This is a genomic window from Reichenbachiella sp. (assembly GCF_033344935.1).
Taxonomy (GTDB): Bacteria; Bacteroidota; Bacteroidia; order Cytophagales; family Cyclobacteriaceae; genus Reichenbachiella.
The window spans coordinates 4,381,885-4,612,570 of sequence record NZ_JAWPMM010000001.1 but is presented as its reverse complement, the minus strand read 5'-3'; the positions used below and the strand labels follow the sequence as shown (position 1 = coordinate 4,612,570).

Annotated in this window: 178 protein-coding genes, 4 tRNA genes and 2 pseudogenes (2 of these 184 running past the window's edge); 114 read left to right on the top strand and 70 right to left on the bottom strand. The window is 41.3% G+C overall.

Features of this window, described 5'->3' with window-relative positions; genetic code table 11:
- From R8N23_RS19685 to R8N23_RS19675, 3 genes are all read left to right on the top strand, one after another.
- A protein-coding gene (locus R8N23_RS19685; RefSeq protein WP_318173318.1) for a four helix bundle protein crosses the window boundary here: on the top strand, positions 1-8 show its end. It extends 343 nt beyond the left edge of the window; 8 of the gene's 351 nt are visible here — the last part of the coding sequence; its start codon lies beyond the left edge, outside the window; its stop codon occupies positions 6-8.
- A 49-nt stretch (positions 9-57) separates the two neighbouring features.
- Positions 58-1,452, top strand: coding sequence for a dihydrolipoyl dehydrogenase (gene lpdA, locus R8N23_RS19680; protein WP_318173317.1), 1,395 nt, complete (start codon positions 58-60; stop codon positions 1,450-1,452).
- Between the two features lie 142 nt (positions 1,453-1,594).
- Positions 1,595-2,803 carry a hypothetical protein gene (locus R8N23_RS19675; protein ID WP_318173316.1) on the top strand — a complete coding sequence of 403 codons (1,209 nt, stop codon included), beginning with the start codon at positions 1,595-1,597 and terminating at the stop codon, positions 2,801-2,803.
- Between the two features lie 57 nt (positions 2,804-2,860).
- On the opposite strand, the gene R8N23_RS19670 is transcribed toward R8N23_RS19675, so the two are convergent.
- From R8N23_RS19670 to R8N23_RS19660, 3 genes are all read right to left on the bottom strand, one after another.
- The gene (locus R8N23_RS19670) at positions 2,861-3,211 is read right to left on the bottom strand and encodes a DoxX family protein (RefSeq protein ID WP_318173315.1); all 351 of its coding nucleotides are present in this window, start codon (positions 3,209-3,211) and stop codon (positions 2,861-2,863) included.
- 39 nt (positions 3,212-3,250) lie between these two features.
- Entirely contained in the window at positions 3,251-4,342 is a 1,092-nt protein-coding gene (locus tag R8N23_RS19665; protein ID WP_318173314.1) for a BT_3928 family protein, read from the bottom strand.
- Positions 4,343-4,435: 93 nt separating this feature from the next.
- The gene (locus tag R8N23_RS19660) at positions 4,436-4,984 is read right to left on the bottom strand and encodes a DUF1599 domain-containing protein (protein ID WP_318173313.1); all 549 of its coding nucleotides are present in this window, start codon (positions 4,982-4,984) and stop codon (positions 4,436-4,438) included.
- A 47-nt stretch (positions 4,985-5,031) separates the two neighbouring features.
- Here R8N23_RS19660 and folP point away from each other — a divergent pair, with 47 nt between their 5' ends.
- From folP to R8N23_RS19625, 7 genes are all read left to right on the top strand, one after another.
- Positions 5,032-5,901 (top strand): dihydropteroate synthase, encoded by an 870-nt coding sequence (folP, locus tag R8N23_RS19655; RefSeq protein ID WP_318173312.1) that lies wholly within the window; start codon positions 5,032-5,034, stop codon positions 5,899-5,901.
- A 2-nt stretch (positions 5,902-5,903) separates the two neighbouring features.
- The gene (gene cdaA / locus R8N23_RS19650) at positions 5,904-6,809 is read left to right on the top strand and encodes a diadenylate cyclase CdaA (protein ID WP_318173311.1); all 906 of its coding nucleotides are present in this window, start codon (positions 5,904-5,906) and stop codon (positions 6,807-6,809) included.
- 67 nt (positions 6,810-6,876) lie between these two features.
- Positions 6,877-7,368: a DUF4293 domain-containing protein gene (locus R8N23_RS19645; protein WP_318173310.1), complete on the top strand. Its 492-nt coding sequence runs from the start codon at positions 6,877-6,879 to the stop codon at positions 7,366-7,368.
- A 246-nt stretch (positions 7,369-7,614) separates the two neighbouring features.
- Positions 7,615-8,979 carry an IS4 family transposase gene (locus R8N23_RS19640; RefSeq protein WP_318169595.1) on the top strand — a complete coding sequence of 455 codons (1,365 nt, stop codon included), beginning with the start codon at positions 7,615-7,617 and terminating at the stop codon, positions 8,977-8,979.
- A 170-nt stretch (positions 8,980-9,149) separates the two neighbouring features.
- Complete coding sequence (gene htpG, locus R8N23_RS19635; RefSeq protein WP_318173309.1) at positions 9,150-11,042, top strand: molecular chaperone HtpG; 1,893 nt, start codon at positions 9,150-9,152, stop codon at positions 11,040-11,042.
- A 129-nt stretch (positions 11,043-11,171) separates the two neighbouring features.
- Positions 11,172-11,993, top strand: a complete 822-nt coding sequence (locus R8N23_RS19630; RefSeq protein WP_318173308.1) for a hypothetical protein — start codon at positions 11,172-11,174, stop codon at positions 11,991-11,993.
- A gap of 47 nt (positions 11,994-12,040) precedes the next feature.
- Positions 12,041-12,505, top strand: coding sequence for a GNAT family N-acetyltransferase (locus tag R8N23_RS19625; protein WP_318173307.1), 465 nt, complete (start codon positions 12,041-12,043; stop codon positions 12,503-12,505).
- Here the strand turns inward: R8N23_RS19625 and R8N23_RS19620 are convergent.
- Complete coding sequence (locus tag R8N23_RS19620; RefSeq protein WP_318173306.1) at positions 12,502-13,902, bottom strand: MBL fold metallo-hydrolase; 1,401 nt, start codon at positions 13,900-13,902, stop codon at positions 12,502-12,504. The genes R8N23_RS19625 and R8N23_RS19620 overlap by 4 nt on opposite strands.
- 74 nt (positions 13,903-13,976) lie before the next feature.
- Entirely contained in the window at positions 13,977-15,386 is a 1,410-nt protein-coding gene (locus tag R8N23_RS19615; protein WP_318173305.1) for an aldehyde dehydrogenase family protein, read from the bottom strand.
- A gap of 210 nt (positions 15,387-15,596) precedes the next feature.
- Between R8N23_RS19615 and R8N23_RS19610 the strand changes: the two genes are divergently transcribed.
- The gene (locus tag R8N23_RS19610) at positions 15,597-16,382 is read left to right on the top strand and encodes a hypothetical protein (RefSeq protein ID WP_318173304.1); all 786 of its coding nucleotides are present in this window, start codon (positions 15,597-15,599) and stop codon (positions 16,380-16,382) included.
- Here R8N23_RS19610 and R8N23_RS19605 read toward each other — a convergent pair.
- On the bottom strand, positions 16,379-19,306 hold the full coding sequence (locus tag R8N23_RS19605) for a DEAD/DEAH box helicase (protein WP_318173303.1): 2,928 nt from the start codon (positions 19,304-19,306) through the stop codon (positions 16,379-16,381). The two genes, R8N23_RS19610 and R8N23_RS19605, sit on opposite strands and share 4 nt — an antisense overlap.
- A 194-nt stretch (positions 19,307-19,500) precedes the next feature.
- Here R8N23_RS19605 and R8N23_RS19600 point away from each other — a divergent pair, with 194 nt between their 5' ends.
- Both R8N23_RS19600 and R8N23_RS19595 read left to right on the top strand, forming a co-directional pair.
- Entirely contained in the window at positions 19,501-21,909 is a 2,409-nt protein-coding gene (locus R8N23_RS19600; protein ID WP_318173302.1) for a bifunctional UDP-N-acetylmuramoyl-tripeptide:D-alanyl-D-alanine ligase/alanine racemase, read from the top strand.
- Between the two features lie 81 nt (positions 21,910-21,990).
- Positions 21,991-22,503: a hypothetical protein gene (locus R8N23_RS19595; protein WP_318173301.1), complete on the top strand. Its 513-nt coding sequence runs from the start codon at positions 21,991-21,993 to the stop codon at positions 22,501-22,503.
- Positions 22,504-22,877: 374 nt separating this feature from the next.
- Here the strand turns inward: R8N23_RS19595 and R8N23_RS19590 are convergent, their stop codons facing one another.
- Positions 22,878-23,027 (bottom strand): hypothetical protein, encoded by a 150-nt coding sequence (locus R8N23_RS19590; protein ID WP_318173300.1) that lies wholly within the window; start codon positions 23,025-23,027, stop codon positions 22,878-22,880.
- A 29-nt stretch (positions 23,028-23,056) separates the two neighbouring features.
- On the opposite strand from R8N23_RS19590, the gene R8N23_RS19585 reads away from it, so the two are divergent.
- Positions 23,057-23,551 (top strand): PaaI family thioesterase, encoded by a 495-nt coding sequence (locus R8N23_RS19585; RefSeq protein ID WP_318173299.1) that lies wholly within the window; start codon positions 23,057-23,059, stop codon positions 23,549-23,551.
- Between the two features lie 38 nt (positions 23,552-23,589).
- Here R8N23_RS19585 and R8N23_RS19580 read toward each other — a convergent pair whose 3' ends face one another.
- Positions 23,590-23,931, bottom strand: a complete 342-nt coding sequence (locus R8N23_RS19580) for a DUF6249 domain-containing protein (RefSeq protein ID WP_318173298.1) — start codon at positions 23,929-23,931, stop codon at positions 23,590-23,592.
- An 81-nt stretch (positions 23,932-24,012) separates the two neighbouring features.
- Here R8N23_RS19580 and R8N23_RS19575 point away from each other — a divergent pair, with 81 nt between their 5' ends.
- From R8N23_RS19575 to R8N23_RS19555, 5 genes are all read left to right on the top strand, one after another.
- The gene (locus tag R8N23_RS19575; RefSeq protein WP_318173297.1) at positions 24,013-24,618 is read left to right on the top strand and encodes a sigma-70 family RNA polymerase sigma factor; all 606 of its coding nucleotides are present in this window, start codon (positions 24,013-24,015) and stop codon (positions 24,616-24,618) included.
- Positions 24,619-24,651: 33 nt separating this feature from the next.
- Positions 24,652-25,089 (top strand): hypothetical protein, encoded by a 438-nt coding sequence (locus R8N23_RS19570; protein WP_318173296.1) that lies wholly within the window; start codon positions 24,652-24,654, stop codon positions 25,087-25,089.
- 90 nt (positions 25,090-25,179) lie between these two features.
- A tRNA-Gly gene (locus R8N23_RS19565) sits at positions 25,180-25,255 on the top strand.
- 88 nt (positions 25,256-25,343) lie between these two features.
- Positions 25,344-25,427: transfer RNA gene (locus tag R8N23_RS19560), tRNA-Leu, on the top strand.
- 82 nt (positions 25,428-25,509) lie between these two features.
- Positions 25,510-26,755 (top strand): IS3 family transposase gene (locus tag R8N23_RS19555; RefSeq protein WP_318172346.1). Its coding sequence is split into 2 segments (ribosomal slippage): positions 25,510-25,874 and positions 25,873-26,755, totalling 1,248 coding nucleotides; the frame shifts between segments, so codons are not numbered across the junction.
- A 36-nt stretch (positions 26,756-26,791) separates the two neighbouring features.
- Here the strand turns inward: R8N23_RS19555 and R8N23_RS19550 are convergent.
- From R8N23_RS19550 to R8N23_RS19535, 4 genes are all read right to left on the bottom strand, one after another.
- The gene (locus R8N23_RS19550; protein WP_318173295.1) at positions 26,792-27,235 is read right to left on the bottom strand and encodes a DUF2062 domain-containing protein; all 444 of its coding nucleotides are present in this window, start codon (positions 27,233-27,235) and stop codon (positions 26,792-26,794) included.
- Between the two features lie 10 nt (positions 27,236-27,245).
- Positions 27,246-28,370: a magnesium/cobalt transporter CorA gene (corA, locus tag R8N23_RS19545; RefSeq protein ID WP_318173294.1), complete on the bottom strand. Its 1,125-nt coding sequence runs from the start codon at positions 28,368-28,370 to the stop codon at positions 27,246-27,248.
- An 84-nt stretch (positions 28,371-28,454) separates the two neighbouring features.
- Positions 28,455-29,231, bottom strand: coding sequence for a crotonase/enoyl-CoA hydratase family protein (locus R8N23_RS19540; protein WP_318173293.1), 777 nt, complete (start codon positions 29,229-29,231; stop codon positions 28,455-28,457).
- Between the two features lie 207 nt (positions 29,232-29,438).
- On the bottom strand, positions 29,439-30,761 hold the full coding sequence (locus R8N23_RS19535; RefSeq protein ID WP_318173292.1) for an aminotransferase class V-fold PLP-dependent enzyme: 1,323 nt from the start codon (positions 30,759-30,761) through the stop codon (positions 29,439-29,441).
- 140 nt (positions 30,762-30,901) lie between these two features.
- On the opposite strand from R8N23_RS19535, the gene glpX reads away from it, so the two are divergent.
- A complete protein-coding gene (glpX, locus tag R8N23_RS19530; RefSeq protein WP_318173291.1) occupies positions 30,902-31,852 on the top strand; it encodes a class II fructose-bisphosphatase in 951 nt (316 codons plus the stop codon).
- Here the strand turns inward: glpX and R8N23_RS19525 are convergent.
- The 3 genes from R8N23_RS19525 to R8N23_RS19515 all read right to left on the bottom strand — a co-directional run bounded on the left by R8N23_RS19525 (position 31,838) and on the right by R8N23_RS19515 (position 36,710).
- On the bottom strand, positions 31,838-34,552 hold the full coding sequence (locus tag R8N23_RS19525; protein ID WP_318173290.1) for a CHAT domain-containing tetratricopeptide repeat protein: 2,715 nt from the start codon (positions 34,550-34,552) through the stop codon (positions 31,838-31,840). The two genes, glpX and R8N23_RS19525, sit on opposite strands and share 15 nt — an antisense overlap.
- 4 nt (positions 34,553-34,556) lie before the next feature.
- Complete coding sequence (locus R8N23_RS19520; RefSeq protein WP_318173289.1) at positions 34,557-35,531, bottom strand: hypothetical protein; 975 nt, start codon at positions 35,529-35,531, stop codon at positions 34,557-34,559.
- Positions 35,532-35,606: 75 nt separating this feature from the next.
- Positions 35,607-36,710: an AI-2E family transporter gene (locus tag R8N23_RS19515; protein WP_318173288.1), complete on the bottom strand. Its 1,104-nt coding sequence runs from the start codon at positions 36,708-36,710 to the stop codon at positions 35,607-35,609.
- A 222-nt stretch (positions 36,711-36,932) separates the two neighbouring features.
- Here R8N23_RS19515 and nadA point away from each other — a divergent pair, with 222 nt between their 5' ends.
- The 3 genes from nadA to R8N23_RS19500 all read left to right on the top strand — a co-directional run bounded on the left by nadA (position 36,933) and on the right by R8N23_RS19500 (position 41,061).
- Positions 36,933-37,892, top strand: a complete 960-nt coding sequence (gene nadA / locus R8N23_RS19510; RefSeq protein WP_318173586.1) for a quinolinate synthase NadA — start codon at positions 36,933-36,935, stop codon at positions 37,890-37,892.
- Between the two features lie 3 nt (positions 37,893-37,895).
- Positions 37,896-39,449, top strand: a complete 1,554-nt coding sequence (nadB, locus tag R8N23_RS19505; protein ID WP_318173287.1) for an L-aspartate oxidase — start codon at positions 37,896-37,898, stop codon at positions 39,447-39,449.
- A gap of 61 nt (positions 39,450-39,510) precedes the next feature.
- Positions 39,511-41,061 carry a peptidase gene (locus tag R8N23_RS19500; protein WP_318173286.1) on the top strand — a complete coding sequence of 517 codons (1,551 nt, stop codon included), beginning with the start codon at positions 39,511-39,513 and terminating at the stop codon, positions 41,059-41,061.
- Positions 41,062-41,065: 4 nt separating this feature from the next.
- Here R8N23_RS19500 and R8N23_RS19495 read toward each other — a convergent pair whose 3' ends face one another.
- On the bottom strand, positions 41,066-41,380 hold the full coding sequence (locus tag R8N23_RS19495) for a Yae1 family protein (protein WP_318173285.1): 315 nt from the start codon (positions 41,378-41,380) through the stop codon (positions 41,066-41,068).
- A 203-nt stretch (positions 41,381-41,583) separates the two neighbouring features.
- Here R8N23_RS19495 and R8N23_RS19490 point away from each other — a divergent pair, with 203 nt between their 5' ends.
- From R8N23_RS19490 to R8N23_RS19475, 4 genes are read left to right on the top strand one after another with little or no spacing between them, the layout of a single operon-like run.
- Positions 41,584-42,279 carry a TetR/AcrR family transcriptional regulator gene (locus R8N23_RS19490; protein ID WP_318173284.1) on the top strand — a complete coding sequence of 232 codons (696 nt, stop codon included), beginning with the start codon at positions 41,584-41,586 and terminating at the stop codon, positions 42,277-42,279.
- Entirely contained in the window at positions 42,276-44,000 is a 1,725-nt protein-coding gene (locus tag R8N23_RS19485) for a peptidase domain-containing ABC transporter (RefSeq protein ID WP_318173283.1), read from the top strand. Before R8N23_RS19490 ends, R8N23_RS19485 begins: the two co-directional genes overlap by 4 nt.
- A 2-nt stretch (positions 44,001-44,002) precedes the next feature.
- Positions 44,003-45,364 (top strand): HlyD family secretion protein, encoded by a 1,362-nt coding sequence (locus tag R8N23_RS19480; RefSeq protein WP_318173282.1) that lies wholly within the window; start codon positions 44,003-44,005, stop codon positions 45,362-45,364.
- Positions 45,357-46,775: a TolC family protein gene (locus R8N23_RS19475; protein ID WP_318173281.1), complete on the top strand. Its 1,419-nt coding sequence runs from the start codon at positions 45,357-45,359 to the stop codon at positions 46,773-46,775. Before R8N23_RS19480 ends, R8N23_RS19475 begins: the two co-directional genes overlap by 8 nt.
- A gap of 36 nt (positions 46,776-46,811) precedes the next feature.
- On the opposite strand, the gene R8N23_RS19470 is transcribed toward R8N23_RS19475, so the two are convergent.
- From R8N23_RS19470 to R8N23_RS19445, 6 genes are all read right to left on the bottom strand, one after another.
- Positions 46,812-47,132, bottom strand: coding sequence for a DUF6686 family protein (locus R8N23_RS19470; protein ID WP_318173280.1), 321 nt, complete (start codon positions 47,130-47,132; stop codon positions 46,812-46,814).
- A gap of 44 nt (positions 47,133-47,176) precedes the next feature.
- Entirely contained in the window at positions 47,177-48,115 is a 939-nt protein-coding gene (locus tag R8N23_RS19465) for a DUF6607 family protein (RefSeq protein ID WP_318173279.1), read from the bottom strand.
- 5 nt (positions 48,116-48,120) lie between these two features.
- Positions 48,121-48,543, bottom strand: coding sequence for a DoxX family protein (locus R8N23_RS19460; RefSeq protein WP_318173278.1), 423 nt, complete (start codon positions 48,541-48,543; stop codon positions 48,121-48,123).
- Positions 48,540-49,913: an HmuY family protein gene (locus R8N23_RS19455; RefSeq protein WP_318173277.1), complete on the bottom strand. Its 1,374-nt coding sequence runs from the start codon at positions 49,911-49,913 to the stop codon at positions 48,540-48,542. The genes R8N23_RS19460 and R8N23_RS19455 overlap by 4 nt, the downstream gene beginning before the upstream one ends.
- 7 nt (positions 49,914-49,920) lie before the next feature.
- Positions 49,921-52,185 carry a TonB-dependent receptor plug domain-containing protein gene (locus R8N23_RS19450; RefSeq protein WP_318173276.1) on the bottom strand — a complete coding sequence of 755 codons (2,265 nt, stop codon included), beginning with the start codon at positions 52,183-52,185 and terminating at the stop codon, positions 49,921-49,923.
- Between the two features lie 160 nt (positions 52,186-52,345).
- A complete protein-coding gene (locus R8N23_RS19445) occupies positions 52,346-52,981 on the bottom strand; it encodes a response regulator transcription factor (protein ID WP_318173275.1) in 636 nt (211 codons plus the stop codon).
- Between the two features lie 178 nt (positions 52,982-53,159).
- On the opposite strand from R8N23_RS19445, the gene R8N23_RS19440 reads away from it, so the two are divergent.
- Together R8N23_RS19440 and R8N23_RS19435 are read left to right on the top strand one after the other, a co-directional pair.
- Positions 53,160-53,522 (top strand): response regulator, encoded by a 363-nt coding sequence (locus R8N23_RS19440; protein WP_318173274.1) that lies wholly within the window; start codon positions 53,160-53,162, stop codon positions 53,520-53,522.
- Between the two features lie 25 nt (positions 53,523-53,547).
- A complete protein-coding gene (locus tag R8N23_RS19435) occupies positions 53,548-54,054 on the top strand; it encodes a hypothetical protein (RefSeq protein ID WP_318173273.1) in 507 nt (168 codons plus the stop codon).
- Between the two features lie 13 nt (positions 54,055-54,067).
- Here the strand turns inward: R8N23_RS19435 and R8N23_RS19430 are convergent, their stop codons facing one another.
- A complete protein-coding gene (locus R8N23_RS19430; RefSeq protein ID WP_318173272.1) occupies positions 54,068-57,394 on the bottom strand; it encodes a CHAT domain-containing protein in 3,327 nt (1,108 codons plus the stop codon).
- Positions 57,395-57,552: 158 nt separating this feature from the next.
- Between R8N23_RS19430 and R8N23_RS19425 the strand changes: the two genes are divergently transcribed.
- The 3 genes and pseudogenes from R8N23_RS19425 (at position 57,553) to R8N23_RS19420 (ending at position 60,490) form a co-directional block, all read left to right on the top strand.
- Positions 57,553-57,900 carry a PadR family transcriptional regulator gene (locus tag R8N23_RS19425; RefSeq protein WP_318173271.1) on the top strand — a complete coding sequence of 116 codons (348 nt, stop codon included), beginning with the start codon at positions 57,553-57,555 and terminating at the stop codon, positions 57,898-57,900.
- Positions 57,887-58,075 (top strand): annotated as a pseudogene (locus R8N23_RS20960) (permease prefix domain 2-containing transporter); the annotation flags it as partial. The gene R8N23_RS19425 and the pseudogene R8N23_RS20960, both read left to right, overlap by 14 nt.
- A gap of 36 nt (positions 58,076-58,111) precedes the next feature.
- Positions 58,112-60,490 carry an ABC transporter permease gene (locus tag R8N23_RS19420; RefSeq protein ID WP_318173270.1) on the top strand — a complete coding sequence of 793 codons (2,379 nt, stop codon included), beginning with the start codon at positions 58,112-58,114 and terminating at the stop codon, positions 60,488-60,490.
- 174 nt (positions 60,491-60,664) lie between these two features.
- On the opposite strand, the gene R8N23_RS19415 is transcribed toward R8N23_RS19420, so the two are convergent.
- The 5 genes from R8N23_RS19415 to R8N23_RS19395 form a co-directional block, all read right to left on the bottom strand.
- Positions 60,665-61,723 (bottom strand): beta galactosidase jelly roll domain-containing protein, encoded by a 1,059-nt coding sequence (locus R8N23_RS19415; RefSeq protein WP_318173269.1) that lies wholly within the window; start codon positions 61,721-61,723, stop codon positions 60,665-60,667.
- 56 nt (positions 61,724-61,779) lie between these two features.
- Positions 61,780-62,328 (bottom strand): aspartyl protease family protein, encoded by a 549-nt coding sequence (locus R8N23_RS19410; RefSeq protein WP_318173268.1) that lies wholly within the window; start codon positions 62,326-62,328, stop codon positions 61,780-61,782.
- A 98-nt stretch (positions 62,329-62,426) separates the two neighbouring features.
- Positions 62,427-63,116, bottom strand: a complete 690-nt coding sequence (locus R8N23_RS19405; protein WP_318173267.1) for a response regulator transcription factor — start codon at positions 63,114-63,116, stop codon at positions 62,427-62,429.
- A complete protein-coding gene (locus R8N23_RS19400) occupies positions 63,109-64,686 on the bottom strand; it encodes a HAMP domain-containing sensor histidine kinase (RefSeq protein WP_318173266.1) in 1,578 nt (525 codons plus the stop codon). Before R8N23_RS19400 ends, R8N23_RS19405 begins: the two co-directional genes overlap by 8 nt.
- A gap of 54 nt (positions 64,687-64,740) precedes the next feature.
- Positions 64,741-67,152: an ABC transporter permease gene (locus R8N23_RS19395; protein ID WP_318173265.1), complete on the bottom strand. Its 2,412-nt coding sequence runs from the start codon at positions 67,150-67,152 to the stop codon at positions 64,741-64,743.
- Between the two features lie 241 nt (positions 67,153-67,393).
- Between R8N23_RS19395 and R8N23_RS19390 the strand changes: the two genes are divergently transcribed.
- Together R8N23_RS19390 and R8N23_RS19385 are read left to right on the top strand one after the other, a co-directional pair.
- Positions 67,394-68,077: an SGNH/GDSL hydrolase family protein gene (locus R8N23_RS19390; protein ID WP_318173264.1), complete on the top strand. Its 684-nt coding sequence runs from the start codon at positions 67,394-67,396 to the stop codon at positions 68,075-68,077.
- Positions 68,078-68,195: 118 nt separating this feature from the next.
- Positions 68,196-68,888 carry a hypothetical protein gene (locus R8N23_RS19385; protein WP_318173263.1) on the top strand — a complete coding sequence of 231 codons (693 nt, stop codon included), beginning with the start codon at positions 68,196-68,198 and terminating at the stop codon, positions 68,886-68,888.
- Positions 68,889-68,925: 37 nt separating this feature from the next.
- Here R8N23_RS19385 and R8N23_RS19380 read toward each other — a convergent pair whose 3' ends face one another.
- On the bottom strand, positions 68,926-70,386 hold the full coding sequence (locus R8N23_RS19380) for an aspartate ammonia-lyase (RefSeq protein ID WP_318173262.1): 1,461 nt from the start codon (positions 70,384-70,386) through the stop codon (positions 68,926-68,928).
- 37 nt (positions 70,387-70,423) lie between these two features.
- On the bottom strand, positions 70,424-70,888 hold the full coding sequence (locus R8N23_RS19375) for an Lrp/AsnC family transcriptional regulator (RefSeq protein ID WP_318173261.1): 465 nt from the start codon (positions 70,886-70,888) through the stop codon (positions 70,424-70,426).
- Positions 70,889-71,110: 222 nt separating this feature from the next.
- On the opposite strand from R8N23_RS19375, the gene rocD reads away from it, so the two are divergent.
- From rocD to R8N23_RS19320, 11 genes are all read left to right on the top strand, one after another.
- The gene (rocD, locus tag R8N23_RS19370) at positions 71,111-72,349 is read left to right on the top strand and encodes an ornithine--oxo-acid transaminase (protein WP_318173260.1); all 1,239 of its coding nucleotides are present in this window, start codon (positions 71,111-71,113) and stop codon (positions 72,347-72,349) included.
- Between the two features lie 11 nt (positions 72,350-72,360).
- Positions 72,361-73,332 (top strand): arginase, encoded by a 972-nt coding sequence (locus tag R8N23_RS19365; RefSeq protein WP_318173259.1) that lies wholly within the window; start codon positions 72,361-72,363, stop codon positions 73,330-73,332.
- 303 nt (positions 73,333-73,635) lie between these two features.
- Positions 73,636-75,894, top strand: coding sequence for a T9SS type A sorting domain-containing protein (locus R8N23_RS19360; protein ID WP_318173258.1), 2,259 nt, complete (start codon positions 73,636-73,638; stop codon positions 75,892-75,894).
- A gap of 287 nt (positions 75,895-76,181) precedes the next feature.
- The gene (locus R8N23_RS19355; RefSeq protein WP_318173257.1) at positions 76,182-79,214 is read left to right on the top strand and encodes a TonB-dependent receptor; all 3,033 of its coding nucleotides are present in this window, start codon (positions 76,182-76,184) and stop codon (positions 79,212-79,214) included.
- 11 nt (positions 79,215-79,225) lie between these two features.
- A complete protein-coding gene (locus tag R8N23_RS19350; RefSeq protein WP_318173256.1) occupies positions 79,226-80,566 on the top strand; it encodes a RagB/SusD family nutrient uptake outer membrane protein in 1,341 nt (446 codons plus the stop codon).
- A 19-nt stretch (positions 80,567-80,585) separates the two neighbouring features.
- Positions 80,586-81,953 (top strand): PKD domain-containing protein, encoded by a 1,368-nt coding sequence (locus tag R8N23_RS19345; protein WP_318173255.1) that lies wholly within the window; start codon positions 80,586-80,588, stop codon positions 81,951-81,953.
- Between the two features lie 6 nt (positions 81,954-81,959).
- On the top strand, positions 81,960-83,078 hold the full coding sequence (locus tag R8N23_RS19340) for a PKD domain-containing protein (RefSeq protein ID WP_318173254.1): 1,119 nt from the start codon (positions 81,960-81,962) through the stop codon (positions 83,076-83,078).
- Between the two features lie 62 nt (positions 83,079-83,140).
- Entirely contained in the window at positions 83,141-83,998 is an 858-nt protein-coding gene (locus R8N23_RS19335) for a cyanophycinase (RefSeq protein ID WP_318173253.1), read from the top strand.
- Positions 83,999-84,018: 20 nt separating this feature from the next.
- Complete coding sequence (locus tag R8N23_RS19330) at positions 84,019-85,401, top strand: YfcC family protein (protein WP_318173252.1); 1,383 nt, start codon at positions 84,019-84,021, stop codon at positions 85,399-85,401.
- 164 nt (positions 85,402-85,565) lie between these two features.
- The gene (locus R8N23_RS19325; protein ID WP_318173251.1) at positions 85,566-86,630 is read left to right on the top strand and encodes a cyanophycinase; all 1,065 of its coding nucleotides are present in this window, start codon (positions 85,566-85,568) and stop codon (positions 86,628-86,630) included.
- An 88-nt stretch (positions 86,631-86,718) separates the two neighbouring features.
- The gene (locus tag R8N23_RS19320) at positions 86,719-87,642 is read left to right on the top strand and encodes an isoaspartyl peptidase/L-asparaginase (protein ID WP_318173250.1); all 924 of its coding nucleotides are present in this window, start codon (positions 86,719-86,721) and stop codon (positions 87,640-87,642) included.
- 437 nt (positions 87,643-88,079) lie between these two features.
- On the opposite strand, the gene R8N23_RS19315 is transcribed toward R8N23_RS19320, so the two are convergent.
- A complete protein-coding gene (locus R8N23_RS19315; RefSeq protein WP_318173249.1) occupies positions 88,080-89,093 on the bottom strand; it encodes a LacI family DNA-binding transcriptional regulator in 1,014 nt (337 codons plus the stop codon).
- An 87-nt stretch (positions 89,094-89,180) separates the two neighbouring features.
- On the opposite strand from R8N23_RS19315, the gene kduI reads away from it, so the two are divergent.
- The 10 genes from kduI to R8N23_RS19265 all read left to right on the top strand — a co-directional run bounded on the left by kduI (position 89,181) and on the right by R8N23_RS19265 (position 109,024).
- Positions 89,181-90,023: a 5-dehydro-4-deoxy-D-glucuronate isomerase gene (kduI, locus tag R8N23_RS19310; protein ID WP_318173248.1), complete on the top strand. Its 843-nt coding sequence runs from the start codon at positions 89,181-89,183 to the stop codon at positions 90,021-90,023.
- 8 nt (positions 90,024-90,031) lie between these two features.
- Positions 90,032-90,826 carry a gluconate 5-dehydrogenase gene (locus R8N23_RS19305; RefSeq protein WP_318173247.1) on the top strand — a complete coding sequence of 265 codons (795 nt, stop codon included), beginning with the start codon at positions 90,032-90,034 and terminating at the stop codon, positions 90,824-90,826.
- A 61-nt stretch (positions 90,827-90,887) separates the two neighbouring features.
- Positions 90,888-92,063 (top strand): DUF4861 family protein, encoded by a 1,176-nt coding sequence (locus tag R8N23_RS19300; protein WP_318173246.1) that lies wholly within the window; start codon positions 90,888-90,890, stop codon positions 92,061-92,063.
- 72 nt (positions 92,064-92,135) lie between these two features.
- Complete coding sequence (locus R8N23_RS19295; RefSeq protein WP_318173245.1) at positions 92,136-96,269, top strand: two-component regulator propeller domain-containing protein; 4,134 nt, start codon at positions 92,136-92,138, stop codon at positions 96,267-96,269.
- A 201-nt stretch (positions 96,270-96,470) separates the two neighbouring features.
- Complete coding sequence (locus tag R8N23_RS19290; protein WP_318173244.1) at positions 96,471-99,479, top strand: TonB-dependent receptor; 3,009 nt, start codon at positions 96,471-96,473, stop codon at positions 99,477-99,479.
- Positions 99,480-99,503: 24 nt separating this feature from the next.
- Entirely contained in the window at positions 99,504-101,075 is a 1,572-nt protein-coding gene (locus R8N23_RS19285) for a RagB/SusD family nutrient uptake outer membrane protein (protein WP_318173243.1), read from the top strand.
- 5 nt (positions 101,076-101,080) lie between these two features.
- Positions 101,081-102,280, top strand: coding sequence for a glycoside hydrolase family 88 protein (locus tag R8N23_RS19280; RefSeq protein ID WP_318173242.1), 1,200 nt, complete (start codon positions 101,081-101,083; stop codon positions 102,278-102,280).
- A 14-nt stretch (positions 102,281-102,294) separates the two neighbouring features.
- On the top strand, positions 102,295-104,706 hold the full coding sequence (locus tag R8N23_RS19275) for a glycoside hydrolase family 2 TIM barrel-domain containing protein (RefSeq protein ID WP_318173241.1): 2,412 nt from the start codon (positions 102,295-102,297) through the stop codon (positions 104,704-104,706).
- Complete coding sequence (locus tag R8N23_RS19270) at positions 104,703-107,357, top strand: DUF4955 domain-containing protein (RefSeq protein WP_318173240.1); 2,655 nt, start codon at positions 104,703-104,705, stop codon at positions 107,355-107,357. Before R8N23_RS19275 ends, R8N23_RS19270 begins: the two co-directional genes overlap by 4 nt.
- Before the next feature lie 5 nt (positions 107,358-107,362).
- A complete protein-coding gene (locus tag R8N23_RS19265; RefSeq protein ID WP_318173239.1) occupies positions 107,363-109,024 on the top strand; it encodes a glycosyl hydrolase family 28-related protein in 1,662 nt (553 codons plus the stop codon).
- Positions 109,025-109,296: 272 nt separating this feature from the next.
- Here the strand turns inward: R8N23_RS19265 and R8N23_RS19260 are convergent, their stop codons facing one another.
- The gene (locus R8N23_RS19260; RefSeq protein ID WP_318173238.1) at positions 109,297-110,598 is read right to left on the bottom strand and encodes an IPT/TIG domain-containing protein; all 1,302 of its coding nucleotides are present in this window, start codon (positions 110,596-110,598) and stop codon (positions 109,297-109,299) included.
- 159 nt (positions 110,599-110,757) lie between these two features.
- On the opposite strand from R8N23_RS19260, the gene R8N23_RS19255 reads away from it, so the two are divergent.
- Positions 110,758-111,864 (top strand): lactonase family protein, encoded by a 1,107-nt coding sequence (locus tag R8N23_RS19255; protein ID WP_318173237.1) that lies wholly within the window; start codon positions 110,758-110,760, stop codon positions 111,862-111,864.
- Between the two features lie 14 nt (positions 111,865-111,878).
- Here the strand turns inward: R8N23_RS19255 and R8N23_RS19250 are convergent, their stop codons facing one another.
- The 11 genes from R8N23_RS19250 to R8N23_RS19200 form a co-directional block, all read right to left on the bottom strand.
- On the bottom strand, positions 111,879-113,375 hold the full coding sequence (locus tag R8N23_RS19250; protein ID WP_318173236.1) for a parallel beta-helix domain-containing protein: 1,497 nt from the start codon (positions 113,373-113,375) through the stop codon (positions 111,879-111,881).
- 18 nt (positions 113,376-113,393) lie between these two features.
- Positions 113,394-114,572 (bottom strand): cytochrome-c peroxidase, encoded by a 1,179-nt coding sequence (locus R8N23_RS19245; protein WP_318173235.1) that lies wholly within the window; start codon positions 114,570-114,572, stop codon positions 113,394-113,396.
- Positions 114,569-115,252: a c-type cytochrome gene (locus tag R8N23_RS19240; protein WP_318173234.1), complete on the bottom strand. Its 684-nt coding sequence runs from the start codon at positions 115,250-115,252 to the stop codon at positions 114,569-114,571. Before R8N23_RS19240 ends, R8N23_RS19245 begins: the two co-directional genes overlap by 4 nt.
- A gap of 121 nt (positions 115,253-115,373) precedes the next feature.
- On the bottom strand, positions 115,374-116,108 hold the full coding sequence (locus R8N23_RS19235) for a LytTR family DNA-binding domain-containing protein (protein WP_318173233.1): 735 nt from the start codon (positions 116,106-116,108) through the stop codon (positions 115,374-115,376).
- A gap of 436 nt (positions 116,109-116,544) precedes the next feature.
- A complete protein-coding gene (locus tag R8N23_RS19230; RefSeq protein ID WP_318173232.1) occupies positions 116,545-117,504 on the bottom strand; it encodes a substrate-binding domain-containing protein in 960 nt (319 codons plus the stop codon).
- Positions 117,505-117,668: 164 nt separating this feature from the next.
- The gene (locus R8N23_RS19225; RefSeq protein WP_318173231.1) at positions 117,669-118,961 is read right to left on the bottom strand and encodes a TRAP transporter large permease; all 1,293 of its coding nucleotides are present in this window, start codon (positions 118,959-118,961) and stop codon (positions 117,669-117,671) included.
- Positions 118,961-119,425, bottom strand: coding sequence for a TRAP transporter small permease (locus tag R8N23_RS19220; protein WP_318173230.1), 465 nt, complete (start codon positions 119,423-119,425; stop codon positions 118,961-118,963). Before R8N23_RS19220 ends, R8N23_RS19225 begins: the two co-directional genes overlap by 1 nt.
- Before the next feature lie 11 nt (positions 119,426-119,436).
- Positions 119,437-120,471: a TRAP transporter substrate-binding protein gene (locus tag R8N23_RS19215; protein ID WP_318173229.1), complete on the bottom strand. Its 1,035-nt coding sequence runs from the start codon at positions 120,469-120,471 to the stop codon at positions 119,437-119,439.
- A gap of 57 nt (positions 120,472-120,528) precedes the next feature.
- On the bottom strand, positions 120,529-121,932 hold the full coding sequence (gene uxaC / locus R8N23_RS19210; protein WP_318173228.1) for a glucuronate isomerase: 1,404 nt from the start codon (positions 121,930-121,932) through the stop codon (positions 120,529-120,531).
- Entirely contained in the window at positions 121,929-123,119 is a 1,191-nt protein-coding gene (uxuA, locus tag R8N23_RS19205) for a mannonate dehydratase (protein WP_318173227.1), read from the bottom strand. Before uxuA ends, uxaC begins: the two co-directional genes overlap by 4 nt.
- A gap of 12 nt (positions 123,120-123,131) precedes the next feature.
- Positions 123,132-123,968 carry an SDR family oxidoreductase gene (locus R8N23_RS19200; protein ID WP_318173226.1) on the bottom strand — a complete coding sequence of 279 codons (837 nt, stop codon included), beginning with the start codon at positions 123,966-123,968 and terminating at the stop codon, positions 123,132-123,134.
- 153 nt (positions 123,969-124,121) lie between these two features.
- Between R8N23_RS19200 and R8N23_RS19195 the strand changes: the two genes are divergently transcribed.
- The 13 genes and pseudogenes from R8N23_RS19195 (at position 124,122) to R8N23_RS19140 (ending at position 154,063) form a co-directional block, all read left to right on the top strand.
- On the top strand, positions 124,122-125,159 hold the full coding sequence (locus R8N23_RS19195) for a substrate-binding domain-containing protein (protein WP_318173225.1): 1,038 nt from the start codon (positions 124,122-124,124) through the stop codon (positions 125,157-125,159).
- 458 nt (positions 125,160-125,617) lie between these two features.
- Positions 125,618-128,848 carry a SusC/RagA family TonB-linked outer membrane protein gene (locus R8N23_RS19190; protein ID WP_318173224.1) on the top strand — a complete coding sequence of 1,077 codons (3,231 nt, stop codon included), beginning with the start codon at positions 125,618-125,620 and terminating at the stop codon, positions 128,846-128,848.
- Positions 128,849-128,854: 6 nt separating this feature from the next.
- Positions 128,855-130,534, top strand: a complete 1,680-nt coding sequence (locus R8N23_RS19185) for a SusD/RagB family nutrient-binding outer membrane lipoprotein (RefSeq protein WP_318173223.1) — start codon at positions 128,855-128,857, stop codon at positions 130,532-130,534.
- Positions 130,535-130,556: 22 nt separating this feature from the next.
- Positions 130,557-132,308: a hypothetical protein gene (locus tag R8N23_RS19180; protein WP_318173222.1), complete on the top strand. Its 1,752-nt coding sequence runs from the start codon at positions 130,557-130,559 to the stop codon at positions 132,306-132,308.
- A 377-nt stretch (positions 132,309-132,685) separates the two neighbouring features.
- Positions 132,686-134,110, top strand: coding sequence for a hypothetical protein (locus R8N23_RS19175; RefSeq protein WP_318173221.1), 1,425 nt, complete (start codon positions 132,686-132,688; stop codon positions 134,108-134,110).
- A 351-nt stretch (positions 134,111-134,461) separates the two neighbouring features.
- Positions 134,462-137,518, top strand: a pseudogene (locus R8N23_RS20955) (putative Ig domain-containing protein); the annotation flags it as partial.
- A 366-nt stretch (positions 137,519-137,884) separates the two neighbouring features.
- The gene (locus R8N23_RS20950; protein ID WP_412071671.1) at positions 137,885-140,926 is read left to right on the top strand and encodes a discoidin domain-containing protein; all 3,042 of its coding nucleotides are present in this window, start codon (positions 137,885-137,887) and stop codon (positions 140,924-140,926) included.
- Between the two features lie 506 nt (positions 140,927-141,432).
- Complete coding sequence (locus R8N23_RS19165) at positions 141,433-145,167, top strand: T9SS type A sorting domain-containing protein (protein WP_318173219.1); 3,735 nt, start codon at positions 141,433-141,435, stop codon at positions 145,165-145,167.
- 282 nt (positions 145,168-145,449) lie between these two features.
- Positions 145,450-150,159 (top strand): choice-of-anchor Q domain-containing protein, encoded by a 4,710-nt coding sequence (locus R8N23_RS19160; protein WP_318173218.1) that lies wholly within the window; start codon positions 145,450-145,452, stop codon positions 150,157-150,159.
- Positions 150,160-150,184: 25 nt separating this feature from the next.
- The gene (locus R8N23_RS19155) at positions 150,185-150,457 is read left to right on the top strand and encodes a DUF4212 domain-containing protein (protein WP_412071670.1); all 273 of its coding nucleotides are present in this window, start codon (positions 150,185-150,187) and stop codon (positions 150,455-150,457) included.
- A 4-nt stretch (positions 150,458-150,461) separates the two neighbouring features.
- Positions 150,462-152,135, top strand: coding sequence for a sodium:solute symporter family protein (locus R8N23_RS19150; RefSeq protein ID WP_318173216.1), 1,674 nt, complete (start codon positions 150,462-150,464; stop codon positions 152,133-152,135).
- Between the two features lie 3 nt (positions 152,136-152,138).
- Positions 152,139-153,233: a GDSL-type esterase/lipase family protein gene (locus R8N23_RS19145; protein ID WP_318173215.1), complete on the top strand. Its 1,095-nt coding sequence runs from the start codon at positions 152,139-152,141 to the stop codon at positions 153,231-153,233.
- A complete protein-coding gene (locus R8N23_RS19140) occupies positions 153,227-154,063 on the top strand; it encodes a polysaccharide deacetylase family protein (protein ID WP_318173214.1) in 837 nt (278 codons plus the stop codon). Before R8N23_RS19145 ends, R8N23_RS19140 begins: the two co-directional genes overlap by 7 nt.
- Positions 154,064-154,072: 9 nt before the next feature.
- Here the strand turns inward: R8N23_RS19140 and R8N23_RS19135 are convergent, their stop codons facing one another.
- The 8 genes from R8N23_RS19135 to R8N23_RS19100 form a co-directional block, all read right to left on the bottom strand.
- Positions 154,073-154,891 carry a polysaccharide lyase gene (locus tag R8N23_RS19135; RefSeq protein WP_318173213.1) on the bottom strand — a complete coding sequence of 273 codons (819 nt, stop codon included), beginning with the start codon at positions 154,889-154,891 and terminating at the stop codon, positions 154,073-154,075.
- Between the two features lie 2 nt (positions 154,892-154,893).
- Positions 154,894-155,922, bottom strand: coding sequence for an L-rhamnose/proton symporter RhaT (locus tag R8N23_RS19130; protein ID WP_318173212.1), 1,029 nt, complete (start codon positions 155,920-155,922; stop codon positions 154,894-154,896).
- Between the two features lie 21 nt (positions 155,923-155,943).
- Positions 155,944-157,719 carry a hypothetical protein gene (locus R8N23_RS19125; RefSeq protein ID WP_318173211.1) on the bottom strand — a complete coding sequence of 592 codons (1,776 nt, stop codon included), beginning with the start codon at positions 157,717-157,719 and terminating at the stop codon, positions 155,944-155,946.
- Complete coding sequence (locus R8N23_RS19120) at positions 157,707-160,082, bottom strand: glycoside hydrolase family 2 TIM barrel-domain containing protein (RefSeq protein ID WP_318173210.1); 2,376 nt, start codon at positions 160,080-160,082, stop codon at positions 157,707-157,709. Before R8N23_RS19120 ends, R8N23_RS19125 begins: the two co-directional genes overlap by 13 nt.
- Positions 160,083-160,099: 17 nt before the next feature.
- On the bottom strand, positions 160,100-162,556 hold the full coding sequence (locus R8N23_RS19115) for an alpha-L-rhamnosidase C-terminal domain-containing protein (RefSeq protein WP_318173209.1): 2,457 nt from the start codon (positions 162,554-162,556) through the stop codon (positions 160,100-160,102).
- Positions 162,528-162,770, bottom strand: a complete 243-nt coding sequence (locus tag R8N23_RS19110) for a hypothetical protein (protein ID WP_318173208.1) — start codon at positions 162,768-162,770, stop codon at positions 162,528-162,530. Before R8N23_RS19110 ends, R8N23_RS19115 begins: the two co-directional genes overlap by 29 nt.
- A gap of 92 nt (positions 162,771-162,862) precedes the next feature.
- Entirely contained in the window at positions 162,863-163,735 is an 873-nt protein-coding gene (locus tag R8N23_RS19105; protein ID WP_318173207.1) for an AraC family transcriptional regulator, read from the bottom strand.
- 56 nt (positions 163,736-163,791) lie between these two features.
- Positions 163,792-164,820 carry a GntR family transcriptional regulator gene (locus R8N23_RS19100; protein ID WP_318173206.1) on the bottom strand — a complete coding sequence of 343 codons (1,029 nt, stop codon included), beginning with the start codon at positions 164,818-164,820 and terminating at the stop codon, positions 163,792-163,794.
- Between the two features lie 484 nt (positions 164,821-165,304).
- Between R8N23_RS19100 and R8N23_RS19095 the strand changes: the two genes are divergently transcribed.
- From R8N23_RS19095 to R8N23_RS19055, 9 genes are all read left to right on the top strand, one after another.
- The gene (locus R8N23_RS19095) at positions 165,305-166,072 is read left to right on the top strand and encodes an SDR family NAD(P)-dependent oxidoreductase (RefSeq protein WP_318173205.1); all 768 of its coding nucleotides are present in this window, start codon (positions 165,305-165,307) and stop codon (positions 166,070-166,072) included.
- Positions 166,069-166,869, top strand: coding sequence for a hypothetical protein (locus R8N23_RS19090; RefSeq protein WP_318173204.1), 801 nt, complete (start codon positions 166,069-166,071; stop codon positions 166,867-166,869). The genes R8N23_RS19095 and R8N23_RS19090 overlap by 4 nt, the downstream gene beginning before the upstream one ends.
- A gap of 21 nt (positions 166,870-166,890) precedes the next feature.
- Positions 166,891-167,655: an SDR family oxidoreductase gene (locus tag R8N23_RS19085; protein ID WP_318173203.1), complete on the top strand. Its 765-nt coding sequence runs from the start codon at positions 166,891-166,893 to the stop codon at positions 167,653-167,655.
- A gap of 24 nt (positions 167,656-167,679) precedes the next feature.
- Positions 167,680-168,432 (top strand): hypothetical protein, encoded by a 753-nt coding sequence (locus tag R8N23_RS19080; RefSeq protein WP_318173202.1) that lies wholly within the window; start codon positions 167,680-167,682, stop codon positions 168,430-168,432.
- Positions 168,433-168,437: 5 nt separating this feature from the next.
- The gene (locus R8N23_RS19075) at positions 168,438-169,172 is read left to right on the top strand and encodes an acetoacetate decarboxylase family protein (RefSeq protein WP_318173201.1); all 735 of its coding nucleotides are present in this window, start codon (positions 168,438-168,440) and stop codon (positions 169,170-169,172) included.
- Positions 169,173-169,235: 63 nt separating this feature from the next.
- Entirely contained in the window at positions 169,236-170,174 is a 939-nt protein-coding gene (locus tag R8N23_RS19070; protein ID WP_318173200.1) for a C-terminal binding protein, read from the top strand.
- On the top strand, positions 170,171-171,028 hold the full coding sequence (locus R8N23_RS19065) for a fumarylacetoacetate hydrolase family protein (RefSeq protein WP_318173199.1): 858 nt from the start codon (positions 170,171-170,173) through the stop codon (positions 171,026-171,028). Before R8N23_RS19070 ends, R8N23_RS19065 begins: the two co-directional genes overlap by 4 nt.
- A gap of 142 nt (positions 171,029-171,170) precedes the next feature.
- The gene (locus tag R8N23_RS19060; RefSeq protein WP_318173198.1) at positions 171,171-172,460 is read left to right on the top strand and encodes an aminopeptidase P family protein; all 1,290 of its coding nucleotides are present in this window, start codon (positions 171,171-171,173) and stop codon (positions 172,458-172,460) included.
- A 9-nt stretch (positions 172,461-172,469) separates the two neighbouring features.
- Complete coding sequence (locus tag R8N23_RS19055) at positions 172,470-173,618, top strand: alpha-hydroxy acid oxidase (protein ID WP_318173197.1); 1,149 nt, start codon at positions 172,470-172,472, stop codon at positions 173,616-173,618.
- 161 nt (positions 173,619-173,779) lie between these two features.
- Here the strand turns inward: R8N23_RS19055 and R8N23_RS19050 are convergent.
- Both R8N23_RS19050 and R8N23_RS19045 read right to left on the bottom strand, forming a co-directional pair.
- Positions 173,780-173,851, bottom strand: a tRNA-Glu gene (locus tag R8N23_RS19050).
- A gap of 191 nt (positions 173,852-174,042) precedes the next feature.
- Positions 174,043-174,114: transfer RNA gene (locus R8N23_RS19045), tRNA-Glu, on the bottom strand.
- A 149-nt stretch (positions 174,115-174,263) separates the two neighbouring features.
- Between R8N23_RS19045 and R8N23_RS19040 the strand changes: the two genes are divergently transcribed.
- The 3 genes from R8N23_RS19040 to R8N23_RS19030 are packed head-to-tail and all read left to right on the top strand — an operon-like array spanning position 174,264 to position 176,543.
- Positions 174,264-175,427 (top strand): hypothetical protein, encoded by a 1,164-nt coding sequence (locus R8N23_RS19040; protein ID WP_318173196.1) that lies wholly within the window; start codon positions 174,264-174,266, stop codon positions 175,425-175,427.
- A 59-nt stretch (positions 175,428-175,486) separates the two neighbouring features.
- Positions 175,487-175,972: an RNA polymerase sigma factor gene (locus tag R8N23_RS19035; RefSeq protein ID WP_318173195.1), complete on the top strand. Its 486-nt coding sequence runs from the start codon at positions 175,487-175,489 to the stop codon at positions 175,970-175,972.
- Positions 175,953-176,543 carry a hypothetical protein gene (locus R8N23_RS19030; RefSeq protein WP_318173194.1) on the top strand — a complete coding sequence of 197 codons (591 nt, stop codon included), beginning with the start codon at positions 175,953-175,955 and terminating at the stop codon, positions 176,541-176,543. The genes R8N23_RS19035 and R8N23_RS19030 overlap by 20 nt, the downstream gene beginning before the upstream one ends.
- Before the next feature lies 1 nt (position 176,544).
- On the opposite strand, the gene ytxJ is transcribed toward R8N23_RS19030, so the two are convergent.
- The 3 genes from ytxJ to R8N23_RS19015 form a co-directional block, all read right to left on the bottom strand.
- A complete protein-coding gene (gene ytxJ / locus R8N23_RS19025) occupies positions 176,545-176,898 on the bottom strand; it encodes a bacillithiol system redox-active protein YtxJ (RefSeq protein WP_318173193.1) in 354 nt (117 codons plus the stop codon).
- Between the two features lie 2 nt (positions 176,899-176,900).
- Positions 176,901-178,034 carry a hypothetical protein gene (locus R8N23_RS19020; protein ID WP_318173192.1) on the bottom strand — a complete coding sequence of 378 codons (1,134 nt, stop codon included), beginning with the start codon at positions 178,032-178,034 and terminating at the stop codon, positions 176,901-176,903.
- Between the two features lie 77 nt (positions 178,035-178,111).
- The gene (locus tag R8N23_RS19015; protein ID WP_318173191.1) at positions 178,112-180,088 is read right to left on the bottom strand and encodes a dehydrogenase E1 component subunit alpha/beta; all 1,977 of its coding nucleotides are present in this window, start codon (positions 180,086-180,088) and stop codon (positions 178,112-178,114) included.
- 162 nt (positions 180,089-180,250) lie between these two features.
- On the opposite strand from R8N23_RS19015, the gene R8N23_RS19010 reads away from it, so the two are divergent.
- On the top strand, positions 180,251-181,489 hold the full coding sequence (locus tag R8N23_RS19010) for a pitrilysin family protein (protein ID WP_318173190.1): 1,239 nt from the start codon (positions 180,251-180,253) through the stop codon (positions 181,487-181,489).
- On the opposite strand, the gene R8N23_RS19005 is transcribed toward R8N23_RS19010, so the two are convergent.
- The 4 genes from R8N23_RS19005 to R8N23_RS18990 all read right to left on the bottom strand — a co-directional run bounded on the left by R8N23_RS19005 (position 181,486) and on the right by R8N23_RS18990 (position 186,470).
- On the bottom strand, positions 181,486-182,115 hold the full coding sequence (locus R8N23_RS19005; RefSeq protein ID WP_318173189.1) for a thioredoxin family protein: 630 nt from the start codon (positions 182,113-182,115) through the stop codon (positions 181,486-181,488). The genes R8N23_RS19010 and R8N23_RS19005 overlap by 4 nt on opposite strands.
- Positions 182,116-182,122: 7 nt before the next feature.
- On the bottom strand, positions 182,123-182,620 hold the full coding sequence (locus R8N23_RS19000; RefSeq protein ID WP_318173188.1) for a TlpA disulfide reductase family protein: 498 nt from the start codon (positions 182,618-182,620) through the stop codon (positions 182,123-182,125).
- 297 nt (positions 182,621-182,917) lie between these two features.
- Positions 182,918-184,693, bottom strand: coding sequence for a chloride channel protein (locus R8N23_RS18995; RefSeq protein WP_318173187.1), 1,776 nt, complete (start codon positions 184,691-184,693; stop codon positions 182,918-182,920).
- 82 nt (positions 184,694-184,775) lie between these two features.
- Positions 184,776-186,470 (bottom strand): M61 family peptidase, encoded by a 1,695-nt coding sequence (locus R8N23_RS18990; protein WP_318173186.1) that lies wholly within the window; start codon positions 186,468-186,470, stop codon positions 184,776-184,778.
- Between the two features lie 208 nt (positions 186,471-186,678).
- On the opposite strand from R8N23_RS18990, the gene rpmH reads away from it, so the two are divergent.
- From rpmH to R8N23_RS18955, 7 genes are all read left to right on the top strand, one after another.
- Positions 186,679-186,837 carry a 50S ribosomal protein L34 gene (gene rpmH / locus R8N23_RS18985; RefSeq protein WP_318173185.1) on the top strand — a complete coding sequence of 53 codons (159 nt, stop codon included), beginning with the start codon at positions 186,679-186,681 and terminating at the stop codon, positions 186,835-186,837.
- A gap of 28 nt (positions 186,838-186,865) precedes the next feature.
- Positions 186,866-187,267: a ribonuclease P protein component gene (rnpA, locus tag R8N23_RS18980; protein ID WP_318173184.1), complete on the top strand. Its 402-nt coding sequence runs from the start codon at positions 186,866-186,868 to the stop codon at positions 187,265-187,267.
- 12 nt (positions 187,268-187,279) lie between these two features.
- The gene (locus tag R8N23_RS18975; protein ID WP_318173183.1) at positions 187,280-188,926 is read left to right on the top strand and encodes a S41 family peptidase; all 1,647 of its coding nucleotides are present in this window, start codon (positions 187,280-187,282) and stop codon (positions 188,924-188,926) included.
- Between the two features lie 11 nt (positions 188,927-188,937).
- Positions 188,938-189,615 carry a tRNA (adenosine(37)-N6)-threonylcarbamoyltransferase complex dimerization subunit type 1 TsaB gene (tsaB, locus tag R8N23_RS18970; protein ID WP_318173182.1) on the top strand — a complete coding sequence of 226 codons (678 nt, stop codon included), beginning with the start codon at positions 188,938-188,940 and terminating at the stop codon, positions 189,613-189,615.
- The gene (locus R8N23_RS18965) at positions 189,615-190,130 is read left to right on the top strand and encodes a DUF2480 family protein (RefSeq protein WP_318173181.1); all 516 of its coding nucleotides are present in this window, start codon (positions 189,615-189,617) and stop codon (positions 190,128-190,130) included. The genes tsaB and R8N23_RS18965 overlap by 1 nt, the downstream gene beginning before the upstream one ends.
- Positions 190,131-190,191: 61 nt before the next feature.
- On the top strand, positions 190,192-190,941 hold the full coding sequence (locus tag R8N23_RS18960; protein ID WP_318173180.1) for a segregation and condensation protein A: 750 nt from the start codon (positions 190,192-190,194) through the stop codon (positions 190,939-190,941).
- Positions 190,905-191,987, top strand: coding sequence for a lysylphosphatidylglycerol synthase transmembrane domain-containing protein (locus tag R8N23_RS18955; protein ID WP_318173179.1), 1,083 nt, complete (start codon positions 190,905-190,907; stop codon positions 191,985-191,987). Before R8N23_RS18960 ends, R8N23_RS18955 begins: the two co-directional genes overlap by 37 nt.
- 60 nt (positions 191,988-192,047) lie before the next feature.
- Here the strand turns inward: R8N23_RS18955 and R8N23_RS18950 are convergent, their stop codons facing one another.
- A complete protein-coding gene (locus tag R8N23_RS18950; protein WP_318173178.1) occupies positions 192,048-192,467 on the bottom strand; it encodes a nucleoside-diphosphate kinase in 420 nt (139 codons plus the stop codon).
- Between the two features lie 156 nt (positions 192,468-192,623).
- Between R8N23_RS18950 and R8N23_RS18945 the strand changes: the two genes are divergently transcribed.
- From R8N23_RS18945 to R8N23_RS18925, 5 genes are read left to right on the top strand one after another with little or no spacing between them, the layout of a single operon-like run.
- Positions 192,624-193,637 carry a bifunctional oligoribonuclease/PAP phosphatase NrnA gene (locus R8N23_RS18945; RefSeq protein ID WP_318173177.1) on the top strand — a complete coding sequence of 338 codons (1,014 nt, stop codon included), beginning with the start codon at positions 192,624-192,626 and terminating at the stop codon, positions 193,635-193,637.
- Positions 193,627-194,544: an FKBP-type peptidyl-prolyl cis-trans isomerase gene (locus R8N23_RS18940; RefSeq protein WP_318173176.1), complete on the top strand. Its 918-nt coding sequence runs from the start codon at positions 193,627-193,629 to the stop codon at positions 194,542-194,544. The genes R8N23_RS18945 and R8N23_RS18940 overlap by 11 nt, the downstream gene beginning before the upstream one ends.
- 6 nt (positions 194,545-194,550) lie before the next feature.
- A complete protein-coding gene (locus tag R8N23_RS18935; protein WP_318173175.1) occupies positions 194,551-195,018 on the top strand; it encodes an FKBP-type peptidyl-prolyl cis-trans isomerase in 468 nt (155 codons plus the stop codon).
- On the top strand, positions 195,011-195,775 hold the full coding sequence (locus R8N23_RS18930) for an FKBP-type peptidyl-prolyl cis-trans isomerase (protein ID WP_318173174.1): 765 nt from the start codon (positions 195,011-195,013) through the stop codon (positions 195,773-195,775). The genes R8N23_RS18935 and R8N23_RS18930 overlap by 8 nt, the downstream gene beginning before the upstream one ends.
- A gap of 10 nt (positions 195,776-195,785) precedes the next feature.
- Positions 195,786-196,361: a non-canonical purine NTP diphosphatase gene (locus tag R8N23_RS18925; RefSeq protein ID WP_318173173.1), complete on the top strand. Its 576-nt coding sequence runs from the start codon at positions 195,786-195,788 to the stop codon at positions 196,359-196,361.
- Positions 196,362-196,410: 49 nt separating this feature from the next.
- Here the strand turns inward: R8N23_RS18925 and pruA are convergent, their stop codons facing one another.
- Together pruA and R8N23_RS18915 are read right to left on the bottom strand one after the other, a co-directional pair.
- On the bottom strand, positions 196,411-198,042 hold the full coding sequence (gene pruA, locus R8N23_RS18920) for an L-glutamate gamma-semialdehyde dehydrogenase (RefSeq protein ID WP_318173172.1): 1,632 nt from the start codon (positions 198,040-198,042) through the stop codon (positions 196,411-196,413).
- A gap of 247 nt (positions 198,043-198,289) precedes the next feature.
- On the bottom strand, positions 198,290-199,051 hold the full coding sequence (locus R8N23_RS18915) for an SDR family oxidoreductase (protein ID WP_318173171.1): 762 nt from the start codon (positions 199,049-199,051) through the stop codon (positions 198,290-198,292).
- A 137-nt stretch (positions 199,052-199,188) separates the two neighbouring features.
- Between R8N23_RS18915 and R8N23_RS18910 the strand changes: the two genes are divergently transcribed.
- Genes R8N23_RS18910 through R8N23_RS18895 form a run of 4 tightly spaced genes read left to right on the top strand, consistent with a single transcriptional unit; the run spans position 199,189 to position 202,774 of the window.
- On the top strand, positions 199,189-199,641 hold the full coding sequence (locus R8N23_RS18910) for a thioredoxin family protein (RefSeq protein WP_318173170.1): 453 nt from the start codon (positions 199,189-199,191) through the stop codon (positions 199,639-199,641).
- 55 nt (positions 199,642-199,696) lie between these two features.
- Complete coding sequence (locus R8N23_RS18905; protein ID WP_318173169.1) at positions 199,697-202,084, top strand: ABC transporter permease; 2,388 nt, start codon at positions 199,697-199,699, stop codon at positions 202,082-202,084.
- 50 nt (positions 202,085-202,134) lie between these two features.
- The gene (locus R8N23_RS18900; protein ID WP_318173168.1) at positions 202,135-202,383 is read left to right on the top strand and encodes a hypothetical protein; all 249 of its coding nucleotides are present in this window, start codon (positions 202,135-202,137) and stop codon (positions 202,381-202,383) included.
- Complete coding sequence (locus tag R8N23_RS18895) at positions 202,364-202,774, top strand: type II toxin-antitoxin system VapC family toxin (RefSeq protein ID WP_318173167.1); 411 nt, start codon at positions 202,364-202,366, stop codon at positions 202,772-202,774. Before R8N23_RS18900 ends, R8N23_RS18895 begins: the two co-directional genes overlap by 20 nt.
- Before the next feature lie 57 nt (positions 202,775-202,831).
- Here R8N23_RS18895 and R8N23_RS18890 read toward each other — a convergent pair whose 3' ends face one another.
- The 3 genes from R8N23_RS18890 to R8N23_RS18880 all read right to left on the bottom strand — a co-directional run bounded on the left by R8N23_RS18890 (position 202,832) and on the right by R8N23_RS18880 (position 205,592).
- Positions 202,832-203,275, bottom strand: coding sequence for a Dps family protein (locus tag R8N23_RS18890; RefSeq protein WP_318173166.1), 444 nt, complete (start codon positions 203,273-203,275; stop codon positions 202,832-202,834).
- A gap of 107 nt (positions 203,276-203,382) precedes the next feature.
- Complete coding sequence (locus tag R8N23_RS18885; RefSeq protein ID WP_318173165.1) at positions 203,383-204,114, bottom strand: polyprenol monophosphomannose synthase; 732 nt, start codon at positions 204,112-204,114, stop codon at positions 203,383-203,385.
- An 86-nt stretch (positions 204,115-204,200) separates the two neighbouring features.
- Complete coding sequence (locus tag R8N23_RS18880; protein WP_318173164.1) at positions 204,201-205,592, bottom strand: arginine decarboxylase; 1,392 nt, start codon at positions 205,590-205,592, stop codon at positions 204,201-204,203.
- A gap of 124 nt (positions 205,593-205,716) precedes the next feature.
- Here R8N23_RS18880 and R8N23_RS18875 point away from each other — a divergent pair, with 124 nt between their 5' ends.
- The 10 genes from R8N23_RS18875 to R8N23_RS18830 all read left to right on the top strand — a co-directional run bounded on the left by R8N23_RS18875 (position 205,717) and on the right by R8N23_RS18830 (position 214,737).
- Positions 205,717-206,634 (top strand): dimethylarginine dimethylaminohydrolase family protein, encoded by a 918-nt coding sequence (locus tag R8N23_RS18875; protein WP_318173163.1) that lies wholly within the window; start codon positions 205,717-205,719, stop codon positions 206,632-206,634.
- A 1-nt stretch (position 206,635) separates the two neighbouring features.
- Positions 206,636-207,577 carry a citrulline utilization hydrolase CtlX gene (gene ctlX / locus R8N23_RS18870; protein WP_318173162.1) on the top strand — a complete coding sequence of 314 codons (942 nt, stop codon included), beginning with the start codon at positions 206,636-206,638 and terminating at the stop codon, positions 207,575-207,577.
- A gap of 6 nt (positions 207,578-207,583) precedes the next feature.
- The gene (gene argS, locus R8N23_RS18865; protein ID WP_318173161.1) at positions 207,584-209,377 is read left to right on the top strand and encodes an arginine--tRNA ligase; all 1,794 of its coding nucleotides are present in this window, start codon (positions 207,584-207,586) and stop codon (positions 209,375-209,377) included.
- A gap of 151 nt (positions 209,378-209,528) precedes the next feature.
- Entirely contained in the window at positions 209,529-210,434 is a 906-nt protein-coding gene (locus R8N23_RS18860; RefSeq protein WP_318173160.1) for a 1,4-dihydroxy-2-naphthoate polyprenyltransferase, read from the top strand.
- A 26-nt stretch (positions 210,435-210,460) separates the two neighbouring features.
- Positions 210,461-210,805, top strand: a complete 345-nt coding sequence (locus tag R8N23_RS18855) for a translation initiation factor (protein WP_318173159.1) — start codon at positions 210,461-210,463, stop codon at positions 210,803-210,805.
- A gap of 186 nt (positions 210,806-210,991) precedes the next feature.
- Positions 210,992-211,231, top strand: coding sequence for a 50S ribosomal protein L28 (rpmB, locus tag R8N23_RS18850; RefSeq protein ID WP_084372148.1), 240 nt, complete (start codon positions 210,992-210,994; stop codon positions 211,229-211,231).
- Between the two features lie 12 nt (positions 211,232-211,243).
- The gene (gene rpmG / locus R8N23_RS18845) at positions 211,244-211,426 is read left to right on the top strand and encodes a 50S ribosomal protein L33 (RefSeq protein WP_318173158.1); all 183 of its coding nucleotides are present in this window, start codon (positions 211,244-211,246) and stop codon (positions 211,424-211,426) included.
- 2 nt (positions 211,427-211,428) lie between these two features.
- The gene (locus R8N23_RS18840) at positions 211,429-211,581 is read left to right on the top strand and encodes a DUF4295 domain-containing protein (RefSeq protein WP_263051470.1); all 153 of its coding nucleotides are present in this window, start codon (positions 211,429-211,431) and stop codon (positions 211,579-211,581) included.
- An 83-nt stretch (positions 211,582-211,664) separates the two neighbouring features.
- Positions 211,665-212,615 carry a signal recognition particle-docking protein FtsY gene (gene ftsY, locus R8N23_RS18835; RefSeq protein WP_318173157.1) on the top strand — a complete coding sequence of 317 codons (951 nt, stop codon included), beginning with the start codon at positions 211,665-211,667 and terminating at the stop codon, positions 212,613-212,615.
- 115 nt (positions 212,616-212,730) lie between these two features.
- Positions 212,731-214,737: an alpha amylase C-terminal domain-containing protein gene (locus R8N23_RS18830; protein WP_318173156.1), complete on the top strand. Its 2,007-nt coding sequence runs from the start codon at positions 212,731-212,733 to the stop codon at positions 214,735-214,737.
- Here R8N23_RS18830 and R8N23_RS18825 read toward each other — a convergent pair.
- Genes R8N23_RS18825 through R8N23_RS18815 form a run of 3 tightly spaced genes read right to left on the bottom strand, consistent with a single transcriptional unit; the run spans position 214,734 to position 219,425 of the window.
- A complete protein-coding gene (locus R8N23_RS18825; RefSeq protein WP_318173155.1) occupies positions 214,734-215,750 on the bottom strand; it encodes a polysaccharide deacetylase family protein in 1,017 nt (338 codons plus the stop codon). The genes R8N23_RS18830 and R8N23_RS18825 overlap by 4 nt on opposite strands.
- On the bottom strand, positions 215,747-216,937 hold the full coding sequence (locus tag R8N23_RS18820; RefSeq protein WP_318173154.1) for a glycosyltransferase family 4 protein: 1,191 nt from the start codon (positions 216,935-216,937) through the stop codon (positions 215,747-215,749). The genes R8N23_RS18825 and R8N23_RS18820 overlap by 4 nt, the downstream gene beginning before the upstream one ends.
- A 43-nt stretch (positions 216,938-216,980) precedes the next feature.
- A complete protein-coding gene (locus tag R8N23_RS18815) occupies positions 216,981-219,425 on the bottom strand; it encodes a glycoside hydrolase family 31 protein (RefSeq protein WP_318173153.1) in 2,445 nt (814 codons plus the stop codon).
- A 273-nt stretch (positions 219,426-219,698) separates the two neighbouring features.
- Between R8N23_RS18815 and R8N23_RS18810 the strand changes: the two genes are divergently transcribed.
- The 5 genes from R8N23_RS18810 (at position 219,699) to R8N23_RS18790 (ending at position 229,188) form a co-directional block, all read left to right on the top strand.
- A complete protein-coding gene (locus tag R8N23_RS18810; protein WP_318173152.1) occupies positions 219,699-221,528 on the top strand; it encodes a glycogen/starch synthase in 1,830 nt (609 codons plus the stop codon).
- Between the two features lie 23 nt (positions 221,529-221,551).
- Positions 221,552-223,018 (top strand): DUF4301 family protein, encoded by a 1,467-nt coding sequence (locus tag R8N23_RS18805; protein ID WP_318173151.1) that lies wholly within the window; start codon positions 221,552-221,554, stop codon positions 223,016-223,018.
- Between the two features lie 107 nt (positions 223,019-223,125).
- Positions 223,126-224,121 (top strand): MoxR family ATPase, encoded by a 996-nt coding sequence (locus R8N23_RS18800; protein WP_318173150.1) that lies wholly within the window; start codon positions 223,126-223,128, stop codon positions 224,119-224,121.
- Between the two features lie 223 nt (positions 224,122-224,344).
- Positions 224,345-225,643 carry a hypothetical protein gene (locus R8N23_RS18795; RefSeq protein WP_318173149.1) on the top strand — a complete coding sequence of 433 codons (1,299 nt, stop codon included), beginning with the start codon at positions 224,345-224,347 and terminating at the stop codon, positions 225,641-225,643.
- 734 nt (positions 225,644-226,377) lie between these two features.
- Positions 226,378-229,188 (top strand): TonB-dependent receptor domain-containing protein, encoded by a 2,811-nt coding sequence (locus tag R8N23_RS18790; protein ID WP_318173148.1) that lies wholly within the window; start codon positions 226,378-226,380, stop codon positions 229,186-229,188.
- Positions 229,189-229,242: 54 nt separating this feature from the next.
- Here the strand turns inward: R8N23_RS18790 and R8N23_RS18785 are convergent, their stop codons facing one another.
- Complete coding sequence (locus R8N23_RS18785; RefSeq protein WP_318173147.1) at positions 229,243-229,947, bottom strand: hypothetical protein; 705 nt, start codon at positions 229,945-229,947, stop codon at positions 229,243-229,245.
- 236 nt (positions 229,948-230,183) lie between these two features.
- Here R8N23_RS18785 and R8N23_RS18780 point away from each other — a divergent pair, with 236 nt between their 5' ends.
- Positions 230,184-230,686, top strand: the 5' portion of a protein-coding gene (locus R8N23_RS18780; protein WP_318173146.1) for a CASTOR/POLLUX-related putative ion channel. It continues 1,402 nt past the right edge of the window; 503 of the gene's 1,905 nt are visible here — the first part of the coding sequence; it begins with the start codon at positions 230,184-230,186; the stop codon falls past the right edge of the window.

Genomic DNA, 230,686 nt, shown 5'->3' with positions numbered 1-230,686 from the left:
TAAAATAATAAATTCATTGTACTTAGTACTCGTTACTTGGTACTCAATACTTACACAATGAAATACGACGTAACAGTAATAGGATCAGGTCCGGGTGGTTATGTGGCAGCTATAAGATGTGCACAGCTAGGGATGAAGGTCGCGATAGTTGAAAAATATAACACACTAGGTGGTACTTGTCTGAATGTGGGCTGTATTCCCTCTAAAGCTTTGTTGGATTCTTCTCATCATTTCCACGATGCAGAGCATACCTTCAAAGAGCATGGTATTGATATTCCAGCACCGAAAGTAAATTTCAAGCAGATGATTGCCCGAAAGGGTGATGTGGTGAAAGCCAATACTGACGGAATTCAGTTTTTGATGAAAAAAAACAAAATTGATGTTTTTCATGGTTTGGGGTCATTCGTTGACAAAAACACGATCAAAGTAGCCGGCGAAAAAGAAGAGACTATCTCTACTGATAAAGTAATTATCGCGACGGGTTCGAAGCCAACATCTTTGCCATTTATCAATATCGATAAGAAGCGTGTGATCACAAGTACTGAAGCGTTGGAGCTGAAAGAAATTCCTAAGCACATGATCATCATCGGTGGTGGTGTGATCGGATTGGAGCTTGGATCTGTGTATCGAAGATTAGGTGCAGAAGTTTCTGTGGTTGAATTCTTGGATAGAATAGTTCCAGGCATGGACGGAACGATGTCTAAAGAATTGACCAAGTCTTTGAAGAAATTGGGTATAAAATTCTACCTCAAGCACAGAGTAACTGGCGTAGAAGCTAAAGGAAAGAACGTAGCTGTGAAGGCAGATACACCTAAAGGCGAAGTGCTAGAATTGAAAGGTGACTACTGTTTGGTATCCATTGGCCGAAGAGCCTATACCGATGGACTTGGCTTGGAGAATGTGGGCATTGCCACGGACAAAGGCGGAAGAATCGAAACGGACGATCACTTGAAGACCTCGGTTGACAATATCTATGCGATTGGTGATGTGGTAAAGGGCGCTATGTTAGCACACAAGGCGGAAGAAGAAGGCGTGTTGGTAGCTGAGCAGCTAGCAGGACAAAAGCCTCACATCAATTACAACTTGATTCCAGGCGTAGTGTATACGTGGCCAGAAGTGGCAGGCGTAGGACAAACGGAAGAGCAGCTTAAAGAAGCTGGTGCAGCATATAAAGTTGGTTCGTTCCCTTACAAAGCGCTAGGCAGAGCCAGAGCTAGTATGGACACTGATGGTGTAGTGAAAATATTGGCCGACAAGACTACAGATGAAATATTGGGCGTTCATATCATAGGTGCGAGAGCCGCAGATATGATTGCAGCTGGCGTTACCGCGATGGAATTTAGAGCTTCAGCAGAGGACGTGTCTCGCATGTCGCATGCGCACCCTACGTATATGGAAGCCGTGAAGGAGGCTTGTTTGGCCGCTACAGATGCAGGGCCAATTCATATGTAGTTTGGTAATGTATTTGTTGTAGAGAGATACCAGCTTCAGAGGAGCTGGTATTTTTTTGATCAAAATATTAAATGCAACAAAGTTGCATAATTCAATTGATGAAGCTTTATTTGCAACATCATTGCATTTAAAAACTTATAACATGATAAAGAAAATTATCCCAATGGGTTTGTTGGTCGTTGGGACACTTGGATGTTCTGAAGAGAATGAAAAGCCTCAGACTGAGGCAGAAGAATTTGAAGGTATTGGCGTACTTATTTCAGATGCAGAATCCCAAGATTTACATTGGTACAATCATCACCACCAAAGCCAAGAAACATTCACATCAAAACATGCTAAGTCAAGGATATACCGAACAGGTACCGGCCGCTACGCTGCTATTATACATAGAGATGAGAATTTGGTGGAGTATTTTGATAGTGGATTGGAACTACATGGCAATCATGTGGATGAGCTCAGGGAATCTGGGGTGGGACCAATGATTGGTGAAGGGGCTAAACCTACTCATTTCAAAAGCAGTCATGATTTGCTTCTTGCTTTTAATGACGAAGATGGAACATTACTCTTGGCAGATGAGGTCGATATTTCTGAAAACGGAGCAAAGATGACTGTCTTAGATGCTGGTTTGACACCACACCATGGTGCCATGGCCATTTTTGACAATGGCAATATTGCCGTGACAAAAAAGACTGGTGACATAGAAGGTAGTTTGCCTGAGCAAGTGCAAATTATCGATCAAACCGGAGCTTTGACTCACGAAGCCAAGATAACCACAAATGGCATCCATGGAAATGCTAGTGATGGTAACCATGCAGTCTTTGGCTCGGCTTCAGGTATTTTGGTAGTGAATCAGGATGGAACTCAAAAACTAATTGACCATCCCGATTCTTTTGGCGACTCATGGTTTGGTAGCATATTATCAACTCAGTTCGAGGGTGTATTTGTAGGTTATACTTCGGATCATGGGGTATATCTGATTAATGTAGATAGCGAAACAATAAGTCCCTTGTTTACTTACTCAGGACTCTTTCGTTGTGCAATGGATGTAAATGGTAGTCATGTGCTGATCCTGCTTGAAACCGGAATGCTTCATGTATTTGATGTGTTTGATCAAACGGAGACCGCCTCAGGTACGGTTATCTCGGCCTTCGAAAAACCATCTGGCGGACACGGTGCCATATATCCGAGCATGGCGGCAAGCTCAAGGTATGTTTATATAACTGACCCAGATAATGGTCAATTAGTTATAGCCAATCTGCAAAATTTACAGAATATTGAAAAGGTGTCTGTTTCATCTAAACCTTACAGCCTTGGTTTGGTTGGACATGAATCAGAAGTAGGGCTCCATTAAGGATCTAGTTCATTTTTAGTACAAATCAAAGTCGGTTCGTTTTGCGAATCGGCTTTTTTATAACCTTTTCTCAAATAGATAAGAAATTAGGAGCGTCATTATCGCAAAAGCAGCTAAAGTGTGGCCTCCGTCTTGGGCTTCATAATGTGCGAAAAATGCCAATGAAAAGTCGATCAATAATCCTACATATGCCCACTCTTTTAATGTCTTTGACCATCTAGAAACAATCGCAATTACGGCTAATATTTTCGCAACAGCCAAGGGTATGACCAAATAAGCTGGATAATTAAGCCGAACAAATATTTCTTTGACTTCTTCTGTATTGATGAAATACATGCTGGCTGAAGCCAACATCAATGTTGAAACTAAACCAGTAGTGATCCAATAAATTAGTATATTGATTTTCATATCCTCAAAATAACAAATCTGAGGATAGAAACTGTCGAATTAATTCACCAAATCCAGTACCTCACTATTATTAGGCACATCATTATAATGCCACTTGCCTTGTACGGTTCCGTTTGACAACAACCACAATCCAGGGTTTGATCGGGTAATGGTTTTTAATACCGTAGCGTCTGTATAGTAATAAGGAATCTCTAATCCCACTTCTTTTTGAAAGGCTTCAAAAGTAGATCCGTCGGAGGCAGTTAAGGCATAGATTTCTATTTTATCTCCCAAGGCTTTAATCAGGTCATTGATATCAGATAGGCTGGATTTATCTGATTTGGAGACATCATACAAAACTACAAAGAGCTTGTTACCTGTAAATACTTCAGAAGTAAAATCCCCTTCATCATTCCAAACGCCAAAATCTGTAATCTTTGGAGCTGCTTCAGGGTTCAGGTGATTCATTGCAACAAATTTGTAAGCAGGGTCCGTTGGGTAAGTTTCAAATTTGAATTCTTCTCCATCTTTTTCCATTACATATTCATATATGTACTCTGCGGACGGTTGCATTTCTGTAGGGATATGATTGCCTACTTTGTATGCTCTAAAATCAATAAATGGTAAATGAGCCACGGCATAGAGCGCCAGACCCAAGGACAATACTAGTGATCCTCCTACTATGAAATGGCTTCTTTTTTCTGCCGTTTCAGACTGCGGAGCATGTTGACTCAAATACAAGAAAATAATCATCACTAGCAGTACGATATCTTTGATAAAGGACTCCAATGGGGTAAGCTTGATAGCATCGCCAAAGCACCCACAGTCTGTCACGCTATTGGTGATGGCAGACCAGCCAGTGAGAAAAGTGAAGAATACAATAATTGCTAATAAGGCTTTCAGTGTCCAGTTCTGCTTGTAGTTCACGATCAAGGCTATACCTAAGACTACCTCCAGGACTACCATGAATATGGAAATGGGAAGTGCCAAGGGCACGAATAAGTGAAAGAAATTGGCGATCTCTAGTGAGAATATTTCGAAATATTCTTCCATTTTGATGGCTGTTCCTACCGGATCGTTCACTTTGATCAGGCCAGAAAAAATGAATAAACCGCCTACTAAAAATCTTACGATGGTCAATATTGCTTTCATGTGCTGCTTGTTTTGGTCGCTAATTTAATGAACAATGAAAATGTAAAACACAGATTACTGGTCAGTAACAATCTTTTAACAGATTGCTGGAATTTATTTTTGATTGAATCCCATCAAAATCAAACAAAAGACGGAATAATTGATCATGTCTTGATAGTTAGCTTCTACACCCTCAGAGATCAGGGTTTTGCCTTGATTGTCTTCGATCTGTTTGGTTCGTAATATTTTCATTAAAATGATATCTGTCATCGATGACACACGCATGTCTCTCCAAGCTTCGTCATAGTCGTGATTCTTGTTGGCAAGTAAATCTCTCGTTTCATTGGCTATGCCAGTGTACATGGGCTCTAGCGTATCGTATGGAATTTCCATACCCTCATCACCATTCATTCTTACCTGCATAATAGCCATAATGCAGTAGTTGATAATGGCTACAAACTCGCCAGCAATATCTTCTTGTATTTTTTGTTCTCCTTTCTCCTGGATAGAACGGATTCTTTTCGCTTTAATAAAAATTTGGTCGGTCAAAGACGAAGCTCTTAAAATCCTCCAGGCCGTACCGTAATCCTTGGTTTTCTTTTCAAAAATGTCTTTACAAGCCTTTATAACTTCAGTATATTCGCCTACCGTTTTTTCTTCCACTATTTCGTCTGATTTTATTGAATTGAACGGCTAAAATTAAGGCGTAAATGGCTGGCAACAAACTATTTCAGAAATTAATGACCGAGTCTAAATTCATAAATGTAAAAGGAAAATTGATGGCCTTGTCATCACCCAAGGTAATGGGCATCATCAACTTGACTGCAGACTCTTTTTATGATGGGGGTAAGATCAAATCAGACAGCGATTTGCTGACTAAAGTCGAAAAGATGCTGGAAGATGGGGTGGATATTTTGGATGTAGGCGCTTACTCCAGTCGTCCGGGTGCAACAGATATTCCTATGCGCGACGAATGGGAGGCGGCCGTTGATGGTATCGACAGTATCTTGAAACATTTTCCTGAATCTGTTATTTCAATAGACACATTTAGATCCACTGTCGCCAAGGGTGCCTTAGAGCACGGTGCCTGTATCATAAATGATATTTCTGGTGGGAATCTGGATAAAGGAATGTATGATCTTTTGTCTGAAGTAAATGCACCCTACATTATGATGCACATGAAGGGTGATCCGCAGACGATGGCTAATCTTACCGACTATAACCACCTGGTTTCCGAGATTATTGATTATTTTAATGCGAAGGTCAATGAGTTGAAGAGCTTGGGGGTTAAAGATATTATTATTGACCCAGGTTTTGGTTTTGCTAAAAATAAAGAGCAGAACTATGAGTTATTAAATAAGTTGAGTCTGCTGAAGGTATTAGATGTGCCGATGCTGTGCGGAGTGTCTCGAAAATCTATGATTTTCAAAGAACTGGAAATTACGCCGGACCAAGCACTTAATGGTACGACAGCACTCAATATGGCTTGCTTGATGAATGGAGCTTCTATTTTGAGAGTACACGATGTGAAGGAAGCCAAAGAGACGATTAAGCTTTACGAAGCAATGACAAAGAATTAGAAATGATATTAGGATTTCAAATTGGATTTTTAGAAATAGGCTGGGTAGATGTTTTTGACATTCTATTTGTGAGCTTCTTTTTGTACCACGTGTATAAATTGATGAAAGGAAGCGTAGCTATTAAAATCTTCCTTGGTTTCCTGTTTCTATACTTGATCTATCTGGTGGTGAAGGCCGTGGATATGGAGCTTCTCAGTATCATTCTTGGTCAGTTCATGGGTGTTGGGGTTATTGCCGTGATTGTATTGTTCCAGCAGGAAATCAGGAAATTCTTGTTGTTATTGGGCAAAACCACTGTTTTTGAGGAAGGTAATATCCTTAAAAATGTTCAGCAGTTTTGGCAAGAAAAGTATGACAAGAACCACTTGGATGTATCCCCAATTATTGATGCGATCAAAAACATGGCTGGTTCCAATACAGGCGCATTGATTGTATTTTCCAGAAGCTCTGAATTGAAATTTTTCGCTGATTCTGGAGATCGCTTGGAAGCCAAAATTTCCAAAAGGCTTATTCTAGCCATATTCAATAAGTTATCTCCTCTGCATGATGGCGCAATCATTATTAATAATAATCGGGTGGTGGCTGCCAGATGTATTCTTCCTGTATCGGAAAGAGACGACATTCCAGCCCAATTTGGACTTCGTCACCGTGCGGCGCTGGGTATGTCTGAAACTACTGACTCTTTAGTAGTTATTGTTTCTGAAGAAACTGGTCAATTGACTACTGCTCGAAGTGGTGAATTCGAACATAACTTGTCTACTCAGGAAGTACGGTCGCGTATCAATGAATACTTGAGTAATCTGGATGAAGCCAAAAATGAAAGTCTGATGGCAAAGGCTATAAAAACAGAACAAAAGGAGAAAGCACCGAAAGAAGAATCCGCTAAATCCGAGTTGTCCGTAGACTAATCAAATTCTATTTCCAAGTCTAGAAATTGAGCAACAATTCTCTACTTTTGCCCAAATTTCAAATCTTATGATACAAAGAGTTCAATCTATATTTTTATTTGGCGTGGCCGCCTGTATGATTACTATGTTGTTTTTTCCAATCTGGAATAAGCTTGACGGAGAGAAAAATGAATTGGTCGAATTGACCGCTTTGAAATTTTCACATACCAAAAAAGACATTGAAACCGGCGAAATAGCCATTATCACTGAAGGACAAACATTTTATATCGCCATCCTAGCTATCCTGGCAGCTGGGGTTGCACTCTATTCGATTTTCAAATATGACAATCGGTTGTTGCAGATGAAACTAGGTGCATTAAACTCTCTATTTATGGGAGGTGCTATGGGACTCATTGTGTACCATGTTTATCAAGCAGAACGTATGGTGGCTCCTACACAACAGGGCAATTACCTCTTTGCTTTTTACCTTGGTGTGTCAGCTTTACTGTTCAATTTGCTTTCAAACCGTTTTATTCGAAGAGACGAAAAGCTGGTTCGGTCTGCGGATAGAATTCGTTAATTATAACTTCGTGCACCTGTTGCGCGATCTACCTGAAAATTTAGCAGTACTATTAGTGAGAGATGCCGCACCTGTTGCCATAGCCGTCAAGCTAAGGTTTTCTCGACTGAATTTGTGGTTTGGGCATGGTATCCCAGTTAGGAATACCTAGTGTTCTTCCCCATATTTGTTTGATTTTTAAATGAACAAAAAGGCGGGCTTTTGATGTATTAGTGACCTGCCTTTTTTCTTTCTCAAAAATACTGTTTGGGGAAGAACCGACAAGAAATTTCACAACTAATTGAGGCTAAGGCCAGTTGTTTTTCAGGCTGTTTAAATAAGATTTTTTCTAAAGAGAAACTTGATCTTTTGGCCAGGGAGAGTGGCTTTGTACAGCGTAAGTCACGTTTGGACGCATCTAAGTTCCTTGATCTACTTCTTTTTTGTGATCAGTACCTAGATCAAGTGAGCCTTGAGGATCTGGCCAATGGTTTTGTTGAGCAACATGGTTTGTCTATTTCAAAACAAGCCGTCCAAGAGCGGTTCAATATCAAGGCTGTCGAATTTATGAGTGCTTTGCTTAGCCAATTGCTGGCTGGGCAGCTGAATTTGAACCCATCTGAACAAAACAAATTTAAGCGGTTCAATCGGGTGATGGTCAAAGATTCTACACGGTACACGCTTCCAGAGGCTTATGCCAAAACGTTCAAAGGTCATGGAGGCCAAGGCAGCAAGGCCCAGATCAGTATCCAGTATGAATATGATTTGCTTACCAATGTCACTCAAAGGCTGGAATTGACGGCAGCCTGCCGTAATGATCAAACAGATTCTAGGCAAACCCTGGGCGATATCGAAAAGGGAGACCTCTTGGTTCGGGACTTGGGCTATGTGACCCAGCACTATCTGAAGCATGTTTCCCAACAAGGGGCTTATTTCCTGAACCGCTTAAACAGCAGGTGGGGCGTTCAGGATGTGGACCAGGCTCCAATCGACTTTTCTGCCATATTGAGAAAACTCAACAAACACACATTGCCTGCTTTAGAGCTGGAGGTGAAAATCGCAGATATGCCGATGCGAATGATTGTTGCAAAAGTGCCCGAGCAGGTTTACAAACAACGTTTATTGAGGGCTGAAAGAGCAGCCCATGGTAGACACAAGGTCAGTAAAGAGTATAAAACAAGGGCATGGCTGAACATATTTATAACCAATGTGCCAAAAGCATGGGTTTCCACTTCACAGGTTCAAGGCATATACCGCACCCGCTGGCAAATCGAACTTGTATTCAAAGCCTGGAAATCACAAGCCCGAATTGACAAAATGAAAGCTATGAAACAGGAAAGATTCCAGTGCCAGCTTATTGCCCGCTTTATCTGGATCATGCTCCACTATCAAGCCTTCAGGTTAATAGAACAGGGCTTGCTTGACCAAGGAATGGCTATACGGTGCAGTCAGAATAAATTTTTCAAAACAGCTTTTAGGCTATCTAATGACCTCAAGAAAGTTGTTTTTGAAGACCAACCCCTAGAATACTGGTTTAAAAAATTACTCATCCGATCTGATAGAAAATATCTCACTGAAACCAAAAACGGAAAACAAAATGTGTTTAAGACCATAAACAACTTCTTAACTTGACGGCTATGGCAATAAATGCGGCAAATTTAAACGAGTATGCTGTCAAAAAATCCTAATCCGCTGACAATCTGTCGCGGATTTCTTTTTTATAGGCTTTGGAATGGCATTTGTTGAATGCCCATCACCGGAGTAATCCGATCAAACTTTAATTCATTAAATAAAAATATATCATGCAAGAGAAAGGTAATATTTCGATTCACACCGAGAATATTTTTCCAATCATCAAGAAATTTCTTTATTCAGATCATGAGATCTTCTTGAGAGAGTTAGTTTCCAATGCTGTAGATGCTTCTCAAAAGTTGAAGCAATTGTCTGGCATGGGAGAGTACAAAGGCGAACTTGGCGATTTGACAGTTGAAGTGAGCTTCGATGAAAAAGCAAAGACCATTACAATATCTGATAAGGGTATTGGTATGACTGCTGAGGACATCAAAAAATATATCAATCAAATTGCATTCTCTGGGGCTACTGAATTTGTTGAAAAATATAAAGACAAAGGCGACGAGCAACAAATCATTGGTCACTTTGGACTCGGGTTCTACTCAGCCTTTATGGTAGCTGATAAAGTAGAAATCAACTCATTATCTCATGTAGATGGAGCAGAAGCTGCAAATTGGATTTGTGATGGTAGCACAGAATTCGAGATTACTGCAGGTACAAGAAAAGAGAGAGGAACAGACATCATTCTTCATATCAATGAGGAGTCAGAAGAGTTCTTGAATCAAGCCAGAATTCAAGGTATTCTAACGAAGTACTGTAAGTTCTTGCCAGTAGAGATCAAGTTTGGACAAAAAGACGAGAGTGTTCCTGATGGAGAAGACAAAGACGGTAAGCCGAAATACAAAACTGTAAAGAAAGATAACATCATCAACAACCCTACGCCGCTTTGGACGAAGTCGCCATCGGAGTTGAAAGATGAAGATTATTTGGCATTCTATCGAGAGTTGTATCCATTCTCGGAAGAGCCTTTGTTCTGGATTCACCTGAATGTGGACTATCCTTTCAATTTGACAGGTATTCTTTACTTCCCTAAGGTGAAGAATGAGTTGGAATTACAGAAGAACAAAATCCAATTGTATTCTCGTCAGGTGTTTATTACTGACGAAGTGAAGGATGTCGTGCCTGAATTTTTGATGTTGCTTCATGGGGTGATTGATTCGCCAGACATTCCATTGAACGTTTCGAGAAGTTTCTTGCAAGCGGATGGTGCAGTCAAGAAAATCAACACTTACATCACTAAGAAAGTAGCCGACAAATTGAATGAGCTTTTCAAGAAAGACAGAAAAGCGTTCGAAGACAAGTGGGAGAATATCGGACTGTTCGTGAAGTACGGTATGCTCAGCGATGAGAAGTTTTATGACAAAGCCAAGGATTTTGCTTTGTTAGAAAATACTGAAGGTGAGTGTTTTACTTTCGATGAATACAAAGAAAAAACTTCAGCCCTTCAAAAGGACAAAGATGACAACCTGGTTTATCTATATGCCACTAACCCAGCGAAGCAACATGCCTTCATTGAGTCGGTAAAAAATAAGTCATATGACGTACTGAAATTCGATGGACCTTTGGATAGCCACTTCATCGGAACGCTAGAGCATAAATTAGAGAAAACACAATTGAAGCGTGTGGATGCTGAAACTGCAGACAAGCTGATCGATAAAGACGAAAAAGTGGAGTCTGTACTTTCTGACAAAGAAAAAGAAACAGCAAAGGAGCTTTTCGAAAAAGCAATCGATGACAAAAATTCAACAGTGAATGTAGAGTCGCTGGCTGCTGATGAAATGCCTGTGATTGTGACTATGCCTGAGTTCATGAGAAGAATGAAGGATATGCAGAAGCAAGGCGGAGGCGGCATGATGATGATGGGTGATATGCCTGATCAGTATACTGTGGCAGTTAATGCTAACCACCCTTTGGTTTCTAAAATCTTAAAAGCTAAAAAGGCAGAGAATAAAGAGCAATTGGCTCGTCAGGCCTATGACTTGGCTCTCCTTTCTCAAGGATTATTAGAAGGATCAGCACTGACTAGCTTCATCAAGCGGTCTGTAGCTATCAGCGCGGAGTAAATAATTAGGCCACGGCCTATATTTAATAGATATAAACCTCTGGACGATTCGTTCAGAGGTTTTTTATTTAGACACATCTTTATAGCTTTGAATTTGGCAATGAATGAAAGGTGTTGCCGTTGAAAAATTATGAGCAAAAGTCTTTTACCATACAGTCTTCTTGTGATGCTTATTGGGCTCGTGTTTAATGCACAGTCTCAAGACTATACTGATGATGATTTTGAATCTCAATACGAGAAACCACTCACGGTAGACTTGGATGCCACGGACCTGGAGAGTATTCTGGAACCAAAGAAGAAAAAACCTAAACGGAATGTCTTTTATGGAAAAAAGACCCGAAAGGGATTTACCAGACAAGGTTTTGGCGGGAATACGGTAACTGAGTTGTTTACGGTGCTTAAAGAGTATGAAGAACCATTGCCCTATGTTAGGGACATCTATTGGTATGACTTCAGAAAAAGGAAGATCATTAGGTCTAGAAAAATAGATAAAAATAATGCAGGGATTTTGCATGGGCCTTACAAAAAAATGCTGGGAGATCAGGTCATAGAAGAAGGCATATTCTATATGGGTACCAAGCATGGCCGATGGTCTACCTGGAATAAACACAACATTCTACAGACCAAGGAAAAATACTACAAAGGTTGGCCAAAAGAATCTTTGGTAGCATACCACAATAAGGAGGAGAAACAGCTCGAAGAAATAATCCCTATTCACTTTGGGGAGAAAGAAGGGAACTATTATGCCTTTCACAAAAGTGGAAACCTAGCTGCTGTAGGCGAATACCACTTTGATCATAAGGTGGGGCTTTGGCGTGAATATTATGACATAAGAAATCGAAGAAAACGTGAGATTGTCTATTCCAAAGACCCTTTTGATGATGAATTCAAGCCTTATATCATTCGTGAATGGGATAAGCGCGGGAAATTGATTTACGAACGGAAAGAATAACTATATTCTTTGGTTGAGCGTAAATTAAGAACATCAAAAAACACCATGTGAATAATATTACTATCCGGCCAGCAACTCTAGAGGACTTGCCTATATTATACGAGTTTGAGCAAGGTATTATCCAGGCAGAAAGGCCATTCGATCCAACTTTGAAATCCGGCCATATCAATTATTATGACTTGAAAGCACTCACTGAGTCGGACCAAGCGGAAGTATTAGTAGCTGAGGTAGCAGGAGAAGTGGTGGCATCGGGCTATGCTCATATCAAGGATGGCAAAGATTTTCAATCACACAAAAAATTTGCCTATCTCGGTTTTATGTTTGTAAAACCTGACCACAGAGGCCAAGGTATTATCACTCAAATACTGGACGAGTTGAAAAGTTGGAGTCAATCCAGAGGCATCAATGAAATCCGTTTAGAGGTATATGATGACAACGAACCAGCCGTTCGTGCCTACGAAAAGGCAGGCTTCAAAAAGCATTTGGTGGAAATGAGAATGTCAATTAATTAGATACCACGAAAGAGCTCAATACTTTCGAGATATTGAGGAACTAAGACGTTTGGCCATGCTAAACTGCTATTTATTTTTTTGGCAAATGTGGTAGAGCTCTCCGGCTCACCATGAACCACAAATGTATACTTTGGAGGAGGGTTGATTTGGCTAACCCAACGCATGAGTTCGGCTTGATCAGCATGAGCTGAAAGTCCATCTAAATGTCTTATGCGACATTTTACAGGAACTTCCAATCCGAAAATCCTAGATGTTTCATCTCCCTCTAGGATTTTTCTTCCTCTGGAACCTATTGCCTGATAACCTACAAAAAGCAATGTGTCATTTGTTCTTGGGAGTCGGTGAAATAGATGATGAAGAATTCTACCTCCGGTGCACATACCACTGGCAGAGATAATGATAGCTCCTTTGTCAATGTTGTTCAGGTTGGTGGAAGACTCCTGTGATTTGTAATACTGAAAATGGCTATCATCAAAAATGGACGCGTGCTCATTTTTACCAACACTTAACTTATGATCTTTTCTGTGTTTTTTGTGCAAATAGGTAGCATTGATAGCCATCGGGCTGTCTATATAAATTTTACAATCAGGTATTAGTTTCTTTTCCAGTAAATGATGAAAATAGTAAAGCAAGAGCTGTGTTCTGCCAACTGCAAAAGATGGAATAAGTAGACAACCTTGCTGCTCAAAGGCCTGATTGACGATTTCAGCTAACTTGTTTGCTGGTGATTCTTCTTGATTCAACCGATCTCCATAAGTAGATTCTACGAATAAAACATCGGCCTTTTTGATCGAGGCGGGATCATACAATAGCGGCTGGTCATATCTGCCTAAATCACCGGAGAATACGATGGTCTTTTTTTGAATTGAACCAAATATATCAAGAGATACGATGCTTGATCCTAGAATATGACCAGCATCGGAAAAAGTCGCCTGAATGGTTGGGTTAATGGATATTAAATTTTCATATTCTACACTGTTTAATAGTGTAAGCGCCTGATCGGCATCTTTGACAGTAAATAATGGCTTAGGAGGGTCGTGTTTGGAATATCCTTTCTTTTTGGCAAATTCAGCTTCTTCTTCTTGCAATTTGGCCGCATCCTTAAGTAAGATTTCGAGAAGTGAAGCCGTAGCGCTCGTACAATATACCGGGCCGGAAAATCCTTCTTTTACCAATAACGGCAAGTAACCGGAATGGTCAATATGTGCATGAGTAATAATTATGGCATCAATGCTCCCAGGGTCAACTGGAAACGAATCCCAGTTTCTAAGCCTAAGCTCTTTCAACCCTTGAAAAAGACCGCAGTCAATTAATAATTTGAAATCATCAATTTCAAGCAAATATTTCGACCCTGTAACTGATTCAGCACCACCCAGAAATTTGACTCTCACATTCATGTATTAAAATTGTGAAATCAATAGGTGCCTTCCTATGATACTAATGACTACATCGAAATGATGTATGTCACTTTTTAGAACCACTTAATCATAAAATTCACCACCCATTTCTTGAATCCATTGAATGGAGGGTAAAAAAGAAGGGCATTGGTAAGGCCAATGCGCTGACTCAAGACAGATTTCTGATTTGAGAATTCCATAAAGCCATATTTGCCGTGAGATTTGCCAATTCCACTGTGATTCACTCCGCCGAATGGTAAATTTGGATGAGCGTATTGAACCACCACATCATTGATCACCATGGACCCGGCAGAGGTAGCTTTTGTTATTCGCTTTTTCGTTTTTCGACTTCTTGAGAAAAGATAGAGCGCAAGCGGCTTATCATTTTGATTGATGTGATCAATTACTTGATCAATATCCCGATAGATTTTCATAGGCATAATAGGGCCGAAAATTTCTTCTTGCCAGATGCGATTGGATTCATCGATGTTGGACAGTAAGGTGGGCTCGATGAACTTTTCATTCGCATTGTGTGTGCCTCCAAATTCAATATGGGCACCTGAGTTTTTGGCTTCATCGAGAATCTCCACTAATCTACTAGCGTGTTTTACATTTACCAGCCTGGAATAGTCTTGTGTATGAGATAGGCCTTCACTTTTGCTGTCAAACAGTTCGGCAACGTATTTTTTGGCCGAGGCTACAAACTTGTCTTTTACTTTTTCGCTTATGAATATGTAATCTGGAGCAATACAGGTCTGGCCATTGTTTGTAAATCTGCCCCAGACTATTTTCTTGGCCGCGTCATCGGCATTGGCTGTTTCATCTATGATCACGGGAGATTTACCACCGAGTTCAAGTGTGACAGAACTCAGGTTCTTTGCCGCAGCGCCCATTACTATTTTCCCCACATTCGTACTACCAGTAAAGAAGATATGGTCAAATGGTAATTCAAGTAATGCGGTGGTTTCTGGTATGGCGCCTTCTATCACTGTTACTACCTCAGGTTCGAATACATCTTCTACCATTTCTTTAATCAATTTCGAAGTGGCTGGTGTATTTTCTGATGGCTTGAGCATAGCTGTGTTTCCGGCCGCGAGGCATGAAGCCAGCGGACTTCCAATGAGGTTGAAAGGAAAGTTCCAGGGGGCAATAATCAAACAAACCCCTTTAGGCTCGGGTTGTATTTTACCTGCAGTGCCGAGATAGGTCATGCCGGGTGAAACGCGTTGTGGTCTAGCCCACTGGTGGAGGTGGCTGAGTGCATCATTGATTTCGGTAGTGACGGTGAATATTTCCGAAATGTCAGTGTCTGTAGCTGATTTTCTAAGGTCAGCGTGAAGCGCTTCTCTGATTTTACCCTTGTTGTTTAAAATCCAGGTTTTGAGAGATTTCAGCCTTTTTCTTCGATGCTCGATAGGTTCTGTTCGAAGCTCCAAACTTCTAACTTTTTGCTTGTCAAATTGAGACTGAAACGGATTGGCCATAATGTGTGAATGTTTAATTAAGAGCCAAGAAAGATAATGAAGGCTAAGTGAAAAATGCAGTTGTTTTCAGTAAGATGTCTATTTATGTGGCTAAAAACGTGATGGTGGGCTAAAAAGTAGCGTCATTCGCGCTAATGCTAGAATTCTGTTAGTATATTTGTTAACAATTACGTAACATTGAATTAACATTAAGTAAATGCAATTGCTGAAATGAACAAGTTTCTCCTTGGTTTGGTGCTTTTAACCTTGCATGCGACTACCTCGCAGGCCACAGGAGAGAAGTATCTATCTAGTGAAACGAAGCTTGGCCTGTTCATTCGATCAGAGTTTGATGATTTGGCACCTGAGGAGGTAAAATCTTATGAGGAAAACTATGCAGCTATAGTTAACAAACTGAAAGAAAAGAAGGCAACGGCTAAATCTGATGCTATGTTCTTAAAGCATGTTTTCTACACCGTTCACAGGAAGATGCTAGGGGAATACGAACAATACGTGACCTTCAGTGAAATTTTCAAGAAAGAAAAGAAATATGACTGTGTAACTGGGACGGCGCTCTATGCTCTGATTTTGGATGAGCTAGGTATCGATTACCAAGTCCATGAAACAGATTATCACGTGTATTTAGTGGCCTATGCAGGAGGTAAAGTATACTTGTTTGAGTCCACGGATGCATTAGCTGGTTTTGCCTGGGACCCAAAGGAAATTGCAGAACGAAGAGCTTTTGTCAATCAGGAGTCCATCCGAATCAATACCGAATTGGCTATGACGGGATTGGCCAGTAATGAGAAATCTACCCAAGGAGCTACCTATATTGACAATGTAGTCAATCTCCGACAGCTTGCTGGTCTGCATTACTACAATCAAGCATTGAAGCAATTCAATAACAACGCTCATCGAGAAGCGTATAAAATGATCATTATTGCTCAAGGCATCTATCCTAGTCAGCGGATTAAAAATGCGAGTTCATTTATGTTCTCTGCTGCCTTTGAGGATTAATCTAGTAGCCCAGCTATATCATCCTTGGTCAATGTTTTCACAAAGCTTTCTTCAGTAGTGATTAAATCATCAGCGAGTTTTTGCTTGCTCTGTTGCAGCTTCAATATTTTCTCTTCTACTGTGTTTTTTGTGATAAACCGGTAGGTGAAAACTTTGTTTTTCTGACCTATCCTATGGGCTCTGTCAATGGCCTGAGCTTCTATGGCAGGGTTCCACCAAGGGTCGAGCAGGAAGACATATTCTGCCTCTGTCAAGTTAAGGCCCAGTCCACCAGCTTTAAGCGAAATCAAGAAAACTTTAATGCTCTTATCATTCTGGAAATTCTCGACCTCCTTTTGTCTGTCTTTGGTGCTACCGTCCAGATACGAGTATTTGATGTTTTGCTCCTCAAGGTAGTTGGATACAATTTTCAAATGCTTTACAAACTGTGAGAACACTAGAATTTTATGGTTCTTATTGATCGCATTTTCTAGCATGTAACTGATATCTTCCAGTTTGCCAGAATCTTCCTTGTACTCATCATCAGCCAGGTAAGGGTGATTGGCTATTTGACGCAATTTGGTCAAGCCCTGCAAAATCATAAACTGAGATTTACCTATGCCACCAGACTCAATTTCTTCCATGATTTTGTCTCTGTAGGCCGACTTCACTTTTTCATAAGCTTCTTCCTGCGCTTCTGACATGGTGCAGTACCGCACGTTTTCTATCTTTTCGGGAAGGTCGGTCGCTACTTGAGATTTGTGTCTTCTCAGTAGGAAAGGCTTTATAATGGTATAAAGCTTCTTGGTTTTCTCTTCGTCGTTTTTCTTTTCGATAGGTTGTTGAAACTGATTTCTAAAGAAGGACTTTGCTCCCAGAAGGCCCGGGTTTAGGAAAGTCATTTGAGACCATAAGTCCATGGTGGTGTTCTCAATCGGAGTACCGGTTAAAATCAATTTGTAAGAGGAGTTCAAATCCCTTACACATTTCGAAATATTTGATTCAGGGTTTTTTATGACTTGTGATTCATCCAGAATGATATAGTTGAAATGAAAATCAGCTAACAAATCTATGTCTTGCCTAATCAATCCATAGGAAGTGATGACCAGATCATATTTGGCAAATTCCTTAGTGTCCTTATTTCTCTTAACACCCGTGTAATTCAATATTTTAAGTGCAGGTGTGAACTTCTCAGCCTCTTTTTCCCAGTTATAGATCAATGAGGTTGGCATTACTAGCAAACTCGTTCCATTATCTTCCCGTTCATGTACTGACTGAAGCAGCGCCAAAGTCTGAACAGTCTTACCTAGACCCATATCGTCTGCCAGGCAACCGCCCAATCTGTATTCGTTCAAAAACTTCATCCAGTTGAAGCCGGCACGCTGATAAGGCCTGAGCTCACCTTTGAACCCAGCCGGAATATCATAATTGTCTATCGAGTCAAAATCACGAAGTCGCTCGAGTTTGTTGGTTAATTGGAGATGTGCCAGATTGGACTCATCCAGATCCTTAACTAGAGAAATGTGGTGCTTTTGTAGTTGTAGTGATTCCTCTTCGCCTATGTCGGCAAAAGCCATCAACTCTGAATATTGGGTAAACCACTCTTCTGGAATTACAGCGATTTCGCCATTTGGCAATTCTATTTCATGCTTTTTCTTCAGGATATAGTTTCTGATGATATGAAATGGAATTTCGAATTCACCAAATTTGATCACTGCATGAATATCGAACCAGTCAATATTCTCTTTGATTTCTACAGTCATTTCTGACTTACCTAAGAAGTATTTCTTTTCTCCTTTTCCGTTTTGTTTTAAAGTAATACCGGAATCTTCTAGTAGCTTTTTTGTGCTCTGAATCCATGAGAATGCTTTCGCAGTTTCCATAGTAGACCTGGCATGTTTCAGAGGAAGGCCCGTTTCGGCCAGGAATGTTACAAATTTCTTTTCCTTATCGAGATTCCGCTTAATTCTATGAAAGGTGTAGTTGTCTTCTTCTTTCTCTACATGTACGCTCACTTCCTTCATGTGCTCGGCACTGTAGTGATGGTCCCCATAGTTGAATTTTAGCTCGAACAAGATCTTGGATTCAACCTCTACTGCTCCATTGCCATTAGAATCAAATAGCTCCATGGAGTTGCCATTCGACGCTAACTCAGAAAAATAGAGCATAGGTTTGACCTCCGAGGTTTCAGTTTTGATATCAAAACCTTTGGCATACACATCAAAAGAAGCCACCAGTGGAGCAACAAACTTATGGTAGTAGTTGTCCTCAATTTTTCTTGGAATGGCTATGAATTTCTTTTTGAGGAATGGTTTGATTTTGTTGGCATCTACATTCTTCTGAAAGCTATATAGTTTGTCTTCCACCACAATGTAAGCGGGGTCGTTGCACAAGATGTAAGCACCTTTATATTGGAACTCTATTTTTTCCTCACCATACTTTATGGTAGGGAAGTAGTGCGTGTTTTCTTCGTTTCTACGAAAGTGAAAAAGCACGGTAGCCTTTTCATTGAGTACCTCAATTTCCTTCCAAGCCGGCTCTCCATCATTGCCCATCTCAAATAATCGCTTGCCATGCATCAAAGGCATAATCTTTGCCCTTCTTCGTTCTACATAGTTTTTGATTTCTTGTTGTGCATGTTCATCTCCTGACTGCTCGTCAAAACATTTCAAAAAGAAGTCATCCGGTTTTGATTTCTTTCTGTCGTATTTTTTAGCCACCACATCTGGTTGCATAGAATCCATCAACTTGATGAGTTCGTAGTCGTTTTCATCTAGCCCTTTGTCAAACTCCTTAGCATTTTTTGCTGAGATGTTTTGATGAGAGAAGGTAAGTCTCCCTTCTCCGTCGAGTTGAATCACAAAAGACTCGAACAAATACCCCAAATATTGGTGTTCGAATAGGGTGTAAATAATTTGAAAAGGTTGACTTGGAGATACTTTCATATTGACGAATGCAAAAGGTCAATTTAACGATAATTCTTAATGGACTAAACTTTGCAAGTTAATCGAATTGAGCTAACTCAAAAGCGAATAGGATGAAAATATTCGATACCATTTTTGTAAAATTTTGTATGTAAATTAGGTCACTCGTCGAGCCCTCGACGGTAGTTGGTATAATCATTCAAATATTATTTTCTATGAAGTTTAGTGGATTGAGTCAGAGTTGTAAAGGGAAAATGCCACAACTGCCTTTAGACATCCAAATTCAGGGGTTGGCATTCGACTCTCGTCAAATTTCCATTCGCTCAGGTGTAGTGTTTTTTGCCATTTCTGGTCAGAATCATGACGGTCATCAGTTCATTAACGATGCCTATGAAAAGGGGGTGAGGCTATTCGTCGTCGAAAAAGAAATAAAACTAAAAGCTGATGCTTCATACTTCTTGGTGGAGGACGCCATTGTCGCCATGCAGGAATTGGTCAAAACTCATCGATCAGCATTCAACTATCCTGTCATTGGTATTACCGGTAGTAATGGAAAAACCATTGTCAAAGAATGGCTGGCTCAGATGCTGGATGATCAATTTGATATTGTAAAAAGCCCAAAAAGTTTTAACTCCCAATTGGGTGTACCGCTGTCTGTTTGGGCCATGGGTGACCATCACAATTTGGGAATCTTCGAGGCCGGTATTTCGGAAGTAGAAGAGATGCAACGATTGGAGCAAGTGATTCAGCCAACACTTGGCATTTTTACCAATATAGGAGAAGCTCACAATGCAGGTTTCAAGGATTTAACCGAAAAGGCAAAGGAGAAGGCCAAGTTGTTTAGTAATTGTCAAAAAGTGGTCTATTGTGCCAAACATGAGCTGGTAGGTAAGGCACTTGCTGAAACAGTCTCTGGTTCGACTCAGCTCATTCCATGGAAAGTCACTGAACAAAAAGGAAAGAAGTATGTACTGGATGTGCTGAATAACTCTTTGACTTTTTATTTAAAATATGATGACCCAGCGTCAGTGGAGAATATTCTGCATTGTGCAGCGATGCTAGTGGCCTTAGGATACGATCAGGAATTTATTCAGCTCCGGTTGAATAGGTTGTCGTCTATTAAAATGAGATTGGAGATGAAGCAGGCTATCAACCGATCGTATGTAATAGATGACACCTACAATAATGACCTGTATGGATTGGAAGTGGCATTGGATTTTCTGGCCAGGCAAAATCAGCGTTCCAAAAAGACGGTCATACTATCAGATTTATATCAAACAGGATTATCAAGCGATGCCTTGTATCAACGAGTAAGTGAGTTGCTTCAGAAGCATAATATTCAAAAGTTTGTTGGTGTTGGAAAAGAGATCAATCAATCGAGTTCCAAGTTTCATATTCCATCTAAATTTTATCAAACGACCGAAGAATTTTTGGCAGCAGGGTATACCCCTAATGACGAAATTGTATTGGTGAAGGGTGCCAGAGATTTTGAGTTTGAGCTGATTGTAAACAGTATGGAGCAAAAAGCGCATGGCACCATTCTGGAGGTGAATCTTGAAAATCTAATTCACAACCTCAACTATTACAGGAGTAAACTAGAGCCAGAGACCAAAATAATGGTGATGGTAAAGGCCTTGGCCTATGGTGGCGGAAATTTTGAAATAGCCAACTTACTTCAGTTTCACAAAGTAGATTATTTGGGTGTGGCCTATGCAGATGAAGCCGTAGAGCTTCGGAAAAATGGCATCCACATTCCAATCATGATTATGAATGTGTCGCCTACTTCTTTTAGGTTGCTTAAGGAATACAATCTTGAGCCTGAGATCTACAGCTTGGATCAGTTGATCGATTTTCTGGATTATTATGAAAATATGCAGGATCTACCTTCTATACATATCAAGTTGGAAACCGGTATGAATCGACTAGGTTTTACGGAGAATAATTTGCAGCGACTCATCGAGCAGCTGAAGCTCAACAAACACCTAAAAGTAAAAAGTATTTTCAGCCATTTGGCGGGCAGTGAAGACCCAAGACATGCTGACTATACCAAACAGCAAGGGGAACGATTCGAAAGAATGAGTCAAGCGATTATGGAGAGTTTGTGGTATACGCCGATGAGACATTTGGTCAATACTGGTGGAATTGCTAACTATCCGAGTCTACATTTTGATATGGCGAGATTAGGCATCGGCTTGCATGGCTTCGACCCTACACAAACCGAACAAGGAAAATTAAAAATCGTCAGCACCCTCAAATGCAATGTATCACAAGTCAAGAAAATTGCCGCAGGTGAATCAATAGGATATGGAAGGAGTGGTTTTGCGAAAAGTGATACGATGATTGCTATTATCCCGATTGGCTACGCCGATGGGTATTTACGCGCTTTTGGAAATGGCACTGGCCAAATGCTGATCAATGATCAACTGGTGCCCACTATCGGTAATGTCTGCATGGATATGACTATGGTGGACGTGACAGGGTTGGATGTGAAATCAGGTGATGAAGTGGTCGTTTTTGGCGAAAAGCCTAATATTAGTGAATTGGCTGAATGGATTAAGACTATTCCATACGAGATTTTAACGAATGTAAGCCAAAGAGTGAAAAGAGTGTTTTTAAGTGAATAGTGCATTTTCTCGTGCGTGAAAATACGGATTGAAGGCTGGTTAGAGTGATTCTACATTGCAGTAGACTTAAAACTACATGCGATGAAATATCTACAAACACTATTAAGAGTTACCCTGGCCGGACTAATTGGAGCCGCTTTATTACTCATCAGCTTCGCAAGTTTTGGTCGCACAGACCCCACTGGTGAACTTACGCTCAATCGAAAAAATGATCCATTGATGGTGTTTACACAATGGCATTTTGTGGACTTTCAGCTGGCAGAAGATGAGCTGGAATCTCTGGAGTTTACCGCTCATGTTCTACCGATATATGAAATCACGAGAAGAGTGTATTTGAATCTAGATGAATATCAGGATCAGGTGATCGTGATGCGGGCACATCAAGGCATACAGATGGGTGAGAATCAGTACATGGCCAAAGCAGAAATTAAAATAAACGAGTCTATCATTTCTGGTTTTTTTATTTACGGTGAGTCAGAGGATCATCGATATGCCATCGAGGGACACTTTGAAACTGAGGACAACCTGGTAGTGCCAGACCTGGCCGGTGAAGACATCAATTACGTACTTCGAGCTAAGCTGAAGCACAAATAATGTAGTAGTATGGTGTCATTCCGAGAGAGAACTTTTATTGTATTATTCAGAAAGTACTGTTGTATTTTTCTATGATCTGAAATTTTATTTTTTACTCAAATTTAAAGTTAAACTCAACTAAGTGAATCATAAGAGGTTGTAATTCAGATTGTTATAAACTCCTCTCTAGGAAAAAGGCGCAAAATCACTTTAGGAGAATTTACTAATTGACTTAGCTAGGATCGACACATATATTGCAGCATATAATTGTTTGTAATTCACCACAAATCTATTTTATGTCAACAGCAGTAGAAAAAGTAAGAGTCCAAATACTCAGGGCATATTTCCTGGTATGGGCGGCTGGTCTGGCAGCATTTATATATGCTACCATCTGATCAACCACAACCTAAGAATCTTTTAAAATCGACGTCTGGTATTCCTTCCTGAGGAGTGTCAGGCGTCGTTTTGGTTTGGGGCTCCTTAGAAGCAGTTCCTTTCCTTTCTTTTTTAGACTTTGGCTTCGGTTTTTTGTTGGTTCTTTCCATCTTCGTTGTTCAACCCAATATGAAATTTAATGAATTCATCAGACAAAAAGTACTTTCAAAACCACATGCCAGAGAATGTTTGCTTTGGTTGTGGAATTAACAATGATCAAGGATTGCATATCAAAAGCTACTGGGAAGGCGACGAGTCAGTTTGTCAATGGCAATCAGAAGAGCATTATCATGGCTGGTCGGACTTGATGAATGGAGGCATTATGGCGACGCTCATTGACTGTCATTGCATGGGTACTGCTATGGCACATGCTTATAAAGAAGAGGGGAGAGCGCTCGATACTATGCCAGAATATCGATATGCCACTGGCACCTTGAATGTGAAGTATTTGAAGCCCACTTCAAACAAACATCCTGTGGAGTTGAGAGCAAGAGTCACAGAAGTGAAAGGAAGAAAAACGGTGATGCACTGTGATTTTTTCTGTCAGGGAGAAAAAACAGCGGAAGCCGAGGTCATTGGTATCCGAGTGTTTGACAGTAGTCAAGCGGAAGATGGTAACGTGTTTAAATCATAATATTTATAGGTCAGGGTTTAAACCCTGACCTATAAATATTAATCCTTAGCGGCTTCTTTTCTTTCTATGAAATAAGACGCAAAAAGACCTATGCCACCAAATATCATCAGGCAAGAGAACACTGCAGCTTCATCGTCAATGATTCTGGATTCTGCTACCAAGTTTCCTACCAAGATGCCTATCCCGGCTCCTATAAGTAAGAGTCCATATCGCAAGGCGGGGTAAGAGTTGCCTTTGGATGTTCGATTGAAAATATTGGCGTCACCTCCTTTTTCGATTAGTGCTAATCTTTCGTCGTTTTGAAATTTTCTTATAATGATAGCAACTACCGCTATTGAAATGAAGAAAACAATTGGGATTAAAAATTCTGGTCCTTGCATAATTTTAAAGTTTTGATTCGCCCATTGGACACCTCTTGGTTACTGCTGGTTACAAAAAAATAAAAATTAATTCTTTGTAACTTGAAAGAAACTCATGGCGTCACATCGGCAGTGAAAGAGAATTATTCAGATATTCAATTGATTGAGAAGATCAAAGAAGGAGATATGTCCAGTTTTGAAATGCTAGTGAACAGGCATAAGAATTTTGCTTTTACCATAGCAGACCGAATTCTCCAAAATGAAGAAGATGCTGAAGAGGTGGCTCATGATGCTTTTGTAAAGTTGCTTAGCTCATTAGATAAGTTTAAAGGCGAATCGAAGTTTACTACCTGGTTTTATCGTATTGTGATGAATATGGCCATAAGCCGGACAAGGAAAAAAAGAATAAAAACCGAAGATATTGACAGCCGACCCAGTGGAATAGCCGAGTACTCAAATTTCGAAGAGTTTGGGGGCCTAAAAGCAAAGGATAGGACTTACTATTTGAATCAAGCAGTGGGTCGATTGAAGGATGAAGAGCGTTTGCTGATCACCTTGTACTATTTTGATGAACTAGACATGGATGAAATCCAGGAGGTCACCAAAATGGATAAAGGGAACCTGAAGGTGAAAATATTTCGAGCGAGAAAAAAACTGGCTGAAGTTTTACAAAAAATGCTTCCTGCGGAATTAGAGAGTATTCTATAATCAAGTATGGTAGAAACACTAAATTTGAAAGTCATGGAGAGTAATGAGAAAGATATTGAACAATTCGATTTGCTGGAAAAGCAAAAAGGAGTAGAAGAATTGAAAGACATTCAGGATTTGGATGAATGGATGAAGTCCCTTCCGCTTAAGGAGGTCGGCACTAACTTTACCTCTACTGTAATTGCTTCGGCTCTATTGGCCAAAAAGCGACATGCTAATTTCAAATTATTAGTATGGCTGATGGTGTTTTTTGCTGGCTTGATCGCCGCCTCTTATTTCTTGATTGGATCAAGTGGTGCTGAATTGGAGATCACGTACCTGGATCAGGTAAAAACCCAGTCGTTGGAAATGCTTGACTTTATGGCTGATCCAAGGCTACGACAGCTGTTTTTGGTTGTAGAAGGAATCATCTGTTTGGTGATCATTGAGAAGCTGGTCAGTAGCTTCAGAATCCTCCGACATGCGGCCTGAAAAATATTCTTAAAATTTTTGACGAAAGAGTTGATAAATTAAAGTGGCTATCTATCTTTGCATTCCATTAGCCAATCGGGCTGGTAAAAAGCGAAAGTAGCTCAGCTGGTAGAGCGCCACCTTGCCAAGGTGGAGGTCGCGAGTTCGAACCTCGTCTTTCGCTCCAATTGAGTGTGAGAGTGTATGTGAGTGAGAAGGTGCATAAGCATCGCGCATACACTTTTTTTGTTTCCGAACCACTCTTAATGTCTACTGCCGGAATGGTGGAATTGGTAGACACGCAAGACTTAAAATCTTGTGACTTTCGAGTCGTGTGGGTTCAAGTCCCACTTCTGGCACAGAAAAGCCTCCGATAAGGAGGCTTTTTTGATTATACTCTTGTCTCGTCCTGAAATAAGTTGACACAAAAACGACTTATTTATGAAAGACGAGAAGCGCAGTTCTTTAGGAGGGAAAAAGCGCACCCAGCGCGACTACAACATGGGCTTTAAACTGGCGGTTGTATCTGAAGTGGAAAAAGGCGAAATGACCTACAAGCAAGCCCAAAAAACTTATGGTATACAAGGAAGGAGTACAGTTTTGGTTTGGTTACGCAGATATGGTAAATTAGACTGGAGTCACCCGAAGCAACACTTTATGGCCTCACCTAAATCAAAAGAGACACCAGCACAGAAGATCAAGCGATTAGAACGTGAATTATCTGATGAGCGATTGAAGAATGAGATTCTTAATATGATGATTGACATCTCAGACAAAGAACACGGAACTTCAATCAGAAAAAGGGATTACCCAAACAATCTGGCGCATCCGAGAAGAAAAGCACGTGAGTCTCTCACGTAGCTGTCGACTGTTTGGGATTAGTAGACAGGCGGTTTATCAATCAATACAGAGATCTAAGCAAAGAGCAGAAGAACTCTCCAGGATCAAACCCCTTGTCCAAAAGGTAAGGATGCAAATGCCCCGACTGGGCACGCGGAAGCTGTACCATTCATTGAAAGGTGAATTTGACCGGCAAAACATAAAAGTGGGTAGAGATGCTTTGTTCAACTATTTAAGAGCCGAACACCTGCTCATCAAGCCAAAGAAGAATTATACAAAAACTACCAACAGTAAGCATTGGTTGAGAAAATACCCCAACCTATTGAAGGATCGGAAAGCTATTCGCCCTGAAGAAGTTTTTGTCAGTGATATTACTTACATCAAAAGTAGGGAGCGAACCCATTACCTCTCTTTGGTCACAGATGCATATAGTAGAAAGATTATGGGCTATCACCTCAGTGATGACATGAGTGCTGAACACGTGGTCAAAGCACTGAAAGTTGCTGTCAAAAACAGAAAAACAACCCAAACGCTTATTCATCATTCCGATAGAGGATTACAATATTGCTCCACTCTTTATCAGTCTGAGCTTAGTAATCATCAAATCACCCCATCTATGACCGATGGGTATGACTGCTATCAAAATGCACTAGCAGAAAGAGTTAATGGTATCCTAAAGGGGGAGTTCCTCATTCATAAATGCAATACTGGCCAAGAATTGAAAATACTGATCAAAGAGTCAATAGATACCTACAACAATCAAAGACCTCATCTAAGTCTCAACTATAAAACACCTAACTTTATACATGAAAAAACCTGTGAATATCAATCCACAGGTTTTACTTAAATCTTTTTAAAAACCGTCAACCTATTTTAGGACGGGTCATCTATTCCTCTTATACCTCCTGACTCCAGCCCTAACTAAAAAATAGCTCAATATGGAAATGGGAATGGACAAGAACAAATTGCCGACCATAAATCTACGAGTATATTCGAAGACCTGATCGAGTTGTTCGAACTCCCAAACTACCACTTCGCTATCTCCAAAGATGGCCTGACCAATCTCATAACTAGCCCAATAGATGGGAGCCAGGGTCCAGATATTCCAGACGATCATGGCTAGAAAGAGTGCATATTTATTGATCTTTTTAAAGATGGCCACAATGGCAATTCCGATAAGGATACTAATGCCGGGAGTAGGCAGAATCGCGACAAAACTCCCTATAGCAAAACCCATGGCCACCGAATGATCAGAGGTCTTGGTTCTTAATACTTCCAGGAAGTGCCGCTTCAATTTAAATGTCAAACTGTTTTTATAGTTTTTCACAATAGGGGAATCAGATCCATTTTTTCACTTTGAAATAAATCAGCATCACAATAAAAATAATACCCATTACTCCCCAGGTATAGAAATATCCATTGGGATGACGGAGTTCAGGCATGTTTTCGAAGTTCATACCATAAATGCCTGCGATGAAGGTGAGTGGGATAAAAATGGTAGACACTGTGGTCAACACTTTCATGGTCTCATTCATTTTTTGGCTTTGGGAAGCAAAACAAATGTTGGTCAGTCCTTCCAGTGTTCTTAAGGTAGCCTCTATTTCTTCTATGGCTGCCGCTGCTGAATTCCCCAAATCACGATAATACTTTAGGTTGTTTGTATGAATGAATTTGCTGTCACCATTCATTAAGTTGGTCAACGCCTCTTTAAATGGTGCGAGTGCTTTTTTGATCGTCTGTGCATTTTGTTTGTGCTTCTCCAGTACGATTAAGGTCGCCTTGTCTGGGTCTTCAATTACCACTTTTTCTATCAACGAAATGGCTTCATTCGATTGATCAATCGTTTCGAAATAGTTATCTAGAATAGCATCGAGAAGCTGAGACAGAAGATAGTCGCTCGACCTTTTTCGTATGAATCCTAGTCCTTCTTTGAGTTTGTTTCTGATACCTTCAAAGTGGTCGCCAATTTCTTCCTGAAAGGAGACAGCGTAATTTGAGCCTAATACAAAGGACAGCTGTTCGACATCAATCTCTTCGTTGTTTTTTGCTATAGATTTAACACTGAAAAACAAATGATCATCGTATTCTTCCACCTTCGGACGTTGAGTGGTATCGAGTATTTGTCTGATGGTCAAGCGGTCCAAATTAATAGCCTTTCCTACTTTTTTGAGTAATTCCACATCATGCACCCCGTGAAAGTTGAGCCAGGACACATGTTTTCCTTTTGGAGAATGAAAAAAGGAAAAGTCTTTCAATTCTGTTTCTACTGCAAATTCTTTGGAATTGAACTGATAGAGCTGGCTTTGCACCGACTCCATTTTTTTCTTTCCAATAAACGTGAGCTCGGCTTTAGCCTTAGCTTCTGATTTTTTGTCAGAATATAGATTTTGTCCCAGTGCACCTAATGTCTTGATGCCTTTAAGCAATAGCTTGTCGGGTCTGGTAATGTCTATGCCTTTCATTATTTTGATTTCTATTGTGACGTAAAATAGTGGATGTGGTCACAATTATAAATGTAAGCAAATGGCCGATGATTTGCTATACAACTACTTACCTGTAAATTTCGCTTCCCTTCTTTCCAAAAATGACATTAAACCCTCTTTCGCATCTTCTGTTTGCATGAGATGGTGAAGCGCAGGCATGAGCCCTTGTTCGGCTTTGTCTTGACCCTCCAAAATGGCAGTCTTGGCACTGTCTAAGGTAGACTGCACGGCCAAGGGTGCTTGTTTGGCGATTCTTTCGGCTAGCTGAATAGCTTTACTTACTGGATTATCACTTAGCTCTTGTACCAGTCCAATTCTCAATGCTTCCTCGGCATCAAACATATCTCCTGTCAACAAATATTTCATGGCATTGCCCCAGCCACATCTTTGCTGGAATCGGATGGTAGCCCCTCCAAAGGCGAGAATCCCACGTTTCACTTCTATCTGACCGAATTTAGAGTCATGACCAGCGATGCAAATGTCATTAGCTAAAATCATTTCGATGCCAATGGTTAGGCAGGTACCTTGCACAGCTATGACTACTGGTTTAGTCCTTTTTTTATCAAAAATCTGAAGTGGGTCAATTTTTCCTTCTTCAAATAATTTGGCTCCTTGCTGGATGTGTTTGGATACATCCGCCAGGTCGAGCCCCGCCGTAAAATGGTCTCCATTGGCATACAGCAGACCACAACGTATGTTGGGATCGTTTTCCAATTGGGTGTAGGCCTCCGACAGTTGCTGGAGCATGGCGTAGGTGAAGGCATTCATCTTTTCGGCTCTATCGAGCACAATGTGGAGAACGTGATTTTTTAGGGTTGTGGAAACTAAGGTTTTGCTCATGGTATTATTTTCTTAATAGGATCGAAGCTAACAATAAAGGAGGCTGTCTCAAAAGTTACCCGTCATTGCGAACATCGTGAAGCAATCTTATCATACGATCCGTATTCGAACAATAAGATCACTTCGGACTACGCGTCGCGTTGCACTCGTGATGACGAATATAAGACTTTTGAGACAGCCTCTATTATTTCTAGGTCTACTTTGAACTTATACCGACTGACTTATTTCCCTCAATGCTTTCAATGCAAACTGCACTTCTTCTTCAGTATTAATCACACAAGGTGTTAGCCTGGGGATACTGTCAGCGTAGGGAGAAGCACTGGCGATGACTCCTTTATGATGGAAGGCTTTCACTACTTCTTCTGCGCTCATGCCCTTCACTCGAAAACCATTGATTCCGGAGGACAGATTCGCATCCATTGGCGTTGTCGAAGTCACATTGCTCATCTCAGCAATACCTTCCTTGACCATTCTGGCTAATTCTCTTGTACGACTTTCTATTTTTTCCTTGCCGATCGCCATATGAAATTTGAAGGCCTCATGTAGCGACCAGCGATGCTCGAAAGTATGGAACCCGCCAGGTGTCTGCAATTGATTGAAGGCAATAGGACCTTTGGGTTTAACACCCATCCAAATAAAGTAGGGATCGTCAGAAAAGGCCGGAATCGTAGGAAGCATCATATCCCAGGCGTCTTTTTTTGCCCAAATGATCCCAGTGCCTCGCGGTCCAAAAATCCACTTGTGTGTGCCGGCACAAAAGAAATCACAACCCATTTCCTTGATGTTAATGTTCTCTACTCCAAATCCGTGTACCCCATCTACGCATAGATAGATGCGATCGGCTTCTGCTCTTTGGCTATTTGCTTGCTTTACTACTTCCGCAATCTCTTTTACTGGGTGCTTAAGTCCATCGCACGAATGCACCCATGTTATGGCCACTATTCTTGTTTTTTCAGAAATGGCCGCACCTATTTTACTGGTGATTTCATCAACCGTTGCGTTAGCAGGGTCCTCATATTCTGCGATTCTTTTGATAGTAGCTCCATTTTTGGCTGCGGCATAATCGAGTGCTTTGTCCGTGACGTAGTGGTCATGAGTAGTGCTCAAAATTTCATCCCCTTCTTTCAATTTCAATCCAGAATATAGCAGCGCTAACCCCATGGTGGTGCTGTCAGTCAATGCAATTTCTTCTTTTTCTGCTCCCATGTATTTGGCGGCTGCTTCGCATTGTACATCTTCTATGGTAAGAAAATTTTCTTCCCAATGTTCTACTGGACTCTCATCAAATTTTTGTCGATGAAATTCTATGGCCTTTCTCACTGGTAAAGGGTGAGAAGCAAAGAGCATTTGAGCCATCTGCACGTTTCTGTGTGAAAGTAAAAATTGATTTCGGACTGACTCCCAAGACCCATCGAGCGCAGGGACTGAAGGACTAGATTTGGACTCTGCCTCACAGCTGGAAAGTGTGGGTAAGGCTAACGTAGCACCAAACGCTAATCCTGATTGGGAAATAAAATTTCTTCGGTTCATGAGTTTACAGTTTTGATTTGTCTCATAATTTACTGAAAATCAAGATAAAAGGCTAGGGCCGACCTCGTAGGTGGAGGTGTTTTTTGAATCAATTAGAAAGGAATTATTATTAGGAATATTTATAAAACTAGTTTTGCGCTATGACAGAACAAGAGCAATTGATTGAAGACCTGAAAAAAGTGGTATGCACGGCAGCAGCTGCGGCAAAGGACTTTGTTGGGACTGGGGAAAAGGAAGCTGGTGATCAGGCAGCAGTAGACGCTATGCGCGCTGCATTCGAACAAGCTCATATGGATGCTGTGGTCAGAGTGGGAGAAGGTGAAAAGGACGAAGCACCCATGCTCTATGTTGGGGAGAAGCTAGGAAATGGGAAGGGCTTAAAATTAGACATAGCTGTGGACCCAGTAGAAGGGACCTCTCTTATGGCCGCTGGAAAACCCAATGCTATAGCCGTGGTAGCAGCCACGGATCAAGGAAAATTCTGGGATGCCGGCAGCGCCTATTACATGAATAAAATTGTGGTAGGCTCAGAGGCCAAAGGCGCCATAGACATTACCCAATCAGCTACTGAAAATTTAAAATCAATTGCGGCAGCCACTGGAAAAAAAGTAGAAGATTTGGTCATCTATGTTTTGGATAAACCTCGTCATGTGGAGTTGAGAAAAGAAATAGAGGCCTGTGGGGCAAAAGTGGATTTACATGCTGAAGGAGACGTCATTGGATCAGTATTGGCACTGATGCCTGATAGTGAAGTAGATGCTCTGATGGGAATTGGTGGTGCACCAGAGGCGGTGATCACCGCAGCTGCCGTTGTGGCCTTAGGAGGTGACATGCAGGGGCAACTGGCTCCTCAGCAAGAGGAAGAAAGGGAGAGTCTTTTATCGGAAGGAACCGATATAAGTAAAGTCTTGTATTTGAATGATTTGGTTCAATCGGACTGGGCAGTGTTTGCAGCTGCTGGTGTGACTTCAGGAGAACTTCTCGAAGGCCCAATGGACAGCACAAGCGACGAAATCCTAGTGGAATATTTGATTATTGGCCCTGATGCTGATCAGGTGGAGAATGACTTTTATCCTTTACTCGCCGATTAATACAAACGGTGCCCAATAGTAAGGTTTGTTGTATTTCTCGTCATTGATGAGTGACAGTTTGGCCATGCGCAAGGCACCACTGAAGGTATTGTATGTAGAGGAATATAAATGGTTATTGTAGAATTCAATCATCAGCTGTGATGTGGAGGCATCTGAGACTGTCCATAAGGAAACGATCAAATTTTTGGCACCTGCGTAGAGTAGAGCTCTGGATAATCCAATAATCCCTTCACCTTTCGATATTTTACCCAAACCGGTTTCACAAGCACTCAAGCAAACCAAGTCAGCATTGATGTCAATATTGTAAATGTCTCCTGAATAAAGGCTTCCATCTTGTAAGAAAATTCTTGACAAATTAGGTTCCGATTCATTCACCATGCCATGGGTGGCAAAGTGGATGTATTTATACTGCTTGATATCGTCATTGGCAATATTGGCCTTAGTGGCATCAGCTTCTACCAATAGGCTAGCTTTCCTGCTGTTGGCTTTGAACAAGTACTTAATTTCGTCTATTTCGGCCTTCGAGCCTGGTAGGTTACTCAATCTACCAGACAATCCTTGATATTTTTGATTACTGAAATTGACAGGTGCCACCAATAAAATATCCTCTGTTTCACCTTGATAGGCATCTATTTCCTTTTTTCTCTGGGCGAATAGGGTAGCGGAGTTGTCGTAGCTGACATTATACTTTTTGATCAAAAATGGCATTTGGCCATAATCAATATCTCCGTCTAATTTGGAATCTGTAACCAAAGCTTCAAAAGGAATCGTGGATAGCCCGCCTTCAGGTATTATCAAAAGTTGATTGATGTCAGCTTTGATTTTCATTGGGAATAGTTCGGAATACAGTCTTTGTGCTGTTGAAAGAAATGACTTTTTCACATCATATTTCATGGAGTTTCTAAGTCCAAGGATTTGTTTGTCAAAGTCCTCAGCTTTGGCTTCGTTAAAAACTTCAAATTTGTCTCTGGTGACGTAAAAAGTGAAAATTCTCGTGTCTGTAATAAAATGTGTGACCAAAGCAGTATTCGAACCTAGGGCAACTTGTAATTCCGAAAGCTCAATGTGTTTCACATTAAATTTCAAGTTGTAATAGTTTGGGTAATCGGATTCGAGTTGGCGCACAAATTCGTTGTACTCATTATTGAGCGAAAGCAACTCCTGCTTTAGACCAGCTTCATTTTCAGGCTCCTGATTTGTTGCCAATTTTTGCTCTTGCAAAACGATGTCGGACTTTAGTTCACTCTCCTTTGAGATGAGGTCGGATGGGATACCCGAGAACTCTTTGGCATTGGTATCTTGAATCGCTGAAAGCAATACGGCTGACTTGCTTTTCTCGGCAAAATAGAAAGCTTTTTCAAGGTATACCTTTGGTTTCAGTACAACCTTGCTCATTTGAAAGGATAGAGAAACACCAGCTTCATAAATTTCAGATGCTTTCTCACTCAACGCTATTTTGTCTTTTTCACTCAACCTGATCTGGCGGATGTGACTGATTAGCTCATCAGCCTTTTCCAGCGTATTTAGCGCCGCAGTGAGATCTCGAAATTTCATTGTTTTATCAAAATGAAAGGTTTCAAAGGCATCGGCCTTTTGCTGTAAAGAACTAAGTAAAATATCAGCATTGTAATAGTTCTCAAGCTTAGGGTTTTGATAAATGTCCGTAAGCTCTTGATCCGAAAGGTTGGCATAGATGCCTTTTTGAATGGTTTCAATTGCCATTTTGTACTTTCCTTGTTTTTGATAGATGTCACCTTTCAGGTTGTAGATATTGGCAATCTCGGGATGTTTCTCTCCGTACAGCCTTTTGTACATGCTCAATGCCTGATCCTGATGTTTAATGGCCTCTTCAAAATTTTGCTGGTGGTAATAAACATTGCTTATGCTGAATGCTACGAAAGCTTTGCTCGGATGGTCACCGGGATGCAAATGATCCCAGATCGCAGCTACTCGATTGAGATACTCTAAGGCTTTGATATAGTCCTCCTGCGCATCATATTGTAGAGCTAAGTTGTTGAGCGTTAATGCTACTTTAGGGTGGTTTTCGTCATACAGCGTCTGGTAGATTTTTAGTGCATTGTTGAAATATATGACTGCCGCGAAACCATTGACATCCGTGTTTACCAGACCGATGTTATTATATGTGTCAGCGACTGCAGGATGGTTTTGGCCATAAAGTGCCTCGCGCAGATTAAGTGCATTTTGAAGGTATTGTAAAGACAAGTCTGTGTTGCCATTATTCCAATAGGCAATACCGAGATCGTTGTAACAATTGGCTTTTTCTTTGGAAGCTTCCACTCCCGCCGTTTCAAACAGATTTTGTGCTTTGAGCAAATAGTTGATGGCCTCTCCATTTTGACCTAAATGAAGATAGGCTCCGCCCTTGATACTGTAGTTTTCCGCAAGTAGAAGCGTATTGCTGGATAATTTTGGTTCAATCGTATTACACATACTTAAACCTTTTTTTGCATTGCCCAGACGGGTATTGACTTCAGCAATTCTCAGTTGACATTGGTTGGCCGACATGCCGGAAAGCCCTTCAAAAACCACTTCATACTGATCAAGTGCTTCATTATAATCCCCTGCTTCAAAAAGTGCTTCAGCTTTTTGATATTGTTCGTTGTATTCTAATTGCTGAGCATTAGCATGAGCAATAGACAAGAAAGTAATGAGGAGTAAGCTGGATATTTTTTTTCTCATGTTCCTAAAATCTAAATCCATAGGCTACTATAAATACTTGTTTTCTTGTCAATCCATCAGGATTTACTTCCCTATCGGTAATTTTATGTCCATAAGAAACCTTAAGGCTGTTGGTCACATCAAAATTATAGGTGAAACTGGTTAATAAGGTAAGTGCAAGGCCTGTGGTACCTTCCAACTTCATGTATTCTCCTGTGTCCCTGTCGGCTATTTGATCTTTGGTGATTCTGTAAATAGGAAGTAATCCTACATTGAAGCTGTAATTTGAAAACCTGAAATTCCTTTCTACCCGGAGCATTACGTCGGTTCCTCTTTTTAAATGTGTGGCGTTGTCATAGGTCAGTACGTAGTCAAAGTCGGGATATACTGGAGACTGCCATTCCCCTCTCCAGAACTCGTTATTGTTAGCCGTGAGCGCCATTTGTATACCTGTGGCAATCAGCCACTTTGAATTAATCAAAGAAGCACCTGCGACCAGGTCATAGCTGCCTAAACTTGTTTGATAATACATGGGAAGCGATAAGCCTTCAGCTTCGGGGTTTTTTGATCCGCTATCTTTAATGTTGGCATCGTTGCTTGGGATTTTCATCCCAAGTGTAGCATTCAAATCATACTTTTCGGTGCTTTTGAGCCGTTGTGTGGCGCTCAATGAGATGTCACCCATGCCTGCAGTATTATCAAAATTACCATTTACCCACTGGTAGGGAACTTTGATTTGAAAGCCTAAATTTTGCGTAATAGAAAAGGAAGCATCTAAATTGGCCACTTGGATTATTGGAGAAGTGGTGGTTTCGCCATAGTAGTAGCTGACCTCAATAGTTCTCAATTTTAATTTGACTTTTTTGTTGTAAGCCTGATCTGGTTTCATGGCTCCCATGGTACAAAACCCTGCATCGCTACAGCCTTGAGCCAACACTTGTTGATCAATCACTAGCCAATGAGCTAATATTAGCACAATTCCCAAAATTCTTTTTTCCATAGCTCGAAATTAATGGTTGTATCGTATTGCTAAAATTTCTTAGTTCAACACAGGTTTTTATTCGATCAATCAAATTTAATCTTCGGTTGAGTCTTCGGCAATATCAGTAACTATGGGATCTGTGCTTAAGTTCCCACTTTCTGATAACGCCACCGCAACAAATCTGAGACTCGGTATTTCTTCGCAAACAATGATCATCATAACAGTGATGGGCACACTCAGAATCATTCCCATGATCCCCCAAATAGCACCCCAAATTGTCAGAGAAAGAACGACCACCAACGAACTCATATTCAGCGAATTTCCCATCATTTTGGGTTCGATGATATTACCAACGATTACCTGAATGACTCCTACAGATACTAGTATGTATACGAAAGGAGCTAATTCACCAAACTGTAAGATGGCAAAGAAGGCTGGAAATAGAGTGGCTATCAACGATCCCACCGTTGGAATATAGTTCAATACAAAAATCAACATCGCCCAAAAGAAAGGGGAATCAATGTCAAATAGAATAAGCACCACATAACTTAGTAAACCAGTGATGAAACTCACGAAAGTTTTCAATAGCAGATATTGACCGATGTTTCTGTCCATTTTATTGAGCAGGCTAAATTTCTTTTTACGCGTTTCGTCGTTTGGATAGAATGCTTCCATCTTTTTATCGAATACGGTTTCTTCGATCAATAAAAAAATGATATAAATCAATATCAAAAATGCGTCACCAAAAAGTGTAGTGGCTGTATCAATCATCATGCTGATGTACTGCGTCAAATCCGCATTTGATACGTAGTCTATGAGCTGTGAAGAAACATTGATGCCGGCCAGTCCATCCAATTCTTCTAAAGCCAACAGCAGATTGGCCTGATATTCTTCCAGGTTTTCGGAAAGGTGAGACATACTGGCATAGAGCAATTTGCCTACAACAAAAAGTATCACATTCATAAACAAGAACGAAAACATACTCTGTGCCCAGACGGGTACTTTATCTCTTATAATCGGGATTCTTACTAAATATTCTCGTGCTTCATGAATGATGAACCAGACCAGCATAGCTACTATAAATGGAATGACATACTGTTCAGAATAAGACAGAATCATAACCACCGCCACGGTGCTGATCAGTAGGTAAGTAATTTTAGCCAGGTCGGGAGTTTTGACAGAGTTTAGCGCAGACATTGTTTACGTTTTAGTTTTCTATGGTTGAGTCGCTGGTATGAATATTTAACTTCTAAAGATATTGAAAAAAATTAGCCAACCATGTCAAAAAATCGTTGTGACTGCAAAGTTTATTTTTAGGGTCGCTTTCGCTGAACCCCATGATTTACATTAAATTTGCCGTATCAAGTAAAAAACAAGCTTTCACGCCATTTCAGAGGAGAAAAGAAAGCATTTCGAGCCATGGAGCAATTGGAATTAGTACCAAAGACCAGAGCAGAGTATCTGGAAGAAATAGTCAGGTTAAAGAAAGAAAAGAATGCCGTACTACTCGCGCATTATTATCAGGAGGCTGACATTCAAGACATTGCAGATTTTGTAGGAGACAGCTTGGGCTTGTCAAGGAAGGCGGCTGAAACCGATGCGGACATTATCGTATTCGCGGGCGTACATTTTATGGCTGAAACAGCCAAAATCATCAACCCTACTAAAAAGGTAATTCTTCCGGATGTAAATGCTGGATGCTCTTTGGCGGAGTCGGCTCCTGCTGGGCCATTCAAAGAATTTGTGGAGGCTCACCCTGACCATATCGTGGTTACTTATATTAATTGTACTGCTGAGATCAAGGCGATGAGTGATATTATCTGTACTTCATCAAATGCAGTGGATATTATCAATTCCCTTCCTAAAGATCAGAAAATCATCTGTGCTCCGGATAGAAATCTGGGCGAATATTTGATTCATCAAACTGGCCGCGACATGGTACTTTGGGATGGTGCTTGTATGGTACATGAGGCGTTTGCCATGGATAAGATTTTGGATCTTCATAAAGAGAATCCTCAAGCAAAATTTATCGCACATCCAGAATCTCAACAGCAGGTATTAAGGGTGGCTTCTTTTGTGGGTTCTACAGAGAAACTCCTCAATTTCGTGCAGACGGATGAAGCAGAAGAATTTATTGTGGCTACCGAGGCCGGTATCTTGCATGAGATGCAAAAAAGAGTGCCAAACAAACGATTGATTCCGGCGCCAGCGAAAGAAGACAACACCTGTGCTTGTAGTGAGTGTCATTTTATGAAAATGAACACTTTAGAGAAGTTGTATCTCTGCCTCAAAAATGAAACTCCAGAAATTGACGTACCCGAAGAAATAAGAAAAAAGGCGCTTGTACCTTTAGAGCGTATGTTTGAATTGTCAAAGTAATTAATGGTCAAACACGATTTTCTTATTATCGGCTCCGGCCTGGCTGGATTGACTTACGCTTTAAAAGTAGCTAGGCGATTTCCGGACAAAACAGTAGCCATTGTCACTAAGGCGGCAGCCAACGAGTCGAACACTAAATATGCTCAGGGTGGAATGGCTGTGGTTATTGATACCGTTACAGATTCATACGACCAGCACATCGAAGATACACTCATCGCTGGTGATGGATTATGCGATCGCGACATAGTAGAAATGGTGGTGAAGGAAGCACCAGATCGGTTGAAAGAATTGTTGAGCTGGGGTGCAGAATTTGATAAAAACAACCTAGGTGATTTTGATTTGGGTCGTGAGGGTGGACATTCACAAAATAGAATCCTTCATCATAAAGATATTACCGGGTTCGAATTGGAGGAAACGCTGTTGGAGCAAGTCAACCAATGTAGCAATATAAGTCTACTTAGTCATCACTTTGCAGTTGACCTAATTACGAATCACCATATTCAGGAGTGGAAGGGACGTGAGGACAACAAGTGCTATGGTGCTTATGTTCTGGATGAGGAAACAGGGAAAATTGAAACTTACCTTTCCAAGATTGTACTGTTAGCTAGTGGGGGGATAGGCCAGGTCTATCAAAACACCACAAACCCTAAAGTAGCTACTGGGGACGGAGTGGCGATGGCTTATCGAGCCAAAGCTTTGATCAAGCATATGGAGTTCGTTCAATTTCACCCTACCGCATTGTACGATACAAGACCGGGGCAGACCTTTTTGATTTCTGAAGCTGTGCGTGGGTTTGGAGCGATTTTGCGCAATAGAAAAGGCGAACTTTTTATGGCAAAGTACGACGAGCGAAAAGAGTTGGCTTCTCGTGATATTGTCTCTCGTGCAATAGATAGTGAATTAAAGAAAAGTGGAGATGAACATGTCTATTTGGATTGCCGCCATTTAGACCCTGATGGTTTTGAAAACCATTTCCCTAACATTATTCAGAAGTGTAAGGAATTAGGTATTGATTGGAAGCAGCGTATGATTCCTGTGGTGCCTGCAGCACACTATTTGTGTGGAGGCGTGGCCACCAACGAATTTGGACAAACCCAAATTGCTAGTTTGTATGCTTGTGGAGAATGTGCATGTACAGGTTTGCATGGAGCAAATAGACTGGCTTCTAACAGTCTGTTAGAAGCATTGATTTTTGCCCATCGCTGTTATGAAAAATCGAGTGAAGAAATAGAAAAAGTCTTAGAACTTGCCGAAGTTCCTGACTGGAGTGAAGAAGGGACAACCAATCCTAAAGAGTTGATTCTGATTACACACAACAAGAAAGAGGTGCAGGCCATCATGAGCAACTACGTGGGTATCGTGCGATCCAATGAAAGACTCAATCGAGCGTCTAACCGTCTGAAGGTACTTTATGAAGAGACAGAAGATCTTTACAAAAGGACCAAGATTTCGCCTCAGCTTTCAGAATTGCGTAACTTGATTACCATTGCTTATCTTATCGTAAAACAGTCCCAAGCAAGAACCGAGAATAAGGGCGGCTTTTATAAGGAGGCCTAAAATGATAAGGGTATTCGTCTAGAATATCGTTTATTTACATAGACATTAACTGACTTTTGATATGACAACAAAGCTTCGAATTTTAGCACTGCTTTCTTTTTGGTTTATTTCCTCTTGCGACGATGGTGTTGACCCTGGTTTCGTTTTACCAACCGATGCGGATTTGTCCGATGCTTTTTATATTCATATCAATTTGAATGATCGGTCTGATGATACCTTTAAAGTAGAAATGTATGTGGATGGTTTATCGGATGATAATAATATCATCCAGTTTGCAGCCACCGTACCTGGAACTTACGACATTTCTAACGTAGGGCGTTTCGTTGATAACCTTCAGGTTTTTGATGAAGAGGGTAGTGAGATTGCCAGTGGCCCATTGGCCACGAACCAATGGGAAATTGCTGATCCCGCTTCTGCGCACAAAATCACTTATGAGGTAAAGGAAACATTTGATACTCAAGTTTCAGAATACCCTATTTATGCTATGGCAGGTACTTCGATTGAAAATGATCATGTACTTCTAAATACGCCAATGGTCATTGGTTACCCAGTGGGTCTGAAAGACCGAGATTATTTTGTGTCGCTTTCGTATCCTGACCATTGGACGGTTGGTACTGCACTGCCAGAATCGAGTAGCAATGTCTATCAGGCTACGGATTTTGATCACTTGGCGGATTCTCCGTTATTGGTAGGTGAGATGACCAATGCCTCTACAACAGTTGGTGGAGCAGATATCAATGTGTATGTCTATTCAGAGGGAGGTCATATGAAAGCTACCGAGATCTTAGCGGATGTAAATCAAATATTACTTGATGCGGAAGCTTTTTTGGAAGTATTGCCAACAGACCGCTATGATTTTCTCTATCATTTTGGCGATGTTCATGCTGGTGCTTTAGAGCATTCTAAGAGTTCCGTTTATGTGTTACAAGATGCCCCATATAGTTCCAACTATGCCAGTGGAATCAAAAGTATTTCTGCTCATGAGTTCTTTCATGTAGTGACGCCATTGAATATCCACAGTGAAATCATTGCAGATTTCAATTTCGCGGTTCCCACACCTTCTCAGCACTTATGGTTGTATGAAGGGGTGACTGAATGGGCATCTGATTTTATGCAATATCGAAATGGCTCGATGCTTCTAAATGCTTTACTTGGTCAGATGCAGACCAAACTATCAGTAAATGATAGATTCGATCCGAATTTCAGTTTGCAACAAATTGGGGCAGAGGCTTACACCACATATGGTGGTGGTCAGTTTGGAAATATCTATAATAGAGGTGCTTTTGTAGTCAGTTTGCTGGATATCCGTTTGTTGGAATTGTCAGGAGGAACTAAGGGAATGAGAGAAGTAGTTCTCGAATTGGTAGATACATTTGGACCCAATAAAGCTTTTTCTGAGGAAGGTTTTTTTGATACTGTCGTAGACATGACTTATCCAGAGATAGAGACTTTCATTAATGATTATATCAAGGGGACTGAAACGCTTCCAGTTCAGGAATATTACAATAAGATTGGTATTGAATACGATGCCACGGATTTCAGTTTTTCTAAAATGAGTACGCTTACTGCGGAGCAAGAGGCTTTATTTGATGCTTGGTCAAAGAATATGTAATGAGCTACCAGCCCATTCTACATTCTTCATAACCTCTTTTCTTTCCTGCTTCATATCCAGCTTGATAGCCGGTCTTTTTGCCTTGCGTAAATCCAGCTTCATACCCTTTTTTATGCCCTACAGCATGTCCTTCTTCATGACCCTCTTCTGCACCTTGAAGTTGACCTGCCTCAAAGCCACTTTCAAAGCCCTCTTCTCTACCCAATGCCAGACCTTCAGTTTTGCCTTGCTCGATACCGTCTTTAAGCCCTTCTTCGTAAGAGCGACATGAGGTGAATAGAAGTAGGGAACAGAATAATGTATATGTAAGTCTTTTCATATGAGCTGAGTTGATGAAATATAAATTTAATGTGAATAGAATATAATTATACTAAGATTACGGATTATCTCAAATAATCTACTCTGGCCGAGGGCAAAAGAGAATAAGTAAGCGAAGGGCTCGTAGGGTAATTATCAGTATAAATACGGAAGGTAGCTAAGAAGAATATATTTACTTTTGTGCTTGATAGTAATACTATTATAATGTCTAGTATAACAATAGTCCTTGCAGATAAGTATTTCAAGAAAGACCCTCAGTCATCTGACCTTGGGCGAAAAATTGTGAGTGAAGGCTTGGCGATGTTGGATGAGCTAGGTTTTGAAGAGTTTACCTTCAAAAAATTGGCAGACCGAATTGATTCTACGGAAGCGTCTGTCTACCGCTATTTCAAAAACAAGCATAAACTTTTGGTGTATTTAACCACCTATTACTGGTCGTGGTTAGCTTATGTCATTGAATTCGAAACTCATCATATTGAAGAGGCATCTGCAAAACTGGACCGTGTTATCGATATTATTTGTCACGCTTATGATTTACCAAAAATATTAGACTTGCCAAGTCTTAATATTTCAAAGCTTCGTCGCGTCATAGATAACGAATCAGACAAGACCTATCTAAATCGTCAAGTCGATGAAATTAATAGAAAAGGGCTATTTACAGGGTATAAAGAGTTATGCGGAAAAATTACTTCAGTCATACAAGAACTAAAGCCTGAATACCAATATCCAAAAGCTTTGGTAAGTACCATATTGGAGGCGTCGCATCAGCAGACCTTCTTTGCACATCATCTGCCTTCTTTGACAGAATTGGAAGTCAATGGCCATTGCGTTCTAGAGAAGCAGAGTGCAGATTTCATCAAACACACCATTAGTTCAGTTTTAAAAAATCCTGAGACATGATAGAAAGTAAGTTCGTAGCCGAAAAAATTAAGCTCTCTCCATTGATGAGGCTATTTAACATGCTATCGCTGGATAAACGAGAAATTTTTATCATATACGCCTATGCGATATTCAATGGGTTGATCAACTTGTCCCTTCCGTTGGGCGTACAGGCCATTATTGCGTTTGTGATTAGTGCCGAGTTTTCAGCTTCCTGGGGACTTTTGATATTTATAGTAGTGATAGGCGTGGCGGCTTCTGGGGTCATTCAAATTTTACAGCTGTCGTTGACGGAACTACTTCAGCGTAGGATATTTACAAGAGCATCATTTGAATTTGCTTATCGCATACCGAGATTTAGGATGGAATCGGTAACCAGTTTCTATCCACCGGAATTGATGAATAGATTCTTCGATACACTGAATGTACAAAAAGGTCTGCCAAAGATTCTGATTGACTTTTCGAGCTCTACGTTACAGATTTTATTTGGGCTGATACTTCTCTCCCTTTATCATCCATTCTTCGTTTTCTTCGGATTTTTATTAGTTGGCTTGATGATTCTCATCTTCTATCTCAGTGGACCAAAAGGTTTGAAGACGAGTATTTTGGAATCGAAGTACAAATACCAGGTGGCACACTGGTTGGAGGAGCTCGCTAGAGTCATGGGGACATTTAAACTTGCTGGTGAAACCTCTCTGCCCGTTGAGAAGACCAATGAATATGTAGCCAATTATTTGAAGTATAGAAAGCAGCACTTTAAAGTGCTGATCTTTCAGTTTTCTAATATTGTAGCTTTCAAAACAATTATTACTGGAGGCCTCTTGATATTAGGGAGTATTTTGGTAATCAATCAGGAGATCAACCTAGGGCAGTTTGTGGCTTCGGAGATTATTATTCTTTTGGTACTCAGTTCTGCTGAGAAGCTGATTCTCACCATGGAGACCGTTTACGATGTGTTGACAGGTTTAGAAAAATTGGGACAAGTGTCGGACATTCCTTTAGAAAAGGAAGGAGGATTATCTCTTTCGGAAATATCGAATAACAAAGGGGTTTCGGTAGAACTTTCGAATTTGTCTTACACTTTCGAGGAAGGAGGTAAAAAGGCACTGGACAAGATCAACCTACACGTGAAGGCTGGTGAGAAAATTGCGATTACCGGCAATAATGAATCAGGAAAAACGACCTTGATATCTGTTATTTCGGGTCTTTATCACAATTATGAAGGGTCTATTTTGTTTAACGGCATTCCATTCGCTGATATCGACATCACGAGTTTTAGATCCGTCGTAGGGGATAATTTGGGTTTACAGGATTTATTTCATGGCACTTTGGCTCAGAATATTTCAGTAGGCAAGGACGATGTTTCGGTGGAAGACATTCTTCGAGCCATAGATCAAGTAGGACTAAGTGATTTCTTAAAAAATTTACCGAAAGGTCTGGCTACTATGATCAGCCCTGAAGGCCAGGGACTGACTGATAGTGTGAAACAAAAATTGATCTTAGCCAGAACTTTGGCGGAGAGTCCAAAAATCGTTGTGATGGATAATGCGCTGCAAGGTTTGGATTTCGAAGATCGGAAACGAATTAGTGAAATTCTCACCAGCAAGGAACAAGATTGGACGTTGATGACCGTGACCAATGATCCATTGGTTTTACAAAACTGCGATCGAATAGTTACACTGGAATACGGGAAAATAGTAGATATATCTCCCTCAAAAATTAAATCTAAAACGAAGAAATAACTATGTTAAATATTTCGAGCAATCCCATGGATAGAGATGAGATATTGAAAGATGTTTCATCGTATCAGGAGGTCATGTCTTCTCATGCCACCAGAAAATTTGTATACCTACTTTGCGGAATTTTTGGTTTAATCATTATCAGTCTTTTCCTGCCTTGGACTCAAAATATTCGAGCCAGAGGAACATTAATCACACTTAGTCCTGATGGGAGAGAGCAAGCCATTAACTCAGTGATCTCTGGACGGATTGAAAAATGGTATGTTAGAGAAGGGCAGCTCGTCGCCAAAGGAGATACCATTCTCCATATCTCTGAAATGAAAACCGAATATTTGGATCCAGATCTTGTAGGTAAGACCCAGAATCAGGCCATAGCTAAAAAAGCATCCAAGGAAGCTTATGTAGACAAAGGAAAAGCATTAGATCAACAAATTGCGGCATTGCTCCGCAATAGGGCTTTGAAACAGCAACAAGCACAAAACTATCTGGAGCAGTCGGCATTGAAGTTGAAATCTGACAGTATTGATTTTCAAACCAGCCTGATGAATCTAGATATTGCGCAAAGACAGTTTGATAGACAGCAGAGATTATATGATCAAGGATTGAAATCATTGACCGAATTGGAAGGAAAGCGACAAAAGCTGCAAGAGTCAATCAATAAAAATATCTCCGCGGAGAACAAATGGCTAGCCAGTCAAAGTCAGTATATAAATGCTGAATTGGGCTTGAGTACTGTAGAAAACGAGTATCGCGAGAAAATAGCCAAGGCGAGATCAGATAAGATGTCCGCGCTTTCAGGTGAAATGGAGGCAGAAAGTGAGTATAACAAACTTTCCATCAAGCAAGAGAGTTACTCGCGGCGGTCCAGTTTTTATTATATCCTGGCACCTCAGAATGGTTATGTTACCAAAGCGACCAAATCAGGTATTGGTGAGATATTGAAAGAAGGTGAACAAATTTTCAACTTTGTTCCTGAACGAACTGAAATGGCCGTAGAGCTGCATGTGAGACCCCTTGATTTGCCACTGATTAGAGAAGGAAGAAAAGTACGCCTCCAATTTGATGGTTGGCCGGCACTTGTATTTAATGGCTGGCCGGAGTTTTCATTCGGTACATTCGGAGGCAAGATCGTGGGATATGATAAGGTAGCAATAAATGGCACGTTTAGAGTACTTGTGGCTCCTGATGAAGATGAGGTTGAATGGCCAACATTATTAAGATTAGGTAGTGGTGCGTATGGAATTGCCCTGCTCAACAATGTGCCCGTTTGGTACGAACTGTGGAGAAATCTAAATGGATTTCCTCCAGATTTTTATACGAAAGAAGAGAAGGAAGCAAAAAAAAATAAAGGAGTAAAGTATGAATAAGCTCTTGATTTTGTTGGCTTTGTCTTTCTGGCAGATGCCAGTTTCTGCTCAACACGACACACTTCGTCAATTGAGTTTGACGGAATTCTATGGTATGGTACGAAATCATCATCCCATTGCTAAACAAGCAAAACTCATTTTAGAAAGAGGGGAGGTAGTAGTCAGTCAGGCTCGTGGGGCTTTTGACCCTAAGCTTGTTTCTGAGTATCAGACCAAACAGTTTCAAGGGAAGGATTATTATGATGTTTGGGATAGCTATGTGAAAGTGCCGACTGTGCTCAATGTAGATTTGAAAGCAGGCTATGAACGAAACAGCGGACAGTTCTTAAACCCTGAACATACCGTTCCTTCGGATGGACTTTATTATGCCGGTGTCAGCGTCCCTTTGGGACAAGGTCTAATTCATAACAGCCGAAATATTAACCTGAAAAAGGGTATGGCCGAGCAGCAGAACCTGACAAGCCAGGCGAATGCGGTTTATAATAACCTCTTGCTTGATGCTAATTATGTATACTGGAATTGGTTTGAAACCTATCAAAAAATGAAGGTTGCTGAAGAAAGCTTGGACTTGATCAGTGAGAGATACGACGGGATTAGAGAATCAGTCATCAATGGAGATAAGGCTGCGATAGATTCAGTGGAGTCACTTATTCAGGTACAAACCTGGAGGAACGAATTAAATAAGTCGAGATTGAATTATCAGAATGCAGCGTTGCAAATGGAGAACTTTGTTTGGGACTCTACTCGAATTTTTGCTTCTCACCCTGATACTGTCTGGCAAAAGCAAGAAGTGCTGGTAGTAGATGAATATGTCAATTTTGCGATATCCAATCACCCAGATCTAAACGCCATGCAGGCCGATTTGCTGACTTTAGAATTGGACAGAAAACTAGCGGCTGAGAACATCAAGCCAGTATTGAATCTGAATTACAATTTCCTAATGGCTAGTGGCAATTCTTCTGATGAGTCCATGGCAGGGCTGAGTAATAACTACAAGGGTGGATTCGAATTCAGCTTCCCATTATTGATTCGAAAAGAACGCGCTAAATTGAAGCAAGCCAAAATCAAACTCGAAGAAGGAGGCTTGAAATTAACCAGCAAATCTCGGATGGTAACTAATAAAGTTTTTCAATCCTATGGTAAAATCATTGTGCTACTGGAGATGTTGGAGGAGCAGCGGAGAATCGTTGAAAATTATCAAAGACTTTTAGAAGGTGAAAGAACAAAGTTTCAAAATGGAGAGAGTTCTGTATTTCTAGTAAATAGTCGTGAAAACAAAAAGATAGCGGCTGAAATGAAATTAGTCAATCTGGAGGCCGAATATGGCAGAGCCATCGGCATGGTGAATTGGTCAAGTGGATACTTTGCAAGTCAGCTTGAAAACATGCAAGCGCAGCGAGGTTCCCAGTAATTCGAAAAGTGAGCCGACTACCTTTGGTATTCAATACTAGATTAACTCGTAGGCACTTAGTAACAATGCACTTTCTTGAAGAATATCCTTTAGTTCCGTAAACTCTTGAAAATCGAGGTTAACCTGAATGTCTTTACAAGGTGTCTTTATGATGATTCGGGCCGATTCATCAGGGAAGTAGACGGCATGATCATCAAAATCAATTTTGGAGTAATTTTCCACAAACTTGCTAAAGCTTTTGTGGGTATAACCAATGAGAAGGTTCTTATAATAGAGCCCTATTCGCTCACAGCAGGCACAGTTGGTAATACTGAAATTAGATCCGTGGCAAAGGATATTTGGGTCACATTTTTTCATAGGATAAGGGATAAAAGTAGGGCGCCGAATGACGCCCTTTGGATTTACTTCAGCGAAGTAAGCATTTGATCGCTCTTTAGGTGTTTCTGAATCACCGCTTTAATTTTTGATTGAGATAGCTCAGAGTTGTAGTCCTGAGTATTGATCATTTCCTTTTCCAAAGCAAACAGCCGTTGAAACATGATCTTATCATCGACTTTCATGTTGATAGCCACGGTTTTCTTTTGTGAGAACAATTCATCCCATACGGTGCGAACATCTGCCCAATACGCTTGATTTTTGTCCCACCATTTTTCGGCCACCTCACACTTGTTATCATCTGTTTTCGTGTACGTGTTCCACCCCTTTTCCTGGGCAAGAAGAATGTCTCCTTCCTCAGCGCGAATGATTTTGTCGTTGTCTTGCTCGTGTACCCAGCCGTAGTCTGTGATCTCCTGACGGTTGATTCTTCTCATCACATTGTAGTCTTTACGTTTGCTGAATTCTCTTCGAGGTAGCGGTGCATCAGCTTCACTTTCCCAGTAGTGCTTGCCATCTACATGTACCCATGTGGCAGATCCTTCGTAGCGCGGGCTATCATCTACCTGATACACTTTTTGAGTCCATTGCCCTTTTACTTCTGCAGGAGATTTGGATTCATACTTCCAAGAATTTTCTTTATAAAAAGAATAAAATTCAGTATTCTCATAGATCCAATCCTGTCTCCAATGTTTGATTATCATGGTGTCACCTATCACCAACAAGTGCTGCAATACGATTTTGTCTTTACTTTCTGAAATAGGGAAAACGTATTCTAATGCACCCGAAGTATAGTTTTCATGGAACTCATAGTCTTTGTCAGGCGCAAAAGTCTCTGCGAAGTTGAAACGTATGTCATAGCAACCGCACATCGCCTTAATCGCTGCGATGTCTTCTTTTTTTTGTTTTTGTCCATACGCCACTGTAGTGGAAATGAACAAAAGTGTGATCATTAATTTTTTCATAATTATTACTTAGTTAAAAATGCGAATTTGAGTTTGGGATAGTCATAGGCGAGTAGAGCCAGATTAACAAGAAAGTAAAATCCGGTCATCACTAATTCACCTACATCATGTGGTTCAAGAAAAAGATGGAAGAAAAAAATATTGAGTGAAATTGGAACTAGTATGACAGCCCCTAAAAGGGCATAGAGCTGACTGATCAATAGCAATCCGCAGACAATTTCAACCACTCCTAGCTGAGGCCAGAAGTAGCCCGTACCTTTCAATCCTCCAATCATGGCCTTTATTTTCACTACATGGTCTGGTAGTTCCACCCCTTGTTCGGTAGTCGGTCGTGGAGGTTTAGGAATAAACTTTTGTACACCAGCGTAAACGAATAGTCCACCGAGGGCTATTCGTGTTACTAAAATCAGAATCCTAATTTTTTTCATTGTAGTAGTTCGTATGCAATTCCCGAATATCCACGTTCTCCGTTATCAGCACTATACATACTGGTAAATTGCAGTTTATAATAATTGCCTTCTGAATCCTTGATGACATAGAATCTGTCTTCTTTCAGTGAAGGTTCTGAGTTAGGGCCACCGCCATTTCTCCAGTTGGATCCGATGATATGTTGGTCTGAAGATAAGGTTTGTGATTTGGCGTCTTCCAAGCTGAAGGATTCATAAGAAACGACATCGCTTATTAGGACTTCTACAGCTTCTGTGTCATATCTATTGATGATGATAAAATCATTGTAAGCATAAGGAAGAAAGTACCCGTAGTTGATCACATTCGTAAACGAACCATACATGAAATCCCAGCTTTCTTTCGCGGGTTCAGCGTTTGCTGTGCCGTTGTCCAAATCAAAGAATGAAAAATTGTGGGTTTCATCTTTGGCTATATCAACCGTTGAAAAGGTAGTGGCACCTATGTCTGCATACTGGAGTGTATAGCCATTCCCGTTTTGTAAAACGCGGATTTTTTTCCAATGACGATTTTCGCCATCACGGCTCACTATATAAACTTTGTTGTCTTCATTGGCAACAGCTACTTTATTGAGCGCCAAGGAATCTAGATCGCCGTCCGGGCTATCTACCCAGTCTGTAGCATCGCCATTGTAAGCGGCAAAACTTTGTGCCGCGCCAAAGCCAACCGTGTCAGCTGCCGTCACAAGGGTCAGATCAGTGGCATCAATTTCTTGAGCCATCATTTGAGCACCGTTATTTATGATCACACGAAAATCATCACCTGAAGAAAAGCCTAAATCCCAGCTGTATTTGTCTATTTTGGTCTGACTGATTTTGCTCAAATCGAAATACGCTTGATGCGAAAATTCGGCACCTCCCGCATCTAGTACAGTTTTGCCGGATGGTGCTACGAAGTTTTCAGAAAAGACAACCGTAAGTACTGTTTGATCGCCTAAGTCAAGCACTTGGGATTCATCAGAAACGGTAAGCGTAATAGATTCATCTTCTTCAATATTTAAAGAAGAACCAGTTATAACAGCTACAATAACGGATTCATCACCTATCGCATAAGGGAGATCAATTTCATTTTCTGTGGCTAATGGTGAAGTATAAAAATCTTCTGATTCACCATAGTTGAGCACTTCACTTGAGATTTTAATAGAAAGCGATCCATTAGTTTCTGCTGGTCTGGAAAATGAAATTTCCAGGTCAACAGACGGGCTGCTTTTCGAAATGCCCGCTTCTGAGTTGGAGAAGTTTACCTTTACGGGAACAGCTTCATCTTCCTCGCAAGCAGAGGTTCCGAATAGAATTAGTATAGATAGTATAAATGTGGTTATTTTATGATTCATGATATAATTAATTAGAAATATTGTAATTCAGTTTTATAAAATAGGAGCGGCCATAAGAGATAGAAGTTTCACCTGCATCAGAGCTCGCATGTGCTCCAGTTGTATTTCCATTGTTACTGACAGATGTGACGTTCAATAGATTTTTTGCGCCTAGACTGAAGCTAAGGGATTGGAAAAATTTTTTCGACAAGGTCAGATCCCAAAAATGAAATCCATTGAGTTGCCTTAGTTCTGGTGTGGTCGATCCATCTGTTTGTGTGATCGCACGGTATTGTTTTGAGGCACCTGTGAATTTGTAGAAGCTAGCGAGATTGATGCCTGTATTGAATATGCCGAATTGTACATTGGCAATGAATTCTGGGGAGTACAAAAATTGAGGAATATCAAATGTGCTGGCGTTGCTGCTGAAGCTGTGGTATTGTCCAATATAAGAAAAACCGAGCTTGGCATTAACAGAAGCATTTTTGTAGTTGACGAATCCGGAGCTTCCCAATGTTTTATATCGAAGCAAATTTGTATATGTGGTGGCTTGATTAGCTCCTTCTGGAGTGAAGTAAGTGATACGATTATGGATGTCATTGTAAAATCCTTTAATAGAAAAGCTCCATGCAGTGCTTGCGATTTCATGGTTGAAGTCTCCATTGATATTATTGCTATGTTCGGGCTTCAGGTCTGGGTTGCCAAGGATATTGTGATTGCTATCCACAAATTCATGATATAATTCTCGTAATGATGGTGCTCTAAATCCACGACCATAACTTAGCCTAAGTTGGGAGTGATTGGTTAAGTCATACTTTAGATTGATAGATGCAGAAGGGTTTGTGTTGAAAACCGAATTGTAGGTAAATCTGATACCTGGTCTTACTTTGATGTGTGAGGCCAGCACAATTTCGGTAGAGGCAAAAAATCCTAGATTGTTCATGTGCTTTTCGCCATCATTGAGGGTGGTGCCTTGAGCTGATTCGAATACCGCATCTACGCCTAACTGAGTGTGCCACTCCGATCGTCCGATGGTCCATTGGATTACATCATCGAGTGTATGTCTAAAGAAAAAAGAGTTGAATGCGATGGAGTCTTGACCATCCGAAGTAGTGACATTTGCAACTCCAGGTATCAAGTAGGATTTGAATCTATGAGTCAATCGGTCATAATCAGAGTAAGAAACTACAGTCTGTATGGAGCCTTGTCCCAGTGTGTATTCAGCTTGAATTTGATGCATCCATCTGGAGGTCAAATAGTTTTTATCAAACGCATATGGGTCGTCCTGATCGGTAACCGGCTCCGGTTGCCCTTGGTTCTCAATGGTTTCATTGAGGTAGTCTAGCCTGTAGTGAATATTGAGATTTTTTTTACTGAATCGGATAAGACCAGATTGAAAGAATTGAGTTTTTGGGTACCAAAGTTTATCTCTACCTGTACCTCCCCACCCACCAAATTTTTGATATCTGCTTTCAGTTTGAAAAGACCATGAGGAATTTAGGATATAGGATGCGAGAAGAGAGGTGTTGTGAATGCCTTTGTCAAACAGCTGATATTCCTTACCAGCTGTTTCTTCTTGCAGGCTTAGGTTTAATGACCATTTTTTGGCGTCTGGCTGTTTAGTAATTATGTTGATCACACCGGCTAATGCATCAGCCCCATAATTGACAGCCATAGGACCTTCCACAATTTCGACCTTTTCTATTGAATTGATATTGATCTGGCTCAGGTCAATTTCATTGCTCATACCGCTTCGGCCTATTAGAGGAACACCATCAACTAGAACTTTAATATTCTGTCCTGACAAACCTTGAAGACTGGCGTTGGAGCTACCCACAGCATTGTCTCTTTGAAATCTAAAATTAAGTTCTGAGGCTAATACTTCTGGAAGGGTTTGGGCGGCCTGTGCTTCCAACCGATTCTTATTTAGTACACGAACGTTATATACTGAATGCTTCGCGGATTGAGGTTGAAATTGGCCAGTGATCACCACTTCTTCCAGGGAGTTTTCTTTTGGTGTTAATTGCCATTGGAGTTCACCTTGTTGATAGACAGTGTCTACCCGAGTTTCATAATTGAGATGCGTCGTTGTGACTACGAAAGGAGGTGTCAGATTGATGTTCGCCAGGCCTGCCTCGTCGGTAACATAAGTCTCAGAGGAATTGGAAAATGTGTTTATCCGAATTGCAGCATGTGTAACGGGATCATTCTGATTCAGTAGTTGAATTTGCTGTCCGATACTTTTTCCAGCAATGAATAAAGTGAAAATCCCTGTAAGTGCTAATTTGATCATTTTGCTTATTATTTAGAATCATTCTAAACAATGCAAAATTTGGTAAGTTAAGATTCTTGTGCAATCGCTAGAGATAAGGAAATAGAGATCACTAGGCGTAGTAAGTAGGAAAGAATTTTCTAGCTAATGCTAGTGACCAGCAAGGGAGTTTTGGGAGGGACTAAAGATCGATAATTCCAAACTTCACTGCATACACAATCAATTCTACGGGTGAAGTGAGTCCCAATTTTTTGAGCATATTTTTTCTATGGGAATTGATTGTATGGGTGCTCACGCTTAGCTTTTCCGCTATCTGCTGTGTAGTCAATCCTTTCACCACCCATTCCAAGACTTCAATTTCTCTGCTTGAAAGAATTTCATCCCCTTTTACTGCTTTCTCTTGAATTTGCGGTTTGATGAGCACATCCAGTATGTCGCCACAATAAAAACGTTTACCTAATCGAATGCTTTCGAGGGCAGTTTTGATTTCCTGGGCATCACAGTGCGTCGTGAGTATTCCGCGAATGCCCATCTCTTTCAATTCTTGAATCAGGGAATGATCAGCCAGGTCAACTACGAGCAGAACATCAATATTAGGTTGAAGAATGAGTTGTGCTATTTGAGGAAGTGATTTGTTTCCCTCTTGTGATAGGTCAGCCAAAATGAGATAGTTAGATAACCCATCCATTGGAGAAAGGTTACCCAATGTTTCCGAAGTTCCCACCAGCTGAAAGTGTTTAGAATCAGTGATGATCTGCTTCCAGCCCATCAGGGAAACGTAATTGGTATTGACAAGAAAAGTGCGAGTTGCTGGCAATATTTTCTATTTAGAATAATTCTAAACAAAGCTAGGTGGCATTCTCCGGTTTTGCAAATTGTTTGGAATGATTCTAAATAAACAACTCTGTTTTGCTCAAATTATTTACACCCATTGGGTCAACATCAATTCATTGATTATATTTAGTTGAACTTCCAGCATCTAAATAAGATTCAACATGACAACAGTATTAGTAGTAGACGATTCGAAGTTTCAAAGAGAGACCATTAAGAACATTTTGGAAGAGGGTGGATATGAAGTGATAGGAGAAGCTGCCAATGGCGAAGATGCTATCAAATTGGCGCTTATCTTAAAGCCCGAAATTATTACGTTGGATAATGTATTGCCAGATATGTTTGGACTAGATGTAATGGATGAGCTGAATGATGTTGATTTTAAAGCCAAGGTGATTATGATCAGTGCGGTAGGTCAGGACATCGCCCAGCGCGAAGCCAAAGAGATTGGTATTTTAGAATACCTTGTCAAGCCATTCGATAAGCAAGATCTACTCGATAAAGTATTGAAGCTGGCTACGATGTAGATTGAAGCTGTTGCCGAGCTAAAAGATGAGCGAATCCCATTCACATTTTCAAATTCGACCAAGGTTTAAAGTCAATCTATCTCAGTCTCCAGATCTTATTAAGAGTCAGCTTGAAGAAGGATTAAATAAGGGTGATTCTGGAATCTATGGAACACTCATAGACGGTCATGCGACACTCTTATTGCCAAAAGAAGATCAACATTATTGGTCACCACAGTTAGGTTTAAGTTTTGAGTCTTCTGATTCGGGAAGCCTCTTGAGAGGACTGTACGGTCCAAGGCCGGAAGTCTGGACCATGTTTGTGCTTTTCTATTCTATTATTGGTTTCGCTGCTTTGGTGATTTCCATTATTGGTTATAGCAATTGGTCCTTAGGGCAGTCTGCCCAGGTTCTATGGGCAGTCCCTGTATTGATGGTTGTTTTTCTTACACTCCATCTGGTCTCCTATTTTGGTCAAAAAATGGGGCGTAAGCAGATGACTCAATTGCACACCTTTGTGGAAAGTGCCTTGAACATTCAAATAAGAGAGTAATTGGTTTCAATACCTATCTCCCAACAATATTAAATGCGCCCCAGTATTTTGGATTGGGGTGCTTGGCTTTGAGTTGAAGCTGAGCATTTCTGAAGGCCACGTGTTTGTCTTTGTTGGTGCTAAGATTTTTATAAAAGTTAATCATCAAGTCCATGGTGGTTTGGTCATTGACTTTCCAAAAACTCATAACTACTGACTTACTTCCTGCAATCAAAAAAGCCCGTTGCAAACCATAGACCCCTTCTCCATTTTCTATGTGACCCATGCCAGTTTCACAGGCAGATAGTACTACCATTTGCGTTTCGTTTAAGTTGAGGTGCATGGCTTCATACGCGGTAAGTATACCATCATCACCGTCTTCATACTTGTTCTGAAATTTGCTGGAAGCACCACTCAGAAAAAGGCCAGAGTAAAAAAGTGGATTGTCCTTGGGGCTGGTTTCCTGGAAGTATCCATGCGTGGCAATGTGCAAAATGGTGGTGTTGTTCAACTCCTTAATTTTCTCTTCGAGTGCGTCTTCTCCGGTGAGCACTTTTGTTTTCCATTTGGTCTGATCCAGTATGGATTCTATAGTGGTGACTTCTGTGTAAGTTCCTGGTAGTGGGGCAAGATTTTCTATATTGGTGAAAGCACGTGTGGCGATGGTTTTCTGATCATTATCAGGCGTAGTTACACCTGTCCCCAGTTGGTAAGTAGGGAATCCCACCAATAGAATATCGCCACGAACTGGTAAAGGCGAATTTGGTTTGAGGAGGTCACGGGTACTGGTGACTAAATGAACATCTAATTCGTCAATTACAAATTGACCAGAGGCAGGGTTCAAAAGAGCGTTGACATTTATTTTATGATAAATGCCGTCACCCGAGAGGTATACGCGATCTACATCAGACAGTTGATCAGTAATAGGCTTCCAAAAGGCCTCATAGGACTTACGGTCTTCTAGTTCAAACGAAATGGCATTGCTATAGGCTTGATAGTTCTTCCCTTCTAGTTCATTTCCGTTTTTGATATGTACATAACTAATTTTATCGCTCCCTTCCTTCAAAATTAGAGCGAGATAATTCACTTGTTCTGTAAACTTTCCTCCTTTAGAAAAGTCGAATGTTCTGAATCTGACCATCTCTATGGCAGCCTCTCTGGGTGCCAGTACTTGTTTTACTTTATGCACCAACTCAGGTTCAAAAACTGAATTTGTAGATGGCTCCATGCCCATATTCAGTAACTGAATTTGAAGGCTGTCAATATCGTGCTGAATTTGCTTGGTATCTAGTCTACGATTGTTCTTTTCTTCGGGACTGAGAGACACTGATCTGGCCAACAAATTTTTCTTATCCATCAGAACTTGATATGTGCTTTTCAGGGACTTGTCCTCAGAGGCAAGCATGGCCTTTTGAATTTTCATTTGATCGTTGAACAACACACCCTTGAGTAGTAATTGATTTTCAAGAAGTTGGGTTAGTATATTTTGATCAAGCTTTGTTTCGTATACGGCGTAAGAGTTGAAAGACTCGAAATGTTTTTTCACATCTCTATAAAAAAGCAGTTTGCCATTTTCACTCATTGCTGAGAAATAAGTGGAAATTTGATTGATTAGCTTTTGGTTAAGTGCTTGATAGTTTTTTGCAGCTAATTCCTTCTTGTTCAATTTTACAGACAAGCCTACATATTTTTCGAGAAATGGAATGAGGGTGGGATGATCAGGGGACACTTGCTCTACCTGAGAGAAATGATCAAAGGCTTTTGAAATATACTCCCATGCGATTTTGTAGTCACCTAGCGCATAATAAACTTCCGCACTACCCAAATCAAGCACCGAATTTTGATCGGAAAAGTCATATGTTTCACGAGTCTTATTCATCTGCAAAATTATCGTCTTGGCAGCATTCATTTTGCCCAACGCAACGTATGAAAGTGCTAATTCTTTCTGCGCTACTACGTATTTCATTTCTGTTGGGCTTTGAATTTCATCAAGTGCTTTTTTATGGAAATAAACGGCACTGTCGGCTTGCTCCCATTTTCGATAATAGCTACCGATGTTAATGTAAGCATCGTACAGCTGACCGCGCTGATTGTTCTTTTCCAGATAGCCAATTGAAGCTCGAGCATAAGCAATTGTTTTGGGGTAATCCCCCCAGGTGTAATACACCATCGAGAGATTGGCAGCGAGGCTGGCTTGGTCTGTGGTGAGGTTGTTTTTGATGGACAATTCAAGGGCTTGTTTCCCCGTTTGTGCAGCTGCGCCATAATTTCCGATCTCTTGGTAACAATGAGTCAACCAAGATAAGATGGAAGCTTGCCAGGCCGGTTGCGCTAAGGCATAGTCGCCGTAGATGTCATTGGATTGATGCAGCACATTGATAGCGGCATAAAAATCAAACGCTTGGGCTAAAGCTACTCCTTGACTATAGTATGTAGGATATCCTAGGGCATCGACCGGGGATTCTTCTTTTGTTCCTTGGAAGTTGTAATTGGCCAATTCAGGATAGTTTTGAATATAAAACGTCAATAATTGCTCGGTGGCTGGATTGTCTTTGAGTGCAGATTTGATCAAGGGTATAGCCGCTGGTGTATTCGAACTCATCAGCTCTACGCCGGCCAAATACATCTTAGCATAGCCGAAGTCGGGGAAATAATCGAGGCTCTGTTGGAAATGAACCCTCATCTTATCCAAATCACCTAAGGCCCAATATACCTGTCCGAGTGCGAAATTGGCCTTGTAGTTTTTAGGTGAGATTTCGAGGGCTTTTTCGTAATGAAAAATAGCCTCGTCTGCATTATTAAGGTTGGTATAGTATGTGCCTAGTTCCTGATGTAATTCAAATAAATTGGGATCTAAAGAAAATGCTTTTTCTATGTAATCGTGTTTTACTTTGCTGGCGAGATCAATATTGACCTGAGTCCACAAGTAATAATATACTGGCCCCGAATCGGGAAACTTCGATTTGGCTTCTTCAAAATCTAATGTCGCTCGATCTACCTTACCGTTGTACAAATACATCTTCCCTCTAAAGAGTAGATAATCTACTTCGTGACTATCCAGGTTCGTCAATTGATTAGCCAGCTCGAGTGCATTGCTATATCTGGTTTGCGCCTTTTGTGATTGGCCATTCAAGTTGAGTTGATTGCCCAATTCGAAGTTGGCATTAGCCAGTCCCCATAGGGCTTCAGCGTTTTGCGTTTTGTCCCAGGACTTTTGATAGGCCTGAATGGCTTTTGAATAGTTCAGGTTTTTTAAAAAATCATCCCCTTGATTAAGCAGCTCGTCTGTTTTTCTGTTCTGACTTAGAAGTAAACTAGAGGCGAAGCAAAGGATAGTAAGAAAAACTAGATTTTTGGTCATAGGTGTATGCATTTAGCGTTTGCAAGTTGATATGATTCGGTGAGCATTCAAAATAGCTTATGCACATCTCGGAGGGGTATATGTAACATTCAATATTCATATTTGTAGGATTTGATTAAACAATTTATACATTTGTATATATTGATAAGATTAAAATTATGAAAGGAACCCAAATTGGTGAGTTTGAAGAAGTGGTTTTGCTTGTGGTTGGTTTGCTCTACCCTAACGCCTATGGAGTGAATGTGAGGCAAGAAATAGAATCTCAAATTGGGCGTAAGGTAGTTTTGGGAGCCATACACTCTGCGCTGAACAGATTGGAAAGCAAAGGTTTTCTTGTGTCAAAACTAGCAGATGAAACTCATGCGAGAGGAGGCAGACGTAAGCGTTTGTTTCAAATTACAGCCAGTGGTAAAAAAGCCTTGGAAACCAACCGGGCCTTGCGAAACGAATTATGGAATCAAATTCCAGAAGTAGCCTGGAAAGGGCTCAGCTATGAAGGATTCTAAACAATCATACCCTCCAAAATCAGCCGATCGGTTTCTGAAGTGGTTCTGTAAAAAAGAGCTCCTTGAGGAAATTAAGGGTGATCTGCATGAAATTTACTTTGAAGAAACAATGGATATGCCTAGATGGCGGGCGTATCAGTTCTATTGGATCCAAGTTTTCAATTTTCTTCGCCCTTTTGCCGTCAGTGGTCAAAACTCAAAAAACACAATCATGATTTTCAATTACTTAAAGTTTGCCAGAAGAAATCTGGTAAAACATAAAACCAGTGCGCTGCTAAATATTTTGAGCCTTGCTGTTGGCATTACATGTTTTACTTTCATTGCCGTATATATTCATTCCGAATTAAAATACGACCGATTCCATGAACATGCCGATGATATCTATCGAATCCCTATCGATTTTGTAGATAGTAAGGGCAATCGATTGCCAGATGCCACCACTCCTCCTGCACTAGCACCCGCGTTAATGAGAGATTTCCCAGAAGTTCATACGGCGGTGAGGTTGTTTCCTTCTTGGGGTGGTCAATTTAGATTGGCAACTGAAAACAATCGGCAGTTTTTTGAGGCTGATTTCATGCGTACGGACTCCACTTTTTTCGATGTTTTTACTTTCCCATTCTTACATGGAGATAAAGAATCGGCATTGGATGCACCAGACCAAGTGGTAATTACTCGAAAAATGGCGCTTAAGTATTTTGGTAGGGAAGATGTGATTGGCGAAAAGATCATACTGGTTGGTGATGAAAATAAAACATATCAAGTTTCCGGGGTGCTTAGGGACCTACCAGAAGAATCACATTTTCACTTTGATTTCCTTACCAAAATTGACTTTGATGGATTGGGACAAAATTGGGGTTGGTACAACTATTACACTTATGCTAGAATGAATGAAGCAGTGGACATGACCTCTTTTGAATCCAGACTCCAACCTTTTTATGAAAGCTATCAGGATACAGGAGAGGAGTACTACAATATCATTTATACCCAACCACTTACGGACATCCATTTAACTTCTCGTTTGAAGTGGGAATTGGAGGCCAATGGAGATATCAATACCATTTACATATTTGCAGCCCTTGGCTTGTTTGTAATGCTCGTTTCATGCCTCAATTATATCAATCTGACTATTTCCCAGTCGGTACGTCGATTCAAAGAAGTAGGGGTACGAAAAGTATTTGGAGCACACCGTTCAGCGCTCATCAGTCAGTTTATGGTAGAGACATTTCTAACGGCCATAATTGCTTTGGTCGCAGGGTTTGCGTTGACTGAATTGGCCTTTGCGCAATTGAATCCATTGTTACAAAAACAGCTTTCACTTCTAGATTGGCAAGGGGTCTGGTTTATGCTTGTCGTAGGCGCAGTGGTGATGGGTATTGGTCTCTTGGCTGGTATTTTCCCTGCTTATCATTTGACGTCATTCCAGGTAGCACTTGCTGTCAAGGGTCTACGAAGTAATTCAGGTACATCCATAAAGAAAATAAGATCGACCCTATTGATTATTCAGTTTGCTATTTCTTCGCTTATGATTTCGGCCGCCTTGGTGGTTCATCAGCAGTTGGATTTTATGCAGCAGTTGGACAAAGGTTTCGAACCGGAACAGGTGCTTGTAATAGAAAATGGGGAAGAAGTTGGAAACTATCACACTTTTAAAAACGAGATATTAGGCATACCTGAAGTACAGAGCGTAGGGAATGCCAGCGGTGTTTTGGGTCAATTGAATTGGACCACTAGGGTAGGCTATCCAGACCCTTTCGTTATGAATTATTTGGTCATCGATCCTGATTTTATAGAAACCATGGGGATGCAAATGACCAGCGGTAGGCCATTTTCTGCAGAAAGAAGTTCAGATAAAGAAGGTTGGACAATGATGGTGAATGAAGCTGCGAACAGAGCGCTTGGTCTCACCGATGAGCAATTGGGACAAACACTTCCAATAACTCAAATCGAAGATTCCATCATTTACGGAACAGTCATTGGCGTGATCAAGGACTTCCAGTTTACTGATCTAAAGATGGAAACCAAACCATTTGCTTTTTTCTATCGAGAGGAGCCACTTGATTTTATCAATCTGAAAATATCAAGCCATCATATGAACGAAACACTAATAGCCATAGAAGATTCATGGACTAAATTATCTGGAGGGGCACCACTAAATTATTTTTTTCTTGATCAGGTTTATGAGGATTTACTTCAAGAAGAAAATGTGTTGAGCCAACTCATGTTAGGCCTAACCTTCCTTTCATTTTTCATTGCTTTTATAGGCATGTTTTCTATTGCTAATATTCGATTGAAAGACAAGACCAAAGAGATTGCTGTGAGAAAAGTATTGGGCTCTTCAGTGATAGATGTGATGCAGCTGATGACGACAAAATTTGTCAAATTGGTGATGCTTTCTAACGTCATCAGTATTCCTTTGGCCTACTACTTTGCGCAAAGTTGGTTAGACAATTTCATCTATCGCACTACACTTGGTTGGGGAGTATTCGCAGCTGCCTTTCTGTCTACACTCTTGGTAGTAGTGGTCGTAGTTGGTGGCCAATCGATAAGGGCTGCTACAGAAAACCCGATAAGGAACTTAAGGCAGGAGTAGTTTGAAAAATATATTGCAAAAGAGGCTGTCTCAAAAGCCCAATGCTCCCAAATTTTGTCACATTGAGGCACTCGAAATGTCCACCTGCGGTCAGCAGCAAGGCTTCGAGGACCTCAGCCTGACAGTTTCCTTGGCTTTTGAGACAGCCTCTTTTGCTTAAAAAAATTCTCGCAATTACCTCCTACCTCTTATCATCCGAGTCACATCTTTTTCGGATACAATACCCACAGGTCCTGAGTAAATGCCACCCTCGAGTCCAATGTCTATTACTTTAACAGCTATTGTATTCAATCCTTTTTTATTTAAGAGTCCTCTCGGGATAGGATAGATTCTAACGGTTTGATAAGATTGGCTTTGCCCAAAATCACCACCGTCGTCCGTTTCACCTATTTTCTGACCATTGAGATAGGTCTCATCAAAATCATCAATCCTGCCCAAAGTGAGGTAGTACTTTTCATCACTTTTCGGAGTAAAACTTAATTCAAATGTCTTCCTGTACCAGGCTGTGCCATCTAAAGAACGGTAGCCTTGGTTGTCCCAATAGGAAGGTACTAGAACCACATCCCAGTTTTCGTCATCAAAATCAGGTTCACTAAATACTCGCTTATTGGACTTCGAGAACTTCCAGGGACCATACAGGTTTTGAAGCAAGTCTTCACTGCCTCCAGAGACATATATCCCTGGCTTGCCTTTTACAATTCCACCATTCTGATACTCATCATAGACCTTCACAGCAATGACATTGTCTCCTTCAAAATTGATGAGCTCGTTGCCAATAAAATAGGTGCGATCTGAATTGTAGCCTGTACGAAATCGGGGAGGAAAGTCTCCGGTCTTGCCGACTAAATATCCATTCAAGAAGGTCTCGTCTACATCATCAATAAAACCTAACTTCAAATAGTGGGCTTCATTGGATCTAAGTGCCCTGCCATCAAAGTGTACACGGTACCAGGCAAAACCATCATATCCATGAAACCCATCGTTTTCCCAATCACCGGGTACTTTTATATCTACCCAGGATTCATCATTGTAGGAAGGACTAGCCCATCGGGTGTCATTGCCAATTTGAAACTTCCATTGTTTCTCCAGATCGATGACTCGGTAATTGTCTTCAAACTTGTTCTGAATGGGATGCTCTTCATAGTGATCAAATAAATCGTCAAATAGCAATTCCCAAAAACCAGGTTCTTTATCTCGGGGATCGTTTTTTTGAGCATGGAGGTTAGTACTCATACATTGTATGACTATCCATAAAGCTGCTGATAGAATCGATTTGTTGTTAAACTTGATCATCGTTTTGAATTGGCATTTTTAGCAATAATAACTTCTTCTGTCTCAAACTTTCGTTCTCCTCTTTTCTTCTTGGGTTTCACCTTGATGGAAGCTGTTCCCGTACTCATGTCGAGAACAAAACCATGATTTCGCATCATGTGAGTGCCTATGATGGCTGTTATTCTTTTGCCAGTCCTTCTTTGTATAGAGGTAGCAACCGTCGAAAGGTTGAAGGCATATGTGGGACCCTTGAGCTGAACATGGCCAAATTTGAGTGAGGCTCGAGAAGTTTCATACAATCGATTATTCGTAGAACTAAGGCCAGAGATGTTAAGCGTATTTGCATTTGAAGCGCTTACATAAAATCCGTACTTTTTCTTTGCTCCTGTATCCAGCACGGTATATTCAGATCCTGTATCAAGCAATACCCAAGTCTTTTTGTCATTTAGTGTCATTTGAATAATTGGTTTTCCTCTATACTTCGCTTCTACTGTTTCATAGTTTTGTGCTTGGATAGTACCTATTACAGATCCTATTGTTGCAATAATTAATATTAGACTTTTCATGATTTTGAGTTTTTTGTTATTGAATAATTCAAAATAACAATCGTTCATGTTACCGTGTGTCACCCGCCAGTAAACAGATGTCACAAGATGTCAAATCATCAGTCTCCAATCATTTTATAACCCATCCCATGCACGGTTAATATGATCTTTGGGTCGTTAGGGTTGGTTTCAATCTTTTGTCTAAGTCTTAATATAAAATTGTCGACCGTACGTGTGGTTGGAAATTCATCATACTTCCAGATATTCTTAAGCAATTCGTCTCGACTTACGATCTCTTGTTGATGATCTTTCAGGAACTTCAAGACTTCAAATTCTCTGTGTGATAGTTTGACCTCTTCGTGATTTATTCTAGCCACAAAGTTTTTGAAATCAACTTCCATCAATCCTATGGTCTCAAATTGTCTGGGTCCAGTGTCCGAGTTTTGTTGCGTTCTTCTGAGCACTGCCTTTACTCGGGCCAATAGCTCTCGTAGGCTAAAAGGTTTGGTAATGTAGTCGTCGGCTCCGAGTTCCAATCCCAGCACACGATCTATTTCTTCACCCTTGGCGGTGAGTAAAATCACGGGTACCTTGTTGCCTTCCATTCTCAATTTTTTGCAAACGTCAAACCCCGACAATTCCGGCATCATAACGTCTAATACCACCAAATCATAGGACTGTGCCTTGAGTCTATCTAGCGCAACTTTACCATCTTCCGCTTGATCTACCTGATAGCCTTCAAACAAAAGGTTGTCTGCCAACCCCTGGCGCATGGCAGGTTCGTCGTCTACTACTAAAATCTTATTCATGATGCTGTTTTGTTAGTGGGAATTTCAAAGTGAAAGTACTGCCCTGATTAGGTTTGGACTCTACGATGACTTCACCTTGATGTGATTCCATAATATGCTTCACCAGGCTTAATCCAAGCCCGGTGCCCTTGGTTTTTTGAGTCAATGCACTTTCAACTCGGTAGAATTTATCGAAGATATATTTCTGAGCTGATTTAGAAATACCAATACCATGATCTCTGATGCTGCAACAGGCATAGCCGTTGGATACAAAAGTAGATAGGTCGATCTCGTTTTTTCCATTGCCGTATTTGACGGCATTTTCGATTAGGTTGGATAGCGCTTCTTCAAAAGCTTGGGTGTCTACGAAAACGGGAAGAGGATCTTGTGACTGCTTGAGATTGCAGTCAACATTGTGCTCGGTGAAGTAATGGCTGAAATTTTCATAAATTCTACCGACCAAAATATTAAGGTCGCTGTCTTCAAAGCGATAGGTCTTGCGGTTGGCCTCAATTCTTGAAAAATCTAGGATATTATTAACCAGGAAAGTCAACCTGCCCGATTCATGATGGATGGTAGAGTAATACTGTTTTTTCTTTTCCTCTGATGGAACACGGCCTAGCATAAGCGTTTCGGCATACATGCGTATGAGAGAAAGTGGTGTTCTAATTTCATGGGAGACGTTAGACACAAAATCAGATTTTAGCTGCGCTACCTTGAGGGTATTTTTAATGTTTCTTATCATCAGAAAAATACCAATCAAAACCACAAATACTGAAAAGAGCAACAAGTAGAGATTATCACGAGATCTTGATTGGATCAGTTCAGTATAGCTTTTGCCTTTGGGTTGGATAAATAGAAAGGTATTAGGCAGGATCCAAAGATTGGTTTTTGTAAAATTCTTTTTTAGGCTAAACAAAGTGGTTTGATACAAAATGGTAGGCCATTGTTGACCTTCTTGCCAATGACCTACCGCAATGGTGAACTCATCATGATCTATTTTTTGCATCTGTAGACCAAGGATTTGTTCTATCCAAAACTTTCTCTCTAATATAAAAAGGGCATTGTGCAGCACGGAATCTTCATCGTAGATCATGACTGTAATTCCTGTTTGATCTGGGCGTAATTCTTCGATGGCCATCCAATCATCGGCTGGTTGGATTTTTTGAAATCCTGCTTCGAGATATTCAGAAAGCCTGTTGATTACGGAGTCCTTGGTATTGTACCATTGATCCACCTTTTCGTAAGTATTATCATTAATGCTTACATAGTCATTGACATAGATGCTATCCTCTTTTGTTTTATAGTTTCTCAATACTATCATTTGGATAGATTCATTGCCAATGATCAAATCATTGACATTTTCAGAAAGAGAATTTTGCTTATCTGCTAGTTGCCTCATCCAGCGATTCATCATGTCATCGGCATATTGATTCAATGAAAACAGTACCGCATCCAACTGTTTTTCATAGGCCGCTTTTGCCATTTGCTCATCTTCATCGAGAGATCTAACTTGAATAAAAGCATAGATCATCAGTGGTGCTACGGTGATGATAAGTATCAGAAATAAGGCTCGGACTTCCTTGGTCATTGCATTGATTTATTTGGACGAATAAAAGTAAAACATTTGTGAACCTTTATTTATCTATTCATTACGCAATGTATCCACAGGATTTGCTCTAGCACCTCGATAAATAGTGATACTCGTAGTGGCGATGCCGATTATAAATATAGCGAAGGCACTTAGCGCAACCGGAGTAAATTTTATCGGAATATGAAAGGCATAAATCAAATCCAAAATCCAAGTTGCGCCATAGTAGCCACCTACGCTGCCGAGCAAGCCGGCGATCACTAAAATGATGACAAATTCTTTGTTCAATAGAAATAGAATATTTTGCATAGTAGCACCTAAAGCTTTTCTGATGCCCAATTCTTTGGTTCTTTTGGCAATATTCAATGAAGCCAAAGAGTAAATGCCTGAGGCGGAGAGCAATCCTCCTAAGATGGTAAGGAAAAGGAATATTTTCTCCAGGTTTCCGTTCGTCTGATTGCTTTCTGCGAGTAGAATGTCCTCTTGATAATGACTGGAATATGGTTTGGTGGGATACATTTGTTTCCATTGCTGCTCCAGAAAATCATTCACTTCTCCCAAGTCCTTGGCTTCCGCTCGTACGATCAAATTTCTCCATCTATCGCCTACAGTGGCGTAAAAAATGTAAGGTTCAGGTTCTTTTGATCGGAAGATATTATCAACGAAATCTTCGATTACACCTACAATCTTTTTCTTTTGTTCTCTTACCGTCACATACTGACCAATAGGGTCCCCTTGAATATTTAAGGTTTTCAGAAACTGCCTGCTTACCACAGCACCTTCATTAAAATCATTGGCTTTGGAATAGTCTAAGGGTCTACCCTGAATGAAATTGAAGTTCATGGTTTCAAAATAGTTTTCTCCAAACTCCAAATGTCTAACTTCTATTTCCTCTCCTTGAAAAGAAATAGGATTGGGGTAAGAACTGAAGCCAATTTGATGTTCGGTAGAGCCCACTTCTACAATTTTTGGGTTTAGCCGCGCTTTAGCAGCCAATGCTTGATATTCCTTTTCGCTTTTAATATCCACGAGCATCAACTGATCCTTTTGATAGCCAAAATCGATCGATTCCTGAAACTTGGTGTTTTGAATAAATACAATACCTCCGATGAGCACGATCACCGAAATCGCAAATTGAATAGAAACTAATGACCGCGTGAGGAAGTTGGTGCCTTTGACCTGTACTTTTCCTTTGAGTAATGAAATCGTGTTGAGTTTCGAACTAAACAATGCAGGATAGGCTCCAGCTAAGACAGCCGTAATTAGTACCAACAGAAAAAGAGTAATAATCAGATTCGAACCACTTAAGTCTTCCAGACCATAAGGCAACTCCCACATAGCTGTGAATTCAGGAACGATTATCATTGACATCACATACCCGGCAACTAAAGCAAGCAAGGCCATAATGACGGTCTCCAATAAGAATTGAACAATGATCTGTTGCTTGTTGGCCCCTAATGATTTTCTGACTCCGATTTCTTTGAGTCTGTTGGCCATCATCGCAATGGAGGTGTTAGTCAGATTAAAACAGGCGATCAGCATAATCATGGTAGCCAAAACAATAAAAATGAGTAGCGGCTCTATTTCAATAACACTGTTTACATAACTCCAGGTGAGTACTGTAGGATCAATTCTAGATTTAAAGGGTTCTAAGGTGACACGTTCGACCACTTGCTCTCTAAATGCTTCATTTCTTTGAGGAAGGTATTTGTCAAAATAAGGAGTGATCTGATGAGCTACCGAAGGGTCTTCTAGTTCAAAGAACGTGGCCGGCACATTCCAGTCTCCCCAAGCGGGTTGGTCCAGCGCACGCATTTCCTCGAAATGTTCGAAGCGCATGACCATCGGAAGTTGAATGGAGCTGTTGACTGGTATTTTAGCCAAGACCCCACCTACGATTACTTTTTTCACTATGCCACGAGCAAAGCTTAGGGTGAGTACCTTTCCTATCGGGTCTTCATCACCGAAATATTTTTTGGCAATTCTTTCACTGAGGAAGATGCTGTGCAAGTTTTTGAATGCTTTGTGATTTCCGGCAAGTAGTGGGAAATCAAAAAAATCAAACAACGTACTATCCGCAAAGGTCACATACTCTCCAAATGTATTGTTGATGTTGGTGGATTCATTAATATAGCTTACGCTCGCGCCACCACCTTGGCTGCCAGCGTATCTTAAGTGTCTTTTGATGCCAGCAATATCTGCAGTGGCCATTGGGCCTACTGGCGAAGGAGTACTCACAGCCTGCCTGAAGTCAGACCCATTAATAACCACATGTGAGTGGACTCGGAAGATGTTTTTTACTTTGTTGTCATCGTGAAAGTCATCAAATTCAATATTGAAGGCGATGAGTATATAGGCTGTCAAACAACAAGCCATGGCAATACCTAATCCCAGGGTATTGATGATTACATAGTTTTTGTTTTTGAGCAGGTTGCGGATGGTAATGAGTAGATAGTTTTTGATCATGAGTTTGGCGTTTGGTCAAAGAAACGATGGTTTGGCTATACTGTCTTCTAAATTATTTCAATCCTTGTTTGAGAATGTCAAAAGATGTCACAAGCCTAAGTAACAATGCTGAATGGTGAAGAAAAGACCCTTCCGAAAAGTGATGGTTGCTATTGATATAACAAAATGTAGGGGAATCAGGAAGACCGTTGTTATGATCATAACCGAAGAGCAAATTAGTTTCTAACAAAATTATTCAACAATGAAAATTTTTAAGTTTGCTCTAGTAGCTGCTGCGCTACTACTTTGTCTCATCCTGTCCAGTTGCTTCGGCGAAAGCAATAATGACCCCAAAGTATCACCAATAGCAGACCCCATAGTTCCAGCCGACAATGATCCGGATCTGCAAAACACAGATTATAACATTTTGTTCATAGGTAACAGTCTTACTTACTCGAATGACTTACCTGGATTGGTAAGAAATTTAGCAGAAGAAAAGGGGGTAGATATAGGAGTTAAATCTGTTGTAAAGGGCAATTACGCCTTAATTGATCATTGGAACGATGGCGTCATACAACAGGAAATCGCAACAGCACAATACGATTTTGTAGTGGTGCAACAAGGCCCCTCGTCTCAGGCTTTTGGAAGGGAAGTGCTAATAGAATACGGTAAGAAAATCAAAGTCCTGTGTGATGAATATGGCGGGGAGTTGGCCTATTATATGGTCTGGCCATCGAGGACGTATTATCATACTTTTGATGGAGTGATAAAGAATCATGAAGATGCAGCATCATTGAATGAGGCTCTACTTTGTCCGGTGGGTAGGGTTTGGAAAAAACATTTCGATGATACAAATGATTTTTCCTATTATGGCTCTGATGGTTTTCACCCTTCTCTCAAAGGGAGTCAGGTGGCTGCAGATGTGATCTACAATACTTTGTTTTAACTTATGAATGCAAAAGGAAAATAGTATAGATTGGAATTAATTAAGTGCGTTTCTGTTTGATCAAGCTTTTTAAGGGTTTTGTATGGTAATCATGTTAGATTCAAAACGACAAATGAAAATGAGCAAAACCAACCACAAATGGATCATTCTCTTTGCTCTCCAGTTTTTTATAGGTTTGACTGGGTGCAACCATGATCCTGAACCAAACTCAAGTGCGGTAAATAATTCCAAACCCAACATATCAATAAATGAAGGTCCTGATTTATCAGTCACTGACTATAATATTTTGTTTGTAGGCAATAGCCTGACTATTTACAATGATCTTCCAGGTTTGGTAGTAATTGAGGGTGAAAGGAAGGGATTAGACATTGGAGTTAGGTCCGTTACTACAGGTGGATATACACTGGAGAGGCATTGGAATAATGGAATCCTACAGAATGAAATAGCGTCAGGACTCTTTGATTTTGTTGTGATACAAGAGGGTACTTCAGCCAGTCTAAATGGAAGGGCCAATATGATTAAATATGGCACGAAAATAAAAGAACAGTGCGATGGATATAACGCGAAACTGGCCTTCTTCATGGTGTGGCCTTCAGTTAATAATTATCACAGATTTAACGAGGTCATTCGAAACTACCGAGATGTTGCCTCAGGTCTTGATGCTATTTTGTGTCCGGTCGGAATTGCTTGGAAGGAATATATAGATGAAACTGGTGATTATTCTTATTATGATTCCGATCAGCACCACCCTTCATTGGCCGGGAGTCAGATCGCTGCAGAAGTCATTTTTGAGAGTTTGATTGAAAAATAACCCCCTCAGGCATGGCCTTCAGGGGTTCTGTTTTGGGTTAATGTTTCTTAAAGTATTTGGGTCTGATCAGGTTTTCTGAAGAAAACAATTGGTCCCATTCTGCTTGATTCAGCAACTTCTTATCTTCCACTACCAGTTGATGAATGGTTTTCTTGGTAGCCAGCGCTTCTTTGGCAATGCCTGCACAAGTCTGATAGCCCAGCATCGGGTTCAGCAGGGTTACAATACCTATACTGTTCATGACCATCTCCTGGGTATGAGCGGCATTGGCCGTAATGCCATCAATGCACTTCATCCTCAATGTTTGGCAGGCATTGGTCATCCACTGCATGGATGTGAAAAGGCTGAAGGCAATCACAGGTTCCATCACATTGAGCTGGAGTTGACCAGCCTCAGAGGCCATGGTCACCGTTACATCGGCTCCAATCACATAGTAGGCAGTCTGATTGACTACTTCGGGAATTACAGGATTTACCTTGCCCGGCATGATCGAAGATCCCGGTTGCAATTGTGGCAAGTTGATTTCATTCAGTCCGGTTCTTGGCCCTGATGACAACAAGCGTAGATCATTACAAATTTTGGAGACTTTTACGGCACTTCGTTTCAGCACTCCGGAAAGTTGTACATAGGCACCGGTGTCTGAAGTTGCTTCAATCAAATTTTCAGATAGTCGGAGGGGTAAGCCGGAAAATTGTGCCAGGTAGTCACATACCAGTTCTGGGTAGCCATCTGGGGCATTCACCTTAGTGCCGATGGCCGTGGCTCCCATATTGATTTCTTGAATGAGTTTCTTACTTTCGTCCAATCGGGTGATTTCTTCTTCAATGGTGTGTGCCCAGCCTTTAAATTCATCTCCTAAGCTCATAGGAACTGCATCTTGTAGCTGCGTTCTTCCCATCTTTAGGACGTCTTTAAATTCTTCTCCCTTTTTGACAAACGATTGAGCTAATTGACTTAACTCCCTTTGGTAGGTTTCCATTCGTAATAATAGCGCTATACGAAACGCGGAAGGGTACACGTCATTAGTAGACTGAGAGCAATTGACATGGTTGTTTGGGTCACAGTGTTGGTAATCCCCTTTTTCAAAGCCTAATTGTTCCAACGCCAGATTGGCTATCACTTCATTGGCGTTCATGTTCACTGAAGTGCCGGCTCCTCCCTGGATCAGATCCGTTGGAAACTGATCATTTACCGCTCCGGAAACTACTCGTCTCGAAGCTTCGATGATAGCATTTCCAATGTTTTCGGGCAATACTCCGCAATCCATGTTGGCTCGAGCTGCTGCCATTTTTACCAATCCCAATGCTTTGATCATATAAGGTTCATTGGAAATTGGTAGTCCGGTAATTTGAAAATTGTCTAGCGCTCTTGTAGTTTGCACGCCATAGAGATTTTGATTGGAAATTTCTTTTTCCCCTAAAAAATCTCTTTCAATTCTAAAGTCTTTATCTGTTTCCTCATTGATTAAAGAGGAATGGTTCAATACATCCGTATGCATCACTTTTTGGGTTTTTTGTTAATGTCTGAAGTCTGTCTTACTGCAGTGGGATGTTTCGGCGGAAGGCACAACCAAAATCAATGAAGGACTCGGTTCGGAGTACCCCTTTGATATTGTCTATTTTGTCATAAAGTACCTGCCGCATGTGTTCGTTAGATTTCGCCATTATGCGAGTAAACAAGGTATAGTTTCCTGTCACATAGTAGCATTCTACCACTTCCGGAATTTTTTGCAAGGCAGCTATAATTTCGGCACTCTTCGAATCTTCTTTTAACACAATACCGGTAAAGGCACTCCATTCAAATCCAATTCTTCGTTCGTTCACCTGGGGGGCAATGCGTTCAAGAATTCCATTTTGCTGCATAGCCGAGACGCGCTGATGTATCATAGTGTTGGATACCCCGAGTTCGTTGGCAATGTTCGAAAATGCCATCCGCCCATCCTGTTCCAGATAGGATAAAATTTTTAGGTCCAACTCATCAAACTTCGGCTTTTGTTGCATGACTATAATTGTTTTGAGCAAAAGTAATAGTTGCAAGGAAAAATAAAAATTTAAAATAAATAATTATGAAAAAATTAAAATTTAATATTATTGCGCTGTATTTATTCAAATATAACTCCCCGTTGTATTTATAAGCATTAACCAAACCCTAAAGGTTGACCTGCTGGCCGGCACAAGTCGGATTGGGATTGTGGTCCTTTTGGGGAAACAAAATTTCTTAAAATGGAACTACTATTATCGAAGACAGAAGAATTGATTCAGCAAGAATCAGATCACAGTGCCCATAATTATCATCCACTACCGGTGGTTTTGAGTCAAGGGAAAGGAGTTTTTGTAACCGACGTAGAGGGCAAGCAATATTTTGATTTCCTTTCCGCTTATTCAGCTGTCAATCAGGGGCATTGTCATCCAAAAATTGTCGCTAAAATCAAGGAACAGTCGGAGCGATTGACGCTGACCTCACGTGCATTTCACAATGATCAATTTGCAGATTATGCAACATATGTGACCAAACTGTTTGGTTATGATAAACTATTGCCCATGAACACAGGCGCAGAGGCTGTGGAAACCGCCATGAAGTTGGCCAGGAAATGGGCCTATGAAAGGAAAAGAGTGCCTGAAAATGAGGCAGTCATATTGTTCGCTTCAGAAAATTTCCATGGTAGAACCTTAGCCGTGGTTTCCGCTTCTTCCGACCCGGAAAGCAGAGGAGGATTTGGGCCTTATATGCCGGGGGTACGTCAGGTACCTTACAACGATCTGAAAGCACTGGAAAAAGCACTTGAAGATAAAAATGTAGCTGCTTTTATCGTGGAGCCTATTCAGGGAGAAGCAGGAGTAGTTGTGCCAGATGATGATTATTTGGCGAAAGCTTTCGAGCTATGTTGTGAACAAAATGCCCTGCTCGTGGCGGATGAAATCCAGACCGGTATCGGAAGAACCGGTAAACTGCTTTGCTCTGATCACAGTGGCATTAAACCCCACATGGTGTTGCTCGGCAAAGCGCTATCGGGTGGAACTGTACCGGTGTCTGCTGTATTAGCACCCAATGAAGTGATGAAAGTGATCAAGCCAGGACAACACGGCTCAACCTATGGTGGCAGCCCACTGGGAAGTGCGGTAGCTAAAACTGCACTACAAGTTGTTCTTCAGGAAAGCATGATTCACAATGCAGATAAAATGGGAAAATTGTTTCGGGCTAGAATGGAAGAAATAATTAGTAAATGTTCTGTGGTAAAGGCCGTTAGAGGAAAGGGACTGCTCAATGCCATTATCATCAATACACCCGAAGATTCTGACCTGGCCATGCGTATTTGTATTGAGTTGATGCATAATGGGCTTTTGGCTAAGCCTACTCATGGCAACAAAATCCGATTAGCACCGCCTTTGGTTATCACAGAAGAGCAGATGAACCATGCCATGGATATTCTAGAAAGAACAATCTTGAAGTTCAACAACTAATCCCAAAAGCTATGAGTATATGTATAATAGAAAACAAATCTGAACTTGGTGCAGGTACGAGAGGAGCTAGCTTGTGCGTGGATGCGATCAGAATGAGTGCTTTGGCTGGTGGGTCGGATTTTTTCCAACGCCATCAGGTCAATACTTTGATAGTGCCTCAAGACGATTTGTACAAGGAAACTCGTCACCCATTTGCCAAGCGAATCGACGGGATAAAAAAGGTGTATGAAATGGTAAGTAGGGAGGTATCAAAAAATCTGTTAGATCAGCAGCTTCCGATCATCATTTCGGGAGATCATTCTTCTGCTGGTGGGACTTTGGCTGGTATCAAGAAGGCCTATCCTGATTCAAGGTTAGGTGTAGTTTGGATCGATGCACATGCCGATATGCACTCGCCCTATACTACGCCTTCCGGTAATGTACATGGCATGCCTTTAGCAGCTGCATTGGGTTGGGATAATAAAGAAGCAAAATGCAACGAGGTTGATACTGAAACCCAACAACTTTGGGATGAATTGAAGTCAGTAGGCACAAGTCAGCCTAAAGTCAGTCCAGAAAATTTGTTGTTTGTTGGGGTGCGCGATACTGAGCGGGCCGAAGATTTGCTTATAAAACAGCGCGGTGTCACTAACTATAAAGTAGATGAAATCAGGACTAGGGGTGCATCGGTGATGGCACGACGCGCTCTAGAAGAGAAGTTTGCTGATTGTGACATGATCTACCTTTCCCTAGACGTGGACGGGATGGACTGTGAGGCTACCAGTTATGGAACGGGGACGCCAGTCAAAAATGGTCTGTTAAAAGAAGAAGTGAAGGAGTTTATCCAAGTGATTTTGGAATCAGGTAAAGTCTGTGCTTTTGAATTGGTAGAAGTGAATCCGTTGCTAGATGATAAGGGAAACAAGATGGCAGAAATCGCTTTGGAAATTCTTGAATTTGCGGAGTCGATTCTGACCAAATTGAAAAAACCTGTCTTGGCTTAATATCCATGATATAATTTTTATAAGCAGGTTAGAATGAAAATTCACTTTATATGAAACCTATTAAGTGAATTTTCATTTTATATCAAATTAATGTTTAAAAATATTTTGATCTTAAAATTTAAGTCCATAATATTGGAGAACGTATGAATGCATCACAAGCAAATATCACGATCAATTCTACTCCTACTTTCAAGGTAGTGAGCTTGCTTGGATTGCAGCCCATATTCAATAACTAGACTTCCTACAACTTTCGAAACTGCCTAACGATTTTATTCAAAATCAATCTGTTTTTTGTTGTAATTCATGAAGTCAATTTTCACTTTTTTGTTCGTGCTTATTAGTGCTGTGCTGTCGGCACAATCAGGTAAGATGGTACTTGTCGGTGGTGGCTCAGAGTCAGATGCCAGCTACAGTTGGAGCAACAAACCTTACCAGTGGGCCATAGATGAATCGACTAACAAAAAAGTAGCTATCATCAGCTATGAACAGGGAAGCACTTCTGATTGGTTGCCTGACTATTTTGAAAGTCTCGGTGCAGCAGATGCTGCCAATTTTGAAATATATAGCTCAGCTCTAGCTGATGCGCAGGATACTTACGATGATTTGATGGCCTATGATGTTTTCTTCTTCAAGGGTGGAGATCAGTATGAATATTATGACTTGTATCAAAATTCTAAGGTTTCCCAAGCTATCGAAGATAAGTTTGCCGACGGAGGTGTAATTATGGGGACTTCAGCCGGCATGGCCATTCTTTCCAAAGTATTCTATTCGGCCGAAAAATCTTCACTTTACCCTGACGAAGCGTTGAGTAATGTCAATAGTGATAATATTACCCTTGAAAATGACTTTCTGGATGTGCTGGATGGCGTGATAGTCGATACACATTTTGCTGAACGAGGAAGGTTTCCAAGATTATTAGCCTTTATGGGCCATTGGAAACTCAATAAAGATGAAACAGTAGCAGGTATTGGTGTCGACGACAAAACGGCCCTATGTATTGATGAGAACCTGGAAGCTGTAGCCTACGGTACCGGAGCTGTCAGCATTTACCAATCGAGCAACTTCACTACTGACGGAGATAAGCCGGTAGCCAATGATATTGAGGTGACTCATCTACTGCATGAGATGAGCTACGATTTGGAAAGCATGGAAATCCTGGGCACCTATGATGCCAATACCAGTGCGATAAAATCAACCGAAAACCTAAAAAGCACCCTTTACCTCTCAGGGTCAGATGCACTTTCACATAACGAAGATCTTTTGGACCAATTAATTGCCAGCACCCCAGAATCAGTAGTTCTTATTAGTCGGAGTGGCAGTTCCCTTATCAATTCATACGAGAGTTATTTCGAAGCCAACAGTGACCTGGATGTAATTACAGTAGAAACCGTACTTGCTGATGAATGTGATGGAGTGGCTACCCGAAATCAAATTAGAGAAGCTGAGACCATGGTAGTAGTAGATCTGGATATTGAGACATTTTCGGATTACTTTGAAAATGATCTGACCGGGCAGTTGCTTTTAGAAAAAATGAAGAGATCAGATAGCCAGATAGCATTTATCGGCTACAGTTCGGCTCTGGTAGGAGCTTATTACTGCACCAACAACGAAGTTGATGAATTGAATGCCTACTATGGTGAATTGGCCTATGAATCCGGACTGGGTATTTTGGAAACCACTATCATTATGCCCAATACGTATGATCCTTCCACCTCTACTTATTATGAAAACAATACTTCTGCTGTGCTTCATGGTATGGTGAGTCAAAGATTGGGCTATGGGATTTATCTCAACGAACGTTCTTATGTTACCATCAGTCAAAACGAGGGCGATAATGAGCTTACCAGTACAGGAAGTTACGCTTCCATTCTGATAAAAAATAATAGTAGTTTGGGAGATCAAGCGGATCAACAAGTCAACAGTAGTGGCGATGCGAGAAATGCAGTTGGCTTTGATGAGATGACTTATTATTTGGTTTCAGGACAGCAAATTGTCATAGGAACTACTGATGAAAGTGCAGATCCGGTCCTGGCAAAGGAGTTGGAGTCTCCATTCGATGTGAAGGCCGAATGGCAAGATAATGTGGTGGGAGTATCCTGGTCATTGCCTGAGCAAGAGGCTGATGAGTTAAATATTTATAGAAAGATGGCAGCAGAGGAGTTTGAATTGCTGGCCAGTTTAGATGATACCAAGACTGTTTACGACGACGCAAACGTCTCTGAAGGAACGACATACACGTATGCCGTGGAGGTAAAGAATGGAAATTCGACCTCTTGTCTATCAGAATCAGCCGCTGCCGAAATAGTCCTGCTGGCTTCTTCTTTAGAAGATTCGTGGAAAATTTACCCTAACCCCGTGACCCATGGGATATTGAACATATCCCATGCCAACCAACTAAAAGTTTCAATTTTGGACCTCAGTGGGAAGGTCCTGTTAGATAGCCAAAGGTGGTTTCCAAATCGGAAACTTGATCTTTCTTTCTTGCCGAGTGGACCATATCTGCTCAAACTGCACGAAGGAGAAGATTTTCAAATCCATAAAATCATCGTCGACCATGAATAGTGTTTATTTAGCTTATAAATCTATCGGGGGGATGGTCGACATGATCTATGGTGACAGTTACCCGCAACCCAAGATCAATGGAGGGAATCCAATTCCAATCCAGCGGAGTAAACCTGTCAGCTTGCAGAACTTACAGCCCATATTCAACTGTTGACCAGGGGTATTGGGTCATAAGGCCTACGGAAGCAATCCTTCTTTCGCTATTACTAATAAATCAATTTGTTTAATAAAATGCTCAACTAACCGGAGGTAAACCAAAGGTTTCAAGCATTTCATAGATAATCAATATGAAAAAAATTTTTACAGGAATGTTATTAATGCTTGGTGTTTTGACCAATAGTTTGGCTCAGAGCACCATATCAGGGACCGTAATCTCTTCTGAAGATAATGCCGGAATCCCTGGGGTAAACGTGCAGCTCAAAGGAGCCAATGTAGGCACGATTACAGACATCGATGGGGCTTATCAGTTAAAAGTAGACAGCCCTGATCAAGCTACTTTGATATTTTCTTTTATTGGCATGGCTACTCAGGAAGTGAATGTCAATGGTCGCTCGGTGATCGATATCACCCTGGAGCCAGACGCTCAAGAGCTGGAAGAAATCGTGGTGGTGGGCTATGGTACGCAGAAAAAATCTAGCGTGACCAGCTCTATTTCTACAGTAGATGCTGAAGTATTGGCCAATGTGCCTGGTGCTTACAGTTTTGAATCAGCCCTGCAAGGGCAGACACCAGGATTGAATATCTCAAGTGGATCTGGCACACCCGGAGCTGCAATTAATATCAACATTCGTGGGGTCACCTCTATAGGCGCAAGTAGTCAGCCTCTTTTTGTTGTGGATGGGGTGCCTATGGTATCGAGAAACAATTCTGCATTGAATTCCAACATTGCACCCGTCAACCCTATGGCTGATATCAACACCAATGACATCGAATCTGTTACAGTATTGAAGGATGCAGCGGCATCGGCGATCTACGGATCCAGGGGTGCTAATGGTGTAATTTTGATTACAACAAAAAGAGGGCAAGTGGGTAAGACCAAATTTAATGCGGGATATTACACGGGCATTTCTCAGATTAGCAACACACCTGAACTCATGTCTTCCAAACAGTGGATCGAATTCATGAACGTGGCTGCAGTAAATGATGGATTGGGCGAAAACTATTGGAACTCCACCTTGGGAGATCCTAATGACCCGAACTTACCAAATTATAATGCTTACGATTATATATTTAGAACCGGAATTACGCACAACGCCGATATTAGCATGCAAGGAGGAAATGAGAAAACTAAATTCTTCTTTTCCGGCAACTACTATAATCAGGAAGGTATTCAGGTAGGAACCAATTTTGAAAGAATGACGGCCAGAATGAACCTCGATCATTCAGTGAGTGATAAGGTAGGTATTGGTACCAATGTGATGGTAAGTCGTACCAATCATGAAAGAACTATCAACGAAAATGATGAATATGGTGTGGTGATCAATGCACAGGCTTGGGATCCTACGGCTCCACTTAAAGATGAGAATGGTGCTTATACCGATCCATTTTCATACAATGGTTGGTGGGCACTGGAAAACCCGTTGTACATCGCCGAGCAATATATCAATGACGGTACTACAGATAGAGTGCTGGCCAGTACATACCTAACAGTTGACATCATCAAGGGGCTTACATTCAAGTCTATGTGGTCTGTGGATGCCAGTGGTTTGACTGAAGAGTCGTTTACTCCTGCAGGTGGTAAAGAAACAGCAGTAGGCGAAGGAATTTATGCTACCTATGATCAGACTACCTGGTTAGGTGAAAACACCTTGACATACGATACTCATTTGGGTGCAGATCATCATTTGAATGTGATCGGTGGATATACCTTGCAGCAGTCCAGAGCCGAGTTTTCTGAAATTACAGGCAATGGGTTTCCTTCTAATAGAATCATCAAAATATCCTCAGCAGCTAATACTACTGGTAGTTCTGACGAGACTAGTTATGGTTTCCAATCCTTTCTGGGTAGAGTTAACTACGACTACAAGGGAAGGTATTTGGTAAGTGGTTCGGTAAGAGCAGACGGCTCATCTAGATTCGGGGCTAACAAAAAATATGGTGTGTTTCCTTCCGTTTCAGTCGGTTGGCAAATTTCCAATGAAGGCTTTATGGATGAAATTGTAGACGTAGTGAGCAACTTGAAACTACGGGCTAGCTATGGTACCATAGGTAATGCCGAAATTGGCAACTTTAGATGGAGAGGTGTGTACAACTTGTCTTCACCATACAATGGAAATGGTGGTTCTTCTCCAGATGTATTGGAAAATCCGGATCTTTCCTGGGAGAAAACAACCCAGCTAAATGTAGGACTTGATCTTGGTTTGTTTGATGGGCGATTTTCATTTACAGCCGATTACTTTATCAAAGATACCGAGGACTTATTGCTTGAAACTGATGTGCCGGGTGCTACAGGTTTTGCTTCGGTGACCTCCAATTTCGGTGGAATAAAAAATACCGGATACGAGCTTTCTGCTAATGCAGACGTGGTGAGAGCAGGTGATTTCACCTGGAATGTAAATGTGAATTTCACACAGCTGAAGAATGAAGTGATAGACGTGGTAAACGACGGACAGGTGGTAAGCCGAAACTTTGTGATTCAGGAAGGCAAACCGTTGAGTCAGTTGTTTTTGATTGAATATTTGGGTGTGGATCCACTTACAGGAGATGCGGTCTTCGAAGATATCAACAGTGACGGCCTGATCAACCTGGATGACCGTCAAGCTGTGGGGTCTGGTATTCCTACCCGTTTTGGTGGTCTCAACAACTCATTTTCTTTCAAAGGATTTACACTTGATGTATTCTTCCAATACTCTGGAGGAAACAAAATATTCAACCAAAGTAGACATGCGTATGAAAACTACGGTTCGTTGCAGAGTGGCATTCCTTATGGAAACCAGAGTGTAAACTCGTTGGATTACTGGCAGCAACCGGGTGATATCACCAATATCCCAAGGCCATCACTCACGAGCCCTAACGATACGGATGCTCAGTGGCAAAGATTCAGTACGCAATATTTGGAAGATGGTGAATTCGTTCGTCTAAAAAATGTAAAGCTGACTTACAACTTCCCAAGCAATTGGGTTTCAAAAATTGGATTGACGTCTGCTCGCTTATACGTGCAAGGAAGAAACTTGAAGACCTGGACCAAGTATTTAGGTTTCGATCCCGAAGTTTCAGCCAATATGAGCAGTCAGGGAGACCTGAATACACTGCAAGGTGAAGACTTCGGTACGCTGGGACAAGCCCGTACTTACAGTATCGGTATCAATGTTGGATTTTAAGAATGACAATCATGAAAAATACTAAATACATATACATATTATTATTGACTGTCATGGCTATGTCCTGTGATGTTTTGGATCAAGAGCCACAGTCAAGCGTTGCTACCTCTGAAGCTATTGTCGATTTGCAGTCGGCAGAGTCTGCCGTCAATGGCTTGTATGATGCCATGCAGGATGGTGATCTCTATGGCGGCAGAGGAATATTAGCCACAGAAATGTTGGCAGAAAACTCTGCAGCTACAGGCTTTCAAGCTTTTTGGGCGGAGTTGGAGTCAGGAAGTGTGACACCATCCAATTTTCATTTCGAAGATTATTGGGTTTCTGCCTATCACGCGATCAATTCAGCCAATGCCATTATCAGCGCAGTACCAAAAGTGGACGGCATTGAGGAGGAAGATCAAAACAGAATGCTGGGAACAGCTTACTTCTTTAGAGCGTACACCTTTTTTGATTTGTTGCGACAGCATGGTGAGTTTTTTGACAACGCTTCTGAATTTGGAATTCCAGTACCATTGGAGCCTTCTCTTGAAGTGAAAGAAACGCCAAGGAGTACCGTTGCTGCCAGCTATCAGCAGATCACGGATGATCTTACTGATGCCATAGCCTTGCTAGAGAATCAAAATGATAGATTTTATGCATCAAAGGCGGCAGCACAGGCATTGATGGCGAGAGTGGCCTTATACCAGGGTGATTATACGACAGCAGCTAGCATGGCTTCTGATGTTATTGGCAATAGTACTTATAATCTGGCTGATGATTACAATGAAGTATTTACTACGGAAGGGGCTGATGAGTCAATCATGGAGTTGAACTTTATTGCGCTTGACGACCCTAATGCATGGTCAATAGAGATGTACACTACGCCTCCTGAAGTAGCGGTTAGTGATGGTCTGGTAGATTTTTTAACTACTAGTGGAAACGCAGAGCGAGGGTTGCTTTTCGAAGAAATTGATGGTTACAATCGATGTGCGAAATATGGCAGGGCCAGAGAAGACGAAGGAACGAATACCATCTTGTTTAGGCTGTCAGAAATGTACCTGATCAGAGCGGAAGCTTTGGCGATGCAGACTGGCGGTACTCCTGATGATGCATTACCGGATTTGAATGCCGTAAGAAATCGTGCCGGATTGACCAATTTGAGTTCATTCGTGTCTGATGATGCTATGGTCACTGCTTTGTTGAATGAAAGAAGAGCAGAGTTTGCTTTTGAAGGACACTACTGGTTTGATATGGTCAGATTGGGAAGATTCGAGAGTATCACCGGGCGTGCCGCCTTCCGTGGCGTGAATCCGATTCCACAGCGCGAGATGAATATCACCAATGATGTGATGGTTCAAAATCCAGGTTATTAATCTATAAACCAGAATTAAGATGAAAGAAATCATTAATAATATAAAATACTTTTTCTTCATGGCGCTAGTGGCTACGCTGGTAGCAGGTTGCGAAGAGGAAGATGAGGTAATTGCCCCGAAAGCGATGTTCAGCATTTCGGAGGAAAGTGTATTGGAAGAATTAGCTGAAATTGAATTTATCAACAATTCTGATGAAGCAAGTTCATATCTATGGTCGTTTGGCGATGGCCAAACTTATGTGGGCAAAAATGCCACCCACGTGTATGAAAATAAAGGTGATTATACGGTAACACTAAAGGCTAACAATGATGGTCAGCGGGAGTTGTACAGTCAAAGCATCACTATTGTTGGCTTAGTACCAACTGTAGCATTTACTGTGGCTGATAATGATGCACTCAAGGTTGCGCAAGCAGTTGTGTTTACTAATGAGACTGAGAACGGCTTGAGCTATTCTTGGGAGTTTGGTGATGCTGACAATAGTACAAGTACCGAAGAAAACCCAACATTTACCTATGATGCACCTGGAGACTATACAGTTACACTTACCGCGACAGGTTCTGGAGGGACAAGCTCTGCCAGCACTACGATAACGGTTAGCCCGAATAATTTCGAACTGTATTTCATAGACAATGACGCCGGGAAACTTCGAAAGATTGATCTAAATAATCCAACTATCGCGGTGGATGTTTTCGATCTCCCAGGTTTCTGCATGGGATTGGCGTATGATGCTACAAATGAAGAGTTTTACTACTCTGATGATGACAATGGTATTCTTTATAGAAACGACCTAGATGGAACTGCTGAGACTTCTCTGGTAACAGGGTTGAATGGACCCAGAGCAATTGCCTTGGATATTGCGAATAGCTACGCCTATGTCAATGAGAAAACAGATAATCAAATTACTCGAGTGGATTTAACTGATAATTCTACCATCACTTTTTATAGTGATGCAGACGATGCGGACTTTGTGGCTCCTGTCGGCTTAGATATTTACAACGGAGATCTTTATGCCACCGCAGTAGAAATCGATGCCGAAACCGTGTGGAAGGGTAATATTACAAGCATTGATTTGACTCGAATTGTGGATTACAGTGCCGGTGGCTATGGTTATGGATTGGCAGTAGATACTGTGAACGGAAAAGTCTATTTCGATGACACCGATGGTAGTAAGATTTTGAGATGTGACACAGATGGATCAAATATCGAAGAAGTAGGAACCACCGCAGACCGTGTTTATGGTATTGCCATCAACGCTGAAACGGGCAAGTATTATGCAGTGGATAGAAATGGAGTGCTGAAAGTAGCCAATTTGGACGGAACAGAAGAGTCTACCTTGATCGATTTGGCTGTAGATGTACGTGGTTTAATTCTAAGAAAAGCTAACTAAGAAGTCATGAATAAATTTATAGTAATACTTACAATGGCCATTGTCACTTTGTTAGCTTTTAGCTGTGGCAATGATGATTTTCCTGTTCCGCAATCACGCAGTGTGGATGCGGATTTTGAGTTTTCCTTTAGTGATGGTGATTTTGCACCTAGTGAAGTGACTTTCACCAGTGGTTCATTGCTCATCGATGGAGTAGGTGATGTGACCTATACCTGGAATATGGGTGATGGAACTTCACTTTTGGGTGAAACTGTCTCACATACATACACTGAGCCGAGTGACTATGAAGTTTATTTGGTGGTACAAAGTGCCGACGACATGGACGCTATTTCACAAACCGTTACTGTGCGCGATCCAAATGCACTGTTGGTAGAGGTTTTGTTTATTGATGCAGGTGATTTTAAAATCAATAATTTAGATGGCACCTCATTCGATGTGGCCGGGTTTGGTACCGGATTGGCCTATGACTTTGACAATCAATTGCTCTACTTCACAGATGAGGATAATGGCACATTGAGCAAAGCAAATGTGGATGGATCTGACATCGAGGTAGTAGTATCTGGCTTGTCAGAGCCAAGAGCAGTAGCACTTGATGTGGCTAATCAAATGGCATACGTAACCGACAGAGGAACGAATGAGATCGTTGCTGTGGATCTAAGCGACAATTCTAAATCTACACTTTACGACAATGCTTCCGATGGGTTAGGCGAATTGCCTGTAGGTATTGCCTACTATGATGGTAATCTCTATGTGACCTGTGTGGAAATTGGAGCTGAAGCAGTCTGGAAAGGGAATGTGGATGGATCTGGCATCACACGAATTATCGATTATTCCGGCGGTGGCTATGGTTATGGTATAGCTATAGACGAAGCCAATGAAAAAATCTACTTTGATAATACCGATAACAGCGAAATCCTGAGAGCGAATTTGGACGGAAGTTCAGTAGAGCCTGTACTAGAGACAGCTAATAGAGCTTATGGTATAGCTATTGATAATACAAATTCAAAGATGTATTGGACAGAACGCAATACCGGAAATGTATTGATGGCTGATTTAAATGGTGCTAATAAGATTACGATTGGCGCTGGATACAATGATCCACGCAGTCTGGTATTTATCCCATAACAACTGAGGTTTATATCCAATAGGGCCGACTTTGGTCGGTCCTATTTAAAACTATTCAAGCAATGAAAGGAGCTATTTTATCTGCTATGCTGTTGCTTTCACTGGTTTCTTGCCAGGATAAAGCGACCATCGAGGAATCTATTGATCAACCGAAAGGGGCCTTATTTATCATAGGCGGAGGCAAAAGACCCGCAGCCATGATCGAGCGCCTGATCACAGAGTCGGGCCTTCGTGAAGGTGGATATGGTATTATTCTGCCCATGTCCAGCGTCGAGCCGGATTCAGCGGTTTTTTATGCCAAAAAACAATTCACCAAAGCTGGTATTGATCAAGTAGTAGGTTTTAACATTTCTGCTGATACCGTGAGGGATAGTCAGCTGGACAGCCTGGGTAAGGCAGCCATGATTTACATCTCCGGTGGAGACCAGAATAAGTTTATGGCCGCCATCGGCAAATCGGCGATCTATGAAAGTATCCATCAGGCTTATCAGCAAGGAACAGTAGTCGCCGGTACCAGTGCAGGGGCAGCTGTGATGAGTGAAGTCATGATCACTGGCAATGAAAAGAAGTTTCCGGAATATCAGGATACGTTCCGCAACATAGAAGCTAACAATATAGAAATGGCAGATGGGTTGGGTTTGGTTAAAACGGCCATCATTGATCAGCATTTCATAAAGCGTAGCAGATATAATCGGCTGCTTAGTGCAGTAGCTGAATACCCACAACTATTGGGTGTTGGTATCGATGAAGCCACCGCCATTCTGGTGAAAGGCGATAGCGCTGAAGTGGTGGGCGATTCGCAGGTAATTGTGATGAATAACCAAAGTGATCAGCCTTCGGAGCTGAATGGCAAACTAGGAATGAAGAACCTTTCAGTGAAAGTATTGCTTGCCGGAGAAAAGTTTAGTCTGGTAAAATAATTCCCTTTTAATCCAAATTAATGAAAGTAAAACTACCAGATACACTCATCCTTTTATCCGTCATCCTCATCCTATTTTGCGGATTGACCTGGGTGTTACCGGCAGGAGCATTTGATAGGGACTTGGTCGATGGTCGTGAGATCGTTGTGCCCGGTTCCTTTCATTGGACGGCTGCAAATCCATCATCGGTATTTGATTTGATCTTAGCACCGATACAGGGCTTCATTGATTCTGCGCAAGTGATTGTGTTTATCTTCTTTGTGGCAGGTGCTTTCGGTATCATCAACGCCACTGGGGCTATTGCCAATGGTCTGAAAAGCGTGGTGAAGACGGATGCCAACGGCAAAAACCCTGTCTGGGTGATTCCGGTACTTACTTTTTTGTTTTCTCTGGCCGGAGCCACTTTTGGCATGAGCGAAGAGGTACTGGTGTTTATCATGATCACGCTTCCGATGGCCTATGGGCTGGGTTATGACTCTTTTCTTGGGGTTGGTATTCCGTTTCTGGGAGCAGGAGCAGGCTTTGCCGGTGCCTTTTTAAATCCCTTTACGGTTGGAATTGCTCAGGGTATTGCAGGGCTTACTCCTTTTAGCGGATGGGAATATCGAGTCGTAGTTTGGTTGCTATTTACGGTAGGTACTGCTTTGTTTTTGATGCGATACGCCAAAAGGTTGAATGCCAATCCGGCTTCAAGCCCAAATTATCAAGAGGATTTGAGTTCACCCTATCGGGAATCAGATAAAGAAAATAGCATTGAGTTTACCCTAAGACAAAAACTAATAGTTGGTCTGTTTTTAGGCGGATTGTGTTTGCTTATTGTAGGTGTCAACGTTTGGGGTTGGTACATCAATGAAATTTCAGGATTGTTTCTGGTTTTAGGAATTGTATCCGCTTTGTTGGCCAGATTGCAACTACAAAAAACGTTGGATGCCTTCGTGTCTGGTGCCTCAGAAATGGTGAAAGTTTGTTTGGTCATCGCCATGGCCAAAGGCATCATCATCATAGCATCCGAAGGAAGAATAATAGATTCGATGTTGTACGGTGCATCAGTGGCAGTAGATGGCTTCCCTAAAGCAGTCTCGATTCAGCTGATGTTTTATGTGCAGACCTGTTTGAATTTTTTCCTGCCTTCAGGCTCAGGTCAGGCTGCCCTTACCATGCCGATCATGGCCCCCTTGAGTGACATCATTGGGATATCCAGACAGTCTGCGGTATTGGCTTTTCAATTGGGCGACGGACTATCCAATATGATAATCCCTACCAGCGGAATAACCATGGGGGTGCTTACACTAGCTAATATATCTTATCAAAAATGGCTGAAATGGATCTGGCCACTCATGGTAATCTACTTTTTGCTAGCCATGACCCTGCTCATACCACCAGTCCTATATTTCAACTGGTGACTAAAAGAATTCAATTTGAAACTAAACAAATATAAATATGAACAAACATCTACAAGGCAAAAGTGTTGCCCTGCGCAACCTGCAGCCTATTTTCAACAACTAGGAAGTGCTCGTTCTTCCATCAATTAGGTCAGTTGGAAATGTTTAACTAAAACAAAGTAACAATGAACACTAATAAAATAACGAGTATAGTATTTGGGCTAATGATAAGCCTAAGCATGTCATGTGCAGAGCAAGAAGATATATCTTCTTCAGTGCCTGCCATTACCAATCAAAAGGGAGCAGTGAATGGAAACACAGCGGCCTCGATTGGACTAGTCGGTGATGCAGGTGATGTATCCAGGCAGACAGAACCGGGAACAGTGTTGATGGGTGGAGGAGCAGATGTAGATGAAGCAATAGAATGGATGATCGATCGATCAGGTGGAGGTGATTTTGTGGTGTTGCGTGCTTCGGGTGGCGATGGCTACAATGATTACATCTATGGTTTGGGTAATGTCAATTCAGTTGAAACCCTGCTGATTGATTCCAGGTCATTGGCCAATAATAGCGGGGTAGAAACAGCCATCCGAAACGCAGAAGCTGTGTTTATCGCCGGAGGTGATCAGTATGATTATGTCTCTTTTTGGAAGGATACCAAAGTGGAGAGCGCACTCAATTATTTGATCAATACCAAAGAAGTCCCGGTTGGAGGTACAAGCGCAGGATGCGCCATTCAGGGAGAGGCTTATTTCGATGCTGCCAATGGGACAGTTTATTCAAATGAAGCCCTTAGAAATCCTTACAACTCCTACATGTCCTTGCAGGAAGGCAACTTTCTGGATGTGCCTTATTTGGAGAGTGTCATTACCGATACGCATTATGACAATCCGGATCGTAGGGGTAGACACATCACCTTCATGGCCAGAATGAATAAGGACTGGGGCATGAATGCCAAAGGCATTGGTGTGGATGAAGCTACCGCTGTTTGTATTGACGAAAATGGCAGAGGGTATGTTTTTGGAGATGGTACCGCTTTTTTCCTAAATCAAAATGGTCAGGGGCCGGAACGCTGTCAAAACCGGAAGTCACTTGATTGGTACAGAAACAGACAAGCGATCAGGGCACATTTGATTCAAGGTAACTCACAAGGAAATAGATATTTCAATCTAGCCTCATGGAGTCCGGGATCAGGAGAAAGCTCACAATATTATTATGTAGATAGAGGAAGGTTGAAAACTTCCAATTGATACAACCTTACCGGGTGGAGCCATCCACCCGGTAACTAAAAATTTGAAACAACAAGATCTGGCACAGTTCAGAATAGAATAAAGATACATGAACAAGAAATTTGCATTAGCCATACATGGAGGGGCAGGTACGATTACAAGAGCCAACATGTCAGAAGAGAAAGAAATAGCTTACAGAGCTGTACTAGAGCTTTCTTTAAAGGAAGGGCATAAAATTTTAAATGAAGGAGGGTCCAGCCTCGATGCCGTGGAGCGTGCGGTCATCATCTTAGAAGATAGTGATTTGTTTAATGCAGGCAAAGGTTCTGTGTTTAACTCAGATGGAAATCATGAACTGGAGGCCTCCATTATGTGCGGAGAGACGCTCAAGGCAGGCGCTGTCGGCGGTGCCGCCTCTATTAAAAATCCTATCGCTGTTTCCCGCAAAATCATGAATTCGGAATATGTGTATCTGACGGGAAAAGGCGCCGATGAATACGCTGAGGAGCATGGTTTTGAGCAAGTTCCCAATTCATATTTTTATTCTGATTTTCGTTTTGAGCAGTGGAAAGCCGCTCAAGGCTCAGAAAAGATGAAGTTGGATCACAGTGTAGATAAAAAATTTGGCACTGTAGGCGCAGTGGCAGTAGATCAAGCTGGTCATTTGGCAGCGGCCACTTCCACTGGAGGCTTGGTCAACAAGAAATATGGAAGGCTAGGCGATAGCTCAGTGATCGGCGCTGGCGTATATGCTAATGATACGACTTGTGCCATTTCTTGTACTGGTTACGGTGAGTTTTTTCTTAGAGGCGTGGTCGCCCATGATATATCCTGTTTGATGGAATACAAAGGCTTATCCCTGGAAGAAGCCGCACAAATCGTCATCAACGAAAAGCAAATCAAACTTGGAGGTGAAGGTGGAATTATCGGTGTTGATGGTCTGGGCAATGTGAGCCTGGTTTTCAATTCCGAAGGCATGTACCGTGGCTCGATCAATCAGGAAGGAAATGCTGAGGTGGCTATTTATAGCTAAAGGTTAACTTTTGATAAATAGAAGGAAGCTTATTGAGTTTCCTTCTATTTATCAATTTCTTTGGTCACTCCACAGCATGCAAATATCTATCTCCTGAAAGGGCCTACAGTTTATCCCTGTAATACAGAGGGTTGACTCTTCGATTCGCGAGCCCATCTTATAAATCTAATAAGGTTTTCCTGTGATTTGATCAAGACAATATAGACTAAGGTAATTGCCTGACCCAATATATACTCTGTCACTAGCGAATGTTGGTGCAGACAAGCCACCGCTGATCACATTTCTAAGCTGAGTGTTTTGAAGAAGTTTTCAGCAACAGCATTGTCCCAGCAATTGCCTTTTCTACTCATGTTTTGCCTAACTCCTTGTTGTTTGATATGATCAGAAAAACATATGCAGCGTGTTGTACTCTTTGGTCTGAATTAAACAACATACCATTATTGCCTGCCTGAAGAATTTCTAATAATCAATTCTGAATCTATATATTTAGTTTGATGCTCGGCTTGAGGGCCTTCTATTTGATTAAGTAGTGTTTGGACTGCCGTTTTTCCCATTTCAAGGGGATTTTGATTTATTGAAGACAACGAAGGAGTAGTGTATTCGCCGAGTGGTTCATTACTAAAACCAACAATAGCAATATCCTGAGGGATACGAATGCCTGCTTCTTGTAGCACTTGCATACAGGCTATTGCGGCAATATCATTGGCGCAAAAAATGGCATCAGGCTTTTTCCTTAGATTCAGAATTTGATCGGCCAATTGTTTACCGTCATTCGATTTGAGCGAACTTTTGAAAATCAAATCTGGATCTTCCGCAATGTTATGCTTGCGCAGCGCTTCCTTATACCCCTTCTGCCGATCTTCATAAATACTTACATTTTCTAAGCCAGAAAAATGCGCAATTCGTGTTCTCCCGCTAAGTATGAGGTGTTCGGTGGCATCAAATGCTCGGGCATGATCGTCGATCAGGATATTGTTGGCTGGTATAGCTTCACATTTTCTATCGAAGAAGACAATTGGCGTTTTTTGTTCGGCTACTCTTTCTAAATGGTCGTAGGCATTGGTCTCCATAGAGATAGACATGAGGATACCATCTACCTGACTGGAAAGTAAAGTTTCCACAAGTTGCCTTTCTTTTTCTAGTTGATCCATCGACTGGCCAATAATAACCCGATAGTTGTTTTCGAAGGCTATTTCTTCGATGCCGGCTATAGCCGTTGAGAAAAAATAACGAGATATATGCGGTACAATGACACCTATAGTGAGACTTTTTTGACTCCGCAGATTAGAAGCCAAAGTATTTCTAAAGTAGCCCAACTCTTTGGCTTTGGCTTGTATTAAATCACGAGTTTTTTTCTTGACCCTGGGGCTATTGGCTAGTGCTCTGGAAATCGTAGAACTGTCTTTATTGAGAATGCGAGCCAGGTCATGAATGGTGATTTTCTTCTTCATCACCGCAATTTATTTACTTTTTCACAATCAAAATACAATCGATTGTATTTTTTGTTTATTTTTGTCTGAGATCAAAGAATATTTAATATGAGTGTAAAATATGAAGTAAGATATGCTTCTTCGCCAGAGGCAGTAAAGCAGTATGATACTGCTGCATTGAGAAAGGAATTTTTAGTAGAGGATCTGATGAAGTCGGACGAGCTGGTATTGGTTTACTCTCATTATGACAGATATATTACCGGATCGGCAGTACCGGTAAAAGGTGACATAAAATTAGAAGCTATAGATCCGCTGAAAGCAGAAAACTTTTTAGACAGACGCGAATTGGGCGTGATCAATGTAGGTGGTGATGGCACGGTGATGGTAGATGGCGTGAACTATGAGCTGACTTACAAAGACGCACTTTATGTGGCGAAGGACAGCAAATCCGTTGTATTTTCTAGTAAAGATGCCAGCAATCCGGCCAAATTCTATTTGAATTCTGCACCGGCACATCAAGCCTTTACGACCAAAAAAATTACGAAGGAGCAAGCCAATAAAATTGAGCTTGGATCATTGGAAACAGCCAACCACCGTGTGGTGAATCAAATGATTGTGTCGAGTGTGGTCGAAACTTGCCAGCTTCAAATGGGCATGACAGAACTGAAGACTGGGAGTGTGTGGAATACTTTACCATCTCATGTGCATGACAGAAGAATGGAGGTTTATTTCTATATAGAAGTTCCGGAAGAGCAGTCAGTATGTCATTTTATGGGACAAACTGATGAGACGAGACATATCTGGATGCAAAACGAGCAGGCGGTAATTTCTCCACCATGGTCAATTCATTCTGGAGCTGGTACATCCAATTATACATTCATTTGGGGTATGGCCGGTGAAAACCTGGATTATGGAGATATGGATGTTTGTCCAATTCAAGAACTAAGATAACAATAAACATGTCATTAGAATTATTCAATCTCAAAGGTAAAGTGGCGCTGGTAACGGGTGCTACTCACGGACTGGGCATGGCCATGGCTATGGGTCTGGGAAAAGCAGGTGCTACCGTGGTGATCAATGGCAATTCTTCGCAAGTGAAGATCGACAACGCTTTGAAAGAATATGCGGTCGCTGGTATCGAAGCCAAGGGGTACAAGTTTGATGTAACGAATGAGGCCGATGTAAAGGCCAATATTACTAAAATAGAAACAGAAGTAGGACCAATAGATATATTGGTAAACAATGCCGGAATCATCAAAAGAGTACCTTTAGAAGATATGGAAGTGGCAGAATTCGAGCAGGTGATCAAAGTGGATCTTGTAAGTCCTTTTATCGTTTCGAAGTCGGTAGTAAAAGGCATGATCGCTAGAAAATCTGGTAAGATCATCAATATCTGCTCTATGATGAGCGAGCTTGGTCGAAACACAGTAGGTGCGTACGCAGCAGCCAAGGGTGGATTGAAAATGCTTACCCGAAATATGGCTACCGAATGGGCCAAGCACAACATTCAAACGAATGGCATTGGTCCTGGCTATTTTGCTACCAGCCAAACGGCACCCATAAGAGTAGATGGTCATCCATTCAATGATTTTATTGTTGGTAGAACCCCTGCCGGCAAATGGGGCGACCCATCTGATTTGGAAGGCGCAGCTATATTTCTAGGATCTAAGGCTAGTGATTTTGTCAATGGTCAAGTGATCTATGTAGATGGCGGCATATTGGCCACGATTGGTAAACCTGCCAACGAAGATTAATGTATGGGCTCGTGATTGATTTACGAGCCATTTTTTTCACTTTTCTAATACCATTCTTTTTATGATACGAATTTCATTATTGAGCATCCTTCTTGCATTGGCTTCCTGCCAATCTGAAACACAGAATAATAGTTTCACGGTGACGAATACGTTAGGACATGCGCGAAGTACAGAAGTGGTAAAAGTACCCAGCGAATTGCTGAAATTGGAAGAAGGGCAATCCGTGGAAGACTTTGGAATTGAAGATGAAAATGGAAATCTACAGATCGTTCAATACATCGATCAAAACCAGGATGGTCAGGCCGATGAGATCATTTTTCAGCCCGCAGTGCCAGCAACCGGAACGGTGAGGTATTCAGTGAAAAAGTTGATCGAGGGAGAACAAAACCCGGAGAGTCAAAACAGCTGCTTTTCGAGATTTGTACCGGAGCGAACTGACGACTATGCTTGGGAAAATGACAAAGTCGCGTTCCGTACTTTTGGCCCTACTGCTCAGCAAATGAAGGAAGAAGGTGTTCTGGGTGGAACGCTTACCAGTGGCATTGATTGCTGGTTGAAAAAAGTAGAATATCCAATCATTAACAGGTGGTATAAGAACTATGAAACTAATTCCAATGCCTACCATGAGGATACTGGTGAAGGATTGGACAACTTTCACGTTGGGATTAGTCGCGGGTGTGGCGGTATAGCCGTGAAACGTGGCGAAGAGTTTTACACTTCAAAGAATTTCACACATTACAAAACTTTGACCAATGGCAGTTTACGAACGGCCTTCGAATTGGACTATGCGCCTTGGTCAATCGGAGGGTCTGACACAGTGCATAACACCAATCAGGTGAGTCTTGACCTTGGCAATCAGTTGAGCCGTTTCGAAGTTTCTGTACATGGTGCGGATACTTTGTATGCAGGCCTTACTTTGCATGAAAATGACGGAGAGGCAACTGTCGATTCTCTAGGCGGATGGGTGAGTTATTATCAGCCACACGGAGATAGTTACTTGGCCACAGCCATAGTTGCGGCACCGGGCTATTATATTGGAAGTGAGCTGGTAGAAACTGAAGTTAAAGACCTGAGTCATGTGTATGCGCGATTGTCAGTAAAAGATGGAATGTCGATATACTATACGGGGTTTTATTGGCAAAAAAGTGGTCAGTTTAAGGGTCCAAAAGAGTGGGAAGCGTATTTGACTCGCTTCGCAGCACAATTGGCCACCCCTCTGACAGTTGCTATTGAATGATTATATTTATGGCCACCTTGTCTGGTGGATAAATAGAAGTCAGGGCAGTTAAAAATTATTAAAAAGGAGAGGTTGATAGCGTTGTGGAAAATAGATACTTTTTTTCCGAAATACATACGTGTATTCAGTCTACTCTTTGCCTTTTCATTTCAAGTATTTGCTCAGCATGTTTCTCTAGACTTTAAGCACCTCACTACCGCCGACGGTCTTTCTCAAAGCTCTGTGATTGCCATGGCACAGGATCATCAGGGAATGCTATGGATTGGTACCCGAGATGGCTTGAATAAGTACGATGCTGGCCAAATCACGATCTATAGAAATAAGGCTAACGACCCCAACAGTCTGAGTAATAATGATATTCTAGATCTAAAAGTAGATGAAAAAGGCAACTTATGGATTGGCACCTACAGTGGCTTGAATTATTACGACCAGAAGACAGAAAAATTTACGCGCTACGTAGAAAATGCCGCTGACTCTAATAGCATTTCTAACAATACCATTTGGAGCATCGATATCGTTTCTTCCCAAGAAGTGCTCATTGGTACTTCCGATGGGTTGAATGTGTTGAATCCTACATCCGGGCAGGTAGCACACTATTTTGCGGAAGACGGAAATTCGAAAGCCTTGTCGCACAGTGCTATCCGTTTTGTGTACACAGATCACAATGCGCAAACCTGGATTGGAACAGAAGGAGGTCTAAACAAGTTGGTACGAGGAAAAGACCAATATGAATTTGAAGAAGTGCCTCTCTCCACGTCCTCGGATTTGCGCACAGGCCTATTCATTCAATCCATAGTGGCCGTCGGCGATGAAACATTATGGGTAGGTTCAAAATTTTCTGGACTGTATAAGCTAGACGCGACCGGAACAGTGATGAAGCAATACTTAGCAGATGGATCAGAAAATGGCTTAATCAACAACAACATAAGAGCCCTGGCGGTGGATCAGACCAATCGCTTGTGGATTGGCACCTACGATGGTCTGAACAGAATGGATGGGCAAGGCCATATCGATAGCAGTGTGCATGTACCGCTGGCGAAAAACTCGCTTTCAGAAAACAAGATCAAAAGTATCTTTTGTAGTGCGAACGGATCGGTATGGGTTGGTACCTATTACGGCGGATTGAATATGTGGAATGCCGCCAATTTCAATTTCAACAATATCAAACAACAAGTGGGCGGCCTTGGTCTGACGTACAATGTGGTGAGCTCAATCGTGGAGGACGAACGAAACATTTACTTTGGAACCGAAGGCAAAGGGCTCAGCATCCAAAATATGACATCCAAACACTTCCGCTCTATCTCAAAATCCAGTCACGGCTTAACCAGTGACAATATCAAAGCTTTGCGTAAAAGCACAGACCCTCACGAATTATGGATATGCACATTCAATGCCGGGATAAATGCCTTTAATACTAAAACCAATGAAGTCACTAACATCCTCGACACTGATTCTGGCTTGAGTAACAACAGTGTTTATGATATTATTGAATATCGAAAAGATCTTTGGATTATTGGGACGTTTGGAGGAGGTATCAACCTCTATTATCCGAATTCCGATAGTATCGCATATCTGAGATCCAATACTCAGGATCAGAGTACACTGTCCGACGACCAGGTTCGTTCTTTGACAAAAGATGAAAAGGGCAACCTATGGGTAGGGACACAAAAAGGGCTATCCTTCTTAGGCGTAGATGAAATTGCAAACCAAACTTTTCGATTCAAGAGACATTTTTATGACCAGAAAAGCGAATCGGGAGAGGACATCCGAGTTATTTTTGAAGGAAGTGATGAAACAATTTGGGTGGGTTCGAAAGAAACCGGTCTTCATGTACTCAAAGCCGATACATTCGTAGCTATCGATTTATTTTCTGAATATCAACAGACGAGTAATACCATTCATGCCATAGAAGAAGATGCCACGGGCCAACTATGGATCAGCTCCAATAATGGCATTATTAATTACGATCCACTATCTGAAACAAAAAAACTGTTTGAAGAATCTGATGGTTTGGTCTCCAATGAGTTTAATAGCAATTCATCACTCAAGAGTGCCAATGGGGCATTATACTTCGGAGGCCCCGATGGTGTAAGCTGGTTTTTCCCTGGGCGATTGGCCGAAAACACCTATGCACCTCAAGTATGGATTACCGAACTCAGAGTGAACAATAGGACCATTGTGCCAAATGATCCTACCGAAATTCTTTCTCAGTCGATCAGTAGCACCTCGCATATCGAGCTGGCCTATGATCAAGCAAATTTCACTTTAGGCTTTTCATTTCCCAGTTTTATCAATCCTAGGAAAAACGAATATGTCTATCGATTGAAAGGATTGGAAGAGGATTGGAATACTACGTCGACAGCTGAGGCTTCTTACATTATTCAGAAATCTGGCCATTATGTCTTCGAAATCAAAGGAGTAAACAACGATGGGTATCAAAGCGATCAATTGACCCAACTGGCTATCAGAGTGCATCCGGCTCCCTGGCGATCTGCATGGGCATTTGTTCTCTATGCATTGATAATTGCTACTGCATTATTTGTTCTCTATCGAATGATCAAAACCAAGACGCAACTAGAATATAAGTTGGATCTGGAGCATAAGGCTAATTTGCAGCAGGAAGAATTGAACAACATGAAACTTCAATTTTTCACTAACATTTCTCATGAGTTCAGGACGCCACTTACTCTCATCTTAGGCCCTTTGGATCAAATCATGGAAGAGTTTAAAGGGAGTTCGGTGCTATACAAAAAACTGAAAACCATGCAGCAGAGTGCCAATCAATTGCTGAAGTTGATCAACCAGCTCATGGATTTTAGAAAGATCGAAAATAATCAGGATGAATTGAAAGCCGCAGAAGGTAACCTAGTCAAATTCGTTTATGAAATATTCTTGTCCTTCAAAATCTTTGCGAAAAATGGGAATTACGACTACCAATTCGAGTCCGTTGCTGAAGAAATAAGAGTTTATTTTGATCGAGACAAGCTAGAGCGAGTACTCTATAACCTTATATCCAATGCCTTTAAATACACTCCGGAAAAAGGAACTATATCAATCAAGCTATCTCAAACCGAAGATCAAGTTCAAATAGCCGTGTCAGACACGGGTCAAGGCATTTCAGAAGAGCATAAACTCAAAATATTTGACCGATTCTATCAGATAAAAAGCGAAGGTCACCAAAAAGAAGTGAGTTCGGGCACTGGTATTGGTTTGGCTTTGGCCAAAAGTATCGTCGACTTGCACGCTGGCACGATTGATGTGCAAAGTCAGCTTGGAGCAGGCAGTTCCTTCAATGTTCGTTTAAAAAAGGGAGCAGCTCATTTATCCGAAGATCAAATGTTGAGTGATTTTCGTGATAGTGAGCAATTAGAAAACTACACGTTAAAAGACAATATAATCGGCAAAAGCCCGATAGTCATCAATCCGGAGGTCTTGAGTAAAAAGCCAGAGGCCAGCACGGTTTTGGTCGTAGAAGACAATGAGCAAGTCAGAAATTTCATTGTCAGTTTGCTGGCGGCTGAGTACAACGTGTTAGAAGCTGCTGATGGCTTAAAGGGATTGAACGTAGCACAAAAAGAAGTGCCAGATCTCATTATCAGCGATGTGATGATGCCCAACATGGATGGCATTGAGTTTTGCTCCCAAATCAAAACCAATCTAAAAACGAGCCACATCCCTTTCATCCTGTTGACCGCCCGTACTTCATTGATTTTTAAGTATGAGGGATTGGAATCCGGCGCCGATGATTATCTAAACAAGCCTTTCAATGTACGCGAACTGGAACTCAAGGTGAAAAATCTGGTTAAATTTGTTTCTAATTTGAAAAGCAAATTCAAAGAAGAGAAGCAGATTGCTCCAAGTGAGATTACGATATCGTCGATCGATGAGGAGCTGCTGGAGAAAGCGATACAAGTCGTGGATGATAATATTGACAATCAGTTTTTTGATGTCAACTTGTTCGCCAAAGAACTGGGCGTTAGCCGTACCATGCTGTTTACTAAAATAAAGGCGTGGACCGATATGACTCCCAATGAATTCATTCTCTCTATGCGAATGAAGAGAGCAGCCCAGTTACTAGAGTTGGGCAAATGCAGCATCTCTCAAGTTTGCTACAAGGTGGGGTTTAAAAACCCGAAATACTTTTCGAAGTGCTTTAATAAATACTACTCGATCTCTCCTAAAGAATTTGCAACCAAATTCGCCTAATCGCTTGAATTTTGATTGAATAGGGCTTTTTTGTACGATTGTACACCCTGTTTTGGATTTTTGATTACTGATATCTAGATAAGATTGTCCTGTAATTTCTATGCATATGAAAAAACATTGGAAAGAGTGGGTCTTGAGTTTGCTGATCATCGGCATGGCCCTCACAATCATCTATTTCAGTTAAAAACAAAAACAAAAACTATGAAAAAATTATTACATCAAATAAAGTACGTGGCTGTTGCCTTGCTTTGCTTTTCCAGTTTGCTGGCAGAAGCACAGACGAACGTAGTTACTGGTGTTGTGACATCAGCGGAGGATGGAGAATCCATACCTGGTGCTTCTATTTTGATAGAAGGCACATCAAGAGGAGTAGTTACCGATATAGATGGTAACTATTCTATAGAGGCTGCGAGCGATGAAGTCTTAGTAATATCCTTTTTAGGATTCGTTTCTCAGCGCATCGAAATTGGCAGTCGAACTACCATAGATGTTAGTATGCCCTTGGATGCAGTTTCATTGGAAGAGGTCGTAGTAGTAGGATATGGTACTGTGAGAAAAAGTGACCTGTCAGGCTCTGTCTCTTCAGTAAAATCTGAGGAATTGATGGCTTATCCTGTATTGTCAGCGGTACAAGGTTTACAAGGCCGGGCAGCAGGTGTGCAGATCCAATCTAATAATGGGGGACAGCCAGGAGCCGATTTCAATATCAAAATCAGAGGCGGTACCTCTATTAATGCAAGTAGTGATCCGCTAAGAGTAGTGGACGGTTTTGTGGGTGCAGAAATGCCTCCTGCAGAAGACATTGCTTCAGTAGAAATATTAAAAGATGCATCTGCAACAGCCATCTATGGTTCGAGAGGTGCTAATGGTGTAATCATGATCACAACCAAAAAAGGCCAGAGTGGTAAAGTGAAAATTGATTTCAATAGCTCTTACTCAGTGCAAGAGACAACCAATAGACTGGATGTGTTAGGCGGGCAAGATTTTGCCAACTATATGTCTGAGTTTGGAGACTATACCTATTTAGGAAGGGATACAGATTGGCAGGATGAGATCTATAGAAGTGGATTTATCTCTAACAATCAACTATCTCTAAGTGGTGGGGCTGATAATGTAAAGTTTTACATTTCGGGTACTTACTTCGATCAGCAAGGCATCCTGATTGGATCAGAATACAAAAGATATTCCCTGAATAGTAATGTGCAAATCAATGCGTCAAACTGGTTAGACGTAGGGTTGAGTGTGTACGGTAGAAGAAGTGAGAACATAGGAGTAAGGACACAGGAAAGCACTGGAGGAACTGGAAATGCAGGGATCATTGGTTCAGCTTTGAGATTTAACCCTGACCTGGGAATTTACGATGCAGATGGAAACTATACTACTTCTCAAGTAGGTGATGAAATAGACAATCCTGTAGCTATGGGTAGTGATTACGACCGGGAAAGAATTACTGATAGATTTCAAGCCAATACTTTCCTGGATTTCAAATTGACTGAATGGTTGAAGTTTAAAACTACTTTGGGTGTTGGCGTAACCGACTGGAGAGAAGGTGAGTATTGGCCAACTACGTTGATCAAAGGAAATAACACGAATGGATTGGCTTCTATCGAATCGAGAAAGCAGTCATCGCTTTTGAATGAAAACTATTTCACGATCAACAAGGAGATTGGATCACACCGAATTACTTGGGTCAATGGCTACTCTTTTCAAAAAGAAGTCAGAGAAAGTGCTACTATGTCTTCTCAAAATTTCATCACGGACTCAGGTAGATTTTGGGCATTAGCTCAGGGAGGTTCTCCCAATACCCCAACTTCTGAACTTAGAGAAAACATCTTGAAGTCATACTACTCAAGAGCCAATTATTCATTCTTAGATAGGTATGTACTAACCTTCACGGCCAGATATGATGGGGCGTCAAACTTCGCTGAAAACAACAAGTGGGCATTTTTCCCTTCAGGTGCCGTGGCTTGGGATGTGAAAGGAGAATCATTCATGAGCGACGTAGACTTTCTGAATCAATTGAAAATAAGAGCTAGTTATGGTCTTACTGGCAATCAGGCTATCGACCCTTATCAATCGTTGGCCGAATTGAGCCCTACTTATTCGATCAATCCTGGACAAAATGCATTAAGAGTAGGAAGGTTAGCTAATCCTGACCTTACCTGGGAAACCACTACCCAATTTGACATTGGTTTGGATGTAGGACTGATCAATGGTAGAGTAAACATTTCTGCCGATTACTATAGCAAGGAGACCGCAGATTTACTTTTTGAAAGAGAACTTCCTAAGTATGGTGGTGTCGCTACACAGTTGCAAAATATAGGTAGAGTAAGCAATAAAGGTGTGGAGCTGATGCTAAGCACGAAGAACTTGGTTGGAGATTTGAAATGGGAGTCTGATTTCATTATTTCTTCAAATAAAAATGAAGTATTGGAATTGCCTGATTCTACTGAGCTGTATGGAAATTCGCCAGGCCATATGCTTTTGCCTGACGACACACAACTACTAGCAGAAGGACAACCTGTAGGAGTTTTTTATGGCTATGTATATGATGGAATTTACCAGAATGGGGATGCTTTCGTGCCAGGAAGTGGTTTTGAACAAGCGGCAGGAGGAGAAAAATTTGCTGACATTTCAGGCCCTGACGGTGTTGCTGATGGTGAATTGACGGCAGACGATAGAAGAATCATTGGTAGTCCTCATCCTGATTTCACTTGGTCTTTCAACAATACATTGAGCTACAAAAATTTTGATTTAAATATCTTCTTGCATGGTGTGCATGGCAATGAAATGGTAAGCTTCACTCAAATGGAATTGGAGACCTTGTCAGGAAAAAGTAATGCTTCTACGGCGGCGCTAGACAGATGGACAGCTAGCAACCCTAACACCGACGTGCCAGCAGCATCTTCGACTAGATTGTATAGAATGTCTTCACGGTTTATATACGACGCGAGCTTTATTCGATTGAAAAACATCGCGTTGGGTTACAACTTCCCTAAGCCAATATTGGAGAGATTGAACCTAAGGTCATTGAGAGTATATGCGAGTGCGCAGAACCTATTGACAATTACAGATTACCCTGGATTGGACCCAGAGGTAGGATATGGCAACTCTGGTAGCGGTTCGGATGGCAATAGAAACGTTGGTGTGGATTACGCAAGTTATCCTAACGTCAAAACTTTCACATTCGGAATCAACCTGGGACTATAATTAAAGACTTTAAAGAGAAACAAAATGAAAAATTCATATATCATATCGACAATCATTGCGTCATGCATGATTTTCAATTTTGCTTGCCAAGATCTTGACGAGGATCCAGTAGGTCTGCTTTCGCCAGAGGGTCTTTTCAACACGCCGGAAGATGTGTCGCTTAGTGTGAATGGTGGTTATTCTTTGATCGGCCATGAAAACTTTTGGGGTAGAAAATTATCCTTATCACTTCTTTTGAGAAGTGACATGGCCTCTATCGGAGATCAGACTACAGCCGGTAGGAGGATAGAAGTAGATCAAATGAACATGAGTGCCAACAATGGCATGGTAAGCGAATTTTGGCCAAAAGGTTATGAAACATTAGCTGCTCTGAATGTTGCCATTCAAGGAGCAGAAAATGTGGAAGCTGACGAGGCTGATATTAACCCAGTAGTGGCAGAGGCTCGTTTTTTAAGAGCGTTTATACACTACAACTTTGTTCGTTTATTTGGAGAAATTCCTTATGTGGATTCTACTATACCAAATCCTGAGGATGCCTATGCGTGGCCGGAGTCTTCAGAAGATGAAGTATATGCTGGTATTATCGAAGATTTAGAATTCGCAAAGTTATGGTTGCCAGACGTACCAGCCATGAGATCTAGGCCGGGCAAGGGTACAGCAGCAGGTTTCTTAGCTTCCGTCCATTTAACAAGAGGCAATTTTCAGGAGGCTTACAATGAGGCGAAATATGTGATCGATAATAGTGGTGCTTTCGGTTATGCACTAGAAGGAGAGTTTGCCGATTTGTTTGATCCATCACTTGGGGCTGCCTCTAATGAGGTGCTTTTTGAGATTGATTTTATTGGAGCCGACGCTGGGGGGAACCCTTCTGAGCTTGGAGGAACGAATGCAGCAATAGACTACATTCCGTCGGTTACTGGTCCTAGAGGGGACGAAAGATTTGCTACAGGAGAAGGTTGGAGTGTGGCTGTTCCTTCATTGGCTGTATTCGATACTTGGAATGAGCAAGATTATCGTAGATCAGTGAGTTTCGATACCGTATTAATTAATGGAGGAGTAGAAGTGCCATATACGAATTGGGGAACTATTTCTAGAAATGTAGCACGTCCGCATATTGCCAAATACTTCAGAGCCCTGGGTAAGACCGGTTTAGAAGCAGGGTCGAATGGTCGTGATTCAGATGTAGATTATATCATCATGAGATATGCTGAGATCCTTTTGATCGCTGCAGAAGCACTCAATGAAGTTAATGGCGGACCATCCGCTGAATCTGAAGGTTATGTAAACGAAGTACGAAGGAGAGCTCGAAGAGAACTCGATACAGATGCCAGCAATGACAGAACATTTCCTGCAGATGTAGCTACTGGGTTAGGGCAAGACGCCTTCAGAGACTTAGTGCTTGAAGAAAGAAGATTAGAATTGGCTTTTGAGTTTGGGAGATGGTTCGACATCAAACGAAGAAATCTGGGTGATGCAGCATTTGGTGCTTCTGGGTTGGATCCTCAAAATTTCAGCTCATCAAAAGATTACTACTTCCCTAAATATCAGCAAGACGTAGATCTAAATGACAACTTAAACCAAAACACCGGCTACTAGTTGTTATGAGATATTTTATAGTTATCACGAGTATTTTTCTACTTGTGAGTTGCTCCGATGTGAGCAATCAGCAACATGAGAAGATTGAAAATGAAGCTGTAGATAGCATTAAAGGTTTGAATCCGGGTGTAAGCGCCCGGATTCCTTACCTGCTTAGTTATGCGGTCGACTCTACTCAATTTCCTAGAAGTATAGAAACTGATGGATCGGTACGAGGTGTCCCGTCCAAAGATTGGTGTAGTGGATTTTTCCCAGGCAGTTTGATGTATTTGTATCAAATTTCGAGTGATCAGAAATTCTTGGATCGTGCCGAGCTTTGGAATCCCTACATAGCCAAAGAGCAATGGAATGACAAAACTCACGACATGGGTTTCAAGGTGTATTGCAGCATTGGCCAAGCATACGAACTAACAGGAAAGCCGGCATATAAAGATGTATTGATTCAGGCGGCTAAAACTTTGAGTACTCGATTTGATCCTACTGTTGGCTGTATCAAATCTTGGGACTTTGGTACTGACAGATGGGACTACCCGGTAATTATCGACAACATGATGAACCTGGAATTGCTATTCGAAGTGACTCAATTGACTGGCGATAGTTCGTTCTACAAAATAGCAGATTCGCATGCGGCGAATACGATGATCAATCACTATAGAACAGATTTTAGTTCTTACCATGTGATCGATTATAATCTGGTCACAGGTCAGGTTCAGAACCAATTGACACACCAAGGTTTCGACGTAAATTCGGTTTGGTCTAGAGGGCAAGCTTGGGGATTGTATGGATTTACCATGGCTTACAGGTATACGAAGGATGAGGCCTATCTCAATCAGGCCATCAATATTTGGGAATTTATCAACAGTCAGAATAACATGCCGGAAGACAACATCCCCTACTGGGATATGAAAGACCCTAGCATCCCAAATGCCCCACGCGATGCATCGGCTGCTGCGGTATGCGCATCCGCGGCATTGGAGTTATATGGTTTTACCAATGACGAGAAGTATAAGGCATATGCTTTGGATCTGATCGAGACACTTTCTTCGGATGCGTATGTTTTGAAGCCTGCCAATACTTCTCCTTTCCTATTGGGGCGCAGCACAGGCAATTGGCCAAAAAATGATGAAATAGATGCTCCGCTGAGCTATGCCGACTATTATTTTCTAGAGGCAACATTTAGAGCGAAGGAGTTGGTAAGAAACTAAAGATAATACTTGAGATGATTAGAAAGATTTTAGGGATAGCTGCAGGTATGATGTGGTTAGTGAATGGTGGAGTAGCTCAGCAAAGAGTAGTGGAAAACATCAATGACAATTGGTCATATTTGGAGCTGCCCGTTGAGCACGTGAGTGAAGTAAAGAATAAAGATGGTTGGACGCCGATTTCGCTTCCACACAGCTGGAATGGTGAAGACGCCGTGGATGTGATACCTGGATATCGTAGAAGCATCAGCTGGTACAAAAAATCGTTGAGCATGGATGTTTTAGACAACGACAAAAGGTACTTTCTTTACTTCGAAGGAGTAAACATAAAATCTTCAATTTTTGTCAATGGTCAATTGGCTGGCGATCATGTAGGCGGCTATATTGGATTTGAAATTGAAATTTCTTCGTTCTTACAAAAAGGTGAAAACGAAATACTAGTCAAAGTAGACAATGGCTACGACAGAGAAGTAATCCCCTCTCAGAAATCTGACTTTTTTATCTATGGTGGGATCACTAGAGATGTATGGTTGAAATCAGTTAGCCAGACATTTTTGTCAGATATAAAAATCACAACGGATAAAGTAAGCGCACAGTCAGCAACTACTTTGGTAGAATTAACGCTTGATGGACCGTTGTCGAAAAATCAAGAAGTAAAAGTTTTGTTGGTAGATCCTGATGGTCAGGTTGTAGCGCAGCAGACTGTAAAGGCAGAGGCTAAGACATCCGTCAAATTCAAAACCAATGATCCACAACTCTGGCATGTGGATACGCCCCATTTATACGAGGTAAAGGCAGAGCTATTCAACGGTAAAAAACTCAAGGATCAGGTCAGCGATCGATTCGGTATGCGCTGGTTTGAATTTCAAGAAAACGGCCCATTCTATTTGAACGGCGAGCGATTGATCATAAGAGGTACGCACAGACACGAGGAGCATGCTGGTGTAGGCCCTGCCATGACTAACGAAATGCATCGTACTGATATGGAGTTGATCAAAGGCATGGGAGCCAATTTCGTACGGTTGGCACATTATCCGCAAGACCCAGAAATCTACAGGGCATGTGATGAGTTGGGCATCTTAGTGTGGGACGAGTTACCTTGGTGTAGAGGGGGTGTAGGCAATGATCAATGGAAAACGAACACAAGTCAGATGCTCGCCGAAATCATCCAGCAAAACTACAACCATCCGAGTGTGATTCTATGGTCACTCGGTAACGAGATCTATTGGTTGCCAGATTTTGAAGACGGTGACCATACAAATGAGATCAATAGCTACCTCAAAGAATTGAACGACTTGGCTCATAAACTAGACCCAAGTCGCCAGACGGCCATTAGAAAATACTATGAAGGAGCAGATATCGTAGATGTATTCAGCCCTTCTATTTGGTCTGGTTGGTATTCTGGCACTTATGAAAATTATGAGGCCGTGATCGATCAATCGATCGCCAAATACCCTAGATTTTTACACATGGAGTATGGTGGGTCAAGTCATGTAGGTCGTCATACAGAAACTCCAATCACGGGAAAAGGATTTGTAGATCCTTCCAAGTTTGAAGAAGAAGTGAATCAGGTGGAAGTGAAAAGCGTGGCCAAAAGTGGCGATTGGAGTGAAAACTACATTGTGGATTTATTTGATTGGTACCTGTCCATTACCGAAAATCACGAGCAGTTTGCAGGCAATGCGCAATGGGCATTCAAAGATTTTGGAACACCGTTACGACCTGAAAATGACATTCCATACATGAATCAAAAAGGACTGGCCGATCGTGCCGGCAATCCGAAGGATGCATATTATGTGTTCAAAAGCTATTGGTCAGATGAACCATTCGCCTACATAGAATCCCATACCTGGACCGAACGGTCAGGGCCAAAAGGTGAAGCAAGAAATGTCTGTGTCTATAGCAATAGCGAAACCGTTGAGCTTTTTCAAAACGGCAACAGCTTAGGAGTGAAAACTCGGGACACTAAGCAGTTTCCGGCGGCAGGCCTTAATTGGGATGTGGATTTTGTAGCTGGAGAGAATGAACTGCTAGCAGTAGGAATGAAGGACGGTCAGGAAATTGTGAAAGACAGCCTAGTGATCACTTATAGCTATGAGCAAGCCGGCTCGCCTAGCGAACTGGTCCTATCGTCCGAGTGGTTGGAAAACGGCAACTATCTGGTGACCGTGACAGCCGTTGATAAGGGAGGCCTGAGATGTTTGGATTATGAAGAGCGCGTTTATTTCCAATGTCTTGGCGGTGGTGACCTGATTAAAAATCAAGGTACGCCTACTGGAAGTGAGGTCATTAAGATGGCAAATGGTAAAGCTTCTATAGAGGTGAAACCCAATGATAATCCAGGGCCACTGAAAATGACGGTACTCAATCAGTATTTTAAAGGCACATTTCTGAATATCGACAAGTCACACGCAAAAGAACAGCTATGAGAACTCTATTCATCATTGCCTTTGGACTAGCCATAGGAATAACGAGCCATGCTCAAACACCACAAATTTGGGTGGATTGTCAAGCTGATAAATCTATTGGTGTCACACCAGAATTGCTGGATTATTCGTATGCGGGTTATCATTATTCAGAAGAGGAAATACCTGTAGTGGATGATTGGCAGCAGTTTAACGTGACGGATTATGGAGCTGTGGCGGATGATGAGGGGCACGATGACGATGCCATACAGGCGGCCATCAATGCGGCGGAATCACACAATGGCCCGGCTGTGGTTTATTTTCCCGCAGGAAAATTTCTAGTCAGTGCAGACAATGATGCTAATAAGAATATTAGAATTTCAAGAAGTAACATCGTGCTGAAGGGGGCCGGGTCGGGCAATGGCGGCACTGAAATTTTTATGGACGAAATGAGAGTGAAAAATGGACATTGGCAATTTTTGTTTGAGCCTGCTTCAAGTCCTGCCGCAGGCCATACCTTTATCGCAGAGCCTGTGGAAAAGGGTGCTTTTTCGGTGATTGTGGAAGACGCCTCAGGCTTCTCCGTTGGAGAAGTGATTCTTATTACTCATAAGAGTAACGAATTTGCTGAAGTACATTTTGAAGGCTTGGAGTTGAATGAAGATGATTGGACTCGCCTGTTTGGCTCTGGAGGAGGCATGAGCTTGCACGAGCTTCACGAGATCGTAGCCATCAATGGTACACGTTTAACTTTCAAAAACCCTATTCAAACGCCTCTGCCAGAACTATCCTTGAAATACACCATCTCGCATTACAACGTAATAGAAGAAGTCGGTGTTGAAGATATTTTGTTTTCAAGTAATTGGGAAAATTATGAAGAGGACTTTGTGCATCACAAAGACGACATTCACGATTATGCTTGGAATGCTATTCAGTTTGAAAACGTACATAATGCCTGGCTGAGAAATTGTGAATTTAACAGCTGGAACCAAGTGGTAGATGTACGAGAGTCGATAGGTGTCACTATTGAAAATATTGTCATTTCCGGCAAAAAGGGCCATGCTTCATTTTTGACAAGAAGAGGCTATGGACTGCTTGTAAAAGATTGCGACGATCAAGCAGGCCAGTATCATGGACCGGGCACGGGTTATGCAGGAGTGAATACCGTTTACCTCAGATGTAAAATGCTCGAAGACCAGTCGATCGACAGTCATAGTGGGCAACCTTATGCCACGCTCATGGATGACATGGATGGCGGGGTGATGAACAAAAATGGTGGGCCGTATGAAAGCTACCCACATCATGGTAAAGATTTCACTTTTTGGAATTTTGTTCATAAATCTTCCGAGACCCGAACATATGATTTTTGGGATGCTGTCAATAGAAATGGAAATACTTATGCGTTACCCAATTTCATCGGGTTTCAGCCGAATGGGACTGTAAACAAATTCGACGTGGGTATAGACCAAATGGAAGGAGAGCGAGTTTCGCCAGCCTCTTTATTCGAAGCTCAGTTGAATTTGAGATTAGAGGTATCCACGACCAAACCAACCATCAGTTGGCAGTCGCCAAACCATGGCGCTCAATATGATATTGCGTCTGATGTGCCAGTGCATATAGAAGCAAGCGATCCGGACGGCACAGTCAGCAAAGCTATTCTATATATCAACGACTCTAAGCAGAGAGAACTGACTACGGCACCCTATCAGTGGGGAAACAGTGAAGCCGAAGATCCTGGTCTTTTTGATTTAGAAGGAGGGGAATATTGGTTGAAGGTTGAAGTCCAGGACAATGAATCCAACGTGACCAAGGACTCTATTTTGATTCATGTAGGACAGGCGCCTGAGGTGGAATTTACCTCTCCTACTTCGGGTAATATTCACCAAAGCGGCATGGCACTGACTGTGGAGGCTATGGCCTCTGATGAGGATGGGACAGTGGCAGCAGTCACTTTGTTTTTGGATGACGAAGAAATCAGCGAATTGAACACTACACCGTATCGATGGGTGTCGTTGGATGCATTGGACCACCTGACAAGCGGAAATTATACTTTGCGTTTAGAAGCCACGGACAATGATGGACTCATCACAGCGGAGGAACAGCCACTTGTAGTCAATGATTTTCCTATGATCACCTTTGACACCCCTTCTACGGGTCAAAATTTTACTATCGGTAGTGATGTTAATGTGGTTGTAAATGCGAGCGATGCCGATGGTCAAATCGAAGAAGTACGGCTCTATCTCAATGATGATGTACAGCGCAAAGAGACTGTCTTTCCATATGCTTGGGGAGAAAGATCCGATCTGGACCCTGATCTGTTCGATATGGAAGCGGGTACCTATGTGTTGAAGGCTGTGGCCATTGATGATTTGGGGAGTGAAGCTACAGTTTCGATAACAGTAATGGTGGAAGAGCTATTAGTTACTGGCTTTGAACCCAATCAAACACTAAGCATATACCCAAATCCTGTGATAGAAGAATTAATTATTCGCAGTGCTTCACAATTTCAAAATATTGAGATCACAGATCTGATGGGTAGGTCTATAGGCCCAGTTTCGTATAAATGTTCGGAAGGAGAATGCCGTGTGAATTCGGCGCTATTGAACCCTGGAGTCTACACTCTACAAATCCAGACAACAACTGGAAAGGCCATTAGAAAATTCTTTAAAAACTAGCAACCATGAGCTTTTCATTAAAAATGGTGGGGACACTGGCAGTGTGTCTCTACTCTTCCTATTCATTATTGAATGAATATGAGCCAAAAATAATATCTGATGAGTCCATCAAAGAAGAGGTGTATTTACCTGATTATTCTTTTGCAGGTTACAGATTTAGCGAAGAAAAAATTCCTTCAAACCCCAAGGGTAAAATTATTGATGTAATAGAATTTGGCGCATTGCCAGATGATGGACTGGACGATAGTCAAGCTATTTTGAAAGCTATGGCAGCAGCGCATGAGGTAGAAGGCCCTGTAGTAGTTCAGTTGCCGCCTGGAAAGTTGATACTTAGTGAAATAATATATATCAGGAGAAGCAATTTGGTGCTACGAGGAGCAGGGAGTGGTCAAGGTGGTACTACCATATTTTGTCCAAGACCCATGTCCTTTCTCAAGAATCCACCTGAGCTAAAAGAACTTAGGGAATACCTGATAGAATTAAATAAAAGACAGCGAGAACCAGAGAACAACATCGATTTACCTTTTTCACAATATGCCTGGTCGGGAGGGATGATATGGACGATTTATCCAGGCGCTCGAGTAAAAAACTATTTGAATAAGTATGATGAAGCGCCTGTGGTATTGGCCAAATTGGCCAAAGGAAAAAAGGGGAGAAATAAAATCGAGTGTGAGCGCATGGATGGTTTGAAAGTAGGAGATATTGTCCAAATTGAATGGTTCAACAATGAAGGGCCTGAAGGGTCCTTGATCCAGGAGTTGTATAACTATTCGGATTTAAAGGTGGGGTCACATCATTGGAATTACCCTGAGCATCCATTGGTCGTACAACAAGTCCAAGTTACATCTATTGATGGCCTTACGATTACTATTAAAGACCCTTTGTTGCAGGACGTTCGTTCAGTATGGAATTGCCAGATGACAGCCTGGATTCATCTCGAAGAAGTAGGTATTGAGCATTTCAAAATAGAGTTTCCCATGGCACCAAATATCGCACACCACGTAGAAGATGGTTACAACGGCATCTATTTGACGAGATTATTCAATAGCTGGGTGAACGATGTGAGAATAGAAAATGCTGACAGTGGGATACTGACCGAGGAATCTGCCAATGTCACTATTCGAGATATCATTACGTTGGGTGATAAAAAAGCGCATTATTCGGTGAGTATGGGTAGCGTGCACAATGTTTTGGTGGACAACTTGATTGTATCTAATAAAGTCATTCACCCCTTGAGTTTTAATACACACGCGACCAAAAGTGTGTATCACGATTGTACGATCTACAGTGATCCAATACTAGATCAGCATTCTGGGGCTAATCATCAAAATTTATTTGACAATATCAAAGTATATGTGAATTTGGATCAGGGATCTATGTCTTATCCTTTGTTTGCTGGTGGAGGGGCATCGTATTGGAAACCATCTCACGGGGCGTTTACTACTTTCTGGAATATCGATGTGCATTTTGAAAATGCTTTTGATCAGAAGGGTACTGTTTTGTTGGACGGAATGAATGATGGCGCATCAGCTCGGCTCATCGGCGTTCATGCCAACCGTGATATCAGGATTGAATACGGGCCTAATGCCTATATAGAAGGCACCAATCAATCGCTCACTTCTCATCCATCTCTTTTCGATTATCAATTGATGGGGAGAAATCAATAGGCCTACAAGTGTTGTGTTATTTAGTACAACATACATCAAACCTTGTCCAGATTTTCACTTAAGTGAATAGTCACTTCGAATCGCTGCTGCTTTAAGTCCAGGATTATGCTAGAATCATATTTATCGTCTGAATAGTACGAGTGCAAACCATGCCTATTAATCAGAAGAAATGGAGGTCGGAAAATGGGAAAGTGTAAACACAAAAAAAACCGGAGGGTTTCCCCTCCGGCCTAACTTCTTAGTCTATTAAACTAAGTGTGAACAGTTAGATTTTAGTAGCTCAATGGACCACCTAATGAGATGCTTACATTGTCAAAACTTAAGGTCGCATGAACTCCTCCACCTGCCGTACTTAGTGGTAATGCCGTGCCTGCTCCATAGTTTCGTCTTTGCGCTACTGCGTACCTTTTCATGTCTTTGAAGGCAAATGTACCAATAGCTGCGTCATCGTCAAAAAGTGTGGCAGGGACGGAAAGGTTGTACCATCCATTTTCATCTGCTTCAAATCCTAAATCATGGATTTCTTTCATGGTAGGTGTCCATTCGTAGTCATCAGTTTCAAATCTGATTCTCAAGCCGACTAGAATATCTGCTGCGTCTTCTGATGTTGCATAACCTTCAGGTAATTCCCCAAAGTTGATCTGGATATTGAAATAAACATCTTCAGCTGCAATAGCATCTCCGAAAAAATCGGCAAATGTACCTACGTCTTGTGTTCTTAAACCCAGTTGAGCCATGTAACTGGTAGAGTATTCCATACTACTGAATCCTTCCATATGAAAAAATGCACCATCGATAGCTGGTGGTAGATCCGTAGCTTCTTCTGATACCTCCGTGCTCACTCCGTGCACGGTAGATTCTTCACCATCAGCACTTCCTGTCATCCCTATTACGTCAGGGTTTTCGCTATCAAAGGTTTCCTGATAGATCTCATCGATCATTTGGATTACATAAAATTTGGTGGTTTCTACAGATGTAGTTGTAGAACCACCTTCATTGACAATCGTCAAAGTCTTCGCGCCATATGTTGTGCCTTCTCCTACAGTTACTTCTGCAGTCGTTGCTGTGGTACTTACTACGGTGGCGTCTACATCTCCAATTTTTACAGAAGACACAGTTTCCATATCAATACCGGTAATTACGATGTTTTCTCCTACTTGAGCAGAAATCGGCTCGATACTCTCTACTACAGCAGCGCCAATGACAATCACCGTTAGATCGCCTTCGCTAATGGCTAAACCACCTGCAGTAGCAACTGATACTTTGCCAGTAGAGGCATTTTCCGGAAGTGTGGCGACTATTTCTGTAGCAGTGTTAGAAACAATAGCGGCGGCTGCCACTTCATTGAATGTAACACTAGTCGCATCACTCAAATCAGTTCCTGTGATTGTTATGTCATCACCAGGCTCTGCGCTATCAGGACTGATAGATGTGATTGTTGGGATAGGGGCGATATTGTCGTCCTGGTCTTCTTCATCGTCTCCGCACGAAACGGCCAATGACCCCAGTGCAACCATAGTCGCGACCATTAATGATCGCTGTAATTTTCTTAAAAGATTGTAATTTTTATTCATGATTATCTTGCTTTAAAATGATATTCATAGTTAGTCGAATCACAGGTTTTGAAAGTTCGAAAGTGGGGGTCAAATCGTACAGAATCGCTGAATATGCACTCTAAGCCAATATTCAGCGATATAATTGCTGATATTATTACATTACTTTAAAATTCAAGAATGGTTAAGTCACTCCTTTTTTTGCTTGTTTCTATTTTTGGCTGGTTTCATTCGGAATCACAGCCCACTCATTTTGTATATGTTTCACACAATCTCCCAGTTTCGGAATATGGAATTAGTGTTTACAACTGGGAGGAAGAATCAGGTAAATTGACGAAAGTAAACCAGGTATCAGAAGTGAAAACTTCTTCATATCTGGCTGTGAACCAAGCCGATTCTAGATTGTATACTGTGAATAAGGAAGGCATTCAATCTTTCAAAATAAACAGGCAAACTGGTGAGCTTACTCTGATCAATGCCGTTGATCACATGGGGAAAGGTCCCTGCTATATCAGTATTTCGTCTGACAAGAAATATGTATTGGTGGCCTATTATGTCTCAGGCTCATTTGCGAGTTATACCATCGACGAAAACGGTGGAATTGGCGACGGCGTTTCTCATATCAAACACGAAGGGTCAAGTATTAATCAGAGTAGACAAGAAGGACCGCATGCACATATGATATTACCTGCTCCGACGGGAGATTTAGTATATGTGACCGATCTTGGTACGGATGAAGTGAAAACTTATAGGTTGAATGACACAGGTGTTTTCTCTAAAGAACCCGTTTCTATTACCAAAGTGACTCCTGGTTTCGGCCCTCGACATTTGGTGTTTCATCCGAGTCTGCCGTATGTGTATGTCTTGGCTGAACTGACCGGTCGCGTACTGACGTACGTATATCACCCTGAATTAGGTATTACAAAAAAAGTCGGTGAGAATGGTATTTTGCCCAAAGGCTTTGACGGTTTCAACAAATCTGCAGACTTACATATTACCCCCGATGGACGATTTTTATACGCTTCGAATCGTGGAGCTAATACGCTAGCGGTAGGACAAATAGATCAACAAATTGGTGGATTGAATATTATTAGCAATGAAAGTTGTGGAGGGGACTGGCCGAGAGCTTTTGAAGTGGATCCTTCAGGTAAATACTTGTTGGTAGCTCAGAAAAGATCAGATCAAATCAGTGTCATGAAAATTGATTCAATCACAGGCGGATACAAAAAGACCTCTGACATACCGGTTGTCAAAGGTCCTCAGTGTATTAAGTTTCTTTCGCGATAGCGAGGCCTTAATGCTTATTTGGTTAAGCTCAACATAAACTTGGCTACTTCTAAGCGAGTTTCATCGTCGATATGCTTTTGCGGAGGCATTTCAGCAAAATCCTGGCGTTTTTTTACTGGATTGGCAGCATACTCAGCAATGCCTTCGGGATTGTCTTTGTATAGTGCCTGGATAATTTTGGTAGGAGGGCCTATCATCTTGATGTCATAAGCATGACACCCAGCACATATTCCATAGTAGGTCAGCTTGGCACGCTCCGAAGCAGTTATACTTCGTGGTTGTACCATTTCGTCCAACAGGAATGTTTTTACATTTTTCGTGTTGGTGATAGTCGCTTCTCCATACCCTCCGATACCGAAAGTCCGGTATTGATTTCGATTTCTAATGGTACTGCCTGTACCTCCACCTACAGCCACGATGTCTGGGCCAAGCTCACTGAATTGTGTCATCATAGCCACCTTAATTTCTTCAATCGGGTCGGTGCCATTATTATGCATGAAATTGTCAAGAATCACTAATCGGTCTGGATATGGATCTGAGTCTGGATCTTTAGAAATCTGTGCGCCGAAGGATAAGTCCGTAATGGCAATACCAGCGTTGATGTTGCCAGAGATGATGTTGTTTTCCACGATGACGTCATCCGCAGCCATAATCACAATACCTGTACCCCGAGGGATGCTAGATACCATCGATCCCGGAATGGCAAAGTTTGGCGTATTGTTGTTGACCACAAAATTGTTTCTCACAATCACATCAAAGGTAGTTTTGATGGGTAATCCCGGCGTGATGAATACCAATATCCCACCTGTATTGTCATGCACGTAATTACTTTCTACCAGTGCATGTCTGGAGTTTTCAATCTCAATCCCAGCAACACTTTCAAATACTTCGTTGAATTTTACATCCACATTATCGCACATGCCTACGTATATGGCAGCGTCTTCTATGCCTGATAGTATGTTGTACTCGATCAGTCCATTCTTACCAAACTGAGGGAATATACCGTAGACACCGGTGTCAATGATCCAGTTGTTTCGGATCACATAGTTGTTGCCAGCCTGTCCCATGATGGCGTTCCCTTTGTACTTAACGATTTTGAAATTTTCAATCGTGATATTGTTTCCAGAGTACAAAAAAGCATCGTTCAGCTGTGACTGTCCATCTAAAATGGCCCATTCGCTATTAATAGTCACGCCCTGTAGCGTGATGCCATCTTTGTCGATATACACGGTTTCGTTATAGACACCAGGATATACCCTGATCAAGTCGCCAGACTTTGCTTCGACCACCGCGTCTTGTATTTTGTCGCCATCTTTCACTTCGATGATCTTCCCGTTGACCGGATCATAGGAGCTAGGGATCACACCAGTGTTTCCGCCTTCATTGTTGGTATAGGCCACTGGTAGTGGTATAGCTACCGGAGGATTAAACCATATTTTTCCAACGAATATACCTGCGGAAAGAAGAACTATCCCAATCAGGATCTGAGGCCATTTTTTAGACTTTTCCATATTTTATATTTAGATATTTTAATTAGCTAATTTAGAATTCAGGTCAGATGGTATTTGATCAGGGATTTTTGGTTTGAAAGTCTCGTCAGTCAATGTCTTTAAAAAATCAACCAATCGATCCAGTTCGTGATCTGCCAAATTTGGCTCCCATATATGCCAATGTATGATGAGTTCTTCATTTTCGGGTACGGCATGTCCTCTGCCATCCGTATAAAATTGAACCGTTTCTCTCAAATCTTTAAATCTTCCAGAATGCATGTAGGGTGCTGTTTTTTCAATGTTTCTCAGACTTGGCACTTTGAACCCACCTCTAAAAGTGGAATCGTTCATCGGAATCTGAGCGCCGGCATCAAAGGGCATGCCTTCGGGATCTGGCGTGCCCAATACCGCTATTTGTTGGTTGGTGAAAAGGGGAGGTGTATGGCATTCGGCACATCGCGCCACAAAAGATCGGAAAACATTGAGTCCTTCTTTTTCCTTTGGGGACAGAGCATCTGCATAGCCATGTGCGTATTGATCATATCTACTATTCAATGATATCAATGACGATTCAAAAGCGGCAATGGCCTTATAGATTTCTGGCAAGGTGATCTCATGGCCCCTGCGTTCAGGAAACGCAATTGAAAAAAGCTTTTGGTATTCCTCAATGCCATTGAGAGTGGCCAGTAGTGAGTCTGGGTTATTTCCCATTTCATGCGCATCATAGAGCGGACCTTTCATTTGTTCTTCGAGTGTAGTGGCTCTGCCATCCCAGAAGAAGCGTTGCATGTAGGCGACATTCCACAGAGATGGCGCCGATCTGGGCAATACATAGTTATCTATACCCACACTTTGCGCCAAGCCATCGCTAAACCCCTTGTCCGGATCGTGGCAGGTAGCACAAGAGATTGTACCATCTTTGGATAAAACAGGGTCGAAAAACAAGTAACGTCCTAAATCAATTTGCTGAGGAGAAAAGCCTGCTCGAACCGCAGGTAATGCTGTTTTTAGTCCACCTACGCCTTTGTCATTTAATGAACTGTACATCATGTACAAGTTGCGCGGCTCGCATTCATTATCACTGGTAAGCTCAAAACCCGGAGGACATGTGTCACAGAGCTGTATGATGGCATCGTGATCTCTCAATGCATAGTTGAACCGAATGAACAGTACAGTTGCACCCAATAGTAAAGCAGCAGTAAAAAAACCTTTTCTCATTGCTCAAGAGATTTAATGTAGGCAATCACATTCAATAGCGCTTCCTCATCTGGTAATGAAGTAGACATCATTTGCATCTGCGAACCAAATGTGTCCTCTGGATGTGAACCTCTTATTCCATCCGCAAAGTTTTTGTATTGTTTATGTAGGTACCAATCGTCTGTACCCACTAGTTTTGGAGCATTGAGGGCTTCGTTTCCTATGGCACCTTCACTGTGACACGCTCCGCAGATCATGCTATAATATTGCTTGCCGGCCTTGGGGTCTCCCTCTATAGTCTTGGTAGTACTTGAAGGAGCAAGTGATTTTATGTGCGAGACCACTGTCTTTACTTTATCCGGGCTGTCTAGTAATTTGGCCATGGTCGCCATTTGTGTTCCTTGAACGTCCGAAGGATCGGCACCACGAATGCCTGATTTAAAGTTCTCCAATTGTCTGATGAGATACCAATCATCCTGGTTGACAAGTGACGGAGCACCTAAGGATTGATTTCCTTCTGCATTTTGGCCATGGCAAGCCACGCAAGTATTGAATAGCTGAGCGCCTTCTTTAGTATTGGTGCTTACAGTCGTTGTTGAAGATATTCCTGAAGTTTCGTTTTGTTCAGCCTTTTTGTTATTTTCTGTACAACTACATGCGAACAATAAACACAATCCCCAAACAACAATATCCTTACGCATATATAAATGTTCTTTTAATTAAATATACTTAACTAAGTAAACATTAGGAAAAGTAGTATGAAACCCTAATTGGGCAAGTGTTTAGGGATAAACCAAACTGATATGGGGTGAATGCAACGCTTTATTGAGAATCTTGATTATTTAATAGATTTACAAAATACTGCTTGTAATTTTTAGAAACGGGTATAGGTTGATCGTATCCATTCAGTTCAATAATATATCCTTGACTGTTTTTTTGGATAACGGCCACCCGATTAATATTTACCATGTACGATCGCTGACACCTTTTAATTGGCTGGCTGGACAATTGTTGCTCAAGTATTTTCAATGTCGTCCGAACCAGCTCTTTTTTGACCTGACCATCTTTGAGGTAGTATATTTCTACATAGTTGTCTGCTGATTTTAAAAGTAGCAGTTGACTATTGTCTACGACCAGCTTGAGGTCACTATTAGAATCGGTAATCTTTACCAGATGATTAGTCGAAATAGTGGTTTTGTTTTTCTCTAATAATTTGAAATATAATATGACTCCAGAGTATGGGATGACGCCGACAAGCAACGTTAGTTTAAATGCCAACCAGTACTCATGCAATAAATTTAGCTTTAGGTCGCCAAACAAGAACATCATCAGTAAACTGAGAAAGAGCAATTCTACTATAGTCCATATAATAAAGTGTCTATTAGTAAATTGTTGAAAATGTAAAAGCTCTTTGATAGCTATTTGCGTTATGATCAGATAAATCCATGCGACCAGGCCAAAGGCAGTTAGGTATACGTATTCAGGTATGCTAGCATTTTGAGGCCATTTTTGTACATTAAATGGCACATACAAATGCATAAAAAGGATACCATACATGCCAGTGATACAAACCAGAGTCCAACGACTTTTCTTACTGTCTAGGGCAGAAAAAGGTTGGTTAAAAAACCGGCCAATGGAATTTCTGATGTGTTCGATAATCCTGAATATTTTTAACTTTCAATTTATATTTTCTTCTTAAATCTTAAAAAGAATTTTTCTAAGTAGAGTGCTCAAAGCGTCTGTTTTTTCAAGCTTGATATTCTGAATTCATCAAAACTAACTGAGTAATGAGTCGGTGATACAGTATCCCGATCAACGGAATAGTAGTTTACTACCCAGCACCTACCTAGATGTTTACATTTACGTTTGTGCCAAAATAATAATTACAAAGTATTAGGTGTTGAAAGTCGTGCTCTTGTTTGGGTACGACTTTTTTCATGAGATTTTGTGAAATAATAAGCCAGAAGAAATAAAATTGAATATGCCGAAATAATTATTTAATCAATACTTTAAATACGTCAATATTGTCTTCATTAATAATAGTTGGGTTAAATAAATATGCGTTTAGAGTATTTCCTTCTATGTTCAAGGTTGAAAATTTTAGGTCCTTTTCCCCCATGAGAAGTGCACGAGTCAAACTGGCTGTTTTTTTTCCAAGAGGTTGAATAGGCTTTAATGCAGTCATATTTTGAATACTCTTTTCAATTCGATAAATAGTTTCTGAGGTGGGATCTTGTCCAGTTATGTATATTTTTTTTAATATCTCCTCATCATTCACATATTCCATTAATGCTTTAACGCAATTGTCAGTAGCAGCTATGACAGCATTTATTTCTTCCATATTTGGTTTAATCTCATAGAGTTTAAGTAGTACTGACATTTCATCCCAACTCTCCAGTATGATATCATTGACAATTTGAATGGCACCAGACTCCAAATAGGGCTGTAGTACTTGTAATTGATTGTCCCTAAAAACAACCGCATTGTTATCTGAGGAAGGGCCGTTGATGAGCATGACCTTCCCTTGGTCCATTGACTTAATTACTGACAGCGCCTGTTGTTGACCTACTTCGGCATTGTTATACCCTATAAAAAAATCAATGTCACTAGATAGAATTGGCCTTGCATAAGCTACTACCACTATGTTATTGGATTTGGCCTCGGCGACAATATCTTCAAGCTTCGAACCATCTACCGCAACGATGATCAGAGCATCTACCTGAGCTTCAATCATAGCACGTGCTTGCTGCTTTTGAACTTCCAATTGGGAATGTGCCACTTGTATGTCTACAGACATATCAAGTGCTTCAAATGATTGCCTAAGATGCATAGAATCTATGGTCCACCTTACGCTTGCAAATTGATCAAAAAGAATTCCAACTTTATACGATTGGCTGAATGTGGGTTGAGCGAAGCACAGTATTACTGTGATCGACATAAATATCTTTCTCATTGTTAGCTGTAGTTTTGTTTAAAACATACCCGTTGTTGAACTAGGTGTACTTTTGGCGTTTTCAATATACTGAATACAGCTGACTTTTTTACTATTCAAACGGACTCTACCTCATAGACGGTCGGCTTAACTAGTGCTATCGTTATGTGTTGCTTTACAAAATTTTACTCAAATAATCCTGGTAAGAAGAGGCTCAGTTCTGGGATGTAAGTCACGAGCATCAGCACGATGATCATGGCAATAAATAGCGGAATGAGTGGCTTGATCACCTTGTCCAGAGAGATGCCGGCTACGCCGATGCCTACGAATAACACCGAACCTACAGGAGGCGTACATAGCCCGATGCATAGATTCATCACCATGATGATCCCAAAATGAACTGGGTCAATGCCTATAGCAGTCACCACAGGCAAGAAGATCGGAGTAAAGATCAATACAGCCGGTGTCATATCCATAAAAATTCCGACAGCCAACAGTAGTAAGTTAATCAGCAATAGAATCACCCATGGATTGTCAGAGATGCTGAGTAAGCCAGCCGTAACCGCCTGTGGGATGTCGGCATACGCCATCACCCAAGACATACTCATCGAGCAAGCGATCAATAGCGCTACTACAGCCGTAGTCCCTACAGACCCAATGGTGATTTGTCTGATTTTCTCTACAGTCAATTCTTTGTAAACCAAGGACAATACAAACGTGTACAGCACGGCAATACCCGATGCTTCTGTTGCCGTGAAAATCCCTGCGACAATTCCGCCTATAACTACCACCAACATCATCAAACTTGGAAAGGCCTGAATAAAGGTTTTGAGTATTTGGCCGAAGCTAGATTTGTCTCCACTTGGGTAATTTTTGATTTTGGCATAGATATATGCTACTAGCATCAGTGCCAATCCCATCAATAACCCCGGTATATACCCCGCCAAAAAGAGCGCCGCAATCGACACCCCTCCACTGGCCAGCGAATAGACAATCAAGATGTTAGAGGGAGGAATCACTAGTCCCGTTGTAGACGAAGCGATGTTAACCGCTGCGCTATAAGATTTTTCATACCCTTCTTTTTCCATGCGAGGCCCTAATGTTCCCCCGATGGCAGACACCGCTGCCATGGCCGAACCCGATATGGCACCAAACAGCATCGCCCCGATGATGTTGACATAGGCCAACCCTCCTGGAAAAGAGCCCACCAAAGCTTTCGCGAAAGCGATCAATCGGTGAGCAATGCCCCCTTGATTCATGATTTGTCCGGCCAGAATAAAAAACGGGATGGCCAACAAAGAAAAACTATCGAGCCCCGTCGCCATACGCTGCGCGATCGTGGTGAAAGCAGGTAGCGTGTCGATGTTGATCAAAATAGTGACTAAAGAGGCCAAGCCCACACTATAGGCCACAGGCACGCCTATGGCTAATAGTGTTAGGAATCCCAGTACAAGTACAATTACTTCAATATTTTCCATTAGTTCTTTTTGAGCAAGTTGAAAAAATCAGATACAGCATAGTAGGCGATCAGTAAGCCGCTGAGCGGAAGGGCGAGATAGACATAGCCCAAAGGGATTTGCATCGCCGAGCTGGTTTGCCCCAGGTCAAACGATATATCCACCAAGCGAATACCACCCACAATCAACACCAAAAAGGCGAACACGATGACGATCGCTTGGATAGCCAACTGTTGAATTCTTTTTTGTCTCTCACTGAGCGCTCTTTCGAGCAATTCTATCGCCACGTGCATGCCCTTGCCTGAGGCATAAGCAGCACCCAGCAGTCCTACCCAAATGAGTAGATAGCGAGATAGCTCGTCGGTAAATGCACTGGGGTCATTGAGTAAAAAGCGTGAGGTCACCTGCCACAGTACATTGAGCACCATCAGGCCGAGCAACACACTCAATACATATTCTAATATTTGATCTATTTTTTCTCTCATAGCGCGTGATCTTATTTAGCTGCTTGAATGTCTTGAATGAGTTGGTACATCTCCGGCTGAGATTTGAACTCATCGTAAAGCTTGGCTACCTTCTCTTGAAATGGGCCTTTTTCTGGATGGTAGATTTTCACACCGGCCTTTTGTACTGCGGCTAAGCTTTCCTGAACCGAACTGGCCCATACTTGTTTTTGATACTCTACAGATTGATCGGCGGCTTGTTGAAGCCATTTTCTTTCCTGCTCATTGAGTTTATCCCAGAGATAGGTACTTACGATGAGTACATCGGGAACAGTAGTATGCTGATCAATCGAATAGTGCTTGCAGATTTCATAATGTCTGGAAGTATAAAAGCTAGGTGCATTGTTTTCAGCTGCATCTACCACACCTTGCTGCAAAGCCGTGTATAGCTCACCAAAAGAAACCGGCGTAGGCGAGCCACCGAGCGCATTTACCATATTGAAAGCCGATTGGCTATTCATCACACGGACCTTGAGTCCTTCAAGGTTTTTGGGTGAATTAATAGGTGCTTCCTTGGAGTAAAAACTTCTACTGCCTGCATCATAAAAGCACAAGCCTCTGAGTCGATACTGATCGCCTTTTGAAAGCAAATTTTCCCCGATCTCTCCTTGAAGCACGTTCCACGTATGCGTAGAGTCTGAAAAAAGATAAGGTAAGGTCAAAACCTTAAACTCGGGAACGAAATTCTCCATCGATCCAGCAGAAACTTTAGTCATATCAAGACTGCCTATTTGTAGTAATTCCATTAGGTCACGTTCTTGTCCAAGTTGTCCATTGGCATAAATATCCATGGTCATCTGACCTCCGGATATCTCACTCAGCAGCCTTCCCATTTCCATCAGCCCCACATGTACGGGATGTGATTCATTCAGGCCGTGGGCGAGCTTGAGTGCACGCTGATTACTTGAAGATTGACAGCTCATTACAACGGGCAGCGCCATAATAATGAGAAGTCTTAGCAATGTTCTTTTGATTACCATCTTGAAAATTAGGTTTCTGACTGCAAAATACAATCGATTGTATTTCATTGACAAGTTTTATTGCAAATTGTTTTGTGAATCAGCCGCGACTCTGTTGTCATTTTATTATTCAGAGTCGAAATAGTTTTTTGCATTGTTATAGCAAATGTTTTCAACCATCAGCCCCAGCTGAACCATATCATGAGGAAGCTCTCCGTTCATTACGTCGGTGCCGATGAGATTACATAAGATACGTCTGAAATATTCATGTCTAGGAAAAGACAAGAAACTCCTGGAGTCCGTCAGCATACCAATAAATCTGCTGAGCAGTCCCATGTTGGAGAGCGCGTTCATCTGATCCTCCATGCCCTGCTTCTGATCCAAAAACCACCAGCCCGTGCCAAATTGCATTTTACCAATGATTTTGCCATCGTTGAAATTTCCAGCCATGGTGGCAAACATATCATTGTCACGAGGATTTAGATTGTAAATGATCGTTTTAGCTAGCTGATCGGTGTTGTCTAGGTTATTGAAGAACTTAGACAATCGCACGGCTTGGCTATAGTCACCCATAGAATCGTACCCAGTATCTGGGCCTATCTCTCTATGCGCGCGTTCGTTGTTGTTTCGAAGGGCACCCAGGTGAAATTGTTGTGCCCACCCTTTGGCGTGATACATTTTGCAAAGAGCAGTTAGCACATATCCTTGTAGATTTTCTTTCTGATCAGTTTCAAGATTAGTTCCGTTGAGCACAGACTTCAAGAGCTGATCTAAGCCAGTCGCCTTCGGGTCAAATGATGGTATTTGATGAAATCCTAAGTCAGACACTCGGCATCTATTGTCATGGAAATAATCCACTCGCTGCTGCAAGGCATCCAGCAACGCATCCAAAGAATCGATGGTGATGCCAGAAGCGATGGCCAGTTGCTCTAGGTAGGCCAGGCAGTCTTCAGATCCATCCAATTGCAATGCCTTGTCAGGCCTGAATGTCGGATATACTTTCGGAGCTTTTATTCTCTCCTTTATGGTCTGATGGTGACTCAGGTTGTCGATTGGGTCATCTGTGGTACACAAAGATTCTACATTCATTTGAAGCAAAAGACCGATGCAGGAGTGTGAATCTTTTTTTATCAAGCCAGCCGTTTCTGTATAAATTTCCGAAGCGGTTGCTGGAGATAGTAATTCATCTATGCCGAAATATCTGCGCAGCTCCAGGTGTGTCCAATGGTAGAGTGGATTTCTAAGTGTATTTGGGACAGTTTCCGCCCATTTCTGAAATTTCTCTTCATCCGAAGCATCTCCAGTGATGTACCTTTCATCAATGCCATTGGCTCGCATCGCTCTCCACTTGTAGTGATCGCCATACAGCCACGCCTCTGTGATATTTTGAAATTGATGATTGGTGGCCATAGATTTTTGATCCAAATGATTGTGGTAATCTATGATTGGCATGGGCGCTGCATGATTGTGATACAGCTCCTCTGCCACTTTGTTTGTCAACAAAAAATCATCTCCTAAAAATGTCTTCATCCCTCTTTCGATTTTCTGATTCCTAATTCTAAACCTCTCAATTCTGCCAATCCACGAAGTCGACCAATGGCCGAATAGCCCGGATTTGTCTTTTTCACCAAGTCATCCAGCATCTTGTGACCATGATCAGGTCTAAATGGCATTCGAATGTCTTTGCGATTATTCCTAATTCTCAGTTCTTGTTCTTCAACTAGCGCTTTCATTACGCCAAACATATCGACGTCACCATCCAAATGATCCGCTTCATGGAAATTGCCCAATGCGTCTCTTTTCGTCGCACGAAGATGGATGAAGTGAATCCGACTCCCTAGTCGCTGTACCATGCCTACCAAATCATTGTCCTCACGCACACCAAAGGAGCCTGTACAAAAGGTCAGGCCGTTGTTTGGGCTGTCTACGGCTTCATACAGTTGCTTGATGTCGGCCTCTGTACTCACCACTCTGGGTAGTCCCAAAATGGGGAATGGCGGATCGTCTGGATGAATACACATCAACACACCCGCTTGTTCGGCTGCTGGAACGATTGCTTCTAAGAACGCAAACAAATTTGCCTTGAGTTGATCAGCGTCAATATGCTCGTACGTATCAAGTACTTCCTGAAATTGCTGCAAAGTATATCCTTCTTCTGCGCCGGGCAGGCCTGCAATGATATTGTTGACGAGCGATTCTTTTGCTTCGTCAGAAAGCTGCTCCAAATAAGTCTTTGCCGCTGCTTGCTGCTCAGAGTTGTAGTCGTTTTCAGCATTAGGTCGCTTCAGCAGATGAAGTTCGAAAGCAGCAAATGCTGTGGCATCAAAGCGTAGCGCAGTGGAGCCGTCTCCAAATTGATAATCCAAATCTGTACGGGTCCAGTCCAACACAGGCATAAAATTGTAGCAGATGGTGTCTATGCCACATGCACCAAGGTTGGTAATCGACTGCTTATAATTGTCGATGTACAATTCGAAGTTTCCGGTTCGTTTCTTGATGTCTTCGTGTACTGGTACACTTTCTACGACCGACCAGGTCAATCCTGCCGCTTCGATTTCTGATTTTCGTTTGTTGATTTCTTCTACCGTCCATACATCCCCGTTGGGTACGTGGTGCAGAGCGGACACGATGCCTGTGGCCCCTGCTTGTTTGATGTGCGAGAGGGTTACGCCGTCGTTAGGACCATACCATCTCCAAGTTTGTTCTAATTTATTCATCGGTCAAATGTTTTAAACCCCACTAAATGCGCTGAATCCGCCGTCGATCGGAATGGTGACCCCAGTCACGAAAGAAGAACCAGATCCTACCAGCCACTCCAATGTGCCTAAGAGATCCTCAGGTTCGCCAAACTTACCCATGGGCGTATGTTCTATGATGGTGTTGCCACGCGCAGTTAGTTCACCACTTTCTTCTGTGAGTAATCGTCTGTTTTGATCGGTCAGGAAGAAGCCTGGTGCTAAGGCATTCACTCTAATGCCCACTTTTGAAAAGTGTACCGCCATCCATTGCGTAAAATTGGAAATGGCTGCTTTGGCACCACTGTATGCTGGAATTTTGGTCAACGGTGTAAAGGCATTCATAGATGATATATTAATAATGGTACATCCTGATTTGCCCACCATGTCTTCAGCAAAAATCTGACACGGTAGTAGTGTGCCGATAAAATTCAAGTCAAATACGAACTTGATGCCTTTGGGGTCAAGGTCAAAAAATGTCGTAATATCTTCGGAGGCTTCTAGGTCACCAGCTTCGAAATGCGTTTTGCTTGTAGTGCCTTTAGGATGGTTTCCTCCGGCGCCATTTACTAATATATCGCAAGTGCCATAGGCTTTATGAATTTCTTCCTTTGCCTTTACCAAACTGTCTTTCACAAGGACATTGGCCTCTACACCGATAGCGTCTCCTCCCTGCGCTTTGATTTCTTCTGCTACCTTTTCTGCATTTGATTTATTTAGATCCAGGATAGCGACTTTACATCCTAGCTTAGAAAGGTGCTGAGCCATCGTGCTGCACAATACGCCACCACCTCCGGTGATAACTGCTACTTTATTTTTTAAACTCTCCATTCTTCAAAATGTTTGTGTGTACGTTAACGCAATTGGTTCTAAAAAAACCCTCAGAAGTGAAGGTATATCTTGTGTGTACGTTAACATTAATAAACAAATGTACTATATTGCATGACAATCTAAAAAAATTCTTTGTGTTTATTTTGAAACCCAATGCCTAAAAGAATCACAATCAAGGAGATAGCGAGCAAAGCGGAAGTATCCATTGGCACTGTAGATCGAGTGCTGCACAATAGAGGCCGTGTGGCGCAGGCAACGAAGGAAAAAATATTGGAGATTGCCAAGAAGGGCAATTATTCATCCAACATCTACGCGCGCAATTTAAAATTGAATCGCACTTATAAAATTGCCGTCGTACTGCCAGATGACAACCCCTATTGGGACAAGCATCGAGCAGGAATTGATCGTGCGGTGACTGAATTTAGTGCGATGGGTTTTACTCAGCAAGAGTTTGCAGTTTCATCACAAAACGAGCAGGTGAGGGCAGCTGCCATCCGTGATGCCCTAGCTAGTGAGCCAGATGGCATCATACTGTCTCCAAACATGCTATCCAAAGATGGAGAAGCCGTGAGACTGCTCAAAGAAACAGACGTACCGTATGTATTTGTAGATGCGACGATGGATGGAATGGATTACTTGAGCTTTGTGGGTCAGGACACGCATCAGAGTGGAGTCATGGCAGGCAATATATTGAGCAATGCTTATGATTCGGATTTTTGCATTTGGGTGGTCACGCTGTCAGCTACTGATGTTCAGAACAAAGCGATCAACAAAAGAATAGAAGGGCTAGAATTCTACTTTGAAAAGCAAAAAAATATTCAGATCACAAAGGTGAACCTAGAGAGAGATGGGTTGACCATGGCAGATTTCAGGACTCGCTTGCTGAAAGAAGATAAACCCGTTCACTTGTTTTTACCCCATTCCAAATCCTACATAGTCCTTGACGAAATTCATCAGATTAGAAAGCAAGCCAGCATGAGAATTGTCGGTTATGATTTAGTGGAGCCTAATGTGAATGGTTTGAAAAATGGATGGATTGATTATCTCATCGACCAGCAACCGATCAAGCAAGGGTATCTAGCCATTCAGGCGCTATACAAACATCTAATACTAAAGACTGAAGTACCAAAAAATCAGTACCTCCCATTGGATATTATTACAAAGGAGAACCTGATGTATTGTGATTATTGATGCGGATAGATACAAAAAAAGGAAGCCTTTTGAGCTTCCTTTTGTAGTCCGTAGGGGACTATTTAGGTATCTCTAAATCAATTATATATAGTAATAAGGTAAAACATTTGGTAAATCAATGATGTAATTTTTTATTAAGTGAGCTTTTGATTTTAACAATAATTGATAGGTGCTAGATTGATCAATATATTGATTGTATGCAATAGCTAGTGTACATGAAATAATTAAATTTTGCTATTGTCAAATGCTCATTCTCCAAAAAAATATTAAATTCCGAGTTTCTATTGGGGATATAAAGGCTATGATCTAGCCAATCGCCAAGAGAATCCCTTCCAATCTATTTAAACTCCCATACCTAACTTTTTATAAGGCTGTCTTCTATAAGCAGGACAGCACAGCATAGTTGTTTTTTTGCGCGAATTTAATTTAGTGCAAATTCTAAGCAGAATGATCAAAGTATGAAGAAACAATACACAATCAATTTTTACCAAATAATAGCACTGATTGCCGTTATTTTATTGCATGCTACTCCAGGGTTGAGTCAGAGTAGGTCTGTAAAGGGGATAGTCACAGACGACCAGGGAGTCGAACTTCCAGGTGTTACGATTCTGTCAAATGACGGAGGTGTTGGTACCGTCACTGATATAGATGGAGCCTTTACATTGGATATAGAAAATGATACCAAATCTCTTAAATTTTCTTATGTAGGATTTTTGACACAAGAAGTTGAAGTAGGAAATCAGGAAGTACTATCAGTAAGATTGAAACCTGACGTCGAGGTGCTAGAAGACGTGGTTGTAACCGCGCTTGGTATTTCAAGAGAGAAGGAGTCGTTGGGCTATTCGGTCACTGAAGTAGATGGAAAAGAGCTAGCTCAAATAAAAACTATCAATCCCGTCAATGCACTCTCAGGCAAAGTAGCTGGTGTGGATATTAGTCAGCCAAATACCGGAGCTGGCGGATCTTCAAAAGTAGTCATTCGAGGCAATTCTAAAATCACGGGTACGAACCAACCCTTATATGTAATTGATGGTGTGCCGATGGACAATAGCAATTTTGGAGAAGCCGGAGAATATGGTGGTATTGATCAAGGGGATGGAATATCTTCTGTTAACCCGGATGATATAGAATCTATATCCGTATTAAAAGGACCTGCGGCAGCCGCCTTGTATGGTTCGAGGGCAGGCAACGGGGTAGTTATGATAACTACAAAAAAATGGAAGGAAAATGGTGGGAATAATTTTAGTATAGACTATTCGTCCTATTTCACCGCAGAACAGGTCATCGGACAATACGGTGATACTCAAAAAGTTTATGGTCAAGGTATTAATACACCACCTAGAGATCAAGGAGAAGCTACTGGCATGTATAGTTGGGGGCAAAAATTAAATCCTGATTTGAGCTTTGTGCAATTCGATGGACAATTGAGAGATTATGGTATAAAAGAGGATAATATAAAATCCTTTTTTCAAACAGGTACCACAATTAATAATACCATAGCTTTTTCAGGAGGTAATGAGTTTGCCAATTTCCGTTTTTCTGGATCGGACATGAGAATGGAGGACATAGTTCCTAATAGTGGTTTGGTGAGGAATACTTTCAGTTTGAGAGGAAATATGAAAATGTGGAAAAAATTCTCAGTTGATACCAAAATCACCTATACAAAAGAACATGTTGATAATAGACCTTATTTGGGCTTCTCTGGGGCTAATTCCGCATTACCCTTGATGCAGCTGCCACTAAACATCGACCAAAAATGGCTCAATGAAAGCAAGGTGGATGCTAACGGAGATTATCTATACTGGCATAATGATTCAAGGATTATTAATCCCTATTATGCCATGTACAATATGAAAAATGAGTCAGACAAAAATCGCGTAATGGGATATTTGTCATTGACTTATGATTTTACTGATTGGTTGAATTTAAGAGTAAAAGGTGGAGGAGATACCTATTCCTACAAGTACTATAACTATGCGCCGTATTCTACACCCTTACAAGAATCTGGTGAAATGTCAGAAATTAATTCACGGACAACAGAAACCAATGCAGAATTCTTACTTACAGCTACGAAAGAGTTTGGGAATTTTGATGGGTCCATAAGTTTAGGAGGAAATAGTAGACACTATGATGTTTCCACTGTGACTACAAATGGCCGCGGACAAGTGTCTAAAGGAATTATCTCTATCAACAACTATGGAGACTATTCTTTGAATAAAACCAATCCGAGAGGCGAGATTAATTCATTCTATGCCTTCGCGAATGTGGGATATAAAAACTTTGCTTTTTTGGATGTCACAGCAAGGCAAGATTGGGATTCAACACTTCCAGACAACAATAATAGTGTGCTTTATCCTTCGTTTACAGGGTCCTTTGTTTTTACAAGTGCTTTTGATATTCAGTCTAGTTTACTTTCCTACGGAAAAGTGAGGGCTTCTTACGCAGAGGTGGGTAACGGTACAGACCCTTATGGTTTAGATAGATCTTACTATCCTTATCCATATACCTTAGATGGTGCCACATTCTCCACCGAGTCTGGATCAATTATTCCTAACCCCGATTTGGTAGCGTCATTGACCAAAGGTTATGAATTTGGATTAGAGGCTAAGCTTTTCAATTACCGAGTCGGATTGGATGTGACTTATTACAACCAAACCACTTACAATGAAATTGTGAACTTACCGGTGTCTTTGGCCAGTGGAGGAAAGGCGTATAAGTTGATCAATGCTGGAGAAATCAATAATAACGGATGGGAGGTCATGTTGAATATTGAGCCAATTAAGACTAATGATTTCCTATGGGATATGACGCTCAACTGGGCAAGAAATAGGAACTCAATTGTAAAGTTGCATCCGGATGCAAGCACACAAGAAATTTCCAGAGCCTCATGGATTAATTCACTGATCCGAGCCGAAGAGGGTGGCGCATATGGAGATATTGTTGGCTTTGATTTCAAAAGATCCCCATCAGGAGAGCCAATAGTTGACGACAATGGATTGCCTGTTGTTGGTGATGAGCAGGTAGTGCTTGGCAATGGACAATATGATTGGACAGGCGGATTTACGAACAAACTAACCTATAGAGGGTTCGGTTTAAAAGCACATATTGATATGAAATATGGGGCGGATTTGTTGTCCATGACTAATATGAAACTGTATCAATATGGCCGACATATCAATACCATAGAAGGTAGAGAAGGATGGCATCAGTCCGAAGACGAAAGACTTGCGGCTAATGTTCCATTGGATGAATGGACACCGACAAATGGCTTTTTAGCAGACGGTGTTATACAAGAAGTAGCAGTGGATGATAACGGAGCGCCGGTGCTTGATGAAGAAGGTAATGAGACATATACCTACAGACCCAATGACAGATATTCTAACCCTGTAGATTATTATGGTAGGTTGGCTAATAGCAGTATATTATCTCCTTTTATATATGATGCTTCTTATGTGAAGTTGAGGGAGGTGTCGCTCTCTTATACTTTCCCGACGAAAATGATACAATCTACTGGTTTTATAACGTCTGCTACTATTTCTTTTGTTGCTCGAAATGTTTGGACTATTTGGTCCAATGTGCCCAACATTGATCCAGAATCAACTTACACAGTCAGCAATGGTCAAGGGTACGAATATGCTTCTTTGCCTCAAAGAAGGAGTTTAGGTTTCAACCTCAATATTAAATTTTAAAAAAATATGAAGACGAGTTATAACATTTTAGTCTTACTACTATTGGTTGGCAGCTTTTGGAGCTGTGATGATTTTGATGACTTAAATGAAAACCCAACCAGTTCTATCGTTGCAGATCCTGCATCGTTAGTTTCTACAGTTCAAATCAGACATTCAGGAGAACGTGAGGTGACTTGGAGATCTACTTTTGCCTACCATATGGCCATCATGCAGATGGTGACTGGAGGAGAAGCGGACAGGGGACAAATCTATATCAACACCCCTTTTTACTTTGAATACTTATGGGAAGCCTCCTATAAGAATCTCAATGATTTGGAAATTGTTATTAATCAAACATCTGGAGATGAAGCAATGGTTAATTATCTGGCTATGGCTAAAATTCTCAAAGTGATGATCTTTGCTCAGTTGACAGATTCTTACGGAGATGTCCCATATTTTGAAGCATCCAAAGGTTTTTCCGAGGGAATCATTAAACCAAAGTATGACACGCAGCAAGACATTTACAATGACTTTTTTGTTCAATTGGATACAGCGGTCAGTTTATTGAATGTTGAAAAACCAATTCAAGGAGATTTAATTTTTGAAGGAGATGTAAGCAAGTGGGCCAAATTTGCAAATTCACTTCGGTTGAGATATGCTTTGAGGCTAGTGAATGTAGATGAGGCAAAGGCACAACAAGAAGCCCTATTGGCCTTGAATGGAGGAGTAATGGAGGATTATACAGATGCGGCCTATGTAACTCACGCCGACTTTGACTATGCAAGTGTTGGGGCTCAGGAGATCAGAGGCAATGCGTTTTCTCAAGTGCAGCACTTCACTACACAGTACACACTGGCTTGCAAAACTTATGTAGACTATATGAAAGATACAGTCGATGGGAATGATGTAGTTAGAGACCCAAGACTTCGGTCTATGTTCGGTATTTATGGCGAGGCCAATTTTGAGTCTACTCCTGAAAAGTCAAAGTCAACGACTGAATCAAGTATAGAAGTAACAGATGAGTACTTAGCTTCGGAAGGCAAGTTGAGAGCCTTTCCTCCAGGATTCCAATGGTACAATAATACCGATGATTATGATTTGTCACATGGTACTTTAATTGTGCAAAGAGGAGGGCAGGACATTGTACTATCCAAAAGGTTCAAATGTCTTCAAATTAATAAAGAACTGACTGCTTTGGATATGCCAGCGATGTATATGTCTTATGCCGAAGTGGAACTTTTCAAGGCTGAAATGGCAGCAAGGGGCTGGGGAGGAACTGGTGTGATTGATGCGCAAACACATTTTTCAAAAGCAGTTTTGGCCAGTGCCGCGGAGCTTGTAAATGTGATGGGTGCAAGACCAATTTCTGGAGATATTCAAAATTACATTTCGACCGTTTGGCCAAGCGCAGGATTAGCTAACGAATTAGAAGTAATCAGCTTACAGCAATACATGGTCAATTTTTATAACCCTACCGAAGCCTATGCCAATTGGAGAAGAACAGGTTATCCAGAATTGAAGCCGGCAGATCATCCTTTGACTGATCCTTTGTTGAATGGGCTTATTCCTAGAAGAATGCCTTATCCATCGACGGAGATAAATTTTAATGCCGAGAATGTAGCAGCGCATTTGAGTGAAGGAATGAATGACTGGGGTGCACCAGTATGGTGGGATGGAAGTAGAGATAGAGGCGTGTTGTTGGATTGATTAAGATATAAACGTAAAATTTATGAAAATTAAAAATATATTATTCGCGTTTTTGGGAATCAGCCTATTTCTATTGGCTTGTTCAGAGGAGTTTGTAAACCCTCCATTGGATGATTCAGACCTAGTCATTTATAAATTAGGTTCAGGAGGCAATATTAAGAGTGAAGCCTGGTTAGGCTATGAAGCCTACATTGGAGATTCTGTAATCTTAGATTTGCAGGTAAGTCCGCTGGAAGGTACTGATGTTCGCTATGTATTATTGGATGAAAATGACAATGAAGAGATATTAAGCACGGACTTGCGATATATTTTTTACGCAGAGGAAGAAGGCACACAGCTCACCTATTTTATCGCCGAAAGAGGCTCTGTATCTGATACAGTTCCAATCAATTTTATTGCTTCACTTCCTGGTAGTTATACTAGTAAGTTTAATGCTTGGCAAACACTTGCTTTTGACGAAATGCAGACTGGAACTTTTACTTACGAATTCGATATGATTCCAAGTAAAGATAACATTGATGCCGTAGTTGGGCTTACCAATGCCGCTGCGGTGACAGATTATTCCGCATTATCAGCGATCGTAAGGTTCGATCGAAGTGGTATCATTGATTCTTACAACGATGGATTTTATGATCATGATGCAGAAGTTCAGTATACAGCCGGGAAGCAATATCATGTGAGAATGGAAATTGATGTGTTCCAAAAATTGTATAGTGTATTTGTAACGGACCCTAACCTAAATGAATTTAAGGTTGCTGAGGACTATGTGTTTAGAAACAAATCGGCTAACCTAACAGCCATGGCATTAGTAGCTGGTGATTGGCAATTGGATGACCCTGGTACACATAGGGTATTCAACACTCAACTGACCTCTCATACCCAAAACCTGAAACCTTCTTTCAAAGAAGTAGATGATATTTTGATGGTAGAAGGAGCTTTTCAAGAAATTTTAGTTGAAGCTACAGATCCACTAGGTGAGGATGTTACCCTTGAGGCCAAATTTCTACCTAGATATGCTAGGTTCGAAGATTTAGGAAATGGTCAAGGACTCTTGACATTAAATCCATACCAGGATTGTTCGGAATGTGATGTTGGTGATGTAGAAATTGAAATTGTGGCATCGAGCCTTTCTGCAAGTAATTCACAATATATCAATGTAAGTGTAATAAAAGCAGAAATATTGTTAGGCCATATTGGTGATGCAGAAGTTTGGTTTGGAGATTATGCCAATGATCCAGCCAATGTAAACCCCTGGAGAAATGATTCACAAATAATCATTGGAGGAGGCTCAAACTGGCAGGATCCTGATAATGACATCTATGATCTGACAGGCGTCTTTCCTTTTGAAATTCCAGACATGCAACCAGGAGAACGATTCACTTTTGCCGCACTCAACATGTTTGTAAAAGACATTTCGCCGTGGGCTGTTCAGGAGTACGACTTATATGGCTTGCCATATCGCACATCAGAATTCGTATTAGGTACGGATTATTATCAGGGAACTTATGATGGAGACCCTAACGCGACAGCCTTGCAGCAAAGGTTTGCAAATGAAAAAACAGCTAGTGATGCAACACTTTTCACAAGTTCAGAAGGCAGTCAGGCGGTGATGGATTATCTCAATGCGCAGCTAGATGCTGGCGCACAACCAGGTGACTTTGTATTCTTTCGAGTAAGCGTGAACGTAGACGACGCACCTACATTCGGTCGAGTGATTTTGTGGAGTGCTGACGTAGCTTCGAAAGCTCCGCGTTTACTTTATGATATTAATTAAATAGTCTACTGAAAATCATTTCAGACAAATTAGTGAAGTGTTTGAGCCATCTCGATTTCTATCGGGATGGCTTTTTTGTTTGAACGATCCTCCTGGTTTGAGATGATTTGATTGGATGATAGTTGCTTAAAATTGAAGTCCTAATGGATAACATCGATACCCTATACCATTCAATATTCATTTTCCTTTAATAGTCAATAGAGTTAAATATGTAGTCAGTTTGACCATTTAGATTAGCCCTTTAAATTTTGATATTTGAGCATAGAGTATTCTATATGCCATATCTGTTTTGAAGATAGAAGAATTGAATAATTAATTTTTAAGTTATGAAAATTGCGAGGACGGTTTTTATTTTTTTGGCATGTTTAACAAGTTTAATGGCCTGCGAAGATGGACCTGATAAATTGGACGTTGGAGATATTTCCGAGGAGTTATCGATAAGCTATGTCGGGAAACTGGATTCATGGCAAACGATAGAATTTGAAGAAATTCAAACAAGGGTCTTTACTTATGAATTTGATGTAATTCCGAATGATAACAACATTAATGCTGTCGTAGGGCTTTCTAGTTCTGTAGATGTTACTGATTATGAGTCATTGTCTATCATTTTAAAATTTGATGAATCTGGTATTATTGAAAGTTATAATGGTGATGTTGAAGATCACCATGCAGAAGTTAAGTACTATAGCGGACAGCAATATCATGTCCGAATGGAAGTAGATGTATTTGAAAAAATATATACTATCTCTGTAACAGATTCACACCTCAATACATTCATTGTAGCTAGAGATTATACGTTCAGGCAAAAGTCTGCTAATCTCAAGGCCATGACATTATATGCTGAAGGCACCAATCTGGAAAAATCTGTTACACATAGTGTATTCAATATTGTACTGACCTCGCATAGCCAAACTTCTGAATTGTCTTTTGTTCATCAAGGTGCAGTCACAATGGTGGAAGGGGCCTACCGACAAATCTCATTGAAAGCCTTAGATCCATTAGAGGGTAGTGTTTCAATAGAAGTAGGTGACTTACCCGAATACGCATCTTTTGAAGATCTGGGTGGTGGAGAGGGTCTGTTGACTTTTCAACCGCGACAGCAGTGTGATCATTGTGATATAGGCACAGAGATTATTAAGTTTTACGGACGGACTGATGGTTCTGCAAGTTCTTTAGACATAATGGTGGAAGTGACAGAGCCTAACATTCAATTGGCGGATGTTGCAGATACAGAAGTCATGTTTGGTGAGTTTGCGAAAGAGCCAGCCAGTCCAAACCCCTCCTTGATTGACACACAAATTATCATAGGTGGAGGAGTTAGTTGGCTAGACCCGGAAAATGATATATATGATTTGACAGGCGTATTTCCTTTTGAAATCCCAGACATGCAACCAGGTGAACGATTCACTTTTGCTGCGCTGAACATGTTTGTAAAAGACATTTCGCCGTGGGCTGTTCAAGATTATGATTTATACGGACTACCCTATCGAACTTCTGAATTTGTGCTTGGCAAGGATTACTATCAAGGTACCTACGACGGAGACCCTAATGCAACTGCTTTGCAGCAAAGGTTTGCTTATGAAAAAACGGAGAAGGACGCATCCATATTCACAAGTTCCGAAGGCGGTCAGGCAGTGATGGATTATCTCAATGCGCAGCTAGATGCTGGTGCACAACCAGGTGACTTTGTATTCTTCAGAGTGAGTGTGAGCGTAGACGACGCACCTACATTCGGTCGAGTGATTTTGTGGAGTGCAGACCAGGCTTCCAAAGCGCCAAGACTACTTTATGACATTAATTAATAATATAACATACTGAATTTCAGTTCAGGAATATTAGTGAAGTGTTTAAGCCATCTCGATTTCTATCGGGATGGCTTTTTTGTGATACAATGCATGGTATATTTTTTAAATAATATCAAAAAGTGTTGACTTTTAATAAGATAGTAAAAAACATTTTGTTTAAAAGTCTCATCAAAATGTCTATTCCAAGATTGCGTGGTATAGACAATATTTGTTAAAGTGGAAATTGGACTCGTATGTAAACGGCCAGTAGCATCAGTCACGTCAGTGAATAATCATTAAGCAACCCGACCCATTCACTTCACAATGCCCACTAACGAGAAAAATTAATATTTTACTAAAACGCATGATATGAGGAAATTACTACAGTTAATTTTGGGTATTTCGATGATTATTGGGGCCAATGCCAATAGCATCGCAAGTAGTGCCAAACATTCAAATTTAGTCCTTACTGGGACTTCACAAATTGCGGCAAGCGCCGATGATAATTCGGTGAACAATAACGGATCCATGCAGTGGGTAGGCTATGCCACGCATCGTCTAGGTACCAATAAATACACTTGTGCCATCATACCTTTTCAGTTGCCTGTATTGGCACCAGGAGAGCAGATTGCCACAGCCTCTTTTACCACCTATTTGGTTGGGAAATCAGGGAATCTTTCAGACGAAGTAGATGTATATGCTGTACCTTATCAAGCCTCATCAGCTGTTTCAGGGACTGATTATTTTGGAGGTACTTATGGAAGTGACGCAGGAGCCACTGCTATTCAACAGGCCTTTTTCACAACCAGTAGTTCTACAGGATCTACCACCACGGATGCGGCAGCCAATACTGCGCTTGCCACTTTCTTAAATGCGCAATATGCCAATGGAGCAGTTGGTGGAGAGTATATTTTTATCCGACTCAACATGAATGGCAATGCAGGTTCACAATACAACTACTGGGACATCGCTTCGCAAAATGCTACAACCAGTTCACAGAGACCATATCTCACCATAGATATACAGTCATCTAGTAATACGGGACCAGTAATGGCAGCTATTGCCAATCAGTCCACACAAGAAGGTGCCAGCAGCACAGTGAACGTGTCAGCCACTGATGCAGATGGCGATGCGCTGACTTTATCTGCTACGAATTTACCAGCTTTTGCCTCTTTTACGGATAATGGCAACGGCACGGGTCAAGTATCTTTTCAACCAGCAGTAGGGGATGCAGGCACGTATGCCAACATTACTATTACCGCCAACGACGGTACGGCTACCGACAGCCAGAGCTTCACTTTGACCGTTTCGTCTGCACCTTCTAATTCCGCTCCCGTATTAGCGGCTATAGGTAATCAGAACGTGAATGAAGGCAGTAGCCTAACGGTGAACCTTTCGGCTACTGATGCGGATGGCGATGCAATTACATTGTCAGCATCTAATCTGCCTGCCTTTGCTTCCTTGACGGACAATGGCAACGGCACTGGTACCATCTCAGTAAACCCCGGAACCGGTACCGCTGGATCGTATACTGGTATCGTGGTGAGTGCGTCTGATGGATCAGCCACTTCGCAAGAAACGATAACTATTACCGTAAGTACAGCACCTACAGGTACAGTATATTATCTCGATCCCGTAAACGGAGACATGGCCAACGATGGTAGTCAAGCCAATCCATGGGCTTCACTTGCAGCGGTGGCGTATATCGCACCGACCATAGCGGACGGAGCCACCTTGTATTTGATGGATGGAGACCATGGCACTCCTTATGTGCAGAATTATACATTTGCCAACGGTATCACGATCACTCCGCTGACTGGTCACAATCCTACCGTGACAAGTATTAGTCTAAACAATTGCACCAATTGGACTTTTGACGGAGTGATGTTCGATGGTACTAATTCTACATTGACTAAGGACGGGTTTCTGGTAACTGGAGATGTTAATTCACATCATATTACCTTTCAGAATTGTACCATACAGTCTGCCGTGAGTTCTTCAACTTGGACGAAGACAGATTGGTACAACAACGTAAAAGGTGGTATCGATATGAGAGCTGATTATATTACAGTATCGAATACGACCATCAAAAATATTTACCATGCCTTATCACTGCGAGGAGATCATAGCGTAGCTAATGGCAACTTGATCGACAACTTCGCAGGTGATGCGATTAGAGGCTTGGGTAGTTTTTCTACTTATGAATACAATACCGTAAGAGATTGTTATATCGACGACTATGCCATCCAGCATGATGATGGCTTTCAAGCTTATAATCTGGACTCGGACCCTAAGATTGAGGGAGTGACCCTGCGCTACAACAAAATTCTATTGTTTGAAGATCCGATCACTCAATTTGTGATTGACAACAATTTGATTGGCACACTCATGCAAGGGCTAATCATTACTGACGGATATGCAGACTCATGGGTGGTGGAAAATAACCTCATCGTGAGTCAGCAGGCGCACGGTATATCGCTGTATGGTGCACGAAATAGTAAAGTTCAAAACAATACGGTGGTTCAGCATCCATATTTCACAGACACCACTGTGCCAAGAATATACCTGGATGATCAGGGAAAAACTGGCCAGACCAATTTCAATAATGTAATTAGAAATAATATCGCGGGTCAGTTTACGACCTGGACTTTTGATGCGACTTCTACGGTGCAAAATAATGTGGACATCACGACCAATACGTCTAATTACAGCACTTACTTTGCAGATTACGCCAATCTTGATTTTCATTTGAAAGCAGGGAGCGGTGCTATCGATGCAGGAGTAAATACAGATGTGACCGCAACAGATTTAGATGGTAATGCTCGAATCGCGGACGGAACAGTAGATGCAGGTGCCTATGAATTCAATGCTGGAACAGGTGGCAATGCCCGCCCAGTATTGGCGGCAATAGGCAATGCCCAACTCGATGAATTAGCAAGTATTACCAAGAACATCAGTGCTACTGATGCAGATGGTGATGCAATCAGTTTTACTGCTTCTAATTTGCCATCATTTGCAACACTTACGGATAATGGAGATGGTACTGGAACAATTCAAATCAATCCGCAATCTGGAGATGAAGGCAGCCATAATGTAACGATTTCGGCCAGCGATGGTACTGACGCAGATACTGAGGATATTACCATCACGGTAAATCCTGAAGGAGGCGCGAATGCAGCCCCAGTACTGGCTACCATTGCCAACCAAAATGTAGAGGAGGGAAGTTCAGTGACGGTCAATATCTCGGCAACCGATGCCAATGCAGATGCGCTGACTTTTTCAGCAACAAATTTACCTACCTTTGCTAGTCTAACAGATAACGGTGATGGCACCGGGTCCATTAGTATGAACCCACAATCAGGTGATGCAAGTACCACAAATGTGACAATCTCAGTCTCAGATGGTACAGATACAGATGATCAGGTGGTGGTTGTCAACATTTATGCGCCTGGTACTGTGATAGGTAATACTTACTATGTAGACCCTGTCGGTGGTAACAATAGTAATGATGGCAGCCAGTCCAATCCATGGGCTTCTATTCAACCGACTTCTATTCAAAATGGAGATTTAGTTTATCTACTGGATGGAAACTATGGAGCGGTTTACATTGGCAATATGGCCAGAACTGAGGATGTTACATTTAGAGCACTGTCAGGTCATGCCCCGGTATTTTCTAAACTCACCATAGACAATAGCCAGCATTTGGTATTCGATGGTATTACCATAGATGCGTCTACAGCTAGTTTGGGCAAAGAGGAATTTATGTTGACCGGGAATGCTAATACCTCGCATATCACGATTAAGAATTCGACACTTAAATCGGCGGATGATATTTCTACTTGGACGAAAAATGACTGGTATGCCAACGTGGCTAGTGGTGCGGACTTCAGAGGCGGAAACATCACTTTCGAAAATACGCTGATGACCAACGTTTATCACGCGCTTTCTTTACGAGGAGATTACTCTTATGTGACCAATTGTACGATTGACAACTTCGCCGGAGATGCGATCCGAGGATTGGGTAGTTTTTCTACTTATGAGTACAATACTGTAAGAGATTGTTACATCGATGATTATGCCATACAGCATGACGATGGATTTCAGGCTTACAAACTCGATGGAGATTTGAAAATCGAAAGTGTGACCTTGAGATACAACAAGTTCTTGCTTTTCGAAGACCCTATCACTCAATTTGTGATTGACAATGAGTTGATCGGTACGCTTATGCAAGGTATTATTATCACTGATGGATTTGGTGATGGCTGGGTAGTAGAAAACAACCTGGTGATGAACGACCAAACGCATGGTATCACCCTCTATGGAGCCAGAAATTGTAAAATTCAGAATAACACAGTAGTACAGCATCCACACTTTACGGATACTGATCTAGTGCCGTGGATTTCTTGTCAGGCGCAGAACAAAACCGGGCAGGATAACTTTAGCAATGTGATACGCAACAACATCGCTGCAAAATTTACGACGTGGACTTTTGATGCTACGTCTACCGTAGAAGGCAACATCAATATAGATGAGTCCAATTACAATAATTACCTGCCGTATTTCGAAGATTATGTCAATCATGATTTTCACTTGAAAGCAGGAAGCCTGGGGATTGATGCGGGTGTCAATACAGATCTTTCGACTTTGGATCTAGATGGAAACGCACGATTGTTTGGTCCTACGGTTGATGCTGGATGTTTTGAGTATTCTGCTTCGTCAGATAGTGTGGACCCTGAATTGGCAGCTACTAATGATACTTTCTTAGATGATGTGTTCACCTTTAGTTATACAGAAAGTGTAACACCTGCTACGGCAGAGAATACGGCCAACTACAGTATCAATAATGGAGTGACGGTACAGTCGGCAACGTTGGAAAGTGACAATCGTACGGTAACCATGGAAGTGTCTACATTGGGTGGAAACCAGATCAATACCTTAACGGTAAGCAACGTGCAGGACTACGCTGGCAACACCATATCGACTGGAAATACTGGAACATTCAGATTCACTTGCGATACACTTTGGGCTAGTACCTTTCAGGATGATCAGTGGGGCTACAATCCTCCGGCAGGAGCGATGGATGGTGACTTAAACACCAAATGGTCCGCTGATGGAACCGAATGGTTGCAGAAAAACTTCTGTAGCACGATGACGGTTACTTCAGTCGATATTGCCTTTGGATTGGGTGATGAGCGTACGTATGATTTTAGTATCGAGCTTTCTAATGACGGCGTCAATTATACAGAAGTATACAACGGTACCAGTAGTGGTACAACTTTGAGTTTGGAAAACTTCGATTTTACCGATACGCAAGCACGCTATGTGAAAATCATCGGCGGTGGCAATTCTGCTTCTTCGTGGAACAATTATCAGGAAGTTCAAATCAATACGTCAGGCACACCACCTACCAACAATGCACCTGTTGTGGATGGTATAGCTGCACAAAGTGTAGAAGAAGGCAACAGTCTGAATGTATCCGTAGCAGCCTCTGATGCAGATGGAGATAATCTGACCTTGTCAGCCACCAACTTGCCAACGTTTGCTACTTTCACCGACAATGGCGATGGTACGGGAACGGTGGCTGTTGTATCTGCGGCAGGAGACGCTGGAGTCTATAGTAATATCACTATTACGGCCAACGACGGCCAGGTTAACGGCTCTGCATCGTTCGACCTGACAGTGACGGCTCCTCAGGCTGGAAATACAGCTCCTGTACTTGCGGCCATCGGCCATCAATCTGTCGACGAAGATGCAACATTGAATGTGTCGATCACTGCCACAGATACGGATAATGATAACCTGACGATCACGGCTACAGGCTTGCCCACTTTTGCAAGCTTGACGTCTAATGGCAATGGGTCGTCTACGTTGGCCATCAGCCCTGCTTCAGGAGACGATGGTGTCTACTCCAATATTGTCATTAGTGTGACAGATGGAACGGATACTGACAGCGAAACGATCACAATCACAGTGAATGAAGTGGTGCAAGGTCAGTCTTTCACCATTTATGCACATGCCGATGACCAAGAAGTTCGTACCAACGGCACTACGCAGTGGGTAGGACAAACTACCGCTCGTGTGGGTGGCGCAAGTTCGGCCTATGATGCCGGATTGATCATGCCTTTCCAGCTACCTGCGTTGCCTGCTGGGCACGAAGTGGCTCAGGCGTCGTTTTCTATGAATCTGGTGGCGAAGGTCAATTCACCAGTTGGAAATATGAATTTGTCTGGCGTGACTTATAGAAGCACCAGTGGAGTGCAAGTGGCAGATTACACGGCATCGAGCACTCTGATCGAGACCGGATACATCACCAGCAGTACAGCTGCGGGGGTTGTATCTATCACTGATGATCAGCAGTTGGCAGACTTTATCAATGCACAATATGATGCCGGAGCAGTAGCGGGAGATTATGTCTTTTTCAAAATTGAATCTGATATAGACGAGTCCAATTACTCTTATTGGAATATGAGCACGGCAGATGATGGAAACAACAGTAATAAGCCTACCTTGACGCTGGTGTCAGGAAGTGATAGTGGGGCTAGGATTTCAAAAGAAGTGTTAGTAGCTGAGGTAGATGTAGTGAAACTTTCACTCTATCCTAATCCATTACAGTCTGGCGATCTTCATCTAACACTACCCACTGGATTTAATTCATCGAATGGTGTGATTAGAATTTTTAACAATGCAGGTCAAGTAGTCAGGATGATAAATATGGAATATGAGAGTTCAACTTCATATCAAATTTCCAATCTCGACGAGATGAAATCAGGAATATACCTACTTCATCTTTCAGACGAACAGTCGGTTTATAAGTCAAGATTCCTCATTAAATAAATATAAAGGAAGAGAAGCCCTTGATGTATTCAAAAGGGTTTCTCTTTTATTTCCAAATAGCAGGATAAGACAGGACAATAAGAGTTGTATATGCAGGTAAATTGTCATCACTTAAAATACAATTCTACAACAACAAATTGTTCAATCGTTTCGGGGGAAATTATTGAACGTGATGATCAAGAGCAGTCTGCTGGGGGAAAATGGCAGTCTGCTACTTGGTTTTCTACCGACCTATCTAACCTAAAGAAAATACTCAACTTATTAGTTTTTGAATTATACCTGGCTGATAACTGACATGCCCAATATATTTAGTAGGGTACAGGGTAGGACAGGACAGAAGCACTTTTGAGTATCCATAGATTAGTATTTGAATAGAAATATTCACAACAACAAACAAATCTTATTGTTTGAAAAAATAATAAGGACTAAATAAGAAAGTGGATTCGGTAAGGCCGGATCCACTTCTTAGCTACAAAAACAAAGTATTAAAATTAACTATTAGTCGAATGAAAAAAATTATACAATTAAAGAGGGTAGTGCCCTTGATTTGGATAGCCTTACTTGGGTTCTCCTACCATGCCACTGCTCAAATTGCAGACGTAACCAGTCAATTAAACACTTGGCAAACTTTTGATTTTGTAGAAGGTGTGCAGACCGGTGAATTTACGTTTGAGTTTGACATGACTGCTGAAAAGGTCAACATTGATGCTGTGACAGGTCTGACTAATGTAGCTGCGGTTTCTACCTATTCAGACATGTCAGTAATTGTTAGATTCAATAGCTCTGGTATGATAGATGCTTATGATGGCTCTGGATATGCTAGTGAAAATGATCTAACTTATTCGGCAGGGACTACCTACGCTGTGCGAGTTGAAGTCGATGCTTCAACAATGTCTTATGATGTATATGTTACACCAGATGGAGGAAGTGAAATCACCATTGCAGATGGATATACCTTTAGAAATAAGGTGATTAATCTAACGGGTATGGCTGTAGTAAACGGTGACTTTAACGTGGCAGACCCTGGAAATCATGATACAGAAAATATTGTTTTAACTCACATTTCTGAAAATACAGATCCAGTGTTTGTCCAACTAGATGAACAGAACGTTAATGAGGGATCGGACCTTGAAGTCACAGTGGAAGCAGTTGACCCACTTGATGCAGCTATCACTTTGACACAAAGTGGACTGCCGGGTTTCGGGACATTTATGGACAATGGGGATAATACTGCTACGATTAGTGTATCTCCTGAGGTGGGAGACTTGGGTCAATATACAATTACAGTAACAGCGACGAGTACAACAGGCACCAACACCCAAGATGTGGTGATCAATGTGAACGAATATTCAGAGATTTTTACAATAGAATCTGAGCCTGAGGATATTGACCTCTATTATCACGTAGATACAAGAAATCCTGCAGTACTCAACTGGGGCGGAACAGAGATGCTTGTTGGTGGAGGAGTAAACTGGCAAGATGCAGCTGACGAATATGACATGGCAGCGGTTATGCCTTTTCAAATTCCAGAAATCCCACAAGGCAGTAATTCTTTTAAGTCGGCTACTTTTTCTGCTAATGTCAATTATGTGGTTACGTGGGCTTATGTAGACTACGATTTATATGGGCTGGATTATAGAGATGAACCAACAGTTCTAGGTACAGATTATTATCAAGGGGTTTATGATGGTGATGAAAACGCTACTGCGATACAACAAAAGTGGGCAGCAACTTCTGGTCCCACGAGTCAGACGGTGGAGCCAGGTGTAGTTGCAACTACAATTGAGGGTGGCGAGTCTCTAACAGACTATCTGAATGCTCAGTTGCAGGCAGGTGCAGAGCCAGGTGATTACGTTTTCTTGAGAGTTAATGTAAACGTAGCAAATGCAACTACTTATGCAAGAATAGATATCGATAGTCATGAGTCTGACAACCCTCCAGTCTTGGATGTTACCTTTTATCAGCCTTTGATACTTGATCCGATCGGTGATCATGTGGTGACTAGAGATGAGGAGACTACTATAGATCTGAATGCCACTTTTGCAGAGGCAGACCCAATGGTTTTCTCTGTTGAAGGAGAGCCTGCATTTGTAGCCTTGACTGATAACAACGACGGTACAGCCGTTTTGACGCTTACTCCAGATGTAGATGATCTCGGTAACCATAGAGACATCGTAGTAACAGTGACTGCTGGTGAATACACCTATGAAGAAACGATAACTCTCACAGTAACAGAGGCGCCAAATGCCATCTATGTAGATGCTGCTGATAGCTATACAGTTTTTGGAGAGGCATATGACCCAGCAGAGGCTTTTGTTTGGTCGGGGGCGCCAGAGATACTAACGGGCGGTAGTTATGTTGATGCAGATGCAGTGGATCATGCAGCCGTGATGCCTTTTGAAATTCCAGCTATACCTGATGGAATGGTGATTGCCACTGCTACGCTTGAGTTGACAACCAATCAGGTTCCTGCATGGATGCCACATAGCAACGATCTTACGGCATTGCCGTACAGAGATGCTGCTACGGTACTTGGTACTGACCACTATTCTGGTCCATATGGAGGAGACCCATCTGCATACCCTATTCAAGAAGACTTTATCACACCTACAACGGCTGTTGGATTGACAAATACAAGTGAAAAGGGAAATGAGGCAATTGTTCAATATTTGAACGAACAATTGGCCGCCGGAGCTGAAGCTGGTGATTTTGTATTCTTTAGGTTGAATGCCGATCAGGAAACTAAACTGACTGATTGGGCAAGAGTAGATATTAACAGTCACGAATCTAGTAGCAATACTGGTGGCGCATATCTTACGGTTACTCTCATGCCAAACAATGCACCAGTTATTGATGCAATTGTAGATCAAACCATGCTCGAGCGAAGAAGCCTTGAGGTAGATGTCACTGGAAGCGATGCTGATGGAGATCCTTTGTTATTTAACCTGGCAGCAGGTACTCCTTCGTTTATAGCAATCACAGACAACGGTGATGGTACGGCAAAAGTAACGATCAGTCCTACAGTAGATGATACTGGTGAAATTACTGTAGAAGTAGAAGCTACGGATGGATTAGAAAAATCAACTCAGTCATTTACATTAACTGTAAATGCAAGCAACTTGCCAGTATTAGCTGCAATTGCCGATCAGTCAGTTCGCGAAGGGCTTTCAGAAACTGTGGCACTTAGTGCAACAGATGCTGATGTAGATGACGTATTGACGCTTACCCTTTCTGGCGCACCTGATTTCGTTGTTTTGACCGACAATGGAGACGGTACGGGATCTTTGGCTATCGACCCAATGGTGGGTGATGAAGGTACATATGCCGACATCTCAGTATCTGTATCTGATGGTTTTGATGATGTAGAGCAGTCGTTTACGCTTACAGTTAGTGCAAATGCTGCACCTGTATTGGCCGGCATTGGAAATCAGACGATGACCAGCGAAAGAACACATTCAATTGCTATATCTGCTACAGATGCTGATAGTGATGACCTCGCATTCAGTATTGCTAGTGAGCATGCATTTGTGACGCTGGTAGACAATGGCGATGGAACAGGTTCAATCGAAGTAGATGGAGCTGATGTTTCTCCGGATGACTATGAAAATATTGTGGTAAGTGTTACGGATTCAAATGAGTCAGTATCTGAAACTATCAAAATAACGATGGTTCAAAATTCTCTACCTTCTCTGACAGCCATTGGCGATCAGACAGCAGTGATAGATGAGACTACAGAAGTGGCCTTGGCGGCTTCAGACGATGATGCGTCCGATCAGTTGGTGTTTTCAATTTCAGACAATGCTCCATCGTTCGTCAAATTGACTGATAATGGAGATGGCACTGGTAAATTGACAATGACTCCAGCGGCGGCTGATTTAGGGGAGCACAAGGATATCGTTGTGAAAGTAAGTGACGGTTTGGGTCAAGCCATAGAAACGATCATGGTGACTGTAGAGGAAGCGACTGTAACTTCCGTATCTCACTTACAAAATGAAATGGCTGTATTCCCTAACCCAACGGTGAACGGAATAGTGAATGTTCAAATTCCTGCTGAGCTAAATGGAGGCAAATTGAGCTTGTTCGGAATTACAGGAAAGTTGATGCAGCAGGTACAGTTGAGCGACACAGCATCAAAACAGCCTTATCAGTTGACCATCAACCGCTCTGTTCCAAAGGGACAATATGTGATGATATTATCTAACGCTTCATTAACAGTAACTAAGCGATTGGTTATTCAATAATAGCGAAGCGTCTATAATCTATTAATTGATTGAAATACCGAAAGACCCAGGTATGTGCAGAAATGTACGGCCTGGGTCTTTTGTTTTTCCGCATTACGGAGGTATAGCTGTGATTGTTGGACTACCAAAATGACAGCTACCATATAGCACAGGACAGACCAATCCTAGTGGCCCTTTAAATTGTGTGTTCATTGTCTTAATGTCCATTGGCAGCTATATACGGCCACTGATAATAAGCCAAGTTTGAATTAAATATCATAGGTATTATTTTTAGCATTCAGCATGAAAAAGAGAGGAATGATGAGGAAAGTTTTTGTAGGGTTGATAGGAGTACTCATGTCACAATTAGTAATGGCGCAAACCACCATAGTGGTGACGGCCCCGGAAGGCGATGGATTCGTATCAGATCCTGCAATAGTTATAGAAAATAATCCTTTTACAGAGTCAATTGCATTTGCGTCTAAATCTGGGATGAAAGTTGGTAAAAGTGCTGTAGATGGAAGTGGAAATTTGACCAGTGCAATTATTCCTTTTGAATTGCCTGCTATTCCAGCAGGAGAGGAAATAACCGATGCAAGTCTCCAAGTATATGTATCCTACGGAAGGGAATGGATAGATGCAGATTGTTATGTAGATTTATATGGACTGGATTACGCCAGTTCCGTTTCAATTTCAGCAACAGATCATTATAGTGGAGTGTTTGGAAATGGGAATGGAAGTGATACTGGTATCGAAAATGATTACTTTCAAAAAAATGTAGCTCAAGGCACTTTAGATTCAGAAAGATTTGAAGAAACCTCAGCATCAGGAAATGACAATTTAGTCAATTACCTCAAAGCACAATATACAGCTGGTGCAGTGGCTGGAGACTATGTTTTCTTACGATTAAGTATTGACAAACCTGATATGACAGGTGCGCATTTTTTTCTAATCCATGGAGGAGAGGATCCTAATCCAGCAAAATTGTCAGTCACACATGAACCAGTGGTTAATGTAGCACCAGTGTTGGCAGCCATAGGTGACCAAAGTGTAGAAACTACAGAGGACTTAACGATCAACCTATCGGCATCTGATGCGAACGGAGATGCGCTGACCTTCTCCGTCAGTGACAATTTACCCCCTTCTGCAGTCTTTTCAGATCATGGAAATGCCACGGCATCGATTACTATTACTAACGCTGGCGCTATTGCTACATATCCAGATATCGTAGTGACGGTGTCTGATGGAGAATATACAGACGATGAGACTTTTGATATCAACATCACCGCACAGGCGCCCAACGTAGCGCCTGTTTTGGCTGCTGTTGGAGATTTGGATATTCAGCAGTACAGCCATGGCAGACTGGATCTATCCGCTACAGATGCAGATGATGATGCGTTGACTTTTAGCGTGTCTGACAACCTACCTCCTTCAGGGTTGTTTGTAGACAATGGAGATGGAACGGCCTACATTGAGATTATATCGGAATCCACATTGGCAGATTATTCTGATGTGGTGGTTACCGTTAGCGATGGAGAGGATCAAGACAGCGAAACGATTACCTTATCCATAGTAAATAGGGACCCAAATCAATTGATGAATTTAGATGAACCTAGTGGCGATCGTTTTACCATAACGGATCAAGTGTGGCCATCGAGTCATGGAGAGGCAGATGTGAGTTATTGGAATGATGATAAAGTAGCAGTCGCGACCATAACGATCGATGATAACATTGAAGCCGATCATAGTTTTTGGCTTGGGCTGCAAGAAACTTATAGTAATTTGAAATTTACCTGGTTTATTATAGACAATCAGGTGACTAACTGGACCAAATACCAAACCTTGTTGGATGCAGGAAATGAAGTGAATGGTCATGACGATTGCGATATCAATAGTGATATAGACGAAACCGATACAAGCAATGACAAAGTGTATCGAACGGCTTTGGAAAGCATCGGAGATGATATTAGTGAGAATACAACGGGTGAAGCTTTGACTTATGCCTATCCATGCGGCATCGAATACGATAAGCATATTGCAAGGGACATCTATGTAGCTATGAGAGGCACCTTTGGTGTGATGAACCAAGCCAATTCGATTGATTATTTGGCATTAAATAGCCGGAGTGCAACCAACAGCGATGAAGACATTGATAATTTACTCGATGAGACAGGAACAGTTAAACTATTCGGCACGTCCTATTATCGCGGATGGTATTCAACACATTACCACTCAGTAACGAGCAACGGAACGTTGCAAACGAATACTGAAAATCATATGAGCTATATCAACGATCATGCGGATGAGCTTTGGATCGCCGGATTTAGTGAGGCAGCCAAGTACGGCCAGGAAAGAGATTCACATAGTTTGACAGTGGATGAGGTATTAGACCTTTCGATCAAGTTTACATTGACCGACGATATGAAGGATGAGGTATTCGACTTTCCATTGACTGTCAAAATTAGAGTCAACAACGATTGGGTATCCGCCAGTGCCCTACAGGATGGTGTGGCTAGGCTAACCACATTGGTGACCCACGAAGGGGATAACTATGTGTTGGTGAAGGCTGTGCCAGATCAAGGGCAGGTGATAGTCACTGGAAGTACTACGGTAAATGAAAATCATGCCCCGGTACTTGCGACTATAGGCGACCAGTCGCTTTCATATGTAGAGGAATCCAGTATCACCATTGCAGCGAGCGATGAAGACGACGACTTTCTTACTTTTAGTGTTTCGGAGGAGTTGCCAGGTTTTGCTTCACTTGTCGACAACAACAACGGAACGGCAACTTTAACGATAAGTCCAACCTCAAGCGGTGATGTCGGATTGACCGAAAACATCACCATCACAGTATCTGATGGAGAATTGGAGGATTCTGAAGAGATCAGTATTGAGATCACCAACTTTGAAGGTACGATCCGATATTGCGACCCGATCAACGGGAGTAATTCTAACGATGGATCCGAAGCTAACCCATGGGGTTCGTTGGCTACCGCATTGGCTACCGGAAAAGTAATCGAAGATGGAGATTTAATTTACTTACTATCCGGAGATCACGGCTTGCCGTATATTTCGAGTAAAAATTACAACAATGGGGTTACCGTAAAAGCACTTGGCGGACACGATCCAGTATTGGATGGACTAACCATTGCCAATTCAAAAAATTGGACATTTGCCGACCTTACCATAGATGGAACAGGGTCAGCATTGAGCAAGGAAGGCTTTCTGGTTACGGGCGATGTAAACAGTACGGACCTTACCTTTAAGAACTGCTTGATCCAATCAGCTGAAGAATCCTCGACCTGGACCAAGGCCGACTGGTACGCTAACGCCAAAGGTGGAATGGATATGAGAGGTGAAAATGTAGTGGTGAAGCATACAACAATTAAAAACACCTACCATGCTCTATCGTTGCGTGGTGATAATTCCAGAGCGACTTCAAATTTGATAGACAACTTTGCTGGAGATGGAATTAGAGGACTAGGTCAATTTCAAACTTTTGAATACAATACAATTCGAGATTGCTATGTGGAGGATTATGATACTAATCACGACGATGCCTTCCAGACTTATATATTAACTGGTGACCCAAAGTCTGAAGGATTGACTATCAGGTTCAATAAAATCCTACTTTTTGAAGATCCCATTACCGACTTTGTGATAGACAATAACCTCATTGGAGAGTCCATGCAAGGCATCATAATCACTGATGGATACCCAGATGAATGGGTAGTGGAAAACAACCTCTTAGTGACCAATCATTATCATGGTATATCACTGTATGGCGCGCGAAACAGTAGAGTGCAAAACAATACAGTAATCAAGCATCCCCATTATTCTGATAGTAAAATTCCTTGGATTTTGATCGATGACAATTCGAAAACAGGCCAAACCAATTTCAACAATATCATTAGAAATAATCTGGGTGCTGACATTACATTTGATAAGTTCGATGAAACATCTACCGTAGAAGGAAACCTTCAATTTGGCCTGAATAGTTCTTCTAATTACGACGATTATTTCCAGGACTTTGAGAACTATAATTATCTGACAAAAGCAGAAAGCCCTGCCATAAACGTGGGAGTCAATAAGGATTTGACATCTCTGGATCTGGCAGGAAATGATCGATTGTCAAACGGTACGGTAGACGCAGGGGCTTATGAGTATTACTCTTCCAGCTTACCTGTGATTGCACCTATTGATGATCTGACCATGGCTGAAGGAGAAACAAAAACGATCAACATTACGGCCACAGATCCAGGAGACAATGCCCTAACAATCACGGGCAGCAACCTTCCGGCATTTGCTACCTTGACGGACAATGGAGACGGAACCGCAGTGTTGGAGTTGGCTCCAGGCATAGGTTCAGAAGGAGATTATCCAAATATTAGAATCATGGCTGACAATGGCGCATTGTCCGTTTCGGAACTTTTCGACCTGTCAGTAAACACTGAAAACACCTCGCCTGTGCTTGCTGATATAGGCAACCAGACCGTAGCGGTAGATGCTACCAAGGAAGTGTTTGTGTCTGCTTCAGATGCCGAAGATGACGATTTAAGCTTTGATTTAGTAGCTGCGCCGAGTTTTGTTACTTTTAGTGAAACTACCAAGGGGTCTGGAAAATTGGTATTAAAACCTCAGGATGGAGACAAAGGAACTTATATTTTCACCTTAAAGGTGTCCGACGGTACACTCAGTGATGAGGAAGAGATAGAACTTACAGTGACCGAATCAGATGTGTTGACTGTTCAGCAAGAGCTGCAAAAAGCAGTCACGGTTTATCCTAATCCATCGAAATCAGGCGATTTCTTTGTCAAGACCAAAGGGTATAAGGTGACCTCCTTACGACTTAGGGATATTTCTGGTCGTGAAATAGATGCGAAATTGCGAATGTCTTCCCAAGGAGCGGACATCATCCGGGTCGAGCCTTCTAAATCACTAAGGAGTCAAACTTATATTCTGACAATTGGCATTGGCGGGCAGAAGATAAATCGCATGTTCGTAGTAAATTGATTTAAAGGATTTCTCTATTAACATAATAACGATGGATAAACAAAAGGGCAAAGCCTATTGGCGTCAAAATATTCGCTATCTGATCATTCTCTTGAGTATATGGTTTCTCACCTCATTTGGTTTTGGTATCCTATGGGTTGACGAATTGAACCAAATAAAAATGGGAGGTTTTGGCCTTGGTTTTTGGTTTGCCCAGCAGGGCTCTATCTACTCTTTCGTGCTGATCATTTTCGTCTACGTTTATCTGATGAATAAGCTTGATCAGAAATACGCCAATCACGAAACGAAACAAGACTAACTACATGGATATTCAAATTTGGACTTACCTCATCGTAGGGGTGTCATTTGCCTTGTATATAGGCATAGCCATTTGGAGCAAGGCGGGAAGTACCGATGAGTTTTACGTAGCTGGTGGGCATGTGCCACCATTGGCCAATGGTATGGCTACTGCCGCAGACTGGATGAGTGCAGCGTCATTTATTTCCATGGCGGGATTAGTTTCTTTTATGGGTTTTGACGGTGCTGTTTATCTTATGGGATGGACAGGAGGGTATGTATTGCTCGCTTTAATGCTGGCACCTTATCTCAGAAAGTTTGGGAAGTTTACTGTTCCTGATTTTATCGGTGACCGATATTATTCAGATGTTGCCAGAACCGTAGGCGTAGTCTGCGCCTTGATCGTGTCATTCACATACGTAGCCGGACAAATGAGAGGTGTAGGTGTGGTTTTTGCAAGATTTTTAGAAGTACCCATCAATACCGGTGTTATTATAGGCATGGTTATCGTGTTTTTCTATGCCGTATTAGGGGGAATGAAAGGTATCACCTATACACAGGTCGCACAATATTGTATTTTAATTTTTGCCTACATGGTGCCCGCTATTTTTATTTCTATTCAATTGACTGGAGAGTGGGTGCCACAAATCGGATTTGGTAGTCAGCTGGTGGATGGGTCAGGGACTTATCTACTGGACAAGCTTGATGGATTGCACAGAGAATTGGGCTTTGCAGCATACACCACCGGTTCTAAATCCACCCTTGACTTGTTTGCGATTACCTTTGCCCTGATGGTAGGTACGGCAGGATTGCCGCATGTGATCGTGCGTTTCTTCACCGTACCGAGTATGAAAGATGCCCGAATTTCTGCTGGATATGCGTTGATACTTATTGCTATACTCTACACCACAGCACCGGCCATAGCGGCTTTTGCTCGTACCAATTTGATCGAAACGGTGTCTAATGCTGAATATGATCATGTGACCCAATGGTTTAAAAACTGGGAATCCACAGGCCTGATTTCCTTTGAAGACAAAAATGAGAATGGAACTATTCAATATGTGGCAGACCCTGCGAAAAACGAATTGAAAATAGATCGAGATATCATTGTATTAGCGAATCCTGAAATTGCCAAGTTACCCAATTGGGTGATTGCTTTAGTTGCTGCAGGCGGTTTGGCGGCAGCACTTTCGACAGCTGCAGGCTTGCTATTGGTGATATCAACTAGTGTTTCCCATGATTTGATCAAAAAGCAGATCAAACCTAATATTTCCGACAAGGGGGAACTCATGTGGGCAAGAATTGCAGCTGGTGCAGCGGTGATTGTTGCCGGGTATTTTGGTATTAACCCACCTGGGTTTGTAGCGGCTACGGTGGCACTGGCCTTTGGCCTTGCTGCGGCTTCATTTTTCCCAGCGATCGTATTGGGTATATTCGACAAACGCATGAACAAGGAGGGTGCTGTAGCCGGAATGGTGATCGGCACGTTGTTGATGTTGTTTTATATGGTAAAATATAAGCTTCAAGGTTTTGGTGGTGGGGGTGAAGACGATTGGTGGTTTGGTATCTCTCCGGAGGGATTCGGAACTATCGCTATGTTGGTAAATTTCGTGATTTCCATTTTTATTTCAAGAATTTACCCAGCGCCGCCATCCGATGTACAAGCGATGATTGATCGAATCAGAGAACCGGGAGAATAAGTAATGAAACTTAGACCTATAACTTTACTGCTTTTTATAGGAGGACTTCTAGCTTTAAATAGTTGTGAATCATATCAATCACTCAGCATTGCAGCTTCTGATCCGATAATCAGCTATTCCGGCCGAATCGATCATTCAAGTAAGGATAAAGCCGATTTGTATTGGCCGGGCTCTTCCATCAGAATAAACTTCGAAGGTGATTCCCTTTTTGCGATACTCCAAGACGAAAGAGGCTTAAATTACTTTAATGTGATTATTGACAGTGATAGTGTTCGCTTGCTGCCATTAGATACCTTGTCTAGCAGGTATTTGTTGGCCGCAGGATTGTCTGAAGGCATGCATAGTGTGGAGCTTTTCAAGCGTACCGAATGGGATAAAGGTAAAACTACATTTTTGGGGTTTGAACTGACAGGAAAGCGAATGGAGGTGGATAAAGCGCATTCAAGAAAAAGAAAGATGGAGTTTTATGGCAACTCGATCACTGCTGGATATGCTGTAGATGATACCACAGGAATGGACAGGCCAGACAGTATTTATACGAACCATTATGTGAGCTATGCTTCGCTAGTTGCTCGACATTTTGAAGCGGAGTATCACTCGATTTGCAAAAGCGGCATTGGCATTACCATCAGTTGGTTTCCTCTTACCATGCCGGAGATTTATGATCGATTGATACCGCAAGATTCCACCAGTGTATGGGACTTTGCCCAATATACTCCTGAAGTCATAGTAGTAAACCTTATGCAGAATGACTGCTGGCTAGTAGAGCGACCGGAATACCCTCTGTTTAAGGCTAGATTCGGTGAGTTCAAACCCAGTGAGGATGAAATCATTTCGGCCTACCGGTTGTTCATTCAGCAAGTAAGAAACAAAAATCCAGAGGCGCACATGGTTTGCCTACTAGGCAATATGAGTATCACGGAAGAAGGGTCTCCCTGGCCGCAGTATGTCAAAAAAGCTGTAGCACAGCTCAATGATGATCGTATGTATACGCATGTCGTACCTTACAAAGGAACACCCGGCCACCCGAGTAGAGCCGAACAGGAAGCTTTGGCTGAAAGCTTAATTTCATTTATTGATTCAAACATCACATGGTAATTAGCAAAAAGAAATTTAGAACAGTTTTTGGATGGATGATTTTGTTCATTCTGAACATGGCCAACAGTACTTGGGCGCAAGAGTCTCCTCAATGGCCTAATGGTAAACAAGCAGCTGTAGTATTGACCTATGACGATGCCATAGATTGTCATTTGGATATCGTGGTGCCTGCTTTGGACGAATACGGGTTTGCAGGTACTTTTTATCTGACAGGCAGCGCACAATCTGTAGCCAACAGGTCTGAAGAATGGAGAGTCGCAGCGGCCAACGGTCATGAGTTGGCCAATCACACGCTCTTTCATCCGTGTAGAAAGGTGATTCCTGGCGAGAGAAATTTTGAATGGATCAGGCCTGAATACGATCTGGATGGCTACAGCTTTCCGCAGTTGATGAATGAACTGAATACAGCAAACTCACTGCTACACGCACTGGATGGAAAAACGGAAAGAACGTTTGCTTATACCTGTGTAGATCATACCATCCAGGGAGTGGATTTTTCGGATAGTATCCAGCATATTTTTGTGGCGGCCAGAGGACTGAGCCCAGTCCCCACCTCACTCAAGGAAGTAGATCCCTACCTGATGCCCAGCACCAGTTGCTCTGATCTAAGTGGAGAGCAAATGATTGCTGAGGTAAAAAAAGCCCAAGCCAACGGCACGGTGATTACTTTTTTGTTTCACAGTGTAGGCGGAGGTTATCTCAATACTTCTGCTGAGGCTCATCGAGAATTGCTCGAATATTTAAAACAAAATCAAGACAACTTGTGGGTGGATACCTTCCTGAATGTGACCAAGCACATCAAAAGCGAACAAGAACGGTTGGGTTTGTGATTTGCCGGACTATTTATTTGATGGATTCGTGTAAATCCGAATATTGTCGATTTTCATGAAACTATCGTTTTTAGGTGCCCAGTCTGATGTCGCTCCTCCGTGGAAGGTGGAAAAATAAAATGAATCAATAAGCCCTAAATTTCCTTCTCTCAAACTGAAATTCCTTTTTTCACCTACCTTCTTACCATCGAACCAAACTTCTATTAAGGCATCCTGATTACCTGGCGAATTGAGCTTGACGTGTTGTGTGATGGTATGCCATTGGCCAGTTACGAATTTTGCATTCAAATAGACTCCTTCGCCATACTTTTCTTTCATGTCTTTGTAATATAAATAGACGATGGGCTCTTGCTGACCGGTCCACATATATCTGGCACTCCAGCCCTCCCCGTTATCTGGATGCTTGCCTCCGGTATAGGCAGCTCCTCCGCTGGTGAGACCGGGTAGTTTGCCTCCTTTTGTAAAATCAAATCCTTGCTGAAAGTAAATATCATACGTAAGGTAATAGTCAGTGCCGGAAGGGATGGGACGAACGAACTGGATGCCACCTTGTTCGGGCCCCACAGCTCCTTTGGGAAAGCTAACTTGTAGTACCTGACCTTTCGATTCTTCTTTAATGATTGCGCCTCTCTCCTTAGTAATAGACCACTTGACCGTATCAAAATCTGCTTGGATTGCTGCTTCATCATAGTTACCCAGTTTGGATAGCTCAAAGCCAACTGTGAGTATGTCCTTTTCTTGACTCATAGCGGCACAAGAAAACAGGCACCCTGCTATGATGGGAAGAACAAATCTTGAAATGTATGGAAGTCGATGAGTGGTTTTCATGGTTAATGCGTAATTGTATTGGCTAGGCCAATCATAAGAATTGAAACCATTACGATTGTTAGGCCAAGGGCCAAAATCCACTTGGTTTTGCTCGAAGCTCCATTCCATTCCTTGTAAATGATGCCCCATAGATTACTGAAGAAAATGATGAAAGCCATGTGGATAGACCAACTGGCAAACTCAAATTCTTCTCCTAAAAATGTGGTTCCCATGCCATAAAAGAAAAATTGCAAATACCAGGTGAGTCCACCAAGTGCTGCCCAGATATAGTTTTTCGTCAGGGGTGCATCAGGGTTGGTGTAGTCTGCGGAAGTTTGATTTTTTCGATTGAGGTACACACAATAGATACCGTTGGTAGTCATGCCTCCCCAAAGTATCCAAACCAGGACAGCGTTGTTTTTGAATAAGTCGCTGGCTCCACTAGCAAATGCCGTATCAGCTATTGGGGCACCTGCTTCTAGTCCAAAGGCAAAACAAGCACTCAATAGACCGGATAGCGTAGCTACAATCAAACCTTTAGAAAGGCTGAATTCATCATCAGCTGCTGTTTGGGTTTCTTTCTCTTTTCGGGCACCTGCGAGGCCTACCACGGCTATGCCCACCAGGCAAATAAATATCCCCGCAAGAGTAATAAGCCCAGATTCTGTCTGAAGCAAGGTGGTAAAGCTCCCTTTGAAAATAGGAGGAATCAGTGTGCCAAATGCAGTGCAAAGCCCCAGAGCGATGGTCATGCCGAGGGATACACCTAAATAGCGCATGGACAATCCGAAAGTCAGCCCACCAATACCCCATAGCAGGCCAAAGCAATAGGTCCATCCTTTGACGCCAGCTTCAGCTTGATTGAGCACCTGCCAAAGATCTGGAATGGTGAGCCAGGCAGTTAAGATAGGCACCACTAGCCAAGCCGACAGACCCAAAATGAGCCAGGAACTCTCCCAGCTCCATTTTTTGACTTGCTTGAAAGGAATGTAGAAGCTACCTGCTCCGAATCCGCCGATGGCGTGAAAAATGACACCTAATATTGCTCCCATATGCTGTTTTATTAATACTGTCTAATACAAATAGGCTTTTCGAATCAAAGCCAGCTGATCTTCATTTTTGCTATTTTTTCTGATCAAATCCTGAAATATATAATAAGAAAGCCAAAATCCATTGTGGTATTGTTCTCTAATGCTTCTAGGTTTTTTGTAGTGGTTGTACCACTCGGTGGATAGGTTTTCTTTTTCAGCGAGTAACATCATTTCAGAAGCATGCTGCATTTGACTTGAAGCTACATTTTCGAATAGTACTGTGTAATCTTCGTACTTCATTGCGGCAGTTTCAAAAACCGTAGCTGTATCTGAATGCCCTAGGTCTTGTAGAGATATGACTTGTTCATAGGCTTGATCGCCGTCCATATCGAAGCTCATCTCATCGAAAAATCCATTGTCGTCTGTGTCTTCATAGCGAATAGTAGCAAACCGAATTGGTTCATACTGATCAGTATCTTCGGGTTGGATATTGGGTCCTCGCCAGCCCTGCCATCCCTGATAGCTGAGCGTATTTTGGTCGATGCGCCAATAGCCATTTTCAGCACCGAATAAGTGTATTTTGCCATCCAATGGAGAGACGTACAAATTGCCTTTGCCAGAAAAATCCTGATCCCATTCGCCTCGATCGCCTGATGGATCTGCCTGAGGGTTGTGGTCGAGTCCTCCCTTGCCGGCACCGATTAAGAATGGCTCTCTTGGTTCATAGAATTCTACACGTTCCCATCGATGACAATCGTCATCTTCATCAAAAACCAGCCAGCAGGTATTCCACTCGCCTCGAGAAAAGGTGAGGTCGTAGGCCGAGTCATGATTGACATATACTAACCGATCCAGATGTCTCCAACGTGGATCGGCGAAGTATTTGTCGGATTTTTTAGCAATCGGGTGCGATTGGATGGGTTGTACTTGATCGGAATAGTCGAACCCTGGCCCACTAAATTTTAAACTCATATCGAAATCCAATTCGTTGCCTGCGGCATTGTCATTGTCCAGGTCGAAGGTCATCTGTACGAGCGATGCCTTTTGGCTGAAGGACCAGGTAATCAGATCTGCAGGTTTCTCGATTGCTACAGGTTCATCCACCACACGGATGGCCATCTCAGTCAGGCCATCATCATCATGATCATAAAATAAAAATGGGTTTTCCCAATTGAAACTCAAATCGTCGATATTCCATGGGGAGATGTGTACCTTCAGCATAGTGCTTTGCCCATGATAGTCAGCGAAAAAATTGGCTTTGCCGCTATGATCCCATCCTTCATATCGAAAAGTGTCCCAGTTCATATAGCCAAATACGCCATCGTTGTCATTGTCTACAAACCACATGTAGTGTGACTTCCATTTGCCGGTATAGTCGCGTGCTGCATTTTCTATAATGACCTGATAGTCAGCCTTACCATCTTCGTCTGCATCTACGTAGTCCACAATCAGGTCGCCTTCATCGCCATACTTGCCGTCCATGTTCAGATCGACCAAGAGGCAGTCGTTGTCCAGATCGCCTTCTAGGTCACCTTCTTGCAAGTCTCCATCGTCGTCGAGCCAGAGTATGCCCATGCCATTCTCCAGCTCCGCTTTTATTCCTGTTATTGTTTTCTTTTTGCCATAGAGGTACTCTACCTTGTCCTGCTGAGGCAAAGGCAACCGAAATGGGGTCAGCGTTTCTTCCAGCTGAGGGTTTCTTTGGGTGCTGTGCTGCCCCTGGCTACTGACAGGCAAGCACTGCACCAGACTGGCAAGGCCTAGTATTTTCCAGGAAACTGGAATTTTAAAATTGCTATTATCCTTTATTTCGGCCATCCTTCAGGTTTTTGATATTCGTAATTGAAATATTCTGGCTTGTCGATATCACCCACTTGAATGTAGCGCAGACTTACCTGCTTCATGCGATTGCTATTTGGGTCGTCCAGCGTTGTCAATATCAGATAACCTCCAGCTTTTTCAGGGAGAGTAAGAGTAACTGGAAGGAGTGTTTGCCAGAAAGGCTGAACAGCTACTTGCTGTATGCCTTCGGCTACCACCGCACCTTGCACATCCATTAGCTCGTATCGAACAGATCCTGTCTTGGCTACTGTGGTGTCGTTCACCACTTGGATATTGAAGTTGAATACGCTTCCCGGTTTTTGTTCGGTTGGCGACTTCACATATCTAGCATCCTCAATGTCCAAGAAAGCGGCAAAAGGTCTGGTGGCATGATATTGAGACAAGAGGGCTTGGGATGGAATTAGATCCTTGATGTCGTTGATAAACCAATCGCCAGTGTGTCCATTGTTGTTGGTAAGATAGGCGAATGACGCTACTCCGTCGGCTTCTCTGGTAGAACGTATCATTTCAGTTTCTATCGCTTGCAGGTAAGCTTGAAATGCCCACCGCTGGTCTGCGGTAGCTTCTTTTCCTACGTAATACTCATACACATCACGATTACTCTCATATAGCTGACTGCCATCTGGCTCATAGTATTCGTAGTCTTTTTTATATGGCGTACGATCATTTGCTGTAAAATTTCCGAAGGTTCTTACACCAGAAGTAAGTCCATCCCGATTTTGCCAAAGCCAGGCGAATTCATTGACAATTACAGGAGCATTGGCAAGTTTCATTTGCTCTAGTCCAGCTACTTTATCATTGAGTTTTCCGAATCTGAATGCTTCTCTGGTTTGTTTGATGAAATCGTCTCCTACCCACCAGCCATGAGCAAGCGGATACCAGTGGTACTCGAATACATCCAATCTGCTGCCTGGCACAGCCTTCATAAAACCTAAGTCCCAAAGTCGGGTAGGGTCGATCATTCTGAGCTCCGGAATCAGTTCTCTGCCGATGTATTCTTGCTTTTGCTCATTGAGCGCATCCCAGATCACCACGCTTGGATGGTTACCATCGGCCCAGATCCAGTCGGTGTATTCTATGGCGTATTGCTCTGGTCTTCCTCGAAGATTCCACATGTTGTATTCGTTTTGGATGAGGATGCCGTGCTCGTCGGCCAGGTCGTACCAAAACTCAGGCAGCAGTCCGATGCTGACACGGAAGAAATTCCACCCCATGGCTTCAGGTATCTCGATCATCATTTTTTCTACCCATTCCCTGTTCCAAGGTAGGTTTCCTCTGTCTCGGTCTTCGAAAAATCTATTGAGCGTAAGCGTTGATCCAAACAGTGCAATTTCCTCGCCGTTGAGCTGGAAAGATTTTTCTACCGATTTGAAATCCCTCATACCGAAGGTGATGGCTTGCTGGTCAGATGGTCCGATCCATGACTGGTCGTCGGCAGGCTTGAGGTTTTCAGGATTGCCGAAATCGTCGTAAAACTTTCTGTCGGCAGAAACTTCCACTACAGCCTCGTAGAGAAAAGGGTCAGCGGGTGACCACGGCTTGATGTCCTGTTTAAAATCAAAGACCAATACTTTTTCTTGCTGTTCGATCTGACATTGGATTTTGTCATTGATGGTTTTCGTCTCCGTAACGACCTGACCACTTTTTTTCTCACGAATGTGGGCTTTGAGTGTGTACTCTATGGCGCTGTATTCGGTGTTTCGCTCGAGGACTTTGGCATAGTTTTCCAATAGTACTTTGACCGTAGCCTGCTGGCCTGCTATGTCTGGCAGCGCTAAGGCTCGGTGCACTCTGATTGGGCCTCCAAAGGTGATCTTGATGTCGTCCCAAATGCCGGGGATATCGGTATATTTTTCTCTGTCGAATCCGGTAGCGGCTTTCTTCGGCATCCAGGCACGCTCGCCTAGTCTGAGTAGTAGCGTATTGGTTTTGCCATAGACCAAGTGATCCGTAAGGTCGACATCTATGGGCGTATTGTTTTGCATATAGCTGCCGAGGTCGATGCCATTGAGGATCACCTGCGTGTTGAATCTGCTTTTGAGTGCGGTGAGAATAGCCGTTTTGTTTTGCTTGGACTTCGGTACTTTGAAGGTGAATTTGTACCAGCTGTATCGTGGCTCGTGTGTGCCAGAGAAGTAGGCCTCATACTGATCGATCTTTGGTTCAGCCAAGTCTATCAGTCCGGGTACCGGTATGGTTCGTGTGAATTTACTCGGTGGAAAAGCGGATTTAGTTTGTTCAAATGAAACTTTGCCGTTGAGCGAAATCACGTCTGTGACTTGGGCAAATAGCATCTGGCTATAAATGATAATAGCTAGCGATAATATGGTCTTCTTCATGTTCTCTTTCACAAATTCTATAGATTATTTACTCCTGATTTTAAGGTCAAGGTTTGGTCCTTGTATTTGAAATCTCCACTCACACCTGCTGGTAGGGTGATGGTGCCTTTGATAGTTCCTTTCTTGCTTTTTGAAAAGTTGACAGACAGGTCGCCGTTGGGGTGAGGAAACGTAACTTCAATTTTGTTTAAATGTCCGAAAGCAGGCTCGATCCATACCTTCTGGAATCCAGGTGCGACAGATTGTATACCTGCGACCGTGTGAATAAAGTCGAAACATGGGCTGGCACTCCAGCCGTGACATTCTGATCTGGGATTTACATCTGTTTCTCCAAAGGTGGTCATGCCCATGTCTAGCATGTCCTTCCAAGGTCTGAGACTCGCAGGGTAGCGATTGGCACCGGCAGCCTTTTGCATGGCGCGGGTCAAGTAAAATCTGAAGTAGATCGTGCTTTGTACCAAGTCTTCGTCTGTGAGCAGTCGGTCGAGCAGCTGTGCTTGTTGTTGCTCAGGTACAGCATCCGCAAGAATCGCAAAGACATTGGTGTGCTGAGAAAAAATGTCTCTTTCTGGACGCTCTGCGATCAGCCCCCCGTTCTGATCATAGCATTTTTCTAATGTAGCTTCGATGATGGTTTTGGCCTGTGTGCGATAAGTTTGGGCTTGCGAATCTTGTCCAAGTAGCTCAAAAATATCCGCTGATTTTTGCAGGGCGAGTGCGTACTGCAAGCTTACATTGGCCGAGTGACCGTCGTCTGCCCCGGGAGGGATTCCGTTTTGAAAACCAGCACTCCAGTCCGTAAAATTCCACCATTCCAGATTGGCCAGCATGCCGGTGCTGTCTACCTTATTCTCGAACCAACCCAATACGCTTTTGATGCCAGGCAGGAAATTTTGAATGAAGGCCGGATCATTTCGATAGATCATGTAGTCGTGGATCATTTGAATCCACAGGAGCGAATAGGTGGGGATCACCTGATTGATGTACGAAGGATAGCGACTCTGCGTGAGGCCGTTGGGCATGCGGGAGTCGTCGAATTGCTCGATGGCCTTGCGCATCAATCGATCGTCTCCCGATACGAAAATCGATACCAATGATTCGATACGAGTATCTCCGATGTATTGCAACTGCTCGTAGTAGGGGTCTTCAAATTGATCTGTAGAAGAATTTTTTAGCGTAAGCCAGGCCGCATCCCAAATGGCGTTGAGCTCAGGGTCGTCAGACTTGAATGTCGCTTTTTCTTCAAATGGATAGGTGACATAGACATTGTGATAGTCTTCGATCACAAGTGGCTCGTCTCCAGTAGCAATATCCAGAGCAACATATCTAAAGGTCCGCATAGCCTGTGGCTGGTAGGTTCGTTTTTCGCCACCGTCGGTATGAAAGATGTCGTAGTACCCTCTGATTTCTTGATTTTCTAAATCATTTCTTGGCCCTTTTTTCCAACCACCATGGGCACTAAATTCATGCGAAGACTTGTAAAACAAAGCTTCGGCGTAGGTGACTTTGATGGTGGTATTTTTTCCTTGGCTCACGGTCAGGCTTGGGTAGCCTATGGTATGAATTTCATGATCCAGCAGGATCGTAGCCGTGGAGTTGGCAGGGATTGTGAGGGCTGCCTGGCCAGTCAAAAAATTGGTTGGAACGGTGAGATCATTGGCCTGAGCCACTTTTTTGAATCGAGTTTCTGTTTCTGTTAGAAATGGGATTTTACGAGGTACGAGATACCATGTGCTCCCAAAAAGGAACCCTCTACCTACGGCAAATTCGACCATGGCCAGTCTTGGCTTTTGCCAGTGGTTGTCGTCGTAGTCTGATGAGTTCCAGCCCCAAGGGTACATGGTGCCGTCTAATTGATCGCCGGGACCTGCCGCATAGTATCCACCTACGGAGTCACTTACAAACGGAATGGTTTGGTAGGCTTCGTTTTTTAAGACTTTCCATTCGCTGTCTTTCGTGGTATCTATGAATACAGGATTGTTTTTGTCTCCCTGTAAGATGAACGCGGTTTGGAAAGTTTGCTGTTTGGCATGTCTGAATTCACCAAAGTTGATCACCTCTACAGCTACAGTATTGTTTCCAGCCTGAAGGTATTTGGCTAAATCATAGGTTTCGTAGCGCCAGTGGGCAATGTCGCCGATGGCTGGCCCACGGCCTACGAAAGTGCCGTTCACATAGAGTTTGTATCTGTTGTCTGCGGATAGATGGACTACAAATGACTCTGGAGCTGTGCTGAGCTCAAATGTTCTTCGGAAATTGAAGACACCATAGTCCATGGTAGAGGCGCTGGGATGGGTGATCCATTGCGCATTCCAGGCATGCTTGAGCATGTTGAAGTCTTTGCCTTGGTGATTGATTTCTACTTCTGATTCTTGGGCATGAAGTGGTGAGATTGTAAGTGTGATTAGAATTGCTCCAAAGGTGTAGGCCAATTGTAATGTGTACTTAATCGTATTTTTCTTTTTTGTTGTCATAGATATTTTCTAATTCGTTCAAAGCACGGTCTAATTCTAACAATGAAAAATCCAGTTTGCTTTGCCATTCTTGATTGTTCACGCTTTCGCAGTTTTTATCGGTTAGAAAACGAGTAATTCCTATAATATTGGCAATCGGTTTTCGCACTTCATGCGAGAGGAACCTTAGTAAAATTTCCTGCTTTGATCCTTTATCATAATTTTCACCTTTCATGGGTGTTAGGTTTTGGTTCGTTTGTGTTTAGGCCCAGATGGCTAACTTGCTATGTATATCGTATAATTTTATCCTGTACTGACCTGTTTGACTCAGATAGTCATTTGACTTCTCCTATCGTGAGAAGGCGACTTGCCAGTTTTCTTTTTATATAATTTTGAAAAATAAAATACGGAGTTGATGCCTACACGATGGGCAACCTCTCCGATTTCCATATCTGTATTTTGAAGCAGTCTACGGGCAAGGCTTATTCTTTCAGCGATGAGAAATTGGTTTAATGAAAATCCAGTAGCCTTTTTAAACGTCAACCGAAACTGGCTATAGCTCAAGTTGAATCGCTCGCTCATTTTTTTGTAGTCAATTTCATTGGTCAGATTTTGTCTGATAAAATCGATGCTAGATTGAACGATGTATTCGTGTCGATTGGTTTTGATCTTCACACTGTTGTCTATAGTGAAGTGACTGATCAGCTGGATGAGTGATCCAAACAATACTTTTTCCATCAGCTTGCCAGGCGTGCCTACTAATCTAAGAATATGATTAAAGAGTGTGATGATGTCACTTTGGTAGCCCATGGACTTGATGTAGCTGGTATTATTTGGGAAGAGGTCTTTTATTACATAGCTTTCTATGTATTCGCCTTTAAAACCTATCCAGTATTCCTCCCAACCAAGATCTTTATGGGGTTTGTATCTATGCCACTCATCTTTGTTAATGATAATGGCATCTCCTGGTTTTATTTCAGCCTGCTCTATATTGGACTCAAAAACACCCCCACCTGTGGGAACATAAATGATGTAATAATCCGGCAATGTACGTCCTTTCTCCCAAGAGAATAAATGCGACTCGGGGTGACCTTTTACCGGGTATTCAGCATTACGGTTGATTTGCTCATATCCGCAAGTGATAAGCTTTATTCCCCAGTTTTCATTGTCACCAGAAAAGTATCTCCAATAGTTTTCCATTTCCAAGTATAACTAATTATAGTTATTTGTTTGTACAAAATGATTGCATGGACAAACTAAAGCGATGCTCTGGACATAAAATGAAAATCGTTTTTTACCAAACCTGAAACCTGTCCCAAGATCATACCTGCAGCTACCTGTCCCATTTTAACAAAGTCGGTGGTCATAACAGAAATTCCTTCAGCAAGCACTTCTTTTAGCGCAGAATCATTGTATGATAGAATACCAGTGTCCTTGGCCAGTTTCATTTTTGAAATTTGAATATTCTTAATGATAGTCACCAGATCCTCTTCCTCGAGTACCACGAAAGCGGATTTCTTGTATTGTTTAGGATCTATACAAGCGGCATTATTATAGATCTCATATTTAAACTGATTGAACCCACAGAATCGTTTGAATCCAGCCAAGATATCAGCCGGATAGGTATTGGCTTTATCTTCAGGGAAGATCAATATCAGTTTTTCGTACTTTCTCAGAAGTGCACTCGCCTCTACCAATGCGTTGTAAATGTCCTCCTTAAAGTCCTGATACATGCCACCTTTGCAGTTGGCCAGCTGATCTGCCTTTGTATCTAATAAGATTAATTTTTCAGAATTTATTTCACGTAAGAGTTCATTGAGTTCCTCTTGCTGTTTGTTTTCGAAGCCTGGCATGATCACATAGTACTGATAGCCATCCAGGTTTTGCTTTATGATTTTTTTGAATAGCGAATAATCGCAATAGTCTACAGTAGCTTGACTGCTAAGCTTTTGAATCATCTCGTTGTAAATGGTTTTTTTCTCACTATTGAAGTCATTGACCAAAAGTAAGATTTTCATTTCTTCAGATGTGTTGTCATCTAATATGTAGTAACCTCTTCTTTTAATAGACTGGATAATTTTCTGACTACATAGATAGCGGTAAGCTTTTTCTACAGTATCTCTAGATAGATAGTAGTCAAATGAAAGCTGGTTGATAGATGGAAGCTTATCACCGGATTTAAGTTTTCCGGCCTTAATGCTCCAGATGATGCTATCAATAATCTGTTTGTATTTAGGCGTGTTGGAATTATCACAAATATCTAATTGTATAAAATCGTGTTTCATGATCGTAAAGTGTTTTGTTGAAAAATTCCTCTTGTGCCAAATGGCATCCCATGCTGGCCGAATTTGCTCATCGAAAGACGAATTGCAAATGCACAGGTCTATTGCTGCCATTTCGCACATTACAAACTTGAATAATAGAAACGCTATTCGGAATAGTCATAATGATTAATGTTTTATACAAAATGATTATTTTGAAAATGAATTATTTTAATAATTGATAAATTTTTTTTGCTTAAAAACACTGATTATGTACTGGAATCCGAATGTTTCGTAGGCAGAAATCTTGACCTGAAATTATTCAAATGATAATTAGCTCAAGAAGGAGCTGATCATTTAAGTTTTATCTATTTCAAAAAAAAGTCTATAGGCACAGTATAGCACAGGACAGCTCAAATTTTATGAATGTTGATCTTCACCATATGATTGATAGGAATCGACCTATTCAATGCATTAAGATGAAAGAATTACTGTAGGAAGAATTTATATGTTCGAAATAAAGGGTAAGAGGGTATTAATAACAGGTGGCTCTCGTGGAATTGGGTTGAGCTATGTAGATGCCCTGGCGAAGCAAGGGTGCGAAATTGTATTCAGCCATTATATGGACACGGAAAAGGCCGTTGCTGAGTGCCAAAGGGTAGAGGATACTTTTAATACGAAAATACACCACATAGAATCTGATATAGCGGATGAAAAGCAAACAGAAGATATGGTCGCTCAGGCTATTGATATCTTGGGTGGTATAGATATTATGATCAGTAATGGTGGGATTTGTAAGTTCACAGAGTTTATGGATATCTCCCTGGACAATTGGAATAGACACATGAATGTCAATCTCAATGGTCCATTCAGGGTCACACAGTTAGCTGCCAAGCAAATGATCAAACAAGGAGATGGAGGTAGGATCATTTTTACTACCAGTGTTGGGGCTTACCGATCAAATGCTAAGCAAACACACTATTGTGTGTCGAAGGCCGGACTAAGTTTATTGTCAATGGGGATGGCCATCGAATTGGGAGAGCACAACATTACGGTCAACAGTATAGCGCCAGGATGGATTCATACAGATATCAATGATAAGGAGTCAAGGGATTTGAAATCAGTAGAGCCTTGGATTGATGCAAAGCTGTCAGTGGCCAGGTTAGGAAAACCAAAAGATGTAGAATCGGCTGTTTTGTTTCTCGCCAGCAAAGAAGCCGAATACACCACAGGCTCTACAATTTTTGTTGATGGCGGGTGGAATGCACAACTATGATGAACAACTACAAAATAACTGCACTCAAAATGGGCGAGGCTAATGTGCCTGCTGCCGAAGTATATTGGATGACCAAACTCTACGGGTGGGAAATGCTCACTTTTTGGGCCTTTTTGATCGAAGGTGATGATCGCAAGGTATTGCTCAATACCGGCTTCCCCCAAGATTATTCCGCCCTCGATGCGCTTTGGACTAATTGGGCTTATGAAGCCATGAATGAGCATGGCCACGAACCTATCATCACCGAGGACAACTGGATCGTGAATGCATTGGCTCAAAACGATGTCACTCCACAAGAAATTACCGATGTCATTATCACGCCGATTACATCTTATGCAACAGGTGGATTGGATCAGTTTCCAAATGCCAACATTTGGGTCTCACATAAGGGCTGGATGGACTTCCATGCGCCTGATCCTGAGATTCCACAGTTGCCAAGAAATATACTGTTTCCGGATCATGTGATCAGCTATTTGGTAAAACAAGAGGCAGCCGCCAGAATCAATTTGTTGCCTGATGAAGAAACTGAGTTTTTGCCAGGGATAACCTCTTGGTTTTGTGGAGGGCATCATCGCTCTTCCATGTTATTCAAAGTGAAGACCAAAGAAGGTGTGGTGGGCTTAACCGATGCAGTATTTAAGTATAGAAATTTTGAAGATAAGATACCTCTAGGCTTGAGCGAATCGATAGAAGAGCACTATAGGCTGTTTGCCAAAATGGAAAGAGAAGTGGATTTGGTTTTGCCGCTTTATGACGGCGACATCAAGAGAAAGCATCCAAGTCTAACTGTGGGATAATAGATAATAGAAGAGATGAAAATGGAATTTGAAAATAAAGTGGCACTCATCACTGGCGTAGCAAGTGGGTTTGGAAAAGCCACAGCCAAGCAATTGGCTGAGCAGGGATGCACCATTGTAGGTGTGGAAAGAAATGAAGAAAAACTAAACACAGTCTTGGCGGAATTGCCCGGAGAGCACCATGCACTTGTACAGGATCTACAGGACGCTCAAGGTGCTAAAACTGTAGCCGAGAGAGCCAAGGCACTGACTGGCCGAATTGATATCGTAATCAATTCTGCAGGTGTTTGTCATTTCAACAAACTCAACGAAATCACCATTGAAGAGTGGGATGAAGTATTCGAAATAGACGTTAGGGCCTTGTTTCAAGTGGCCGTAGGAGCAGCAGAGGTTATGGATCACGGCGGCACTATTATCAATCTAGGGTCAAACGCCGGACGAAAAGGACGCGCTGTGTCTGCACATTATGCTGCAGCCAAAGCCGGTGTGAGCAATTTCTCTGAGTCCATGGCGCTGGCCTACGGTGCCAAAGGCATACGGGTCAATACCGTAAGCCCAGGCCCGATCATGACTCCGATGTGGGATGATTTGTATCCGGAATTGGCTCCTATTACTGGGAAAAATGCAAGTGAACTAGCAGAAGCCTGGACTTCACAGACTCCTTTAGGCAGACTAGGAGAAGCGGAAGATGTAGCCAACCTGATCGTATTTCTGGCTTCTGAAAAAGGGAGTTTTATTACTGGACAGGACATCAATGTTTGTGGAGGCTTTATGCTAAACAGCTAATTAATTCAAAAAAATAGAACAGTTATGAAATTATCGAAATCAGATATTATCAATAGAGATTTGCGACAAGACCCACCTTTGGAAGTGGGCAAGTCTTCTTTGGCTTTGGCCTATGAAGCTATGCAAAAAGGCGATTTGGAAGAAGCCAAACGAATCACTGAATATGCTCGACTAGAGTGGGAAGTGGTGCATGATATGTTTACCAACTGGGCTTGGTCATTTTTTACCTATATCGCTGACAATTTTGGAGAAGATGAGTTAGAAAAAGCCTACCGATCCATTTTGGGAAGCTACTACAAAGATCGCTACGACAAGGTGATGTCGCAAGATGTGGAAACACAACTTCAGCTCACCATCGAAGGTCTTCGAGGTCACCTCATGGGGCCTGATAGACAAGGGGATATAGAGGTGATCGAAGACGATGAAAAGTATACTTTAGTGCTCGACTCTTGCGGAAGTGGCGGAGTGGCTCGACAAAGAGTAGATCGAGGCGAAGTAAAAACCCCTGAGGTTTTTGGCTGCACCAAGAAAGAGCAGCCTTGGAGCTGGGGTAAAAAAGACATCAGTTACTACTGTACACACTGTACCATGGTCAACGAAATTTTATCTATAGAAAACTATGGTCACCCAATGAGAGTCACTGAGTACAACCCGGATTCGGAAGCACCATGCAAGTGGCTCGTCTATAAAGATCCAAAGCAGGTTCCAGCTGAATACTATGAGAGAGTAGGAAAGAAAGCGCCGGATCACGCGCCAAGGTTGTCAGATAAAAAGTAATTATAGTGGAATCAAACAATCATTGGTCTACGCCTATAGGAGCGCCTCTGGCAGCTCCTTTTCCATTCTCTTTTAGAGATGTGGAGGTTTTGACACTGTCGTACAAAACAGACAGAGAGGCGGCCGAAAAATTTCTACCTGAGCCGCTCAAGCTCAGAAGCGAATGGGTGCTTGTTCATATCTATAACATGAACGACACAGATTATCTGGGTAAATACCAGGAGTGTAATGTGATGCTAGATGCGGAGTTGCCAGGCAAAGCGATTGGTGGCTATTCACCCTTTTTGTTTTTGAATAGCGACGGTGGCATTTCGCAAGGAAGAGAAGTACACGGACAGCCGAAAAAATGGGGAAATCCAAAAGTAGATTTTCACGGAGACCTGATCATTGGCTCGCTAGAGCGCAATGGCATCGAAGTGGTGAATGGCACCATGGCCTACAAGCAAAATCGAGGTACCATTCAGCAATTCAAAGATATGACTTTTGACTTCTCAGTCAATCTAAATTATAAGGTGATTAATCATATCAATGGCCAGACGGCCATTCGGCAAATTACATCTCGCAATTTGGCCGATGTGAAGATTGCAGAAAGTTGGATAGACCCATGTTCGGTCAGCCTTAGAGCCAATATGCAAGCCCCCATCTATAAACTACCGGTAGTAGAAGAAGGTCATGCTTGTTTTTGGAAAGGAGAATTCACACTAGTAGAAGGTGAAATAGTTCACGATTATTTGAAGTAACGGAGAAAAGTAAGATAGAAGTATGGTCTGAATCAGGCTATAAAAATACAAACACAAGAGGAAATGAAAGTAGTAATTACGGATTGGAATTTTCCAAATATTGACATAGAAAGAAAGATCATAGAAGAAGCGGGTCATACAGTGGTAGATGCGCAATGCAAAACTGAGGATGAAGTAGCAGTACTCGTGAGTGATGCTGATTTGGTAATAGCCCAATGGGCACCTGTAAAATCCAAAGCCATCGCAGCCATGACACAATGCAAGGGTATTGTCAGATATGGTATTGGGTTGGATAATATTGATTTGGATGCGGCTAAAGCCAAAGACATCCCTGTAGCCAACGTACCCGACTATTGTCTCAATGAGGTAGCAGACCATACTGTGGCATTGATGCTTGCTTCGCAGAGACAGATTCTTTCTACTTGGGACAGAATCAATCAGGGCACCTGGGTGATCACCTCACCAATGACCTTGCCACCGTTACGTCAGTCTACATTGGCCTTGGTAGGTCTAGGGAGAATTTCCCAGCGAGTAGCCGCAAGAGCGCAGGCCTTCGGCATTAAAGTGATCGGTTTCGATCCAGGGCTAACCGATGAACAGTTTGAAGCGCTGCAGGTAGAACGAGTATCGCTAGATCAGATATGGGAGCAAGCAGATATTGTGAGCTTGCATTGTCCTCTGATTGAAGCTACTCATCATCTGGTGAATGCTGAGGTACTCAAAAAAATGAAGCCTACCAGTATCGTAGTCAATACGAGCCGTGGAGGATTAATCAATACCAAGGATATCACAGATGCTTTGAATAATGGTGTGATTGCCGGTGCAGCATTGGATGTGGTAGAAGAAGAACCATTGGCGAACGATCATCCATTGTTGAAGGCGAAAAATGTCGTCGTAACTAGTCATACGGCATGGCATAGTGGAAATAGCATCACAGAATTGCAAACATTGGCCGCAGAGAAAGCTGTTGAATTATTAAATAGAGTAAAGGAAGTAGTATGAAATTGATAAGATTTGGATCGGTTGGCAATGAAAAACCAGGCGTCCTGTTGGATGACGGAACCAGAGTAGACGTAAGCAGTTTGGTCAAAGATTATGACGAGGCTTTTTTTGAGGGAAGCGCATTGTCTGATTTGGCTTCAAAAGTGTCTTCACAAGCAGATACTTTGCCTAAAATTGATGCATCAATTCGGTTAGGTTCGCCATTGTCAAGACCTTCAAAAATCGTATGTGTAGGATTGAATTATGCCAAACATGCTGCAGAAAGCGGCATGGAAATTCCGGCTGAGCCCGTTTTGTTTTTCAAGGCCACATCGGCTATCGTGGGACCTAATGATGATATTATCATTCCAAAAGGAAGTCAGAAAACCGATTGGGAAGTGGAATTGGCTATTGTCATAGGCAAAAAAGCTAGCTATGTTGAAAAAGCAGATGCCATGGATCATATCGCAGGATATGTGCTACACAATGATGTGAGTGAGAGAGCCTTTCAGCTCGAGCGTAGTGGCCAATGGGTAAAGGGAAAAAGTGCAGATACTTTTGCACCTATCGGACCCTATATCGCGACCCGAAACGAGATAGCTGATCCTGGCAATCTAAAACTGTGGCTCAAAGTGAATGACGAAATGATGCAGGATAGCGACACTTCAGATTTGATTTTTGATGTCCCGCATCTGGTCAGCTATATCAGTCAATACATGACGCTGCTTCCTGGAGATATTATTTCTACCGGTACTCCTTTTGGGGTGGGCATGGGGCTTAATCCACCTACCTATCTCAAAGATGGAGATGTCGTAGAGTTGGGAATAGAAGGGCTGGGCACCTCCAAACAACAGGTAAAATCATATAAAAAATAGGGTTTGATTAGTTCTGGTAGTTACTGCCCGTTTCAGTCAGAGCTAATCCATTCTTGGTGAAATATTCTCAAGGTGTCTGAGGTTGATAGTCTAACCTCACGATGCCTTGGGGATATCTTTATTTATACATTAAACAACAGATATGAAATACACACCATTAGACAAAGAGGTATATATTAATAACCGAAATGAATTCAGAAAGCATTTGACTTCTGATTCGGTGGCTATTTTCAATTCCAACGACATCATGCCTACCAGTGCGGATGGCGTGATGCCTTTTAAACAAAACACGGATGTACTTCATTTGACAGGCATCGATCAGGAAGAAACAATTCTAGTGTTAAGATCTGATTTTCCAGATCCTGCACTGAGGGAGATTCTCTTTATAAGAGAAACGAATGATTTGATTGCGGTTTGGGAAGGGCACAAGTTTACCAAAGATGAGGCTAGAGCCTTGTCTGGTGTTGAGAATGTGCAGTGGTTGTCCGAGTTCGATAGACTTTTTAATGATTTGGCCACAGCCTCACAAACTATTTACATCAATGCCAATGAGCATACACGTGCCATGTTGGATGTAGAAACAAGAGATGATAGGTTTTCAAAGTGGTGTCACGAGAAGTACCCCAACCATAAGTATCGAAGGTCTGCACCCATCATGCATCACATTCGATCAGCAAAATCAGACCAAGAAATTCAAATGCTGCAAGTAGCTTGTGATATCACGAATGATGGTTTTAGAAGAATACTAAAATTTGTGAAGCCAGGTGTAGCGGAGTATGAAATAGAAGCAGAATTCATTCACGAATTTGTCCGACAAAAATCAAAAGGATTTGCCTATGCACCAATCATAGCAAGCGGCGGAGATTCATGTATCCTACATTATGTTGAGAACAAGAAAAAGTGTTTGGATGGTGATATTTTATTGATGGACGTAGCTGCTGAGTATGGAAACTACAATGCAGACATGACCAGGAGTATCCCCGTAAATGGCCGATTCTCGAAAAGACAAAAAGAAGTGTATCAGGCGGTGCATCGGGTAAAAAGCGAAGCTACCAATATGCTAAGACCGGGCGTCATCCTTGCCGATTTCAACAAGGAGGTAGGCTTAGTTATGGAAAAGGAGCTCCTTAAATTGGGATTGATAGATCAGACCGATATTAAAAATCAACATCCAGATCAGCCTGCTTACAGCAAATACTTTGTTCACAATACTTCCCACTTTTTGGGGCTAGACGTGCATGATGTCGGCAGTTTTTATAAGCCTGTAAGATCAGGAACGGTAGTTACTGTAGAGCCTGGCATCTACATCCCGGAAGAGAATCTAGGGATTAGATTAGAAGATAATATTGTCATTCAGGAAAATGGAAACCTTAATCTAATGAAAGATATTCCACTTGATCTGGACGAAATCGAAACTTTGATGAACGAGTAGTTATTAAGGATGCAATTGACATACAATTCTAATTATCCATCCATTGAAGACCTTAGAAATAGGGCCAAGACGAAGATTCCAAAATTTGCATTCGAATACTTGGATGGTGGATGCAATGAAGATGTTAATTTGGATAAAAACACTAGGGAAATTCGAGAGGTAGAGTTGATCCCCCAATATTTATCCAAACACACTCGGTCAGAGATGAAAACTGAATTGTTTGGTCATGTATATGATGCGCCATTCGGAATTGCACCTGTTGGCCTACAAGGATTGATGTGGCCTCAGGCTCCGGAAATATTGGCAAAAGCCGCACACAAGCACAATGTGCCTTTTATATTAAGTACGGTCACCACGATGGATATCGAGCGTGCGAGTGAATTGACAGAAGGGAAGGCTTGGTTTCAGTTGTATCACCCTGCCGAAGATGCGTTAAGAGACAGTGTGATCAAAAGAGCGGCTGCAGCCGAATGTCCTGTATTGGTGCTGTTGGCTGATGTGCCCACATTCGGTTTTCGGCCCAGAGATATTCGCAATGGTTTAGCCATGCCCCCTAGAATGACATTTCGGAATATCAGGCAAATCATGACTCGGCCGGAGTGGGCATTGCGGACGTTGATTCATGGCCAGCCCGAATTTAAAACACTGAAGCCCTATATGCCTAAAGGATTGGATATGAAACAGTTGGGTTTGTATATGAATCAAACGTTTTCCGGTCGCTTAAATGAAGAAAAAATAGCCCCGATCCGGGACATGTGGAAAGGGAAAATCGTTTTGAAGGGTGTAGCGAGTATGGAAGACGCTGAAAAAGCAGTAAAGTTAGGGTTGGATGGTATCATTGTTTCCAACCATGGTGGGAGACAACTAGACGCTGGTCAGTCCACCATCCATCCATTGAGGTCGATTGCCAAAGCTTACAAAAACCAGATCAAGGTGATGATGGACAGTGGGCTTAGATCAGGGCCTGATATTGCCCGAACCATGGCCAGCGGAGCGGAGTTCAGCTTTCTTGGTCGAACTTTCATGTATAGTGTGGCAGCCCTAGGTGCGCAAGGCGGAGATCACGCTATTAACTTGCTCAAAACACAGCTACAGCAAGTGATGGAACAAATCTGTTGCGAAAGGGTGGAGGACTTTGATAAATTCCTCGCTCCATGAGAGCCCTTCTAATGAGTTAACTGCTATCAGTTAGGTTTGCTCTTAGTTAACAAGCTCGAGAGTTTTTACCTGCCAAGGGAACACATAACGTCTTACTTTTTGAAGAGGTCTATAAGGCAATGATTGGACACAAAAAAGGAAGCCTTTTGAGCTTCCTTTTGTAGTCCGTAGGGGAATCGAACCCCTGTTACCAGGATGAAAACCTGGCGTCCTAACCCCTAGACGAACGGACCATTACTTTGTCATAAAAAAGGAACGACGGGCGTTCCAAATTTTTGTAGTCCGTAGGGGAATCGATGGCATCGGCCAACCGCCCCTGTTACCAGGATTAAAACCTGGTGCGGCCGGCTAGGATCCTAATCCTAGACGAACGGACTATAAATTATTTCAAAATAAAAGGATGACTTTCCATCCTTTATTACTGTAGTCCGTAGGGGAATCGAACCCCTGTTACCAGGATGAAAACCTGGCGTCCTAACCCCTAGACGAACGGACCATTTTGTAATGGTCTGCAAAAGTAAACTGCTTTTTATCTTTTCCAAAGGCTTGGTATAAAAAGGTGAAATTTTTTTCTAAAGACTTGATATTTTTCTTCTTCATACTTCAAATATTGTCAATACCCTATGGTGTGTTTAAGTTTAGGGCATGGAATTGATAGAGGTAAAAAGCAAACGTGAGGAACAGGATTTTGTGGAAATGCCTGTGCGCTTGTATAAGAATGAAAAAAATTGGATACGTCCTTTAGATAAAGATGTTCATGCTGTTTTTGATACAGAGAAGAATAAGACTTTTAAATGGGGAAAATGCAAACGTTGGTTACTCAAAACTGATGGTCAGATTGTTGGTCGAATAGCAGCCTTTGTCAATGATAAAATAAAAGATAAGGATAATGACCAGCCTACTGGTGGTTGTGGTTTTTTTGAATGCATCAATGATCAGCAAGCCGCCAACCTGTTGTTTGATACGGCCAAAGCTTGGCTGGAGGAACAAGGAATGGAAGCCATGGATGGTCCGATCAATTTTGGTGATCGAGACAAGTGGTGGGGGCTGCTCGTCGATGGATTCGATATTGAGCCTAATTACCAATGCAATTATCAATTTCCGTACTATCAAGAACTGTTTGAGAATTACGGTTTTCAAGTCTATTTTAAGCAGTTTACCTTCATTAGAAACACCTTTGATCCATTTCATCCACGGATTATGCAAAAAGCGGACGTACTCAATAAAGACCCAGATTATTCTTTTGAGCATATGAAGTTGAGTAATTTGGAGAAATACACAGAGGATTTTCGGCAAGTCTATAATGTGGCTTGGGCCAATCATGACGGTGTAGCGGAGATGTCCAAAGAGCAGTCTCAGGCTATCATGAAGCAAATGAAACCCATCATCGATGAGAAGATCATTTGGTTTGCTTATTACAAAGGTGAGCCAGTGGCTTTTTATCTCAACCTACCAGAAGTCAATCAAATCTTCAAACATGTCAATGGCAAATTGGACCTGATCGGTAAACTCAAATTCGTTTGGCACAAATGGCGAAAGACCAATAAGAAAATGCTCGGATTGGTGTTTGGTGTGGCGCCTGCTCATCAGGGTAAGGGACTGGATGGCGCATTGGTTATGGCCACAGCACAAATGGTTCAGAAGGACTACAAGCGTTATCCTATATTAGAAATGAACTGGATAGGTGATTTCAATCGAAAAATGATTTTGGTAGTGAAGCAGGTAGGAGGAGAGATTGGAAAAACTCATCATACGTATCGTTATCTATTCGATAGAAACAAACCGTTTGAGCGAATGCCAATAAAATAATAGGTAGTTTGTAATAAAATACAATTCCCATCAACCTACCTTCTTGAAATCAATCGTATATGAAATCTGACTTTCAGGGATTTTTGGATAACAACCATCGCATCATTGCGAAGGTCTGTCGGATATATACGGATAGTACCGATGATTTCAATGACTATTATCAAGAGTGCATTGTCCAATTGTGGCGTTCATTTGATACATTTCGAGGCGCTTCGAAGCTGAGCACATGGACATACCGGGTGTGTTTGAATGTTTGCTTGTCGCAACTTCGAAGTAAGAAAAGAACCATTCCAACTGAAAACAGAGAAATCCCGGATGTAGTGGATGAAGATAGTGCACTACAAGAGGAAAGAGTGCAGGAGCTCTATAAGGCAATAAAGCTTTTAAGAGAATCTGATCGAGCCATTATTCTTCTTTACCTAGAGGAAAAAAGCTACAAGGAAATGGCAGAAATTTTGGGTATTACTGTTACCAATGTGGGCGCCAAAGTGAATAGAGTAAAGGCACAACTTAAAAAGATCATCGATGAAAGATTTGGACATTAAGGACATTTGGAAGCAAGGTGATGCCAAGAATGTGAAAGCATTCAGTGAGCCGCAAATCGAAGAAATGATTCGAAAGGGGTCCGATAGCCTAGTGTATAGATTTATAAAGACTCTATCCTTTGAACTTTGGATCAATCTTGTAGTGCTTACAAGTATTGGTTTGGGTATGATCTTTTCTGATCAATGGACTATAGGAGTAGGATTGTTGATTCTAGATTTGCTGTTTTACTTCTACTACCGAAATTTGATAGATAGCATAAAGAAAGAGGAGATTGACAGTTCGGTGCTGGCCTACCTTTATACCATTCAAAAAATGGTGAAAAGGTTTATCCTTCATTATAAAATAGCATCTATTGTCTTAGTGCCCTTAATGATGGGTGTGGTTTTATATTTGGATGGCGATGACTTTTATGTCAAATTCTCAACAAACCCAGAATCATTCATTATTGGTATGGCGTGCGGATTACTTGTGGCTATTCCGATCACTTTCTACATGATTCACTTGATGTATGGAAAAAAGGCCAAAAAACTGGCCCATATGATTTGTTCACTGGAAAAGGAAGAATCCTAATTTAGGCGGTAATTAAAGAGTCAAATATTCTTTTGATTTCGTGGTACGCAATGCCCATGTGTGAATTGTGATAGACGCACTCACCGTCGGATATAATCAAGACTTGTGGCGATTCGTGTGGTATGTTGAACGTGCTCGCGATATAATCAGATATATCTCTATGCTGGATCAAATCCAGGTGGTAAATTTCCATGGTTGAAATTTCTTCTGTATTCCATGCTCTTTCCAATCTATTTTCGGCCATAGCGCTGATGCTGCATCTTGTACTGTGTTTGAAAATAAGAGCGGGTTGGTTTGAAGAATTAGCTTTGATCTGATCTATTTGATCTTTAGCTGTTAGTTGATTCCAATTCATAATTAATTATTCCAAATATCGATTTCGTCTTTATCGAACTTAGCTTTTTTAGTTTTTTTCTTAACAGCGTCAGGTTGGATTTTGTTCCCGTTCATGCGAACCCATACCACATTAAACTTTCTTTTGGTATTTCGAACTGAACGGCTCTTATAATATTTGGCTGAGAGATAATTAGCACTTGGGTGCATACTGCTCTTCTTCCGTCTTTTTTTAGTCTTCAACTCATAGTTGGCCATTTGAGCATTGGGAGAGAAGCGCAAATTTCGATTGGAGAACTTGGTATAGCTCTTGATATTTTGATTGTGATCACCCACAGCCAAAGGTTTTTGATATTTGTTTTTCATCACACCAGCGTACTGTGAATTCGGGCCTGCTTTGTGTTTGGCAGGTTTTCTGTACAAGTTGAAATTAGGCAAAAAGCCTTTGTTTCGATTTCCGGCTGGCTTGGTTCGGCTATAAGTTGGAGGCACGGTAAATCTTGGTTTTACCACTACCACTTTGCCAGCTTGTTTCCATTGCGAATATCGTGGATTGATATTTTTTCCTTTTACTTCTCCTGCGTTGGTCTGAGTGAATCGAGGACTTATTTTTTTCGATTTTACATTTCCTGCATTTGCAATAGTAAATCGTGGATTGATCTTCTTGCCCTTAACCTGCCCTGCATTCAACACGGAGTATCTAGGACTAACTTTTCTATCCATACCTGCACCGGCATGGCTCTGAGTGTATCGAATATTTATTTTTTTACCTTTTACCTGTCCGGCATTGGCTACAGAATACCGTGGATTAACCTTCTTGCTCTTAACTTGGCCTGCGTTAGCTACCGAGTATCTAGGACTAATTTTATTACCCTTTACCTGACCGGCATTAGCTACAGAATATTTAGGATTTATGCCTCGACTGGAGCCTTCCTTACTTGATGTCTTGGAATACTTAGTTTTTCCGGCTGCGATGGTTTTGTGTTTGCCACTTGGCCCCTTGATTTTAGCTTTCTTTTTGTGTTGAAGAAAACCAGTTTCCCTTCTAGCGGTTTTAAGCTTGTTTCGATCAGTTAAAAGTTGCGCGTAGGAGGTATGTGCCGAGGCTACTATTAGGCCTACGAATAATAAAAAAACATACCAGCGCTTGTTTAACATATATCCTCTCTACGCAATATAAACGGGAAGTTAACAAATATATTGAACTCAATATAAGAGGCTACAAAGTTAGGGGCTTAGTATTCTAAAAGGGCTTTTAATTTGTTTTTAAAACGGTCTTTGGGTAAAAAATTCTGTTCAAGATTCGCAGCGAAAGGCACTGGCGTGTCTAGGCTTCCTTCCCTCATCACTGGAGCGTCGAGATCTTGGAAGTGATGTTCACTAATCCAGGCAGCTAATTCTGCACCGATGCCACCAGTCAAACAGTCTTCGTGAAGGATGATCACTTTATTGGTCTTGTTGACTGTGGTTGCAATAGCTTCCTTATCCCAAGGGAGTAATGTTCTTAAGTCTAAGACATCAGCATCTATGTCAAGTTGTTTGGTGATCTCCTTTGCCCAGTGTACGCCCATACCATACGTAATTACTGAAAGGTCAGACCCCTCTTGCACCAAGTTAGCGCTACCCACCTCGACGGTATAGTAGTCGTCAGGAATCTCTTCTGAAAGTGCTCTATACAGCGCTTTATGTTCAAAAAACAAATAAGGGTTTGGGTCTTCAATCGCTGCATTCAATAACCCTTTAGCATCATATGGATTGGAAGGGTAGACGATTTTCAAACCAGGCGTATGAAAAAACCAAGCTTCGTTCGATTGAGAATGGAAAGGGCCTGCTGCTACGCCAGCTCCAGTAGGCATACGTACAACTACATCGGCATTTTGTCCCCATCGCCAATGAATTTTGGCCAGATTGTTAATGATCTGATTGAATCCGCAAGTAACGAAATCAGCGAATTGCATTTCGACCATTGATTTAATTCCCTGGATAGAAAGACCCAAAGCACTACCTATAATAGCGGATTCGCAAAGCGGAGTATTGCGCACTCTTTCTTCGCCAAATTGATCTACAAATCCTTCGGTTATCTTGAATACACCACCATACTTACCAATATCCTGACCCATGAGTACCATTTCTGAATATTTCTCCATGCTTTGTCGCAACCCATCTGAAATGGCATCTACAAATCGTTTGTCCGATTGTTTTTTAGACTTCGGAGCGATTATTTTTTGCTCGAAAGGCGAGAAGAGGTCGTTCAGCTCTTTCTCTGTAGAAACAGACACCGCATCTTCTTCATTGGCTTTTTTATAACCTTCATCTATTGCCTTTTTTATCTCCCCTTCAATCTCTGACTTGAGTTTCTTGCTGAGCACTTTCTCTTTGGTCAAGAATTTCTCGTAGTTGTCTACAGGGTCTTTTTTCGACCATTGGTCTTGTAGACCTTCTGGGTAATACTTTGTCCCGCTGGCTTCTTCATGACCTCTCATTCTAAACGTCATGCATTCGACCAAGAACGGCTCTGGTTTCTTCTTTATTGACTTTGAAGCTTCAGAGATGGCATGATAGACTTCCAAAAGATTATTTCCATCGACCTGTTTGGTTTTGATGCCATAACCCGGGCCTTTTTGAGTAAAGGAGTCAAAGTTGAATTGTTGGTTACTCGGCGTGCTCAAGCCCCAGCAATTGTTCTCCACTACAAATATGACGGGTAGCTGCCATACAGAAGCTACATTTAATGCTTCGTGAAAATCTCCTTCGCTGGCCCCTCCGTCTCCACTGAAAACCAGTGTGGACTTCTTGTTTTTTCTGAGTTTGTGAGCCAACGCGATTCCGTCGGCAATTCCGAGCTGAGGGCCAAGGTGAGATATCATTCCCACCAAGTGGTGTTCTTTTGAGCCAAAATGAAAGGAGCGATCTCTTCCTTGCGTAAATCCACTGGCTTTACCCTGAAACTGGGCGAATAACCGATTCAATGGAATTTTCCTTGTAGTGAATATGCCTAAGTTGCGATGCATAGGCAGGATATATTCATCTTGCTCCATCGCCAAGGCAGATCCAACCGAAATAGCTTCTTGTCCCATGCCGGAGAACCACTTGCTGATTTTGCCTTGACGTAGTAAAATCAACATTTTCTCCTCTATGAGTCTTGGAAGTAATAGGTCTTTATAAAATGAAAGAAGTTGTTGGTCGGTAAGTTCCTTTCGATCAAATTTCATCGGGTAAGTATTGGGTTGCTTAACAATTGTTTGTGGACGAGCCAATCACAAATCTAACAGTTTGGTTGAGTTGGCAAGGGCTCAAAGAGAAATTTTATTGAATGTATCAATATAGTATAGATTCCCTCATTGAGTTCTATTTTTACGGCCAGAAGGAAAACTATGAAATACGAAAAATTTGTTTTGGATAATGGGCTTCAAGTAGTAGTCCATGAAGATCATTCTACGAAAGTGGCTGTACTCAATGTACTGTATAATGTTGGATCCAGAGATGAAGATGAAAATAAGACAGGCTTTGCTCATTTGTTTGAGCACCTGATGTTTGGTGGCTCTGTGAACATTCCTTCTTACGATGAGCCCTTGCAGAAAGTTGGAGGAGAGAATAATGCCTTCACCACTCCCGATTATACCAATTATTACATTTCTATTCCTTCTAATAATATTGAAACTGCCTTTTGGTTAGAATCTGATCGAATGCTCAGCTTAGCCTTCGATCCACAGTCGTTGGAGGTGCAGCGAAAGGTGGTGATTGAAGAGTTTAAACAAAGGTATCTTGATCAACCTTACGGTGATGCTTGGCTTAATATGAAACCAATGGCATATAAGGTCCATCCTTACCGATGGAACACGATTGGGAAAGAAATCTCACATATAGAAGACGCCACCATGGAGGATGTGAAGGCTTTCTTCAAGAAATTTTACATACCCAACAATGCCATATTGGTGGTAGCGGGAGATGTTACTTTGGAACAGGTCAAAACGCTAGCTGAAAAGTGGTTTGCACCTATTCCAGCTGGTGAGCCATACCATAGAAATTTACCACAGGAACCAACACAGGCAGAAGAGCGTAGCCAAACCGTGGAAGGAAACGTGCCGATGAATGCCTTCTACCGAGCTTATCATATGCCGGAAAGGCTACACAAAAAATATCATACGATTGACCTTTTAAGTGATGTTTTAGGAAGAGGGAAGTCTTCTCGACTATATGCTAAACTGGTGAAGGAATCAAAACTTCTAAACTCAATAAGTGCGAGCATCACCGGATCAATCGAACCAGGATTGTTGGTGATTTCAGGCAAACTGAAGGATCAAGTTACGTTCGAGGAAGTAGATCAGGTAGTTGACGCTGAAATTGAAGCCGTATTGCGAGACGGGTTGAAGTCAGAGGAATTAGAAAAAGTAAAAATGCAAGCAGAATCTTCTCATGTCTTTTCTGAAGTAGAATTACTTAATCGAGCGATGAGTTTGGCTTATTATACTTTGCTTGGAGACACAGATTTGGTCAATAAAGGAACAGAAGCTATTAATGCCGTTACTGAGGATGGATTAATTGCTGAGGCAAAAAAAATGTTGAACAAAACCAATTGCTCAACATTGTATTATCAGAAAAAAGACGCTTAAACGTCCTTCCATTTTATCGTGCAGCCAATGGCTTTGGTTGAGCTGGTTTTCACCGCTTTACCTGCAAGCATGCTGTCTACTGCATCTTCAACATATTTTTTGGTTACTGCCTTTGCGTCTTTATGGTTGTCATCTATGGCTCCTATGTAAGAGACTTTTAAATTTTTATTGAGGACGTAAACATGAGGGGTGCGTGTGGCACCATAAGCCGTGGCTACCGCTTGACTTTCGTCGTATAGATAGGGGAATGAATATCCTTTGTCGTTAGACCGTTTAACCATCTCGTCGAAGGAATCACCAGGCTGTTTGGTGACATCGTTTGAATTGATGGCAATAACAGGATACCCTTTTGACTCATATTTCTGATTCAGTAGATCAATTCTTTTTTCATACATTTTTGAAAAAGGACATGTGTTGCAAGTGAAAACCACAATGTATCCTTTGGCCTCTTTGTAGTCTGCCATGGAAATAGTGCGTCCATCTACATTTTTTAATTTGAAATCGGTGGCTTTGTCCCCGACATTAAAACCAATTTTAGGTTTTACGATTTTTTCTTTGTTGCCACTAGCAAAGAGCATGGCTGCTACGGCAACTAAACCAAAAACTAAAAGTATATTTTTCTTCATAATCGTGTTATTTAATAAAGTTCAGATAGACTTTTTCTAGTTCGTCTTCCGTGAATTCTTTTTCTATAAACTTTCTTTTTGAGTTTCCTTTTGCTACAAGTAAGGTGGCAGGAATTGCCCCACTCCAAGATGGATCTACTTTATCGATAAAGGCATTGTAGTCAGTTTCATCCAAGAGATACACTTTAGCCTCAATGTTTTTTTTGTCAACGAATGGTTTCAACTTGTTCTCTAAATCTTCAACAAAATCGAAGCTAATCAAACTCAGCTCTAGGTTTTCATCATTGTACTTTTCGTATAATTCCAGGAATTGTGGTAATTCCTTTACGCATGGCCGACACCAAGTGGCCCAGAAGTTAATTACTTTGTGTTTTTCGGAAGGCGTATTGATCAGCTTGGCTAAGTCTGGGTATTTAATAACTTCAATGCTTTGAGCGAGGGATTTATTTCCAACAAAACATAAAAAAAGAATGACAATCAGAAGTAATTTTTTGTGTCTTTTCATAGACGATAGAAATAGCTGTTTATCTGTAAAATATCGTAACGTACTCAAAAATAGATAGTTGCAAAAATGCTGTACAAACATATAATCGTTCAGTAAATAGTACTATCTAAAGAATTGATAAAAGTTATCCACAAAATTGAAAGTTATCCACATCATTGAATTGAATGCATGTAACTATCTGTAATTTAATTAATTATATATATTCGGGCTTTGTGAAATTGTGGAAAAGGAAGGCTTGTTACAAAATATCAGCATCTGAAATCAAAGAATAGTACAAAGAATGAGAAATTAAACTTTTTATTCTTTGTCTTGATTAATCAGTTTTTTTCGGTAGGCATTAAAAATACGAGATTTGGATAAAAAGCCAATATACTGTCCCTCATCGATTACAGGCAGGTTCCATGCCTGCGTAATCTCAAACTTGTTCATCACTGTTTGCATAGAATCATCCGGATGAACTTCGGCTGGAGGTAGTTGCATGATTTCTTTTACTACAATGTTCTTGCGGGCTTCTTCATCAAACATCTTTTCTCGAATATCATCCAAAGTAATGATGCCTTCTAAGCCGCCGACATAGTTTAATACAGGAAAAATGTTTCGTTTAGATTTTTTGATCAACTTAATCATGTCCTCTAGTTTCGCATCATACATGATGGTTAGCAAATCTGATTCTATGATTTTGTCTACCTTCATCAGACTAAGCACCTGTCGATCTTTATCGTGCTTAATGAGGTCTCCTTTTTCAATTAGACTCTTGGTATACAACGAGTGTTTTTCAAAATAGCTAATAGTGATAAATGAGATGGCGCTTACTAGCATGAGAGGGACAAAGAGTTCGTAACCGCCAGTTATTTCTGCAATCAAAAATATAGCGGTAAGTGGTGCATGGAGCACGCCGCTCATTACGCCGCACATGGCGACCAAAGTGAAATTACTACTGCTAATCGTGACCGGTAAGATGAAATTAACTGTTTTAGCAAATAGGTAGCCGGCGATGCCTCCCATAAAAAGGGAAGGTGCAAATATTCCTCCACTTCCACCAGAGCCAATGGTTAAGGCTGAAGCTACTGGTTTGACCACAAGAATGGCAAACAATAGAATGATAATGAGAAGCGTTTTGTCTGTTCCGCCGTAGATCAGGCTATTGTTGAAAATAATATCATCGTTGCCATTGAGCAACTGCTTGATGGTGTCATAGCCCTCGCCATAGATGGGAGGGAAGGTAAGTACAATAAGCGCCAATCCGATTCCTCCGACCATTGCTCTACTCCAGTCATTAGTAACTTTTTTGATCCACCGCTCAATGACATAAGTCAATCGAGTAAAGTGCACGGATACAATTCCACAGGCGATGCCGAGAAAAATGTAGTAATGGACATGCTCAGCTAAAAAAGGGTCTTTTAGTTTAAAAGAAAATAATAAGTCATCCCCCAAAAGTGAAAGAGAAACCAACGATCCCGTAACCGATGAAAGCAGAATAGGTATGAATTTATTGATAGTTACGTCCGTAAGAATAACTTCAATAGCAAAAATTACACCTGCGATAGGGGAGTTAAAGATCGCAGAAATGGCTCCTGATGCTCCGCAGGCAATTAGTAAGGTCCTTTTTTTGTAGTTAAGGTGGGTGAGCGTAGCCAGATTCGATCCAATGGCAGAGCCGGTAACTACGATAGGTGCCTCTAGTCCTACAGAGCCTCCAAATCCTACGGTGATCGCACTAGTTATCATTCGAGAATACATCATCGATCGTTTGACGATACTGGATCGTTTCGAGATTACAAATAGGATCTGTGTTATCCCGTGCCCTAGTTTTTCTTTTAGAATATATCGAGAAATGACCATGGTAAGGACAATTCCGGCTAGTGGATAAAACAGGTATAAGAAGTCGAACCCGGAGGTGTAGATGTAGTTTTTGAGAATGGCCTGAATGAAATGGACGGATTCTTTGAGTGTCACTGCAGCTAAACCTGCAATTAGCCCTACTATTCCGCTCAGCATCAAGGTGAAGTTGTTGTTGCTAATATGCTTTAATCGCCATACTAGAAATCTTACCAGCAACGCTTTGAAATTCATCTTAGAAAAGACCCATTAATATTCACCACATAGTAAAGCATGAGCAAATGTAAGTTTTTAGCCTCTGAGCCAAAATTTATTTCTAAATATTTCCTAACCAAAGAGATAAATTTTTCAATTGTTCTTGCGAGGCATTCTTTTGAACTTCTATTTTATAAGAATTATAATAGGCAGACGCAGTTGTAGGTACTATAATATCAAATGTTCTGGCTCCTCTTTTTATCTTGAATTCATTCTGATTATAGATCGACATTCCTTCGTCTTTGAATTGGACGCTATTAAGCGCTAGGATTTCATCACCCACAGATAAATATTCTTCTGTATGACTTCCTGGAGCTATTTCAGTGATTTTATTGCCCTGCCATTTTATGCCAATTTTGCTGGTTAATTCATTGGCATGAACCTTTGGTTTTAGTTCGCAACCTACGGTTTTCAGTACTTCTTTTAGATGGTCGTCAAGACTCTCCGTGGTTTCATATAGCGTATGCAAAAGTGGTTTCAGTGCTGCGCCTCCTGTGTGCCCTAATATTTCATAAACCTGTTGCTGTGTGTAGCCGCCTTGCTGATAAGTGTGGTTTTCGTACAGTTTTTTTACAACGTCAATTAGCGAGGCATCATTGTTAGTGTTTTTGCGAATGGTCAGATCTAAAATCAAAGCACAAAGGGCCCCTTTCACATAGATACTGACCTTCTTAGAAGGAAATAAATTTTTGTATCCATCCACCCACAAATTTTGACTGGATTGAATTAAAGTACTTTCGAGTCTTCCGTAATTCTCGAAATGCCTATCAAAAAAGGTGTTCAGCTCTTTGAAGTATTCCGATTGATTGAAAACACCAGATTGTTTCAAAAATAGATCGCCGTAGTAGGTGGTGAACCCTTCTGTCACGAAACCAGTCTTGGTCATGGTTTCCTTGTCGAACTGATAGGGCGACATTTCCTTTGGACGAATACGGGTTACATTCCAGGTGTGAAATAGTTCATGAGAGGCTACTCCCATCAATTTTTCGTAATAAGCGTCTTTGTGGGCTTCATCATTCGGACCTAAAACTAGTATGGTAGAATTTTGGTGTTCTACGCCATGGTAGTGGGTGTAGTCCAATGACTGTACAATGAAATCGTACTGTTGCGTTGGAAACCCTCCCATGGTCGCTATTTGCGACTCGGTAAATCTCTTGAAAACTTCAATAATTTTTTCATCTGGAAAAGGGCAAGCCCCTAGAATCGCTATAGAAAAGTTGTAATCCTCTACGGCGTACTTTAGAATTTTCAGATCAGAGCTAGCCAATAGCGGTGAGTCTACCAATTGCAAATAGTCATTCGCTTGAAAGCTTCCAACTGCCGTTTGTTCAAGACTACAGCTTACTAAGTATTCTTGTGGAATATCTATAGAAAGATTGATCGGAATTTTACTGTGAGTTTTAGTGTATAGGATGCAGTTGATGAAATTGATGTAAATCTGGCGATCATCTAAAACAGAATTGCCTGCATCCATTTTGTTGGCGTAGTACTGATAGCTGATGGTTATTTCTTTTGAATCTCCGCTTTCAACGGTCCAGATGTTAGGTCGTGTCTTTTCCCATAGGAGAGGTTGGCCGTTCTCATCCATAGGTTTGAATTTTTGAATGTTTTCTACAAATGGCGCTAGTTCGTATCTGCCAGGACGCCAAGTGGGTAGAATAAAATCGACTAGTGATTGGTTGCTCACATCAAATTTCAGTTCGATGTGTAAAAGATGGGTTAATGGATTCGGAAATGAAACGTGGCAATCAATCATAATTTTGTCTTTGTTTGCGCAAATATTCGGGATTTGGAACAGATATATCAAGAACGCATACTTTTATTATGCATTCTTACCCAAACTATCTGATTCAGACTTTGTTATTGTCAAAAAGCTCTCTATTTTTGCACTCCATTTTTTCAAGCTGCGTCAGAAGAGTAGTTAGGGGCATTTGGAAATCTAGAGATAAAAAATACTATATAAGATGAAAAGAACATTTCAACCTTCTCAGCGAAAAAGAAGAAATAAGCACGGTTTTAAAGCCAGAATGGAAGATGCGGCCGGCAGAGCTGTTTTGAAAAGAAGAAGAGCTAAAGGCAGAAAAAAACTGACAGTCTCTGACGAAAGAAAGCACAAGAAATAAGAATCTTGGTTAGCTTTATTCCTTCTTAATGGAAGGAACAAATCATACATATAGAAAATACTCCTTTCCCAAACAGGAAAGATTGAGTAGTAAAAAATTAATTGATGCTCTTTTTGCCAAGGGAGCATCTTTTTATTTTTATCCCTTCTCTGTTAGGTTTCTTCTGGCAGATGAAAATGCTACATGCCATCAGTTCATGGTAAGTGTTTCCAAAAGGAATTTCAAAAGAGCTGTTGATCGTAATCGAATCAAACGATTGATCCGTGAATCGTATCGACTAAATAAGCATCTTCTCGATGAGCTCTTGCCTGACGGTAAATATTTGTTGATTGCCTATATTTACATTGGTAAAGAGATTCATCCATATAGTTTTGTAGAATCCAAACTTGTCGATTCTTTTGGGCGTTTAAAGTCCAAATTGAATAAGTAAATTTCATTAGATATGAAGAGAATAGTTGTAGGTGTAGTCGGTATTTCCTTGCTTGTTGGGTTATTCTCATTTACTTGGCTCAGAGGAGACAATAGCTTCGAAATATCTCGCAACCTTAATATTTTCACCACCCTTTTTAGGGAATTGAATCTCCATTACGTAGATGAAATTTCTAGTGAAGAACTGATCGGAGATGGCATCGATGCCATGTTGAAGTCTCTTGATCCCTATGCAGCTTTTATTTCTGAAAGTGACATCGAAGATTACCGTACAGCCACCACTGGTGAATATGGCGGTATTGGAGCCATTGTTGGCCAACGAAAAGAGGCAAATACAGTCATTATGCCTTATGTTGGTTATCCGGCGCACACCGCAGGATTGAAAATTGGTGACGAAATATTAGAAATAGATCATCAGAACCTTGAGGGAAAATCTTCATCAGAAATAAGTGAATTGCTTAAAGGACAACCTGGGTCGGAAATAGTATTGACGGTTAAGCGCTATGGTAAAGACAAACCATTTGATGTTACATTGGAACGGTCTAAAATAACGATAGACAATGTAATGTTTTACGGGATGTACGATGCAACTACTGGATTCATAAAATTGACAGATTTCACTACCGATGCCGGAAGTGAAGTGAAAAATGCCTTAGATAGTTTAAAAAGAGCCGGAGCGACCAAGATTATATTGGACCTAAGGGATAATCCTGGCGGATTGCTAGGTGAAGCAGTAAAGGTGGCAAATGTATTTGTTGAACAGGGCAAAGAAGTAGTAAGTACTAAAGGTAAAATTACATCCTCGAACAAAACATATAATACGCCATACGCCACTGCAGATGGTGAGATTCCTTTGGCGATTTTAACGAGTAGAGCGACTGCTTCAGCTGCTGAAATTGTATCAGGAGTCGTTCAGGATTATGATCGAGGTGTTTTGGTAGGTACAAGAACTTTTGGTAAAGGGTTGGTACAGACCACACGACCTTTGCCTTACAATGCACAACTTAAGATTACAACAGCGAAATATTACATTCCTAGCGGAAGATGTATTCAAGCGATTGACTATTCGCATAGAAATGAAGATGGGAGTGTAGGCAAAATCCCTGATTCACTAAAAGTAGCATTCAAAACAAGTAAAGGAAGAATGGTATACGATGGTGGCGGGATAGAACCTGATATCCAAGTAGCTCCTCAAAAATTCTCGAACTTACTGTACAACATGGTGAGTCAGAATTTAATCTTTGATTACGCAACTGAGTATGCCTATAGCCATGAAAAGATCGCTTTGCCCAGAAAATTTGAGTTGAGCGACAATGAATATGAAGCATTTAAAACTTGGGTTAAAGGAAAAGAATTCAACCTTTCCTCACAGATGGATGATGCAATTAAAGCACTAGAAGAGATGGCCAAGAAGGAAAAATATTATGACGGTATGAAACCATCCATAGAAAAGCTAAGGGCCAAGGTGACGACCTTAAAAGAAAACTACCTAACTACTTTCAAAGACGACATCAAATTCATGCTTGAAGAAGAAATTGTAAGTAGATATTATTTTCATAAAGGGATGTTAGAGGCTAGCTTGGATCATGATCCAGCAGTTTTGGAGGCAGCAAAAATACTTGCAGATGCCCAAGCTTATTCAAAAATTTTAAATCAATAAACTTTAATTCAGTGTCTTTAATACTTGGTATAGATACATCTAGCAGCAGTGGCTCTGTGGCCTTGTTGAAAAACGGACTTCTTGTTGGATCACAACTATATTCTATAGAGAAATCGCATTCAAGTTTATTGCATGTGATGATCGAACAAATGATGGGCAATGCCGGTTGTAAAATGAATGAATTGTCTGCTGTGGCGGTAGCTGAAGGTCCTGGATCATACACTGGGTTGCGTATTGGAGTATCGGCGGCAAAGGGTTTGTGCTTGGCGCTAGACATTCCATTGATCGCAGTGAATACGTTAGAAGCGATGGCTTATCAAATGTATAGAAGATCAACAGACGACGTGGTGTATTGTCCCATGTTGGATGCACGTCGGATGGAAGTTTACTCAGCACTTTTTGATAAAGATTTTAACACAATTAAGCCAACGGCTCCGGTCATTTTGGAAGACTACGCTTATGAAGACATCCTTAATAGCCAAAAGGTCTTATTTTTTGGAGATGGCTCAGACAAATCCAAAGAAGTGATTACTCATCAGAATGCGTACTTTGTTGACCATATAGTGCCGTCAGCTGAAGAAGTGGCATTGTTGGCTTTTAAGAAATATAAAACTGAGTCTTTCGAAAACGTAATTAGCTTCGAGCCGTTTTATTTAAAAGAGTTTAGAACCGCATCATCATTCAAATAATGGAAGGCGAAATAGTAAATAGGGTAGCACAAAGTGCATTGATCAATTTCGATTTGGAGCAGTATTATGATCAGTCTCCTCGCGTACAGATTGACATTAAGGATCAATTGTTTAATGAACTGGTGCTCCGAGAAAAGGATTTTAGGGCATTTGTAAAGGAGCACAATTGGGAGGATTACAAAAACAAAAATGTAGCCGTACACTGTAGTGTAGATGCTATTGTGCCAACTTGGGCCTATATGCTATTGTCTTCAGCCTTAGAGCCCAATGCTAAGAATCTTGTGTTTGGTGATTTGTCACATTTAGAAAACCACCTTTTTCAGCAAGCCCTTTCAAAGATTGATTTAAAAAAATATAAAGACCAAAAAGTGATTATTAAAGGTTGTGGTCGGTTTCCGGTGCCAGAATATGCCTATGTCGAAATCACTCGTTTATTGAGTCCTATTGTGTCCAGTCTGATGTATGGCGAGGCGTGTAGTGCGGTACCTATTTACAAAAAGCCAAAATCAAAATAGAGACTTACTTTTTCAAATCAAGTAATCGTGATACCTTTGAAACTGACAAAATGTATTACTGTTGAAATTTGAAGTCAAGCTACCGTTATTCGAAGGTCCTTTCGACCTACTACTCTTTTTTATTCAAAGAGATGAGCTTGATATCTACGATATTCCAATTTCAAAAATCACCAACGATTTTTTAGACTACATCAAGCATCTGGAAAAGATGAATGTAGAAGTGGCCAGTGAGTTTATTTTGGTGGCATCTACGCTCATGCGGATCAAGTCGAAAATGCTTTTGCCCAGACCTGTTTTGGATGAAGAGGGCAATGAAATTGATCCTAGAGAAGAATTGGTTAGGCACTTACTGGAATACAAGCGATACAAATCGGTGATTGCTGAGCTAGTGCAACTAGAGTCTGATCGATTAGATAGAGAAAAGCGTGGAAATTTAGCTAAGGAAATTCGCGCACTTTCTGAGGTGTCAAATGTGGAGGCGGAGTTGCAAAATCTGGATCTATTCAAGATTTTAAAAGTCTACAAAAAAGTACTTCACCGCTACGAGACAGAACAGAATAAGGTAGAGCACAAAGTGGTGCAATATCCATATACCATTTCTGGCCAAAAGGAACATATACTTTTCTCGTTGGATAAAACTCCTCGCATGGCGTTTACCGAAGTAATGGCCGAAAAGCCTGAAAAAATCGTGGTAATTTTTAACTTCTTAGCCATCTTAGAGTTGCTTCAAATGCAACAAATTCAAATCACTATAGGTGAAGGGTTCAATAATTTTTGGATAGAAAAAACGGAGACCGTAGCGGCCGATTGATGGAGATCAGTAAGAAGAACGCCTTCAAAGTCCTTAATCCTAACAATATCTGGGTGCCAATCCTACTGGGACTGGGCATTGTATTTCTTTTATTTTATTTCGACGACAACATTACTTCGGATAATCTAAAGTTGATTTTTGATGCCAAGTGGTCATCTGTTTTTGTGGCTTTTTTGGTGCTATTAGCAAGAGATGCAGGATATGCTTACAGAATTAGAACCTTGACAAACCAGGAACTGACTTGGAAAAGTAGTATTGTGGTGATCATACTCTGGGAGTTTGCATCAGCAGTTACGCCATCTGTGGTAGGAGGGACAGCTGTAGCTGTTTTTATTCTTACCTACGAAGGCATTAATTTCGGAAAGTCCTTGGCTTATGTGATGTTAACGGCAATATTGGACAACCTGTTCTTTGTGGTTGCCGCCCCCATTGTTATGCTACTTACAAAAGGAGTCATATTTCCTTCAGTAGAAACATTCGATTTGCAAATTGGTAGCAGTTTACAATTTTTCTTCTTTTTGAGCTATGGGCTGATAGCGGTTTATACATTGGTGATGTCATACGGCCTCTTTGCAAAGCCCAGAGCATTTAAGTGGTTTCTGCTGAAGATGACTTCCATGAAATGGTTGAAAAGATGGAAGGTGAAAGCCAACCAATACGGCGATGAGATTATTATAGCCTCCAGTGAGATCAAGGGAAAAATGGCTCAGTACTGGATTAAAATATCATTGGCTACTATTTTTATTTGGTGTGCAAGATATTTAATGCTCAACAGTTTAGTTTCTGCATATACCGAGATTACAATTCCTGAGCACATGGTTATTTTTAGCCGGCAGATCATCATGTGGATTGTGATGTTGATTTCTCCTACTCCAGGCAGTTCGGGTACGGCAGAGTTCTTTTTTAATCAATTCTTTAATGAATATTTGGATAGCTACACTTTCGTGTCGAGTATATTCTGGCGATTGATGTCTTATTACCCTTACCTTTTGCTCGGTGCCATATTTCTACCTCGATGGGTTCGAAGCAAGTTTTTCAAGAAATAAAAAAATCCCGCCCAGATTTTCACCTGAACGGGATAATATATTCTCCTATTTGAGAGGTAATTAAATTTTCTCTAGTTCAGAGAAAAAGAAAGAACCTTCAATCGCTGCATTTTCGTCTGAGTCAGACCCATGCACGGCATTCGCTTCAATTGATTTAGCAAATATTTTTCTAATAGTGCCTTCTGCCGCTTCTGCTGGATTGGTAGCACCGATCAATTTTCTGAAATCTTCTACTGCATTGTCTTTTTCAAGAATCATCGCGATGATAGCTCCAGAAGACATATAGGCACAAAGATCATTGTAGAATGGTCTTTCACTGTGCACTGCGTAAAATTTTCCAGCGGTTTCAGCAGTAAGTTTTGTCAACTTCATTGCTTTGATCGAAAAACCTGCTTCCTCTATCATTTTGGTGATCGCACCTGCATTGCCTGCACTGAATGCGTCAGGCTTGATCATGGTGAATGTTTTGTTATTAGCCATTTAAACTTAAGTCTTATTTGTTCTAAAAATCCCGCAAAATTAGGGCTAATTTTTGATGATCAAAAGAATTCCTGACTTATCGTAATTTGTAGTATCACCGGTCTTTTGCATTTCGGATTAATTTCACCACTTTTGCATCTTCTTTTTACATCATCGATGCAAAACTTAGCAGCATTTAAAGAGTTACTAGAGCTTCCTAAGCGAATAGTAATCACCACCCATATCAAACCTGACGCGGATGCATTAGGATCTTCTTTGGGACTTGCGGGATATTTACTGAAGCAAGGCCATCAGGTCTGTGTCATTACTCCAACGGACTATCCGAAATTCCTTGATTGGATGGAAGGGAATGACGATGTGTTGATATTTGAAGGGAATGAAGAAAAGGCTCAATATCTAGTTGAAAATGCTGATTTGATTTTTTGTTTGGATTTTTCAAGTCTAAACAGAATTGGCGAGTTAGGCCAGATGGTTGCTGATTCTGATGCGGAAAAGGTTTTAATTGATCATCACCTTAATCCTGAGACTTTTGCCAAGTACGTCCTTTGGAGTACCGAGGCGGCAGCTACAGCTGAGTTGGTCTATGACTTGATCGAAATGCTGGGTGATACAGAAAAATTGACCAAAGGTATGGCTGAGGCACTGTATGCTGGTCTGATGACTGATACTGGTAATTTCAAGCATCCGTCAACTACGCCACATGTACATAATATAGTAGCTAATTTGATGGAATTAGGTGCAGATGTATCCAAAGTCAGTCATAAAATCTATGACAGCAACTCATTGGACAGAATGAGATTGCTTGGTTTCGCATTGAATGAAAGACTAGAAATAATTGAAGGGACGAATGTGGCTTACTTTTATTTGACCCAGGAGGATAAAAAGAGATTCAAATACCAAACCGGAGATACAGAAGGATTAGTTAATTATGGTTTGGCTATAGAGGGAATAAACGTATCAGCGATATTTATTGAAGACCCTGATGTAGTAAAGATATCATTCAGGTCATTTGGAGATATTCCGGTGAATGAATTATGTAGAAAATATTTTAATGGCGGCGGACATAAGAATGCTGCGGGTGGCGCTACCAAGGAAAGCTTGGAAGATACCATCAAACTATTTAGAGAACTTGTATTAAAACAGACTAAGGAATTAAATTATGAAGTATAACGCGCTTTTGGCCGTATTGGCCATATCAATTCTATCTATTGCATGTAGCGAAGAAAGAACAACCAAGTCAGGTATTAAAGTAAAGGTCATTGAAAAAGGTGAAGGAACTGCACTTGTAGACAGCACCATTCTAAGGCTGAATATGAAATACTTAAACGGAAATGGAAACGAGCAATGGAGTTCTGAAAAGGCAGGAGCACCCGTTCCACTTCAATATATCAAAGAAGTTTGGTCAACAAGCGGTACTATGTACGAGGCGCTTGAAATCCTGAATGTAGGAGATAGTGCCACTTTTGAAGTCACTACAAAGGACCTATTTGAAAACACTTTCAAAACTGCCATTCCTGATAGTTTGGATACGGCTGGCAACATGACTTTTTATGCCAAAGTTGTTTCTATGATGACAACTGAAGAGTTTCAGGCATTCCAAAAAGAGGAGTATGAAAAAGCTCAGGCCAAAAGAAAAGAAGAGATGGCAGCTGCACAAGCTAAAAAATTGGAAGAATCTGCTGAAATTATCAAAAAAGATGGAGAGACTATTGATGCTTTTCTAGCTGAAAACAATATTACTGCACAAACGACGGAATCAGGCTTGAGATATGTAATCACTCAAGAAGGTGAAGGAGACAATGCAATAGCTGGCAAACAAGTTTCTGTGCACTACAATGGCACATTGCTTGATGGAACTAAATTTGATTCATCTTATGATAGGGGGCAGCCTTTCGGATTTGTTTTAGGACAAGGACGAGTGATCATGGGATGGGATGAAGGCATTGCTCTTCTTAACAAAGGAGCTAAGGCAACGCTTTACATTCCAAGTACATTAGCTTATGGGGAAAGAGCAACAGGAAGTATTCCTGCGAACTCTATCTTAAAGTTTGATGTTGAATTGGTAGACATACAATAAAATTTAATGAAATCCAGAGTATTTATTTTACTGGGCTTGATGAGCTTGGGTTTTTTATCATGCGATGAAAGCCCAAGCATATCTTCATATCCCACTATCGAACAGTATTTTGAGCGAAATAATATTACAGAATCAGACTATCAAATTACGAGTTCTGGTTTGATCTATATTATTAATAAAGAAGGAACTGGAGATCTTGCGAAGTTTGGAGAAACAGTTACTGTTCATTATTCAGGATATCACTTGGATGACAGCAAATTTGATTCTTCTTATGATCGAAATGAAGCTTTTGTTTTTCGGATCGGGGATAATAGAATAATCGCAGGTTGGAATGAGGGACTTCAATATTTTAGGAAGGGAGGTTCAGGTACTTTATATATTCCTTGGGAATTGGCATATGGGGAATCTGGATCTGGGCCTATTACACCCAAAGAGGATTTAAAATTTGATATTAATTTATTAGCAATTGACTAGTGAAATGGGAATGAAGTTTAGGGAGCATATTTTGCTTGTCACAATTTTGTGCGGCTTAGTATACTTTAGTGGATGTGTGGATCATGCTGCTGAAGGTGAAGAGGAAGAAGAACAAGCGAGATTGGATTCATTGGCTCAAGCTGAAACAGAAGGCGAAATATTTGATGCCTACATTGCTGATGCAGAAAATGGTATAAATGCTGATGACGTAGTTATTCAGGATAACGGTGTACGAAGAGTAGTTTGGGATCCATCTACAAGTGTTAGAGTTCCTGAATTCAACGAAATCGTATCGGTACACTACGTGGGAAAGTTTACAACTAATCAAATATTTGATACCACTAATCCAGCAGTGGCTAAGAAATCAGATAGTCTCAACTATGTCGCAAATGGTATATCTTTTGATGACCTGCTGGCTAAATCAGACAAAACTTATGAAGAACTCCTGGACTCACTCAATACTTCGGATGGAGCGATTAGTGATCCTGTTTTTACCTTGAATAGGCTATATGTACCTATGGCTTTCAATCATCAAGAGGACGGAACGGGTATAAGTTTCAGTTTTATCACAGGATTTAGAAGTGGTTTGAGGAATCTTATGCTGGAGATGGAACTTAACTCAAAAGGGTTGATCATGATTCCGTCGGCTGTAGGGTATGGAACCGTGGGCAGTAGTATAGACGCTGAAGGCAATCAAGGTATTCCGCCAAACACTCCATTGATTTTTGAATTTGAGTTGGTCAATATCCGCCCTTAAATAGAGTTTCTTGAAAATTTGTTTTGCCACGCATAATGAGAATAAGCTTAGAGAGATCAATGAAATCATAAGTGATTATGATATCGTTGGGCTCAATGAAATAGGCTGTACCGAAGAAATACCGGAAACAGGAACTACACTTTCTGAGAACTCTAAGATTAAAGCTGATTTTGTCACAGCTAACTATAGTATTTCATGCTTTGCTGATGATACAGGGCTCGAGGTTGAAGCACTCAATGGAGAGCCAGGAGTTTACTCTGCTCGCTATGCAGGTAATGAAAGAGACAATTTGGCAAACATCAATCTACTGCTCAAGAAACTAGAAACTCATTCAAATAAGTCGGCAAGGTTTCGCACGATGATTACATTAAATCTGGAAGGAGAGACTTATCAATTTGAAGGGATAGTAAATGGAGCCATTGTCTCGGAACTGAAAGGAGAAAAGGGGTTCGGATATGACCCAATTTTTATTCCAGAAGGTTACAACCGGACTTTCGCCGAAATGTCTTCAGAAGAAAAAAATGCTATTTCTCATCGTGGCCGCGCTGTAGCTAAGCTGGTGCAGTTTCTAGAAAACAAGGCATAAAAAAACCGCACTATTGTGCGGTTTTTAATTCATTTCATCTTTTCAAATCCTACTCCTCTTCCATAAATGGATATCTGTAATCCTTCGGAGGATTGAACGTTTCCTTAATTGTCCTTGGAGATACCCATCTCAATAAGTTGATCATAGATCCAGCCTTATCGTTAGTTCCTGATGCTCTTGATCCACCAAATGGCTGCTGTCCAACTACAGCTCCTGTCGGCTTGTCATTGATATAGAAGTTGCCCGCAGCATTCACTAATTTCTTAGTGGCCAATTCAATAGCATATCTATCTTGTGAGAATACCGCTCCTGTCAAAGCATAAGGAGAAGTACTATCTACAAGCTCGAGCGCTTCCTCAAACCTTTCTGCCTGATAAACATATATGGTAATCACCGGTCCAAAAATTTCTTCACACATCGTGGTGAACATTGGATCCTTAGTTACAATGATAGTTGGTTGAATGAAGTATCCTTCGGATTTATCATATTCACCTCCGGCAATCACTTCCGCCATGTTGCTATCTTTAGCAGCATCTATATATTTTGAAATCTTATCAAAAGATTTTTCATCAATTACTGCATTGAAGAAATTGGTAAAGTCTTCTGGTGATCCCATCTTGATAGACTTTTGATCTTCCAGTAAATATCCTTTTACTTCATCCCATAGGTTGTCAGGAATGTAAGCCCTTGAAGCTGCGCTACATTTTTGTCCTTGAAATTCGAAAGCGCCTCGAATAATACCAGTGGCAAGTGCTTTGGCATCAGCCGACTTATGTGCAATAATGAAATCCTTACCGCCAGTTTCTCCAACTATTCTTGGGTAAGATTTGTACTTGTTGATGTTCTCACCGATCGTTTTCCATAAGTGTTGGAAAACACCTGTACTACCCGTAAAGTGTAATCCGCCAAAATCTTTGTGGTTAAAGATGACGTTTCCAGCCGTAGGTCCATCCACGTAAATCAAATTGATAACGCCGTCAGGAACTCCTGCTTCCCTAAATACCTCCATCAAAATTTGAGCAGAATAAACCTGGCTTTCAGCCGGCTTCCATACCACGGTGTTTCCCATCATGGCGGGAGCAGCACACAAGTTGCCCGCAATAGAAGTAAAGTTGAATGGAGTCAATGCAAAAATGAAACCTTCCAAAGGTCGGTGCTCTAAGCGATTCCACATACCAGGAGCTGATTCAGGTTGCTCTGAATAGATTTGAGTCATGAAATCCACATTGAACTTCAAAAAGTCAATATATTCACAAGCGGCATCGATTTCAGCCTGAAAGGGGCTCTTAGACTGAGCCAACATGGTAGAGGCATTGATCTTTGCTCTGTAAGGTCCCGCCACTAATTCGGCAGCTTTTAGAAAGATGCTTGCTCTGTGTTCCCATGACATTTCAGCCCAGGCTTGTTTGGCTCCCATGGCAGCGTTTATCGCTTGCTCTACATGAGAAGCGTCTCCATAGTTGAAATGACCAAGCGTATGCTTGTGATCATGCGGAGGTGCCATTCTCATTTTTTTGTCAGTAGTAACAAGTTCGCTACCGATGTACATCGGTATGTCGATTTCCTTGTTTCGCATAGCCTTGAGTTCAGCTTTCAATGCAGCTTTTTCTGGGCTTCCTGGGGCGTATGATAGTACCGGCTCGTTTTCTGGAACAGGTACGGCGTATATTCCTTTGGGCATATTGTTTATTCTTTAGTATTCAATGAATTTGCACAAAGGTAAGAAAGACCCATATAATGGGGATTGGATAAATAGATATTATTTTAGCCGTTAACTTAGGATATTAGCACTCAGAGTCAAAATAGTACAGAATGAAAAAGTGGAGAGAATTTTATTTGAAATACAAGAACTACTTCAGAACAGATTTACTTTATTATGTATTTATGTTCGTGATAATTCTGATCTTCATTATTGCTATGGGAAGGCATTAATGCACATAACTTGCAGCATTCATGTCTATGGTGCTTCCGGTAGCATGGTCCGCCATTCCACTGGCTAGAAATGTTACCATCGGAGCAATGTCTTTGGGCTCTGTCAGTCGCTCAAGTGAAATATCTCCAGTCACATGTTCTGTCCCATATTTTTCCATAGCCTCTTTGGCCATGTCAGTTCTCACAAACCCGGGAGCAATGTTGAAAGCCTTGATGCCATCTTTGCCATAAGCTCTGGCAATAGTTTGAGTGAGTGAAACCAATCCAGCTTTGGAAGCGGCATAGGCCATATACTCTGCTGAATCTCCTCTATAGGCTGCTCTAGAGGTAATGTTGATTATTCTGCCTGCACTATTTCTTTTGAGAAAATGTTCAACGGTTTTTTTGCAAAGAATACCTGCTGAGGTGAGATTCACTTGGACAGTTTCATTCCAGGATTTAATCCAATCAGATTCTTTTCCTTGTATATCAGCCGCTTTAGCGACGCCGGCATTGTTGACCAAAATTTCAATACTTCCCATTTCAAGTATTACACGGTCAAATAGATTGGCAGCTTCATCTTTTTTGGAAAGGTCGGCTTGAAAAGCACGAGATTCGTTGCCCAGTACATGCGCTAAGTTTTCTGCTTCTCGCATGTTTTTGTTGTAATGAACAGCAACGGTGGCACCTGCTTCAGCTAATTTGGATGCTATGGACTTTCCGATGCCCTTGCTAGCACCTGTCACTAAAATATTTAAGCCTGATAAGTTGATGTACATCTTTCTCTCTTATTGGAAGGTTAAATTAATACGCATCAGAGTAAATAAAAATTACAATCACTAATTATTTGCCGTATGATACCGGTTGAACCTAAATACAGCAATTGGAGTTTATGCATATATATCAATATCATTGTATGATGAAAGCATGGAAACTATTGTTGCTCATTGTTTGGTTGCTACCCTTTCAGACTCAAGCAAGCCGAGGAAATGGAAACGAGATTAAATGGAATGACTTTGAGTCTGCGCAACTTCAGTCTCAAACAAATCCAAAGCCTATTTTTATTGAATTCACTGCCAAGTGGTGTGGATGGTGTAAAAAAATGGATAAAACTACGTTTTCTGATGGAGATGTAATCGACTTGCTGAATGATCAATTTTATGCCGTGAAAATAGATTTTGATAGCCCAACACCAATTAAATTTAAGGGAGAAGTGTATACGGGTAAGCAATTAGCAAAGCATTTTGGGATAAACGGGTTGCCTACCATGATTTATCTTTCAAGTGACCAAAGCAACAGTGAAACCATCGTGGGATACAAAACTGCCAAGCAGCTCATCAAAGAATTGAAAAAATTAAATGCAGATTAGTTTGTAACCACTTCCGTTTAGTTGTAGTCCAATGACCAAACTCAAATAAATCATTATGTTCTACAACTATCTAAAAATTTCGATTCGAAATATCAGAAAACATAGACTGTTTTCATTCATCAATGTTTTTGGGCTCTCTTTCAGCTTGTCGATTTGCCTCATCATTATCATGTTGCTGGCCGATCAGTTTAGTTATGATCGATTCAATTCTAATGCAGAGAATATCTACCGGATTAATCATACACGAAATGACCTAGATGCTATCATTGAAGGTATGGCTACGGGTCCGATGGATGTAGGAAAGGAGCTGACAAATAGGTATACTGGCATCTCAGATTACACTAGGCTGACAAGAGGTTTTGGCAATGGCTGGGTCAAATTGATGCAAGATGTAAATATCCCTTTGTCTGGATTCTTTGCTGATCCGTCATTTTTTGAAATGTTTCAGTACGAATTTCAATATGGAAATCCCAGTACGGCATTATTGGAACCTTATTCAGTGGTGCTGTCCAAAGAAACAGCCGAAAAATTATTTAACAAGGAGAATCCTGTTGGAGAAACCATAGTTGTTGGTGAACTGGGTAGCTACAAGGTGACCGGTGTACTTAAAAGAGTCGATGGGAAATCGCATATCAAGTTTGATGGTTTGGCATCCATGTCTACTTTGGAATCACTCATCAAAAAAGAAGTGCTGCCTGATCATTTGACGGCCTGGACCAATAGATCATGGACATGGACCTACATTAGACTTGAAGATGAAGCCACTCCCGCAGCAATTGAAAAAAATCTAACTACAATCAGTGAGGAGCAATATGGGGAAATGGAGGATATGGATACCCAGTTCTATCTTCAGAATATTAGAGCTATCAGCCCTGGGCCATTGGTAGGCAATCAAATTGGCCCTGGAATCCCCATGATTTTTGTTTATTTCTTGTCTGGAATGGCTTTGGTTATCATTATATCTTCTTGCTTCAATTATACAAACTTGTCTATTGCTCGATCGCTGAATAGAGCCAAAGAAGTAGGAATTCGAAAAGTATTTGGTGCCGTTCGATTTCAAATATTAATGCAGTTTCTCACTGAGTCTGTAATCATTTCGGTGCTAGCTTTTGTGTTGTCTTTGGGTATTGTACAAATGATGGAGCCCGTTTTCCTTGAATTAAACTTTAGTCAGTTGTTAGATTGGGATTTGAAACAATCTGTAGACGTCTATCTGGTTTGTTTAGGGTTTTCTATTGTCGTTGGATTGTTTGCCGGAATTGTCCCCGCCCTTTTCCATTCTTCGGTACAAGCACTTCAGGCACTGAAGAATTTATCAGGAGTAAAAGTTTTTTCAAAATTAGGATTAAGAAATGCTTTGATAGTTGGTCAATTTGGGCTGTCACTGTTTTTGGTAATCACTGTAAAACTGATTCATAATCAAATGAATTATATGATTGAATCAGATTATGGATTTGATGCAGAGAACATAGTGGTAGTTCAACTCAATAATACAGATCCTAGTAGGCTTAAGACAGAGTTGCTTACCTATCCTAATATCCATAGTGTGTCTGCGGCAGGGTTTTCGCCAGCTGCCGGAACAAGTAGTTCCACGACTATAAAAATTGATGAGGTTGAGCAGGAGCTCAATTACTTCGAGGTGGATGAAGACTATGTTGAAAATATGGGATTAACGCTTGTGGCTGGCCAATCCTTTACTGAAAGCGTCAAAGAACGAAAACTGGTAATTAACGAAGAAGCGTCTAAGAAATTTGGCTATCCTCATCCACTAGATGCTGTTGGTCAGATCGTGATTTTGGATGATTCGGTGAATTATGAAGTTATAGGGGTGCTGAAAAATTACAATCACGAAACATTGGTATCATCAATTAAGCCCTTGGGATTAATTTATGACCCTGAAGAATTTGGAATTTTGCAGGTAAAAGTTAATTCATCAGACTTTGAGAAAGCGATGGGTAGCATCACAGCAGCGTGGAATAAGGTCAATCCAGAATTAAAGATGGAATCCAAACTATTGAGTGATGAGATCGCTTTTTTTGCCAATATTATGTTCGGTGATTTGACTAAAATCATATCATTCATTTCCCTCTTAGCCATCATTATAGCGTGCTTGGGTCTTATGGGGATGGTAGTTTTTAGTACTCAGAGCAGACTAAAAGAAGTGTCTATCAGAAAGGTATTAGGGGCTAGCAATCAAGCGTTGATATTTATTCTCTCTAAGGGATTTATAAAGTTGCTTCTATTGGCAATTGTTATCAGTGTACCACTTACCTGGTTTATCAATAATCTTTGGATGGATTTTATCGCCTTCCGTGTGGATATAGGTGTGGGAGTTATGCTTTTTGGAGTGGTCATAGTAGCACTTCTCGGATTGTTAGTGGTGGGCTCACAAACGTGGCAAGCGGCGAATACAAACCCTTCAAAAGTGCTTAGGGATGAATGATTTGAAATCTCATGAAGATGTATTACATTTGTAATACAAATGAAAATATCATGTTGAACGTAAGACTCGATAAGGATACTGAGAAGATACTCAAAGACTACAGTGAGCTAAATAACGTGTCTAAAACAGACGTAGTGAAAGAGGCTTTAGCGCTATACTTTAGCCGAAAAAAAGCTACCAAGCAGCCCTATGGATTAGGAGAGGATCTTTTTGGCGCTGGTCAAAGTGGGGATACTGATCGTTCGTCCAATTACAAATCTAAACTTAGAGAAAAGCTACATGAAAAGCATTCTCATTGACGCAGGTCCTCTGATTGCGCTCTTTGATCGATCGGATCGTTATCACGAAAAAGCACTTGATTTTGTACGAGAGTTTCAAGGACAGTTATGGACCACCTGGCCTGTGGTGACTGAAGTCAGTCATATGCTCGATTTTAGCACGAAAGCCCAAGTGGCTTTTTTACAATGGATAGAACGTGGTGGATTGCGATTGTTTGACTTGAATGAAAAGCATGCGGGTAGACTAGTGGAATTGACTCAGAAATTTAATGATGTTCCGATGGATTTGGCTGACGCTTCACTGGTAATAGCTGCTGAGGAAAAGAAACAAAAAGAAATAGCCACGATCGATTCTGATTTTTACATCTATCGTGATATTCGAAATCAATATCTTACCAATATTTTTATGTAAAAAAAGAGGGGTCAATCGTATCGATTAATCCCTCTTTCGTGTATTCGGCCCGGATTATTATTTTAACCAGGCCTTGTACATCCAAAGTGTTTTTTCTTGTTCTTCAATCAGTGCAGACATTTGGTCTTCTGTTCCACTATCCTCAGATTCTCCAGCCAATTCTTTGAGTGATCTTTCTACGGAAACAATATGTTCCAGATTAGAGACTATAGTTTTCACAGCGGTTTCCGCATCATGAACATTTTTTACGGGTTTGATTTGGGCGGTTGCCAAATAGTCTTCAAATCCATGCAAAGGCACACCACCTACAGTAAGGATTCGCTCGGCTATTTCATCAACTTTCATGGCCGCATCAGTATATAGCTCTTCGAATTTCATATGTAATTCAAAAAATGCCTTTCCTTGAATATTCCAGTGAAATCCTCTTAGATTTTGGTAATAGATTTGAAAGTCAGCTAATAGATTATTGAGCTTGTCTATGATTATTTTATTCTCTTTCATGATTGTATATTTTAGATTCTATGTACTTCTAAGTACGTCAAAAATTATGCTACAGTCTTGAAACAAGAATCATTTCTTGCAATCTATTGATAGATATTATTGATGTGCTATTGAGCAGGGATATACTTTTTAAATAGGCTCTTGACTTTCATTTGAATCACGCCAAAAACAGCCTCTTTAAATATGCCTCGAGACATTTTAGATTGTCCTTTGGTCCGGTCTGTAAAAATAATAGGAACCTCGGTAATGTTGAATCCATATTTCCAGGCCAAGAATTTCATTTCAATTTGAAAGGCATATCCGACGAAATGAACATTATTGGGTCCAATAGTTTCTAGTACTTTACGTGTATAGCACTTGAAGCCAGCGGTTGTGTCTTTTATCGGAATACCTGTTATGAACTGTACATAGATACTAGCGCAGTAAGACATCAGTACACGATCCATGGGCCAGTTGACCACATTCACACCCGAGATGTATCGCGATCCTATGGATAAGTCTGCTCCATTTTCGCAAGCCGTTCTAAGCCTTACCAAATCTTGTGGATTGTGAGAGAAGTCAGCGTCCATTTCAAAAATATATTCGTACCCATGATCTAAAGCGAAATGAAAACCAGCAATGTAGGCCGTACCTAGACCGGCTTTTCCTTCTCTTTCCATCAAATGGAGCTTGTCGAACTCTTTTTGAAGCGTTTTTACAATGGAGGCAGTGCCATCGGGAGAGTTGTCATCAACTACCAATACATCGAACTCAGCTTTTAGTTCAAAAACTGCTCTGATGATTCCTTCGATGTTTTCTTTTTCATCGAAGGTAGGTATTATGACAAGACTTTTTTCCAAGGGTTGTTGAATTTTTTACGAAACTAGAAGAAAAATTGAAATTTTATTAGCGTTTGTTCAATTATGAAAAATTGAGGCACGATAATTTACTTATAACCTAATATTTTCATCATTTGTTCGCTCGATTGCTCCTCAGCAAATACGCTAGTAGATGCCTTGCCGTTTTCATCTTTTTGAATCAAGATGTGTTTTGGGGCAGGAATCAAACAATGCTGAATGCCTCCATATCCACCTAAAGACTCTTGATAGGCTCCGGTATGGAAAAATCCAAAGTACATCGTTTCCTCTTTTTCTATCACAGGCATAAATAATTCGCCAATGTGTGCTTCAGAATCATAGTAATCCATACTATCGCAGGTCAACCCACCAATATTCACTCTGTGGAATTGGTTGTTCCAGAGATTAATTGGGAGCATGATGAACTTCGCGTTAAGACCCCAGACGTCAGGGATGTGCGTAATGAATGACCCATCCATCATATACCAAAGTTCCTTATCATTCTGTAGTTTTTGATCTAGCACAGAGTATATCGTAGCGCCACTTTCAGCTACCGTATAGCTTCCAAACTCAGTAAATATATTTGGTTCGTCTACATGGTTTTTCTTGCAAATCCATTGAATGTTTTCAATGATCTGCTCAGCCATGTACTTGTAGTCATATTCGAAATGCAAAGAGTTCTTCACTGGAAATCCACCGCCAATATCTATGGCTTCTAATTCAGGGCATATTTTTTTGAGTTCAGCATATTTATAAACAAATCTGCTCAGCTCACTCCAGTAGTAGGCTGTGTCTTTGATGCCGGTATTGATAAAATAGTGCAACATCTTGAGCTGCCCTTTGGATTTGCCTTTGATTTTGTTTTGATAATAATCAATCACATCCCCATATCGAATGCCCAATCTGGAAGTATAAAATTCAAAGTTTGGTTCTTCATCCGCAGCCAGTCGCATACCCATTTTGAATGGATCATTCACATGCTCTTCGTAATAGTCGAGTTCCATCAAATTGTCCAGAATAGGCAAACAATTTTTGAATCCAGCATTGAGTAGTTCCGCGATCTTCTTTAAATAAAGTGGGCGCTTGTAGCCATTACATATGATGTAGGTGTCTTTGGTGATGAGTCCTCGCTCAAACAAAGTCTCTACAATAGATATGTCATAAGCCGACGAAGTTTCAATATGAATATCGTTTTTCAGCGCTTCTTCCATCACGAAAGAAAAGTGATTGGATTTTGTGCAATAGCAATAAGTATAACTTCCGTTATACTTCTTTTTCTGTATAGCTTCAGCAAATATCTTTTTTGCGTTTTGGATATTCTGAGAAATTTTGGGCAGATATGTAAGTTTCAACGGCGTACCGTGCTCCTTGATGATCTCCATGAGATCCACTCCATTGAAGGACAAATGATTGTTCTTTACATCAAATTCCTCCGTTGGAAAATAAAAGGTTTGTTCAATTAAATCACGGTACTTTTTCATCAACGCTGCGTTATAAAATTAGAGCTTATACAAACGGGCAAATATCTGCAAATTTATGTTTAATACGCACCATCGTATTTGCTAAAATTACTGTTAAATTTGCCGTCCCAAAAACCCAAATTTGATGATTAATATTTTAATTAAAGATGAAACTGCTCCGCTCAAGTCGGTTGTACTAGGCACTGGCGAAAGTTTTGGAGGAGTACCTGCCTTGGAAGAGGCTTATGACCCAAAATCAAGGGAGCATATTCTGAATGGAACCTTCCCAAAAGAGGAAGATATAATAAAAGAAATGGAAGCTGTAGCAAATGCATTGAAAAAGCATGGAGTTCAGGTCTATCGGCCAAAGGTACTCCCTGATACCAATCAGGTGTTTGCTAGAGATATTGGCTTCGTAATAGGCGACAAGTTCATCGTTCCAAATATTATTGATGATCGGGCGAGCGAAAAAGATGGCATCAATGAGTTGCTAGATCAGATCAACCCAGAACAAATTCTTAGAATGCCTAAAGGTGCTTATGCGGAAGGAGGCGATGTGATGCCTTGGAAAGAGAAGCTATACATCGGCTATTCAGAAGATGAAGATTACAATAAATATCAGGTCAGCAGAACCAATCGTGCGGGCGTTGAGTTTTTGAGAGATCAATTTCCTAATTGTGAATTTTATGCTTTTGAGCTCAAGAAATCTGATACCGAACCTAAAGAGAATGCGTTGCATTTGGATTGCTGTTTTCAACCTATTGGAAATGATCAATGCATCATATATAAAGGTGGCTTCAAAAACGAAAGAGATTACGATTTGCTCGTGAGCCATTTTGGCAAAGAAAACTGTATCGAAATCACTAAAGATGAAATGTATCACATGAATTCTAATGTGTTTTCTATTTCGCCAGAAGTAATCATTAGTGAACAAGGCTTCACACGATTGAATGAGGAACTGGAAAGAAGAGGCTTTACTGTAGAAAGAGTACCATATAGCGAAACTGCAAAAATGGAAGGATTATTAAGATGTTCTACTTTACCACTCGAAAGAGCTTATTGATATGGGAGTAAATACAACATCTACAATCATGATGATCCGACCGGTTCAGTTTAGACTCAATGAGCAAACGGCCGTCAATAATTACTACCAAAAAGCACTCGAAGGAATTACGCCTGAAAATGTTCAGGAAAGAGCACTGGCCGAATTCGATGGATTTGTTCAAAAACTACGCGACCATGAGGTCGAAGTTTTGGTGGTGAAAGATACGCCTGAGCCAAGTACACCGGATTCCATTTTCCCAAACAACTGGATTTCGTTTCACGACGACGGCGTGATTGGTCTATATCCGATGTATGCCGAAAATAGGCGATTGGAACGACGTCAAGACATTATTGATGACCTAGATGCTTTTGGTTATCAGATCACTAATATTATTGATCTATCTGGGGCAGAAGAAGCCAATAAATTTCTGGAAGGAACAGGCAGTTTGATATTGGATAGAGGCAACCAAATCGCGTATGCTGCTATATCTGAGAGAACCCATCCGGATGTGATCAAAGATTTCGAAAGTGCCTTTGGATACAAGGTGGTGTCTTTTGTAGCGAATCAGGATGTGAACGGGAAGAGACTCCCTATCTATCATACCAACGTGATGATGGCTTTAGGTCATGAGTTTGCGGTGATCTGTTTGGATACCATAGATAATCCGGCAGAAAGAAAAATGGTAGTAGATTCGCTGGAAAATTCTGGTAAAGAGGTGATTGAAATTTCTGAAAATCAGAAAGCACACTTTGCTGGAAATATGCTTCAGGTAGAAAACAAATCGGGAGATCGATTGATGGTTATGTCTGCAGCTGCCTATGATTCATTGGAGGAAGATCAGAAAACTAAGATTTTAAAATATAATAAGGACATCGTTTCCAGTTCGCTCGATACCATCGAGGCACTGGGAGGCGGAAGCGCACGATGTATGATGGCGGAAGTTTTTCTGCCCAAGAAGTAAGAAAGAATGGATATTGTATCACAACTACAGCAAGGAATAGCCGAGGGACTCAAGTCTCTTTATGATCACGAAGTGTCAGCTTCAGACTTAGGCTTGCAGCCTACCCGAAAAGAATTTGAGGGGACTTATACTTTCGTGACTTTTCCTTACGGGAAAATTTCAAAAAAGAATCCCATGGAAACTGGCGAGGATCTGGGGACTTATTTGAAAGATAATAGTGCTGTAGTCGAGGGATACAATGTGGTTAAAGGGTTTTTGAACTTAGAATTGTCAAAATCCATTTGGACCAATCTGTTCAATGACATTGCTGCTCAATCAAACTTCGGCGCTCACGATCGCAAAGGTGAGACAGTGATGGTAGAGTATTCTTCACCAAACACAAACAAGCCCTTACACTTGGGCCATTTGAGAAATATCTTCTTAGGCTATTCGGTTTCAAAAATCTATGATGCCTTTGGTTATGATGTGGTCAAAGTTCAGATCATCAACGACCGAGGGATTCATATCTGTAAGTCAATGGTGGCGTGGCAGAAATTTGGAAATGAAGAAACACCACAGTCCTCTGGACTGAAAGGCGATAAACTCGTTGGGAAATACTATGTCGAGTTTGATAAGGCCTATAAGGTAGAGATCGCTCAATTGGTAGAAGCTGGAAAATCTAAAGAAGAAGCGGAGAAAGAAGCTCCGATTCTGTTAGAAGCGCAAGACTTACTCCGAAAATGGGAGGCGAAAGAACCAGAAACTTACGCACTCTGGGAAAAAATGAACGGTTGGGTGTATGAAGGTTTTGATGCGACATACACACAAATGGGTGTCGATTTCGATAAGCTCTATTACGAGTCAAATACTTATTTGCTTGGCAAAGAGCAAGTGGCTGAAGGCTTGAAAGCTGGTCATTTCTTCTCCAAAGATGATGGGTCTGTTTGGGTCGATCTCACAGAAGAAGGATTGGATCAAAAAATTGTTCAGCGATCGGATGGTACTGCAGTCTATATGACGCAGGACATTGGTACAGCCATCCAAAGATTCAAAGAATATCCAGGACTGATCAAACAAGTCTATACAGTAGGAAACGAGCAAGACTATCACTTCAAAGTGCTTTTCTTGATTCTCAAGAAGCTCGGCTATAAGTGGGCAGAGGAGTGTTATCACTTGTCTTACGGCATGGTCGATTTGCCTTCAGGCAAAATGAAATCTCGGGAGGGTACTGTTGTAGATGCGGATGACTTGATGAACGAAATGATCAGCACGGCTGAACATCACACCAAAGAATTAGGAAAGATCGATGGCTTTACGGACGTACAGGCCAAAGAGCTTTATGATACAATTGGTCTGGGTGCATTGAAATATTTCTTGCTCAAAGTGGATCCAAAGAAGCGTATGTTGTTTGATCCGCAAGAGTCGATCGAATTCCACGGAAATACAGGTCCTTTCATTCAATACACACATGCAAGAATTTCTGCTATTCTTAGAAGAGCAGAAGAGTTGGGTATTGAAACTAAAGTGTTGAAAATCAATCCGGATGTGCAATTGAGTCAAACCGAATGTGATCTGATTTATCAAATATCCGAACTGCCGAACAAAATCAAGCTGGCTGCAGAAGATTACCTTCCTTCGGTAATCGCACAGTATGTGTATGACTTGGCGAAAGAGTACAATAAGTTCTATGCTGAGTTTGCCATCTTCGGAGAGCAAGAAGAAGCGGTTACAGCGGCGCGAGTTGCACTTTCTGGTCAAGTGGCTAAAAACATCAAGTTCGGCATGACGCTGTTAGGTATCCACGTTCCAGATAGAATGTAAATTAGAATCTGTCATTTCGCAAGGAGGAACGACTGGAGAAATCTTGTTAGCGGATGCCTGCTAATACTTCGAATAGCTGCAGGATTCTGAGAAAATTTCTTTGCCAAGGCTACGAAATGACTGGTTTTGATTGAAAGATTAAAATTGAATAATGACCAATTCTAAAATAAAACATTGGCTGCAAGCCTTCCGACTTAGAACATTGCCGTTGGCGCTGTCCAGTATTTTTATGGGCAACTTTCTGGCGAAATGGCAAGGTGCGTTCAATTGGGGGATTTTAGGGCTGGCAGTATCTACCACCATCTTTCTACAAATCCTATCCAATTTGGCCAACGACTATGGAGACTCGATTCATGGAGCGGATAGCGCAGAAAGGGAAGGGCCATCTCGAGCCGTGCAAACGGGCGCCATTTCGAAAGGACAAATGAAAACGGCGATTATTGTTTTTGCAAGCTTGTCACTGATCTCTGGTATTTCTTTATTGGCCATGGCTTTTGCTGATCAGTGGATGTTAATAACTGTGTTTCTGGTGCTAGGACTTTTGGCTATTTATGCGGCCATCACCTATACAGCTGGTAGCAATCCTTATGGGTACCGAGGGCTTGGAGATATTTCAGTGTTGATATTTTTTGGATTGGTCGGTGTTTTTGGTTCCTATTTTCTTCAGGCAAAAACATTGGATTGGAATGTTTTACTGCCTGCGCTGAGTTGCGGCTTGCTGGCTACAGGTGTGCTCAATGTGAATAACATCCGAGACATTGAGTCCGATGAGAAAGCAGGGAAGATATCTATACCCGTTCGTATTGGTAGAGACAAGGCAGTTGTGTACCATTTTGTGCTCTTGGGTCTTGCGATGCTTTCGAGTGTCGTGTTTATTATGCTAAATGCCTCAGGTTGGACCTCCTATTTGTTTGTGTTGGCATTTCCCTTAATTATTAAAAATGGCGTAGCAGTAAAGACCAAAACTTCTGCCGCGGCGCTTGATCCCTATTTAAAGCAATTGGCCTTGAGTACCTTATTGTATGTGTTGTTGTTTGGAGTGGGATTGGTTTTGTAATTTTGTAAAACATCAATTTGAATAGGATGTCGAAAAAAGGAAATTTTAAAAATAGGATCGGCGTGGTATATTCTACCAGCGACGATTTTGATTATACAGAGGAGTCTGAATTAGAAGAAGAAACATTGGCACCGAAAGATCAGAAGTTACGCGTAGAGCTAGACAAGAAAAACCGTAAAGGAAAACAAGTGACTTTGGTTACTGGATTCACCGGCATGACTGGAGATTTGAAAGAATTGGGTAAAATGCTAAAAACGAAGTGCGGTGTAGGTGGCAATGTGAAGGATCGCGAAATTATCATTCAAGGTGATTTGCGAGATAAAGTAGTCGAAATTCTACTTAAAGAGGGATATCAGGCACGCAAGATTTAAAATTCAATATTTGAGATTCGAAATGGGGTGATTTTCAACTTTAGCACCTCCAATCTGTAACTTCAGATAATCTCAAATCTCAAATGTTGAAATATTCAATTTATTTTACAGAGAGCTTTTACAAATGCTAAAGTTTTCTCTATATTTGCACTCCGATTTTTTAAGGATCGCTAAAAGACTAGAAAAATGTCGAAAGTTTGTCAAATAACTGGTAAGAGACCACAATCAGGAAACAACGTTTCCCACGCGAATAACAAAACAAAGAGAAGGTTCTATCCGAATCTATTCAAGAAGAGATTTTATCTTCCTGAAGAAGACAGATGGATTACTTTGAAAGTTTCTTCAACTGCATTGAAAACCATCAATAAGAATGGTTTGGCTGCTACTTTGAAGAAAGCTAAAGAAAAAGGAACCCTTTCATTATAATTATTTAGAACGATGGCTAAGAAAGGTAATAGAGTTCAGGTAATATTAGAATGCACCGAGCATAAGACTACAGGTCAGCCAGGTACTTCTAGATACATTACGACAAAAAACAGGAAAAACACTCCTGACAGAATGGAATTGAAAAAATTCAATCCTATTCTTAAGAAATATACTGTTCACAAAGAAATTAAATAACCATGGCTAAGAAGGTAGTTGCAACCCTAAAAGACAAGGATGGTGTAAAATATGCTAAGGTGATTAAGGCGGTGAAAACCAAATCAGGAGCATATTCATTCAGAGAAGAAATTGTCACTGAAGACAAAGTGAAAGAAGTATTGGCTGCGAAATAATTCAGCCCTTTAAGATATCTTTGAAAGTCTCCTGATTTTGTCAGGAGACTTTTTGTGTTTTTTACCTATCCACCAAATTGATTATGGGATTATTCAATATTTTTTCCAAAGAAAAGAAAGAGACGCTAGACAAGGGTCTTGAGAAATCGAAAGAGAATTTCTTTTCGAAATTGGGTAAAGCTGTCGCAGGAAAATCAACTGTTGACGATGAGCTACTTGATGAATTGGAAGAGGTGTTGATCACTTCTGATGTGGGCGTAGATACCACGGTCAGAATCATCGAAAGGATAGAAGAGCGTGTCGCTAAAGACAAATACCTCAACACTGCAGAGCTTAATGTGATCCTTCGAGAAGAAATTGCAGGATTGCTAGAAGAAAACAATTCTGGAGATCAAGCTGATTTCGACTTGCCTGAAGATAAAAAGCCCTATGTACTCATGGTGGTTGGTGTGAATGGTGTTGGGAAAACGACAACCATTGGTAAGCTCGCGTCTCAATTCCAAAGAAGAGGAAAGTCCGTTGTCCTAGGAGCCGCTGATACTTTCCGTGCAGCCGCCGTAGATCAATTGAAACTTTGGGGCGAAAGAGTAAATGTGCCTGTGATTGCTCACGGAATGAATACTGACCCCTCGGCTGTCGCTTACGATGCCGTGAAACATGCGGTAGAACAGAAAGCAGACATCGTGATTATCGATACGGCTGGAAGACTTCATACCAAAGTGAATTTGATGAACGAGCTTTCAAAGATCAAGCGAGTGATTCAGAAGTTTGTAGATGATGCACCGCACGAGATCATGCTGGTGTTAGACGGCAGTACTGGTCAAAATGCATTCATTCAGGCACAAGAGTTTACAAAAGCCACTGATGTTACTTCATTAGCTATTACCAAATTGGATGGTACAGCCAAAGGCGGTGTGGTGATTGGTATTTCTGATCAATTCAAAATTCCTGTAAAGTACATTGGAGTAGGCGAAGGCATCGAAGATCTGCAAGTATTCAACAAGCACGAGTTTGTTGATTCCTTTTTCAATTAATCCCTTCTTTTCGACTCTGTTTTACATACTTTCCAATTATTCATTGGAATTGTATAATCCGTGCAATTTATCTGACATAGGCTGATTATATTGGGTATCCACAAGCTCAATAAATATGTCCAAAGAAGTAATTCCACTTATTGCAGATGATCCATGGTTGGCTCCTTATCAAGATGATATTGCACAGCGCATGTCGTATTTCGAACAGCGCTTGAATGATATCAAATCTATATCTGGTTCATTATCCAATTTTGCAGAAGGGCATCATTACTTTGGATTCAACTACGATAAAAAGGCAAAAGGCTGGTGGTATAGAGAATGGGCACCCGCGGCAGATAGTCTTTGTTTAATTGGAGAATTCAACAATTGGCATGCAGAGCACCATCCCATGACACAGGACGAAAATGGTGTATGGGGTGTATTCATTGCAGATGAAAGCGAGTTTCCACTCAAGGCACCTTCTCAGGTAAAGGTAAAAGTGCAAAATGGATTGGCTGATCGGGATCGATTACCTGCCTATATCCAGTCGGCTATACAAGATCCGAAATCCTATGATTTTAGCGGAGAAGTGATTGCGCCTTCAAAGTACAAATGGAAGGATGCAAAATTCAAGCTAGAAGTAAAAAATCCAATCATCTACGAATGCCACGTAGGCATGGCACAAGAGAAAGAGGGAGTAGGCACATTTCGTGAATTTGCCGATTCCATATTGCCTAGAGTGGCCAAACAAGGCTACAACTGCATTCAGGTGATGGCGATCCAAGAGCATCCGTACTATGGATCTTTTGGTTATCACGTATCCAATTTTTATGCGCCATCTTCCAGATTTGGAACGCCGGATGATTTGAGATACCTAGTAGATCAAGCGCATCAAATGGGCATTGCGGTGATTATGGATGCGGTCTATTCTCATGCAGTAAAAAATATCGCCGAAGGGCTCAATGACTTCGATGGGTCGGACAATCAATATTTCCACAAAGGGGGTCGTGGCTATCATACGGGTTGGGATTCAAAACTATTTGACTACGGTCGGACAGAAGTGCTTCAGTTTTTGTTGTCCAATATTCGCTATTGGATGGAGGAGTTTCATATGGATGGTTTTCGCTTCGATGGGGTCACTTCTATGTTATACCATCATCATGGGGAAGGTGTCGCCTTCGATCATTATGACAAGTATTTCAAAGAAGGGGTCGATTGGGATGCGATATGCTTTTTGCAGTTGGCCAATGAATTGATTCATGAAATTAAGCCAAATGCGATTTCAATAGCCGAAGATATGAGTGGCATGCCGGGTATGTGCAGGCCGGTGTCGGATGGGGGGCTTGGTTTTGATTATCGATTGGGTATGGGCTTGCCAGATTATTGGATCAAGTTGCTTAAGCATTCGGCTGACGAGAATTGGAGTATGAATGAGCTGTGGAATGTGATGGCGAATCGCCGGTATAAAGAGAAAACCATCGCTTATGCAGAATCCCATGATCAAGCGCTAGTGGGGGATAAGTCACTGGCTTTTTGGCTCATGGATAAAGAAATGTATTGGCACATGACCAAGGATGATAAGGATTTGGTCGTAGAACGAGGCATTGCACTACACAAAATGATTCGACTGATCACAGCCAGTCTGGGGGGTGAAGGATATTTGAATTTTATAGGTAATGAATTTGGTCATCCTGAGTGGGTGGATTTTCCAAGAGAAGGAAATGACTGGAGTTATAAATATGCTCGTAGGCAGTGGTCTCTGGTTGATAATACTGATTTGAAATATGAGTGGCTTAATGATTTTGATCGAGCCATGTTAGAACTGCTGGCTGCTAATAATATCCTGTCAGCCCAATCAGCCAATCAGCTCAATATGGATGAGGAGAATAAAGTGATGATCTATGAAAGAAATCACCTGATTTTTGTATTCAACTTTCACCCCGACCGATCTATTGCCGATTACAAATTTCATGTGCCAGAAAAGGGAGAGTATAAAGTGATCTTGAGTAGCGATGACCTTGTTTTTGGAGGGCATGATCGAATAGATACTTCTGTTAGTTATCCTTCGACTACTTATGAACATGGCGATCAGCTTTCGGTCTACACGCCTAGCCGAACGGCTATGGTTTTGAAGAAGCTTTAGAGTTTTAAATGTAGGTCGCTCAGCATGTTAATGAGCGATTGGTACACGTCGTAGCTACTGCTGGTTTCGTTTTGGTCCAGGTCTGGATTGAGACTTTTGAGCACGCCAAAGGAGCCCAGTCTCGACCATTTCTTTTGTAGATCCTCAGATTTTTTGGCCAATGAGGTTTCCAGCCCATAGAGCTGCTTGAGCAAACTTTCTTGCAGTGGATAGCTTTTCAATTGCTCCAAATCAATGTCTCCGTAGGCCGAACCGATCGGTTGGCGGATATTGTAAGTGTCGGAAGGTGCGGCTTTCAGCTGATCAGAGATGGAAACAATCTCAGCTTTGGCTTTTGTTTTTCTAACCAGCTCTTTCCATCCTCCAAAATCTTCCAATTGTTGACTAGTTAGTTGCATGAAGTTATGGATTACTTCATGGTCATGAAACAAGGTATGGCCGTTGTCCTGATTGGTCAACATCAATTTGAAAGCTTCATTGGTTCTTGAAGAAAATATTCTTTGATGCTTTTTATCTCCCAAATACCAGTCAATCGCTCCTGTAAAAGTGGATTGGTAATCCGATTCAGCTAACAGCTCCGTCAGGTCATTGAAATAGATGTTGGTAGTATTTAAAAAAGTTTTGGGCTTTTTACCAAAATGTTTTTTGATCAATTGCTGATGCCAATCAATTTCTTTTTGGAAATGAGTTTTCGAGAATAAGCTCACCAGCGAATGATGATAGGTGCCTCCGAGTATTTCTATATGACTCGCGGCTTTGATTGCTTTTATGATGGTAGGATCACAAGAGGCCAGCTGCTCCAAACACGGCCCTGAGAAATAGACGGATACGGGGAGTTTGCCATCTGTTATTTCTTTGAGCTGTCTATCCATGCCAGACTTGTATTCGGTCAAAAACAAGTCGGATTCATTCGGAGGGAAATACGATTTACCGGAATTGACATCAAAAAATGAAAATTCAGACAAAGGGCATTCCCAATCGAATATTAATGTAAGTGATAGTGATTTACTCATAGTACAGCATCTACCACCGAAAGTACTTCAGTCGCAGACTTCTCCCAACTCAATTTTTTAATTTCTTTCTTATTGCTCTTCACTTGTGCTTTGCATTTGCTATCGTCTTCCAAAAGTGCAATGATCTGATCTACGAAATCATCCGTTGCGGTAGGGCTCGCTTGGCACGCATCTGGCAACAATTCTGCAGCGCCGCATCTATCCGAAAGCACCAAAGGAATACCCGCTTCTGCCGCTTCGAGTGCAGTCAGCCCAAAAGGCTCAGAGAACGAAGGCATACAATAGACATCGGCAATCGCGTAGAGCTTCATTAGTTCTTCAGTTTCTAAATAACCGGTGATATGGAATCTTCCAGCTATCGCACTTCCTGCACCGGCTTCGATCAATTTCTTATACAACTCACCTTCGCCTGATATAACAAATCTGGTGTTTGGGTTTTGTTCAAATACTTTTTCTGCAATTTCGAGAAATTGCATCGGGCCTTTTTGACCTGACAATCGACCTACGAACAAAACAATCTTTTCACTAAATGGGCTCTTAGCTTTTATAGGTGCAGTAGCTGTATGTCCATGGTATATCACATGGATTTTCTCTGCTGATATTCCGTATTCTTCAACCATTACTCTTTTCGAATACTCGCTCACTGCAATGACCGCTTCTGCTGCTTGCATGGCCTTTTGTTCTAGTTCGAAAATCCAGGATTTCGTCTGTCCAAAATTTCTATCAAAATCCAAAGAATGGACATGAACGATTAGTTTTTTACCAAATCGCTCTTTGAGATCCAGCGCTGCTTTGAAAGTAATCCAATCGTGAGCATAGAGTGCATCATAGTCGACCTTTTCACCTTCCAAAATCAGTTCGTCTGAAAAAGTAGTCAGCTGCTTGTACAGCTTCTGACTTTCCACTTTTTCCAAGGTATGTGACTGCGTCACCTCATGATAGTCATAAGCTGAAAGCTGTGCTTCGATGCTCACTGTAGCCAATTCCTGCAAGACACTCAAATCTGAAAATTCAACTGTTTCTTGCTTAGCTTTGGGTTTTCCCAGTTGGTCGAACTGTTTGGGTTCGATGATTTTTAAACTAGTCTTTTTAGATAGTTCATTAGCCAACTTTTCGGTGGCGACTCCTAAGCCACTCGTTTGACGACCTGGTGCCCCAGGTCCAAGCATTAAGATTTTTACGCTCATAGTTCAGGTGTTTGATATAGGAATTAAGTGGGCTGTTTGTTGTCTATGTTTTAATTACTACTTGTTTAAAATCTTTATTTACTAAAAGAACTGAAATGCTTCCTTCAAACTTTACTTGGGCAGTCAGGTCTTCATTGTCTACTACTATTTGTGCTGGGATTTGTTGCAGTCCATGTAGCTTTATTTCATAGGTCTGGTAGGCCGATTCAAATTCGCCTTCTGATTCTTGAGTAATCACCCAATTAAATCCGTCTATTGACGAAGTCAAATGTTTTTTGACATATCCATCAGATGATAAATAATCGTATCCGTCTCCGCTATCTTCGTATAGGGTAGACGAGGTGTCAGCAGACGGTTTGTAACATTCCAGTGTTAAAGCATCAAACTCAAACTCATCCACATACTGCATTTTGGGTTGCTTTGGAATGATAGCCCCTTGGCGTACGAAGATTGGAATTTGATCCAAAGGCGTATCCACCTTTATTTCTAATCCACCATCTATCAATTGATCTGTCCAGTAGTTGTACCATTGACCCGAAGTCAGGTACATTTTACGACTGGATTTATCTGGTTCAGAAACAGGGCAAATCATTAAGTGATCCCCTAAGAAAAATTCTTCTTCTCTGTAGAAAGTCTCTGGATCGATATGTCCTTCCAAATGTAGTGAGCGAATCATAGGCACTCCCGTTTCACTGTGATGTTGAAACACAGAATAAATGTAAGGCATCAATTCGTAGCGCATTTCTATAAAGCGACGAACAATGTCTACATACTTTTGATCAAATTTCCATGGTTCCTTATCTCCATGGTCACCAGAAGAGTGTGTTCTGAAAAATGGATGGAAAACAGCCATTTGAATCCAACGTGTGTAAAGTTCACCATCTGGCGATCCTATGAAACCACCGACGTCTGATCCTGCAAATGAGATCCCTGAAGCAGCCAATCGCTGGCATTGAATGTTGGCAATTTTCAAATGTTCCCACGAAGCCATGTTGTCTCCAGTCCAGACCGAAGCATGTTTCTGAATGCCGGCGTAAGCTGATCTCGAGATAGTAAAAGGCCGTTTGTTTTGTATGAATTGCTTTTGGCCTGCCCAAGTGGACTGAGCCATCAACGAGCCATATACATTGTGTCCTTTTCTGTGACTGCCTGGATGTCCGTCGAAATCATGGCGAACGTCATTAGGGAAAGTGCCGTCTTCGAAAGTGGCCGGTTCGTTCATGTCATTCCACACACCATCCACACCATCTTCGACCAGTCCATCGAAGAGTGTAGCCCACCATTCACGCGTTTTTTTCTGAGTAAAATCTGGGAAATGACACAGCCCAGGCCATACACTGGCTTTGAGCAAATCGCCGTCCATTCTTTTGCAGAAATGATCGCCTGCTATTCCTTCCTGATAGACGCTATAGTTTTTGTCTACTTTAATTCCGGGATCAATAATCACCACGGTTTTAAACCCTTGCGCTTTGAGGTCACTGATCATTTGTTTCGGGTTAGGAAATTTTTTATCGTCCCAGGTAAAGCATCTGAATCCATCCATATAGTCGATATCCAGGTGAATCACATCGCAAGGAATCTCTCGGCTTCTAAATTCGTCACCTAGTTTTCTTACTACTGATTCTGGATAGTAGCTCCACTTACTTTGGTGATAGCCTAATGCCCATTTGGGTGGCAATTGAGGCTTACCTGTCAGTTTTGCGTACTTGCTTACTACATCTATCAACTTTGGTCCGTGGATGTAGTAGTAGCGCATTTCACCGCCTTGCGACCAATAGCTACAAACCGTTTTCCTTTCTTTTCCAAAATCAAAGAAACTTCTGAACGTATTGTCCATGAAGATGCCATAGCCGACTTGACTATGTTGTCCCATATAGAATGGAATGTTTTTATAGACTGGGTCAGACTCATTGCCATAACCATAGGAGTCCGTACCCCATAGTTCTCTTTTGGTTCCGATAAGATTGAGGTGGCCTGTTTTGTCACCTAAGCCGTAAAACTTCTCATCCTTATGTAGCACTCTGGTGCAAATACTGATATTGCCTCCATAGTGTTTGTGATCCTGCCAGTGGAAACCTTTTTCATCTTCCAGGACGGCCGTACCATCTAATGTCAAAATTTTGGTTTGCAAAGAGGTTTTACTGATGAAGCATTTGAGTACATCCGTTTTAATTACAAACGCAGCTTTTTGATCTTCAAACTTGTAGTTGGTTTGCTCAGGGCTAAACGATGGGTCGATAGCATACGAAAAGTCATCATCGAAATAACCGTCTATGCCATGTCTGAACTTCAGGATATCCGATGCAATGATTCGAATCTCTAGAGAAGCCAATTCTCCATGAAATACGAATGCGTCTCCTTGCTTTTCCCAAGACACTAAAGCTCCAGAGAAAAATTCTTCTGCATTCTTGTCCTGAAATTTTTCTATATAATTTCCAGAGAAGTCAGCGACTTCATCTTTTTTATTTTCTTCTGTAAGATTTTCCATTTCTTATTTTATCATGGAGAAATTTAAACTATTTTGAATGCTATTAGTTGCTTCTGAAATGAAGATTATTTTTCAAGTCATTCTTTCTTCATTTCGATCAAAATAATTGCTTGCAAAAATAAACATGATTAACAATAAAAGGCTCTTTTTGCAAACTGCTTTTTAACAGATTGTATTATTTGTTATTTTTGCTTCAATGAAATTGCAATTTTATTGGATAAATCATAATTCTACTTCTGTTTGGAAGGTGTTTAATTATATAATACTTGTACTATGGCTTCAAAAGCAAAAACTGTGACTCGAAAAAACACAACATTAGTTGAAGTTGCTTGGGAAGTGTGTAATCAAGTAGGAGGCATTTATACGGTGATTCGCTCCAAAGTACCTACCATGGTTAAAGCTTGGGGTGATAATTATGTTTTGTTGGGACCAAAGGTTCATGCCAACGTAAATGCAGATTTCGAACCTGACAATTCTCTAGATACACCAGCGTCTAAAATTGTCCGTGAGCTTAATGACATGGGCTGGGATGTGCAAATTGGATCGTGGTTGGTTTCGGGTAGACCAACCACTGTACTATTCAACCCTCAGAGTGTGATGTCACAGCTTGGAGATATCAAATACTACTACTGGCAAAACCATCATATATCCTTCAATCAGCACGATCCATTGATGGATGAAGTGCTGGCATTTGGATTTATGGTCAAAGAATTTTTGTCCAGATATGCTCGGGTGTGTTTGGATGCAGATCAGGATTTGTTGGCTCACTTTCATGAGTGGATGGCTGGCACAGCGATTCCGGATTTGAGAAAAGAACAAATACCTATTCAAACGGTTTTCACCACGCATGCGACATTACTGGGGCGATATTTAGCTATGAATGATCCATTTTTCTACGATCATTTGCCTTTCTTGGATTGGGCTGCTGAAGCGAAAAAATTTAATGTGGAGCCGACAGTACAGCTTGAGCGTGCCTGTGCGCATGGCGCCAATGTCTTTACGACAGTAAGTGAAGTCACAGCTAAGGAATGTATTCATCTTTTGGGTAGAAATCCTGATCGAATATTGCCGAATGGCTTAAACATCGATCGGTTTTCCGTATTGCACGAAGTGCAGAATTTACATCATACCTACAAAAAACAGATTGAGCATTTTGTGATGGGACACTTTTTTCAGTCCTATACTTTTGATCTGAACAATACGCTTTACTTTTTTACTTCCGGGCGGTTTGAATACAAAAACAAGGGGTATGATCTGACGCTGGAAGCTTTGGCCAGATTGAACCACTACATGAAAGAAAAGAAAATTGACAAAACCGTTGTCATGTTCTTTGTTACCAAGCAACCTTATACCAGCATCAATCAAGATGTATTGACTTCCCGAGCCATCATGGAAGAGATCGATCACAATTGCGATGCGATCATGGAGCAGCTCAAGGAGCGATTGTTTGAAGCGGCAGCTACCAATTCTGATCATCGTTTGCCCGCACTAAATGATTTAGTAGATGACTACTGGAAGTTGAGATATCGTAGAACCATCCAATCCTGGAAATCCGATCGCTTGCCTAGTGTGGTCACGCACAATTTAGTGAATGATGGCGAAGATCCAGTGCTCAATTTTTTACGAGGAGCCAATTTGCTCAATCACAAAGACGATAAAGTAAAAGTGGTTTACCATCCTGATTTCATTGCTGCCACAAACCCCCTATTCGGAATGGAATATGGTCAGTTTGTGAGAGGATGTCATATGGGTATATTCCCAAGCTATTATGAGCCGTGGGGCTATACTCCGGTAGAATGTTTGGCTCGTGGAGTTTCGGCTGTCACTTCTGATCTGTCCGGCTTTGGAAACTATGTAAAGAAAATCAAAAAAGGCAATGAGGCTCATGGTATGTATTTGATCGAAAGAGAAGATCAGGATTTTCACTCTGCAGCAGATCAATTGGCCAACAAAATGTTGCAATTCGTGAATACGAATAGGAAATTTAGGATTCAAAGTAGAAATAAGGCAGAGGATTTGTCAGAGGAGTTTGATTGGAAAAACCTCATTAAACACTATGATCGTGCTTATGACATGGCCTTAGATAATTATCCAACCAAGTAAATTTAAAATTCAAATAACAAGAAATGTTTTCATCAGACCAAGAAGGCTACATTATTTCACGCGGTAGCGATATCAGCGTAATAAAAAATCAAATTGAGGATTTTAAATCTGGATTTCCTTTTTTGAATCTAGATAGACCAGCCACTATTGGCGATGGTATTATCAAATTAACACCTCAGCAAATTAATGATTTTGTGAGTCAATACGAATCTCAGGCTAAAGGTCTAAGCTTGTTGAAATTTGTGCCTGCTTCAGGAGCAGCCACCAGGATGTTCAAAGAGCTTTTTGAATTTGTGTCGGGAGGTGAATTGAATGCAGGAACTCAAAAATTCATAGATGGAATCAAAGATTTTGCCTTTTTCAATGAGCTTTCTGAAAGCCTCCAAAAACAAGGCAATGACATAGAAAGCTTATTGAAAGCTAAAGATTACAAAACCATAGTGAATGCCTTGTTAGAAGATAATGGACTGGGCTATGGAAGTTTACCCAAAGGGCTTTTGTCCTTTCATTTGGAGGATGGTCAATCAAAAACACCTATAGAAGAGCATTTGATAGAAGGAGCGAAATACGCTTCTCAAGACGGTCTTGTATGCTTGCATTTTACCGTATCACCAGAACATCAGCAAAAATTTGAGTCCAAGCTGAATGAAGTGACAGCAAAATATGAAAGTGCCCTGGGAGTTAAATATGAAGTTTCCTTCTCACAACAGAAAAAATCGACGGATACCATTGCAGTAGATTTGTCGAATGAGCCATTTCTAGATAATGGACAACTGCTATTTAGACCTGCCGGGCACGGTGCCTTATTGGAGAACTTAAATGATCTAGATGCTGATGTCATTTTCGTGAAGAATATTGATAATGTGGTACCTGATCATTTAAAGGCCGATACGATCACTTACAAAAAGGCGTTGGCCAGTTTGTTACTGTCTTTTCAAAAAGATTCTTTTAATTGGCAAAACAGAATGGCAAAAGGTGAAGACTGTCTTTCCGAAGCAGTTGACAAACTCAAGACTCAGTATGGCATGGATTTGAATTTCAAAGATTCAGACGAATTGGCAAAATATCTAAACAGACCAGTTCGTGTTTGTGGCATGGTGGAAAATACAGGCGAACCGGGTGGTGGACCTTTCTGGGTTAAAGGAACGGAAGGAACTTCTCTTCAGATTGCCGAGACTGCCCAGATAGATATGTCAGATTCAACGCAAGCCGATATTTTGAAAAAGTCATCGCACTTTAATCCAGTAGATTTAGTCTGTGGTGTGAAAAGCTGTAATGGGGAAAAATTTGATTTACTTAAGTATAGAGATGATAAGACTGGTTTTATAACCGAAAAGTCTAAAAATGGAAAAGACCTCAAAGCCATGGAGCTGCCGGGTCTTTGGAATGGTGCTATGGCAGATTGGATTACACTGTTTGTAGAAGTGCCTATTTCCACTTTTAATCCGGTGAAAACCGTGAATGACCTGCTAAAACCTACCCACCAGTAGGACTTAACAATTTTTAACAGCAACATCTGGTTGATATCCGTTTTGGGTTTTAAAACTTACCCAAAGTGGATTAGTTTTGTTCGGTTAGTAAAGAATAACTTTTGAATATGGAAGCAACTGCAAACGTAGACAGTAAAAAGGCTCATCAGGAAAAAATCAACCAGATTTACACTGAAGTAAATAAAGTAGTAGTCGGTCAGAAATACATGATCAACCGGTTGATGGTTGGTTTGTTTACACAGGGACACATTCTTTTGGAAGGGGTGCCTGGTTTGGCGAAAACTTTGACTGTTAACACCTTGGCCAATGTGCTCCATTTGGACTTCAAAAGAATTCAGTTTACCCCTGATTTGCTACCAGCGGATTTGCTGGGAACCATGATTTATAATCAGAAGGCATCGAATTTTGAAGTAAAAAAAGGACCCATATTCGCTAATTTGATTTTGGCAGATGAGGTCAACAGATCTCCTGCTAAAGTGCAATCTGCACTCCTTGAATCCATGCAAGAGAAGCAAGTAACGATAGGAGAGACTACATATGAGTTGGATCGACCGTTCTTGGTACTAGCTACTCAAAACCCCGTTGATCAAGAAGGTACTTACCCACTGCCAGAAGCGCAAGTGGATAGGTTCATGATGAAAGTACATGTTGGTTATCCTTCCAAAGATGAAGAATTAGAAATTATGCGAAGAATGTCTAACATGACATTTGATAGCAAGGTGGATACTATTCTGACCAAGGATGATATTTTTGCCATTCGAAATGAGATCAACAGTGTGAATCTTTCAGAATCACTAGAGAGATACATTATTGAGCTGATCTTTGCCACCAGAGACCCTGAGTCATTTGGAATGAAAGACGAGGCACATTACATACAGTTTGGCGCTTCACCAAGAGCTTCAATCAATTTGAATTTGGCTGCTAAAGCAATTGCTTTTCTAGAGGGTCGAGACTTTGTTTTGCCTGAAGACATCAAAGAAGTGGCACCAGATGTACTTAATCATAGAATTATCCTCAACTACGAGGCGGAAGCAGATGGAATAACTACGCACGACATTATCAATACCATATTGAACAAAGTCAATATCAATATGGTTAAATAAGAAAATACTAATATCACTTTAAAAAGGGCAGTTTCAGCGATGGAACTGCCCTTTTGTTTTATGTACTTCACATTCTCTTAACATTGATAAAATAGTAATAACACATTACTTAGTTCTTTTAACAGAAAGGTAACCACTACTTCCACACCTGATAATATCACTTGTACAGTTTTGCAGTACAAAATTTGAAAAATATAATATCAGAATACTTAAAAAAAGAAAAATGAAAAAGTTATTAGCACTAATATTCGTGTTTACAACAATGGGTTTGATGGTTTCATGCGATGATGATGATCCAATCGATGACGTTATTCCTGAACCAACTGAAGAGGAATTGCAAGAAGCAGCTGTAGAAGCTGTACAAACTGCTGTTGATGCAGTAGCATCATCTGACGATACAGCTACAGGAGCATCTGACGAAACTGAATTTGCTGATTGGACTTTAATTGACAACAAAGATCAAACGGCTGGTAGAGTGAAAGCTGTAGCGCCAGTTGAAAAAACTATTGACTTTGACATTTCAGAAGATACAACTTGGGATGGTAACGGCGTAGGTGATGACGATGCAGATACTGTTTTTGTATTGGATAAAAGAGTGATCGTAAAGTCTGGAGCTACTTTAACAATTACTGCAGGGACAATTATCAAAGGTAACTCTGAGTTGTCAGGAGCCAATGCAGCTGTATTGATGGTAGCAAGGGGTGGTAAATTGATGGCTGAAGGTACTGCTGAGGCGCCTATCATTATGACATCTACAGATGACGACATCGTACCAGGTGCTTTAGCGGGTACTTCTCTAGATCAGGATGACAATGGAAAATGGGGTGGATTGGTTATTTTGGGTAAAGCACCGGTAAGTGCAAAAACTGAAGATCCTCAAATCGAAGGTGTGGATGCTGCTATTACTGAAGGTCAGTACGGTGGAGATGATGCTGCGGATAATTCAGGGTCAATCAAATTCGTCTCTATCCGTCACGGTGGAGCTGAAATCGCTGAAGGTAGCGAAATCAACGGTTTGACTTTAGGTGGTGTTGGAACTGGTACGACTATCGAAAACATCGAAATCTACGCCAACAAAGATGATGGTGTTGAGTTCTTCGGAGGAACCGTAAATGTAACTAACGTGGTTGTTTACAACGTAGGCGATGACGGAATCGATATCGATCAGTCTTATGCTGGCGAGGTGAAAAACTTTGCAGTGTATGTTGGAGCTTCAGATGAAGGTTTGGAAATCGACGGTAGAGAAGGTGCATTGGACAAAAGCTTCAAGCTTACTGATGGAGTTATATACTCAATCGCTGGTACTGACAAGTCTACAGATGCAGACATCAAATCAAAAGCTAAGGGTACTTTGACTAACGTAGTATTCACAGATGGTAAAGTGAAACTTTCTGCTTCATTTGATGCAGAGTCTCTTGAAGAGTCTGAAGATGCAGCTTCTAACGCTGTAGCTGGATCTCTGGTATTCACTAAGGTGTCAGCTGACTCTTTCGAAGTGTATACTAACAGCTTTGATGAGTAAGAAACATTGAGCAAGCGGAAAAGAAATTTAAGAATCATTTTCTGAATATAGAGGCTCTGGCAGGAATGTCGGGGCCTTTTTGTTTTTCAATTATGCATGATATATGAGTTAGATGTAGTGCTAAACCTGAGTTGCTTCTGTGCCCTTCTCTGATCGGTGTCTTTTGATGTACAAACCGCTTAATTATTGGTTTGCTTTTATGTGACTGTCAAACTGATGGCTACATAAATTTTTTTCATGGACCTAGGAAGCCGAAATGATACTTTTTTTGTACAACACCAACAAGGGAAAAGAAGACCCAAGCCTGACAGCCTGAGCTTGATCATACCAGGTATTATTTATGTTTGGTTAATATTATTTTCTACATAATTTGTCATTTCGCAGCGCAGAAATCTTGCAAGTAGCTGGCAGGATGTTAAGTTTTCTCTGCCCAGGCCAACCGCTACCTTAGACATGACAAAAAGTTAGTTCGTCCAATAGATTATTGAAATAATAATAGAATTCAAGGCAGAAGGGTTTAACCCAATGTTACGATCGTTAAAAAACGATTAAGAAGGCTTAAATGCTCATAGATGGGATTTCTGGTCTGAGGCCTCTGGGGACTGATTTTAATGTTACCTCAATGTTAATTAGGCCTCCTATTCACTTCTGTTTTTTTACCATTTCATAAAATTATAAACATACTCAAAGAATATGGACGCTCTAGTTTTGCATCAAAATTAGAATATCAGAAAATGAACAAGGTATTATTAACATTAGGATTAATCATTGGCGCTGCAACTTTATCATTGGCGCAACAAGGATTTTTAAGAGGACAGATTATTGATGGGTCAAATGGTGAAGGACTATTTGGGGCTACTGTCACTAAGCAAGGAACCACTCAAGGTTCAGTTGCCGATTTCGATGGTAACTTCTCACTGGCATTAGCGCCAGGTACTCATAATATTATGGTTCAGTTTGTTTCTTATCAACCACAAACCATAGAAGGTGTGGTGATCGTGGAAGGAGAAGTAACTAACCTCAATATTACCCTTTCAGAAGATGTGCAGCAATTAGAAGCTGTTGTGGTAACAGCGGAGCAAATCAGAGACAACGAAGTGGCTTTGATGGCGGTACAAAGAAAGTCGGCTAATACCATAGATGGTATTTCTTCTGCCGCATTCACTAAAGTAGGAGACAGCAATTTGTCTTCTGCCATGAATCGTGTGACAGGTGTTACCGTGCAAGGTGGAAAATATGTCTATGTAAGAGGTTTGGGTGACAGATATACTAAGACCTCGATGAACGGTATGATCGTGCCCGGTTTGGATCCAGATAGAAACGATGTACAGATTGATATCTTTCCAACGGCCATACTTGAAAACGTAATGGTATATAAGACGTTCAGTCCAAATCTAAATGGCGACTTTGCTGGTGGTTTGGTTGATATTCAAACCAAAGCATTTCCTGAAGAAAAATCGACTTCAGTTTCTCTTTCTATGGGTTATAACCCAGATATGCATTTCAAATCTAATAATGTGAGCTATGATGGGTCAAGCACTGATTTTTTAGGTTGGGACAATGGTGATAGAGAATTGCCAATCGCTAAGGATACCGAAATACCGACCTTACCAAATGATTTTGTAGCTGAGACTACTAGAAAATTCAATCCAACGATGGGTGTGGATCGCTCAAGAAATTTCATGGATGTTGGAGTATCAGTATTGCATAGAAATCAAATACAAAGAGAAAAAGTAACCTGGGGTTATAATGCTATTTTGAATTATAAAAGCACCAATACTTTCTATCAAGGATTTGAAAGAAAGAGATATGAAAAAGATAGAACGACGAGTGAAGTGGCTTTGGAACGTGACTTTTCAGCAGTTGGTGATCTAAGTGCGAAGAATATCTTGTGGAGTGGGTTGGCAACCTTAGCTGCGAAGACAGACAATCACACTATTGGGACAACGTTGTTGCATACTCAAAATGGGGTTTCCACGGCACTTACAAGAGAAATGAATTTCACTTCCCTAAATAATCCAACTAAAATTCATAACGACATATTAGGATATACGCAGCGTTCCATGACTAACAATATCACTTATGGTAAGCACAGTTTTGGTAAGCTGAGAGTGGATTGGTCTAATTCTTTGTTGTTTTCTAAAATGAGTGATCCGGATTATAGAGATACAAGAATCAATGAAGACGACGATGATTTAGCTTTTAGAAATGGTGGAGGAATTAGCCGGTTTTGGAGAAGCCTCGATGAAGTAAGTGAAAGCTTAAAAGCGGACTTGACCTATAGCTTAAATGACAACAACAAGCTAAAAGCGGGAGGTTTAATGTCTTTCCGAAATAGAGAATTTGATGTAAATAACTATGCGTATGAGCCGATATCTGCTTTTGATGTAGAGTCACTTGATCCGAATGATCTTTTGGTGGAAGAAAATTTATATTCATCAAGTAATCCAGATGGTTTGTATATTCAAGATAATAGCAATGCCTATAATGACTATGAAGGTCGTCAGAACATATTCGCGGCTTATTTGATGAATGAAATGCAAATGACCCCAAAGTTGAAATCGATCTATGGTGTGAGAGTTGAAAACGCTAATATGTTTTATTCAGGTGTTCGTTTGAACGAGGATGGTACCGAGCAATTAGAGGATAACACTAAGACATTAAACGAAACTAACTTTCTTCCATCTGTGAGTTTGGTATATGCCCTTAGAGATGATATGAATTTAAGAGGATCATTTAATAAGACTTTGGCTAGGCCATCATTCAAAGAGAAGTCTTCAGCTTTTATTGAAGATCCTATTACTAGAATCAGATTTTCAGGAAACCTTGATATCAAACAAGCCGAAATCTTAAATTATGATTTGAGATGGGAGTACTTCTTCACGGCAAGTGAAATGTTCTCAGTTTCTTTTTTCTACAAAGATTTTACCGATCACATAGCCTTAGTTTTCTTTCCAAACAGTCCTGGCCAATTGAAGCCAAGAAACGTTGGAGAGGCAACAGTATATGGATCTGAGATCGAAGTTCGAAAGAATTTAGGCATGATAAGTTCATCTCTTGAAAATCTTTCCTTAGGAGGTAACTTCTCTTATGTGATTTCAAAAGTGAATCGTAAGACTGTAGCAGTTAATGAAGAAGGGCAGACAGAATACGATAGTGAAGTGGAATACAAAGGAACAGATGAAGGGGTAAATCAATATCGTGATATGAGTGGACAATCTCCATATGTTGTCAATGGTTATTTGAACTATGATAACAGATTGTTGGGACTGAATGCCAACTTATCATACAATGTACAAGGAGAGACTATCACGTTCATTGGTACTTCTAATGTACCTGATGTTTACACTAAACCATTCCAAAGTTTGAATCTAAAAGTATCGAAGACTTTCGGAGAAGAAGCAAATTCTCAAGTGAGCTTTACAGCTAAAAATATATTGAATTCAGAAAAACAGCAGGTTTATAAATTTGGAAACGAAGAGGAGCTATTCTCTTTGTATAAGCCAGGCCGATTATTTCAACTAAAATATACTTACACTTTTTAAGGTTAGTAAGTAAGATTAATCAAGAGCATAAAGGCAGCCAGACGGCTGCCTTTTTCATTTTATGAGGGTCAGTTCCTCTTTATATTGAGCAAGTTTTTTTTGACTGGAAGTCAGTCTGGCCTGTAGTTTTTCTATTTCACCGGTATTAGTTTTCAGCTTTTGTGCCAATTCATTTTTCTCTTCTGGCTTTTTTTCTATCCGTAGTTGGAGTTTGCTATTGTCTAGAAGGTACTCATCCATTTCTCGACTGATTTTCTTGACTGTTAGTTCCTGAATATCAATTTTTTCCTGGACTAACGTGGTAAAGTAGTCTACTTTAAAATCTTTCAATAGATACCTCACTTGCTTGTCCAGTTCGGTCAACTGATCCTTAGGAATTCCATCTTTGACCAATGCCACTCTCAGGATTGATTTTTTTTTGTCTTTTTGTTCGGTGAGTTGAGAAATGAATTGAAGCGGTTCATTCGTCTCTTTTCCTTTCGCAGGAACCGTTAGCACCAAGTGAGTTTTTTTGTTGAAAATAATAGTTCTGGCATTTACATATCTCCACCATTCTTTTTTCACCTCTTTGTAAGGTTGAGTGAAGGTGGTCGTATACCCATTTAAACTTTGTTCTTCGATTGTAAAAGATACAGGACTAATCTTCAGCGAATAGCTTTGGGCATTGGCATTCTGACTAAGTGTCCAAAGGATTAACAAACTTAGACTGTGAATAATCCATTGGTTCATTTTTCTTGGGAAGAATTGGGATTTTGACATTTTCAAGATTCTTGTACGAAGATAAAAACATTTGAATCAATCAATAATTTCGCCAATTCAAGCGGAGGTGAGAATTTCACCCCTAAACTGTGGATATATAATCGGTATAAAACAGTTGTTTTTCCATTATTGGATTATTTTTGCCCAAATAAGCTGAAAAATTTTATCTTACAGAGATCAATTTTTCGGCCGCTATTCCAAATGAATAAGATTTAATTTAGCTACGACCTGAATCAATGAATAATAGCTCTTCTCTAATTGCTAAGCTCAAATATCAATTTGATAATTATGTGTCAAAAGGTACCATGACTCTGATCGGAGGACTGGGGATCTTGACTCTTATTCTTGTAGTCATTCTTGCAGTTATTTTGGTAATGACTGGATTTGAAGTAGAAGCAGGCCAGAGTATTGGCTACCCAGAGTCTCTTTGGCAAAATATGATTCACATGTTGGATCCAGGTACCTTAGGAAATACCACTGGTGGCTGGGCCCTAAGGGTTTACCTACTAGCTGTTACTTTGGTCGGTGTAGTTGTACTTTCTACATTGATCGGTCTGGTATCGAATGGTATTTTGACTAAGCTGGAAGACCTGAGAAAGGGAAGGTCATTTGTAATTGAGAAGGATCATACCTTGATCTTAGGCTGGTCGTCAAAAATATTTACCATTATCTCTGAGTTGGTAGAAGCTAATGAAAACCTGAAAGAGGGAGTGATTGTTATCCTTGCCGAAAGAGATAA

Bases quoted from the DNA above. Each gene is read 5' to 3' on its own strand.
- lpdA (WP_318173317.1), top strand. From the start codon at position 58: ATGAAATACGACGTAACAGTAATAGGATCAGGTCCGGGTGGTTATGTG.
- R8N23_RS19675 (WP_318173316.1), top strand. From the start codon at position 1,595: ATGATAAAGAAAATTATCCCAATGGGTTTGTTGGTCGTTGGGACACTT.
- R8N23_RS19670 (WP_318173315.1), bottom strand. From the start codon at position 3,211: ATGAAAATCAATATACTAATTTATTGGATCACTACTGGTTTAGTTTCA.
- R8N23_RS19665 (WP_318173314.1), bottom strand. From the start codon at position 4,342: ATGAAAGCAATATTGACCATCGTAAGATTTTTAGTAGGCGGTTTATTC.
- folP (WP_318173312.1), top strand. From the start codon at position 5,032: ATGGCTGGCAACAAACTATTTCAGAAATTAATGACCGAGTCTAAATTC.
- cdaA (WP_318173311.1), top strand. From the start codon at position 5,904: ATGATATTAGGATTTCAAATTGGATTTTTAGAAATAGGCTGGGTAGAT.
- R8N23_RS19645 (WP_318173310.1), top strand. From the start codon at position 6,877: ATGATACAAAGAGTTCAATCTATATTTTTATTTGGCGTGGCCGCCTGT.
- htpG (WP_318173309.1), top strand. From the start codon at position 9,150: ATGCAAGAGAAAGGTAATATTTCGATTCACACCGAGAATATTTTTCCA.
- R8N23_RS19630 (WP_318173308.1), top strand. From the start codon at position 11,172: ATGAGCAAAAGTCTTTTACCATACAGTCTTCTTGTGATGCTTATTGGG.
- R8N23_RS19620 (WP_318173306.1), bottom strand. From the start codon at position 13,902: ATGAATGTGAGAGTCAAATTTCTGGGTGGTGCTGAATCAGTTACAGGG.
- R8N23_RS19615 (WP_318173305.1), bottom strand. From the start codon at position 15,386: ATGGCCAATCCGTTTCAGTCTCAATTTGACAAGCAAAAAGTTAGAAGT.
- R8N23_RS19610 (WP_318173304.1), top strand. From the start codon at position 15,597: ATGAACAAGTTTCTCCTTGGTTTGGTGCTTTTAACCTTGCATGCGACT.
- R8N23_RS19605 (WP_318173303.1), bottom strand. From the start codon at position 19,306: ATGAAAGTATCTCCAAGTCAACCTTTTCAAATTATTTACACCCTATTC.
- R8N23_RS19600 (WP_318173302.1), top strand. From the start codon at position 19,501: ATGAAGTTTAGTGGATTGAGTCAGAGTTGTAAAGGGAAAATGCCACAA.
- R8N23_RS19595 (WP_318173301.1), top strand. From the start codon at position 21,991: ATGAAATATCTACAAACACTATTAAGAGTTACCCTGGCCGGACTAATT.
- R8N23_RS19590 (WP_318173300.1), bottom strand. From the start codon at position 23,027: ATGGAAAGAACCAACAAAAAACCGAAGCCAAAGTCTAAAAAAGAAAGG.
- R8N23_RS19585 (WP_318173299.1), top strand. From the start codon at position 23,057: ATGAATTCATCAGACAAAAAGTACTTTCAAAACCACATGCCAGAGAAT.
- R8N23_RS19580 (WP_318173298.1), bottom strand. From the start codon at position 23,931: ATGCAAGGACCAGAATTTTTAATCCCAATTGTTTTCTTCATTTCAATA.
- R8N23_RS19570 (WP_318173296.1), top strand. From the start codon at position 24,652: ATGGAGAGTAATGAGAAAGATATTGAACAATTCGATTTGCTGGAAAAG.
- corA (WP_318173294.1), bottom strand. From the start codon at position 28,370: ATGAAAGGCATAGACATTACCAGACCCGACAAGCTATTGCTTAAAGGC.
- R8N23_RS19540 (WP_318173293.1), bottom strand. From the start codon at position 29,231: ATGAGCAAAACCTTAGTTTCCACAACCCTAAAAAATCACGTTCTCCAC.
- R8N23_RS19535 (WP_318173292.1), bottom strand. From the start codon at position 30,761: ATGAACCGAAGAAATTTTATTTCCCAATCAGGATTAGCGTTTGGTGCT.
- glpX (WP_318173291.1), top strand. From the start codon at position 30,902: ATGACAGAACAAGAGCAATTGATTGAAGACCTGAAAAAAGTGGTATGC.
- R8N23_RS19525 (WP_318173290.1), bottom strand. From the start codon at position 34,552: ATGAGAAAAAAAATATCCAGCTTACTCCTCATTACTTTCTTGTCTATT.
- R8N23_RS19520 (WP_318173289.1), bottom strand. From the start codon at position 35,531: ATGGAAAAAAGAATTTTGGGAATTGTGCTAATATTAGCTCATTGGCTA.
- R8N23_RS19515 (WP_318173288.1), bottom strand. From the start codon at position 36,710: ATGTCTGCGCTAAACTCTGTCAAAACTCCCGACCTGGCTAAAATTACT.
- nadA (WP_318173586.1), top strand. From the start codon at position 36,933: ATGGAGCAATTGGAATTAGTACCAAAGACCAGAGCAGAGTATCTGGAA.
- nadB (WP_318173287.1), top strand. From the start codon at position 37,896: ATGGTCAAACACGATTTTCTTATTATCGGCTCCGGCCTGGCTGGATTG.
- R8N23_RS19500 (WP_318173286.1), top strand. From the start codon at position 39,511: ATGACAACAAAGCTTCGAATTTTAGCACTGCTTTCTTTTTGGTTTATT.
- R8N23_RS19495 (WP_318173285.1), bottom strand. From the start codon at position 41,380: ATGAAAAGACTTACATATACATTATTCTGTTCCCTACTTCTATTCACC.
- R8N23_RS19490 (WP_318173284.1), top strand. From the start codon at position 41,584: ATGTCTAGTATAACAATAGTCCTTGCAGATAAGTATTTCAAGAAAGAC.
- R8N23_RS19485 (WP_318173283.1), top strand. From the start codon at position 42,276: ATGATAGAAAGTAAGTTCGTAGCCGAAAAAATTAAGCTCTCTCCATTG.
- R8N23_RS19480 (WP_318173282.1), top strand. From the start codon at position 44,003: ATGTTAAATATTTCGAGCAATCCCATGGATAGAGATGAGATATTGAAA.
- R8N23_RS19475 (WP_318173281.1), top strand. From the start codon at position 45,357: ATGAATAAGCTCTTGATTTTGTTGGCTTTGTCTTTCTGGCAGATGCCA.
- R8N23_RS19470 (WP_318173280.1), bottom strand. From the start codon at position 47,132: ATGAAAAAATGTGACCCAAATATCCTTTGCCACGGATCTAATTTCAGT.
- R8N23_RS19465 (WP_318173279.1), bottom strand. From the start codon at position 48,115: ATGAAAAAATTAATGATCACACTTTTGTTCATTTCCACTACAGTGGCG.
- R8N23_RS19460 (WP_318173278.1), bottom strand. From the start codon at position 48,543: ATGAAAAAAATTAGGATTCTGATTTTAGTAACACGAATAGCCCTCGGT.
- R8N23_RS19455 (WP_318173277.1), bottom strand. From the start codon at position 49,913: ATGAATCATAAAATAACCACATTTATACTATCTATACTAATTCTATTC.
- R8N23_RS19450 (WP_318173276.1), bottom strand. From the start codon at position 52,185: ATGATCAAATTAGCACTTACAGGGATTTTCACTTTATTCATTGCTGGA.
- R8N23_RS19440 (WP_318173274.1), top strand. From the start codon at position 53,160: ATGACAACAGTATTAGTAGTAGACGATTCGAAGTTTCAAAGAGAGACC.
- R8N23_RS19435 (WP_318173273.1), top strand. From the start codon at position 53,548: ATGAGCGAATCCCATTCACATTTTCAAATTCGACCAAGGTTTAAAGTC.
- R8N23_RS19430 (WP_318173272.1), bottom strand. From the start codon at position 57,394: ATGACCAAAAATCTAGTTTTTCTTACTATCCTTTGCTTCGCCTCTAGT.
- R8N23_RS19425 (WP_318173271.1), top strand. From the start codon at position 57,553: ATGAAAGGAACCCAAATTGGTGAGTTTGAAGAAGTGGTTTTGCTTGTG.
- R8N23_RS19420 (WP_318173270.1), top strand. From the start codon at position 58,112: ATGATTTTCAATTACTTAAAGTTTGCCAGAAGAAATCTGGTAAAACAT.
- R8N23_RS19415 (WP_318173269.1), bottom strand. From the start codon at position 61,723: ATGAGTACTAACCTCCATGCTCAAAAAAACGATCCCCGAGATAAAGAA.
- R8N23_RS19410 (WP_318173268.1), bottom strand. From the start codon at position 62,328: ATGAAAAGTCTAATATTAATTATTGCAACAATAGGATCTGTAATAGGT.
- R8N23_RS19405 (WP_318173267.1), bottom strand. From the start codon at position 63,116: ATGAATAAGATTTTAGTAGTAGACGACGAACCTGCCATGCGCCAGGGG.
- R8N23_RS19400 (WP_318173266.1), bottom strand. From the start codon at position 64,686: ATGACCAAGGAAGTCCGAGCCTTATTTCTGATACTTATCATCACCGTA.
- R8N23_RS19395 (WP_318173265.1), bottom strand. From the start codon at position 67,152: ATGATCAAAAACTATCTACTCATTACCATCCGCAACCTGCTCAAAAAC.
- R8N23_RS19390 (WP_318173264.1), top strand. From the start codon at position 67,394: ATGAAAATTTTTAAGTTTGCTCTAGTAGCTGCTGCGCTACTACTTTGT.
- R8N23_RS19385 (WP_318173263.1), top strand. From the start codon at position 68,196: ATGAGCAAAACCAACCACAAATGGATCATTCTCTTTGCTCTCCAGTTT.
- R8N23_RS19380 (WP_318173262.1), bottom strand. From the start codon at position 70,386: ATGCATACGGATGTATTGAACCATTCCTCTTTAATCAATGAGGAAACA.
- R8N23_RS19375 (WP_318173261.1), bottom strand. From the start codon at position 70,888: ATGCAACAAAAGCCGAAGTTTGATGAGTTGGACCTAAAAATTTTATCC.
- rocD (WP_318173260.1), top strand. From the start codon at position 71,111: ATGGAACTACTATTATCGAAGACAGAAGAATTGATTCAGCAAGAATCA.
- R8N23_RS19365 (WP_318173259.1), top strand. From the start codon at position 72,361: ATGAGTATATGTATAATAGAAAACAAATCTGAACTTGGTGCAGGTACG.
- R8N23_RS19360 (WP_318173258.1), top strand. From the start codon at position 73,636: ATGAAGTCAATTTTCACTTTTTTGTTCGTGCTTATTAGTGCTGTGCTG.
- R8N23_RS19355 (WP_318173257.1), top strand. From the start codon at position 76,182: ATGAAAAAAATTTTTACAGGAATGTTATTAATGCTTGGTGTTTTGACC.
- R8N23_RS19350 (WP_318173256.1), top strand. From the start codon at position 79,226: ATGAAAAATACTAAATACATATACATATTATTATTGACTGTCATGGCT.
- R8N23_RS19345 (WP_318173255.1), top strand. From the start codon at position 80,586: ATGAAAGAAATCATTAATAATATAAAATACTTTTTCTTCATGGCGCTA.
- R8N23_RS19340 (WP_318173254.1), top strand. From the start codon at position 81,960: ATGAATAAATTTATAGTAATACTTACAATGGCCATTGTCACTTTGTTA.
- R8N23_RS19335 (WP_318173253.1), top strand. From the start codon at position 83,141: ATGAAAGGAGCTATTTTATCTGCTATGCTGTTGCTTTCACTGGTTTCT.
- R8N23_RS19330 (WP_318173252.1), top strand. From the start codon at position 84,019: ATGAAAGTAAAACTACCAGATACACTCATCCTTTTATCCGTCATCCTC.
- R8N23_RS19325 (WP_318173251.1), top strand. From the start codon at position 85,566: ATGAACACTAATAAAATAACGAGTATAGTATTTGGGCTAATGATAAGC.
- R8N23_RS19320 (WP_318173250.1), top strand. From the start codon at position 86,719: ATGAACAAGAAATTTGCATTAGCCATACATGGAGGGGCAGGTACGATT.
- R8N23_RS19315 (WP_318173249.1), bottom strand. From the start codon at position 89,093: ATGAAGAAGAAAATCACCATTCATGACCTGGCTCGCATTCTCAATAAA.
- kduI (WP_318173248.1), top strand. From the start codon at position 89,181: ATGAGTGTAAAATATGAAGTAAGATATGCTTCTTCGCCAGAGGCAGTA.
- R8N23_RS19305 (WP_318173247.1), top strand. From the start codon at position 90,032: ATGTCATTAGAATTATTCAATCTCAAAGGTAAAGTGGCGCTGGTAACG.
- R8N23_RS19300 (WP_318173246.1), top strand. From the start codon at position 90,888: ATGATACGAATTTCATTATTGAGCATCCTTCTTGCATTGGCTTCCTGC.
- R8N23_RS19290 (WP_318173244.1), top strand. From the start codon at position 96,471: ATGAAAAAATTATTACATCAAATAAAGTACGTGGCTGTTGCCTTGCTT.
- R8N23_RS19285 (WP_318173243.1), top strand. From the start codon at position 99,504: ATGAAAAATTCATATATCATATCGACAATCATTGCGTCATGCATGATT.
- R8N23_RS19280 (WP_318173242.1), top strand. From the start codon at position 101,081: ATGAGATATTTTATAGTTATCACGAGTATTTTTCTACTTGTGAGTTGC.
- R8N23_RS19275 (WP_318173241.1), top strand. From the start codon at position 102,295: ATGATTAGAAAGATTTTAGGGATAGCTGCAGGTATGATGTGGTTAGTG.
- R8N23_RS19270 (WP_318173240.1), top strand. From the start codon at position 104,703: ATGAGAACTCTATTCATCATTGCCTTTGGACTAGCCATAGGAATAACG.
- R8N23_RS19265 (WP_318173239.1), top strand. From the start codon at position 107,363: ATGAGCTTTTCATTAAAAATGGTGGGGACACTGGCAGTGTGTCTCTAC.
- R8N23_RS19260 (WP_318173238.1), bottom strand. From the start codon at position 110,598: ATGAATAAAAATTACAATCTTTTAAGAAAATTACAGCGATCATTAATG.
- R8N23_RS19255 (WP_318173237.1), top strand. From the start codon at position 110,758: ATGGTTAAGTCACTCCTTTTTTTGCTTGTTTCTATTTTTGGCTGGTTT.
- R8N23_RS19250 (WP_318173236.1), bottom strand. From the start codon at position 113,375: ATGGAAAAGTCTAAAAAATGGCCTCAGATCCTGATTGGGATAGTTCTT.
- R8N23_RS19245 (WP_318173235.1), bottom strand. From the start codon at position 114,572: ATGAGAAAAGGTTTTTTTACTGCTGCTTTACTATTGGGTGCAACTGTA.
- R8N23_RS19240 (WP_318173234.1), bottom strand. From the start codon at position 115,252: ATGCGTAAGGATATTGTTGTTTGGGGATTGTGTTTATTGTTCGCATGT.
- R8N23_RS19235 (WP_318173233.1), bottom strand. From the start codon at position 116,108: ATGTATGGTATCCTTTTTATGCATTTGTATGTGCCATTTAATGTACAA.
- R8N23_RS19230 (WP_318173232.1), bottom strand. From the start codon at position 117,504: ATGAGAAAGATATTTATGTCGATCACAGTAATACTGTGCTTCGCTCAA.
- R8N23_RS19225 (WP_318173231.1), bottom strand. From the start codon at position 118,961: ATGGAAAATATTGAAGTAATTGTACTTGTACTGGGATTCCTAACACTA.
- R8N23_RS19220 (WP_318173230.1), bottom strand. From the start codon at position 119,425: ATGAGAGAAAAAATAGATCAAATATTAGAATATGTATTGAGTGTGTTG.
- R8N23_RS19215 (WP_318173229.1), bottom strand. From the start codon at position 120,471: ATGAAATACAATCGATTGTATTTTGCAGTCAGAAACCTAATTTTCAAG.
- uxaC (WP_318173228.1), bottom strand. From the start codon at position 121,932: ATGAAGACATTTTTAGGAGATGATTTTTTGTTGACAAACAAAGTGGCA.
- uxuA (WP_318173227.1), bottom strand. From the start codon at position 123,119: ATGAATAAATTAGAACAAACTTGGAGATGGTATGGTCCTAACGACGGC.
- R8N23_RS19200 (WP_318173226.1), bottom strand. From the start codon at position 123,968: ATGGAGAGTTTAAAAAATAAAGTAGCAGTTATCACCGGAGGTGGTGGC.
- R8N23_RS19195 (WP_318173225.1), top strand. From the start codon at position 124,122: ATGCCTAAAAGAATCACAATCAAGGAGATAGCGAGCAAAGCGGAAGTA.
- R8N23_RS19190 (WP_318173224.1), top strand. From the start codon at position 125,618: ATGAAGAAACAATACACAATCAATTTTTACCAAATAATAGCACTGATT.
- R8N23_RS19185 (WP_318173223.1), top strand. From the start codon at position 128,855: ATGAAGACGAGTTATAACATTTTAGTCTTACTACTATTGGTTGGCAGC.
- R8N23_RS19180 (WP_318173222.1), top strand. From the start codon at position 130,557: ATGAAAATTAAAAATATATTATTCGCGTTTTTGGGAATCAGCCTATTT.
- R8N23_RS19175 (WP_318173221.1), top strand. From the start codon at position 132,686: ATGGCCTGCGAAGATGGACCTGATAAATTGGACGTTGGAGATATTTCC.
- R8N23_RS19165 (WP_318173219.1), top strand. From the start codon at position 141,433: ATGAAAAAAATTATACAATTAAAGAGGGTAGTGCCCTTGATTTGGATA.
- R8N23_RS19160 (WP_318173218.1), top strand. From the start codon at position 145,450: ATGAAAAAGAGAGGAATGATGAGGAAAGTTTTTGTAGGGTTGATAGGA.
- R8N23_RS19150 (WP_318173216.1), top strand. From the start codon at position 150,462: ATGGATATTCAAATTTGGACTTACCTCATCGTAGGGGTGTCATTTGCC.
- R8N23_RS19145 (WP_318173215.1), top strand. From the start codon at position 152,139: ATGAAACTTAGACCTATAACTTTACTGCTTTTTATAGGAGGACTTCTA.
- R8N23_RS19140 (WP_318173214.1), top strand. From the start codon at position 153,227: ATGGTAATTAGCAAAAAGAAATTTAGAACAGTTTTTGGATGGATGATT.
- R8N23_RS19135 (WP_318173213.1), bottom strand. From the start codon at position 154,891: ATGAAAACCACTCATCGACTTCCATACATTTCAAGATTTGTTCTTCCC.
- R8N23_RS19130 (WP_318173212.1), bottom strand. From the start codon at position 155,922: ATGGGAGCAATATTAGGTGTCATTTTTCACGCCATCGGCGGATTCGGA.
- R8N23_RS19125 (WP_318173211.1), bottom strand. From the start codon at position 157,719: ATGGCCGAAATAAAGGATAATAGCAATTTTAAAATTCCAGTTTCCTGG.
- R8N23_RS19120 (WP_318173210.1), bottom strand. From the start codon at position 160,082: ATGAAGAAGACCATATTATCGCTAGCTATTATCATTTATAGCCAGATG.
- R8N23_RS19115 (WP_318173209.1), bottom strand. From the start codon at position 162,556: ATGACAACAAAAAAGAAAAATACGATTAAGTACACATTACAATTGGCC.
- R8N23_RS19110 (WP_318173208.1), bottom strand. From the start codon at position 162,770: ATGAAAGGTGAAAATTATGATAAAGGATCAAAGCAGGAAATTTTACTA.
- R8N23_RS19105 (WP_318173207.1), bottom strand. From the start codon at position 163,735: ATGGAAAACTATTGGAGATACTTTTCTGGTGACAATGAAAACTGGGGA.
- R8N23_RS19100 (WP_318173206.1), bottom strand. From the start codon at position 164,820: ATGAAACACGATTTTATACAATTAGATATTTGTGATAATTCCAACACG.
- R8N23_RS19095 (WP_318173205.1), top strand. From the start codon at position 165,305: ATGTTCGAAATAAAGGGTAAGAGGGTATTAATAACAGGTGGCTCTCGT.
- R8N23_RS19090 (WP_318173204.1), top strand. From the start codon at position 166,069: ATGATGAACAACTACAAAATAACTGCACTCAAAATGGGCGAGGCTAAT.
- R8N23_RS19085 (WP_318173203.1), top strand. From the start codon at position 166,891: ATGGAATTTGAAAATAAAGTGGCACTCATCACTGGCGTAGCAAGTGGG.
- R8N23_RS19080 (WP_318173202.1), top strand. From the start codon at position 167,680: ATGAAATTATCGAAATCAGATATTATCAATAGAGATTTGCGACAAGAC.
- R8N23_RS19070 (WP_318173200.1), top strand. From the start codon at position 169,236: ATGAAAGTAGTAATTACGGATTGGAATTTTCCAAATATTGACATAGAA.
- R8N23_RS19065 (WP_318173199.1), top strand. From the start codon at position 170,171: ATGAAATTGATAAGATTTGGATCGGTTGGCAATGAAAAACCAGGCGTC.
- R8N23_RS19060 (WP_318173198.1), top strand. From the start codon at position 171,171: ATGAAATACACACCATTAGACAAAGAGGTATATATTAATAACCGAAAT.
- R8N23_RS19055 (WP_318173197.1), top strand. From the start codon at position 172,470: ATGCAATTGACATACAATTCTAATTATCCATCCATTGAAGACCTTAGA.
- R8N23_RS19040 (WP_318173196.1), top strand. From the start codon at position 174,264: ATGGAATTGATAGAGGTAAAAAGCAAACGTGAGGAACAGGATTTTGTG.
- R8N23_RS19035 (WP_318173195.1), top strand. From the start codon at position 175,487: ATGAAATCTGACTTTCAGGGATTTTTGGATAACAACCATCGCATCATT.
- R8N23_RS19030 (WP_318173194.1), top strand. From the start codon at position 175,953: ATGAAAGATTTGGACATTAAGGACATTTGGAAGCAAGGTGATGCCAAG.
- ytxJ (WP_318173193.1), bottom strand. From the start codon at position 176,898: ATGAATTGGAATCAACTAACAGCTAAAGATCAAATAGATCAGATCAAA.
- R8N23_RS19020 (WP_318173192.1), bottom strand. From the start codon at position 178,034: ATGTTAAACAAGCGCTGGTATGTTTTTTTATTATTCGTAGGCCTAATA.
- R8N23_RS19015 (WP_318173191.1), bottom strand. From the start codon at position 180,088: ATGAAATTTGATCGAAAGGAACTTACCGACCAACAACTTCTTTCATTT.
- R8N23_RS19010 (WP_318173190.1), top strand. From the start codon at position 180,251: ATGAAATACGAAAAATTTGTTTTGGATAATGGGCTTCAAGTAGTAGTC.
- R8N23_RS19005 (WP_318173189.1), bottom strand. From the start codon at position 182,115: ATGAAGAAAAATATACTTTTAGTTTTTGGTTTAGTTGCCGTAGCAGCC.
- R8N23_RS19000 (WP_318173188.1), bottom strand. From the start codon at position 182,620: ATGAAAAGACACAAAAAATTACTTCTGATTGTCATTCTTTTTTTATGT.
- R8N23_RS18995 (WP_318173187.1), bottom strand. From the start codon at position 184,693: ATGAATTTCAAAGCGTTGCTGGTAAGATTTCTAGTATGGCGATTAAAG.
- R8N23_RS18990 (WP_318173186.1), bottom strand. From the start codon at position 186,470: ATGATTGATTGCCACGTTTCATTTCCGAATCCATTAACCCATCTTTTA.
- rpmH (WP_318173185.1), top strand. From the start codon at position 186,679: ATGAAAAGAACATTTCAACCTTCTCAGCGAAAAAGAAGAAATAAGCAC.
- rnpA (WP_318173184.1), top strand. From the start codon at position 186,866: ATGGAAGGAACAAATCATACATATAGAAAATACTCCTTTCCCAAACAG.
- R8N23_RS18975 (WP_318173183.1), top strand. From the start codon at position 187,280: ATGAAGAGAATAGTTGTAGGTGTAGTCGGTATTTCCTTGCTTGTTGGG.
- R8N23_RS18965 (WP_318173181.1), top strand. From the start codon at position 189,615: ATGGAAGGCGAAATAGTAAATAGGGTAGCACAAAGTGCATTGATCAAT.
- R8N23_RS18950 (WP_318173178.1), bottom strand. From the start codon at position 192,467: ATGGCTAATAACAAAACATTCACCATGATCAAGCCTGACGCATTCAGT.
- R8N23_RS18945 (WP_318173177.1), top strand. From the start codon at position 192,624: ATGCAAAACTTAGCAGCATTTAAAGAGTTACTAGAGCTTCCTAAGCGA.
- R8N23_RS18940 (WP_318173176.1), top strand. From the start codon at position 193,627: ATGAAGTATAACGCGCTTTTGGCCGTATTGGCCATATCAATTCTATCT.
- R8N23_RS18935 (WP_318173175.1), top strand. From the start codon at position 194,551: ATGAAATCCAGAGTATTTATTTTACTGGGCTTGATGAGCTTGGGTTTT.
- pruA (WP_318173172.1), bottom strand. From the start codon at position 198,042: ATGCCCAAAGGAATATACGCCGTACCTGTTCCAGAAAACGAGCCGGTA.
- R8N23_RS18915 (WP_318173171.1), bottom strand. From the start codon at position 199,051: ATGTACATCAACTTATCAGGCTTAAATATTTTAGTGACAGGTGCTAGC.
- R8N23_RS18910 (WP_318173170.1), top strand. From the start codon at position 199,189: ATGATGAAAGCATGGAAACTATTGTTGCTCATTGTTTGGTTGCTACCC.
- R8N23_RS18905 (WP_318173169.1), top strand. From the start codon at position 199,697: ATGTTCTACAACTATCTAAAAATTTCGATTCGAAATATCAGAAAACAT.
- R8N23_RS18900 (WP_318173168.1), top strand. From the start codon at position 202,135: ATGTTGAACGTAAGACTCGATAAGGATACTGAGAAGATACTCAAAGAC.
- R8N23_RS18895 (WP_318173167.1), top strand. From the start codon at position 202,364: ATGAAAAGCATTCTCATTGACGCAGGTCCTCTGATTGCGCTCTTTGAT.
- R8N23_RS18890 (WP_318173166.1), bottom strand. From the start codon at position 203,275: ATGAAAGAGAATAAAATAATCATAGACAAGCTCAATAATCTATTAGCT.
- R8N23_RS18880 (WP_318173164.1), bottom strand. From the start codon at position 205,592: ATGAAAAAGTACCGTGATTTAATTGAACAAACCTTTTATTTTCCAACG.
- R8N23_RS18875 (WP_318173163.1), top strand. From the start codon at position 205,717: ATGATTAATATTTTAATTAAAGATGAAACTGCTCCGCTCAAGTCGGTT.
- ctlX (WP_318173162.1), top strand. From the start codon at position 206,636: ATGGGAGTAAATACAACATCTACAATCATGATGATCCGACCGGTTCAG.
- argS (WP_318173161.1), top strand. From the start codon at position 207,584: ATGGATATTGTATCACAACTACAGCAAGGAATAGCCGAGGGACTCAAG.
- R8N23_RS18860 (WP_318173160.1), top strand. From the start codon at position 209,529: ATGACCAATTCTAAAATAAAACATTGGCTGCAAGCCTTCCGACTTAGA.
- R8N23_RS18855 (WP_318173159.1), top strand. From the start codon at position 210,461: ATGTCGAAAAAAGGAAATTTTAAAAATAGGATCGGCGTGGTATATTCT.
- rpmB (WP_084372148.1), top strand. From the start codon at position 210,992: ATGTCGAAAGTTTGTCAAATAACTGGTAAGAGACCACAATCAGGAAAC.
- rpmG (WP_318173158.1), top strand. From the start codon at position 211,244: ATGGCTAAGAAAGGTAATAGAGTTCAGGTAATATTAGAATGCACCGAG.
- R8N23_RS18840 (WP_263051470.1), top strand. From the start codon at position 211,429: ATGGCTAAGAAGGTAGTTGCAACCCTAAAAGACAAGGATGGTGTAAAA.
- ftsY (WP_318173157.1), top strand. From the start codon at position 211,665: ATGGGATTATTCAATATTTTTTCCAAAGAAAAGAAAGAGACGCTAGAC.
- R8N23_RS18830 (WP_318173156.1), top strand. From the start codon at position 212,731: ATGTCCAAAGAAGTAATTCCACTTATTGCAGATGATCCATGGTTGGCT.
- R8N23_RS18825 (WP_318173155.1), bottom strand. From the start codon at position 215,750: ATGAGTAAATCACTATCACTTACATTAATATTCGATTGGGAATGCCCT.
- R8N23_RS18820 (WP_318173154.1), bottom strand. From the start codon at position 216,937: ATGAGCGTAAAAATCTTAATGCTTGGACCTGGGGCACCAGGTCGTCAA.
- R8N23_RS18815 (WP_318173153.1), bottom strand. From the start codon at position 219,425: ATGGAAAATCTTACAGAAGAAAATAAAAAAGATGAAGTCGCTGACTTC.
- R8N23_RS18810 (WP_318173152.1), top strand. From the start codon at position 219,699: ATGGCTTCAAAAGCAAAAACTGTGACTCGAAAAAACACAACATTAGTT.
- R8N23_RS18805 (WP_318173151.1), top strand. From the start codon at position 221,552: ATGTTTTCATCAGACCAAGAAGGCTACATTATTTCACGCGGTAGCGAT.
- R8N23_RS18800 (WP_318173150.1), top strand. From the start codon at position 223,126: ATGGAAGCAACTGCAAACGTAGACAGTAAAAAGGCTCATCAGGAAAAA.
- R8N23_RS18795 (WP_318173149.1), top strand. From the start codon at position 224,345: ATGAAAAAGTTATTAGCACTAATATTCGTGTTTACAACAATGGGTTTG.
- R8N23_RS18790 (WP_318173148.1), top strand. From the start codon at position 226,378: ATGAACAAGGTATTATTAACATTAGGATTAATCATTGGCGCTGCAACT.
- R8N23_RS18785 (WP_318173147.1), bottom strand. From the start codon at position 229,947: ATGTCAAAATCCCAATTCTTCCCAAGAAAAATGAACCAATGGATTATT.